Raw genomic sequence first — 208,151 nt, 5'->3', positions numbered from 1 at the left:
CACCGCCCGACGACGCAGATCCTCCTGCGCCGCAGAGGAAAGAGACCGCGTATCAGACACCACAACACCCATACATACCCAACGATAACGACATATTTGGGTTACGGCTCAATATTAGGTCAGGACCTCGGCGAGAGGGTGCGCATCGAGCATCCTCTCGACCTCGTCGGCGACCTGGTCGCGTTGTCGCAGAACGTCACGGAGGCTGTCAGCCAGCCGGGGCAGGACCGTCTCCGCTGCCTGGGTGCCGGGGACGGTGACGGTCTGCTCGTCGAGGGCGGTCATGATCTGGGCGACCAGCCGGTCGCCCAGGCGCGGGGCGTGTGGGCCGGCGATGGAGGTCAGTTTGCGTCGGCCGGCCTTGCGTAGCCCGGCGGGTCCACCGCAGCGCGACAGCAGTTCCAGTACGGCCTTGTGCTGCACTTTCGGCCCCAGGACCCGTTCGAGTGCGGGGTGGATCTGGGTGAGCAGCCCGCGGATGCGGTTCGAGATGCGGGTGGCCTCGCCGGCGAGGTCGTCGTCGAAGCCGACCAGGACTTCCAGCTCGGCCAGGGTTTCGTCGCCGACGTCGACGCGCCGCAGGGTGTGCGGCAGGGTGCGGGCCGCGTCCGCGATGACGTAGGCGTCGCGGGCGTCGGTCTTCGCGTTGCCGGGGTGCAGGTCGGCGATCCGACGCATCGCCAGACCGGGCAGGTAGGCCACCTGATGCCCACACGCCCGAGCCACCGCGATCGGCAGGGCGCCGATCGAGGCCGGCTGGTCGACCACCACCAGAATCCGGCCGTGCCGGGCGAGTCTGTCGAACAACTGCCGCAACCGGGCCTCAGTGTTCGGCAACGCCGCGTCGTGCAACCGTCTGCCGTCCGGGGCCAGCCCGACCGCGTGGTGACCGTCCTTACCGACGTCCAACCCGAGGAACACGCCGTAGTCGCCGTGCACCCCACGCCTCCCTCACCTCGTCACCTACCTCGGCCGCCGGGTCTGAGCGTCGGACTGCCGGCACCCACGTTACGAAGAGACCAACCCCGAACACCGGGGCGGCCGTGTCCCTATCAGCGGTCCGCCGACGCCACCCGACCCGGCGACAACACCCCCCGGATCATCCACACGACAGGGGCAGGAAGTCATACCGGGCCGGGCGACCGAGGAGTCCCCGGCTGGGGACGATCAAAAGGTAACGGGGGCGCATCGCCCAGGCGCGGGCGGAGGGCTGGGCGCGGGTGTGGTCGTTGCTCCACCGGCCGCCAGCAGCCCGCGCCGGAGGTCGGGAGATCGGAGCAGGTGTGGTGGTCCTAGACGTCGACGCGCCCTCGGTCATGATCCCGCGCCGACCACACCACCGTGCGTCCGACGTCGGCCACCGCCGCGTCGGCTGCCGCCCGCAACATCGATTGCGCGCCAGCACGGCAGACACCGCCTCAGTGAACGCCCCGCCGACAGCCGGGCTCATCGCAACACCGGCGGCGCTTGCAGCACCGCAGCGCCGGCTGCCGCCCACCCAGACCGGCAGCGTCAGCCCGACCCCATCAACTTGTTGCCCTCAATACGTCGGAGGACTCCTTCGCGGCTGCATCGAGGAGCTACACCGCTTCCATGGCCTTCACCCTGAATTCGCGGGGCGGGGCAGGGCCACTCCCTCTGCCCCACCTCAACGGGCGAGACCTCTAACGATGCCGCAGGCTTCGCGTCATACTACGGACCGCTCAGTCACTCCCCCTGACAGGGCTTAGGGCTTTCGACGCCGGGCTTCGACCCGACCCGTTTCCAGAGCGAGCCTCCAGCCTGCTACTGGACTTCCTGTCAGCTACCCGGACCGGACTTCCACCAGCAGGCGACGACGAGCTTACGAAGCCAGATGAGCCGCACTCTCACCTCTAGGTCCGCTGAGCGCACGAATCATCGAACCTAACCCTTCGCGGATGACACGGCATTGCGTCTGAGCTCATGAATAGGAAGTTCTCGGCCCTCTGTATCGACCTGAGGCCAGCGAACATTCCAGGCCCATCCGGCCTTCTCAAGGACCCAGATCACGCGAGCCGCCATATCGATCTGATGGGGTAGAACCCCGTGACGAGCACAGGCGGGATCTACGTGGTGGGAATTGTGCCAGCTTTCACCAAACGAAATAATCGCCAACGGCCAGAAGTTGGCAGCGCGATCGCGGCTTGGGAATGGACGGCTCCCCACAACGTGACAGATTGAGTTGACGGACCATGTAACATGATGAAGAACAGCCATGCGTATCACCCCTGCCCAGAAGAACCCTGTCAAGGCACCATTCCAAGTACCAGAAACCATGCCACCAATCACACCGGGAACTAGGAGTGACGCCGCCGCGAATAGCGCGAACAGGCGGCCGATGAGCCGGAGATCCGGATCCGCATCAATGTCCGGGGCAAACCTCCTGCGAGAACTCAGCTCGCCCTTAAGCATCCATCCGAGATGCGCGAAGATGAGTCCCTTGAGCACAGAATTCGCGTCGCTGCCGTAACGCCATGGCGAATGGGGATCGCCTTCGCGGTCGGAAAATGCATGATGCCTTCGATGATTAGCCACCCACTGGACAGGCGATCCCTCGACCGCGAGCGATCCAGCAACCCCCAAGGCTATCTTCAGACCGCGACGAGCCCGAAAGGAGCGATGCGTGAAGCACCGATGATACCCAACCGATATTCCGAGCCCGGTAATTAGGTAGCCGGTGAGCATCATTGCAAGATCGAGAGGCGATATTCCCCAGCCCCACACGAGTGGAATCGCGAGAATAAGAGCAATCAGAGGGCCTACTACGAAGATCCACATCGTAATGTGGGCGGCCCTGGTTTGCGGTGTGTCTAGCATCGGCGCGCTTGCCCTGACCGTCCCGCCTGAGGTGGATCCAGAAACGCTCATAGTGTCTCCCTAACGCAAGCATTAACAACCACTCCTGCAAAACTGCCGCCCAAAACTACTGCATTGGGCGCTCACTCCTTTCGACGCCTTGCCTTGTTGCGCGAGAGGCACTTTAGAAGGTTTGGGTTGTTCTTGACCGGCATCACAACTGAGTAGAAACCCGAACGAACTGGAAAAGTGCATACAGGCCCGGTAAAATTTTGAGGATTCCACCGCCGATATTCGCGATCGGTATACTTCGCCAAGTGATCAGGTCTGTGGCGGCAACTATAAACTGTCCAGTACTCAGACGTCGCTCGTTCCCAGTTCCTGGGCGAGTCAGCAGCCATGACGGGGCGGTATCAGCTACGAAAATAATCACCTGCCTAGCCTCGGAGGGACTTTCACGAGCCTCCTCATCGATAAGGCGCCGCCGTAGACTCTCCTGCACTGATTTGTGAGCTTCCAGCATTCGACTAAAGGACGCCGCAATAATGACAAGGTTGGACAGAACTCCAATAGTAGCCATTGCCATTGAGACCAAAAAAGTCCATTGCGCGCCACGCAAGATGTCGACAATTGCCAGCATTGACAACGCGAAGTTCACGGTGGAAACATAAATTAGCATCAGCATCCCAGTGACAGGACTCCACCCGTAACTGTCGTCGCGCCATCTTGGAACGTATTCGAATGGGATGGCCTCTGGAGGTAGTTTGCGGGTCGCCAACAGGACCACGCCTAGCCTTAGGTACAACCATCCGGCGCGCGTTGCGTAGTAAACCCCTAGCGAGCCAACCAGAATAGCAATTACTGCCATAGCGGGGCGGTGATGGTAGTTGGCCCACCAGCCGTCTCGTAACACTTCGACGTTGGAAATGCCGTACTGGTCCGTGGATGCTAGGATTTCGAACAGATATCCATGACTAATGTATCGTGAATACAGCCAGACCGTTAATGCGATCGACAGAAAAATGTGGAGAGCCCTGAGCGGCGCCTTAAAGTCTATGCTCGCTTCAAACTTTCGGACCAACTTGGCGAGATTCTCCGTAGCCCTCGTCTGCGTGAGAAGACCCGTCACCCTGACTGCATCGACAATCCTTGAAAGGCGCCGACGCAGGAGATGATATGCGACCAACGCGAATGGCGACGTGAAGGTGAACACCATTAGCGGTATATCGGCCAGGAAGGGAACACTGGTGCATGCCGAAGGCCCAGGCGATGGGAGAAAGAAGAGGCTAGCGGCGAATCTTCCGGCGCTATCGCAGGCAGGGCTGTAGGCAACACCGGCTAGGGCCGAGGCTCCAAGCACGGCACCAAAGGTTGCGAGTGGCAGCCCGCCCAGCCATAGGACCTCGTGCCTGACACTCGTTACGATGGCGGGCCAGAATCCGCTTCTCCCACGGATGATCCCTGCCCCAACAAGGCGTATGCGGACTGACTGAACTACGCCATTTCCCCCCTTCAGCAGTTGGGACATTAGACCCATCTTGCTAAAGTCAACCAGTAGGGCAAGACCTCCAATAGTGCGACGTGCAATTGACGTCCAGCGTCTGAGGTGGAGAAGAGTCGGCTTGTCACTCGGTGCCGGTTTCTTGCCGTCCTCCACCGTAGGCTTCACTATGCCCGCGTCCAGAGCTGCAGCGCCTTTGCTACCTCGATAGGACGCTCGATGTGGTGCAAGTGGCTCGAGTCAGATATTAACGTGGACTTCGCATTCGGTTGGTCTTGCAGAAAGCGCATCATATCCCTCGCTCCCACAAGTACGTCACTTTCGCCGAACGTCGCTAAGATTGGGCAGCGCACCTTCGACCACTGACTTTTCGGATCGTATCCGGCTGCGTTGGCGGCCATTAGGAGGAAGCCCTGAGGATTGTGCTGGCTTAGCAAAGCCTTCACTACCGACTCCTTAAGCTGCTTTGGATGTGTTGCGGCCGGCGACAGCAGCCATCGAAAGAGTCCGAGTCGATTTATGAATCTGAGAAATGTAGTACCAAACCTACCCGTCATTGCTAGCAGGTATTGAACTTCGAACGTTATAGCAGTCTGCGGCCACTGGAGTATGCTCGCTATTGGATGCTGCAGCGTGGCTAGTATTGAGTAGAACGGCCCAGCCGCCAAATGCAGTGATATGATTCTGTCGGGGTTCCTGCTGGCCATGTCTAGTGCCATGAAGCCGCCCAAGGAATGGCCCACGATCCGGATCTTCCGATAGCCCAACGAAGAAGCGGTAGCCAAGATCGCTTCGCCGACGCCCGCTAGGTCGAGCCGATCCAGCCTATTCTCCGAATCGCCAAATCCGGGAAGATCGACAATTATTTTGTCGTGTGGGTCAGACGCCATCGACGCTTCTGCAGCAAGCATCGGCGTCCATGTACTCCAATCGGCCGCTATGCCGTGAATGTAAACCGTTCCAACTTTTGATACATGTTTTCGACTAACCCTACTTACAAGTGATCCGTAAGCTGTCTCTGTGGAAACAGTTACAAGATCGAACTTGTCCTGGTCTGCATCTATCTCGAACGGGCAATACTCCAACATCGGCTCCATTCGTACGCTGCGTGTCGCGCGAGCACTTGCCTCAATACCAGCACGCGCTCCAACCTAAAGGTTCCTCAGCGGCAGGGCCCGTCGTTTCTCCTCTAGCGTCTCGGTGATGGCTTGTGTATGTCGTCGGCCGTGAAGTGTTAGCGCGATGGTGGAAATCGCGGCGGGTGTTAGCGGGGTTGGCTTTGCAGCGCAACGGTGGCCGTTTAGGGTCAGAGCAGAGTCCTTGTTGGCGGCCTACCGCTAACGATGTCGATCTCGCGGGTGCCGCGATCGCTGGCAAGGACTTCATGACCACCTCGGCAACGAAACTCCATGGTCCACGAATCGGCCGGACACCGGTAGCAACGCAGGCTCCGCGAGGGAACCACATGAACAGCCCAAGAGCGGTTCATGAAGTGGTGCCATGCTTCGTCCCTCATGCTGTGCACGTCGATCGGTCTCCTCCACACCCATTCCTGCCTCATTCGCCAAGCCGCTCAGCACTTATATAAGCCCCTGATCGTGATCGCGGGTTGAACAAGTACGCGGCGGCCTGTCGTTGGTCCGGATAGAGGAACCTCCCGGTAGGACAGCAGTCGACCGAAGCACGGCCCGCCATCGCTGATTATCCTCTACAAAGCGGGACAGAGCTAGAGATCATTTTGTCAGGAACTCGTGCACACCATCGATCGTGCGCCTCTAGCAGGGGTCCTGATCTCGTCCACTTGGGATGCCTGGTTTGCGTCGGCGGTTGGCGACGGACGCTGTCGATCTGGTGGCGCCCCGTGTGGGGGTGCTGGATGACACCGGGGTTTCCCAAGGACGGCAAGGCTTCTGCGTGTGTTGCTTACTCCCGGCACGCTCGGCAAGATCCCCCACTGCCAGATCGCCATCAGCGTCCATGCGGCGTCCGACACGGCGTCGGCGGTGGTGAACTGGCGACTGATCGTGCCCGAGTCCTGGGACGACACGTGCGTGCCCGGCCCGGACGGCAAGCCCGTGAACTCGCACGCCCGTCGGCTGCACCAACAGCCGGTCACCCTCGACCAGACCGGAGCGGAGAACCACATGTTCGCCAGCAGGTGTTGCCCGCCGAGCGGATCGACCAGATCCGCCGGCGGCGCACAGCGTCGAAGGTCCCGACACTGAGCGGCACCGGCCGAAGTGGCTGATGGTTCTGGAAATGCTCGATGAGTTGGCCGAATGAGGGCTGCGTCCGCCGCTGCGCCGACGCCGGCTACGGCTAGGCCGCCGAGTTCCGCCAGGGCCTGACCGAACGCGGCATCAGCTACATCGTGGCGACCACGTCGAGCACCAGCGCTCAACCCGGCGACGCCTATCCCGTCGAGGTTCCCTACACCGGAGTCGGCAAGCACCCCACACCGAACTACCCCACCCTGCTCGCCACCTGAAGGACCTCGCCCTCGCCCACGCAAAAAGCTTGGTGCGCTGGCGTGCCCGGCTACCCGCACCCGGCCGCGGCCCGAACCGGCCTGTCGCAGAGCTGTCCGGGCACTTCTTCGCCCTGCGGGTGCGCCCCGCCGGCCGGGCCAGCCGACGCGGCCGCACTGCGGCGACGACGGTGTCCTGCGCGAATGCTGGCTGCTCACGTTTGAGTTCCTTGTCAGCTTCCTTGGAGCGTCGGTAGATCCGTTCGAGATCCCCGATCAACTCCGCGGCGACCCGCCGTCGGGCTTTGCCGACCGCGTCACGCGGCCGGACCGCGGCCAGCAACGCTTTGGCCTGAGCGGCGGACAGATTCTTCTTTGCCCCACCCGCAGTCAGGTCCAGCAGCAGTTGGTGCAGCTGGGACACCATCCGGGTGTGGTCCTCACCCAGAGACCGACGCCGGTCGGCCGGAATCGGGTCCGGTGTAGGCCTGGCCTTGGTATGGGCGGACTTCACTCGGCCTCGACGCGGTGCTGGATCCAGTGCTTCTCCATCCAGGCGATGTGACCGGGTTCGGGCGTGATCGCGAGCCGCTGGCCGTCCAGAGTCGCGTAGCCCTGGTACGCGAGCAGGTCCTCACGCAGGCTGATTGTCAGGGTGTTCGGGTCGACGGCGATGTCTCCCTGGTCGAAGAGGCGGTGGAGGTCACGCCTCATGAGCAGTCCACCGTCGTCGTGGTGCAGACCGACTGCGGCGTAGCTGTAGAGGTGCGCGGCCTCCAGCGCAGCGGCGGGACCGGGTCCTGTGAACGCGCAGACGGGTCCCATGGTCGCGAGCAGGCGTCGCCTGAACTCGCGTTGGCCTACCCGTACGCGGACCCGCACCTGCCGGTGGCCGTCCCTGCCCGGCCGCTGCTGGGCGGTCGACGTGTGGAAGGCTGCGACGGCCCGTGATCTACCGACGTTCTCCAGTGCCTCGAGGAATGCGTCCCATCGCAGTGCCCGCATGCTGAGTTGGGAGCGTGGGGAGACGCAGAGGGCGCGCAGGGTCTGGCCGTCGAGGCAGCCGCCGAGGTCGATCCAGTTGGCGTCGTGGCGGGTGCGGAAGGTTTCTACGCGTGCGACCCGGGTGGAGGCGGTCTCGAACGTGTCCGAGCACGGGAAGCAGCGGAACTGCGGTGACTGTCGCTTGCGTCGCTTGATGTTCGCGCCGTTGCACCGTGGGCAGCGGTAGAGAATCTTCTCGGCAGAGCCTGTTTCGATGGCCTCGATCAGGGAGGCACCGATGACGGCTTTCTTGTCCCACAGGACGATCCTGTCGCCGACTGCGACGGTACGGGCGTTCGGGACGGTGTCGTCCCAGCTGTAGTGCACGTCCGGGTCGTCGTCGTACCCATCGTTGCCGCCGTGTTGCCGGTCTGCTCCGGTGGCCAGCATCAGCCATGCGTTCGGCGGGTCGTCGACGGGGCCCATGGACGTACCTTTCTTCCGGTGTTCGCGGATCTTGTGCATCCCGGTCAGGCCCGGTGTCCTCCGGGGGCCGTGGGCGACTCGTCCTCCTGACCTCCGGTCGTCTGCGGAGGGGTGTCTCCCCACCGCACCCCCTGACAGCAGACCGTCGGGGCCTGCTGTCAGGGGGTGTAGTCCGAGAGGTCGAGCAGTTCCTTCGGTAGCGCCTCGACGATTGCCGGTTCACCTGTTCCCCGGTACACGAAGGTCAGGTCGCGCCGCGCGCGGGTGATGAGTACATACATGCCCATCCGTACATGGTCGTTGGTGATGTCACCGGGGACGTGCTGGAGTTCGGGTGCGAAGACCGCGTCGAACTCCAGGCCTTTCACACTCTGCCAGGTGATGAGCTTGATGCCCGGGCCGCTGAAGGCGGGGTCCGAGAGGCCCTCGGCGCGGGCGCCGCTGACGTAGCCCTGTACGGGGTTTACGGTGCGGCCGCGCAGCTGGTGGTGGTAGCTGAAGACGTCCCTGGCGCGGTGCAGGATGACGCCGATGGTGCTACTAGGGTGCTGCTTCTCGTGCCGCAGCAGGTGGTCGGCCACCTCGGATGTCTGGTCGACCCTGAGCAGGCGGGGTGTGGGGCCGTCCGGCAGTGTGTCCGCGGTGCCGTCGCCGGTCTGGAAGTGGTCGGCGAGGGCGCGGATCTGACGGCTGTTGCGCACACTGCGGGGAAGCACGACCGGATCGCCTGTTGTTGCCGCGGCGGCGATCTCGCGGATGGTGCTCTGCCGTTGCCCGATGCGTTGGTTCTCGTCGGCGAAGACGCTCACGGACGAGGCGAGGGCGCCGAGTGCGACGTAGAACGCGGGCGGCATGTCCTGACCCTCGTCGACGACGAAGTACGGTCGTTGTTCAAAGGCAGGTGGCTCGTTCATGATCCGGGTGAGGCAGGCCATCCAGTCGATCTCGTATCGTTCGAGCATCGGAGGGCTGCGCCGGTAGTGTCCCTGCCAGAATGCGAACATCCATTTGTGGTAGGTCGTAGCGATGTCCGCCGTGCCGATCTGCGCCACTGCGGTCCGCGTGTAGGCCGAGAGCACCTTGCTGTACATGAGCATCACCGTCGGTCTGCCCGACCTGTGCAGGGCAGCGGCCCGGTAGATCGCGGTGACGGTCTTGCCTGTTCCCGGGCCTCCGGTGACGAGATGCGACTGTTCGAAGGGGAGGGCGAGCACGTCGCGCTGGGCGGGACCGAGCCGGGTGATCGGGGGTAGCTGGAGTGTCATGCCGTACCTGCCTGGGCGGCAATGAGCTCGGCCAGGGGTTCCCGCATGAAGCCGTACCCGTCGTCGATGACGAGAGTGCGGTCCAGCAGCACGTTGCCCATCGTGCAGCTGGTTTCGGGGACCAGGGCGCAGGCGTGGCAGGCTGCCATTGACAGTCCGGCGGGGCCCTGCGCGGTCGATTCGCGGCACACGGGATCCAGGGAGCACCAGCGGGCGGTGGCGAGAGTGGCGGCGACCGTCGTGACCAGCCGCTCCGCTTCACCGGCGCGGGCAAGTCCGCCGAGAGTGCCTTCGACGTCGCCCGCGGCGGTGTAGATGAGTATCCCAGCCATCGATGTATCGGCGCCCGGCGTGTTGGCGTAGATCCTCTCGCGCAGCGAGGAGGAGGGGTAGCCGGCGTCGAAGGCCAGTTGGCGCATCAGGAGGTGGGCCAAGGTGTGCAGCAGGACGAGCCGTGGAGTGGGAGTGGCCTCGATCCACCTGGCGTGCATGCTGCCGGTGAAACGCCTGTGCAGCGTGTTCGCCTGCCTCACGACCGGCGTCTGGAGCTCCCAGCGGCGGAGGTTGTCCTCGTCGAGGACGAGGAAGATGCCCTCGCCGTAGACCTCGACGGCAGGCAGGGAGCTGCTGCGGGCCCCGAGGTCGGCCGGGATGCGGGTGTCCATGGTGTGGCGACGGAAGCCCCGCAGGACCCGGACCTCCCGTAGCCGGTCGACCAGGATGATGTCGGATATCAGCCGCCTGAGGCGGTCGACGACGGGGTCGAGTGCCCCGTGCCCCGCGGGAGCTGGGAAGGGCGTGGGCCGGGTGATGAAGCGGTCGTCGGGATGGTGTTCGTCGCGCGGGTGGGTCAGCGCCTTCCATTCGCGCTCCGCGAGGTCCTCGGAGGTCTCCGAGTCGGCGTCGGTGACGGTGGCGCCGAGACGGTCGTTCAGGATGGCGACCACCTGCTTCTCGGTGACGTTCTCCTGTTCCGCGACGAAGCTGATCAGGTTGTCGCGCATCGGGCCTTCGGGGTCCTTGTGCAGCAGCACGAAGTAGGGATTCTGTTCGACTCGCGCCGCGGTGCCGCCCCAGACGACCCAGTCGGAGTCGGGGGGCAGGTCGATCGCGGATCCGGTGTCGGGGAAGTAGACGCTGGAGGCGCCCCGCTGCAGGACGACGGGCGTCTGGTCGCAGGTGACCGCCTCGGAGTCCCGTTGCCACGGCTGCCGGCCGCGGCAACGGATGCCGATGCGGGTCAGGGCGTGTGGCGAGGTGAGGTCGGACAGGTTCCTAGCGGCCCGGCAGGTCCGGCACCGGACCTGGAGGGACTCCAGTCCGCCACCCACCGTGGTGAGGTGCTCGAACTGCAGCTCGGGGCGGCCGCACTGGCGCTGCTCACGTCCCTGCCCACCGCCGGAGTGGGCCCACTGGACCCAGGGCACGTCGTCGAGGTGGCCGTTGCCGCACACTTCGACGAATCGCATGGGAACCAGCTGGGGTCCTCTTCTGCAGTGGGTGCACTGGGGGGCCTTGCCGGCGCGTTCCCGGCGGACGCTCCAGTGGGTCATGGTGCGGCAGGTGCCGCAGAACAGCCACTGGGGGAACCGGTAGTAGGGCAGTCTGCCCTCGTTGTGGGCCGGGGGCAGGCGCAGCTCGTCCACCCCGAAGTGAGCAGCGACGCGTGGGGCGTTCAGTGTCGTGCGCCGGCCCTTCCAGCGGGTCACGTCCTCGGCGACGAAGGATTCGCCGAGCATGTCGACGATCGCTCCCACGCCGAACGGTGACAGTGCCTGCATGCGTCGCAGCCGACGGTCGGTCACTTGTCCTCTCCCCTCACGGACATCCGGGCCTCCGTGTCGACGTTGCGCATGGAATCGAGGGTCGGCCAGCCCGGTCCCGGGACATCGAACTTCCTCAGCAGCTGGATGCGTTCACGTCCGCCGCCGGTGTAGGTCAGACCGCCGAGAGGGTGGGCACGGTCGACGAGTCCGGCCCAGTGTTCCTCGAGCCGTTCTACGTGTCGGGCGACGTCGTCGGCCTCGTGTGGGTCGGCGGCCCGGGCACGTGCGATGAACTCCTGGACGAGGGTCCGCCAGGCGGGGTCGTCCGGGTCGAACGCGGCGGCGTCCCGGTCGTCGCGCCAGGTGTGCGCGTGGCGGGCGAGGATCACCAGGCCGGCATGCAGGGCCCGGGTGCGGGCCGGCACCGAGAACGGGGTGACGGAGGTCGGTTCGACGGCCCGGTAGAGGGAGGTGTGGTAGGGGATGAACGATTCGTAGTGCGAGCGGTCACGGGGCTTGGATGGGGAGTACAGGGTGACCACCAGGCCGGGTTGGCGCCGCCCGACCCGGCTCGAGGCCTGGATGTACTCGGCGGTGGTCTTGGGCTGGCCGACGACCAGCATGAGGCCGAGTCGAGGCACGTCGACGCCGACGGAGATCATGTTCGTGCTGGGTACGAATGACACCGCTCCGGTCTGGCCCCGTTGCAGGAACAGCCGTTGCAGGTGGCGGGGGATGTCGGCCGGGGGAATGTTGCTGGTGAGCTCCATGATCTCACCGTCGTCGAGGTGACGCCGGTCGTCCTCGGCGGGTGCGATGACTCCGAGGCGGGCGGGGATGTCGTCGTGCGCCAGGGTGACCGTTTTGCCGAGTTCCCGCAGACTGTTGTGGTAGGCAACGAGGGTCCAGTAGGCATCGGCGGCCTGCGGACCGAGGGGTAGCTCGACAGGGGCGTTGAGCATGGCCGCGGACAGGTGCACCATCGCCGTCAGGGGGGTGTGGCCCTGCGGCATGACGCCGGCGTAGAGCCGGCCGGGCCGGCTGTGGTCCGACCGGACGAAGTAGGAGTCGTCGGCGTCGAGGCCGGAGGGCGGGAAGAGGGCTATGGGACGTCCGAAGACGCCGCGGGACTGGGCGTCGGCGCGACGGATCGTGGCCGTCGAGGCGACGATCTTCGGGCGGGTGCCGTGGCGGGTCATCGCCACGTCGAAGGCCGCCTCGTAGAGGCCGACGACGGTGCCCAGCGGCCCGGAGATGAGGTGGAACTCGTCCTGGATGATCAGCGCGGGGCCGGGGTCCGGCCCGGCACCGATGAACGCCCCCGCCCGCGGTTCGCGGGTGAACCGGGCGAACTTGTCCACGGTGGCGACCAGCAGGGTCGGCGGGTCGGTGTAGAGCGCGTCGTCGACCGACGAGACCGGCAGGGAGGTGTGGAAGTCGCAGGAGGCGTTGGGGCAGTTCATGCGGAAGCTGTTGTTGTCCGCCTTCACCCCCCATGCCTGTTCTGGGGCATCGCCTGACGGGAGTATCCGGGTACCGCACCAGGGGCACCCGTCGACCTGGAAACTCTTGGTCGTGGGCTCCCGGTTCCTGATGGTCTCCAGCAGTTCGACGGCGTCGGCGAACCTGTTGGGGCTGTTGTTGCCACCCACCCAGATTCCGATCGTGACCGGTCGGGTACCGAGTTCGTCCTGGTGCTCGCGGCGGATCAGTTCACTGGCGCAGATCAGGGTGGCCGCCCGCTGGAACTGCTGCGCAGTCAGCAGCCGCAGGGTGTAGCGGGTGATGACGGTGGTGCCCGCCCCTGCGTCGCCGAGCGTCAGGCGGCGGTGGAAGACGGTGAAGGCCACCAGACCGAGGTACGCCTCGGTCTTTCCGCCACCGGTGGGGAACCAGATCAGGTCCACGAGATCCCGGTCCTCGTGGCCGGTGTCCACGACCGAGGGCAGGGACAGGAGGATGAACGCCAGCTGGAAGGGCCGCCAGCGTCGTCCCGGGTCGTCATAACCCGGTGCCGCCGGGACCGGCTCGTCCCAGTCCCGGCCGGTGGCGGCGAACGGGGGGCCGCTGCGGACCATCTGCATCAGCATCGCCCTGTTCGCCAGGACGAAGGCCCGTCGCGCGGTGGGGTCCCGCTGCAGGAGCAGCACACCTTCACGCATCCGTGCCCGGGCCCGGTCTATGCGCTCCAGGAGCCGGTCCGCGGCAGCGGCGAGAGGTCGTGCGACCTCATGGCGGCGGGCGTGGATCCCGCGCGCCCAGTCGTCGTAGTTGTCGACGAAGGTGAGTAACCTCCCGGTGACCTCCGCCGTGTTCCGTTCCAGCCCGGCGAGGTAACGGAGGCCCAGTGCCTCCTTGTCGCCGGTGAGGTCGAACGCGACGTCGGGGACGACGTGGCTGGGCACGAACGTGGTCTGCACCGACGTGGCGTGGTCGCCCTGCGCCTCCCAGGTCGCGGCGGCGCCGTGCCCGAGGGCGAAGACGGGGATCTTCCGGTAGAGCAGCGCCAGCTCTTCCTCCTCCTGGTCGACGTGCAGGCGCAGCGTGGACGGGTAGGGGGTGATGACGGCGTCGACCGGGCTGCACCGGAGGCTAACCTGGAGCAGGCAGTCGGAGGGCTCCAGTCTCCCGTGTTCCGACAGGGTGCGCCTGTTGACGAGGGACACGGTGACGAGCGCCCCTCCACCGAAATCGCGCCAGACTACGTTGACGCAGGCGTCCCCGTCGAACAGGGACTTCCTGTTCTGCCGTCCGGTCGAGGGGGGTTCGACGTACACGGCTTCGTCGCCGGTGGCCGCCAACGACTGACGTCGCCACTTCTGCCGGTCCTCCCGCAGGTACCGTCCGGCCGTCACCTCGATGCGCAGGGTGGACCGGGTGCTGGTGACAAAGCTGAGACCCACCGAACTCGGCAGCATCTGTCCCGCCAGCGCCACCGGGTCCTCGTCGGCGTCCGTCCCGTCGGCGGATCCGGGCACCGGGGCGTCGTCGGCGATGTCGTCGCCGTCGCCAGCGTCGACGGACGCCTCGCGGGGAAAGAGGATGCCGGCGAGGTACCGGCGGTCGGGTCGCTCCGTGAGGACCTCCTCTTCGCCGTTCCAGGGGCCCGTCAGCTGGCGACGGAGGTATTCCAGGACGAATGTCCGTTCCTCGGCGCCGGTCGGGTCGGTCGTGATGCTCACCGGTCGTCCTTCCGTTGTTGCGTCCGTTCCGCGGTGGCCAGCCAGAGTCCGACTCTCGCGCGTGTCATCCCGACGTAGAGACCGCGGTTCTGTCGGGAATCCACTGTGCCGACGTCGGCCAACAGGACGAATCTGCTCTCGAGCCCTTTGAAGTCCTCGACCCTGGCGAACGCGACGCGTCCCCGGGTGGGTCGCCGGAGCGTCTGCAGGTCGAGCACGTCGACACGGTGCCGCCACCGGGCCGGGAGTTCCGCGAACAGGGACTCCTGCAGCGGCAGCGGTGACAGCAGGATGATCTCCGAGGTCGGTATCCCGTTCTCGTGCAGCCGGTCCAGCTCGGCCCCGGCCGCGGCGGCCCGCCTGGCCCGGTCGGGCTCGCTGACCAACACCACCTCGGGTCCCTCGCCGGCGGACGAGACACCGGTGTCCGCTCCGGTCATCCGCTGTGTCGAGGTGACGATCTGCCGCGTGTTACGGCAGTTGTCGCGTAGCAGCAGCTCGGCGGGCCGTAGCGACCTCAGGTAGGCCAACGCCTCGTCGTCGCAGGAGCCGACCAGTCCCCGCTGGTTGTTGCTGTCGAGCAGCAGGTACCAGCTGCCGTCGGTCAGACCACCCACGAGCCGGCTGTCCAGGTACGACAGGTCGGTGAAGTTGACGACGTCCTGGGCCTCGTCGACCACGACGACATCGAAGGCACCGTCGGTGCCGGCCGGCAGGTTGGCGAACGGAACGACATGGACGTCCTGCATACCGGGCTGGTGCCGAACGAATCCGGCGACAACCTGGCTGCGGCAGGTGAACAACGTCCGTTTGCCGTCCGCCGCGGAGCGGCGGCACAGTTCTGCGGCGAGCATGGTCTTACCCGTCCCCGCGCCGCCCTCGACGAGCAGCCGCGGGTTGCGCTCGACACTGTCGAGGGTGCGGTACTGGCCGGCGGTGAGGGCGACGAGGTCGGCCTCCGCGTCCGTGACGATCTGGCGCAGGGTGGGCACCGCGTCGAAGTCGGGACGCAGGGCCTGCAGGATCTCCCGCAGGAAAGGTTCCTCGAGCGTGGCCTGACGCCCCCCGGGCTTCGCCCGCCAGTAGTCCGCCATCCGGTTGAGGCCACGGTGCAGACCGTCCGTCCGGTCGAGCTGCCGACGGTCGATCAGGTTTTCGTCGTCCCATTCCACCGGGGTCTGTTCGGGTAACTGACAATCGGGGAACACGACGGCGTACCCGACGGTGACCCGGCGCATCGCCTCACGGCCGAGGCGGTCCTCGAGGCGCCGCTGCAGGGTGAACATGGCGCTGGACGCCTGGGCGAAGGGGCTCTCCCGGCGTCGCCGCTCCGTACCGGCGCGGTCGACGTGGGTCCAGATGCCGTTCGTGCAGCTGACCCGTCCGCCCTTGACCTCGAGTACATACACACCGCGCCGTCCCGCAACGACGAAGTCGATCTCGCTGACGCGCTTCCAGCCGTGTTCAGGCAGATTGAGGCTGTGCAGCGCGAAGCTCCATCCCTCATCCACGAGTTTGAGATGTCTGTGTATCCGAGCCTCGGCGGCGCTTCTCACTGACGGGGAAATCACCTCAGGAACCATCCGCACCCGGCAGATTGTGCACGATGGAGCCCCGGTACGCCTTACCGATCTTCGGTCGTCGGGAGCGAGACTGTCCGGTATGGATGCTCCGACCGACGATGAAGTTGTCGAGACGTGTGTGAAGCTGCTAATGGCGCACGTCCGTGACGGTACTGTGCGGGCACGCGAGGTGGACAGCGTTCTCGGTCTCGTCGGGGAGGCACGTCCCGCCCTCCGGCAGCAGGTCGTCGCCAGGGTGACCGGCCTGGATGTGGACATCCTCGAACCGGAGGACGCCGGGACATCCGCGGACGATGGGCCGGCGGGGGCGACCGACCCGGCACTCATCGAACGGAGTACCTCTGAGGCGCGTCTGCTGCTGCACAGGGACCGGAGGGCCTCCCGCCCCTGGGACCGGCTGCTGACGGCGTCCGAGGAGGTCGGCCTGGCACTCCTGCTGCGCGGGGACCGGTACCTGCCGCACGAGGAGGTTCCGAACGGCTACCGGGCGGGTCTGGACGCGGCTGACGAACGGGCTCGGGCGTTTGACGCAATGGTGCTGCACAACCGTCGGCTCGTCGAGGCCGTCACCAGCAGATACGCGGGGCATGGACTGGATACGGAGGACCTCGGCCAGCACGGCGTCATCGGTCTGATGCGGGCGGTGGAGCGGTTCGACCTTACCCGCGGCCTGAAGTTCTCCACCTACGCGGTCTGGTGGATCCGTCAGGCCGTGACGAGAGCGGTCGCCAACGAGGGCCGCGTCATCCGCCTGCCGGTACACAAGGTGGACCAGGTGCGTCGGGTGGTGGCCGGCAGGGACCGGCTGCTGGCCCTTTCCGGGCGGGCGACGGTGTCGGAAATCTGTCACGAGGTCGGTCTCGAACCGGAGACGGTTCTCGAGTGTTTGACGCTGCACGCCGGTATGACGTCGTTGGATCTGCTCGTCGGTGACGGCGCCACGCGGCTGGCCGAGTTTGTCACCCCGGACCGGGACGCCGTGCGGCCGGACGTCGTGGCGCAGCGACGGGAGACGATGACCATCCTCCGTGCCTCGTTGGCGGATCTCCCTCCACGGTCGGCGGCGATCCTGGGTTGGCGGGCCGGTGTCGGCACGGGCGAACCGCTCACCCTCGACGAGATCGGACGCCGGCTCGGGATCAGCCGGGAGCGTGTGCGTCAACTGGAGAGGAGTGCGCTGCCCCGGTTGAGGGAGCGGATGAGGGCCCGTCTGGGTGACGCCGTGCCCGAAGCCACGGAAGCCGTGTGTTGACCCGGGTCGGACAGCGGCGGCGGATCCGGCGGTCGGCCCCCGAGATCGCCGGGAAGGCGGCAGCCGGGCGGTCATGGGGAGTCGGCGACACCCATCTCCCGGGCCGGTCGGAGCCGGTATCCCCGACAGCAACAGGCAACACCCTGGGTGTGCAGCCGAATTCACAGTGTCACTGCCGCAGGGGTGTGGGGCGCCCAGCGGTGTCCCTACCCTCCCGCCGGACCCGGGACCGATGATCGGACCGGCCGGGACGGAGGGTTCCGGCCCTCATCGACGGCCCCGACAGGCGGGACACCCCCGCTCGGGTGCCGCGCCGCCACGACAACCATCCGCGCGGGACCGGAACCCGGAGACGATGCCGTGAACGTCGGAGCGGTAGCGTTTCCGGCGATGACGCGCCGCCCCACTGCTCTCAACGCCGCCGTGTCGGCGCAGATGAGCCGGATGCCACGGTCACGGACCAAGCCCGAGATGGCCCTGCGGCGGGAACTGCACCGACGTGGCCTCCGGTTCCGGGTGAACCATTCCGGTCTGCCGGGCAGGCCGGACATCGCCTTCACGCGGGCACGACTGGCGGTGTTCGTCGACGGCTGCTTCTGGCACCTGTGCCCCGACCACGCGGTGCTGCCGAAGAACAACGCCGCTTGGTGGCAGCAGAAACTGCACCGCAATGTGCAGCGCGACCGCGAGAAGGACAGGGCGTTGGAAGCGCTCGGCTGGACCGTGCTGCACGTGTGGGAACATGAGGATCCGGTCGCGGCGGCGGATGTCGTCGAGCAGCACTGGCGGGCACGGCGCCGGTCAGGTACCGCCGCGCCGACGGTTCGGTGAGGCGAAGGACACCTGTGGCATCCTGGTCCTCCTTCAGGACGTGAGCGGAGGTCTCGATGCCGGACCGGGTGTGGTACGACGTGTCGCCCTCGGCCGCGCGGCTTACCGGGTCACTGCGCGACATCGGGTACGACTTCCCGACAGCGGTGGCGGACATCGTCGACAACAGCGTCGCCGCCGGCGCCACACGCATCGATGTCACGGTCGAGTTTGCCGGACAGAACTCCCGTGTCGTGATCGCTGATGACGGCCACGGCATGTCCGCCGGACAGCTGACCGAGGCTCTCCGGTTCGGGAGCCGACGTTCATACCGACCCGGTGAACTCGGCCGGTACGGCCTCGGTCTCAAGACCGCCTCACTGTCACAGTGTCGGAAGCTCACCGTCGTCAGCCGCAGCAGCCGGCCATCGGCGCGGACGCACGCCCGACAGCTGGACCTTGACCTCGTGGAGGAATGGGACCAGTGGATCGTGGTGGCTCCGCCTTCGCAGGATCACGTGGCCCGTCACGCACGGCAGTGGCTGGCCGAGGGCCCCGGCACAGTGGTCGTCTGGCAGGCGCTCGACCGTGTACTGCCCGAGAAACGCCCCTCGGGCGGCTGGGCCCGTCGACGCCTGGAGTCCATGGCGGCACGGACCTCGCAACACCTCAGCATGGTGTTCCACCGGTTCCTGGAAGGCACCGGTGGAGCCGCACCGCTGGTGATCTCCGTCAACGGCCAGAAGCTGCAACCGTGGAACCCGTTCGCCCCGCAGGAGTCGCACACCTACGAGCTGCCCCGCAAGCAGTTCGAGATCGAGACGGAGGGCGGGTCGGGACTCGTGCATCTCCGACGGTTCGTCCTGCCGCCGCGTGACCGTTTCTCCTCCGTGGCGGAATTCGAACGTCAGTCCGGGCCCCTGAACTGGAACCGGCAACAGGGCCTCTACGTCTACCGCTCCCAGCGGCTGGTGCAGTGGGGCGGATGGGGTGGGATCCGGGGAATCGACGAGCATACGAAACTCGCCAGGGCCGCACTGGATTTCGACAACGATCTCGACACCGCCTTCAACATCAATGTCGCCAAGATGCGCGTCAGTCTGCCGGCCCAGTTGCGGCAGATCCTGGAGGCACCGGTCAATGAGCTGTGCATCCTGGCCAACGACGCCTACCGCAAGAGCCCGCGGCGCCCGACGCGACCGGTGCCCGCGGATGTGGACGTGTCACCCGAAGTGCGGGCGGCCACGCACGCAGCCGCCACCGCCGGCCTCGCCCTGCGCATGGCCGCGATGCAGGCCGACCAGTGGGCGGCCTGGGAACGCATCGAGGCGGTGCTGCGCGAGCAGTTCCCGGACGTCGGGCAACTGCTCGGCTTCGATGACCGACCGGATCTGCCGGTTCAGAACAGCTGAGGCTGGTCGGTGCGCGCTCCCGCACACTTCTTGACCAGCGGACACTGCTGACACAAGGGCTCCACCGGGCGGCACAGCGTGTTGGCGAGCTCGATCAGACCCAGGTGGGCGGCGCGGGCATCGCTGTCGATGCCGATCATGCGTGCGATCTCCAACCGGCCGTCGGTGAGGCGGTTCCGCCGGTCGACCGGGTGACCGCTGAACCGGGCGGCGACCCTCAGCACACCCTTGATCACGAGGACGGGTTCCTCGGACTCGTCCTCGGTACCGGCGGGCACGACCAGGACGGCGAGGTCCGCGACCGAGTCGTTGAGGCCCGGGACCCGCCGCAGGGAGTCGTCATCGCGCAGCACCTTCGGATCGTCTGCCAGTCGCTGGGCGAGTTCGATGACGGTCCCGGCCCGGTTCGCCCGGGAGATGAACCCACCGGTGCGGCGCAGGTTCTCCTCGGCGGACACGGTGTCCTGGGGCTGCCGCCAGTTACGCAGCAGGGTCCACACCTTGCGCATCACCTCGGGGTGGGCGCGGTCGAGCAGAATCTCGGCCTGAATCACCTGCCACCGCGTCTCCGCGCGCAGCCAGGGAATGCCGCTGACCTGACCCGACTCGAACCACGTCGACAGCGCCGAGGCGACCTCCCGCGTCGACACGGCCGCCGGCCGGGGGTGGTCCACCGCCCGGCGGACCGCCCGGGACAGGTGCTCCCCGAGCAACGGCGGTACCGCGTTGCCGATCTGCTTGAACGCCGCCGACGGTGGGCCGGCGAACCGGAACCAGTCGGGGAACGTCTGCAGCCGGGCTGCCTCACGCACAGTAATCGTGCGGTTCTGCTGCGGGTGGATGTACCAGTAGCCGTCCTTGGCGATGTGCGCCGTGATGGTGCGCGACAGGTCGTCGCCGTCCAGACGTTTGTACTTGTCGTCGAAAATGTCGTCCCGGTACCGCTTGACCTCGTCGGGCAGGTCCGAATAGCGGGTCGTCGGTCCCATCATCTCGAAGGCCCGCAGGTCGTCGTCCCGTACCGGACGGGTGATGTGGTCAAAGACCTTGTGCGCGTCCCGGTCCGGCACCCCGGCCCGCATCCGCTGCTGGAAGCCGGTCACCGGCGTGCCGTACGGCGCCCAGCCCTCGGCGCCCCCTTCCGGACGCCAGCCGCCCTCCACCTCCGGCAGGTCGCCGATCGCGTTCCACACGGTGACCCGCTCAGGCCGCTCCTCGGGCCAGTCGAAGGCGACGCCGTCCCGCAGACCGACCAGGATGAGCCGCTGTCGGAACTGGGGAACCCCGTAGCGGAAGGTGTCGACCGCCTTCTCCTCCACCGCGTAACCGAGGGACTCCAACTCGTGGACCATGGTCCGGAGAATGAACATCTCCTTGTCCAGGGCCATGTCCGTCACGTTCTCCATCAGCACGGCCTGCGGCCGGGCCAGCCGGATGACCTCCAGGAACGAACGCCACAGGTCCCGCCGCTCGTCGTAGGGGTCACGCAGACCGTGGCGCACCTTGTGTCGGATCATCGACCGGCCGGCCTTGGAGAACGGCTGGCACGGCGGTCCGCCGGCCAGAAGCTCCACACCGGCCTCCCGTACGAGGTCGGCGACCTGGCGGATCCGCGCCGGTTCACCGAGATCCCAGTTGACGCTGAGACCACCGTGGTGGTGCCGGTGGGTCTCGACCGCCTCCGGGTAGTGGTCCACGGCCAGCACGACCCGGTAGCCGGCGTTCTGCATACCGAGACTCAGACCGCCGGCCCCACTGAACAGGTCCGCCGCCAACCGCTGTCCCTCCCGGCGGGCCGCATGGGCGTACCGCAGCAGCTCGTCGGCGTCAGCGACAGCATCGGGGTGGGGCGCCAACTGCACAAAGGGCCCGCGCACCAGTCTGACCTGGTACTTCCCCCGTCTGGCGACGGGTTCAACTGCGGTGGGTTCTGCGTCGGCGCGGTCGGTCACGTGCACGAACGTTACCGGCGCCGGCGCCGGCAGCGCAGCCTGGCCCGGATGGACGGGTGACGGTGGCTTCCCGCCGGGAGAACCCTCCGGGGAGTCGGATCGGTGGGCGGCACCGACGTCTCGGCGCGTCCGGCCCGACCGACCGGACGATCGAGTCGTCTCCACGGGCGGTGACATCACGCAGTCATGCTGTATACGTGTTTACCGAACATCGCTCTGTTTCAGCGGGGCACATCGAAGCAACACCATGACGGAAGGGCGGCGATGCAACGGATCAGCGACGAGGACCTCAACGACCTCGTCGAACAGATCGCCAGTTCCGTGTACGGCAACAGGACACTGCCGGCGATCCGGCGCAGTCTCGGGAAGTTCGTGCCCGCCCACATCCTCGACGCCGCCATTCTGGAATACCAGACACGTGCCGGCCGCCCCCGTCACCTGCACGAACCCCGAGTCCTGACCGGTGACACGGCCCAGCCGCAGCCGTGGTACATCCGCCGCTCCGACGATGCCTTCTGGCCTGCCCTCGAACGCCGTCTGAAAGAGTCCGGTCTGGACGAAACCCCGCTGACCAGCATCGACAACGCCTCCAGCAAGGTCGTCTCACTGGTTCCCCCACCCGGCAGGAAACAGTTCAACAGCCGCGGGCTGGTCCTCGGACATGTCCAGAGCGGCAAGACGACCAACTTCATGTCCGTAGCCGCGAAACTGTGCGACACCCGCTACCGGTTCGTGGTGGTCCTGTCAGGGATCACCGACAACCTGCGGGCGCAGACGCAGGAGCGGCTCGAGGAGATGCTCGTAGGCGACGACCGGGGTCGCTGGCACCTCCTGACCGACAGGGAGACCGACTTCGACGACAGACAGTCCCGTAACGCCGCGAACCTGCTGAGCAACCCCGACCAGCGTCTGCTCGCGGTGGTGAAGAAGAACCCCTACCGGCTGCGTAAGCTCGCCCGCTTCCTGGAGGCCGCGGGAACCATCCTTCAGGACTGTCCCATCGTGGTCATCGATGACGAGGCCGATCAGGCCAGTATCGACGTGGGAGCCCGGGGACGACGCTCGACCATCAACCATCTGATCCGCCGCATCCTGAGCAAGCCCAAGGTCGCCTACGTCGCCTACACGGCGACGCCGTTCGCGAACCTGCTCATCGATCCGACCGTGCCCGACGATCTCTACCCCGCCGACTTCATCGTCGATCTGTCCCCTCCCGATGACTACTTCGGCGCCGAGCGGCTCTTCGGCCGTGACCTGCTCGCCTACGACACCGGGTCCGTCAACCGCGGGATGGACGTCGTCCGTACGGTGCCGGACGACGAGGTCCCCCTCGTCCGGCCACCGGGCGCCCGCGCCGGCTTCGGGGACTGGACACCTACCGTCACCGACAGTCTCGCCGACGCCGTCCGCTGGTTCGTCCTGGCCACCGCCGCCCGCCGCTGCCGCGACGGAGGCCCCGCCGACTCCACCATGTTGATCCACACATCGATGCGCGCCACCGCCCACCAGCGGACCGCCGAGGTCGTCAGGGCGTTCCTGAAGGACCTCGACAACTCCTGGTCGGACACGGACACCACGGTGCGGGACCGGCTCCGCCGGCAGTGGGAGCAGGAGACGACCCGGGTACCCGCCGCCGGCCTCGCACGCCGGACCGTACCGTGGTCGCAGCTGTGCGAGCGGGTTCCGGGCGTCCTGGCCGACATCGACGTGATGGTCGACAACTATCAGTCCGATGTCCGACTCACCTACGGCGAACGGCCGGTCACCGCCATCGCCATCGGCGGCAACACACTGTCCCGGGGGCTGACCCTCAAAGGTCTGATCTGCAGCTACTTTGTTCGGGCCGCCTCCGCATACGACACCCTGCTGCAGATGGGCCGCTGGTTCGGCTACCGCCGGGGGTACGAGGACCTGCCCCGGATCTGGATGACCGAGGAACTCGCCACGTGGTTCGTCGACCTTGCCACCGTCGAAGCCGAGATCCGCCAGCAGATCCACCGGTACGAGACCGAACACAAGACACCCCGGGAGTTGGCGGTGATGATCCGCAAACACCCGGCCATGGCGGTGACATCGGCCGCGAAGATGCGCGGGGGCATCACCGTCCGCTACAGCTTCGGGTCCCAGGTCATGCAGACCATCAAGTTCCAACACCTCGACCGGGACTGGCTACAGCACAACATCGACGCGGCCGGGCGTCTGCTGACATCGGCCGGTGCCCTACCGGGGGTCCGCGAGGTACCGGTGCGCGCCGGCCGCACCGCGCTGACCGGCGTACCCGCATCGCGGGTGATGGCGTTCCTGCGCGACTACCGCTTCCACGAGCGCAGCCCGAGCCTCCACCCGGAGGCCCTGTGCGAGTACATTGCCAAACAGAACGACTACGATGCGTTGCGTACCTGGAACATCGTCGTCATCGGACAGACCAGCGACCACCTCGGCACGATGGAACTCGGCGGCAGCACGCACAACATGATCAACCGGAGTCGGCTCACCGTGCCCTCGGACTACGCCGACATCAAGGCCCTAGTGTCCACCATGGACCGGGTTGCCGATCTGCCCGCTACGTACAGGATCTCGAAGATGATCGACGGCGCGGCCACCGACCGGCGACTGCGCGAACTGCGCGACGGGCAACTCGGCGGCACCGGACTACTCTGCCTCTACCCCATCAGCAGGAACTCCACCGTCGAGCGGGACAACAGCACCCGTGGTTACCCGAGAGCCGATCTCGGCGCCGTGCATGACGTCCTGGGTGTCGGGCTGTTCTTCCCTGAGGCCCGCGGCCCCGAGGACCATGACTACGTCGCGGTCGACCTCTCCACCCTCACCCCGGGTGCCGAGGAGATCGAGACTGTCGACATCGGCGAGCTCGACGCCGCCGACGAGCGTGCCGGGGAAGCTGCCGCAGGCGGCACGCGGTCATGACCGGCGGGAGTGAGCAGATGTTCCGTCGGTTGGAAACGACCGATCCACCCCGGCAGATGAGTGTCCTGGACGGCCAGGTGCAGGTCGCCGCCGGGCCGGTCGCGGTCGGCATCGACGCCGTCGGACGACGGCACCTGCTCATCCCGCTGACCCACCGCCAACCCACCGTGCGGGACACCACCAGCCGCGGCGTGACGGTCACCACCCGGACCCTGGAGGACGACGCCCACCGGGCGTTGCGCTACGCCGACATCACCTGCGAACTCCCCGAACTCAACGACATCTTCGCCACCTTCAGCGACGAACTGTGCCGACAACTGCAGCAACGCCCCGGCGACCCGGGCAGCGTCTGCCTCGACGTCCTGCACCGGTGGCGTGAGCTGTTCTACCCGGCAGCCGGTCCGCTGCTCGGACCGGAGGCGCTGCTCGGTCTTCTCACCGAACTGCACTTCCTCGAACTCGTCATCACATGCGGTGCCCCACAACCCCTCGACCTGTGGACGGGACCCCACAACGGACGTACCGACTTCACCTCCGCGCAGGCAGCTGTCGAGGTCAAGGCGACCACCCACCGCGACCGCCTCATCGTCGACATCCACGGAGCCGGTCAACTCGACGAACGACCCGGCACGGACCTGTACCTGTACGTCGAACAGCTCGAACGCGACAGTGCCGGTGACTGTGTACCCGATGCCGTCGACAGGATCCTCGGCACCGGCGCGGACGTCGCTCTCCTACTCAACGCCCTCGACTCCGTCGGCTACCACACCGAGGACGCCGACAGGTACCGCCGGGACAGGTACCGGGTGCACCGCGCCGCGGCCTACCACGCCAGCAGATCCGGATTCCCCCGACTCACCCCGGCTGACCTGGACGCTCCACTGCAGCGGCACCTGGTCCACCTGAGCTACCGCATCGATCTGACCGCTGCCGAACACCACCTCACCTCCCCCTCCGCGGCGGCGGCCGCGCTGCTGGAGCAACCATGACCCCCACCACGATGTACGCCGAGCCTCTTCCACCCCAGGGCGGGATCGATGCACGGTCCGTGCGACGGACCCTGGGCACCTATTCGATGGACTTCTGGGAACTGTTCCTGCGCGAGACGCTGCAGAACAGCTGGGACGCCGCCACCGGCGACAGCCCGGTCCACTTCCGCGTCGACGGATGGCACCTCACGCAGACACAGTTGCAGAACCTGCGTCTCCTCCTGCCCGGTGCGCGCCTGGACGAACCCGACCTCGCGGTCCTGACCGTCACCGACACCGGGACCAGCGGGCTCGGCGGACCCACGCGGGCCGACCGGGTCGGTAGGGACGACCCCCGTGACTTCGTCGACCTCGTCCGTAACGTCGGACGGCATCCCGACAAGGGCTACGCGGGAGGCACCTACGGCTACGGCAAGGCCGTCCTGTTCGAGGCGAGCGACATCGGCACAGTTGCGATCTTCACCCGGGTCAGGAGCTCCGCTGGGACCGAGACCCGCCTGATCGGCATGTCCCTCACCGACCCCTACCGCAACGACCGGATCCAGTACACCGGACGCCACTGGTGGGGCGTATCCCACCCCGACGTCGGGGTAGAGCCGATCACCGGCACGGCCGCGGACCATCTGGCCCGGGCGGTCGGAATGACACACCTGCCCGACGGTGGCACCGGCACCTCCATCATGGTCCTCGCGCCCCGGACCGCGAAGGAGAGTCTCGCCGACGTCGTCGCCGCGATGGCGGACACGGCCACGCGGTACGCGTGGGCCAACATCGCCGGACCAGCGGGAGACCGGCCTGTCCTCAGCCTCGGGTTCAGCGTCGACGGACACGTGATCGACCTCCCCCACCCGGCCACCGACGCCCGGCTCCGCCACTTCGTCGAGGCATACCGGCACTGCCACGACATGTTGCACGGCAACCCGCAGGAGCACGACTGGCCCTGGTCGGTGCAGGAGATCCGTGGAGAGCGACCCGCACAACGCCTGGGCGTCCTGGCCTGGCGGACCCTCAGGGCCGACCTCACAGGCAGCCACGCGCGCCCGCCCGCCGAGATCGCCCTCATGCGTGGACCGGGCCTGGTCGTGGAGTACCGCGGCGTCACACCGGATCCCTTCGGCCGGGCCATCAGCGGTGTCTTCCTCGCCGACCCCGCACTCGACGACGAGTTCGCCCGCGCCGAACCACCCACGCACGACCGGTGGCAGCCGCGTCTGGCACAACGAGAGCGCTACGCCCGCAACCCGGTCAGCCAGACACTCCAACGCATCGACCGGATCTTCAAGGACCGCCGCGCCCTCGAGTCATCGGCTCCGATCACCGGAGCCACGGCGGGGATCTCACGACTGGCCAACGAGCTCGGCTCGCTGCTCGACACCCAACCCGGGGGAACCGACTCGAGGATTCCCGCTGCGGGACCGGCGCCCCGTCCACCGAACCGTCACGCCGCGACGACAGCCGGTCCGCACGCCGGCACCGGCTCCTCCGCACCCGCCGGCACCACCGGCCACGGCACCCCGCAGGACCGGCCCGGCCGCCCCACCCGGGGAGCCCTCCTGCGGTTCCACCCACGGGCACGCCCCACGATGCTGCCCGACGGCCGCCGTGGCGTGGAGTTCGACATCGACCTCACCCGACCTCCGACCGACGGCACCGTCCTGTCGCTGACCGCCCAACCGATGGTCGCGGTGGCGGACAGCGCACCGGAGGACGCCGACGAGACCACCCCGGTCGAGGTGGTGCACTGGCGCGACCGGGACACCGGCACCCTGACCGTCGGGCCACGCCTGGTGCTCACCGACGCCCCACCCCGGCACTGGACCGTCACCCTGACACAACCCGCCGACGCCGCCGTGACCCTCCGCGTACGACACGAGGAGACGCACCGGTGAATGCACCCATCAGCACCGGCTATCTGACACCGGCCGACGGACGGATCCGGTCCACGACCGTGACCGTCACCCCCGCCGGAGCCCATGCCACACCCGTCCCGGAGGAACACCCCGTCCCCGACTGGGACTACTTCACCGACCTGACCGCGGACTGGGCGCTGCACGTCGACCTACCCGGGCTCCTGCAGGACTGCGGCCTGTCCCCCGCCGCCGACCTGCGCTGGTTCCTCACCTGGCACAGCAGTGCCACCAACCGTCGCGGCAACTCGGCACCCGTCAGACTCACCGACGGTGCCAACCAGACGGGCGTGGAGGTCCCGGGTACCGAGATCGGCGGTCTCCTGCACATCGAGGCACGGCTGGTGCTGGCCGTACCCGACACCGACGCGGTCTCACCTCTGGCACCCGACCGGCCAGGCGTCATCCTCTGGCAGGACCGACGACGCTTCAGGTTGGAGGGCAGCGCCAGCCGGTTCCCCGTCGTGGGTACCGGCTTCGCCGACAGCGGCCTGGCCGAAGGCCGCCGCGCGCTGTGGTACCTGTCCTGTGCCACCGACCTCGATGCCTCCGACACCGGGAGCATCCGGCTGTACCTGAACACGGACCACCCCGCGATCACCGCAATGCTCCATCACCCGGATGCGAAGGAATCCAGGGTGCTCGCCGAGTTCCTCCGACACGACCTCGTCCGCCAGCTCATCCAGACAGCGCTACGGTGCGAGGACCTCCAGGACAGCCACGAATACGGCCAGGGAACCCTCGGGGAGTTGTTCCTCAACCTCATCAACCGCTATTTCCCCGACCGGCCCCTGTCCGACCTGCGCAGCCAGAACGGTTACGACCCCGCTGATCTCGAGGCAGTCCTTCAGGGAATCGACGAGGTCCTCGTATGAGCCGTCTGCAGGTCTACCCGCGCCTGCCCGCGCCTGTCGCCGAGGAACTGCTGACCGCCCGCACCGGCCGGTCCCCCGAGGAACTACGACAGCTGTCCAGCACCAACGACCCGCGCACCACCTGGTACCCGACAGCCCCACACCGGGCAACGGAGGACGACCTCCGGACCCTGCAGCACTCCGTCCGCGCCACCGCCACACAGGCGGGTTGGCCTGCACCGGTGACCAAGACGAGGGGCACCGCGTTCGACCGGAAACTCGCCCCGATCCTGTACCGCCACATGGCCATCGTTCCCGCCGACGCCGGCAGCGAGGATGTGTGGTCGTTCCTCAGCCTGGTCCTTCTGCCGGACGTCGCATTCTGGCGATGGCCCAACGATCAACGACGCCCGGGGTACGAACGCCTCATCGGACGTCCCCGAAATGTCTTCCGACGCCTGTGGATCCGCATCCACAACCTGGGAGACGACCTGGGGCCCCAGCTCCTGGAGGATGAAGCCGTCGCCATCCTCGAACGTCCCACGCTCGGCGCGCACCCCCGTGTCGCCCGCGCCATCGCCCGGGGTCACCTGGCCGCCGCCGGGGAGGCGGGCACAGCCCGCACGGAGATCCTGCGAATCACCGCACGCAGGCTCCGACGACTGGCCGTCGTGATCAGCCTCGAAACGCTGGACGATGCACAACTCGCCGATCTTGTCGGGCGCTACACAAAGGAAGCCGTCGAGCAGCTGCGTTCCACACCCAACTGACGTCACGCGGCACGAGAGTCGACCGGCGGGCAGCCGACGCATGTCGGCGGAGGCGCACCCTGGCGCAGCGAGCCACCACCCACCGCTGTTCGGGGCCGGCCGACTGCCGGTGGTCACGTCCGTCCAGACTCCTCCTGTCGCCATCCACTGTCCCCAGAGGCGTCGTCCTTCTGTCCGTTGCCATTCGGGATACGGCACCGGCCGGATCCACCGGTGCGGCCCCGGCCCGGTCGGCCAGCCCTCGGGCGGCCACGTAGTGGCGGTCGGGGCCCGGTCGCCGGCCACCACGTTGGACAGATCAGGCCCGGTCCTCAGCACCACGGCATGATCACTGCACTGCCGGTCGCTGTCGTGGAGTCGTCCCTGGCGCGTTCGGCTGGATCACGACAGACATGCCGGCGGCTGGGCTCTGATTCGGGCTAGCCAACCCTCAGAAGATTTCCGATCATCTCGCGCAGCGTGGCATAGGTGTCGGGGGAAAGGTCTTCCGGGACTTCCACCTCGCGGGTGCGTACGAGGTCGTCGAGGAGGGCGCGGAGTTCGGCTGACCGGTTGTCCGCGTGGGCGACCCGCATAGCGTCGAGCCAGGGGTGGTCGTCGAGGCGGGCGGGGTCCGCGATCCAGGCTCGTTCCACCGCCCATCGGGCTCCGCTGGTGTCGCCAGCCTCAAGGTACAGATTCACCAGTTGGTGTGCGGTGTCGACGATCGCGGAGGCGAGGTTGTGCGGTTGGACGTCGCTGCCCGGCAGCCAGGTGTAGGGGTTGCGGTAGCCCGATGAGTACGGCAGCTCGGCTCCCGCCAAAGGCTCCCCGCGGACCAACTCCAACGCCCGGCGTAGATCGTCTGATCCTGCCGCTCCTCTGGCTTCGCCACGGGCCCGGAGGCGACGGAACAGCTGCCAGTCGAACAGCACTCCGGGGGTCAGCCGATAGAGCCGGTCCGGTCCGGCGTTGGGCGGCAGCCACTGGGTGCCATCGGCGTTCTCTCCGAGCCAGCGGCGTACCTTGCTGATGGCGACGCGGCGACTCCGGGCGTTGACGCCGCGGTCGGGCCACAGCGCGTCGTCGATCTGGTCGCCGGTCGCTCCGGCTCGGCCCCGTTGCGCCAGGTAGACGACCAGTTCGGAGTAGAAGCGGATGCGCTCGTCGGGCGGCTCCCCAGCGGCGTTGACCTCGACTGGCCCGAGGACGGCGATCCTTGGGCGGTGGGGGTCTGGTCGGTACCAGGCGTCAAGGTCCTCGTCGAGGGTGGGGTCGTGGGGTTCGCGGCGGCTTACTGGCGTGCTCGTCCGGGTTTTCACCGTATCGCTGATCGGGGTGAGGGCCTGGACGTCGACTGGTTGCGTCGCGGTGGTGCCGGTTTGGGTGGGCACCGGGGTGCGATCGGATTCGGGCACGGCCGGCAGCCCTTCCTGTACGCGTTCGTTCGTCGTCGGGTGTCCGGCGACGGGGTCGTCGCGTACACCGTTCTCTCCCAGTTGCTCGTCATGGTGGTGCGGCGTGGTGTCGTCGAGCAGGTGTCCGTGCGCGTCGACGCCCTCTGCCCAGGGTTCCGGCTCGGGCGCGGCGGGCACCTGCTCGTCGGCGGTGGGGGCGGCGGCGCGGGCGGCCCGCATGACGGGGGCCAGGCGGGCGAGTTGGTCGCGGGGTAGCCGGGTGGCGGTGGTGTCGGTGATGCTGAGCCAGTCGATGGCCAGGCTGCCTTCGCCGTTGACCTCCACCTGCCAGGTCGTCGCCGTGTCGGTGACGACGGCGACCGCGACTCCGCATCGGCCGGCCAGCCGGAGTTCAGTTTCGAGGGTCGTCAGGTCTTTCTCGATGTCGGCGCCGTCGGCGATCAGGAGGACGTGTGGCATCCAGGCGTCTGCGGCGATGTCGCCGATCCGTCCGGCGAGTGTGGATGTGATGCCGCTGTCGGTCATGGCGTCGGCGTTGGCTGCGGCGCGTCGTCGGGCGCGTTCGATCGCGTCGGCGGTGGAGGTTGCCGTGGTGATGCGGTTGCCGCCGATGGTGATCAGGTTTTCCGCGTCGGCGGGGTCGAAGCCGACGAGCACGACTTCGGCGTCGTCGCTCCATTGGTTGGTTGCCAGTTCGGCGGCGATGTATCGGATGAGGTCGGCGGCGCGTTCCGGGTCGCCGTTGATGGCGAGCAGTCCGGTGCGTTCGAGGTCGATGAGGAGGTGGTCGCCGCCGGGCCGGGACGCCACAGTGACGAGGACCGGCAGGGGTGCCAGGGTGTCGTCCACGTCGGGAAGGCCCGCTGTGGCGGGCAGCATCCAGCTCATCGCGGTGCTGTCGGCCTGGAAGGGTGGGGGCGCTGAGGTGTTGGCCTGGGCCAGCATGAGATGGACTTCGCCGCTGGAGAGCCAGGCGGCGGCCAGGTCGGGTACGTCGGCCGGGGCGCGGTCGCGCAGGCCGTTCGCCAGGGCGCGAAGCGCGTGGTCGAGCCGGTTGACGTCGACGGGTTGGGCAGCCGCGCGGACTCGCCGTTCGGTGACGGGGTGGGGTGTGGGGAGGCGACGGCCGGGGCGCCGGTGCTGACGCTGTCGGCGGCGGCGTTGGGTGAGGCGGATCAGTAGGAGCGCGGCGAGCAGTCCGGCGGTGGCGAGGGCTGCGCTGATGGGGAGTACAGCATCGAAGTCACTGTCGGCGATCTCGGCGTCCGGTGGTTCTTCCTCGGCCGCAGCGGTGGGCGAGGCCGATGCCGTATCGGGGGTCGGCGCGGATGCTTCGGGTGTTGAACTGGGGCTTGGCGCCGCCGACGGTGTCGGAGTCGCTGGGGGCGGCGTGGGTGTGCTTTCTGGAGAGGGCGCGCTCGGGGCTTCCTCGTGCGCGGGAGGGTTCGCGGGCGTTCGGATGTGGCCGGTGGCGTGGCGGCGTGGGCCTCGGTCGTCGGCGTCGGCCGGGAGGCGGAGTCGTTGGCCGGGAACGATGTGGTCGGGGAAGCGCGGGTCCGCCTTTTTCATCTCCGGATTGAGTTCGGCGATGTCGATGTAGCGGTCGCCGTTGCCGAGGGTCCGTTCGGCGATGTAGTAGAGCCAGTCACCCCGGGCTACCACGTAGGTCGCTCTGCTGTCCGTCGCCGGCCGCTGGTTGGCGCCCGTACCCGACATCATCGTGTGCGTGGCGGTGAGAGCGATACCGTCCTGCCCGTACGCGGGGGCGGCTATGCCCGGCGGCGCTACCGGCATCGTGACCGCGTTGGCGCTGGCCACGGTTGGTGCCGCGCCGATGGACAGGGCAGCGGCGACGAGCGCCGCGGCGCGGCGTTGTTGCCAGGCGAGGCCGAGGATTCTGGGTGGGCGCCAGCGGAAGACGTGGCAGACGATCTCCACCAGCAGCGGGAGGGCGAAGGAGGTCCAGCCGATCCAGCCGGCCCAGGCGATCGCGGTCAGGAACAGGCCGCCGTCGTCGCGGGTGGTGAGCAGTTCCCCGAGTTGCGACCAGTTGGGGACCTCGTCGGGCAGTGGGTTGCCGCTCAGGGCATACAAGGCGTACGGGATGCCGACGAGCGTGGCCAGGATGCCCAGTTGGGCGGCGAGCCGGTGAAGGATGCCGGCTCGGCTGGCAGAGGACGTGTCTCTGGTCATCGGTCATCCCACCAGCAGTGTTGCGGTGACGGTTGCGTGAGCGGGAATCGTCGTGACGCCCGGCAGGACGTCGACCAGGAGCGGGTCGTACTGCACGGTGACGGTGACGGTGAGCTGTTGGCCGTCGTCGTCGACGGTCGCCTGCCAGTCGGTGATGCCCGCGGTGGCGAGATAGTCGGACACAGCGTTGATCGCCTTGGTCGTGTCGACCGTCTTTGTTTCGCCGTTGATGGCCTCGGGGAGCCGGATCGCCTGCCCGCCCGCTCTCGCCGCTTCGGCGGCGATGTTGTTTGCGCGTTGGGTGGTACGGACGTAGCCGGCGCCGTCTCCGGCAAGGCCGATCATGGCGATCAGGCCGGGCATCATGATGGCGTAGAACAGCCCGATCCGGCCGGCGTCCCGGGCGGCGTGGTCTGTGAGAAGGCGATGTGTCATCCGGCTCTGCTCCGAAAAAGGTCGAGCGGAGAGCTGTAGGTGGCGGTGATCCATCGGGACGTGGGCATGCCGGGCATGGCGCCGGCGGAGAGGTCGACGCGGCATTCGACGGTCACGATGACGCTGGCTGGTTCGCCGACGTCCCGGCCGAACTGGGTGGTGTCCACGTCGACGAGCAGGTTGAGGCAGTAAATGTCCTGCGCTTCGAGGGTGGCGTGGATGAAGGATTCGGCCCGGCTCTGCGCAGTGGATGTGTCCCGGGCCAGTGAGGCGGCTCGGGCGCCGGAGTAGGTCGCGGCGTCGAGTGCGGCGTTTGCCAGGGAGACTCGACCGACGAGCATGGCGAAGCTGGCGACCAGCAGCAGGCTGGGTGCGAGGATGGCCAGCTCGATGGTGACCGAGCCGCGATCTCGGGTCCGCATCACGAGTCGTTCTCCGTGGTGAACCGTTGCACCGGGCTGTAGGCGGTTTGGCTCACCTCGAACTGCAGGCCCAGCCAGCCGAGACTGCGGCCCGTGACGGTGACCCGTACCCCCGTCGGCTCCGGAGCTCCCTCGACGACCGGGGTGACGGTTACCTCCCAGTCGGTGAGTACGTCGCCCATCCGGGTGAGGTACGCGCTGGCCTGAGCGTCGCCTGCTCCGTCCGGCGCGCCGTAGGCCGCCTCGGCGGCGGCGCCCTGCTGCGCGGCGGCCAGGGCGACCGTGCGGCCGTAGAAGACCAGTGCGATCTGCACACCGAGGAGGAGCATCACCACGAAGATCGGGAAGAGGATCGCCATCTCGATGTTTGTCGAGCCCCGGTCCCCCACCAATCTCCTGAATCTCCGGCCCATGGACGCTGTTCGAGGGTTCGTCATGGCGTGGCCGGGGCTGCGGCGTCCGGCCAGAGTCCGATCCAGCCGAACACGTAGTCGGAGGCGGCGGTCAGCAGCGCGACCGCGACGACTGCGGCGATCGCGTAGATGATCGCGGTGGGTACGACCTCGCCTCGGTCGTCGCGGCGAAGCGTGGCGAGCAGCCGCAGCGCGTGCCCGACCCAAACGGCTTGCCTCGGGGCGTCCATGGCGACCTCCTGGTCTGTTGGTCAGTCGACGGTGGGTGCGTCGAGCAGTCGTGCTGCGAAGGGGTAGAGAGCAAGCAGCATGAGCACGACGAGGAGCAGCGCACCGGGGATCTCCAGCTGGGAGGTGCGCAGCTCGGCCCGGGCCAGTTCGTCGGTGCGGATCTGGGCGCGAAGTGAGGTGGCTCGGGCCCGCAGTGTCCGGTAGACCTGGGCACCGGTGACGCCGGCGGCTTGCATGATGTCGCCGAGGTCGCCGAGTTCCGGCACGCCGAGGTCGTTCCCGAGCCGTTTCAACCCGTCCCACGGGGCGGAAACCGAAAGCTCAGCGTGCAGGAGGGTCTGCCGGATGCGGGCGAACACCCAGCCGCTGCCCTTGCCTGCCGCGCGGGTGAGCGATTCCTCGGTGCCGCGCCCGGCGGCCCGCTGCAACGCGACCAGGTCGAGGTACGTGCACACGGCACGGCGGCATTCGCGCCGGGCAATCACAGCTTTCTGCCCGACGTCCCGGTAGACGAGGACGATGAGCAGGACGGCGAAGCCGATCACCGCGAAGACCGGTAACCCGGTGCCGAAGCTTCGCCCGATCAGGGCCAGCAGGCCGAGCATGATCGACGGCACGGCGAGCCCGAGGAATCCGGCGACGATCAGACTGGTGACGAACTCCTCCGGCGTACGGCCGAGCAGCCGCAGATCGGTTGCGGGGATGATGCGGTGCAGGCGTACGGCGAGGCGGCCGATGCTCCTGGGTCTTCCGGTTGGCGCCGCGGAATCACCGGTCGGAGGTTGCAGTCGGGCGAGCGCCGGGCCGAGTGCGGGACTGGCTGGGCGAAGCTCGTGGAATGCCAGGAACACGGCCAGGCCGAATCCTGCGCCGAGCAGGGCGGCGATGCCGATCCAGGTCGTCATGAGGCGCTCCGGGCGCTGGCATCCGCCGCGATGAACCGTTCCTCGGCGGGCGGCAGGCTCAGCGTCCGCGCCCACCAGAGGCAGCCGACGAAGGCGCAGGCCAGGATCGCGAGCACCACCTGACCGCGAGGCTCGGTGTACGGGGCGGTGTACTGGCCACTGGCCAGGCCGTACGCGACCAACAGGATCGACCCGATGGTGAGGAAGCGGATCTGGAACCGTGCTCTTGATCGCTTGGACGAGATCTCTCGACGCATCGCGACCTCGTCGGTCGCTGCCTCCGCGATGCCGGTCAACACGTCGGTCAAACGGGCGCCCCGATCGCTGAGGTGTAGCGCGAGCGCCACCACAACCTGGTCGCTGACGGGATCACGGAGGGCATCGGCGAACTCGTAGAGCGCCGCCTCGGTATCCCCTCCGGCCTGGATGCGCGCCGCGAGCAGTTGCACCTCGGCGGCGATCGCGGTCGGCGCGGTCTGGGCGGTGTCGACGATGGCTTCCTGGAGCCCGACACCGGAGTCCTCCACGTCACGCAGCCGCCGGGTCCACGCTTCTACCGCCTCGACGCGGGTGATGGCGCGTTGCTCTTCCCGCCCTGCCGACATCAGCCACGGCACGCCCGGGACGGCGAGGGCGACAAGTGGGGCCGCCACCGGCACCCCGCTGACGATCCACGCGAGGATCCCTGCGCCGAGTGCCCCGAACACCCAGGCCTGGTGGCGACGTTGGGCTTCCCGGGTGGTGCCTGATCCGTACCAGAGCCAGCGCGCCCGCGCCGCAAGCCGGGATGGAGGGCGGTCCGGCTCGGCGGTGCCGGTGAGTGCGGTGATGCCAAGCACCAGGCCGGCGACGAGACCGGCGCCGAGCAGGCCCGCGACAAGGAGCGGATTCATGCTCGTACGCCCAGACGCGGTAGCGGTCGGGGCCAGGCCCCTCGGCCGCGGTACGTGGTCAGGACGGTCGGGTCGTAGCCGGCGAGGAGTAACTGCTGTTTGAGCCGGTCCGGCTGGTGCATCGGTACGGCGCGGCCGTCAGGCCCTGGTCCGAAGAGTTGCGTCGTACGCGGTCGGCCGTCCTCCACCAGGCCGCCCACCTCGATCACGTGGGAGACGAAGCGGTGCTTGCGGCCACCGATTCCGCTCTCGTCCACCAGGGAGACGTAGACGACCAGATCCAACGCGTTGGCGACCTGTAGGTAAGCCCGCCGGTCTGATCGCTCGTCGCGGTGGCTGAGGGCAAGCTCCACCACGCGATCGAAGACCAGGCCGGGCTCGCGAGCGTGGATCGTGCACAGGGATCCGTTGGTGGTGCCCATCGCCTGGAGCATGGCGACGATCTCTCGGGACCGAACCTCACCGACGATGATGCGGCGGGCGTTGAGCTGCAACCCGATCGGGATCAGGTCGTGGAGCGTGATCTCCCCTACCGGCCGGCCGTCAGGGCCGCGCTCACCGTGGCCCTCGCGCGTCTCCATCGAGACCGCCCAGGGATGACGTCCGGTCTTGTGCAGGCCGAGCTCGCGTGCCTCCTCCATGATGATCATCCACTCGTCGGCCGGGATCTCGCTGGCCAGCGCCCGCAGGAGAGAGGTCTTACCGCTGCCGGGCACACCCGCGACCATGATGTTGAGGCCCGCCCGCATCGCGGCGCGGAAGAAGTCGCGCAGCAGCGGGTCGATCATGGCGCTCTTGTTCGGGTCGGCCTGGTCGAGGGTGACGAGTTCCTCGAGGGTGACCTTGAGAATCTGGTGGCTGCGGATGACCGCGACGGGCCGCTGCGTCACCAGGTACGTCGCGGCGAGACGCTGGCCGCCGGGCAGCTCCATGCTCAGGGTGGGTTTGTCTTTGGTCAGTGCCCGTTCGGTGCCGCCGGCTCGACGGGCCAGAGCTTGGAGCAGCAGGACGAGTTCCTCATCGCTGTCGGCGATCGGTGCTTCGAAGTCGATGCGCCCGTTCGGGCGTTCGACCCGGACACCGTCGCAGCCGAGGATCGTGATGGTGTCGAAGGGTTCGCGCAGCAGCCGGTCGAGTCGGCCGAGGCCCAGCAACGCGGCGAGTACGCCGTCGAGCAGCCGTTGCTCGTAGTGGCGGCTCAACGGGGTGCCGTTGACCCGCTGCTGGTCGACGTACTCACTGACGCGTCGCGACGCGACCCGCTGGCCCTCCGCTTCCCGGTCGGCTGGGCTGACGGACTCGCGCCCCGCCAACAGCCGTGACAACTCGTCGCTCACCGCGTTCTGGAGTGACCGGATGACGGAGTAGTCGGGCTCGTGCGCCGCTGGCGCAGGCCCCGGCGAGACCGGTACGGCCAGCGCGGCGCCGCTGCCACTGGCGTGACCGTTGTTCGGCGTCGGCCTGGCCACGCGCGACGTCGAAGGCCGGCCGTTCTCGGGAACGCGCCACCGGGGTTGCTCAAACGTCGACATGCAGCGCCTCCTGGGTGCCAGGGCGGCGGAACCGGTCCCGGCGGTGGGCGATGGCTCCCCTGAGGCGGTGCTCGGCCGTGGCCGCCGCGCGCAGCAACGGCCATTTGGTCCGGACCGTGCCGCCCCGCCCCAGCACCCGGGCGGAGCGAGCCTCCTCGGGCAGATGAGCGATCACCGGCACCGCGAGGTGCCGAGCCACGACGTGGTCGTCGTAATCCCCGTCGCCGACGACCAGCAACCCGATCCGGCCGTCGCTCGCCGGGCCGGCTCCCGCGAGCAGGGTCTGCACCGCAGCCTGGGCCGGACGGAGCGAGGACAGCGTCGGCCTGACCACCAGTAGCGCGAGGTCGGCGCGGCTCAGCAGCGGCCAGGGGGTGTGTGGGGCGACGAGCCGTCCGCAGTCGGCGATGACGTCGAAACCCACGCCGTGTTCGAGCGAGGCAAAGAAGCCGGCGAGCCCGTGCCAGTTGGGGGCGAGGCTGGCCGCCTGTGCGGGCGTGGCGATGCCGGGAAGCAGCAGACGTCGCGCCGCGGGTGGGTCGAGGTCGACCAGCTGTGACCAGAACTGGTCGCCAGCCTGGCCGCGTAACTCGGCCACGACGAGTTGCATCAGCCCATGGCCGCCGTCCAGGTCCAGGTGCCGCAGGTACCCGGAGGCGATGTCACCTCCAGCGGGGTCGCACTCCGCCAGCACCACCGGACGCGACCAGCTCAGTGCGAAGGCAAGAGCCGCTGTCGTTACCCCAGGCGATCCCTTGGCGCTGGCCAGGGAGATCAGCGCCATGGCTACTCCCCCGCGGTGAGAGTCAGGACCAGGCGTCCCTGCGCGGCGAGCCGGGCGGCAAGTGGCCCGTCGCTCTGCCCGACAGCGACCGACACCGTGGCGGTGCCGTCCCGTGCTCCCGCGATGACGTGCACCACCATCGCGCGGATCGTGGGCGCCGCAGCAGCCGGCTCGCCCTGGGCCGTCTCCTCGGTCGATACGAGCAACACGGTGGCGCCCGGCCGCAGGGGGGTCGACGGCATCTGCCCCGCCTTGAGTGACAGCCCGACCACCTGCTCGCCGGGGGCGGGAAACGGCTTGTCGACCAGGGCACCCGGGTTGAGCAGGGTTCCGGACAGCAACGCCACCGCGGTGTACTTGCCGATCATGTTCTGCGTCTGGTCCTGCGGCACACCGACGATTCCCGGGCTCGGATTGAGATGCACGGTGACCAGGTCAGCGGCGGTGAGCTGCGCACCGACCGGCACGTCCCGCGCAAGTGCCAGGTAGGGCTGGGTACGGCTGACGTACCCGAACAACGCCACCGCGCCGAGGGCACACACCGCCATCAGGGCCACCGCCACCCCGAGACGACCCCGGCGTACGCTGCGTTCGCGCACCACCCGTCGCTGCGGGATCACGGCCGTTGGACGACCCGACACATCACCAGCCGCTGTGGACGTCACCCGGTCACCACCTGAAGCTCGTCGATGCGAATGGACGTGGTCGACTCGCGGGTCACCGTTTCGCTCCCGGTCACGCCGCCGCCGACGACCCACCACTCGATGTCCCACGTCGTCGTGGCAGTGATCGTGTACCGGCCGCCGGGCTGAGTCCGGCTGGGCAACGAGTACCCGTCGAAGCCACACGTCGTCGACGCCGACGAGCCGTTCTTTGCCTTGCTGTACGGGGTGCCCGGGTTGTCGCAGACGACGGACTGCCCGTTCCCCATGTCCCACCTGATCCGGGTGGCCTGCCCCTGGGCGGTGACCGACATCCCAGGAACTGAGGCGGTCGCCGTGACCGGCCCCCAGGTCTGCGGCGTCACGGCCGTCCACATCCACACCGGCAGGCCCACCAGCCCAGCACCGTCCGGATTCGGGCTGATGCCGATCTGGGCGCCACGCATCGGCAGCTCACTGATGGCGCGGGTCGCGAGCTGCGCCGGGCTCAAACTGCCCGGTGTGCCCGGCGGCGGATCCGCGCGCCATACCAGAGCACCGATGGGATCCCCGTAGCACCGCTGCCGGTAGATCGAGCCCTCGCCGGGCTCGCGGCCCTCCCAGGCCGGGTCACCCGCAGGCGGCTGCGGTGACTCGGCGATGTAGTAGCAGCCGTCGGCCGGGTTGAGGTGTCCCCAACCCGCCTGCCAGCATGGGACCGTCTCTCCCTTGGAGGTGCACTCCTGCCGTCCACCGCCTTCACCTGCATCGGGTGGGGTGTCGTCACCGCCACCGCCGGGGTCTTCGACCATGACGAAGCAGTCCCCGACCTTCGGGCAGACCCAGTAGTCCGCGCGGGCAGGTGCACCGGCCAGGCCGACAACCAGGAAGACAGCCGCTCCGGACGCTGCGGCGGCCCGCAGGATTCGCGTCAGCATGGGGAACTTCGCCTGGCTGTTGACTCGTACACGTACCACTGCTCACTGACCCGCTTGACCTTCACGACCACCGGGTAGCGCTTCGCCTGGGTGGTGGGTGGGGCCTGTCCGCCTACGATGTTCCAGTTCGTCGAGTCGAAGCAGTCCTGGATCACCGCCTCACCTGCATCGAGCCGAAGCTCCGTGACCGTGGGGTTCCAGGCCGGGCGTCCTTCGTTGTGCACTCCGCTGCGCGACATGTTCTGCAGGTTGTTGAGCAACTGCCCCAGCAGCGGCTCCCCCACGAACTTGGCCAACTCCTTCGTGCGGTAGTCCGCGGTGGCCGACGCTTTGACGTACGCCTCCAGATAGCCGTCGTAAGCGGCGATGACATCCTGTCGAGCCTGCTCTTCAGCGGAGTCCACGGGAGACGGCATTGCCGTGGACGGAACAGCCGACGGTGTGGAGTCCGGACCGGAACTCGACGATCCGGAACAGGCCGTTAGCGCGTACGCCAAGCCCAGCGCGAGGACCATTGAGCTGCTCATCTTGGCGATTCGTGTCATCTGGACGCCTTCCTGCATGCGCGGCCCGGCAGAGCCGGACCAACCGGTGGGAGTGATGCCCCCTCACCAGCTTCACCGGCGGGTCCGACGGACAGCAGTCCGAGAGCCCTCGTTCCACGACTGAGCCATGAGCCAGCGGGCATCCCTGTCACCTCCCCCACGCGGTAGGACGCACCCATTGGTCTTAGCGCAAATGATCGGTAGCCGCTACGCACCGCAATGAGCGCCACCGCCGAACGAGCACCGCTGTACGCACTCGGCTGTGCGTGCTCTCGGGTACGTGCGCGACAGGCCGCAGCGATCTACGGCACCGCAACTCCCACGCGAGAGATCTTCACTCTCGGTAGATGTCGCAGCAGCTCACGCGGGCGGGCACTAGAGAAATCTTGCCCCTTGTACCGCCCCCGCCTCGCAGTCACACTGTGCTCATCGCGCCTCGGCCTCCGATGACGCCGAATGTCGCTGGTACCCGCGGGGAGACAGATAGGGATGTCCGAGCAACGCAGCGAACTACAGACCGTGGTCGATTTCTTCGCGGTCCCGTTGATAGCCGACGTGCTCTTTGCCGTCCAAGAGGGGCGATCTCCCCGACGTTGTCCCGCACTGCGCGGTCAAGGCAATGCTGTCGAGACAGCCATCGTGGCCTTGACGGAGGCAGGCGTTGTCACCGAACTGGCCGAGCCCGACCACAATGGAGAGCTTTTGCTCACGCTCACCGGCAAAGGCATCAAGGTCTGCGACTTGGTGCGGCAGGTGGTCGACTTCACCGCACCTGCCCGCGCAACCGAGCACCTAGCCCTCAGCTGACCCTACTTCGATCCGCTTTGTCCGGAGATGGGCCCAGCAAGATTCGACTCTCCGCTCAGTACCCTTGACACCGGGTACACCACCAGCGGCACACTGTTGCCTTGCTGTCGGGTAACCGACATCGAACGACTCCAGCAGCGGGGCATCGGGGGGTGGGGTGAAGTTCGGAGAGCTTCTGGAGATTCGGGACATTATCCAACATCGGTACGTCATTGGTGCCTTGGTGTGTCTCGGTGAACAGCGGCCCCTGCGATACAGCGAGCTGGGCAACGCCATCACCAGGTGGACCGGCAGTCGCATCGGCGACGGCGAGATCACCCGCACCGTAGACCGCCTACTGGAGAACGGTCTCGCCCAGAAGGCATTCGTCGACGGCCACCGATCGTTGACCCTCACCGATGCGGGGCAGCACCGCCTGGAGGTGATCCGGGCCCTGGGACGTACCTTGCGCGACTTTGACCGGGACGACAGAGACGGGCCCAACGAAGTACCTTCGTAACCAACAGTCGGAGGTTGCCCGGGCCGCGACTGGGGCTAACCCGATCTGACGGACAAGGTCGACGGCTCGTTGTCACGCTACTTGTCGGACCGATGGTGCGGAAACTGCCGGTGGCTTCGTAGGCGGCGAGGCCGAGGTAGCCGCGGGGAAAGCACCTGCGGTGGGTTTTGCAACAGCCCGAGATCAAGTCGAGAGCGCCATGTGGGCCTCGGTGTCCAGGTACCGGCACAAGTACCAAGCCAGGTACGGCTTGAAGGGCAGACCCTGAGCACGTCAGCCAACCCCGGTGATCGACTACCTTGCCAACCATCGGAACTCGCGCGGCCTCCCCGACGATAACCGTGCGTAACGGATCTCTGCGAGTGTCGAGAGCCGGTCACTTCCGGATCTGGCCGATGAGCGCACGCAAGGCGAGCTGTCGAGGCAGGCAACGGAAGTGTCGGCACCAAGCCCTACGGTGGATACATGTCGCTTCCCCGCCCCAACGTGAGATCCGGTCCACTCGCTGGCCACGTCAGGAAGGGCCGAACCTTTCGGTCACCGCTCGCTGCCACCGGCGTCCTCCAGATCGGAGATTGGGTGCGGGACGATTTGCCAGACCTGCTGTGGCCGGTGCTCGTGCTATCGGAGGTCGGGACTGCAGAAGCGGTCCGATTCGTCCGCTGGCAGAAGGCGGTCCAGGAAGACCTCGCAGGGAAAGCCGAGCCACGATTAGTCGCAGAGTGTCTCGATGGCCGATTCACCAGCCTCGACCGACTCGCTTCCCACGTTCCGGATGCGAAGGCTGTTGTCAAGGCCCGGGCCGAGGAACATAGATTGCTCCCGGAATCCGTCGTGAGCGCCTTGGCTTCCTACCCGCTTCGCCCAGCGGAGTGGCTTGTAGATCGTGAAGTGGCACCTCCGGGCCGAGAAGAGATCGATCTGCTCTCGCGGGCCGTACTCGGCGTTCTCAAGGATGGGCATCGCGAGGCCGTCATCAAGTGCCTGTATATATGGAGCGCCGTCCAGGCTGGCACTTTCAGTACGAGCGCCGCGACAATTGATTTGCTGCGGACCTATCCGAACGACCCCAAGACTCGCGGGAAGGCCGACTCCGCCGTGCGGTCGATGTGGGGGGCGCATAAGGGGATGCTGGCCTACGAAGATAAGAGTTGCTTCGCGAACGCTATTGAGTGGGCCAAGGTTTTCTGGGACGCGAACTCCATGACTTCACGGTGTATACGGGGTCGCGAACTCGATGGGAACGAGTCCGACATTGAGGGTGCCGTGGACCTGCCAACGGACGCATCATCCAATGGTGAGGACCCTATCCCTGCCTCAGTACCGGAAGAGGGCGCTCATCTTCGCCAGCTGGCGATGGACCTGCTCTGCAGTTATGTGGAGGCACTTGAGAGGTCGCCTGCGCGCCTCTACGACCGAGAGCGGCAGGAGGTTCACTCGGGGCTCGTCGCCCGTGCCGGACGCGATGTGATCACGGCGCTAGGCGCTCCGGATTTGTGGTGTATGGAGCACGGTGCCCACATCATTCGGGTGCTAGTTGAGATCCGCATCTACATCCAGTGGATGGCCCGGCAGGACCCGTCGATCTACCGCGCCTACCAGGAGTATGGAGCTGGCAAGGCGAAGCTGTACGCGCAAATCATGGACGAACTCCCTGCGGAGGCGAGGCGACCTGACTTCGAGGAGGCTATCAAGGACCTGGCGATGCTGAGCCACAATGACGAGATTATCGATCATCGAGTCGTGGATACCCGCGACTCCTTCGCCGAGGAAAAATCAATACGTGCCATGGCTGAAGAGTGCGGCCTTCTCGATCTTTATCGCCAGGCCTACTTTATGGCGAGTGGGGTCGCGCACTCCGAATGGTGGTCGATTGAGACTCATGCCATGGAGCGCTGCCTGAACGTGCTTCACCGACAGCACCTCATCCCAAGTCTTTCTCTTAACTCAGGCGGCAACGTCGGCATCGCGAAATCCTGGGTGGATCAGCTCTACACGCTCATTCGGACCAGTCTGCAGCTTCTCGGGACCGACGAGAAAGCGGCAGAGGACGCATTCGCTTGGCTCGGCCTAGAAGCAGAAGAGGGACCGTCCGAGGGCGGGCCCACGGACGAGGGAGGCGTGCGGACTACTGGCTCTGCGTGACCGCTCGGCGCCGTGGTCCGGGAGTCGACAGGTCTAGCGGCTGCCTGACATCCGCCCGATCTCTGGCGAGCGGTATTCGTCCTGTCACTATCACAAAATCATGCGCACGAAATCGCGCGATCGGGCGTCACGCTGCGGCACGAGGTGCGGTGGGGTTTGACCCGTCGTGCCTATGTGCGTGCATGTGATCTTGCGACTGGCCGCCGGTCCGTGCAGACCACCGGCCAATTCGTCGCCGTCCGTGACGGCGCTCGGGCGCGGCTCGTGCTGCCCTCATCCATAGGGTTTTTTATACATCCGGATGGGCGAACGCCGGAAATGCCGGACCGGGAGATTTCCTCGACCGCGGCGAGCTTCCCGATAGTCGGCACGACGGCGTCGCGCTACCCAGCTGACGCCAGCGGCCGTCGGAACAAGATCATTACTGATTGCGGCAGGGAGGCGGGTTCAGCTGGCCGTTCGCCAAGACATCCGTGCCCACACCGCCACCATGAAGCTCTCGGCCCGCGTGAGCGCGTTCACCCAATCTCCGCGTCGACCTCCGGCAGCGAATCTTGGCAGGCACAGCCCAGCCAAAATCACTGTCCGCCCCGCCAGAGGTGGGACCTATCATCAGTTCGTGAATTGGACGTCAAGGCACGTCGCAATGGACGAGCTTCATGTATTCGAGCCAGACTGGATCGCATTGCGAAACGCGGACGACGAGAACCCGTTCATGACTGCTGCTGTCGAGCTCCTCAAGAGTTCGCTCGGCCTGGCCAGCGCGTTGGCCGGAATCGTGCCTGGGCAACCGCTCGGTCTGTACGCCGCGATCCGGTGCGGCCTACTGGTGCGCGCCTGCAAGTTGTGCACCGACCTACTTGGGGACGTGTGCGTGTCGAAGGGGCGCCAGCAGCTGTCCCTTAGCCGGGAACTCATCGAAACGCTGGCGAACCTGTCCTACCTGTGCGGGGACGACGAGCACGGAACACGGCACCTCGCCTTCCTGCAAGACAGTCTCATCGCCGAACGCGAGTTCCTGAAGGTCGTCGAGCGCCAACAAATGCTCAACGGCGGTGTCGAGCTGCCGATCGAGGCCCGCATACGCGCCTCCATCGACGAGACCGCTCGGGCAGCGGGAGTCGACCTTGAGCAGCTTCCAAGCCGCCGCCGTATCAACTGGCCGTCCGCGTTGGATCGGATCGAGATGGCCTTCGGCGCGACGGCGTATCCGGCGTTTCGTACCGGGTCCGGCGCCGTACACGGCACCTGGCACGACCTTCTGCGCAATCACCTCGTGCAGGTCGACGGCGGCTTCGAGCCCAACTTCCAGGCGGCGTCCCCGCGGCCCCAGCCGCTGCTGTCGGCCGCCATCCAGCTCACAACGACGGCGATTACCTATCTCCGCCGGCAGCCCGACGTGCATCAGCAGATCTTCGACCAGCCGCTGGCCGCCGCGCTGGGGTTCGCCTTCCGGGCTGACGACTTGCACGAGCGGTGGCTCTCAGATTACGGCGGGCAGCGCCACCGCGACCCAAGCGTCGCGGGTTAGTGCCGTGCGAACTCGCGGGTGCTAGCGGGTCGTACCCGCCCGTCGTGCGGTGCCGCATTGGCTCAGCGGCAGCGCGCCGAGCGTCCTCGTGCATACCTCGGCTTGGATTTCCTTGCACAGCCGAGCCGGGCCATCGGCATCGGCATCGGCATCGGCATCGGCATCGGGCGGAACATCGCTCACGACCAGCTCAGGATGAGCAGCCCTGCGAACCGATGAGCCGGCGCTGACGTGAGAAGCGCTGCTCGGGCCAAAACGGGACGGCATAGCGGCAGGCCTGACACCGCGCGCTGAAGCTCTGTAAGCAGGCTGAGCTGAAGTCGGACCGGAACAAGGTCAGGTACACGGATCTGCCGCCGACCGCGCATCGTCCGTCGGCGGCTTCGTCGCACTCCGTGTGCTGTAGCTCGACGGCTGGAGCCCCGGCAACCCGGAGCGCTTTAGGTAGTTCCGAGAGGTGATCGGCGACGGACCGGCGCGAGGTAGGTCCGGCATCAACGTCAGTTTCATCCCCGATGTCAGGCCCTGCGGCGACCAGCTTGGGCTCTTGCGGTTCGGGCGATCAGCCTTCGGTGGTCGGCCTGGAGCAGGTGCCGGACCTCGTCGTGCTCGGGGCTGTCCTTCAGGGAACTGGCCAGCGCATATCTGACGGCTGGCTCTGGGTCCTTCGCCAGCTTGACGCCTAGGTCGGGCCACTGGCTGGGTGCGCGCACCCACACGCGTGCGGCGAAGGCTCGGGGTGCCTTGTTGGGATGCGCGGCGAAGACCGGGAGGTCGATCTGGAGGGCCTCCACTGGGAGAGCGATCAGTGCGTGCGCGATGTGGAGCCAGTCGGTGTCCCGTGCGCCATACATCAGAGAGATCGCCAGTTCCTGCACCTGCGTGAACTGCTCCTGAGTGGTCGCGAGGGCGGCCGCGACGCGCAAGGCGAGAGCAGCCAGCGGCGGCGTGCCACCGGTAAACTTGAAGCGGGCGAATGGGCCGTTGTCGATCCCAAACGCGACCAAGCTCTCCGTCGGCTCCCGGACGAAGCTCATCAGCGCGTCGAACGTCGCGGACCGCGTCGCCGCTGGCAACGTGGGAGCGAGATACAGAATCGCTTGGAGGGCATCGGAACGATTTTCGGCGGCGTCGCGCACCTCGGCCACTCTGTCCAGCATTGCATCGGTGAAGGTAGTCCGGTCTGTGTCGTCAAGAGTCCGCACTAGCAGGGCGGTTTCCTTCAGCGTCGTGCCGAAGGTGGTAACGCTAGGGTTGAACGCAAAGGGCTGCGAGTCGCGCTCAAAGCTAGAGCGAGCAACCGCCAATACCGGCTCGATGTCGCTACCGGCGAGCACGAGCGTGAGTGCGGCGTACCTATTTCCCTCTGAGGCCGCTGACGCCAGGCGCTCCGAAACGCGTGATGGGTTCGAATGGAAGAGAAGTTCTCCTTTGTCGGACGCGTAGTCGGCAATATGATTGTTCAGCAGCACGGCATCGCACAGAGCGTCGATCACCCGGGCGCTCAGTGAAGGGTGACTTTCGGCAATGGCAACCGCTGCCGTGATGTATTCCTCGTAGAACGCGAAGAACGAGTCAGGCGTCGACTCGGATAGGTGGTCCTGCGTCAGGTTTAGGAATCCTTCTGCCTCTTCCAGCGATGCGGCACCGCAGGTTCCGGCGAACGCTCCGAAGGCGGGCCCCCACGTGTCAATGGGTGAGCGCGAGAACTTCTTCGTGGTGAGCTCGCGATATGACGCACTTGCCCACTCCCGGGCCGTCTCCTCGGGGATGAGTTCGGCGGCCATCGACGCAAAGCGGAAGGCCGCCGCGCGTTCCCAGGCCGGCTGATCGTCCGACGGTGGATGGAAGTCGAGCGGCTCGTCGGGCAACCGGCCGACCAGGGCCTTCAACTTCTGCGAATAGCTGCCGTAAACGTAGTGCCTGATCGCGCCGGTCCACTGTCCGGTTTCCGTGTACAGGTCCCCGAACCGCTGGTGTGCCAGGAACTCTTCCTGCCAGTCGGCGCCCAGTACCGCATAGGAGAGGTGCTGGTGCAGGTTGTGTCGCGCGTCGGGCCACCGCTTGTCGAGGATGTTGGACTTCGCCCGTGAGGCGTACGGCTGTGGCTCCGGCAGCACTGAGCCGCTGCCGCCGACCTTGAGCGCCTGTGCGACCAGGTGAGTGTCCGCCGCCTTCATCTGCGGGCCGAAATTCTGCCTCGCGACCCAGACCGTGGCGTAGAGCCAGGACGCGGCGGAGTCGTTGAGTCCGGCCTGGACCGCCACGTCGATGGCGTCTTGCCATCGTCGGAGCGCTTCGCCCGTCCGCCCTTTGAGCGCCAGATGGCGCGCATGCCGAGCGGCGATCCATGCGACGGCGTTCGGCGGATAATGCCCTTTAGCGCCGTCAAGCCGACTCCAGTCGTCGGCCACTTCAGCGAGGCACATCAGAATGCGCGCCCGGATCGTCAGGTGATCATCGTCGAGAGGGGTCGTCAGAGCGGCATCGCGCAGGCGGTCCATCCGCATGGTCAAGAGATCGGCACGGCGCCACACGATGCACTGTTCCGCGAGCATCAATGCACATTCGAGATATTTCATGTCAGTGCTCTGGAGCGCATCAAAAGCAGCAGCTACGTCATCGATACTTACGGAGTGGCTATAACCGAATGCAGCAACGCAGGAAAGCGCGCTGATTGATCGGAGGATCGACTCGGACAGGTGTTGGCGATTGCTGTCTAGCTTGCGTATGTGCTCGGCTACGGCGAACGAGTTTCCGTAGGTGTGGAGAGCCCATCCCAAGTTGAGGCGCAGGGCGGCAGCAGATTCGAAGTCGCCGCCGGATTCGAGGGCCTCGCACTGGCGGGTCCGGAGCAGGATCGCATGCCGGGCGAAGGGCGAGGCCTCGAGTCTCGACGCCACCTCGGCGAACAGCGACGCCGCTTCCAGAGGAGACTCGGCCACTCGCTCTTCTGCCTGCTGAAGCCGCTCCGCCTCGCCCAGATGGGCGATCGGACCGCGAAGCACCGCGTCCGACGTGACTGGCGGAACGCCGTTAATGCGCCGTGCGATCGCCGCGAGGTCCGCGTCGCGCACAAAGCGGTCACCCTGGCGTTTCTGTTGCTCTTTCCACCCCAGGAGTTCCTCGATCGTGTAGACCGAATCATGCTGGTCAACCGGAGGATGATGCACGCCGCAGACGAGAAGCAAGTTCTCGAAGTCATTGATATCGCCCGTATACGCCGGGTCGTGGCGCGGCCCTTTGGGCGACTCGGACCGGATGTGCGCGATCTGCGCCGTCGGGGTCAGCAGGCCTCGGTCCTCGAAGATGATCGGGCTCGCGCACCCGGGGTACGCGCAGTGGGCCGCCGTGCCAAAGAGGAGCTTCAGCGTTCGATCCTTGTAGCTGCGTGGCACTGGATGATCTTAGCGTGCACCCGCAACCAATCACGCGGGTGGAGCGGAGCGATCCTCGGCGGGAGCCGCGGTCCGTACTCCGGCAAATGTGCGACATGACCGTGCTCTTGGGTTGAGCAGAGCGCGGCGATCTGCACGGTGGCCCGGTAACGGCAGGCGAGCTTGTCGTACCTGGTGGCCACAGCGCGGAACTGCTTACAGCCGTTCGGTGGTGTTGCGTTGGCGGTAGCGGTGCGGGCGAACGGTAGTCGGACGGCCACCGCGTGGTCCTTTCCGGGCCCGGTTGGCTTTCTGGTCGTCCTTCTCGGGAATGTCGTGCGGGATGCGCCGGGCCCGCAGCACAAGGCGGTTGCCTCGGGAGCTGTACTCCTTGTCCGCCGAGAGGGAATCGAGGCGTTTGCTCGGACGGCCGATCCCGCCGTGACGGGTCACGGCCACGTCGTCGAGCAGCCGTACCAGTTGGCGTGCGTCGTGGTCCTGGCCCGGGGTCAGGTGGCTGATCAGGTTCCGGCCCCGTCGCGCTCAGGCTTCGATTGGTAGTTTGTATCGCGTGCAGTACATCAAGCCCTCAGGATCACAGCATTGGCCGCTCTTCTTCCGGCCCAAGCGTCTTGATCTTCAGGAGTGGCTTACGCAGCAGATGGCACGTCCGCCTCGGCCGCCTGTCCGGCGCCAGCATCTGGTATCCCAAGCGCTTCTGCGGCAGTTCTCGGGCCCCGAAAAACCGATCAAGATCGGCACCTACCGCCTCGAATGGAAGGCCTATTCAGAAAAGGCTCCAAAGTCGTGCGGTTACCTCAATGACTGGACAACATCATTCACCGGCGAGATGGAACAGGCGTGGCAGCCCATAGAGAACCTTATTCCGAGCGCTATTGCCGCTGTCGCAGCTGGCCGAGTGCTAGGCGATCCGGCGCTGCTTACTGTGCTAAAGCGCACAATAGCGATCCACCGGCTCAGGAGTCACACACTCCGGCGGTTTGGTCAGTCGGCTGCAGACGAAGCCATTGCTAAGTCCCTGAGGCGCCTGACCGCGACTCAGGACGTCAGGAAGTATCTTGCCCAAGAGTTTCGCGCCCTGCACGGACGAGAGTCGGCAAGTGAGGAGGACCTGCGCTCGGTTCTGGTAGATAAGGCCAAGGGCTTAGCCAACTGGGACCCGGCCATCAACTTTCGCAAGAAAATAGACGAGTCGTTCGAGGATTTGAAACGGATCGTTGATCAATGCAACGTGGAGATCCTGCGAGCGCCGACTGGTCGTCATTTCATACTCGGAGACACCCCGGTCTTTCTGGTGCCCCCAACTGGACGCACACGTCGCTCGGGCGACTTGCCTCTGTTCGACTCGCAATTCATGATCCTTCCAGTGCATCCCGATTACTGCTTGAGGCTCCCAACTAAGACGAATTCCATAGTCGCCATCGGTCATCGCGATCTAGAGCGCATAAATGACGAGCAGATCGCAAACGCTTACCGGTACGTTTACTTCATGCCTGATGCGCGGACACTTAACTATATTAATGCCAGGGCGAAGCGATGGAGGCCACCTCCGGTGATAACTGAGCTGGTAGCTCGATAGGTTCAGCCGGTGTCTCCGCAACTGCTTCCGTGCTTACTCTCATGCCGCGAGTCGCGTTCGTCTCTTCGCCGTTCGGTGGCCCGACGTAGTTAGATCAGGCAGCCGTCCCGGCGTATGACAGTGCCCCTCGTGGCGCCGGACGTCGATCCATCTACTTGTGGATCTTTGTTGCTCATCGTGTACCTGGCTCTGCACTCATGCTGTACGCGACAGGCGGCTCGGGTGGACCAGGTTCGCTCATCGAGCAGCACGGCTTTGATCGCGGCGAAGAACGACTCGGCGACGGCCTTGTCCCAGCACTCCCCCGGCCGCCGTCGGACAGCCGCACCCGGTGCTGGCCGGGCGAGCGTCCTGGGATGTACCGACAGCTCTCGCCGCACTGCGGTCGCCGAACTCGCTCGATTCGGGGAAACACACGAGGCGAGCCCGTAGGGTCTGCCGCGTGGCCGAGACACAGACCGAACCTGATCTCTCTTACATCGCCAACGTGACGCGCGTGCGCGCAGCCGCCGGCATCATTCTTCGCGACGAGGCCAGGCGGGTGTTGGTAGTTCACCCGACGTACAAGGACGTGTGGGAGATCCCCGGCGGGATGGTGGAACCGGACGAATCCCCCGCGGAGGCGTGTGTGCGCGAGGTCAGGGAAGAGCTGGGCCTGTCGGTGTCCGCAGGGGCGCTGCTGTGCGTTGACTGGGTGCCGGCGAGCCCGCCGTGGGACGGCGGGCTCATGTTCGTGTTCGACGGCGGGGTGCTGACGGCGGCTCAGATCTCGACGATCCGCCTGTGCCTTGACGAGCTGGACCGATTCGAGTTCGTCAAGCCGGAATGCTTCGGCGAGGTGTTGATTCCTCGGTTGGCTCGGCGGGTTGCCGCAGCGGTTGCCGCGATCGGGCGTGGCGGTATCTACCTTGAGGATGGAGTCGCGACCTCAAGCAGGTAGTCGGCCGCGCTGAATCGTGGACGCGGGTGCGCGCGGCATGTCAGGAGTGGTGGAGCTACCGGTTGCTGCCGAAGTGAGAACTGCCTCGGTGGCGGCGATGGTGGCGACTGCCTGCTGCAGGGTCACAATCGGTGCTTCTTGGCCGAGGATGGCGTCGCCGAAGGCTTCGTGTTCCCTGAGCAAGGGTTCTCGTTTCGGGATCGCGTATCGGGTGATGGCTCCTTCGGTGACACCGCGGAACACTTCGGCGGCGGCCCATTCGGTTGGCGCTGAGCCGTTGGCGTAGAAGGTGAGACCGCCGTGGACGGTGTCGGCGGCGAGGCAGCCGTGAGCGCCGGTGACGATGGTGATTCGTTCCTTGAGTGGGGATAGCCAGCTGACGATGTGGCTGGTGAGGGTGCCGTCACTGAGTTCGCCGAGGATGACGGCCAGGTCTTCGGCGATCCGGCCGCTGCGTGCCATGGTTCGGGCGGCGACCGAGACCAGCGGCATGCCGGTGACCCAGGTGGTGATGTCCAAGTCGTGGGTGGCGAGGTCGAGCACGACGCCGATGTCGCGGATCCGGGGCGGGTAGGGCCCTTTGCGCCGGGTGGTGATCTGGTAGAGGTCGCCGAGGGCCCCCCGTCGGCGAGTCGGACCCGCATGGCTTCCAGTGCGGGGTTGTACCGCTCGGGGTGGCCTACAGCCCCGATCAGTCCGGCGGTGTTGAAGGCTTGGGCGAGGGCTCGTGCGGTGCCCAGGTCCGGGGCGAGGGGTTTCTCGATCAACGCTGGCACGCCCGCCTCGGCGAGTCTGTGGCCGATCGGCCCTGAGGGACGATCCGGCTAGGCCCTGTGTCGAAGTCGGTGCCAGGGCTTGGGCTGCCGGTTTGAGGAGTTGGCGTGTCGGTGTTCGAGATGTAGCGAGGTCTCCGGTATCTGGTTCAGCGACCAAGCAGAACCCGAACACCGGAGACCTCGTGAACACCCTAGCGGTGACGAGGCGGCATGACCTGACCGACGCACAGTGGGCGGCGTTGGAGCCGTTGCTACCTGCGGGGCGCAGGCCAGGTCGGCCGTCGACATGGACGAAGCGGCAGCTCATCGATGGAATTCGGTCGCGGGTACGGGTTGGCGTACAGTGGCGGGACGTCCCGGACTGCTACGGGTCCTGGGCTGCGGCGTACGCGCTGTTCCGGCGCTGGCAGCGTGACGAGACCTGGGCGAGGATCCTGACCGCCTTGCAGGCCCTGGCTGACGGGGCCGGACGTGTCGTGTGGGACGTGTCGGTGGACTCGACTGTCGCCCGGGCGCATCAGCACGCCGCTGAAGCGGCGTAAAAGGGAGATCTGCAGGCCGAGCCGCCGGGCGGGGTCACGGTCGAACCGGACGATCACGCGCTCGGGCGCTCGCGGGTCGGCCTGACCGCGGCTATCCAATCTGAATGCATTGCATCGAGGGCGATAAAGAAAAGTGCACCTCACCTGCAAGGATGTACGTATCTAGACCATTCCATAGCAGAAAAAGGTGAACCTTTCTGGTGAGTAAGAGCAGCGGCTGGTCATCGACCCGGCGGGAAGGGTCTGGTCGGTCTCGGGTGCGGTGTTACTGCCGAGCCGAGCCAGTTCGGCATTCCGCCCGCGAGTGGACGTTGATCCCGATGGGTGCACCGGGCACAATCGCCGGGTGATTGCGAGCGTGTTCTTCGATGTGGGCGAGACTATCGTCGATGAGTCTCGGGAGTACGGCACGTGGGCGGACTGGCTCGGGGTGCCGCGCCATACCTTCTCGGCCGTCTTCGGGGCGATCATCGCTCGCGGCCTTGACTATCGGGAGACGTTCCAGGTCTTCCGGCCGGGTTTCGACCTGGCCGAGGAGCGGGAGCGCCGGACGGCGGCGGGGCAGCCGGAGTCCTTCACCGAGGAGGATCTCTATCCGGATGCTCGGCCGTGCCTGGCCGCGCTGCGCGAGTCGGGGCTGCAGGTTGGCCTCGCTGGTAACCAGACGGCGCGGGCGGAGACGATCCTGCGTGCCCTGGACCTACCGGTGGACGTGATCGGCACCTCGGACGGCTGGGGTGTGGAGAAGCCTTCCGCCGCGTTCTTCGACCGCGTGATCGCCGAGGCGGGATGCCCGGCTGACCAGGTGCTCTACGTCGGGGACCGGTTGGACAATGACATCCGGCCGGCGCAGGAGGCGGGTATCGCGACCGCCCTGGTCCGTCGCGGCCCGTGGGGTTACATCCTCGGCGACAAGGCGGTCAGCGACCGGTGCCTTTTCCAGCTCGACTCACTGGCCGAGCTGCCTGACCTCGTTCGCAAGCACAACGAGTCGGCCCGCTAACTACCCGGCAGCGCGGTGCGGCCGGCGGTGAGGGCGGCGACGCGTTCGTCCAGCATGGTGCCGTGTCGGCTGTCGCCGAGCATGGGACGGACGGCTCGGACCCGGTCGAGGCCGACGCCGTACCAGTCGTTCTGTAGGGCGTCGACGGCCTGGTTGAGGTAGTCGGCCGCCTTGTCGCCGTCACTGCCGTGGGCGGTGGCCAGGTCGGCGAGTACGACGCTGCGCTGCTTGGCACCGGTGGCGGTGAGCGCGGCGAGTGCCTGGTTGAGCTGGCCGGCGGCTTCGCTGTGGTCGCCGCTGGCGAGGGCTGCGTATCCAGCGAACGAGTTCAGGCGGCCGTCGTCGTAGAAGTCCAACCATTCGGGCGGGTTGCCGTCACCGTCGACCGCGCCCGCGGCGAGGTCGATGTGACGACGGCTGGCGGCTGCGACTCCGGCACGCGCCTCGACCTCGGAGGCGACGCAGTGCAGCCATGACCGGACCAGCGGGCTCACGCCGTGCCAGGTGTGCTGTAGAGCCGCGTCGACCAACGGCCGAGCGTTGTTCGGCTGGTGACCGAAGGCAGGAACGAACGCCATGTGGCCGAGGACAGCGGCGGCCAGGGCGTGGTCGCCGGCCTCGCGGGTGGCGGCGAGGGCGACGTCGTAGCAGCGTTCCGCGATGGCCGGTTGGTTGAGGTCGAAGAAGGCGAGCCGGGCGGTGAGCAGCGCGGACTCGGCGAGAGCGGAGGCAAGGCTGGTTCGGCTGGCACCGGTGGCAGCGCGCAGAAGCCCGATGCCGAGCTGGGTGTGGGCGTACGCGGCCTCGTGCAGCGGCCGGGCCGGGCTGGTCCAGTACAGCTCGCGTTGACAGCGCACGATCTCCCGGTACGAATCGGGGTCGACGGCCTTGCCCTCGGCGTGTGCGGCGTCCGGGTCAAGGGACAGCAACGGCGCGACCAGCGGCAGCATGCTCGCACCGACCAGCGCGCGCAGCACTGATGCGCGGTCCCAACCGTTGCCTTTGCCCTCTTCAGTGAGCATGTCCCACAACCTCCTGAACTCGTGCAGTGTTTCCGCGTCCGGGCGTACGGCCAGTTCGTCGGGGGTGAGCAGGCCGAGGTCGCTGGCCGGCTTACCGAATATCGCGACCAGGTGTTTGCGGTACCGCGGATCTGGCCACCGCTCGCCGATCTCCCACCGCCGGACGGTGTTGGCGTTGAGCCCGGTGTCGGTCTCTCCGGCGCGGCTCATCTCGGTGCGAATGCGTTCGGTGACCTCCTCGTAGGACCAACCGCGTTGGAGTCTCTCCCACGCTAGCCGCCGGTTCGAGGGGTAGCGCCGTTCCGCCATCGCGCACCTCCGGTCATCGCCTGTCGACGTCAATCACGCTAGCCAGTCCGGCTACGCGTCGTCACCACCTGGTTGCGATTGGACGGGTAGTGGACGGTACCGGTCCGCCGCCGTGGGCGGTTCGCTAGTGCCGAACATCGAAGCCGCCTGTTCTTGGCTGGCCTCGGTGGTCGCCGACCAGTCCCGTCAACGGCATGAGGTTCGTGGTGGACACGTCGCACAGACCCGAGATTGCGTCGCCCCGGCCGAATCCGATTGCCTCGACGGCGGTCGGCTTCGGTGCCGTGAGGATGACTCCGCGCCCGCGTACTGCCAACGGGGCTGCGCAGGCGAGTGACCGGCGAGATTTCCCGACTCGCCGCCTCTCGGTCGCGGACCCGCCAGGCTCCCGGCGGGTCCGCCACACCGACCGTCGATGCCACACCTCCGGCGGTCGGTCACAACAGCCCAGGCACGGTACGGCCCAGGTGAGGGGTCGGTGATGGCTCTCTACATCTCCCGCCATGCCACCGCAGCGGCGGCCAACAACTCCACCAGAACGGCCCGCCCTGAACCCGTGCTCATGGCCGAGCGGGTGGACCTTCCTCGCATCGACCCGCCCCTGTTCAACCACGTCTGGCAGCGGCTTTTCGAGCAGACCCTGCGAAAGGAAGAGCATCGATGATGTCTCGTGTCCTGGTTACCGGTGCCGCCGGCTTCATCGGCTCGCACCTGGTCGACGCGTTGCTGGCCAGAGGCGTCACGGTCGTCGGCCTGGACCGTCGACGACTCGGCGAGCATCCACTGGCAGACGAGAACCTGGCTGGCGCCACCGCCAGTCCCCTCTTCTCCTCCTACTGCCTGGACCTGGCCGCCGATCCGCTCGACGATGCGGTGGCCGGCTGCGACACCGTGTTCCACCTCGCCGCGCGACCGGGAGTTCGGCCCTCGTGGGGCCACGAGTTCCTCGACTACAGCCAGGCCAACATCCTCGGCACTCAGCGGTTGCTGGACACATGTGCCCGCCAGGGCGTACGTCGGTTGGTCGTCGCGTCGTCGTCGAGCGTCTACGGGCCGGCCGATCGGCCCAGCCGCGAAGACGATCCGACCTGCCCGCTGTCCCCGTACGGGGTGAGCAAACTCGCCGCCGAGCAACTCAGTCTCGCCTACGCCCGACGAACTGACAGTGCGTTGAGTGTTGTGGCGTTGCGCTACTTCACCGTTTACGGGCCCCGGCAGCGTCCCGATATGGCGATCGGCCGGGTTCTGTTCGCCGCGTACACCGGATTTCCCGTCATGCTCTTCGGCGACGGTAGCCAGCGACGGGAGTTCACCTACGTCGGCGATGTCATCTCCGCGACCCTCGCCGCCGGTCACCTTGATGGTCGAGCCGAGGTCGTCAACATCGGCGGCGGCGCCAGCGTCTCGATGCTGACGTTGATCGACGAAGCGGCGCGGGTCACCGGTCGCGAGGTGCCGGTGAAGGTCGTGTCCGCTCAACCCGGCGACGTGGCTGCGACAGCAGCAGATCTCACCCGCGCCGGCCGGCTACTCGGCTACTGGCCCACCGTCGGGCTCCGCGAGGGCCTTACCCGCCAGGCCACCTGGCTGGTCAACCTCTCCGGCGATCGACTCGCCGCTTTTGCCTCCTGACCTCCACCAAGGGAGTTGCACATGATCGTGCTGACCGCTGGTTCGGCAAGTGAGCTGTTCACCGCCGCCTGCCAGGCCGTACTGCTCAATGGTCGCGTCGTCTGTCCGCGTGACCTCACCACGACCGAGGTGGTCGGAGCACACCTGTGCCTGACGAATCCCCGGCGGCGACTCGTCGACGTACCCCCTGCCAGGGTGATCAACCCCGCGTTCGCGGTCGCGGAGGCGCTCTGGATCCTCTCCGGTTCCGACGCCTCCTGGATCTTCGATTACAACGACCGGCTGCGCATATACGCCGACGACGGCGTGCTGCGCGGCGCGTACGGGCCGCGGCTGCGCCGATGGGACGGCCAGATCGACCAGCTCGACGCGGTACGGCAGCAGCTGCTCAAGGATCGGGATTCACGGCGAGGGGTGATCCAGCTGTACGACCCGTCCCGCGATCTTCAGGGCTACCGCGACGTGCCGTGCACCCTCGGGTACCGGTTCTTCATCCGGAAGAGCCGGCTGATCATGCACACCAGCATGCGCAGCCAGGACCTGTGGCTCGGTTTCCCGTACGACATCTTCACCACCACGCTGATCCACGAGTTGATGGCAGGCTGGCTCGACGTCGAGCTGGGCGAATACCACCACCACGTCGATTCCCTGCACCTGTACGCCGAGAACGCAGAGGCAGCTGCCGCTTCCCTGCACGGCGCCGCCGGCACTGCGGAACTGGACCCGATCGCCGTGCCCTGGACCGACCTCGATCCCCTGCTCCAGCGCGTGATCTCCGGCGACGCCGGACCTGGCGGCGGTTCGACCTTGGATGCCTTTGGCCGGACTCTCGCCAGCTACCGTGCCTGGAAGTCCGGTGAACGCGACCAGGCACGCAAGATCGCCGCCGACACTCCTGATCCGCTCGGCCGTGCCCTGGCGACCTGGTACGACCACCTCAGCTCACGCGCGTCCGGCGGCCGATGATGATTGCGCAAGGGTCCACGCATGATGCCGAGGTGGTACTTGGGCTCTGCGCCTTCACCCACGACTCGGCTGCGGCGCTCCTGGTCAACGGCCACCTGATCGGCTTCGCCGAAGAGGAACGCCTCGACGGGGTCAAGCACAGCAAGGCGTACCCGGCCGGAGCCGTCGCCTGGCTCCTCGACCAGGCCGGTCTCACCGCAAACGACGTGACGACGGTGGCATACAACTTCGACGGTCGCCGCTACCTTTCGGCGCTCGGCCAGCTACCCGGCCAGCTGGCCCGGCCCGTGACCCGTAACCGGGCCATCCCACGCTCACGCAGCTTCCTCACCGTCCAACGCCGCTACCGGGCACGCATGCGGGATCTGTCGCGGCGGTTCCCGCTCGCTCGACTCGTTCCCGTGCTGCACCATCGGGCACACGCCCTCTACGCCTTCCTCCCCGCCGAGGTGGACGATGCAGCGGTCCTGGTCGTGGACAGTCTCGGCGAGCTGCAGACCACCACGATCTGGCACGCCACACACCACGATGATCAGCCCTTCCGCCTCCGCCTGGTCGAATCCGTCGAGGATCCGGCATCGCTCGGCTACGCGTACGGCGCCGTGACCGAGCACCTCGGGTGGCGGCGCGGCGACGAAGAAGGCACCGTCATGGCGCTGGCCGCCCTCGGCGACCCGGCACGCTTCCGTGACCTGATGTCCCGGGCGATCCGGTTGACCACGGACGGGCTCACTCTCGATCCGAGCCTGTTTCCGCTGCGGGTGTTGTCCAGCCGGTACCGCCGAACGAGCCCGGCGTTCACCGCTGCGGCCTGCCCGCCGCGGCCGCCGGACGCCCCGGTCGAGCCGGTGCATGCGGACCTTGCTGCCGCCCTACAGGAACGTACTGAGCAGGTCATGCTGCACCTGGCCCGGCAAGCCGCGCGGCTGACCGGCTCCGGTCTGCTCTGTCTCGGTGGCGGCGTCGCGATGAACTGCGTCGCCGCAGGGCAGATAGCCGAGGCCGGCATTGTCGACGAGATCCACGTCCCGCCCGCGCCGGGAGATTCGGGCACCGCGATCGGCGCTGCCGCAGCCGCCTGGATCGACGCCACCGGCCGCCCACCCACCGGCATCGGCGGACGCTGCTACCTCGGCCCGGCGTACCCCGACCTGTCCCTGCCTGCCGAGCCACGGCCCGGCCTGGCCGCCGCACGCCCGGCCGACCCGGTCCAGCACCTCGCCCGGCAACTCGCCGACGGTGCGATCGTCGGACTCTTCACCGGCCCGCTGGAAGCCGGGCCCCGGGCGCTGGGTAACCGTTCCATCCTCGCCTCGCCTTTCGCTGATGAGGTCGTGGACCGGCTGAACGGCACGGTGAAGTTCCGCGAACCGTTCCGCCCGTTCGCTCCGATGGTCCTCGCCGACAAGGCAGCCGACTACGTGCGGCTTCGCCAGCCCTCACCGTTCATGTCCATCGCCGCACCGGTCACCGAGCTGACCCGAAACGACCTACCTGCGATCGTGCACGGCAACGGCACCGCCCGGGTGCAGACCGTGACCCGCATGCAGCATCCGTTCCTCGCCAACGTGCTGGCCGCCTTCGGCGAGATCACCGGACACCCGGTGCTGATCAACACCTCGTTGAACATCAAGGGCAAACCGATCTGCGGCACCCCGGACATGGCCCTGGACTGCCTCGCCGGGACCGGCCTGGACGCCCTGCTCATCGAAGGCTGGTGGGTGACGAAATGCTGATCGGGTACAGCTTCTGGGGATTCCTCGGTCCCGGCGTCGTCGACACCCCCGACGGCGGGCGCAGTCACCGCCGGCCCCTGGTCGACGGGCTTCGCCAGGCCGGCCACGACATCGTGTTCCTCCAGCTCAACCGTGACCTCTGCGACGCCGGCCTCGACCTCACCGGCAGCTACCGGTGGGATGTCGGCCTACCTGAGTTCGACGCGTTGTTCCTCGAATGGCGCTGGCCAATCGCCGGCCGCAACACCACCCCGTGCGGCCGGCCCGGACACACCTGCGACCTGCACCGGCAGGCCGAACTCGTCACCCACTACACCCACCGGCTCGGCACCCCGACGATCCTCTGGGACAAGGACAGACAGCTCGACCCCGGGGATCCGCTCCGCCAGGCCGGCAACGTCACCGTCTGCGAAGCGGCCATGCGCCCGAGCCCTGGAGCGACGCCGCTGCTCTTTCCCGTCGCCGACGTGATCCTCGACAGCGCCGATCCCACCGTGCTCGCTGCCCGGAATCGCTCGACGCCGCTGGTCTACGTCGGCAACCAGTACGACCGTGACGAGGCCTTCGACACCTTCTTCGCTCCCGCCGCCGCACACCTGCCGCACCTGATCGCCGGCAAGTGGACCGACACTCAACGGTGGCCCGGTCTCAACTTCGTCGGCCGGGTCCCGTTCCCACAGGTCGCCGAGATCCACGCCGACGCCCTAGCCACGGTGCTGCTGCTTCCCGAGCGTTACGCCGAAGCCGGCCAGATCACCCAACGGATCTTCGAAGCGGTCCTCGCCGGCTGCGTACCTCTGCTGCCCACCGGTGTCCGCGGTGCCGCCGAACTCGTACCGGCGAGCCTGCACGTCAGGCACGCCACCGACGTGCGGCGTCGGGTCGGCTGGCTCGCCGAGATCGCCAGGACCAACGACCACGCCGACCTGATCGACGACTGCCTGCGCCGTCTTGCCCCGTTCCGGCTCTCCACCCAACTCGGCGTGCTGGATCGCCTCCTACGCCATCCGGAACCGGTGCCGTCGTGACCTGCCGTGTCCTCCCGACCTCACCGCGCAGTGCCCCTACCCTGGAGGGCCATGGACAGGATCGCCATCATCGGCTGCGGCGGCAGCGGCAAGTCGACAGTTGCCCGGCAGCTCGCCCAGATCCTCGACGCGCCGCTGACCCACCTCGACGCGATCTTCTACGACGAGCAGTGGAATCCGCTGCCTCAGGAGGAGTTCGCCGCCAAGCAGGAGAAACTGGTCACCGGCGAGCGCTGGATCATCGAAGGCAACTACGCCGGCACCCTGCCGATCCGGCTGGCCGCCGCCGACACCGTGATCTTCCTCGACCTTCCCGCCGCCACCTGCCTCTGGGGCATCGCCCAGCGACGCCGACGCTACCGGGGCGGCCAGCACCAGGCCGACGGCGTCTACGACCGGATCACCTGGAACTTTGTCCGGTACATCCTCAGCTACCGACGCACCATGCGACCCCGCGTCCGGACCCTCATCCAAGAACATGGGCCACACGTCCGGCTGATCTCGCTCACCAGCCGCCGCCAAGCCAACCAACTGATCGAACGAGTACGACAACAAGCCCAGCCGATGACCTGACCGACCCGGCATGGGAGACGTCCCATGCCGGTTAACCCGTTCCTTGATCCAAAACTGGTTCACGGTGACCTCTACCGTTCCAGCGGCCGAATCGCAGAACGCACCCGCGCACTACGCGAAGCCAAGATCGCCGGACGGGACGCCGCCGACGTCATCGTCGACCTGGTCGCTCAGCGCACCCCACCCGGCGCGGCCGTACTCGACATCGGCTGCGGACGCGGCACCACCACCCTCCGCATCTCCGACCGTCTCCGTCCCCGACGCCTCATCGCTGTCGACGCCTCATCCGCACTGCTGGCCACCGCCCGTACCCGGCTGGCTGAGGCCAGCCGAACCGGCTCGGCGGTCTGCGCCGACTTCCACCACCTACCGCTGCCCGACGCGCTGGCCGACGCGGCGGTAGCCGCGTTCTGCCTCTACCACTCGCCCACACCCGCCGCCGTGGTCGCGGAGATCGCCCGCTGCCTCCGCCCCGGAGGTATCGCCGTCCTGGCGACCAAGTCGCTGGACAGCTACGCCGAGCTCGACCAGCTCGTCCAAGCCGCCGACCTCGACCCCGACGCCGTCCGCCGGCCGAGCCTCTACGAGAGCTTCCACAGCCGCAACCTCGTCGACATCGCCGCCGCCCACCTCACGGTGCTCGACGTCCTGCATGAGGAACACGTCTTCGAATTCGCCGACGCCACGCACCTCGCCCGATACCTCGCCACGACCCCGAAGTACCGGATCCGCGCCGCCGGTGGTCCGGCCGGCCTCGCCGCGATCCTCCGGGAACGACTACCGGCACCGCCATACCTGACCCGATCCACCGTCAGCTACGCCCTGGCAGCACGACCGTGACCAGCAACCTCTTCATCAAGCGGTACGACGACCCACGGCGCTGCTCGGCAGCGGCGGCCCACCACGACTGGCTCGCCGGGCTGAAGTCCGGCGTCCGCCTCCCGCGTCTGGTCACGCGGACCAGGCGCCACCTGGTCTTCGAACGGCTACCGGGCCGCACACCCGAGGTGGCGGATTTGCCCCGTGTGGCGGCCGCACTCGGCCGGCTGCACGACACCGCCTACCGGAGAGAACTGCATACCGCGCGCCTCGAACAAGCTCACACCACGGCGACAGGGCTGGTGCTCCCCCACTTCGCCGGGCCGCGTCGGCAGGTGCTGCACCGTGCCGCCCACATCACGGGCGTCAGCCTGGCCGCGATCGACGCCGTCCTCGATCGGGCTGACCAGGCGGTGGCCTTTTACAAGGACCCGAACGTCCGCAACTACCTCGTTGAAGAAGAGGACGTGGCTGTCGTCGACTTCGACGACCTCACCCTCGCCCCCTTCGGCTACGACCTGGCCGGACTACTCGTCACCGCCTCCATGACGTACGGCCGCCTCACCCAATCCACCGTGACGAGCTGCGTCGACGCCTACCGGGCCGCCACCGCACCAAACCGATGCCATCTTGACGAGCTGCGGCAGTACGCCGAACTTCACCACCTCTTGACGCTCCGGTACCTCGGCACCAACGGATACCAACACCCATGGCCCACCGTCCGGCCCTGGCCCGACCCGTTCGCTCCAGACTGACCACCCCGGAAGGAGCCCTGCCGATGTCCCCCACCACCGAACTCGTCATCGCCCGTCACGGCGAGGCCGCCTGCAACGTCGCCGGAATCGTGGGCGGCGAACACGGCTGCACCGGCCTGACCGACCGGGGACGCCACCAGGTCACCCGGCTCGCTGCCCGGCTGGCCGCCGAGCACGCAACCCGACCGTACTCGGCCTTCTACTCCACCCCCCGACTTCGAGTAGTCCAGACCGCTGAGATCATCACCCAGTTCCTTGAGCTGGCGTCCGCCGTCGAGCCGGAACTCCGCGGACCTGACCACGGCGACGCCGACGGCCGCCCGTGGACGGACGTCAAGACCGCCTTTCAGGGACCACCCCAACACGCCCCCGACATCCCGTACGCCAACGGATCCGAAACGTGGAACCAATACCTCGACCGGGCAACCAAAGCCCTACAACGGATCCTCGCCCGGCACGAGGGCCAGCGGATCCTCATCGCCGCCCACGGCGAGACCATCGAGGCCGCCAACAACCTGCTCCTCGCACTCCCCCGAAACGCATGCCTGCGGCTCGGCTTCGTCAACGACCACGCCTCGGTCACCCGATGGCAGCGACCGACCAACCGCTTCGGCCGCACCATCTGGCAACTCGCCGCCCACAATGACACCCGCCACCTCGAAACAGGGCAATGAACAGCGCCGACCTCCTCCAACTCTGCCAGCGCCTCCTCGACACCGACGCAGTACCCGTCGGCTGTCACCCGGGCCATGCGGGCACCCACGTACTCCGCGCCACAACCGTCGAGTACGGCGAGGTGATCGTCAAACCACACCGCAGCCGCGAACGGCACACCCAGGAGGTACACGCCTACCGGACCTGGGTTCCGGCCCTCGGCGACCGGGCACCCCGTTTAGTCGCAGCCGCTGACGATCCGCCCGCGATCGTCATCACCGCAGTGCAAGGTGTCCCACTCGACCAGCGCGCCCTCGATCCGGAGGCCGAGCAGGACGCCCACCGCCAGGCAGGGCTACTCCTCAAGATTCTCCAGGCCGCCGGACCACCAAGGCTGGAGCCGGACTGGACGGCCTGGCTCGCCCAACGCGCCGAGTACTGGATCCACCAAGCCGGAGACCGCATCACGCCTGACGCCCGCGCCGAGGTACGGGCCCACATGCGCGCCCTCCAAGACCTCGCCCCGCTACCTGCCGTGCCATGCCACCTCGACTTCATGCCCCGCAACATGATCTACGGCGACGACGGCGTCGTTCGCCTGATCGACTTCGAGCACAGCCGATACGACCTACCCGCCCGCGACCTCGTACGCCTCGCCACCCGAATCTGGCCCAACCGACCCGACCTGCGCGACAACTTCCTCGACGAGTACGGCCAGCTCAGCGCAACCGACCGCGAGGTGCTGGAACACTGTGCCTACCTCGACGTGCTGACCCGACGCAGGCAACAGCAACGACGATGAGCCAGCCCCATGTGCGCGGCTTCGGCGAGGCAAACTCGCGACTCCGACTCGCGGCCACATCCAGATGCCCCGTAGTGCGGGTTTCGCCAGGCCATGCATTGGCACCCGGGGGTCGGCGTGAGCAAGGAACGGGCAGCGCGCTGCATTGGGTTGACCTCCGGTTCGACGTGTGCTCAGCGGCGGCGCGTTTCGTTCCCCGCTTGCCGCGCAACTGCCCGGTGCTGCGTCGTGCACGGCTCTACATCCCCACCGGCTACGACTACATCCCGTCGTACGTTCCGGGCCGGAACCCGGTCATCAACCAAGCCCTGCACAAGCGCCTCCCGCCGTAGGGCAGGCCACGATTCCTTGCGTGAATCACCACCATCGCGCCGCGTGACGGGCTGTAGGTGACGCCTGGGGAGGGCGTGTCACGTGGCCGGTCGCAGCAGTAGACGTCAGCGGCGCGAGCCCGTGCGGCATCCGATTCCACCTGCGCGGCTGACCGCCCCGCTACGCCGAGAAACGCTGGACCCGGACACCCGCGTCTGCCTCGCTTCGCGAGCAGCGTAATGGCGACAGCGCTGATCAAGTGCCCGGTCAAGGTGGTGCCGATGTTCGCCGCGTTCGCGGTCGTACACCGATCATGCGTCCCCTCCTGGTCAGCCCAGGACTCGGCCTCGTTTACATGGAACGGGTTGTCGGCTGCAACAGGAACACTTGATCCAAAGCTCCGGTACATGTTGCTTGAGCGACTTCGGCCCCCTTGTCCACGTCCGCCAGTCCGCCGAGAATGCCGAGGCAAAGCCCACTGTGGGTGGGCCGAATCCGATATCCGGTCGATGTCGGTGTCTGGGCCGGCTCCAGCTGGTAACGCTGGTGCGCTGCCCCCATGCACTCGGTGGGCGCTAACAGCGCTTCGTCCGCTATGAGCGCTTGGTCGACCGTGAGGCACCCGACGCCTTCCACTGGATGATGCCACCGGATCTCGTAAACGCCGCCGATGCTCGTTGCGGCGAGGTACGTGTCCGGGACGATCGCGGCGCAGGAGCGTTGCACGGCGAGGGGCCGATCGGTACGACGGTTGCGCTCACGGCCCTCGCCGATGCAAAGGCCGCGGTCAGGAATATGGGCGGGCTGGATGAGGAACCAGCCCTCAGCCGGCAACTCAGGCCCGGCGACGCCTTCATGTTGGCTGCCAGTCGGTTTGAGCAGCAAAAACGCCGCGATGCTGATCACCAGCCCGAGAACGCCTAAACCGATCACCGTTGGTCGCGACCGGCGGCCTCTCGCCACCTGGGGATCCGCTGGTGTCTGCTCGGTCCCGCCGTCGGACGGTGGTTCCCGTTGCTCGGCAGAGCTCGATACCGGGTGTTCGGATCCCACGGCGATGCTGTTGCGTACTGTGGTCCACCGGTCAGCGGTGTCCGGATCGAGGCCGCAAGCCAGGACGAACGTCGCGATCAGCGGGGCGCGTGGCAGGGTGTTGCGGCCAAGCATCGAGGCGATCGTGCTTGGCGGGAGCGATCCTCCTGATGCCTGCGCCTTCGCGGCCAACTCCCGGTACGACAGCCCCGACCACAGGCGTAGCGTCCTCAGGGCCGCGACGAACTCTCCGGCGTTCATGGATTGATCGGGTTCCGGCGGACGCAACACAGGACTCCCCCACTCCCAGGCGTTTCGATTCAGTTGGAACCACCAGCATTCAGACAACTGCACATCCATGCCTTCAGATTGCTAACTTTCCAGGCCGTTGTGACCGCCATCACGTCACCTCAGCGCCCGCAGGCAGCCGCTGAGGTGACGTGAGCGAAACTGTTCCGCACAGCTCAGTCCCTGTTCCACCTTGCCAACTGCAGTTCAGGCTTACCGCCAGATCGATGTAGTCGAGCAGGAAGATCTTCAACCTGCGGGCCACTCAACACGGCAGGAAGGCAAAGGGAATGAACGTTTCCATCAAGCAGAGAACCTCGGCGGTTCTGGCGGGACTGGTCCTCATGGTGGGCCTGGCGATCACGCCGGCCGCACCAGTGCTTGCCACTCCCGCCCCGGCAACAACCGTCTCGCAACTCGCGGTGGCCGACTCGACCGTTACCTCGATCAACCCGTATGAGTGGAACACCGCCACCGCCTCAGGTCCGCCACCGGCGACAGCGCTATGTGTATGGACGCCCGGCGCCGAGGCCTGCTTCGAGCGGTCCGGCGACCGGTGGTGGGTGCTCGACAACAGTGCTGATGGCCGATCGGTGACCGCGTCGTGGAAGAACCGGCTCGACACTTACCCCGGCTGGTACACCGTGGATTACCGCGAAGGTTCCTGCGTGAACAAGCTGGGCGCCGGCAACTGGGGTGTGTGCAATAAGGACTACTACGAGGACAGCACCCGGCACGCTTACGGCATCGGAAGCTTGCTCGAATGGCAGGCTTGTTTCTACGACTCGCCAGCCGGCACCTGGCACGGATGCTCTTCGCTAAGGTGGAGCTACAACGACCAGTAACCGCTGACAGCAGGCTCCTCCCGCCGGGCGGCACTGGTCCTCGGCATCCGTCGACGATTTCTCGGCAACCGCACGCGGCCTACCGGCCCTGGGCGGCTGACCGCCCCGCCTGGCCTGCGGTCAGGCGGGGCGACTTGCCGTCGGGCCGGGTCACATGCCCGTGCTTGACCCGTAGAGGCCAATTCGGCAACCGCCAGCGAGACGGAGCTGTCCTCCGTCGGTTGATGTGCGACACGCCAGTCAGGGAACGGGCTGAGGCGGAGGGGCGAAGCGCCTCGATCTCGCTGCGCGGAGCGGGGACCGGCAGCGCCTATCGGTTGTGTGAGTGGCCGTCAGTCCCCTGCGTCATAGCAAGCGTCGGTAGAACCGACGGCACTGCGCCGAGGCTGGCCGCAGTCGTCGCCGGTAAGGCGAAGTTCGACTGCGTAACATCGCGTCGGGCCGACGCTTCCACTGCGTCGTTGTCGACTCCCACAGCATCGGGTGCTGGTCGTGCGGGGCGAGCCTGGGCAGCGGCAAGTTGGGCGACGACAGCATCTGTACGGAGGTAGGTTCGGACGGCATCGGTTCGCAGCGCCCCGCCGGCAGCGTCAGTCAGCACGGTGACGGTCGCTTGATTCGTCCTCACGGCCACCCAGGGTCGGCTCACCAGGCCGAGCTCGTCCGTCAATCCACGGACAAGCTGTGACCAGTCGTTGTCCGAGAGCTGGCGTTCATCGGGTTGAGAACGCAGCGCGAACGCGTTGACTCGACCCCGGTCGGCTAGTCGGCGTAGCTCCTCGCGCCATGTGCTGGAGTGCCAGCCGCCGCCTGCGTCCAGAACACGTGCACCCTCCACTCGCCCCGAAGCACCATCGCGTGCAGCGACTCCTGCCGTGATCGAGGCAGCGAGCTGGCGTGAGGACTGCGGATCGTAGGCGTTGACTAGCATCGTCGATCCTCCAGGTCTGACCGGCCGAAGGCGGTCGAACTGAGCTGACAAGTCGGGCTATCGCTCGATGGGTACGCCGACGGCGTCCAGGAAGGTGAGCGGGTCGACCGCGTTGGCGGCGATCAGGGGTGGCGCGTTCCGGTGCACCTCGAAGTGCAGGTGGGGCCCAGACGACCTTCCGGTGCTGCCGACCCATCCGATGACCTCGCCGGCCTCGACCTGCGTTCCTGCGGTGACGGCGAGGCGTACGGCGTGGCAGTAGCGGGTGGCGATGCCCTTGCCGTGGTTGATGTTGACGATGAGCCCGCAGCCGGACAGGTTCGGGTGTCCGGGGCGGTCGCAGTAGGGGCTGTCGCATCCGGCGGTGAGGACTACGCCGGCCGCGGCGGCGTAGATCGGGGTATCGGTGGCTGCGGCGAGGTCAATGCCGTTGTGCTCGGGTCGTGTCGGCGATCGGAACTTGCTGACCAGCAGGTAGCTGTCGGCGGGCAGGGGCAACCGCCAGAGGCCGGTGCCGCCGGGCGCGAGGGTGTACCTGTCAATGCGGGATCGCACCTGCTGCGGGTAATCGTGCGTCTTGCCCGCAGGCGGCACGCCGCCAGCGTTCAGGACGCAGGTTCGGCCGCAGAAGTAGGCGGCCCAGGCAAGGTCTGCCGGCTCGCCGGCGAGGCGTTTGCCGTCGATGTTGCGGGTCGCCCAGACCACGAGGTCGCACATCAGGCGCCCCATCGCATAGAGGGCGTCTTCGGGGTCGCTGGGCGAGTTGCTGCCGTCCTGGTCGTAGTCGTCACCCCAGACCGCCCAAGTGCCGAGTTGGAACTGTGCGATGCCGATCGCGTCTCCGCCCCGCTCGACCGGGTTGTGGGCGATCGCGTCGGCGTTCCAACTACTCTCCAGGTCGACCTGCGCGGCGATCATCGGCGGGGATATCTGCGGGCAGATCGAGCCGGCGAGGGCCACCCAGGGAGTGAGGTGGCGGGCGTGTGCGGGGATGGCGTCGACGTTGAGCTGCCCGGTGTTGGGCACCGCCACCACCGCCGAGGTTGTGGCGAGCAGGGTCGCGGCGCCGGAGGTGACGAAGGCGAGCAGGCCCGCTCCGGTGAGAAGCACACCTGCGAGCAGGAACGCGACCGTACGTGTCGTGGTGTGGACCTGACCAGTCGTGTCGGTCATCGCGGTCAGCCGATCTCGTACGCGCTGATGCGCCAGCCGCTTCCGACCGGCCGAAGGGCGCACATGACGGTGTGTCGTTCGATTGGGCTCCGCCATCCGTCGCGTCCCACCGGCTGAACCGTGATCAGCGTGGCAGCGTGCCGCTGGTCAGCGGTGTCTGGCGGCAGTGCGTCGCCGGCGTACGGGCCGACCTGGACGTCGGTGTAGGCGCGGTGGCTGGTCCATTCCTGCCATTGCGCCGTGCGGCGGCTTGGCTCGGCGGACGCCAACGCGGCTGCCGACGTGGCGTCCAGGTAAGCCGTGGCCCGTTGGTAGGCGTCGGTCGGATCGTGGTCGACGGTGGTGTCGAGGCGATGCACGGCGACGGCGAACGCGGCGCACACCGCTGACGCGTCGCCGTAGTCAACCGAGGGGTCGATGACAGGGGACGACGGGGCTGCGGACTGCTGGGGTCGTGGCCCTGGTGCCGAACAGGCCACAAGCATCGCGGTGAGCAGGACGGCGAGCAGATAGTGCGAGCGGCGAGAGCGGGTCATGCGGGCCAGGCTCGGATGCGCCGCTTTCCGGCGGCGCTGCGGTAGCGCCGTAGCGCCGCCGACGACCTCGGCGGCTCCCGTAGCGCCTACCCGGATCCACAAACGTCTCCGGCGGCGGCCCGGCGATCGGGCCGCGTTCGCATGTCGGAGGAGATCAGGATGGTTCTCAAGCTCGTTGTCGCCAGCCATGTGGTGCTTGCCGCGGAGGCACCCGACCCGAATCCGTCGGCACCGCCGGGCATGGACGCGATCGCCGCCGACTTCCTCGCCTGGGGGAAGTGGATTCTGTTGGTCGCCGGGGTCCTCGGGTTCATGATCTGCGCAGGAATGATGATCATCGGCCGGCGTAACCGGTCGCAGACGGCGGTGGACGGTGCCGCCGGCGTGCCGTGGGTCCTCGCTGGACTGGCGTTGACCAGCATGGCCGCCGGAATCGCCGGGGTGGTGCTGTGATGAGGGGTCAGCCCTTCCGGCACACAGCGCGGCGACGTTTCGTCGGTCCGGTGGTCGCCACCGCGGCCGGGCTCGCGATGCTCCTGCTGGCGGTGTTCATGGCCATGCACGGTGGCGAGCGGCTTCAGCCCACGCCGATCACGCCCGACCAGGACAAGGTCACGGCTACGCCGAGTGCGGATCGCACGTTCGATGCACCGCAGCAGACTGAGGTCGACCTCTTGTGGCCGGCGGATCTGAGCTGGGTCACGGTGGCCGGGCTTGAACTGCCCGTCTCTGCCACGGCCGGTCCACGCAGGCTGCAGGGCGGACGGGCCCAAGGGTTCGCCCAGACGCCGGTCGGCGCGGTTCTCGCAGGGCTGCACCTGCTGGTCCGCACCAGCCCGCAGGTAGGTCCGAACGTCTGGAAGCCGACACTGCACGAGCAGGTCGTCGGGCCCGACGCCGGCGCGTACGCCGATGCCGTTGCTCGGGGTTACGCCGTTGGTCGCGAGCAGCTACAGGTTGCCTACGGCGACCCGCTTGCCCCCATCTACGCCTCGATCGCCGGCATCAGGATCGACACCTATCACCCGGACGCGGCCAGCTTGCGCCTGCTCATCGAGGCACCGGACGGCACCGGCGGCGTCGCCCGAGCCGCCACCGTCGTGCAGGTCTCCTGGTCCGGTGTGGACTGGCAGCTGGTGGCCCCACCGCAGGGTGACTGGTCAACGGTACGGACACTAGTCGGGCCCGCCCTCGCTCGCGGTTACGCGCCGCTGCCGAGCAGGTAGCGCCATGTGTGATGCGTGGGATCTCGAATGTGGAATCGAGAAAGGCGTGGCCGGGGTCGTCGGCATGGTGGCCGACTCCTGGATCGGTCAGCTCGCCGACCAGGTCAGCAGGGCACAGTCAAACTTGATCACATCGACGGCGACCTGGTGGCTGTCTCTGCCGCCGGTCGATGTCGAGCGGGCCTCGGCTACGCAGGTGCTCCAGCAGTGGATGCTGCCGATCGCCTTGCTGGTTTCGGTCGGCGGCATCATGTGGCAGTCACTCTTGATGATCATCAACCGGAAGGGAGAGCCACTCGTCACGGTCGTGAAGGGGCTGTTCACGACCGCCCTGTTCGGCGCGGTCAGCCTCACCGGCACGCAGATGCTGCTCCAGGCGTGCGAGGCCTACACCGAATGGGTCCTGACCTGGGGTATGGATTGTGCCCCCGGGCTCGGACAGGATCAGGCCTGCAAGACCGATGCGCTGGCCGCACGGCTGCAGCTCATCCTGCTTCCGGTGCTTCCTGGTGTCGGCAGCGTCCTGATCGTCGTCATGGGCCTCGTCGTGCTCGTCGGAAGCATCGTGCAGGCGATGTTGCTGCTGTTCCGCAGCGGTGCCATCACCATCCTGGCCGGGATGCTGCAACTCGCGGCCAGTGGCAGCTTCACGGCGGCTACGTCCAACTGGCTGCGACGGGTACTCGGCTGGCTGCTCGCGTTGACCTTCTACGAGCCGTTCGCCGCCACCTCGTATGCGGTCGCGTTCATGCTCATCGGCGACCCGGAAACCCGTGACGTCTCGACCTGGTTCACCGGCGCCGGGATGCTCGGCCTGAGCCTCGTCGCACTCCCGGCGATGATGAGGTTCTTCAACTGGACCGTGGGCGCTGTTCAACAGTCCGGCAACTCGGCCGGGATGTTGGCCGCCGCCGGTGCCGCCGGCCTGCACGCGATCGCGTCACGCCGTGGCGCCGGTGGCATGACGGCCACCGACTACGCCCGGGAGATGGATCGCCGCAACCCGCCACCGTCGAGCGGCAACAGTTCAGGTCCTCCCCCACCGACACCACCGACGCCACCGACGTTCACCGGACCGGCCCCCGCTGCCGGCACCACCCCGTCAGCCGGCACCACGACGGCAACCACGGCGAGCAGCACTACCGGAACCGCGACGACCGCGACTGCCACCAGTGGTAACGCGGCAGCGGCAGCCGCCACCGGCCCCGCCGCGCCTAGCGTCGCGGGAGTGGTGGTCGGGGCCCAGGTCGCACAGGCAGCGGCCAGGACAGTGTCGAGCACGGCCGCCCGCTCGATGGAAGGCGGGTGATCGGGATGTCTGCTGACGCACCCGCCGCCGAAACCCGCACCTACGGCGGATGGCGCCGGGCCAGGGCCCTGGGCATGTTCGGGCTCGGCTTCGGTCAGACGATGGCGGTGCTCGCGGCGCTGACCGTCTCGCTCATCACGGTGTCGGTGAGCCCTGCTGGCCTCCTGGTGGTGGGGCCGATCTGCCTGGTCATCGTCGTCGGCAACGTCGCCCAGTGGGGCGGGGTGTCGCTGGCGCAGGCACTCGTGCAGCGGTTGCGCTGGGCCACCGGCGCCGCACGTGGTCATACCAGCTACCGCGGCGGCGTGATGTCGGCCGAGGAGCATGCCTGGCAGTTGCCGGGTGTGCTCGCCCCGACCGTGTTGTTGTCCGCCGAGGATGGCCAGGGTGGGACGTACGGCGTGGTGTGGCATCGCCGGCTCGGCACCATGACTGTCACCTTGCGCTGCGCCGCCCAGTCCACCTGGCTCGCCGACTCGGAAGCAGCAACGGCGTGGGTGTCGAACTGGGGTGGTTGGCTCGCGGGCCTCGGCCACGTGCCGATCGTTCGTTGGGTCGCGGTCACCGTCGACACCGCGGCGGACTCGGGAACGCGGCTGGCCGACTACATCACCGGTCGGCTGGCCCCGGACGGTCCAGCGGCGGCGGTACGGGTGCTCGAGCAGCTCGTCGCCGCCGCGCCGCAGGCCGCGGCCGATGTGCAGACGAACGTGTCGATCACGTTCGACCCGGGCGCGTCACCAGCCCGTCCCAAGTCACTGCAGGAGTGTCTCACGGAGGTCGACCGGGCCCTCCCGGGCTTGCAGGACGGGCTCGCCGCATGCGGGCTGACGGTGCTGGGCCGGGCGACCGCCACGCAGATCGCGGGAATCGTCCGGCACAGCTTCGACCCGACCAGCCGCGGCGACGTGAAGCGCCTGCTCAACGCCGATCCGGAGGCAGCAGCGCAGTTGCTGGACTGGAGCAATGCCGGCCCGGTCGCCGCCCAGGAACACACCGACCGGTACGAGCACGACGGGGCGACAAGCGTTACCTGGGCGTGGCATGAGGCACCGCGTCAGCCGGTCACCCACCACGTGCTCGCCCGGCTACTCGCACCCGGCGACCACCCCAAACGGGTCACGCTGCTGTACCGGCCACTAACCGCCGCACAAGCCGCAGGTGAGGTCGAGCGGCAGGTCAACGCGGCCCAGTTCCGGTCCGCGTACCGGCGGGCACGCAAGCTCGACCCGACCGCGCGGGACATCGCCGACCACGAGCAGGCCGCGCAAGCCGCGCGGGAGGAAGCACTCGGCGCCGGCGTCGGCCTGATCAGCCTGTGGGTGACGGCCACGGTGCTGGACCCGGCTGACCTGGGCCGAGCCGTCGCCGAGGTGGAGAGCCGCGCGGAGACCTGCAAGGTCCGGCTGCGCCGCCTGTGGCGCTCCCAGGCCGCCGGATTCGCGGTCACCCTGCCGACCGGGATCTGCCCACCGGTGCTGGCCCAGCACTGGCCGCACTGACCTTTCGACTTCTCAGGAGCATCATCGATGACACGAGTTGATATCGACGTGTCCGCGTACGGTCCGCTGGCCCCGGCATGGGGATGGCGTCGGCCGCACGCAGGGCGGGCCGTGCACGTCGCGGCCGGAATCGAATACCAGGCCACCACCGTGCAGGCCGCCGGGCTGTATCCGTTCACCGCCGGCTCCGGAGCTCCCCTGCTCGGGGTGCCGATCGGCCGGCATCAGCTGTGGGGCGAGTCCGTGCTGCTCGATCCGTTCGAGTGGCTCAACGCCGGCCTGACCACCAACACCGGCATCTTCGTACTCGGGCAGCCCGGCGCCGGGAAGTCCGCGCTCGCCAAGCGTCTGGTCACGGGGATGGCCGCCACCGGCACCCAGGTCCTGATCCTCGGCGACACGAAGCCGGACTACACCCGGCTCGTCCGGCATCTCGGCGGGCAGGTCATCCGCGTCGGTCGAGGGCTGGACCGGATCAACCCGCTCGACGCCGGTCCACTCGGCACGGTGCTGTCCCGAATGACCGGCCCGGACGCCGACCAGCTGCGGCTGGAGGTACGCGGACGGCGGCTCACCCTGCTCATCGCGCTGTGCACGCTGGTGCGCGACGGCGGGCGGGTCAGCAACACCGAGGAGGTCGTCCTCGGTCGCGTGATCGACCTGCTCGCCGAGCGGCGCAGCGGCGACCCGGTGATCCCCGACGTGCTCGCAGTGCTCGACCAGGGACCGGACACGATCCGCGCCGCGACCCGGGCCACCTCGCTGGCCGACTACCGCCGGCGGGTCGACGACCTGGTCGCCACCCTCCGGTTGTTGTGCGAAGGCACCCTCGCCGGCGTCTTCGACGCCGCCACCTCCACCCCCATCGACCTGTCCGCCCCCGCCGTCAGCATCGACATCTCCCGCGTCGCCGCAGCCGGCGACAAGCTGGTCGCCGCCGCGATGCTGTCGGCCTGGAGTTACGGGTACGCCGTCATCGATGCCGCAGCCGTCCTCGCCGACCAGGGCCTCGCGCCCCGGCGACGGCACCTCGCCGTGATGGACGAGTTGTGGCGGGCGCTGCGGGGTGCCCCAGGTCTGGTCGAACCCGCCGACGCGCTCACCCGGCTGTCCCGCAACCTCGGCGTCGCGCAGATCATGCTCACGCACTCCCTGGACGATCTTGATGCGCTCGCCACGGACGAAGACCGGGCCAAGGGTCGAGGGATGGCCGAGCGGTGCGCGATCAAGGTTCTGGCCGCGTTGCCGGGTCGGGAACTGGACCGCATCGGTCTGATGGTCCGTCTCTCCGGCCCGGAACGCGACATGGTCGCCTCCTGGGCCGCCCCGGAGGCCCTGGTGCCCGGCGCCACCCATCCTGGTCGCGGGAAGTACCTGGTGAAGACCGGCGAGCGGGCCGGCATGCCGGTCGCGCTCCACCTGGTCGGCGACGAACGCTGGCTGTACGACACCGACATGGCGGTCCGGGCAGGCGCCCGATGAGCGGCATCCGCAGCCAGCAGCCGATCTACCCACGCGGTAGCGCCGGCGGATACCCCCTGGCACCCTGGCTGATCCTCGGCTCCTGCGCCGCTGTCGCCGGACTGACCTGGATGGCGTGGCTGGCAGGCCGGCTCACCGCAGTCGCCACCGGACACCCGTGGACGACCGGTCTCGACTTCGGCTGGGACTTCACGAGGCACCTGATCGATCAGGACTGGCAGCGTCTCTGGCCCGGGGTGCCACCGCACCTGGTAGCGGCCACGTACGCGCTGCTGCTCGCCGTGACCGTCGTACCTGCTTGTTGGGGGTGGGCGTGGTGGCAGGCCCGCCGGCCGCGGGCCGGTGATCCGCTGCCGTCGCTGGCCCGCGCCCACGACGTCGACGAACTCATCGGCACCACGGCCGTACGGCGAGCACAGCGGCTGCGGCCGAGCCTTGCCGGCAAGCCGAAGCAGGTGCCGGCCGCCGCAGTCGGCATCGCCCTCGGACGGCTGGTCACCCCCGGCCGCCGGCGCGGTCCGGTCCTCCGCTCCAGTTGGGAGGACGTCCTGCTCGCCGTGATGGCACCACGGGCCGGCAAGACGACAAGCCTCGCCGTACCCCCGATCCTGGACGCACCGGGACTGGTGCTGGCCACCAGCAACCGCTCCGACCTGTGGGCCGCCACCGCGCGGGCCCGGCAGCGGGTCGGCCGGGTCTGGTCGTTCGACCCGCAGCGGGTGACCCGTCAGCCGCAGACATTCTGGTGGGATCCGTTCGCCACGATCGACGGCATCGAGGACGCCGCGCGGCTGGCCGACCATTTCATCCAGGAGATCCGCGGCACCGGCAGCAGCGACCCGTTCTGGCCACTCGCAGCCGGGGACCTGCTCACCTGCCTTTTCCTGGCCGCTGCCACCTCCGGGGGCACCCTCGCCGACGTACAGGCCTGGCTGTCCGACGCCACCAACCGCGAACCGGTCACGCTGCTGCGTACCGCCGGGTTCCCGCAGGCCGCGCGGTCCCTCGCCGGCCGACAGAGCGGTGCCCCGGAAACCAGGGACGGCGTCTACGAGACCGCCCGCACCGCCGCCCGCTGCCTCTCCGACCCGGAGATCATGGCCTGGGTCACCCCACCAGCCGGTGGCCTCGACCGGCTCGACGTCACCACGTTCCCCACCTCCTCCGACACGCTCTACCTCCTGTCGAAGGAAGGGGCCGGCGCAGCGGCTCCGCTGGTCGCCGCGCTCACCGACGCGGTGTTACGCACCGCGGTCGTCCACGCTGAGGCTGCCGGCGGCCGCATCGACCCGCCGGTGCTTGCGGTGCTCGACGAGGCCGCGAACATCTGCAAAATCAGCGACCTGCCGCAGCTCTACAGCCACCTCGGCGGCCGAGGCATCATCCCGATCACCATCATCCAAAACATCGCCCAGGGCCAAGGCGTGTGGGGCGAACGCGGCATGACCGCCCTGTGGAGCGCCGCCACGATCAAGCTCATCGGCGCCGGACTCGACGACTCCCGACACGCCGAGGACGTCTCACGACTCATCGGCGACCACGACGTCGCCACCACCTCGATCAACCGGGACGGCAACGGGCACACCAGCTACTCCACCAGCGTCCAACGACGGCGAATCCTCGATCCGGGCGACCTACGCGCCCTCAAGCGCGGTCGGGCGATCCTGCTGGCCACCGGCGTCCGAGCCGCCATGGTCGAGCTGATGCCGTGGTACAGCGGCGAGTACGCCGACACCATCAGCGCCGACACCACCGCCAGCGTCGAAGCCATCACCCGGACCGCCCAGACCGATCTGGACACCAGCCTGATCCACGATGACGGCAGGGAGGCGCCGTGAGCAACCAACCGTCCCACCCACCGACAGATCAGCAGTGGATCGAGGCGATGTTCGCCGACCTGCAACGTCAGATCGACCAACTGGCCGGTGACCTCCTGGCGCTATCCCACCTGCTACACGCCCATACCCTCGCTGCGCTGGACGGCGTACCGGACACCGTCGCACATCCCGACCAGCAGCCGGCGGCCGACGATGGCCAGTGAACAACGACCCCCTGCGCCCGAACGCCTGTACGCGGTCAACGCCGCCGCAGCCCAGTTCTACGCCGACCGCCTACCCACCTCGGCAAAGGCCGCGAGCTACCTGACCAGTCACGGCATCAGCGCGGCGGCGGACCCGACCGGACCATGGCAGGTGGGGTACGCGCCGGGACGCTGGACCGACCTGGCCACCCACCTCCAGGCGGCGGGATTCACCGCCAACGAGGTCACCGCGGCCGGCCTAGGCTTCATCCACCGTCGCAGCAAGCACCTGCTCGACCGGTTCCGTGACCGGATCATGTTCCCGATCACCGACGTACACAACCGTGTTGTGGGGTTCACCGCCCGCGACCTGAGCGGCCGGGCCGAGGCCAGATGGATCAACACCCCAGAGACCGCCGTCTACCGCAAACGCTCGCTGCTGTACGGCCTCGGGCAGCAGCTCGCGCACCGGCCTACCGGCACAGGGACACCGCTGGTGTTCGTCGTCGAGGGCGCCGCCGACGTGCTCGCGATACACCACATGGCCACCGCGTACGCCGCCATCCCCGAAGCGCAACCGGTGTACGCGGTCTCCCCGTGCGGCATCAATCTCACCGACGAGCAGCTCGGTCTGCTCCAGCAGACCCTGGCCGGCGCCCAACTGATCCTGGCTTTCGACGGTGACGACGGCGGACGCCGCGCCGTCCGGCGTGCGTACCCGATCGCCGCCCGGTGGCCCGGCCAGGTCTCCGGCGTCCGCCTACCCCCAGGGCAGGACCCCGCCGACATGCTCGTCTCCATGGACCCGGTCTCAGCAATCAACGAGATCATCGGCGCCATCCAACCCCTCGCCCAGCTCCAGATGACCGACACCATCAGCCACCTGTACGCCACCAAGAAGATCACCGACCCGGGACGCTTCGTAGCAGACCGCATCACCGCCTACCGGGCCATCGCTGAATTATTCGTGGACGCGCCGCAAGCTACGAGGGCAATGGCCGAAGCCGCCGCCGAACAACTCGGCCTGGACTCCACTGACGTCGCCCGCGGCGTCATCGAGGCATGGGAGGCCCGGACCCGCTCCCCCAGCGGCCTCGACCCTCCCCCTGGGCCCGAGCCGCAGGTGGGATCACGTGCACCCGTTGACCCGCCAGAAGCGGAGCAATCCGCGGATGCTGGCGAACCCTCCCTGACGGTGTCCGCCATCGCAAGCAGTACCGACGGACGATCCACCGTCACCACCGCTACATCCACCCGCCACGACCGGCACAGCGGGATCACCGTCTGGACACTTGCCGACGGGATCGGGCAACACCAGCAGGCAGCAGCCGCTGCGGAAATCGCCGCCGACATCGCTGCCACCGTCACCGCCCACTCGACGCCGGCCGCCGGGCTGCACGCCGCACGGGCCGCAGTCAACGCCCTCTACGAGGGAGTCCACCCCAGCCAGGCCGGTGACGCTTCCCTCCTGGTCGTCTCGGCACATCCCGCACCGGGCAACCGACTCGGCGTACGGTTCGAGATCGCATGGGCCGGCGACTGCCGCGCCTACACCTTCAAAGCCGGCCGGCTCGTCCAAGTCACTGCCGATCACACCACCGCCCGGCAGCGACGCGACCACGGCGAACACGTCCAGCCCGGCAGCCTTGCCGACACTATCCTCACGTCCAGCGTCCGCTCGGGCGACATCAGCGTCTGCCCGCTCGATGACGGCCCTCTGCTGATCTGCACCAGCGCACTACACCGTGCCGTCCCACCCGCAGTTCTGGAAGCAGAGCTGGCCGGGATGTGCGACGTCCGCGCCAGCGCCAACCGGCTGACCAGCAACCTTGGACCGCGCAGCGGAGCTCCTGCCCTCCTTCTCATCCATGCCCGATCGGCTCCGCCATCACACGTCACCACAACCGACGCCGCGCAACGCCCAACGGTGACCACCACTGGGTCCGCCGCAGCCCTAGCCAGAACCTCGTTCACCAACGGCGCAACGGATTTAGGATCATCGGCGGACCGGTTGTCACTGGGGCAGGTCCGGTCGGACCCGCGACATCGCTAGGTGCAGCCAGGTCCTGAGGGCCCTGGCTCCGCTGGCCGGTCAACGCCGCCACGCGCCGGCTCAAGCACCTCGCAGGGGTCCGGATGCCAAGGATGTACCCACATGCCGCGCCACACGATCATGACGACCATGCTCAACGCCGGCGTCAGCCTCCCGACGTGCAGATCGCCGCCCGTCACACCGACCCCCGAACTACGGTGCGGTACGACCGAGCCCGCAAGAACCTGGATCGGCACCCCAACTACATCCTCGCCGCGTACATGGCCTCCGGGACGTAGCCAGCGCTCACGGCTCTGGCTCCGATGAGTGGGCGTCCGATCATAACGCCGCACTAGCCCAGACGGTTCTTGCGATCTGACCGTGCATGACTGACTTGGATGGGCGCGGCTGAGCTGGCGAAGCCGAAAGCTGGCGGACGTCACCAGCGAGTAACAACGCCTGGACAGGCGTCCTGAGGTGCCAGTCAGCAAGCCATTGACGGAGAAAGTTCGTGCTCATGTCTTCCCAGACGATCAGCAAAGCGGCCGACGGCAGACTTCGTTGGCAAAAGACAAGCTGGAATGATCGATAGCTTCGGCACGTCAAGGGGCGGGGGAAGTTCGTGAGCAGCGAGGCCAAGGATCTAAGCGCGCTGATCTGGTCGATCGGCGACCTGCTGCGCGGTGCCTACCGGCCATCCGAGTACGCCAGCGTGGTCGAGCCGTTTACCCTGCTGCGCCGTCTCGACCTGCTGCTGCAGCCGACGAAGGAGGAGGTGGTTCACCGTTTCGGTCAGCTTCGTGCGGAGGGCTTCACCGACCTCGATGCCGTGCTGTGCGAGACCACAGGCTTGCCTTTCTACAACACGAGTCAGCTGAGTTTCCAGTCGGTGGCGTCGGATCCGATGGAGGTTGCCAGAAACCTCCGGTACCACATCGGCGGGTACTCGGACCTCATCGCCGAAGTGCTGCGGGCTTACGACTTCGACCGGCAGATCAGCCGCCTGGACAGGGCTCGGTTGCTGTATCCGGTGGTATCCCGGTTCACCGACATCGATTTGGGGCCGCAGGCGGTGAGCGACCGCCGGATGGGTGCCGTCTTCGAGGAACTCGTGCAGGTTTTCACCGCGGCGAACTACGACGCTTCCGGCGAGAACTTCACACCCCAGGACGTCGTGCGGGTCATGGTGGAGTTGCTGGTGCCGCAGGACAAGGGCACCGGCCGACGGACCGTTCACGACCCCGCGTGCGGTATCGGGGGAGCCCTGCTGGAGACGCGGCGGCAGATTGAGGTGCGCAATCCGTCCGCCGCCGTCGAGATCTTCGGTCAGGAGATCAACGCACGGACGTACGCAATCTGCCGGTCGAACATGCTGATGCGGGGTGACGGCGGCGGACGGTTCGTGCACGGCAACTCGTTGAGCCAGGACGCTTTTCCCGACGAGGTGTTCGACTACCTGATCTCGGCTCCGCCGTTCGGCCTGGACTGGCGGAACGTCCAAGACGTCGTGAAACACGAGGCCGAGATGCTCAGATCCAGCGGCCGCTTCGGAGCGGGACTGCCTCGCATCAGCGACGGATCGTTGTTATTCCTGCAGCACATGGTCGCGAAGATGAAGCGGCCGGAGGACGGCGGAAGCCGCCTCGGCATCCTGTTCAGCGGATCGCCGCTGGACGTGGGTGGCCCCGGGTCGGGTGAGTCGGAGATCCGCCGATGGATCCTCGAGAACGACCTGCTCGAGGGCATCGTTGCGCTACCGGAGCAGCTGCTCTACCACACGGCAATCGAGCCGTACTACTGGATCCTGACTAATCGCAAAGACGAAGAGCGCCGCGGAAGGGTCGTGCTGGTGAACGCCCGCGACGAGTGGCAGCAGATGCGCCAGTCGCGTGGCAGGAAACGCCGATACCTAGCGCCGGACCACATCGTCGCCGTCACCGACGCGTACCAGCACGCGCCCGCCGTAACCCGCAACCCTCAGCATCCTTGGAACGCCCGCGTGCGGCTGCTCCGAACCGAGGAGTTCGCCGTCCGCCGGGTCGTCATCGACCGCCCACTCCGAGCCCGGTTCGACCTGACCGAGCCGAGCGCCCGCCGTTTGGTCACCGAGGCTCCGTTCCGGAACGTGTTCGGCCGGGAGACCCTCGCCGAGCCGCTGCGTCAGCTGACGGGGTCCTCATGGGCCACGAGGAAGAAGGCCCTTGGCGCACTGTGCGCGGCGGTGCGGAACGCCGGCGAGACGTGGCCGACGACGGCGAGTTTTCAGAACGCGGTGAGCCAACTCCTGCGGGTACCGGACCCGGCCGGGGAAATCCAGAAGAACGGTCGGGACATCGAGGCGGACCCGGCATTGAGCACAACGGTCGACCTCCCGGCCCACCGCGATCCACACGACCATCTGCGCGACGAGGCCTGGCCGACGGACCCCGACGCGTGGATCAACCCCGCCAAGACCCGGTTCGGCTACGAGATCTCGCCGACCCTCTTCTTTGTCGCCCGCATCAACGCGAACTTCGACTCGCTCAAGCGGTTTGCACGACGGGAGACAGCCAGGGTGCGGGTAGTCGGCGAGGGCAACAGCTGGCGGCAGCTGAGCGCCAGAGACCTGCACGACGTCGAGTCTGCTGCGGCCCTACCGGAGGCGCCGGAGTCCCGCCTGCAGATGACCGTGTGTCGCGATGGTGACCTGGTCGGCTGGCCCGGCAACTGGCGGCTGCTCCCACCGAACTTCGGCGAGGCCGTCACCTCGATGTTCGTGCTCCATCCCGCCGAAGGACGCGGCCGCTTGCTGTGCGAATGGCTGAACTCGCGCCCGGAGGACTCGCCCGCCGCCTTACGGATGACCAGCCGCAAGCTGATGGACATCCAGGTACCCGTCGACCTGTTCGACGGAGAGATCGAGCACCACCTCGAGGCGGTGCAGGAAAGCCGGCGCAGGATCCAGGCGGCAGCCTCGAACACCCTGCCGAACGTATTCAGCGCAGGCCAGACGGACATCCATCGGCTCCGCGACGAGATCCGGTCGGCTGCCTCCGAGGCCGCGCTCGTCGCCGACCTGATGCGGCCGGTCGAGGATCCGGTCGGGCGAGCCGAATGGACCTATCCGTTTCACATTGCGTCCCTCGCCCGGCGATACCGGATCAGCACCCATCCAGCGGAACAGCAGGACGGCCTCCTCAAACTCGGCGAAGGCATCGCCCGCGTGCTCGGCATCCTCGCGCTGGGCGAGTTGATCGCCGACCAGGGCGGGTTCACCGCCGCGCTGCGCAGCCAGCTGCGAACCGGCGCCACCTTTGGTACCTGGACGACGCTAATCGGCCGGTTCGCCGACAGTGCCGTCACGCCGCTGCTCACCGACCTCGGCCGGCTCCGTGACGTGGGTGGCGTCCGCAACGTGCTGGCCGCGATCAAGCAGGTCCGCAACCGCACCCACCACTCGCACGGCGTCCGCGCTCACCATGAGATCGAGAAGGACGTGGAGACGCTCGAACCTCACATCATCTCGGCGCTCACGACGGCCAACTGGCTCGCCGCCAACCCCTGGGACTGGGTGGAACGCTGTGAATACCTCGACGACTCCTCGTACCGAATCGTCGGGCTGACGCTGAGGGGCAGCCACCCCAGCTGGGAACCCTTCGACCGGCCCAGCCTCTCGCCACTGCGACCGAACCGGATCTATGTCAACGGCGCCGGTGGTGACCCCGTCGATCTGTGGCCGCTGGCGGCGGTCAGCCTGTGCCCGCGATGCCAGACCCGCGAGCTTTTTCTGCTCAACCAGTGCCAGGACGAGACCCTCATCCTGCGAAGCCTCGAAGAGCACGAACTGGAGATCGGGCACCCGCTGCCAGCACCCGCGTAGTCCCGCGTTCCGGCACCGATACATATCGCAATATTACATTGCATCAGATAATTTTCCTGATGGCGCGAAAAGGACCCACATTCTGATGAGAGCTATCTGTCTCACGAGACGACTGGGCCTAACTATGATGCCGGTGGCGAGCTTCCTGAGGACCGGAGTACCGCCATGGCTGCTGATCCGATCGATCGCGCACAATCTCAGATGATTGCGCCGGTGCCGGGAAGGCGAGCTTTGCCAGGCGCGGCGCTGCACGTGGTAGATACGACGAGCGGAGTGCGGGAGCGCTGGCCGCGAAGAGTCTCGCCTTCAGTCCCTGGATTTGCTCGTCGTCTGGGCGGGCAACGCACCAGCGGGCGACGGCGTAGAACACCCCGTTGCGAGGAAAGGGTTCGAGTTCTCTGGGTCCGAGGACGAACAGGTTCCCCTGGCCCGCCGCTTTCAGGGTCGCGGTGGCCAACACGTCGGCGAGCGACGGCAGCGTGGCTGCTATCTTGTCGATCGTTGCGCTACGGGGTCCGTTGCTGATCTGCGTTGGACGTGGTGGTCCGGGACGGATCCACTGCGCGAGCAGGTCAAGATCATCGACGATCTCGGCCCCTGGTCCCTGCGGTGGAACGCCGTGCAGCTTGCCGGCGGCCTGTGCGGCGGCATTCCAGGCGCGCCAGTCCGCTCCGGCGGCCTCAGGTGTCGCCAGGGTGCTGATGATGAGTCCAAGACGAGTCGCCCTGGTCAAGTGCGCGGCGCGAACCTCCGCAGGGTTGCGGTGCATCCAGTCGCGCAGCGCAAGCAAGGAACGGTACGCCTCGACGCCGGTTCTGATCGGTCGCTGCCGCCCGACCAGGGGCGGAACATCGAGCGTACGGAGCAAGGGTGGTGCGCCCGATGCCGCTCGATGTACCTCACCCGCGATGTCCTCGAGCCGACTGCGGCTGGCCCAGCCAATTTCGTCCATGGCCGTGGCGTGCGTGTCGGCGGTGAGGCGGTGGCTGCGACGCATCCACTCGGGCAGGTTGGCGTCCACCGACAGCAGTTCGCGGGTCAGGGCGGCAATGTCGGCGAGGGCGGCCTTCCGGCCGGCCCCGGCACGGATCGCGACTCCCTCGGGAGTCAGGGCGGTGCGTCGCGGTGGTGCGTGGCTGGCGAGGATGTCCCCTGCCGCGGACACCGCCTTCGCGGCTGCGTCGAGGTGACGTCCCACCCGGCCGATCGGCTCCGTACCGGCCTCGCCCGGTACGGGGGCGCGAGCGGCAGCAGTGATTCCGAGGTACAGGCGGGTCGCGTGGTCTCCGCCGTCGATCTCGAGCGCGTGGTCCACCGTGTTGCGGTCGATGTCAGAGCGGGCTGGCCGATCGCCGAGCACAAGCTCGATCAGCCTGGCCACACCCGCGTACACGCGTTGGCGCGCCGCGAGGGTCGCGCTGACGTCGTCGAGCGTCGGGGCCGGATCGGAGCCCAGCCGTACCTGCGCCTGGGCCAGATTGTCGTACGCGCGCTGCAGCCAGTCCCCGTAGCTCATTCCAGGGCCTTGACCGCGGCGCGGAGTCGGTTCGCTGTCGCGGCGTACGCGAAGCGGCGCCGGGCTGGGATTCCGAGCTGCCCACCTGCGCGTTCGTAGCCGGCCGCAAGGGCCAGGACCAGGCGAAACAATGCCTCGTGCACCTGGCGCGAGGCGAGTGAGGGTTGCACGTCGACGATTGCGATTGGCACCGGGTCCGGATACAGCTCGTCAAGCGCTGTAAGGAGCTCCGATGCCAGCAACGCCCATTCCCGTCCCTCCGGAATCGGCGCTTCGAATGCCAGGCAGGCCAGCCTGAGACTGGCCTGCGCCTCGGTCTCGTCCTCGACCCCCTGATGCTCGATGCGGGTAGTTGCCTGATACAGAGCGCTGAGGTAGTTCATCGGGAAATTCTTTCGACCAGGTCGGCGCGCGGCCATGACGCGGGCGAGCACCTGTGGATAACCAACCTGTGGGGACGCATCAGTCCCACCAGCCTTCAGGAGCAGGTTCGGCGGTCGCAGGCGCGAGTTCGGTGTGGCGGGCGGAGCGGTCGTCGGCGGCGGGCCGGCACTGTTGGAACGGGCCGCCGCTGCCCAGCAGTTCGTGGATGTGCCGGTCGGCCTCGATCGACCAGCCCGACATGCCGGTCGCCACGAGGCGGTTGGCCTCCCAGGAACGCCAGAGCAGTTCCAGTCGCCAGATCGCCTCGGCGTGGCGCCACCACTGTGGGCACCAGTGCCAGCGTTGCCCGTCGACGCGCCACCCGAACATCGGCAGGAACAGGCCGGTCACCCAGGCTTCGACGGTCGGGAACCTCAACGCCGGCGGGGGCCCGATGACGGCCGGTGTCTGGTCGTCCACGCGTCGCATGAGTTCAGCGACCTGCTCCTGCAACCCGGCGACCACTCCCGCCAGGTCCTCATCGCGGCTGGTCACCGGGTCCTCCTCTGGGTGGGGTGGGCGGTTGCGGCGCGGGCCGACATCGCGGTGGGGTGGGCGGTGAGTGCCTGCTGTGCAGGCGTGGCGAAGGACTCGGCGGCCAGCCGTGGCGGATCGGCTGACCGCTCAGCGGTGGCCATCGCGGCAGCGTCCGCTGCGGCATCGCTTGCGCGCCCGGATGCGGCAGCGGCGTGGCTGCGGGCGCGCTGGTGCTCGTCGACGGCGGTGGCCGGGTCATCGGGCGCACCGGCCATGGTGGCGGCGTTGCGCTGCTCGGCTTCGGCCCGGTCGAGGAGGCTCTCGATGTAGGCGAGGGACGGTGCGGACCAGCCACCGTCTTCGAGGTTACGCAGCAGTCGAGCTCGGCCGACCGGGTCCAGCGTGCCGGCGACCCTGGCGATTTCTCGATCGAGTTCCTCGCCGACCTGGGTAAGCACTCCAGCGCTGGCAGGCCGCCCGGGATGTTGCCGGGCAGGACCCTGCCCTGTCCAGACGTAACGGGCGGCGTTGGCCATCGCCTCCTCGCGGCTCAGGCCGTCGTCACGCCCCTGTAGGTAGAAGTCGATCAGACTCGGTGCCCGGCGACGCAGCTCGTCTTCGGCTGCGGCCAGCACCGTGGCGGCGGTGCGGTCCGTATCGGCGTGGCGCACCGCCTGACCCCAGTGCCGCGCCACCTCCTGGAAGGGCAGGCTCGCGAAATGATCACGGAGCCGCCCGTCGTGGGAGACGAAGCGAGCCCACGCTCGCCTTCGTCGGGACGCCGCAGCCCGGGCCAGCCGTTCGGCTTTCCGCTGTTCACGCTGCTCGGCCTGATCGTGGCGGGCTTGCTCACGCAGCTGCTGCTCTGCATCGTTGGCCTTGCGACGGGCGTTCTCGGCAGCCAGCCGCGATCCAGCCTCGACGAGTACACCGAGGGCCATCAGTCGTTCCATCACACGCTGGTTGCCTTCGCCCCAGGGATCCTGATGCTCAGGTTGCATGCCGGGTACGGTGGCGGCCGAGGGTTGTCCGGAGCGCTACGGGTATGGATGGAGAGTCCACCCGCGCTTCACCACCTGGCATTGCAGCTCGGGTCGATCATGGGCCAGCAGTTCCGGCCATGACATGCTTCGGTCGTGTACTGGACCGAGGATCGCCGTCGCTTCAAGCGCCTGGTCGAAGCACTGTCGGGACGGGCGAATGCACAGGCCGAGGCCGAGATGGGTGCACCCCTGGATCCACGGCTCGCGGACTCACTGGTGGATGTGATGGCGGGCGAGGAGCAGCTCGGGCTCGACACGCTCTGCGTCAACGTCCTCGACTACCGAGTGCGGCTGACAGGCGAGGAGTACGCGACGATCACTGATCTCGCCGGACGTTGGGATCTCGACGTTCGAGTGATCGATGGACTGGATGAGCTGGTGATGCCAGATGACGCATCCGAGTGATCATGACAGCCAGCCGATGACGGCGATGACGACCAAGTAGATGCGGAAGAGCGATAACCCCGTTTGGCGGTCACCGTCACATCGCACCCGTACGCAGCTTCCGCAAGATCGCCAGGACACACCTCAGTCGACGCCGAGCAGCTTGAGCAGGGCCGGCACGCTCACCAGATAGCGGCGGCCGATCCGCAGGATCTTTACCGGGAACTCGTCCTTTTTCGCCAGCTCGTACGCCTTGGTTCGGCCGATACCGAGGATCTCCCCGGCGGTTTCGACGTCGGTGGTCATGCCGAGGGCACGTACCGCCTGTTCCATCCAAACCTGGTGCCCGGTGGGGCTTGCGGCAGTGGTCGTCATGGTCAGGTCCTCCCGCTGCTGTCGGGTGCCGTCCTGGTCGGTCGGCGGCGACAGCCACGGTGCCGGTGGCCGGTTGTCGTCGGAGCTACCCGGCGCTCTCGGCGCCCCTGCTACGGGGTGCATCGCGCCGGGGCCGACCGGGGCTCGACGCCGAGCCGCTGCGGTTGTTGATCCACGTCTCGACCCGGTGTCGTTTCCAGTAGCGGAGCGTTCCGCGGCGGCCGGGCTCCTCGCGATCGGGCTTGGGCAGGTACCCGTCCCGATTCTCGGCCCAGGCGGGAGTGCTCTTCTCCACGTACTTGGACCATGAGCCGTGCGTGACGCGGATGAGGGTACGGAAGTCCTTCGCGACGATCAGCTCGTCTGGATCGCCATCGAGCGTGATCTGGTGGACGCGAGCCCGGCGGGCGTTCTGCTTGGCCAGGAAGTACGAGACGTTGAAGGCGTCCAGGTCGTCGAGCGCGTACCACTCCCGACCATCCATTGTCTCGACAGCTGGCGGCCAACCGGTGATGGGGCGCTGCTTCGGCGAGGCGACCAGGTTGATGGTCTGCAGGCTGCGGTCCAGATACTCGGCGGCGCCGGGACGGTTCGTGCAGGGGCGGCCGTCGACCACCCGTATCTCCACGATCCCTCCAGCCATCCCGTACCGGTGCAGTTCCTCAGCGCTCGCCGGCTTTTCCGGTTCCGCTCAACGCCCCGATGCTGCCGCTTCCGCTTCCTACTTCGCAGTCGACCGGCATCGAGCGAAGATCACTGTACCGACAGCGCGGTCGCATGGCGTGATTTGCGGTCGTCGCGTCGCCGGTGGCGGCAGGTTGGATATGCCAACGCCTCCCGGTGCTCTTGGCAACCGGGAGGCGTGGCCGTTCAGATGCTGTTGGGTCAGGAGCTGACCGGGGCGGGTTGTCTCCGCGCCGCGGTGGACAGGACTGCCCGGACAGTGCGGTCGGTGACACCCGCCAGTGCGGCAAGGTCCTTCTGCTTCGCGTCCGGGTGGTCACGCTGGGCTTCAAGCACCGCCAGAACCGTGGTCGGGCTGACCCGATCCACCTCTGGCAGCGGTTCCCCGCCGAACGTCAACCGCTCCCCCATCTCACTGGCTGTCGTCCTCCGCCGACGACGTGGCACCGCCACCTGCTCCAACAGTTGCCGGAGTTGCTCCTCCACACTCTCGCGGCGCTGCTGTTCGTCGGCGAGCGCGCGCTGGACGGTCGCCATTTGGACTTCGAGCTTCTGGCGATGCCGCGCCAGCTCGGCGGCCTGACGACGCAAGGCCGATGCGTCGGACTCGGCCAGGGCAACGCGTCGTCGCCATTCCTGGGCTTCCGCTTCCGCCTGCCCCTGAGCCCGGATCGCACGATCCGCTTCCGCTCGCGCCAGCTGAACGGCCTGCTCGGCTTCCGCCCGCCGGGCCGTCTCATGCTCAGCCCGGCGAACGGCCCGATCCGCCTCCGCAACCGCTTCCGCCCGTCGGGCCGCGTCCGCGCAAGCTTCCGCACGGGCGGCACGTGTCTCCGCTTCCGCCTCCACGCGACTGGCCGCTTCGGCTGCTGCCCGTGCTTCCGCCTCCACCACTGCGGCGCGGGCGACGCGGGCCTCTTCCCGGGCCGCTTCCTCTTCCTTGTGCGCTGGCGACGGCAGCGCCGGTGTCGGCCTCGCCGTACCGGTCTGCGCGAGATGCAGCAGCGCCACAAGCGCCGGCCCGCTCTCACCGGCCCGGGCGGCCCTGCGCGCCGCCTTCCTCGCCTGCTTGCTGACCTTCGCCGTGGTGGCCTGTCGACGCCGCTGTTCCTGATCCGCAGCGGCCCGACGACGGCGTTCGGCCCGGGCGGTTCCGGCACGGGCCACCAGAGCTGCCGCGCCGGGGCTGAGCCGGTCGAGAACATCCAGCTTCCACGCTTCGCCTGTGGAGTACGGAGCAACCAGCCAGCGTCGCCAGCCGAACCGCTCCGGTGGCTGCGGGATCACGCCTCGGTCTCGGAGCGCCGGTCGGTGCTTGGCACCGCTACGGACCTCGTACACGATGATCCCGAGCGCCGACAGGAACGACAGCCCGACAGCCTTGACGGGGTCGGCGTGGTGACCGATGGCGTTGATCGCCACGGCGGCAGCCGTGCAGATCCAGATCAGCGCCCGCGCCGCGAGCGCGCGTTCACCAGCAAGCCGTTGCTGCTGGGCAGTCAGGGCCATGGCCAGGCCCGTCCCCTCAATCGCGATCGCCGCCACCACACCGATCGACGTGGGCAGACCGTTGGCCCGCGCCGCGTCGACCTGGCCATACACGGCACCCGAAACAGCCATGCCGTAAATCAGCCCGGAGTACACCGCCGCAGCGTTGGATCGCACGTACGCGACGCGCCGCGCGTACCACTGCGCCGTCTCCTGCCGGCGGGCCCGACGCCGTTGCTGCCTTTCCTCACGTCGCGCCGCCCGCTCCTGACGGCGGCGCTCGGCGCGGGCGGCCCGGTTCCGGTCGCTCTGATCATTCAGGCGCAGGCGCCCTTCCTCCAGGCGCAGCCGCCGCTCCACCGCCGCGTCCTCGTCGGCGATACGTTGCTGGCTGGCCAGGCGCGCCCGCTCGGCGGACGCCAACTCACGCGCCACCCGGCGATCGGCATGAGCCAACCCGGTCAGGTCAGTGTTCATACCGCCACCTGGCCTTCGCGCAGACGATGCCCGGCTGTCAGCCTCGACGTACGGGCTTTAAGGTCGGTCATGGATCGGACCTCCGTTGTCCGGTCTAGGTCCTGGCCGGCGGGTCGCTTCCACCGGCCGGGACCGCTACCTCTGTCGGGGGCCGGTCGAACCCCGCCGTCGGTTCGTGACCCGGCCCAGCGTGAGCGCTACGGGTTGTCGGCAGCGCTACGGGTAACGCGTCTGATGTACGTTGGTCGGTTCCCCTCCGCCCTACCGGCCACCCACCAATGCCCGACGTACGCCCTGCCGGGCCCGCCATCCAGCAGATCGACGCGGATCCGAGCAGCAACGAATTGGAGCAACGCGTTGGGCGATGACATGCCCCATCGCAAGCTTTAATCATACCGCATATGAATCGAGTGGAAGTCTGCGATCGAAAAGCGGAGCTGGTTCGCTTCGAGGGCGGATCACAACCTGGTGGCGATCGCAGCGACGATCCGGTGACGGCTCGGGCCTTAATCGCCCTCTACGAGGGATCGCATCGTGACGACGCGAGCAGCGACCGGTACAGCGACACGCTGCTCCCCGTTGGCAACTGGACTTGAGTGTGGTCAGCCAGGCAGTGCGATGAACGACGGAATCGGGCTACGTTGCGGAGGCGACGGCATGAGCAGTGTCGCCGCTACGCTGTTCATGTCGACCGCCTGGTGGTCGCAGGGCTCTGGTTGTAGCGGCCTGGAGTCCAGGTGCTGGCCCGCGCGGCGATGCTCGCGCGAGCCAGCACTCCTACTGTCGATCCAGGTGGACGGCCAATTCACACTGCCCGAGCAGTTGCTCGTGAAGCCACGTACGGATCAGGTAGCGCCTGACGTCTCCGGCGCTCGGCAGCTCGGTGACTTCCACCTCGACGAGCATCAGCGCATCAGCTATCCGGACATACACCGCGACGAGGGCGTCACGGCTGCCGGCGCCATACAGGCGGCGGGCGGACTCGGCGCGGGTGACTGCTCGTACGCTGCCGATCATCAGCCCAGAGTCCGGACGCAGGCTGGTCAGGATGATGTAGGTCGCGGACTGGAAGGTGGGCAGCACGTTGCGCGCTGGATTCCAGCCGCCACCTTCACCTGGCACGGGTCCGGTCAACCTTGATCACCTTCGCGCTCGGACTCCGCCCCGGATCGCGGTACCGCTGGCGGCGCGGGGATGAAGGGCTGCCCCCGACTCAGATGCCAGGCCCCCTGACTACGGGTCGACGCCTTCGCGGGTTCGTTGGTGATGAGAATCCGATGTTCAGACTCCAGCCTGGAGGTAGTCTTCTTGCCCTGAGCAGTCACGGACATCTCCCTCGTCTGGCAATTGGCGGCGATGACGTGCGGTGGGTGGTAGCGACACCCGTTCGCGGCGCACGCCAATGGATGCGGCACGAGCAGCGCGATTTCACGGCGTTCAGCCGACACTGGCCAAGGAAGCAGTCACGACTGATGTCCGCTGCCCGTCACTCGCGCTTTTAATGATCCTGCATTTCCCCTGCGTGGCCAGCCCACATCCGCTCTCTACTGCGAACGGGCACTCAAGCGGCAACCGGCAGGGTTGCGAATTCGTTTGAGGGCGCTGGCCGACCCAGGATTGAAGGACGACTACGGTTCGTAACCACCTTGGTCCATACGCCCGGCGGCAATGATGCGTTCGTTGAGCTGAAGGCCGACCCGCCGGAACTTGCGTTGTACTCGTACGCCGAACTTTGGGGGTTGGCCGCACATCTGGGCTGCATCGATCCAGCCATCGGCAAAGCCCGCGTAGGCGAGCACAACCTGACGTTCGGCCGGCTGCAACCAGTCCAAGACGCGCCGAACCAACGGGCCGAAGTCGGCAAGAACTCCGTTGTCGAGCGGGGGTACACCGGGTACCGAGTCACGGAGCGTCCCCTCTTGCCCACCCCCGCCAACATTGACTGGCTGGTCCAGAGAAGCGACGGGTGCGCCCCGCAGCTGCGTCTCCGTCAGCGGACGATGGCAGCGATGCTGCTGGACGGTGACATTACGCAGTTGCTGAACCGCGTCGGCATCGCTGTTTGGCAGGTCGTCCAGCTGAGCGTGCAGCAGTGCAGCCTCGACGGCCTCGATGAGATCAGGGGTGACCCAGCGGAAACCGAGCACGTCACGGGCAAACCGGTCGGTCATGGCATGGCTGATATGCGGCTCGTCGTTGACCAGTGATCGCCGCACCTCGTAGGCGGCGTGCGTGACACGCTGTGCGGCTGCTGCAGCGCTGTTGCGGGTCGCATCGCTGAAGCCTTGCCGCGACGCAACGCTGGCCAGCAAGCGGCTCGGATCAGCGAGTTCGGACCAGTAGCCCAGTGATGCGCTGAGCACGCCGGTGAAGACGCCCGCGAGGCCATGCTGCTGGTCGTTCCGCCAACTCGCCCGTGCCACGTCGCCGGTGTCCTCGCGGACGAGCAGGTCGAGGACGTCGCCCTTGTCGGTCACGACCGATCGGGCACCAGCGACGAGCAACGCCGTCGGCAGGCTGAGCTCCTCTGAATCGTCTGCAATCGCCGAAGTGCAGGCCGAGAGAAGGACCAGGGAGGCGCCTTTAATAGCGCTGTTGAGGTAGTCGAGCGACATTGGCTCGCCCGCCGCTAACAGCAGCTCCGACGCGTTCGTAAGGTGGCTGCTGCCGTGGCAGGCTAAATGGAGCATCGGCCGATCGGCGCACAAGGCGTCAATTAATCCATCGACCGAAGCTGCGCAGCCGTCTGCTTCGTCTGCAGCATCCTGAGTCATTCGCCGACCACCTTGTCGAACAACAGTACCGCGGCACCAGCCGCGCTGGCACCCATCATGACGGCCGCGGCGGCGTCCTGACCCGCCAACTGTGCCAAGACGCCTGCTGCCACGCCGGTGGTCATGGCCAGGATGAGTACCAAGGTATCGCGTACGGAGAGCATCAACTGGGGCCGCAAGTTGCAAGGACAACCTTCAGACGGCGACGCTGGCGCGTTACGGCGGTCGTACTCTCTCATGATCCGGCTCCTGACGGCGGTTGGAAAATAGTCCTCTACTTCTAAGCCGCGTAGACAAGGGCAGACTGCAAAAAATCTTGATGGGCAGGACCCTCCTCGCTAGGCACGGCTGGACTGGAACGCAGGTATGAACGTCAGCGGTCTACTTAGGTGATCCCAGCAACGCATAAGGGTTGATTGGTGCGACACGGGCGAAGGTGTCGAGTCGGGCGGCAGTGGACACAGGCGTGGAGCCATCGATAGACAGGGTTCCTGCGACAGATCCATGTCTTCGAGAGGGCTCCACGTGATTGCCTATCGTGCCTGCTCGACGTCCCAGGGGAACTCGTGCAGTACCTCGGCCGGCTTCTCGCCGCTGAGCGTCGGGCTCGGGGCACTCGTCGTGACACCCGGGCGTTGACCTGCTTCTACCAGGCGTTGTTGGTGCTGGTGTGGTTCCGCAAGGCCGAGGACATGACCGCGTTGGCAGCCGGGTTCGGTATCTCCAGGGCGACCGCGTACCGCTACCGCGACGAAGGCATCGCGGTGCTCGCAGCCCAGGCGGTCGACCTGCACACCGCGCTGCGTCGGGCCGCCGACGAGGGCTGGTCGCATGTGATGCTCGACGGGAAACTGTTCGACTGCGACCGGCTGGCCGAGACGACCCTGTCGGTCAAGGGCGAGGTGATCGACGCCTGGTTCTCCGGTAAGCACCGCGACTTCGGCGCGAACATCCAAGCAGTCATGCGCCCGGACGGGCTGCCGATCTGGATATCGGCGGCGCTGCCCGAACATCTGCACGACACCAGTTGCGCCCGCGGGCTTGGGATAACCGCTGCCCTGAACTGGGCCGCCGCCGAACCCAACCTGCCCACACTCGCCGACTCCGGCTACGAAAGCGCAGGCCACGGCATCAAGACCCCGATCAAGCAACCCGTCGACGGCCCCCGGCTCGCACCCGACAACCGCGCCTACAACCGACTCCTGCGCGACCTGCGCTGGCAAGGAAAACGCGGCTTCGCGATCCTGATCGGACGATGGAGACGCTACGCCACACGACCGTCAGCCCACGCCGCATCGGCGACATCGTCGCCGCAGCCCTACACCTGACCCACTTCGAGTACAAATACCTACCGCAAAGTTGCTGAGATTACTTCGCTGGCCGCCTCGCGGTTCGTTTGGTGCGAGTGTTCCAGCCGACAGCCAGGGGCGTTGCCAGAGCTGTGGTCGCCAGGTAGCGGGGGCGGGTGTTGTCTGCGGGGCGTTCATCGGTTGGTCCGGTTGCGCCGCTGACGGCCGCGGCTCGACGACGTGCGCGTACTCGGCGATGACGGGAGTGCGCGGAAGAGGTCACCCGTCTGCAGCGTGGCGTCACCGGCCCGTATTGAGCACCGCGAGTAAAGTCGTCACACGTGAGAGAATCCGCCAGAATCCTGGGGCAGCGCTTCGGAGTGAGCGACCAGGTAATGAATGTGATCCTAAAAGAACTGGGCTACCTGGAAGGCGGTCCGGGCGCCTGGCAGGTCACCGAAAAAGGAACGAAGTACGCGTTCGAGAAGGATCATCACCGCGGTCCTGGCGGCTCCCCCTGGTACAACCGGGACTGGACGACCACGAGCTGGGATGACGCGCTCGTTGACGAACTGAACGTCACTGACGACCTCAAGCGCAAGGCTCAGGAGGCGGTCTCCGCAGGGAGGGCGGCGAAGCGAGCAGCCGCGACGCTCGCCGACGATATCTCCGCCAACGCGGATACCGTCACCGATAATGCCGCGGCTCAAGCAGGTAACGCAAAAAGGATTGCTGTCGCAGCTGCTGGCCTTCTCGTTCTGGCGGGTTCGGCCTATGGAATTTACAAGGCGGCTCCCCGCGCCAAGAAGCTGCTGGACGAAAAGGTCGTGCCCGGCCTGAAAGACATCAGGGACAAGGTGCTGCGAAAATCAGACGGCAGCGAGCCGGACGCCGCGGACGCCTTGCCAGGCGGCAGGTGAGCCAAGGCAAGCGCGCTGCCCGGGAGACGCCGTTGACTTTCTGCGGTAACGCCAGGAGTGGCAGCTCAAGAGCTTGATCAATCAAGGAGGAGGTGCACTCTTCCTTCGATGCTGGTTGTGGGATGGCCACGATGGCGAATGCTTCGTCCGATGAAATCCGCACTGGCTCGAGCAAGTTGTAGTACCGGTTACCGGATGTGTCGACCGAGCGCGATCGACACATCCGGCAACAGAGATCCATTACCCAGCGTGGGCACTAAGGGACGTCTCGTAACCCTGGCATCTGTCCCTTAAGGATGATCGGGCAGGATGCCCAGGTGCAGGTGATCACGGCAGCCCGCCCGGAGTGGATCTTTCCGTTCACCGGGTTGCAGCCCGCCCAGTTCCGCACGCTGGTCCGACTGGTCGCCGAGCGTGGCGGTGACGGCATCGCCGACGGCCGGCCGGGCCGGCAGTGGGCCCTGGGCCTCGCCGACCGGGTGCTGCTGGTCGCGGCGTACTGGCGGACGAATCTGACGATGCGGCAGATCGGCCCGCTGTTCGGGGTGTCGCACTCCGCCGCGCACCGGGTCATCGACACCCTCGCGCCGCTGCTGGCCCTGGCGCCGGTGCGCAAACGGCCGGTCGAGCAGATTGCGATCGTCGACGGGACGCTCATCCCCACCCGCGATCACCGCCTGGCCGCCCGGAGCAAGAACTACCGCTACTCCACGAACCTGCAGGTCGCCATCGACGCCAGCACCCGACTGGTCATCGCCGTCGGCGACCCACAACCCGGCAACCGCAACGACACCATCGTCTACCGCACCTCGGGCATCGACCAGAAACTCGCAGGCAGGCCGGTCATGGCCGACGGCGGCTACCGCGGCAACCCGGAGGTGATCATGCCGTACCGCAAGCCCACCGACGGCGGCTTGCTGCCGGAGTGGAAGGAGGCCTTGAACGTCGAGCACCGCACCGTTCGAGCCGGGGTCGAACATGCCCTGGCCAGGATGAAGTGCTTCAAGATCCTGCGCGACTACCGCCGCGCCGCCCACACATTGACCGATGCCGCTTCTGGCATCGCCAACCTCCACAACATCATCCTCGCCGGCTGACCACCGGTCCGGTGCCGGGCAACGCCTTCACCCAGTTACGAGACGTCCCTTAGACGGGGGTGAACCCAGAAGAGCTGACCCCCTACTGCTGCCATAATCCGCTACCCGTAGCGCTTCCGGCAACCCCGTCGCCGCAGGTTCGGCCCAACACCGGGACCGGCGAGTGGAGACGGCGAGCGATGAACTTCCAGACGCGATCGACTGCCTCAGGCGCACCGAGCCGCCGGGGCGCCGATCGACGTCATCAGTTCCCCGGCCGGCAGCGCCGGATCAACCTTCGGCTCGATGAAGCCGAGCACCGCGACATCGTCACCGCAGCTGCCCGCGCTGGCCTGACCCCGACCGGCTTCTGCGCCGACGCCGCGCTTGCCGCAGCCAGGGGCACCACTGCCCCCGGCAGCCTGATCGTCGGCACCGGTGTCACCCGAGCTGAGCTGGCCGCCGTACAGCGCGAACTGTTCGCCGCCCGCACCGCGATCGTGCGCACTGGCACCAACCTCAACCAGGCGACCGCAGCACTCAACGCCACCAGCGAGGCGCCGGTGTGGCTCGCCCACGCCGTCACACGGTGCGAACGGGCGATCGACAGCCTCGACGCCGTCGTAGCCGACATTCACCGGCGGCTGCGCTGATCCCCGCCATCCATCCCCGCGGCACGAATGTCAGCGGCCTGCTCCGCTACCTGTTCGGTCCCGGCAAGAACGAGGAACACGTCAACCCCCGCCTCGTCGCCGCCTGGTCCGGACCGGACCAACTGTCCACCCTCGCACCCCCACTGCGTTCATCCGGCCGCCACGATGTTCGTAACTTGACTCACCTGCTCGAACAGCCCGTCCACGCCGGCAGGAACCCTCCGCAGAAGTTCGTCTGGCACGCCTCGGTCCGCAACCACAGCACCGACCGGATCCTCAGCGACAGTCAGTGGGCGCACATCGCCGCCGAGATGGTCGCCGCCGTCGGCATCGCTCCGCACGGCGACCCGGACGCAGTGCGCTGGGTAGCGGTCCGCCACGCCCCCGATCACATCCATATCGTGGCCACTCTCGTCCGGCAGGACGGCGAAACCGTCTGGGCCTGGAACGAACGCCTCAAAGCCCAAGCCGCTGCCCGCGACCTCGAACAACGCTACGGTCTTCACCAGGTCGGCCCGGTCGATCGCACCAGCCACCGCCGGCCCACCGCTGCGGAGCAGAACAAGACCCGCCGTCAAGGCCGCCCAGAGATTCCCCGGGACCGGCTTCGCCGCGAGGTACGCGCGGCCGCGGCCGCAGCCACCGACGAAAGCGACTTCATCGACCGGCTCCAGGCCGCCGGTGTCCTCGTACGACTCCGCCACAGCACCATTCACCCGGAGCAGGTCACCGGCTACGCCGTCGGCCTCCCCGATCACACCACCAGCAAGGGCAACACCATCTGGTACGGCGGTGGCCGACTCGCCCCGGACCTCACCCTTCCCAAGCTCCGACGACGCTGGGGATCAGCCCCGAACGCGACCCCGCCCAGCAGCAGGCAGCAGGCCCAGCACCGGGCGAACGCCTTTCGCCAGGCGACAGCAGCCGTCGACGCCGGTGCCCGTCACCTCGGCGGTGCCCGGCCCACCGACGAGGACGACATCGCCTCCCTCGCCGAAGCCGCAGCCGACGTCCTAGCCGCCACCGCGCGGGTCTCGGAGGGCCGCAACGGCGGACCCCTCACCGAGGCCTCGGAGACCTTCGACCGTGCCGCCCGGGAGCCACGCCAACACCGCCCCCGGCGCCTGCACCTGGCGACCGGCCAGCTCAGGTCCACGGCCCGGCTCATCTCAGCGGTCGGCCGGCTCAGCCGCGCCGACGACACCACCGCCGCCCTACAGCTGGTACTACGGATGTCGATGATCGCGGACAATCTCGCCACCCTCCGCGAGGCCCAGGGCCGGCTCCACCAGGCTCAGGCCGCGCACCATGCCGCGGAGCGTCTACGCAGCATCGCGGCGTACGCCTCGGCCGACCGGGCTGGAGTTCGACCTGCCGCCGTGCCCCCACAGTCGAAGCCCGGGACGTCGCGAGCGACACGGTCGCAGTAAAGAACTCCGCTACCAGTAGCGCTTCGGCAGCGCTGCCGACGACGTCGCACCGAAATGCTGCGTCGAACAGCCGGAGGAATTGCGCGACGTGGATTGTGGCTCACCGCCGGACCGGAGCAGTAGTTCGCGAAGCGCACCCCTCCCCGAGCCACGGATGGGGAGCCATGTCCATTCCTGAGCGTTCTCCTGCTCTCTCAGCAGGTGCGGCCAGCGCAGATGACCAGGATTCGTACCTCGACCGACTCTGGTCGGCGTTACACACCGACAATCCGGCGCCGGCGGCGCTCGGCCGTGGGCTGCCCATGCCGGCCCTGCGTAGGCAGTCGGCAAGCGGCACGGTGCACTTCTCGATGGCTGCGATCGATGCCGATGGTCGGCTCACGACCCGGTCCGCGGTGCTGGCGTTGCGGTGGCGTCCCAAGCTGGGCATCACCGTCTCCACGATGCATGACGCCCTTGTGGTCATGCCGCAGCCGGGCAGCTCGCACACCCTCGACCGGCAGGGGTACCTCCGGCTGCCCGCCTCGGTACGCCATGTTGCCCGCCTGACGGCAGGTGACCGTCTGCTCCTTGCCGCGTGCCGGAGCCGTTCCTTCCTGCTCGCGTATCCGCCAGCCGCACTCGAGGCGATGGTCCTTGCCTACCATCTCGGAGCGCGACTGTGACCGCCACTGATCGCGTACCGAGAACGGAACTGGAGGCTGCCCGTCTTCTCCTGGCCAGCCTGGGCGTCACGCCGGAGCAACTGCTTGCCGCCGGCGATGTCGTTGCCAACCAGGAGCGACCGATGCCGACGTTCGCCCAGTACATCGACCGCGTCGCGGATGCCGTGACTCCGGGAACACGTCGGGTCTACGACTCCTACTGGCGACGCGTACGCGAGGTGTGGGGGGACCGTCGGCTGAACGAGCCGACCCCGTTGGAGATCAAGCATCTGGCCGAGCGGATGAAGACCGGGGCGATCGTCAGAAGCAACTCCCGTGGCGGCCGTACGGCCTCCGAGCACCTGATCTCGGCACTACGCTGCCTCTACAAGTACGCCGTGGCCGATCGTCTGATGGACGAAGCCGATAATCCGGCGATCCGGGTCGCCAAGCCGCGGCGGCTGGCGAGCACCAGGCGTGCCCTGCCTGACAAGCAGTTGGCGCAGCTTTTCACGGTCGCCGGGACGACCGGCAACGATCCGGATCTGGACGCGTTGATTCTCAGGCTGCACGCCGAGACGGCGTGTCGTCGAGGTGGCGCACTCGTGCTGCGCCCGTGCGACCTGGATGCGGTGCAGTGCCTCGTCAGGCTCCGCGAGAAGGGGGAGACCGTCCGCTGGCAACCGATATCGCCGAGCCTGGTGCGGCACCTTCTGCTACACGTCGAAGAGCGGGGCGATGGTGACCGAAAGGGACAGTTGCTGCGCTACCGCAACGGCAACCCGATCACCAGCCGCCGCTACGATCATCTGTTCCAGCGGCTGGGCCGTCACCTGCCCTGGGTGGCGACCCAGCAGATCACCGCGCACTGGCTACGTCACACCACCTTGACCTGGGTCGAACGGAACTTCGGGTACGCCGTCGCCCGGGCGTTCGCCGGCCATGACGGGAAAGGCGATGCGGGTACGACGTCGACCTACGTGCGGGCGGACGTGTACGAAGTCGCTCGCGCCCTGGCAGCGCTCACCGGCGAACCGCACCCCCTGGCTCAGCCAGCATCGGATCTTGACAGCCCGGCGGGACGGTCCGGAGGGACCTTCAGCCCACTCACCGCTCAGCGGCCCGGCTGAACAGGGGGTGTCGGGTGCGTTCTCCGGTAGCGCACCCGACACCCCGAACCAGGTTCGCTCTCGCGTGTTCGTCACGCGAGCGGATGTGCCTCACCAGTCAGAACCGACAGGGCGGCGGCGATCTCCTGCAGAGTCGCTCGAACGTACGTGGTGGTGGTACCGGCCTCTCCCCCACTGTCGTTGTGGCCGGCGAACGCGCGAGCGACGGCGTAGCTGAAGTTCCGCTCCACCCAGGTCAAGGTGGTGTGGCGTAGCCAGTGGGTGCTGATCTGCTGGGCCGCCACCCAGGGCAAGTGCCTGCCGATGCGCTCCCACAGATGATCGTAGCGGCGATACGTGATCGGCTTACCGTTGCGGTAACGCAACGACAGCGTTGTCGGCGTGGCCGGCCGCTCCTCCACGTGCTGTTGCAGATGCCGCATCAAGGTAGGCGACACCGGCTGCCAGCGCACCGTCTCACCCTTCTCGTGCAGCATGATCAGGCACTGGTCCGGGTCAAGATCCGCTGGCCGCAGCGCCAGCGCTCCGCCCCGACGACAGGCTGTCTCCGTGTGCAGCCGCAACAGCAGGCAGTCCAGAGCAGGGTCATCGCCGGTCGTGGCGGCGACCTGATTGATCTCAGCGAGCCGAGTGTCCGGCACCGCACGGCGGGTGCTGGGCAGACGCCGTGGCTTGGCAACCTTACGGGCCGGGTTGTCCGCCTCGGCGAGATGACCGTCAGCGACGGCATGGTTGTAGAGACACCGCAGAGCCGCGATCAGGTGCTCCGCCGCGCTGCGACCACCACGGGCGTTGCGACGCGTGACGACATGCGCCTTCACATGCTCGGCAAGACGCTTGATCTCGGTCGGATCAGGCTCGTCCAACCGGCGATGGCCCCACTCCTTCAAAACCCGGTTCCAGTAGGAGGCGTAAACCCGGCGGGTACCGGCGCTGACGGCCTCCGACACCACGGGGATGTACTCGGCGAACGTCGGTGCCGGCGGACCGGCAGAGGCGCTCTGTTGCAGGTCGCCCGGTGAGATACCGAGCCGCGAGAGCAGCAGCATCGCCGCGTCCAGGTCAGCCTGGCTCGGCCGACTCGAAGATGGCTGCGTGGTCATACAACCTCACCGTCCAACGCAGCTGCCTGCGATTCGCTGATCATCGCGTGGACAGCGGCCGGCGGATGGACCACAAGCCGCCCGATGGCCGGGTCAGCGACCAGCAGAACCCGACTGCCGGCGGTGAGCCCACACCAGTGTCGGACCGTCGCCGGCAACCGAACCTGACCAGGCCGAGTCACCCGGAACGCAGCGTGCGGATCGGCGGTCACCAGCACCAGACCACCGCGCACCCGAATATCCACCCGGGTACCCGATAGCCACCCCAGCGCCGGGATGACCACCGCTTCGGCCAGCCGACCATCACGATCGATCGCCGCCATCCCATACAGCGCCATCGACCGAGCCTCGGGAGCGAGCTGCGCAACCGGCAAGGCACGCCGACCCTTGGTCGGTTCACCCCTCGGCCCAGCGGGAATCGAGGGCGGTACCACCGCTGACACGACCCGGGCAGTCACCACGACCACCCCCGAGACGAGGCGGGGAAGACGGCGTTAGGAGCTGGAGTCCGGTGGTCAAACTCGCTTGACCACCGGTACGTCACATCACGCAGATATGCGGGGAAACTGTGTCCGAGGGGGGACTTGAACCCCCACGGCTCGGGTCGCTGACCTGCGGTAATCCTATCGACCCTGGTCAGCTTGTGTCTACTCGTACTCCCTTGTGGCCGCTTGTAGCCCGCTGTTCCCGCCCGTTATCCCGCCGGGATCACCGCTGATCTTGCCCAAGCGGAAGGGGCCGGCCCAACGGACCGGCCCCCACCTATACGGCTACAGTGCCACGGACCCGTGCACGGTGTCGGCGGCGTCAACCGGGACTTCCTCCCACGTCCAGTTGCCACCCATCACGACGTACATGCCGCGCTCGTCGGGCGCGATCCGTAGCTCCGGCTCGTCCTCGCCGTACGGACGCCGGTCGACCACGATCACGTCGCCGTCCCACCGCATCTCGGGAACGTCGGCGTCGACCATCCTGGTCAGCTTCGGCTCGGCGACGCCCTGCGCCCGGAGGGTTGCGCGCAGGTGCCGGCGCTCCGCCTCCTGGTCGGTGACGATCGCCTCAGCAACCTCTCGGGTGCACTTCCACACCGCCCAGCCGTTCCAGCGGCGGATCAGCGTGCCGGCGTACGCCGACTCGAAGCGGCTGCCGGCGTCGGAGTCGTACTCCAGCCACTCGCCGGAGAAGTACCCGGACTCGCCGGGCTGCAACTCGGGGTCGAGGTCGAGGGGTGCGCCCGCGTCGTCGGCGGGCGACCGGTCGAGAGTCATTTCCACGTGAACTCCTTCGGTCAGTCGAACAGGGTGGGGGCCGGCGGTTCGCGCCGCTCGGCCAGTTCGCGTACTTCGCGGCCCGTCTGCTCTTCCCACCAGGCGGCGAACATGCGCCGGTGGCACCAGTTGTCCGGCGGTGGCACAGACAGGTCGCAGAAGCAGAGCAGGACGAGCTGATCGCTGCCGGCGTAGTCGGCGATCTCGGCAAGCTGCTCGGAGATCAGGTCGACACCGGCGGCTTCCAGGCGCTCCAGATAGATGTGCCGGTACGGACCCTCAGCCATCTTGAGCATTCCGTAGCTCGGCGCGAGGAGCCGGGCGTACCCGGCCAGCTCGTACGGCAACGGGAATCGGGGAGCGCCGACGGTCGTCCGGACCGGCGCCCCCTGGTCGGGGCGGAACCGCTGGTAGCGGCTCGTGAACAGCTGCAACTCATCCCCCATTGGGCTCTGCATGATCGTCGTAGAACTTCCCGATCACCGGGATCAGGTCGTCCAGGTGCGAGGCCAGGGCGTCCAGCGCGGACGCCACCACCGACGGGGGGCCCTGGATGGTCAGCAACTCCAGCTCGATGACCTCGCCGTCACCGGTGGGCGCGGCGTCCAGCGGCAGCGGCAGCGGCAGGACCGCCTTCGCTTCCACCACCGGCGTGATCAGCCGGTCCCCGAGCCTGACGAGCGCCGCCATGCTGCTCCTCCCATCAACTCCAGCCGCTTGCGGCGGCACTTCGGTCCCACCCGTTCCATGCGTGCACGCTGCGTCCGCAGCGGGCGTCCGCAGTCCTCGCACTCGACGGGCTCTTCGTCGGGGCTGGCCGGCACCTGGTCAGGCATCGGCTACCTCCTCCCTCGCAGCCGGGCGGCGATCGCCCGGCACCAGCTGCGGTCGACTCCGAACCGCTCGGCCACGTCGTCCGGCGTGTAGCCGTCGACGAGGTACCGGGTGGCCAGGGTCGCCACGCTGTCGGTGACCGGCTCGGCGGCCAGCGGCCGCAGTGCGGGCGGCCGGCTGCGTCGCGGGGGTAGCTCGGCTCCCGTCTCGCGCCGGGCGGCGCGGGCCCGGGCCAACGCCCGGTCCCGCGCCGTCTCCACCTCCGTGCCGGCCACTACCGACCCCGCCGCCGCCGGTACGCCAGGTGCATCACCCTCAGCCGCACCCGCCGCTGGTCCGCCAGGCGGACCAGCGGGGCGAAGGCGCGGCGGATGGCGACACCGATCTGGCGGAACAGCTCCCGCAGCGCCTCGAAGGCTTCCGCGAGGTGGCGGCACAACCGCTCCCACGCCGCCCGCATCCGGGCGACCTGCTCCGGGGCGAGCTGCGGCACGGCGACGACGGGCTCGGTCATGCCGCAGCCCTCGACTCGGCTCGGGCCTCGGCCGGAGACATTGCCACGACTGCCGCCTGCCTCCGGTCCGCCTTCCACTCGCGGCCGACCCTGGCCAGCCGCTCGACCAGCTCGTTGCGGACCTTCTGCGCGCCCTCGGCGTACTGCTCCAGGTAGGGCAGCGCCTTGCGGGTATCGGGGTCGGACTTGGCCTTCTCCCTCGCCGGCGCGAGCAACCACCGGTCGTTGGCGGCCACCTCCAGGTCGGCGACGGTGCACGCGAAGGCGATGCCTTGCAGCTCGGCCGGCTTATGGATTGCGTCGACCACGGCAGTGGCCAGGTCGCGGACGTTCCGCTCCTCCAGGTCCAGGCCGAGGTCGTCCGCCATCCCGGTCAGCGCTGCGGCGGCCAGTTCGCGGATCGCGATATAGCCGGGCAGTGCCGCCTTGACCTGGCGGGCCTCCTCCTCGATCCCGGCGATCGTCTTCACGCGAGCACCCCTCGCGCGGTCACATCGGCGCAATGCCGCATTGCGGCCGTACATCTCGCGGACACTGTGTTCCCTCTCTGTTCGGTTCCTCCGGCAGGCGAGCTGCCTTTATTTCTGCGACGAGCGCCGGGCCGACGTGGGTGTCGAACACCGCCCGGAGTGCGACCCGGTAGGTCGCCGGCCCGAGCGGGACCGCGTTCATCATCCGCGCTTGCTGGTAGAGCTCGGCCTGTGCTTGCCGCATCGCCTGCTGGAGGTCGGCCGGCTCGTGCGGCAGGGGCCAGGCCCACAGGACCGTGACCAGACTGCACGCGCCGATCGCCTCCAACAGCCGAGCGTTGTACATAAACATTGTATCCTAGTCGGACACTGCGGTCAAACTGCGGCCGTACAGCTCACTGCCACGCTGGGCCTCCACGCCGGGAGCATACGCACTCGCCCGACACCGGGACAGGGCTCGCCGGATGGCGCGAACGCCCCGCGCATATCGCGCGGGGCGCCGCACCCTGCTTTGCTCAGTGCTGGCACACCGAGCAGAACCCGGCCTCCTCCACCGCGTTGTCGTGGCCCTCCCACTCGCAGTTCGGGTCCACCTTGATCGGACCGACCGACGTCACGTCGAAGACCTCCGCCGGGACCACCGCGACGGCCTCCGGGTCCAGCTCGACGGTGACGGCCGCAGCCAGGGCCTGCGCCTTGCGCAGCTTCGATGACACCTTGCTCGCCAGCGCCCGAAGGTCGTCGACGCGCTGCCGGTGCCCCGCCACGCCGCCCTCGGCCCCGGCGAGCAGCCGCGCCAACTCCCCCGCGTCCATCTGCGACAGCTCGTGCAGGATCTTCCCGGCCGCCTCCAGCCCCTCGATCTTGCTCACGACCTTCTTGCGCTTGGCGACCACCTCGGCCTGCGCCTCCTCGTCGTGCTCTCCCTTGTCGATCTGGAAGAACTCCGCCTGCTCCTCGGCGGCCTTGCATGCCTTGGCGAACGCCTCGGCGTCCCGCGCCGACGAGAACTCGCCACGCGCCCACTTCACCAGGAACCGCCGCTGCTGGTCGGGTGACAGCCGGCACACGTACCAGGCGACGCCCACCTGCAGCTGCCCCTTGGCGACGAGATCCTTCGCGTCTTCGATGAGGCCGAGCAGGTCGATCCGCCATCCGATGTACGGCTCGCTCTTGCCGAACAGCTCGGCGATCGCCCGCGTCTCCCAGCCTGCGTCGGCGAGGCGCGCGTAGGCGGCGGCCTCCTCCATCGGCGTCATGTCCTGCCGGTTGACGTTCTCGGCGACCTGCGCGATGAACGCCGCCTCGTCGTCCATCTCCCAGACCATCGCGGCCAGGTGCTCCATGCCGCCCTGCTGGGCTGCCCGCCAGCGCCGCTCGCCGACGACCAGGCGGTAGTGACCCGGCTTGCTCGTCTTCCGGACGGCGATCGGCTGGAGCTGGCCGAGCTTAGTCATTGACGTCGCCAGCTCGGCCAGCTCCTCCTCGGTGAACAGCTTGCGAGGCTGGTCCGGGTCCGCCTCGATCTTGCTGACGGCAATGGTCCGCAGGGTCGGCTTCTTGGCCGTCGCGGTCGCAACCATCGTCTTCCTCCACGTTGAACGATGTACGCTTGTCGTACATATTCATTGTATGCGGAAACGATCTTGCCGTCAATGTTCTATGTACACTGAGGGGCTACATGAAGGGCGCCGCCGCCGACGCAATCGACCCTTGGGCCACCGCCGTAGCACCCCATGTCGGCAGCCGGTCCGCCCCCCTGGCGCTTCGGTATGGACGCCCACCCAGCACCGGAGGCTTCGGAGCCGGCGGCAGCAGCAGGCCGGCCACCCTCCGCACCTGCTCGTCGCTCATCTCGACGTCATCGACACGCCCGGATGCAACCTCAGCCTCGATCCGCTGCGCCAGTGACAGGATCTCGATCTTCCGCCTGCGCGGCAAAGTAGTGCCCCCGTTCTTACCTCGATGTGCCAGCGATGGCACTGCGACCCCACACCCACTTAGAGGGCTTAAGCCGCTGTTAAGAAAGCGGTGACAGAGATCGTAAACCGAGGCAACACTGTGCAACAGGTTTCGCAACCCGAAAGTCGGACCACGTCCGACCGAACGAGCGAAAGTGGACGCCGTCTCGACGCAATGATCGTAGCGGTCTGGTCAGCTACTTCCAGACGAATTCCAGCCGGTCAGCGTCGAGCTGCGTCGCTCCTGGGCGCGTCGCTGGCCGCACCACGATCCGGTCCAGCACCAACGCCAGCAGCTCCCGCCGACGCTCCAGCGGCGCGTCCACCCACCACTCGGCCAAACCCTCCGCAGTGGTCGACGGCAGCGACCGCAGCCGCAGCGCCTGGGCCTGCGCCTCCTGCAAGCTCTTGCGTTCCTGCTTCGCCTCGTCCTCGATCGCCTTGAGGGTTACCAGGCTGATATGACGACGCGCGTACTCCTGGCCGGCCTCCACGAGCCGCTCGTCGATCGCCGCCAGCGCCTTGTCGACGTCCTCGCCGGCCAACGGTGCCTTCGCAAGCGCCGCCGTCAACCGGCCGCGCACCTTCGGTGAAGCCAGCCGCGCCAGCGCACGGGCGGCGACCTCTTCCTCCAGACTGGCGGCCGCGATGCGGATACGGCCACACCCATAGCTGGGGCTGCCCGACCGGCACACATATCCGCGCTTGCCACTATTGCTCGGCTGCGTGTACAACCACTTCCCGCAGCGCTGCGTGTCGTCGCCCTCGCCTTCCAACGGGTAGCCGCACATCAGGAAGCCGCCACTCAGGAGGTACTTCCGCACGTTCGTGGCGAACGGCTGTTTCCGCTCCGGGGCATCCAGGAGAGTCAGCAGCTTCCGATGCGTCTCCCTGGGAATGATGGCGTCCCACTGGCCCTTGCCGACGACCTCACCCTTGTACGTGCGCAGGCCCGCGAGCCGCGGGTTGCGCAGCAGTCGCGACAGCGACTGCTGCGTCCACGGGCGGCCAGCCGACGTCAGGATCTCGCGCCGGCGAAGGTCGGCGACGATCGACCGAAGGCTCTCTTCGGCCAGCGCTCGCCGCACCACATCACGGATCACTGCGGCCTCGGCCTCAATGACCGCGCGCCCTGTCTCGTCGTACCCGTAACACCGCACCTGTTGACCCCCGCGCCTCAGCCGCTTCGGCTGTCCCGGTTGACGCTCCGCGACACTCTCGTACCGGCGGACCGGTGTGGCCCGGCCTGCCGCGCGCCGCATCAGTAGGTGGGCCGGTCCAGGCCCGCCTATAAGTTAGCAGTGCCCCATAGCACCGTGCTACCTACAGGTGCGTATGAGTTACCGCTTCGTCGCTGTCATTTCCGCGACACATTACACCCGCGCCTGACAGCCCGTGACTGAGACGCAAGCAGCCCGGGGCCCTCTGTGAGGACCCCGGGCTGTTTGTCGCGGTATGGAACCGATCAGGCTTACCGTCCCCCGACTGTGCTCCTGACCGGATCCGCGACCGGCCCGGCCGCGGAACGGCAAGGCCGGTCACATTTAACCACTGCGGCCGTATAGATTGCCACTACGGCGAAGCCCACCTGTCGCCGTGGATGTGCCCTCTTACGTGATCCCGGTGCCGGCCGGCACAAGGGGTTCCTGCCGGCCACGTTCGCCGGCCCCGGCGAGTTCGGCTCGCGCTTCCTTGATGCGGTTCCGGCCCCACCTCTCGCTCCTGCCGAACCGCTGGCCGAGTGCCACGCCCGTCAGAGGCTTCCCGGCGGCCGCCGAGTCCTTCCACACCTTGCGAGCGGCGGCCCACAGCTCCTCCGTCGCGGCATCCGGCGGAGCCGGCGTCCGGTCAGTCGAGGGCACCCGGTCGGGCGGCGGCGGCAGCGCCTGCTGCCGTGGCCACGGGGCTGGGGGCACGATCGGCTCCAGGTGCGGCAGCGGCACGCGGGCCGGTCCATGCGCAGGCACCGGCTCCGGCAACGGCACCGGGTCGACTGGCGACTCCGGCACCGGCACCGGCAACGGCACCGGGTCGACTGGCGACTCCGGCACCGGCAACGGCACCGGGTCCGGGTCCGGCACCGGGTCGACAGGCGGCACCGGGTCCACAGGCGGCACCGGCATGGCAGGCACCGTTAGCTGGGCCAGCGGCAGGGCGGCAGCGCGCTCGGCGGCAATCGCCGCGCTCCGCTGGCGCGCGAGCACCATCAGCCCGATCGACGCGACCAGCGCCAAGCCGTCGACGGACAGCGGCAGGGTGCTCGCCGTTAGGCTGTCCTCGCCGTACTCCAGGGCCAGGGCCTTCATGTGCCGATAGCTGGCCACGGCAGCGACCCCGGCAACGATCACCGTGCCGACGATCTGCGTGGCCCTCATCAGCGGGTGCCGCGGTGCCGGCACCCGCATCATCACCTCGGAGCACAGCAGCAGCGCCAGCGGCGGCCAGCCGGCAACGAACTTCGCCCCGATGCCGTCTGCGGCGTGCGCGATGTTCGCGGCGAGGCTGGCTCCGATGCCGGCAGCGAATGCCGACCAGGCGACCACCCACGCGCCCTTGCTCGGACGTTCCGGCAGTGCGTTCTCCACGTAAACCATCTCCGGCCCTATCCGGCAGTTCCGGCGGCAGTGCCGCCGGCCCCGTCGGTGCCGGCGCCGCGCAGCATCGCCGCCAGCGTCCACAGTGCTGCGCGGACCGATGCCGCGCGGTGCCGGCTCGGCGCTGCCGCGATGTGTTCGGCAACGGCAATCCAGGCGGCGCGCGGGACCGTCGGGTCGAGGCGCTGTCGCGCGCAGCCCTCGTGCATCCGCAGCCCACCCAGCTTCACCGCCACCTGACCGTCGGCGATGTCTCGGCCGCAGCCGAGGCACCACGGCGTCCACTCGTCGCCGGCCACGCCGCCGACCACGAACGCCGGCAGGCACACCGTGATCTCCACGCTGGTGCGGGGCGGCGGCGACTCCGGGTCGGTGCGGCCCAGGAACTCCAATGCGTCCACTCGTTTTCCTCCAACAGGTCGAGGCCGCCCGGCAGGCGCCGGGCGGCCGTCGTCGGTCTCTACAGCTCGGTCAGCGTCTCGCCGACCAGTTCGCCGCGCTCCGCCACCGCCGCCTGGTGCTCGTGAAGGTGACTGGCGCACAGCAGCTCCGTCTGCGTCCACGGGTCCAGTTCCAGGCCGTCGGCCGGGTCGAACAGGCACAGTCCACCGTCGCCGCACTTCTCGCCGTCGTGCTCGGTCACCAGGCGGGCAACCGCCGGCTCGGTGCACGGGCCGCCGTCCTGCTCAGGTGCGAACTCGGCGGCGAAGGTCGGGACGGTCACTGGGCGCGTACAGGTCAGGGCCGTCATCCCTCTTGACTCCTTCGCTCAGGTCAGGTCAGGTCGGGTCGCGAACGGAAGCGGCGGGCGCGCTCGGTGCGCGCCCGCCGGCTCGGTCAGCGGTACTGGTTGAGGGTCAGGGTGTACTCGCGGCCGTCGGTCAGCCGGATCACGATGCCGTTGTCCCGCGTCATGAAGCCCGCGTCGGCCAGCGTCTGAACTTCGCGGACCTCGACCGGCTCGTTGTCGTCGTCGGTCAGCGGCTTGTCGCCGGCCGTCTCGGCGGCCTCCTCCAGGGCCAGGTCCTCGGCGGCGATAAGCAGGGCGCGCTCCAGGATCTCCTCGTAGGTCAGCATCCTCTTCTCCTTGTCAGTGAGGGTCTTGTGTACATATTCATTGTAGGCGGACACACGTCCCGGCGTACAGGTTTTATGTACAGCGCTGGCCGTGGAACAGGTCACACGAGCGGGGCGCCACCCCTCCACGGAGATCGCCGAACGCCGCCTATCGGGTAGTGGGGTGGGGAGATGACCGGTGCCCGCTGAGGTCGGCTGTGGGCGGGCGGAACGGGCTAGTCCCGCGCGGGCCGCTCACCCAGCCGCCGCGCCTCCAAATCGGCCGCCGCCTCCAGCACCCACGCCCGGGGCGCCGGCCGCCACCCCGCCGGCCGAGGCCGGCACCGGCCGCCAGGCGACGTCCGCTCCGCACCGCACGACCGGCAGCGGATCGTCAGCCACACCAGCCCGCCGCCGTCCTGCGCCGACCCGTCGAGCAGCCCGCCGCAGCCGTCGCACACCCCCACCGGCCCGCCCTCGGCGGCCGCGGTGAACGCATCGACGTCGACCAGGCCGTCACGCACCAGGCTCGCGTCGATCGCCACCGCCCACCTCCCGGCCTCCGACGTGGAGCAGGGCCGGGTGGAGCTCACACACCGCCCGGCCCCGCACCGCTTACTCCTGCGGTGCCGGCGGCAACGCCAGCAGCTCGGGCAGCGACAGCCGACCATCCCGGTAGGCCGCCGCCACCTCCTCACGGCCGCCCTTCTTGAAGGTCAGCGTCGTCGACGGCGGCGGCGGATCCGCGACTTCCACGAAGTCGAGAACCCGGCCCGTCTCACCGTCGACAACGGTGCCGTCCCGCTCGACCTGCAACCGGCCGAGCAGCGCCTTCCGGAACGCCGGCCGCACCGACTCCACCGGCTCCGGGACGGTCGCCTGAACCTCGGTCGGGTGCTCCGTCTTGCAGTAGGCCAGGAGACCGGCCTCCTCGACCACGAAGCCCGTCTTCGGCTCGTTGAGCGTCACCTGAGCCACGGCACCGTCGTAGCCCGGCAGCCGAACCTCGATCGTCGTCACACCGAACGAGTGGTTCAGGCCGACCATGCCGGTGTCGGCCTCGGTCCGCGCCGCGTCGTACGCCTTCTTGACCTCGTCGAGCAAGGCCTTGAGTACCGCCGCCCGCATGGCCCGCTGCTGTGGACCCATCACCTGCCCACTCCCGTCGTCTCCGGCTGCCGGCCGCCGACCGTCGCCATCTGCCGGGCGTCGCGGGCCTGCTGCGCTGCCGCTTCCTCGGATGCGTCCGGGTCGGCCGCACGCGCCCCGGCCGCCTCGGTCACCGCGCTGGCGAGCTGCGTGCCCGGAGCCTCGGCGGCACGCCGCGCGGCGGCGATCTCCACGCCCCGCGCGTTGAAGGCGTCCCTCAGCTTCTGCGTCTTGCCGAGCCGCTGCGCCCGCTGCCACAGCACCGCCAGGTCCTCCCGCGAAGCGCACGCGGCGAGGGCCTTGGGCCAGTCGGGATCCCTCGGCGGCTCGCCGTTGTCGAGCCAGTCGAGCAGCTGGTGACCCAGCTCCTCACCCGGCTTGTGGATTACCTGGTCGGCCAGGGCATCGCAGCGGCTTTTCGTCACCCGCAGGTAGTGCGCCTGGTCGAGGTCGCCCACCAGGTCGAACTCGTACTCCAGCCCGTCGCGCTGGTCGGGCTGCATGCCCAGCTTGGACACCTGCTTCCGGCCGTCCGCGCCCTCGGTGATCTCGTAGCGCTGCTTCGACCGCAGGCACACCACGACGTGTCCGGGAAAGCTCATCAGGGCCTCGATGTACGCCCGCTCGATCGGGCGCACATCCTTCCACCCGTCCATCGACCGGCCGCCGTGGTTGCGGGCGAACAGGTCGACCAGCTCCAGGATGCCGCCGGGCCCGAACCAGTAGTGCGACGCCGAATCGAGCATGAAACCCGTGAAGCCCGCCAGGGCCGCCTCATCGATCAGCTCGACGAGCTGCCGAGGGTCGTACCGCACCGGAGAGAACTTCTGGAAGCCGTACCCGCCGGCCTCCTCAGGCGTCATGTCGCCGACGCCGGGCAGCTCCGGGTTGACCGCGTACTTGTCGGCCGAGTCCCGCTCGGTGTCGACGAACGCGATCCGCTCCAGGCCGTCAGCGATGGTGGCCGCCCCGGTCAGCGTGTAGAGCAGCTTGAGGCCGGTCAGGGTCTTCCCCGCCCCGCTCGGCCCGGCGAGCGCGATCCGCGCCTTCGCCTTCTTCCGGGTCGCTGGCATGAACCGTGAACTCATCTCGTCCCTTTCCACGTGAACGAACCTACATAAACTCTATACGGCCGCATTTGGGGACCGTAGCCGTACACCTTCGGGCGACGAAAAGACGCCGGAGCAGTCCAGGCAGACCTCGCTGCCCACGGCGGCCGGCAGGCCGCAGTCGCCGGTCCGGCAGATCACCGGAGTGCCCAGCTCGGTGCAGCCGCCCTGCACCGGATGCCGCCAGTCGTCCCCGGCGGGGACCAGCTCGCCGCCGCACGTCGCGCACTGCGCGACGTCGACCGGCACGAGGTGAACCCTCACTCTCCGATCACACTCCCGTCCTGTTCGGACACGGCCCGCAGGTTCGGGCCGTGCAGCGGGGCCGAGCGGTTGCACCCGGGGTGGGCGCATCTGCCGTTGGGCCCCTCGACGTACCGGTGGTCACCGTTCGCGCCGCGACCAACCGTTTCTTGTTCCCTGTATGTCTTGCGTCCGCGTGGCGGACCAACTCGGTACGACTGGCGGACTAGCTCTAGTCCGCGTGCCGAACCAACCTGGCCCCTCACTGGTCCGCCCACCGGACTACCTAAGCCGGACGATCCGGACGCGGCTGGTCCGGCACGCGGACCAACTATCCCCAGCTCGGTCAGCCGCCGCAGTAGGTCGGGCGGCACTCCCATTCGGTAGACCGTCCGGGCCTTCTTGCGCCGGGCGTCCGCGACCGTCGGCCGCTCGCGCCACACCCACTTGTTCTCCGGGCGCTCCTCCCCGCCCTCGCCGTCCTTGCCTTCCAGCAGGTTGAGCCACTTCGCGACCGACGACCGGGCGAGCCCGGTCGCCTTCTGCAGATCGGTCAGGCTCGGCGTGAACTGCTCGGGGATCACCGCCGTGGCCGCGTCGGACCACGTGAGCAGCGTCAGGACGAGCTGCCGGCCGGGAGGATCGAGCGTGCATAGCTCGTGCCTCACCGCTCGCTCGACCGTCCACCGGTCCACCATGCAGGCGGCCTCTCTGTGCAGCGCCGCCAGCGCACCGCCGCCCGAACTGGCGTACGATGCGCGTGCGACCCGTTCTCTGTTCCGGGTTTCTCCTCGGCCCCGCCAGATGACCGCCTGGCGGGGTCGATGCGTTTTCCGGCACCCTACACCCGGTCTGTACGGCCGCAATGCCTCCGGAAGTGCTCACAGCTACGCGGCCTCGTCGTCGACCAGCACGTCCCACGGGTCCCACACGATCGTCCGGTTCGTGTCCTCGGCGAACTGGTAGATCGTGGTCACCTTCCACACCGGGTTGTTGCTGACCTCACCGTCCTCCGCCGGCAGGACCCCCTTGGACCGCCACTGGTACGGCGTGTTGTCCTTCACGCCGAACATCCGGACGATCTCCTTGAGCCCCACAACCGGCGGCAGCGTCAGCGGGCCTGGCTGCGTCAGCTGCGCTGTCACCTGCTTGGCAACCGCCTTGAGCTTGGCCTGACTCACCTTCACGTTCCTCTCCTCCCACAGCCGAACGCCATACAGGGTCAATGTACGGCACGGCCGGGGACGGTCAGGCTGCCGTCCGGGCAGCGATGGACGGCGCGCGGTGCACCAGTTCACGCGCAAGGGCCAGCAGGTCGCAGTGCCCGATCAGATACACCCGGCCGTCCGAGAACACCGACGCCGGATCCAGCGGCACCTCGCCCAACAGCCGCAACGCGCACTCCTCGGCCAACACGTGCGCCGCCGTGTCGTTCGCCCACGTCGGAACCACGGCGAACCGGACGCCGGCACCCGCCAGCCGCTGCGCCACCCGCCGGGTGGCGGCGGCGTTGCGCTGCACGTTCGCGACGAGCAGCACCAGGTCGCAAAGCCGCGCCGCGTCGACCTGGCCGCCGTTCAGCGCCCGGTCCAGGTCGACCACCTTCACCTCGGCTGCGATCCGCTCGATCTCCCGCGCCGGCACGTCCGGCGCGTCGACCACCCGCAGCGACATCGCTGGACTGCCGAGCCGGTCGTCGACTCCACCGCGTCCGGCGCCGTCGACGAGCAGCGCGCGTCGGCCCTCCTCGGCGGCCGCCAGTGCGATCGCCACCGCGAGGGTCGTCGCTCCGGCACCGCCGTGCCCGCCGACCACGCCGATGCGTACCTCGGCTGCCTGCCTACTGGCGGCGGCAGTAGCGACGATCTCGCGCAGGCCCTGCGCGGCACGCGGCAGCGCGTACGCAGCCACGTCCGGGTAGTCGGCCTGCCAGGCGCGGATCACCTCGGCCAGCCGCTCGCCGTACAGCGTGGTCGGCGCGACGACCTCCAGCCGCGGATGCGCCGGCATCCCGTTCGCCAGCGTCCGGCAACGCGCGTCGATCACGACCAGGGGCGCGGTACGCCACTGGTCAACGGCCGGCTTGCCAACCACGACCTCCATCTCCAGATCCGGGCCGAGGGCGTCCAGCACCTCGTCCACAAACTCGTGACCCAAGGCCACGAGCAGCGGCCTACTCATCCGTACCTCCTCCACAAGCAGGGCGATGCGTACAGAGACATTGTATAACGAGGGACAGGCAACCGTCAATAATGTATGTACGGCCAGCAGGTTGCTTTGCCCCATCTACGGGCGGCCCGTTATGCTGGTGTCTCCACGTGAACGCAGCGCAGCCCCGGATTTCGCGATCCGGGGCTGCGCTGTTTCTGGCGGCTGTCAGACCAGCGGCAACGGGTAGTCGATGGACACCCGCACGACGTCGTTCGTCGCGATCACCGACGTCGAATGCATGTCCAGCAGCGTCAGCTGACCGTTCGTCTCCAGCACCGCCGACCCCGAGGTCACCGACGACCGGAACAGGTGGTGCTTCGGCATCGTCGGCCGAAACATCGGATCGGTCAGCGTCGCCATCAGTATGTCGCCGATGTTGCCCAGGGCGCTCGCCGTGATCGGTCCACCGGTGCGCCGCACGTTCACATTCAGCTCGATGCGCGACCCGACGATCCGGTACTCGTTGTCCTGCTGAGCCCAGCCCGCCGCGTACGCCACCGCCAGCTCGTTGGTCACTACCCCCGTGTCAGCCAGGTACGCCCCCTGGGGCGGCACCCCCAGGTAGCCGACCACATGGTGGCCGGCTGGCGGCGTCATCAGCACCATCACCCGCGCGTCCTTCGGCAGCATGCCCACCAGCGACACGACCCGCATCGCCGTGGTGTCACCGTCCATCACCACCAGGAACCCGCCGCCGGGTGCCGGGCCCGCCACCGTCGCCGGCCGCAGCCGGCCCGTGATCCCCAACGCCAACACCCGGTCGAGGACCGCCTCGGCAATCGCCCGCACCGGGACCTGCACCATCCGCTGGTCGATCACAGTTCATCCCCGCCCGTGTCCGGGTACGCGCGACGCAACGTGTGCCGCATCTCCCCACCAGCGGCCAACTGCATCGTCCACCCCGTCTCCAACCACAGCAGCCCGTCCCACCGCACCACGTCGTACCCGTCGTGCCGCGGGTCCGGCGGCGTCGACAGCTCCACCGTCTCGTACGCCGTCTGCTGAATGCCCAACGTCCGCGCGTACGCTTCGACCGCCACCTGCGACGGCAGCTGCGCCTCCACCACCCTCGGCAGCACGAACCCCCGCTGCGCGATCGAGTGCGGCGCCGACGACGGCACGTCGTACACACCCACGATCGGGGCGACGTCCGTCCCCGGATCGTTGCTGACCACGACGAACCGGTTCGGGGCGGTCAACAGCTCCGAGCCGCGCGCCACCGACCCGCGGAACACCCGCTGCGAGGCGTCCAGGTCGATCGTCGGCCGCCGGCTCGCCGGCTCGAACGCCCGCATCAGCCGCAGCCGGCCACCGTGGTTGAACCACGGCAGGAAGAACCCGCCCTGCCGGGCCAGGTCCCGCAGCGCCATCCCTCGCGTGTTGCCAGGCGACCACGACGACACCGACGTCAGGTCCGTCCAGTCCACCTGCACTTCGCCGATCGGCAGCCCGGCCAGCAGCCTCAACACCGCCTGGTCGACCCGCTGCCCGCTGCCCTCGAAGCCCGTCTCCAGCTCCTGGTCGACGACGAACATCTCGTCGAACAGGACCAGCGGTGCCGTCGACCCCGCCGAGGTCTGCAACTGGATGGCGTCACCGATCATGTACCGGCCCAACGGGTACTCGCGCCCGCCGACGACCATCGAGATCGCCACCCGGTCGGTCAACGGCCGCAGCCGCCTCGCGTCGACCACGTCCAGCGTCAGCGACTCCACCCGCCGCACGATGATGCCGGTCACGTCGTGGACCAGGCTCGGTGTGGTGTCCCGCAACGGCGTCACCGGCCCGCGCCGCACCCCGGTCCGCCCGTCCACCAGCTCGAACCGGTACGACGCCGACCGCTGCCCGACACCGGGCGGCAAGTCCAGCGAGTCACGCACCACAGATCCCGACACCGCCCACCTCCCACGTCGCGCCGGCCGCGTCAACGAACACCTTCGTTCCCTTCGGCTGCTCCTCGAAGTCCGGGACGACGATCAGCGGCCCGTCGACGCCGTTGCGCACCTCCGCCCGCGACACCGTGACGTCTCCGCGAACGCTGACCTCGAAGAACCCCGCGTCCAGGTCCAGCGGCTCCGGGAAGCCCTCCACGGCGAACCCCGACCCCCACGTCACCCCGTCCATCGACGTGTAGAACGTCGCCCGCCCCTGGCCACCACCAGCGTCCTGCTCGTACACCGCCCGCAGCCACCGCCGCTGGTTACGTACCACCCCCAACTGTTCCGAAAGCACACACTCGTAGAAGACGTCGTAGTCGAACACCTCCACACAGGCTTCTACGTCCGACCACCGCACGTTCCAACCGGACCCGAGGAACTCCGGGTTCGTGTCGGCGAAGTGCTCGACTCGCACCTCCCACCGGTCGCCGGCCGGGCGAATCTCCACCCGCATGTCGATGTCGGGCATCGGCTCCCGCACCTGGAAGCTGTCGACCTCCACCCGCCCGTCGATGTTGCCGTTGCCCGGCGACAGCCCCGCCCCGACGCCGGCCAGTCCCGTCGCCGGCAGCGTCCCGTCGACCTCCTGCACCGTCCAGCCCGGCCAGTAGCTGCCGGGCTCGTCTTTCCACACCGCCGCCCGCACCACCTGGCCCCGGACCTGCATCCGGAACCAGTACCAGTCGCCGACGACGACCGGCACCTCCTCCCACTGCCAGTCGCGTGCCGTCTCCAGCTCCGCCAGGACGAGCGGCTCGCCGTCGTGCAGCACCTCCAGGCCGACGCCGACCGTGCCGTTCGGAGCGAACGCCAGCCGAGCCGTGTACCCGTTCTGCTCGTCGACGTGCCGGCCGTGCAGGTGCGCGTTGATCGGCTCCCCACCCGGCGGGCGGGTGATCCGCATCCGCGCCAGCACCTCGACGTCCCGCACGGCCGGGCCGGTCACGACCTTCCTATCCACCGGCTCCGGCGTAATCCCCGCCTCATCAATGAACAGGCGATGCGACGGCGAAGCGTCGCCCGGCATGTACACGTCCCCGGCCACCTGCGCCGTGTCCTCAGGGGCCGTCCAGGAGAACGACAGCTGCACCCACGTGTTCGCCGGCACGGTCACCGGGTCGCTCTCGTCCAGATCCAGCAGGTCGCCCTCGTCGTCGAACCAGTAGAGCGACAGCACCACGTCGCGGGACACGTCGCAGCGCACCCACGCCGCGAACCGCCACGTCGTCCCCGGCACCGTCTCGGGGCCCGGCTCGCACTCGACGAACACGAAGCCGTCGTCGCCGCTGGGCGTCAACAGACCTGACGCGACACCCTCATGCGCGTGCTCGGTCGACCGGACGAACGTGCCGCCGGTCGGTTCCCAACCGGCCACGTCCGTCTCGAAGTACGGATTCGCGTTCAGCGGCTCGGCCAGCTGGATCACCCCAAGGCCGCCAGTCACCGACAGGTCTTCCGGCGGCCCGGACACCACCACCCACGGGCCACCAGGCATGTCGGTCGACCCGAACCCTCCGGCCGGCACCTCCCGTCCGAACTGGTCATCCGCGACCAACGGGCTCCAGCCGACGTCAACCGGAGTGTCCGCCCACGCGTACACCTGTGTGGTGTGGCCCTCCGGCCGCAGCCCCTCACACGGCGGCGGCCCGCCGTCGACCGGCGCCGGCGTGTCCGCCACCTCCACGACCGCCACCTGCGCCAGCTGCATCTGCCCACGCTGCCGCTTGCGCCGCACCGACCCGGACGGCACCAGCAGCGTCGCCAGCCACCGGTTGTCCAGCTCGTCCCGCACACACACATACGGCACCTGGTCCCACGCCAGATCCCGCAGGCTGCGGAACCCCCGGTCCAGGGTCTGCGCCGGCACCGCGACCGCGTTGACCAGCACGGTCCGGGTGAACTCCACACCGCCGCGTTCCAGCGGCCGGAACGCCGCCCGGTAGTCGCGGCCGTACATCGCTCGCAGCTCAACCTCTCGGGCCTCCGGGAACGTAAAGTCCTCGCCCGCACTGCGGTCCTGGTTCGTGACGTACGCCAGGTTGCCGGCCGGGTTGTGGTTGCTCGTCAGGATCAACGCACCGACATCCACGCGGGTGCCGGTCACCCCCGGCGTGGCGATCGTCGCCGCGACCGGCGCCGACCAGGGCCCGGGAACCCCGATGCGGTGCACCATCCGAACCCGGTACCGCGACTCGACACCGACCCGCGCCTCGTAGTCGTCGACGGCGCTGACGTTCGGCGCGGCGACCAGCGCGATCGTCTCCCACGTCTCGTCGTCCATCGTGTCGTCCTGGCGCTGTACCTCGTACGCGCCCCACCCGGCCACGACCTCGCTGTTGACGGCATCCCACGCCAGCCGGTGGTAGCGGATGCCGGTCGGGATTCCGCCCGACGGCCGGTCGCACTGGTCGTCGACGACCGCCAGCGGCTGCACAGCCGGCTGCACGACCAGGCCGGTCACCTCGTCCATCTCCCGGACCAGCATTAGCGTCAAGTCGGCCGACTGGTCGTCGGCGTCGTCGATGGTGGCGAACGCCTCCGCCCCGCCGTACGTCGCGTCGCTGATCGTGCTCGACCCCCCGCTGCCCGGCTCAGCGTCCGCGCCGAGGACCTGCCATGGCGCTTCATCGTCGGCGGAGCTGGCGAACGCCCACCACAGCACCCCACCGCCGCCAGCTGTCTCCAGCGGCGGATCCAGCCGCAGGGTGACCTCCCGCCACCCGTCGGCGACCTCCGGCAACGTCTCGAACTCGTCGACGGTGATCGTCGCCCTGGGACCAAGGCTCACCCACGGGTCCGCCGGGTCGGCCTGGTACAGGTGCAGCGGCTCCCGGGTGCCGGGCAGGTGCCGCGCATAGAACCGCACCCACACGTACGTGCCAGCCTTGTCGTCAACGATCCGCTGCATCAGGTCGCCACCGAAGAACCGCTCGGACACTGTGCCGATGGCCTGCGCCAGGTAGACGTGAGAACGGCTATCGGCGTCGCCCGGCAGCGGTGACCCCTCGTACAAGACGATCGCCGGCAGGTCGTTGACCGTCTCCACGCTCGGCACAGCGCCCTCGCGGATTGTCTTGCGCAGCTGCACCCCGCGCAGGCTCGGCAACGCGTCGACCGTGCCCAACCGGTCGACCGGAACCGGCACCGTCGACGCCACGGACATCTGCCCAGAGTGAGCCCGGCCAACGGTCACCGCGTACCGCTCGCCCGACCACATGGACACCGGAAACCCGTAGTTGTACATCCCGAACAGCGGGATCTCGTAGTACGCCCCGCCCTGGTGGCCGGCACCGTCGGAGATGTCAAGCCCGCCGCCGCCGAGCCGGTTCTCCTCCCCGTACGTCACCTCCAACGCGAGGTAGTGCACGTGGAACACCGCGTCCTCGAGTGCCGACCCGGCGACCTGGAGGCGCACGTTGATGTTCGTGCCGCCAGATGCCGCCCACGCCGTCAGCCCCGACGTCGGCGACGCCTGACCCGCCCAGTTGTACGGCATCCGCCACTTCGTGGTCAGCGGCGTCGCCGCGGTGCTCCACCAGGGGTTTAGCTCGCCGAGCCGCGATCGCCGCACCTCCGTCGCCGCCTCGTGCAGCGCTGGCCCCGTCAGCGTCTCGTCCATTGGCCACACCACACCGGCCGACGGCCGTTCCAGGCCGAGCGTCACTCCCTCGGCGAGGTCGGCGAACGGGCCGGACATCACGTACAGCACCGACACGTCCAGGATCCGGCGCCGGAACAGGGCGGCCTGCGCCGCCGCGCCGGTCGTCGCGAACCAGAACCGGGCGGCGGCACCCGGCCCCGTCAGCGCGATGTGCCGAGGGTCGGACGAGTTCGCCACCGCGTTCTCCACGGACGTGGCGGACCCAGCCAGGGCCGCGCCGGAGAGCAGCGCCCCCGACGCGCAGGGAATCACCAGCTTCCGCACCGGTCCGGTGCCGGCGACCAAGTCCGCCTGGCACAGGCTCACCACCAGCTCGGTGCGCGTCGGCCGACCCGGCGGTGTCGACGTCGACCGCAGCCACACCCGATCCACCCGCTCGGTGGCGGCTCGGAACGTGTACCCGACCTCGCTGGCGGTGTCCAACACGAGCGGCGCCTTCACCATCGGCGCCCACTGCATGCCCAGCACGTACGGCCGGTCCGGGTTGTACTCGCCCATCAGATCGTCCTCACCGTCGTGGCCACGGACCGCCGGGCCAACGTCTCCAACACTCCGTCGCCGACAGCCCGGCCGGTGTCCAGGGCTTCCTGCCGGGTCGGCACGACACCCTCGAACACGACAGAGATCGCGCCCCTGTCGAACGTGATCGGCGTACCGCCTCCACCCATCTCTCCGGCGAGCAGAGACAGCAGCCCGGACTCCTCGGCGAGCTGCCGGGCCCGCCGGGGCCGGGTCAGCGGGATCACCACCTCGTCGCCGGCCTCACCGCCGACGAACAGCGTCGGTCGGCGCAGGATCGCCCCGTTCGCCAGCATCGGGATTCGCGGCAGCGAGCCGGGGAGCACGGCGTCGACCCGTGCGATGCCCGAGTTGATCGCCCCAATGATCTTGTTCAGTTGATGCCTGATCGTGTCCGCGATCGCCGACGCGATGCTGCCCAGCGACGGCACCTTCCGCAGCCCGTCGACGAGCTTCCGCACCAGCCCCGACCCGGCGGACAGGAACCGGCTGGCGTAGCCGGAGATCCTGCCCGGGATGCCGGCGATGAACGTCACGATCGAGTTGAAGCCGTTCACCGCTGCGGTGCGGCCCGCCGAGACCGCGCTGCTGAACGTCGACTGGAGCCGCGTCCCCAGGCTCGACAACGCCGACAGCACCCGACCAGGCAGCGCCATCGCGTACGACACCAGCGAGTCCACACCCCTCAGGAACGCCGCCGCCGCCAGAGTCGCCGTCTGGTGGATCAGGTCACGCAGCCGGCCCGGCAGCGACGACAGGAAGCCGATGATCTGCCCCGGCAGCACCGTCACCGCGTACAGGATCAGCCCGATTCCGATGCCCAGGGCCTCCAGCGCCCGCCCGGCCGCGTCCGTGAACAGATCCCACAGGATCTCCGGCAGCCTCGACAGGAACGAGCCGATCTTGCCGGGCAGCTCCGCGAACCACGTCCCGATCGACTCGAAGAAACCCTTCACGGCCTGCCACGCCGAGGAGAACGCGCCACCGATCGCTGACCCGACACCCGCCCAATCGATCGCGCTCAACCATGCGGCCACCTTGCCCAGCCACTCGGCTACCCCGGACAGCGGGGACAGCAGCCACACCAGCGCCGACGCGAGCGCCGACACCAGCGGCGCGACGGCCTTCGCCGCGAGGAACCCCACCAGCACCGCCGCGACCCGGATCAGCGGGGCGACCAGGGCGACCGCGACGACCGCGAGCTGCGCCACCAGCTCGATCAGCGGCGTGATCGCCACCAAGATGTCGACCAGCGGCGGCAGCAGCCCCACGATCGTCGGGATCAGCGGCATCAGCGCCGACACCAGCTGCACGATCAGCGGACCCAGCGTGGTCAAGATCGGTGCGAGGGCGGACCCGAGGGCGGCGACCACCTTGCCGAGCGGCGGACCCAGCTGCGTGAACAGGTCGGCCAGCAGCCCGGCGACCGGCGCGAGGACCGCCGTGAGGGTCTGCCCGATCTGGAGAAGCACCGGAGCCAGCGCGCTGACGAGCGGGGCGAGCATCGGCCCGAGCGCGTTGAGGACCGTCGCCAGCGGCCCGACCAGCATCGTGATCAGCTCGCCGATCACCGGCAGCAGCGGTGCCAGCGCGACAGCGATCGACGCGATGACCTCACCGACCGGGCCGAGCGCCGGCGCGAGCGCCTGAATGCCGACGGACAGGCCCTCCATCACCGGGCCGACCGCACTGTTGATCGCCGCGAGCGCCGGCCCGAGGGCCGTCACGACGGCTTGCATCGCCGGCACGATGGCCTGCGCCATCGACCCGAGCGCCGGCACCACCGACTCACCGATGATCGACAGCAAGGTCGTGAACACCGGCGCCAGCCCGGCCGCCAGGGTGCCCAGCGTGTTGAACACGCCGAGCAGTGCGCTGCTGCCCTCCGCCGTGCCGAAGAACTCCCGCACCCGGCCCGTCACCTCGACCAGACCGGCGAGCAACCCTCCGGTGCTCGCCTCCGCGGCGGCTTTCAGGACGCTGGTCAGGATCGAGCCGACGTTCGCGGTCAGCTTGCCCAGCTGCCCCATCACCACACCGGCGCGGTCGATCGCCGTCACGGCGGCGCCGCTCTCCGCCATAGCCGACAGCCACGTACCGAACCGGACCGCCGCATCACCGGCGAGTTCGGACACCCGGCCGATCGACGGCAACGCCACCGCGGTGATGTCCCGGAACCCGGCCAGCAGCGGCTTGATCGACGTGGCCAGGTTCCCCACCGACAGGCGGGCCGTGTCGAGAATCCCCGACAACGTCTGCACGGTGCTCGTCTCGCGGGAGAACTCCAGCACCGCCCGCGCCGCCCGCCCCCACTCGGCGGCCACGCCGGTCAGGCCGGCGCGCAGCGGTCCGGCAAGCACCGAAGCGGTCGCGGACAGCTGCCCCACCAGCTGCGAGGTGAACGCGTCCTGCGCGGCGACCCGCACATCCGACAGCGCCGGGAGGATCGCCCGGAACTCCCGTACGAGTCGCTGTGCCTGCGGCGACAGGTCCTCAAGCGCCTTCTCGAACTTCGCGAGGTCGTCCTCACCTGCGGCGGCGAACGCCTCGCCGAGGCCGCGGGTAGCGACCATCAGCGCTCCGAGCGCGGCCCCACCGACACCGGCCGCTGCCGGCAGGGCGTACAAAGCGCCACCGACCGACGCCAGCGAACCCGCCAGGCCGATGATCTGACCGGACGCGGCAGCGGCGCTCGCGCCGATCGCCGCGATGCCGCTGACCTTCAGGGCCTTCGTCAGCCCCGCTCGTAGTTGCGGCGCGAACCGCGACACGTCGCCGATGATCTCGATGTACGCCCGTCCGAGAGCCACACCCTCAGCGTAGGCCGTGCCACACGGTCGCCATCAGTCATTGCGGCCGTATTACTCGCGGACACAACGAAGGGCTTCGGCTGACGCAACCGAAGCCCTCCGCTTTCGCTCATCCAGAGCCCGACCCGTCCCGCGCCGAGTCAACAATCAGCGTAACGACGACGCCCCGTTCCCCGGTAGGCGAACTCCGATAGCCCGGCGTCGCCCCGTCCGCGTACGCTCACGGGTGCGGCGTGCCAGGCTGGCACGGTGCCAACCAACGGAGGTGCAGGTCACGTGATCTCTCCCCTCGCGCGACGCCTACGGCTCGGGCACGCGATCCGCGAGCTGCGCGAGACGGCCAGCCTGACCAGTGCCCAGCTTGCCCGCGCCGCCGCCCTCGACCGCACCGCCGTGTCCAAGGTGGAGAACGGCGAACGCCGCCCGCTCGACACGATCCTCAGGCTGCTCGACGTGCTCCTGCCCGAGGGCAGCGAGCAGTACCGGGCACTCCAGCGTGTCGCCAGGGACGGCCTGGCGAAGGGCTGGTGGACCGAATCGCGATACACCGGCATGGGCGCGCGGCAGGCCCGGACCGCCGAGATCGAGTGCGGTGCCGACACCATCCTCGAATACCAGAACTCGCTGCTACCTGGCCTACTGCAAACCGAGGCGTACGCGCACCACCGTGGCCAGGTCGCGCTCGACCAGGGCGCGGACTTCGACCTCCACGGCACGGTCGCCGGCCGGATGCGGCGACAGCGACAGGTTTCCGACCCCGACGGGTCGGAGTACGACGTCGTGCTGGAACCGCAGGCCATCGAGCGGCTGCCCGTACCGCCCGACGTCATGCGGGAGCAACTGCTCCATCTGCTCACTGTGGCCACGACGAGGGAGAACGTGCGGATCCGCGTCCTGCCGGTTGACGCCCGGCTCGGCCGAGGCTACGTGCCTCGCTCGCCGTTCTCCCTCTACGCCTACCCGGACCCCGAGGACCTGACGCTCGTCGCCGTCGACACCGTGACGACAGACCTGCTGGTCACCGAGGCCCAGGAGGCGAAGCGGTACGCGCAGCTGTTCGACCAGCTGCGCGACGCCGCGCTGTCCCCTGAGGAGAGCGCGGAACTCATCCAGAAGGCGGCCGACGCACTGGCCGCCGGAGCCTGACCCGAGGAGTTCCCATGAGCGACGACCAGTTCCGCCCGTGGCGGAAGTCGACCCGATCTGACGGCGGCCAGAACTGCGTCGAGGTGTCCGACGCAGTTGACGGCAGCACCATGCTCGTCCGCGACAGCAAGGACAAGACCGGCCCCGTCCTCACGTTCGGTGACACCGGCTGGACGGCGTTCATCGCCGACGCCAAGAAAGGCCGGTTCAACCTGGCCTGACGACCCAGCTCACCCCGAGGGGCCGGCACCGTTCTGGTGCCGGCCCCTCGGCCGTCTCCACCCCCGACAGACACGCGGAGTTAAACCGCGCCTGCCCCTTGTGACATAGAGCAGCGCCGTGCCATGCTGGCACGGTGCAACCCGGCACAGTGCCGGACAGGCACCGTGCAACTCACGGCCAGCATCGAGAACAGCACCCCTGGGGGGCATCTCATGGTCCAGGCAGGACACGGGCTACACGCAGCACCCGCGCACTTCGACACCACCCCGCCGAACGGCGAGATGGTGCCCCACGTCGGCTACCGCGCCTTCCAGCAACCCGGCGAACGGTCCGCCCAGGCCGATCACCTCCTCGCCCTGCACCAGCCCGGCCGGGCACGCCTGACGATCTCCGCCAAGCCGCCACGCCTCCGACTCCGCCGCACCTGCACCTGGTGCAGCACCGCCTGGCCGTGCAGCGCCGCACGGTGGGCACGCGCCGCTCAAGCCCCGGGCGGGTCGACGGCGGGGGTGCCCTCGACCCACCCGGCCCTGCCTAGCTGGGCAGGGCCCACCGTCATCGACTGGGGTTCCGCAGCCGGGTTCACCACCCTCGCCCAAGGACTACGCGGGACGGGAGATCACCGGTGACCCGCCCCTTTCCCGCCCACGTCGACGCCGTGACCGTCCTCCCGACCAGCGTCCTGTTCCGGACCTGCGTCGAGGTGTACCTCCGCCACGAGCCCGGCCCAACGGGCACCTGCGCGTGTGGCCGGCCCGGATGCCGGTCCCGACAGCACGCTTCCCTGGTGATCGAGGCTGCGGGCGTCAGCCCTCCCTCGGTCACGGCCGAACTTGCCAGGCCCCGGCCCTGGCATGAGCGGCCTGTCCGGTTCACCGACCCCGAAGGGGAGTTAGGGGCGGTGCGGCAGCCGGCACATCCGATGGGCGTCGATCGAGCGTCCGACGCCCAGCCGGCACCGGCCGGGGGGTGGCCAGGCCAACCCCACCCCCCGGCGACCGGATACCTCGGGGGCCAGCGATGACTCCGCGCCCACTCCGCTCAGCGCTGGTGCCGAGCAACGACCCGTACCTGCTGCGGCTGCTGCTGTGGTGCGGCCCCTGCGACCTGCGCATGGTCTGCACCTCCACAGTCGTCCACGGCAACCCCCGCCGCACCTACAAGTGCAGCATGGCGTGCCGCCGCATCCACCTGTTCGCCGACGAGCTGGAGTCGCTGACCTGGACCGCCGCCGAACGGCGAGCCACCATCAGCGACATCGCCGAACCGTTCCGCAAATCAGCCCTCGAACTGCTCCTCGTGAAAGCCGTCATCGGCCCAAACCCCGATGACCTCGCCTTCACCTGGAAGACCTGAGCCCCCGCCGGTCGCCGCATCCCGCGATGCGACGGCCGGCGGGCCAGCCCGCACCGTCGGACGCTTCCCCCGTTGACCCGGCGGCGCGGCCGAGCGGGCTCGCCGTAGACGAGGCACCTACGGCGAGCCCGCTCACCCAAACATGCAGCCCCCCGCCCGTGGCCGCTACCGTAAGAGCCGTCCCCCGACAGCCGTTTGACGCTGCCGGGAGGACAACCAGTGGACATCATCAGCCGCGCCGAATGGGGCGCCCGACCACCCGAGGGCCGCGACCTCACCACCTGGTCGAAGCGGACCGTCTTCATGGGCCACTACTCGGCCGCCAGCGCCACCCAAACCCCCCGCCAAATCCAGGACTTCCACATGCGGGAGCGAGGCTGGGCGGACATCGGCTACAACTTCCTCATCTCGTCAACCAGCGGCGTGATCTTCGAGGGCCGAGGCTGGTTGACCATCGGCGCGCACTGCGCCGGCCACAACACCCCGGCGATCGGCGTCTGCATCATCGGCGCCGACAAGCCGGACGTGCAGGACGTCTCCGACGCCGCCCGCCGCTCCTTCAAGTTGCTCTACGAGGAGGCCAACCGGCGCAAGGGCAGCAAGCTGACGCTCCTCGGCCACAAGGACCGCGGTGCGACCGCCTGCCCCGGCGACGAGATCTACTCGTGGCTCAAGGCTGGTCTGCCCATTGTCGGGCAGCCGACACCCGCTCCGAAGCCGCCCGCCGGCAGCAAGCCCGCACCCGGCACCCCGCTCGCGTTCCCCCTGCCCGCCGGCTGGTACTTCGGCCCCGTCTCCGGCCCCGACTACTCGGTGTCCGGACTGTACGAACGCTACTTCCGGGGCCGCACCGACCGTGCCTGGCTCAAGGAATGGGCCACCCAGCTCAGCCGGCGCGGCTGGAACGTCGGCAAGGGCCGCCGCTGGCTCAGCGAGCACGGCAACGACGGCATCTACGGTGCCGAGTATCGCGCGCTTGCCCTGGCGTTCCAGCGCGATCAGCGTCTCCGCCAGGACGCGCTGATCGGCATCAACACCTGGACCGCCGCCTTCAACAACCCGGTCACCTGACGGGCCGCCGATGACTCCCGAGGTGATCGTCTTGCTGCTCGGCGGCGGGTCGGTCGTGGGCGTCGTCGCTGACCGTCTCGTGACGTGGCTGGTCGGCCGGCGCAAGGAGCGCATCTCGCTGGCCGACCAGTCGACCCAGATGGCGGAGCGTCTGCTGGTCCGCATGGACGCCCAGCTGGCCGGAGCCGAAACGAAGCTCCAGCTCGCCGAGACGCAGATGGCGGCCGCGAACCTGACCATCGCCCAACTCCGTGAGGAGCTTGCCCGCACCAAGGGCGAGGTCGCCCAGCTGCGCGCCGAGCTGCGTAGCCGCAAGGACGTCTCCGCTGATCGTGACCGGCTCCTGGTCGAGAACGCCCAGCTCAAAGCCCAGGTTATCTCTCTTGGAGGGCAGCCATGACCCCTACCACCCAGACCCGCCACCCGTGGCGGGCCACCGCCCGCACTGCCTTCGCAGTCACCGTCGCGCTGCTGTCGCTGCTGCCGACCATCGCCATCGCCGGCGGCATCGCCGACGTGCCAGCCATCGCCCAGGTCCTCGGCGTCGCCGCCGCCATCACCCGCGTCCTCGCGCTGCCCGGCGTCGACGACTTCCTCAAGCAGTACCTGCCGTGGCTGGCCAGCGCGCCCGCTGACGAGGTGCCACCGCCGACCGCCACGCAGCGGACCCCGCTGCCGCCGCGCACCACCTTCCGGGACAGCGACTTCCGCTGACCGTAACCAGGAAGGGCGACCCCAGCTCGGGGTCGCCCTTCCGGCTATCCGCCTACCGCCCGCCGCATCCCGCCCAATGCCCGGGCGAACGACTCGTCCGTCTCGTCGTCGGACCACTCCGGCCGGTCGTCCAACACTTCCCCGGCCGGCGGTGTCTCCAACGCCTGCCGGAACTTCGCGACATCCTTCTCCGTGCCGCCGTCCACCCACCAGGCGTAGATGACGTCCAGCAGCGACGGCAGCGGCAGGTCCAACGGCTCCCGGCCGGTACGCAGCAGCATCGTGCCGTGGAACTCGGGCCAGCGTTTGACCGCCAGGGTCAGGAGTCGCTGCCCGACCCAGTAGGGCGGCCGGACCACTCCTCACACACGTACTCGAAGATCGCCATCGCATCGGCGAAGTCGAAGCTGTCCGTCGTGTTCAACAGCCGCCGCCGGAACACCACCAGGCTGGCCGGGTCGAGGGTCTGCTCGAAAAAGTCGAGCACCGCCGCCACCTGGTCCGCCTCGGTGCGACTCGACGACGCCGCCGCCATCAGGTACGCCAACTGAGCGTCCTTCGGCGCCCGGCAGACCATCTCCACCGTGTCCAGCTTGAACGGCACATCCGGCAGCTTCTTACCGTCGTCACTCGCCTGCGCCGTCCTGGCGCTGGTCGTGAACTCCCTCATCTGTCCTCCCCTATCTGCGGACGAGCCGGAACCCCTCCTGGCGCGCCACGTCTTCCATTGCCTCCCGCAGCCACGGCTGTGCCCTGGTACCCGGGTGGTTCACCAGGCTCGTGAACACCACCTGACCGCCCGTCACGAACCGCAGCACCCCACCCGGCCGCCGAGGCCGGATCACGTGCGCTGCACTGCCGTCGTGCACGGCCGCCGCGTACTCGGCCGTGTTCTCGACGAACCCGTACACCCGGCCGACGCGGACCCCAACCTCTTCGCGGTGCGCCGTCCGCAACCGCCCGGTGTCCACCGGAGAGGTCAGCACCGCCCTGGTCCGCACCCGCCTCGCCACGCTCCGGATGAACCGCACCACCGGGCCGACCGGCCCGTACAGCAACCGCCGGATCTCCCCCGCGTTCAGGTCGATCCGCACATCAGTCCGCACCGCCATCAGCGCCGCCGCGACCGTCTCGCCGGCAGCGGCTCACCATCGCCGGCCGGCGGCTCGTCACCGTTGCCGGCCGCCGGGCCCGACGGAGCGTCCTCGACGGCAGCCAACGGGCCCGCCGGAGGCTCGCCGCTGTCCAGGACCTCGTACCGGCCGGCGTCGACCAACTTCGCCAGCTGCGGCGTCCACTCCACCCCGTGGCGCACCTGCCTGTCGGCGACGCCGGACATCGCCGTCAACGCCCGCACCGTCACCGTCTGCCCGTCCCGCATCGGCTACGTCTCCTCACACACGCAGATGTTCGTCATCACCGCAACCAGCACCTCCTGGCCGACGCAGCCGCCGGACGGGCCGACGCTGGACTGCTCACCGATCCACACCGACTCGACCTGCTCGACGTTCTGCAGCTCGCACAGCACCGCCCGGCGGATCCGGCCGGCGTCGTCCGCGAGCTCACCCGCCGACCGTTCCAGGTCCGCTCCGGTCGGCGGGTTCCCGCCGTCGTCGATGGTGGGCGCGCACCGGGCGGTGCCTACGCCCAGCTCCACCGCCCAGAACGCGCCCGGGTCCGCGCCGTCGTCGAGCGGCGTACCCCGCCCGCCAGGGAACTCGCCGGGCAGCACCGGATAGGTGCGCACGATCCGCACCCACGCCTGCCCGTCGCAGCACGAGTCGATGGCCACATCACGGCCCGGCACCACCGCACACACCGCCGGTGTCCCGCCGAGCGCATCGGTCAGCGCCTCGTCGACGAGCGCCCGCAGCCGCACCGCGACCGGCCACGCCACCTCATCAGCGACGGTCAGCTCCGGGAGCGTCACGACGTTCGCCTCCTGCCCCTGTCCAAGTCCGGCGACCACACCACCGAGTCACGAGGCAGCCGGTGCGGGTTCACGATCCGCAGCCACTGGTCAACCTCCGGTAGACCGGTCATGCCGTCCCTCAACAGCTGCGACGGGTCCGCGAACGTGGCCTGCACGCCTTGCCGCACCACCGACTGCACCCGCCTCGGCAGCCGGCAGGTGCTGTCGTTCGTCAACGCCTTCGCCACCTCGCAGGCGTACTGTCCGGCGGCGATCCGGCCACCCGGCGGCACCGCAACACCACGGCGGTACGTGACCGCCCACGCGCCCGGCTCGTCGTCGCCGAGCCTCAAGTCCTGCGTCCACGGCCAACCCTCACCGTCGACGCGCACCAGCCACCGCCGATCCTGCACCACGTACGCCTCGGCCGGCACCACCTCGCCGTCCACGACCACCCGGGTGACGTCGTTGACCGGGCCGGGCAGCGACAGCTCAGCCGCCGATGACACACACTCGCAGCTGCCGGCCCCAACGCAGCCGCACCAGGTCACCGCCAGGCTGCCGTACGGCAGCGTCAGCCACGGCTCCCGCCGCAGCCACGCGTCGTAGGTGCCGCGCCGGCACGGCCGCACCGTCGACGAGCACAGCCCGTACCGACGGCCGGACAGCGACCACAGCACCTCCGTGGCGAGGTCCGCAGCTGCCGTCCGGGCCGCCTCGTCGATCGCGTCCCAGCCCTTGCAGTACGTCGTGTTCAGCGTCCACTCGCACGGGCCGGTCCGCGCCGGCTGCGTCACCGCAGCCTCAGATGGCCGGAGCGACGAACGACAGGAACCGCTGCGCTCCCGACGCCGTGTGCGTCACCGTCACCAGGTACGTTCCCGGGCTCGCGTACTGGTGGCTCACCGACGCCGCCTCAGCCGGCCCCGCCGCCGAGGTACCGTCACCCCAATCCACCGTGTACTCGGCACCGGGCAGGCCCGGCACCCACGTCGCGGTGAACTCGGCGGTCATGTTCGTCTCGTCGCTGTCGTCGGCGGCCAGGGTGCCGTCCGGCGGCCGCGGGGCCAGCCCGCACGTCGGTGCCGGCGGCGGCAGCAGCGTCCAGTCGAGGTGCAGCAGGTCGTCGTCGCCCATCGGGTCGGTCAGCGGCGCGACACCCGTCGTCCGCAGGTACACGTCGTACGGGCCGACACCCCACTCTGGGTTCTCGATCGCCTTGCCGGTCAGCGTGAAGTTCGCCGCCCCGTTCTCGATCGTGAAGTCCCCGATCATCCCGTCGATGATCTGCGGCAGCAGGAAGTACCCGAACCGTGGCCGGGCCATCGTGCCGCACCGCTTGAGCTGGGTGCCCGACCACACTTCCAACGCCACCGCCGAGTCGAGGTTCAACCGGCTGGTGATCCGCAGGCCAGTGGCGGTGCCGTCCTCGTCGAGCAGCACCGGCTGCCCCGTGAACAGCGTGTACAGCTCCGGGTCGACCCGACCGCACGTGACGGTCACGTTGTACAGCTTGATCCGCCGCCGCGCCGGCTCGTACACCAGCCGGTCACCGTTGGCGTCTTTCTGGTCGATCTCCTCGCCGTCGTCGACCTCGGCGGCGTACTCGACCGAGATGAAGCCCTTCGACGTGACGTGGACCGGCCAGCCTCCGGCGCCCAGGATCGGGTCGCCGCACACCCCGAGCTTGGTGGCCCGGAGCATCTTCCCCTTCACGGGGGTGTCACACACCGCGGACATCGGCACATCCTCAGCAGGAGAGTCCCATGCCCGGCCCGCAGCCAGCGGCGTATACCCCGCCAGCGTAGCCGAGAGGGCGCTGGCCCCGGGTGGGACACAGCGCCCTCTCGGCTACGCCTGCGGGGCGCTATTTCCGCACGGACGGATGGGTGCCGAGCACCAGGTCGCGGATCAGCGCCTCGATCTGCGGGGCGGAGTCGTGCGGCACCCGGAACGCGATCGTCGACGCGCCGGCCACCACCGCCACCGCCGTGTGCAGGCCGTCGCGCTGCGCCGCGACCGACTGCACCGCCCGCATGGCGAGCATCTGCCGGCCCTGCTCCTTGAACCGGGGCCGGCACGCTCGGAACAGCAGCGTGATCCCGACCGTGTAGACCGCGAGGATCACCAGCAGCACGTTCGCCACCTTCGTGCGGCCAGGCTGGCTCCACTCGATCCGGTCGGGCCATACCGCGACCCGCGCGTTCCGTCCGGCTACGTGGCTCTCGAACCGCGCCAACGGCTCCATCATGGTCCCTCCACAGTGAACGGGGCCGCACCCTGGCTGGATGCGGCCCCGATCCTAGACCGGCCGGATAGCGCCAGCCGTCCCGTCAGGTCAGCTGACGGCCGTCGATCACCTCCACCGTCGCGCCGATCTGCGCGAGTTTCGCCCGCACCTGCTCGGCCACCTCGTCCCAGGCTTCGCCCGTCAACACCGTGCCGGTGCGCCGCCCGTCCTTGATCGCGGTCACCATCACCGCCGAGTCGACGTCGAGGACCTGGCCCGTCCGCTCGCACGTGATCCGCCGCTGCACCGCGTACAGCAGCGTCTCCCGGTCGAGGTGCCGGTTCCGCTCTTCCTCGTTGTCCGCCATTAAGGCCCTGAGCACGTTGTTCATCAGTGCCTCACCGGGGTCAACCACGGGCCGAGCGGCTTGTCCGCCCTCGCCCGGCAGCCCACGCACAGCGGCTGCTCGTCCACACCCGCCGCCACGTCGACGCGCACCGGCGTCGTCGAGGGGCACCCGGCGCAGCGCAGTCGGAGCGTCCGCTCCAGGCGCAGGCCCATCAGCAGCATGCCGCGCGGCACGAGGGTTTCCCTCGGCTGCCCGCCGCTGCGGAGCGGCAGGATCACCAGGTTGACGGTCGTCGGGAAGTCCCCCACGGACTGCACGTCGGCGATCTCGACCAGCTGCCCGAACAGCAGCACCTGGTCTCGGCGGACCAACTCCTCGGTCCGGATCGGCTGGCCCTGCCTCGGCATCGGCTTCTCGTTCGACTCGCTCATGCTGGCTTGTCCTCTCCTTGGGCCAGCCAGCACCAGCGGGCCTCCACGTCGACCACCAACTGCTCCGTCATCCCGGCCCACACGTCGGCCGGCAGCGTCGCCAGGTGGTGCCACCGGCCGCCCCGGGCCGCGTAGACGTGCAGCGCCCCCATCTCGTGCTCCCACAGGTAGGCCCACCCGTCGTCGGTGGGCGTGCCGCCGCCCAGGTCCCCCGCCACGGCCGGGCCGGGCTCGCTCGTGTTCGCCGCGAGCCCCAGGCCGCGCACGTACGCCCACTCGGGGCGACGCTCGGCGACGGCCTGCTCCGGCCACGGCTTGTACGCCAGCACCGACCAGTCGCGGCGCAGCAACGCCTCGACCATTGCGGCCGTGTCCCGCCGGAACTTCGCCGCCCAGATAACCCGCATCTGGGCGAGGGTTCCGCTGGGCTGACCCTCCAGGGCGACCCGCCGGGCCTGGAACCGTCGAGCTCCGGGCTCGAACTTCCCGACCAGCGCGTTCACCACGCCGTCACCTCCTTCATGCGTCTCCGCACGGCGTCCATGTACATCCGGAAGTCGTCCGCTCTCCACTGCGCCGAGTAGCCGGCCTTCTGAACCGACAGCACCTCGTCGAGGGGCAGCGTCGGAAGCTCGTGCACCGACCAGCACGCCCACGGCCGCCACCGCGCCGGCCCGCGCTCGGGGAGCACCCCGAGGTAGACGTGCAGCCGGTGACCGCCGAACAGGTACGCCCACTCCCGGTCGTACGCGTTCTCGGTCGCGATGTGGCCGCGCAGCGGCTCTTCGTCGTTGGGGCTCGGCACACCGACCAGAGGCCCGGCGTCGCCGGTTCCCGGGAGGGTGTAGAGCCGCGACCAGTCGGTGCGCATCAGCTCGTCGACGGCCGCCTGCACGTCGTGCGCCATCAGTTCGTGCACCAGCACGGATAGGGCGGGCACGATCATCGTCGGGCACGCGTCGTGCTGGACATGCCGCGCCTGGTAGAAGCCGTCGGCACCTTCGGTGCCGACCAGCGCGCGTAGACCCACGTCAACCTCCACGTGAACTGGGTCTTGCTCGGACAGATACCTTGCCGCTGTCCGGCCGCAATCGTCAATAGCGGCCGGACAGCGAGAGCCCGGCTAGGGACTCCACACCGGGGCCGGGCGACCAGCCCGGCCCCGTCTACGCAGCCACTAGGCGCGCTGCGGGACCGTCACCACACCGATCCACTCACCCCACCCCTGCGCCGGGTCCGCGTCCGACTTCCGGTGCACCGCCACGGCTGGGCCACGCATGTCGAAGCCCTCGCGCAGCAGCACCTCGACCGCCCGGCGCATCTCCTCCACGCCGTTGTCCTCACTGCGCAGCTCGATCACCGCCTGCGACACCACCATCGGTCGCGCGTCACACTCGTCGACCGGCTCGCCAGCGTGCACGCAGCGCGGGGCGTGCGGGTCCGCAATGTGCTCGCGGCAGTGCACGCACCGGTCCTCGCCGTCGTAGCAGGCACCGTTCGGCCCGCACTCCACGACCCGCAGGCCGCGCTTGATGCTGTGCTTGCCCATGTTGACCTCCACGTGAACTGGGCAGTTCTCCTGACTCGCACGGCCGCTTTCGCGGTTTGCGGCCGTACCTGTTGAAGCCCGGCTAGGGACTCCGCAGCGGGGCCGGACACTCGCCCGGCCCCGCCTAGGCAGCCACCAGACGGCTGCTACGCCGCCCTGGCCACACCCTCGAACTCGGCCGGGCCGTGCTCCTTCTTCCGCCACACGCCGGCCCTGTCGCGGTGCAGCTCGAAGCCGGCCTCCTCCAGGACCGCGAGGATCTGGCTGGCGGTGGCCATGCCGTCGACCGCGCGCACCTCGACGTGCACCTCAAACGCCTCGGCGGGCCTTGCGTCGCTCATCTCGACCTCCACGTTGGGGACTGCTTGGCGTACATATACATTGTATGCGACCGGGCCCCGCGCGTACACAGAATATGTACACGCGGGGCTGTGTAGCAGGTCACACAAGCGCAGGTCAGAACAGCCGTCCCTGCCGGTACGCCGCCTCAGCGTCGAACGTGGACGAGGCCGGCGGCGGCGGGGGCGGCTGAGGTGCCGACTTCGGCGCCGCCTTCCGCATGTGCCGATCCAGCGCGCTTTCCGGCGTCGGCAGCTCCAGCAAGTCCCGCACCGCGCTGATCTGCTGGGCCAGCTGCCAGGCCCGCCGCATCTCATCGATGGCGATCTGACGGGTCCGCAGGGCCTCGTGCATCCACGCTTCCAGCAGACCGTCACCGCAGCCGACGACCACCCGCCAGCCCAGCCCCCACAGGTGCATGTTCACCGCGCACAGCGCCGCCGCGAGGGGATCCAGGTCGTTCGCCCACCACTCGCACGTCGTCGGGTCGAGGCCCTTCTCCCGCATGGCCCGGGCCGCGCCGAGGAACATCGTGCCAGTGCCGGCGCACGGCTCCAGGACGCGCTGGCCCTCCTCCGGCCCCGCCATCTGACCGATCAGCTCTGTCACGTCGACCGGCGTCAGGAACTGGCCGATGCCCTTCCGCCCGCCGTGGCTCTTCATCTGCTGGAGCAGGGTCCCCAGCAGGTCGTAGTCACCCCACCCGTCCGGCCCGAACCGGCCGAGCACACCGCGCCGCAGCGCCGCCTGGCCGACCGCGTGCACGGCGCGCTTCGTCGTCTCATCCGGCTCGTCCTCGGTCCACTTCCACAGGTGCATGGTCCGCGGGTTCAGGTCGGGCCTCAGCGCCGCGAACTCGCACCACAGCCGCTGCGTCAGCAGCCAGAAGCCCTCATGGTCCAGGCGCTCCGCCATCCCTCCCACTCGGGCGAGCTGGTCGGGGTCCGGCGCCTCTCGCGCCAGGATCGCCAGAACAGCCACCACCGACATCGGCACCTCTACCCGGGAGCCGCCATACCGGCTGTGCCATGCCTGGTCGACCGCCTCCGCGACACCCCGCGCGTGCTCTCGCGGGTCTGACGGCACGGCGTTCGCGCGCCACGCCACCGTTGTTGACGTCATCTCTCCTCCACGTGAACAGCCCGCCGGCTCTCCCGCCGGCGGGAACGTCAGCGCCCCCGCAGCCAGGGCGGCTACGGGGGCGCTCGGTGCGGCTCAGCGCAGCCGCAACACCTGCATGTCGGGCACGCCCACCACCGTGGGGTGCGTCAGGCCGTAGAAGTTCAGCCGCACGCCGCCACCCAGGTCCTCCTTCACCGCCACGGCGTGCGCCTCGGCGTACACCTCGGTCCAGTCGACGCGCGGCACGCTCTCGTGCCGGCGCTCACTCAGGGCCGCCAGGTCGAACGACACGACGTCGCCGTCCTCCACCTCGGACAGCGCGACCGGCTGCCACTGCTCGGCGGTCGGCATCTGCTCGAACAGCTCGGCTCGCATGGTCACGGTCATGGCCACTCCCTCTCTCTCGTCTCTCTCGCTCAGCACGTCCCGCACATGCCCGAGGCGGGCAGCGCGCAGAAGCACGATTCGCACAGCCGCTTACGCACGGCTGCCACCTCCCGCGCGTTCTCCGCCGCCTGCCGCTCGCGGGCGACCCGCTCGCGCTCGGCGTACACGCGCTCGTTGTGCTCCCGCACCGCCCGGTTGTGGGCGAGGAGCGCGCGGTCCTCCTCCTCCGTGGGGCGTCGGACGGGGGTGGTCAGCGCCGCCTGCAAGGCGTCCGTCAGCGCGTTCAGCCGGTGGACGGTCACCGTGTCCGCCCAGCTCGCGACCTTCCGGCCACGGTCGGTCGTCACGCTCAGGTGCGCCAGGCTCATCGGACTCTCCTCGCAGGTGGGGTGACTTACTGTACATATTCATTGTATCCAGACACTAAGCCTGGCGTACATATTTTTTGTACTCTTGGACGGTGGAGCGGGTCACATGAGCGCCGATGCCCCCGCGCCGCCTGGCGCGAGGGACATCGAGCCCGCAACCACCGCGCGCCAGCCAGGGGCTCACCCCCGACCGGCGCGCGTCGGAATACTCAGCCCGCCCGGTTGGCCTTCACACCGTGCGCGACGTACGCGAGAGCCGCCCGCCGCTCGGCCACCTTCATTAGCGCCGCGTCGACCGTCGCCGCCTTGTCGGTCACAGCGGCCAGCAGGTCGCCGCGCACCGTCGTCCGCAGGTCGCCCGCCGTCGCGGCCACCACGGCGTTCGCGGTCGCCTCAGTGAGCTCGGCAGCCCGCCCCTCCAGCTCCCGCTCAGCCTCGACCAACCGCACGGTCAGCTGGAAGATCACTCCGCCCCGCTCGGCACCCTCAACCTCGACGCCGTACTCCTTGAGCAGCTCGTTGATCCGGCTCTCCATCTCAGTCCCTCCTAGTGGGGTGGCGCGTTGTGTACATACTCATTGTATGCGCCAAGCACTCCATCCGTGCATAATTTATGTACGCTGAGGCTGTGGAGCGAGTCACACAGAGAGCGCCGCCCCGCCCGGTCCACGGGGAAGGGACCAGACGGGGCGGCGCAGCCCGAGGCGTTGGGGTCAGCCGGTCAGCGACTCCGCGAGGACCGCGACCGGGCCGCCTTGCTCGGCGGCTGGGAGGAATCGTCCGCCAGCTCGGCGTCTACCTCGGACACGCCAGCCCCGGCGACGACCGACGCGCTCTCCTCGCCGACCTCAGCCGGCGTCTTCTCCTCGCCGCTCTCGGCCGGCGGGTCGAGGCTCGGCTGCACCACCCGACCATCGCCCGTCCCGAGAACCACGTCCGCGATGTCGTCCGGCACCTCGAACGCCAAGCCCAGCGCCCCATCCGTGTTCGTCCGCACCTCGTCGTGCCGCTCCGGACCGGCCGCGTCGAGCAGCTGCCGCGCCAGCCGCCCAGCGTCCTCCCGGTCCGTCGGGTAGATCAGCGTCATCTCTCCTCCTACGCCGGCGCACCCGGCAGCTTGACCTTCACCGCCGCCACCGCGCAGCTCCACCCCACCGTGTAGAACCGCTCAGCGACCGCGAACACCTCGTTGCTCTTGCGGTCCAGGGCCTCCGGCAATCTCGGCAGGAACACCGCCGACCGGCGCACCATCACCGGCCCCGTCGCATACAGCCACGCCTCACCCGCCTCCGGCACCTCGCCGCCGGGACCAACGCCGGTCGTCTGCGCGAACACCACCGGGTTGCCTAACGGCCCGACAAGCCGCGGCCCTTCCACGCGGGTCAGCTGCTTCGACACGAACCAGCCGGCCGTCCACCGCGGAGCCCACAACACGCCGAGCACACCCGCCGCCTGCGCCAGGTGCGACTCCAGCAGTCCGATTCCCGTCTCCAGAGCGACCGGCGTCTCGCCGGTGTCCGCGAGCACCGGCGTGCCGGCCGCAGCCAGGTGCGGCGTCGTGTCGGCCTCGCCGGTCCACACGTAGTGCTCCAGCGACTGCTGCTCGACCAGGCCGATCGCCCGCCGCGCTCGCTCCAGCAGGTCCGGTCGGGCCGCCGATCGGCCCGTCAGACCCGTGTACAGCCGGATCGCCTGGGACTGCACCAGCGGCACCCCGTCGGGCAGTTCCATCGCCTCCCGGTCGAGGTCGGACGCCGCCGCCGTGTTCGTCGGCGCAGGAGCGTCGACGCACTGTGGCTCCCACTCCACACCGGCCTGGAACTCGCGCTGGTCCGCCGGGTCGACCACGGCCGCCGCCGAGAACAGGCCGTACCGGTACGGCGTCGCCGCAGGGGCGTCGACGTATACGAAGGGCTGAGTCACCGCCACCTCCCTGTGAAGCTGCGGGCCGCACCGGATGGGCGCGGCCCCGTCAGCGGGTTGCTCAGTCCTCGGACGCCGCGCACGAGAACGCGACGGTCTGCCCGGTGACACCGGCCGGGCACAGCGGCACGGTCAGCTTGTACGACACGTAGCACCGCTTCACCAGCAGCGTCGCCTGCTCGGTGAACAGCGCGATGTACTCGTTGTCCCGCAGCTTCATGCTGTCGTAGACCGCCGACAGATCGATGATCGGCTTCGTGCCCTTCACCCAGGTACCGGGCGCGTAGATCAGGAAATCGACCGCACCCGGCCACTGGCCCGGCGCGGTGGTGCCGCCGAATCCGGCGCCGCCCGCGTTGACGTACCCGTCCTGCCAGTCGTAGATGAACTGCGGACGCAGGTGCCTCCGCGTGAACCAAGCGGTGATCTGCTCGTCGGTCACGTCGAAAAAGTTCACCCCCGCTCGGCGCGCCATGTCGGCCCGGATCCAGTCGAGCAGCCACAGCGGCGCGACGCACTCCAGCAGGGCACGCCGGCTCATCCGATACCGGTACCGGTAGTCGGTCGCCGCAAGCGACAGCGCACCGAGCACCGCGGTCGTCGTCTCGTCGCCGCCGAGGTCGCCGCCGAGGGTGAGCGTGAACTGCGTCGACTGCGACGGAGCGGTGGCCATCCGCTGCACCATCCGCGCGTTGATCTTGTGCTCGTGGGCGGTCATGGCCCGCCGCACCACGTCACGGGTCAACTCCGGCCACACCGCGTTCTGCACGATGTCCTGCTCGATCTGCACCCCATCGATCTCCAAGCGGGTCTCCACGAAGTCGACCGTGGGCACTCGGTAGCTCGGCTTGTCGGTGCCGGCGATCGAGTCGGCCTCCGTCTGCACGAACCCGGTGGCCGAGTACAGCGTGGCAAAGTCCAAGTTGGCCGGCACCTTGATGCCGCCGCCGCGTGGAATCGAGATGCCCGGCAGGTCGAGGATGCCCTCGGTCGTCTCCAGCCCCTCGCACAGCTCCCACAACGTCTCCGACGGGGCACCCCAGCCGCCGGCGGCAACGAGGTTCCCGCCTGTCAGGCGCGACTCGCTGCCGGCCAGGTCGATCAGTCCCAGGTCGACCAGGCCGCTGCCCCCGGCAACGAGGGCCTGGTCGACCGGCAGCTCCACCCGAGCCACGTTCTGCTTGATGCGCGTCTGCACCTGTGAGCCCACACCACGTGGGAACCCCGCGAACTTGTCGTCGAACGCCGCCGCGACCTCGGTCACCGACGAGAACACGTGCCCGTGCGGAACGTTCGGCACATCCGCCGCCGCCTTGATGATCGCTGACCGGCCGCCCTGCGTCACCTTTGGCTTCGGCTGCCGGCGGGCCGCCCGCCGCGCCAGCGACGCCACGACCGGCGTCGGCTGCTGTGCCGTCGCCTGTTCGTTAACCGGCGGATCCTCGCCCGGACTTTCCTCACCCGCGCCTCCGCCCGGCTCGGTGTCGCCGCCCTCCCCCTCAGGCTCCTCCGGGTTACCGTGAACAGCGGCGTCCAGGTCGTCCAACTCCGACGCGACGGCCGCCGCGTCCTGCTCGATCTGCTCCTGCTCGGCACGAACAGATGCAACGAACGTCGCCAGCTCCCGCAGCCGAACCAAGCCGGCGGCGTTCAGCTCCGGATCGTCGCGGAGCGCGTCGAACGCCTCGACGGCCTCAGCCTCCAGGCGACCCAGCGCATCGAGGTCGAGCCCGTCCAGGCTCTCGGGGATCTCAAACACCGTCGGCTCCTCAGCACGGTAGGGACCTAGTCCCGACCGGCCCGCAGCCAGCATCGGTGGTATCGCGCACAGACTAACGCAGCATGCGACACCTGTGATCAGGAAGCATGCCCCTGCCCTACACCCAGCCTCACAGATGTACGGCCGATGCCGCAGCGTCGACGACGTCGTGCCGGAGGATGTGCCGGTCTACACCTGGAACATCGGCGGGTACCAGGTCGCGAACGCATCCCGTGTTGCTCCCCGCACATCCGTCCTACGTGACGCGGTGCGCCGTGACGAACTCGGACACTGCCCCCGCCTTGCGAACGTGGGGCTGCATGCGGCGAGTCAGCCCGGCGAAGCGGAGCGAGAGCCTGCCGGAGCGAATGTCCCCGGCCGCGTCCGCAGCTGCAAGCGCGATGCGGCCTGCTTCGTCGAACTCGCCGGCATACAGCAGCGCTTCGGCCAGGCTGAGCTGGTCGAGAACGCGGTTGCGGGCCAGAGATACACCGCGTAAGTCCAATGCCTGGTTGAGGCGTTCGATGGCCTTTTCGGCGTACCTGTCGTTGACGCGGGCCAGGTCGGTGTAGGCGGCCCCGGTAAGACTGTAGAGTTCCGCCTCCGTAACGTGCTGAGCCGCCCAATTGGGCGCGCCGGCGGTGTCGACCCGGGTGAAGGCGTCCTCGGCGTCACCAACGGCACGGCGGACCAGGTCTGCGTCACCGACCTGCGCGTACGCCCAAGCACGAATGCACGACTGGTTGGCGCGGTCGCCCGGAGTGAACAACTCACCGGCACGCTTCGCGGCTGCGTCCAGCAGCGACAACGTCATCTCGGGGCGGCGCAGCTCAATGTTATGGCCAGCCATCCGGACCACGGTGTGGCCGCCAAGCGCCGTGTTGCCGGCGGCGGTGGCAGCGGACAGAGCGAGCGAAGCGTGCTCGTCGGCACCGCGGTGGTCACCGATGTCGCGAGCGATGTACGCGCCGAGGCCGGCGAGGTCGGCGATCGCGACAAGCAGCGCAGCGCGAACCTTCGGCTCGGAGACGGCGCCGTGCATCGCGGCGGCCCGCTCGAGTAACTGCGCGGTCGGCTGCTGCACCGCCGTGCCGCCGTGCCGGGAGACCCAACCGCGGTACACCGCGGTTGTCTCGACGATGTCGGTGACATGATCGATGCCGACCCTGCGGGGCGTGGCCGCCGATGCTAGAGGCCAACCAGCCACCGTCATGCCAGCCGCGCTGAGGGCCTGAAGTACCGTTCGCCGCCGCATGTCCTCACCGCCTTCCTGGTCCTCGCCCGCCAAGGCAAACAGTGCTCCGTTGGCACCGAGGGCCTGGTCCAAGCTGGCCGTCATCTCCGGGCCGGGCCGTCGGCGGCCGTTCTCTACCTTGCTCAGGTACCCCTGGTCGCAAGGGACCAGCTCGGCGAGCTGTTGCAGGGAGAGGTTGGCTTCCAACCTCCGGCGGCGCAGCTCTGCCCGAAAATTGTCGCTCACGATGCTTCGCTCCTTGGCGATATGCCTCGCTGCTGGCATGGGGCAACCCCATGGGGATCTGATTGTGCACTCGTACGGTCAATCTACGCAGCCCGCTACACCCCGATCGCTCAATGTGACTGTGAATGGGTGGGTGGATGAGCGGTTCAACCCCCTGGGAGGGCAGAGTGGATCTCATTGAAGTGCAGTCCCTGCACCGTCGCAGCATGATTGGTGTACGTACCGACACACGCCGCGACTACAGCGACGTAGTCATCGGGCGGAGTGCCCGGTGAATGCCCCGGCCGTCGCCAGGACCGTCCAGGACCTAGCCGCCGCCGAGGTGGCCGCCCGCGATTTCCTATCGGCCCTGGGATGGGACTTGACCACCGCGTCGACCCGGGACACGCCGCGACGAATGGCACAGGCATACGCCGACCTCGCCAGCCCTCGCCCCTTCACCCCAACCGCCTTCGACAACGAAGCTAGCTGCGACCAACTGATCGTGCAGCAGGAGATTCCCTTCGCCAGCGTCTGCGAACACCACTGCCTGCCGTTCTTCGGCACGATGGACTTCGGCTACCTACCCGGTGCCCAGATCATCGGCCTGTCGAAGCTGGCTCGCGGCGTCGAGTTCTTCGCGCGGGGTCCGCAGGTGCAGGAGCGGCTAACCATCCAGATCGCGGACTGGTTGGTGGACACGCTTCGGCCGAAGGGTGTGGGCGTGGTGGTCCGTGCCGCACACCTCTGCATGATGCTGCGCGGTGCACGGGTGAGCGGCACGTCGACGGTCACGTCGGCGCTGCGTGGTGTCGTGCTCAATGATCCCCGCACCCGCTCGGAGTTCTACTCCTTCGTCAACGCGGGAGCACGCCGGTGACCGCCGCTGCGCCGGTGAGCCCTCAGGGTCGGCCAGTCATTTGACGTCGACGTGACCGCCCCGGCGTACCCCACCGATCGCAGCCCCGCTCGCCTACGCCACCAAGTCCAACATGCCCGGCACATCCATCGCCGGCCCGCGCCGAATTCCTTCAAGTGGCCCTGAGCACGAGGAGCGCATCGTGACAATGCCCGCAATTACCACTCCCGCCGATCTACGTCCCCCAGTACGACCGATCGGTCATGCCGTGGCCATCGTCTCCGGTGGCCTCGACAGCACCACGCTGGCGTACTGGCTACATCGGCATGCCGGCACCCTGACGATTCTGTCGGCCGACTATGGGCAGCGGCACCGCAAGGAGTTGCACTTCGCACAGGCAACCGCCCGCAACCTCAACGTCCCGCACCACAAGGTCGACCTCACCTCGGTCGGGGCACTGCTGGGCGGCTCGGCGCTCACCGACTCCACCATCGCGGTACCCGACGGGCACTACACCGACGCGTCGATGGCAATCACCGTGGTGCCCCACCGCAACGCCCTGATGCTCGATGTCGCGGTCGGCCTGGCAACTGCGCTGGGAGCGGACACGGTGGCGTTCGGTGCACACGGCGGCGACCACGCCATCTACCCGGACTGTCGGCCCGAGTTCCTTGACGCCTACCAGCAGATGGCCCGCCTCGCGGGCACGGGATTCCTCCGGGACGACTTCCAGGTCATCGCGCCGTTCATGACCCTCACCAAGGCAGACATCGTGGCGCTCGCTGATCGACTTGCTGTGCCCATCGACCGAACGTGGTCGTGCTACCGCGGAGGTGAGCGGCACTGCGGGACGTGCGGGACGTGCGTCGAGCGCCGCGAGGCATTCATGTTGGCCGGTGTTGCCGACCCGACGCAGTACGAGGCGACTCCTCTCATCGGGGAGGCGTAGATGTACCGCATCGGCAAGCGGTTCACGTTCGAGGCGGGGCACTGGCTCCCTGATCTGCCGGACGGACACAAGTGCGCCCGGCCGCATGGTCACTCCTACACCGTCGAAGTTGTCCTAGCCTCGCCGACACTCACCGGCCCCGGGTTCGTGGTCGACTTCGGTGACCTAGCACCGCTCAGGTCGCATCTGGATGCCCGGTTCGACCACTCCGTACTCAACGACGCCGTGCCGGTCGCGCCCACCAGCGAGAACCTCGCCCGGCTGATGTTCGAGTGGTGCACCGCGGAGCTCATTCTGCCCAGTGCCGTCGTCGTCGAGGCGGTCCGGATCCACGAAACAGCGACCACCTGGGCGGAGTACCGCGTCGCACTGTCCACCCGTCCTGAGGGGGCCTGATGCCCGCCTGCGACGCGCCGGAGCGCTCCCAGCTACGGTCACCAGTGGCTGACCTCTTCTACTCCTTCCAGGGAGAAGGCCCAAACGTCGGCCGCCGCGCCTTGTTCGTCCGGTTCATGGGCTGCAACCTCACCTGCGGCTACCGGCAGCTGCCCCGCACCGCCGACACACCTGCCACGGGCCTGATGCTCTGCGACACCGAGTACACGTGGAACTCGGCCAAGCACGACCTCACCACCGGCCGGCAGATGACCGGGGCCGAAATCTGGACGGCGCTGCTGGCCCTCGACCCCGCCACAAACAATCCGCAGCTCGGGCCGGTGGACCTGATCGTGGTGTCCGGCGGTGAACCGCTGCTGCGCACAGACACCGCTATGTACCTGGCATCCGAGGCGCAGAAGGCGGGGCGCCAACTGGAGATCGAGACCAACGCGACCATCGCCCCCGCCGCAGCTCTGAGCGCCACCGGGGTGTCGTTCAACGCCGGGATCAAGCTGGCCAGCAGCGCAGTCCCGCAGCGCAAGCGGATCAAACCGGCGGCGATCACCGCGCTCCAGGCAACCGGTCGGGCCCGGTGGAAGTTCGTCGTCGCCAGCACCGACGACCTCGATGAGGTCGCCGCGTTGCAGGACGAGTTCGCGCTGACCGACATCTGGCTGTCACCGGAAGGCGTCACCGCGCACGTCGTCATCGAACGGATGCGATGGGCCGCCGGTGCGGCGTTGGCCCGCGGATGGAACCTGACCACGCGCCAGCACGTGCTCATCTGGGGAGACGAACGTGCACGGTAGAAGGCGTGCCAGCCGGGATTCCGGGCCTGGGCAGGGGCGTCTTTTCCGGAAGATCAGTTCGCGCGTGTCAGGAAGCGAACCCTGCCCCAGTGGGGCTGACCTGCCCAGAAGCGTCCCTGCCGCCCAGGTTGCCTCCACCGTACCGGCAGGCATACCACGATGGATAGACGTCGCTGGCGGTGTTTCTCCCGCCACCCGGTGGCGTCCGGCCACCACCGTCGCTGACCTGCACTGGATGGCAACACCCGTCACCGCCGCCCTGCTCGCCTCGGTCAGCGACACCCGAACCGTCGCCAGTGGCTCACTGCTACCGGCAACCGGACTCACCTGGCAGCAAGCAGTCCTGACCGCTGGCCAGCTCGGTAGCCGGCTGCCCACCTCCGCCGAGTGGGAGTGGATGGCCGGAGCAGGTGTACGCCGCTACCCGTGGGGCGACGACGAGCCCAGCACCCAGGGCCTGCACCGGGCCAACGTACGCGGAGCAGGCCCGGACACGCCGACACCGGTCGGCGCCTACCCGCAAGGTGCGACGCCAGCAGGGATCCTCGATGTCGCCGGGAACGTCTGGGAGTGGACCAGTACCCCGGTTCCCGGCGGCTACGTCGTACGCGGTGGCTCCTACCGGGCGCTCGCGCTGTACGCGCGCTGCGCCTTCGTCAACGAGGTACCGGCCGCCCTCGCCTCCCCGGGGATCGGCCTTCGGGTGGTGCGTCAGCCATGACCGCTTTCCTCGGCAACCCGCTCCCAGCCCTACCGCGCGCCGCAGACCCGATCACGTCCCGGATGGTCATCGTCGCCTGCTGTCCCCGCAAGCTGACCACCCGCGAGCCGGTCCCGGCGCTGGACCTATACGACGAGGGCTGCATACCGCCGCTGCGAGCCCGGCTCGGCGGCCGGCGCCCCCTGCGTGACCGAATCCGCATCCTGTCCGCCCGGCACGGCCTTCTGCGCGCGGACACTCCGCTCGTCGCCTACGACCAGGCCCTCGATCCCGTCACCGCCACGACGCTACGGCCAGCGGTAACGGCGGCGCTCGCCGCGGACCTCGCCGTGACCGGGACGCCCTGCGAAGTGCTGGTGATCGCGGAGCCGCTGTACCTGGTCCTGATCGCCGACCTGCTCACCACCGGCGCCCGCGTGCACTGGGTGCCCGACTACTTCACCGGCTGGCCCGACGCCGCCGCCGTCCTCGATTCCTGGAGCTGGCGATGACCACCCAACCCGACACACCGTCCCGCACGTCGCATGCCCACCGCATCTTCCGAGGGCACCGGCTCTGGCGCCTGTCCGCCGACGAGTTCAGGGCCGCCGCCGCGCTGATCGCGGACGCCGAGCAGCCCTTCGCCCCCGACCTGGTGCTCGGCGTCGCACGCGGCGGGGTGCCCGCCGCACGCCTGATCGCCGAGCTGACGAGCCTCCCATACGAGGTGATAGCCGCTCGGCACAACGCCGACGACCGGATCCAGGTGCAGGCCACCGGGCGCGTCACCGTCGACACGGCGAACCTGCCATCCGACTGGACCGGAAAGCGGATCTTGCTGGTCGACGACATCTGCGGCACCGGCGCCACCATCGCAGCGATTCGCACCGTACTGGACACGCGGGTGCTCCCCGCCTCGCTGCGCACGGCCGTCCTGTGCCGCAACGTCGGATCTCCCGTCTGCCCTGATACCTGGGTGTGGGAGGTGGCGGACTGGACCGTGTTCCCGTGGGAAGCCGACCCGGACCTTCCCACCGAGCCACTGCCCACACCAGACCGAGTGCGGCACTCATGACCAGCACCGTGCCGTTGACGGTCGTCATCGTCCTGCTGTCGTACGCCCCGAACGCTCCCGCCGGACTTGAACGCAGCGTGGCGTCCCTGCGCCAAGGGCTACGCGAGTTCGGCCACCGCGCGCTGATCGTCACCGCCCACGGCAACGCCGACGGCAGCGATCCGGACCTGATGCCGCTGACCTCCGTCACTGTGGCGGCACCGGCCACCGAAGAGCAACTCCTCGATGTGCTCGCCGACCCGGGGCCGGCGTGCGCCGAGCTGGCCGACATCTTCGCCGGGGTGCAGCCCGACATCGTCTGCTGGGCAGACGCGTCCTGGGGCCTGGGCTACCTGGCCCCAGTCCCGCCAGGGGCCCGCCACGGCCTGCGGGTCGCGGTGATGCGCACCGACCCACTGTTCCGGCAGGCACTCGACCGACGCCCCGACGCCGTCATCACCCCCAGCACCTACATGATCAGCGAGGCAGCTACCGCCGGCTACGACACCAGCATCTGGCACCAGGTCCCCAACGCACTACTCACCCCCGGCAAGCCACCCACGCACGACCGCCGTGAAAACCTGCGCCGCACCGGTCCGATCCGCATCGTCGCTCGTGCGGAACCCGACAAGGGCATTCTCGAACTGATCCAGGCCGTCCCCGCGCGGCTCGGCCGGCCGGTCGAGATCGTGCTCGCCGCCGCCGGCTTCGAGTACTGGCCCGGCATGCAGAACGCCGTGATCAACCAATGCCGCGCCGCCGCATCTCACGCGCCCGCCGACGTACGGATCCTGCCCCCGCTGCCCTGGCAGCAGGTGCCCGACTTCTTCGCCGATGCCGCCCTCACGATCATCTCCACCACCAGCCCCGAGTCCTGGTGCAACACCGCCGCCGAGGCGCTGTCCGCCGGCACGCCCGTGATCGGCTACGACTTCGGCAACGTGCCCGCACTCACCGGCCCGGCCGGCGTCATGCTCACCCCGGTGCCGGCCGGACAACCGGCAACCACCCTCTGGAGCGCCGCCACCCAACTCGTCGGCAACCAGCGCACCTACCACGCCGCCAGCCGACACGCGCCCGGCCGGGTCGCCGGGCACACTCCCCGCGCGTCCGCCCGCGCCTTCCTCGCCGCCTTCGGACATTGACCAGCCGCCCCGACCCGACGGATGGAGGACCCGTGCACCCCACACCACCCGCGCCGCTAACCAACAATTCCCTGTTCGGCCTTCGCGAGGGACACCGCATCCTTGCGGTCGTCAGCCACCCCGACGACGAGACCGTAGGCCCCGGCGGACTGCTGCACCGCGCCGCAACCGCCGGCATCACCGTCGACGTTCTCGCCGTCGCCTGCCGCACCCGGCCGATGTGGGGCGGCCACAGCGACCCCACCGTACGCGCGAAGGAATTCGACGCCGCCTGCGACGCGCTCGGCGTCAGCGGCCGAGTCATCGCCTGGGTCGATGACGAGCACGCCCACGCCCCCGGCAATCACGCCTCCAAACTCGTCAGCCTGATCGAATCCGGCACCGACGCCTCCCTGGCCGCAACCCGCCCTGATCTGATGCTCGTACCCTCCGCGACCGGCTTCCACCAGGACCACCTGGCCGTGCACCACGCTGGTATCGCCGCCGCTCGGCTCGGCGGCAACACCAAACCCACCCCGCGGATCGTGCTGGGTTACTGCGGACCCGAAGACATCTGGACTCGCACCATCGAACCCTGGACGGTGCTGGTCGACACCACCGAAAGCTGGCCCGCCAAGGAACAGGCGTTGCGTGCCCACGCCTCCCAGCTGCGCGATTGGCCACATCCCCGCAGCATCGAGGGCATCCGGACCCTCAACGCCGCCGCTGGTTTGCGCCTCGGCGCGGCGCTCGCCGAAGAGTTCGTCGCCTACCGGATCGCCTGCTGATGGCCACCGACGCCGGCCGTGCCGTGCTGGTGGCCCACCAGCCCGCATATCTGCCCTGGTGCGGCTACTTCTCCCGGCTGCTCGACGTTCGGCGCATGGTCATCCTCGACCACGTGCAGTTCTCGACGAGTGGCTACCAACACCGCAACCGCATCCTCGACCGCAGCGGTACACCACGCTGGCTCACGGTCCCAATCCGCCGCCGGTTCGGGCAACCGCTGCACAATGTACGGATCGCCGACCCTGCCTGGGCCCCCCGGCACTGGCGGATCCTCACCGACACCTACGCCAAGGCTCCATATTGGTCCAACTACGCCGACCAACTCGGCGCCCTAATCGCTACACCCTGGACGATGCTGGTCGATCTCGACCTAGCCCTGACCCGATTCCTCCTCGCCGCCCTCGACATCCACACCACCCTGGCGCGCTCCACCACCATCCGCCCTGCCGGTAGCCGCACGGCCATGCTGATCGACCTGTGTCAGCGCACGGGCAACCAGGTGCTGCGCGTCGGCACCAGCGGGCCGAAGTACCTCGACCAGGCGGCCCTGCAACAAGCCGGCATCGCCGTGGAGGTCGCCACCTACACCCATCCGCCGACCGCGCACCGCTATCCGGGACCGGCCACCTCCCCCCTGTCCATAGTCGACCTGCTGGCCCACCACGGACCGACCGCCCGCGACATCCTCGCCGCCGGCTCCACCATCACCACCTGGCCCAGCGCATGACCACCACGACCAGACGCACGACCCGACGGCACCCCGCCGCCCACACCCTGATGCCGCTGGTCACCAACCCGCAGCGGCTCAAACGCTGCGCTCGCGCCCTGATGTGCCGCAGCGGCAGCCCCGGCAGCGACGGAGTCAGCTGGACGCACTACCGACGTGACCTCGACCACCACATCAGCGGCCTTGCCGCCCGCCTGGCCGCCGGAACCTGGACCCCCGCACCGGTCCGCCACCTCACGCTGCCGTCCTGGGGCAAAAACATCGCCCTGGCGATCCCCACCGTCGAAGACCGCATCGTCCACCGGGCGCTACGCGAAGCCGCTGAACTCATCCTCTGCGCCGACGCATACCCGAACTGGATGTACGGATGGCGCCCCCGCGCCAGCCGACTCGACGCCATACACGCCGCCGCCGCGCACCTGTCGGCCGGCCGGACCTGGGTCGCAGACCTCGACGTCGCCGCCGCGACCCGCGACGCCAACCTCAACACCCTCATCGACGGGCTGGCCCGCTGGATCAGCGACACCACCTTCCTGAACCTGATCCGCACCGTCCTGCACCACCTGCCCACGCCACTGGCCCCCGGCAGCGGCCTGACCCCAATGCTCACCAACATCAGGCTCCTGCCCGTCGACGACCACCTGCGGCACCTACCGGTCATCCGCGTCACCGACAACTACACCGTCTTCTGCACCACCCGAAGCCAAGCCACCGCCGCCACCAACCAGATCACCACCGCACTGGCCACCCAGGGCCTACGACCCAACCCCACAAAATCGCAGGTGTGGCAGCCCAACCCCGAAGACCTCTACCTCGCAGGATGACCGATGACCACCACCCGGGCCGACCAGGCACCCACCCGCGCGCTGCTCTACTGCACATTCAACGGTGCCGCGAACTGCACCAACGGCATCGGCCGACAAACCCAGACCCTGCTCGGCACACTCAGCCGCCGATGGAACGAGCTGACGGCGCTCACCGGCCCGTTCACCCCGTACCTGGCAATCCCCGAACCCGGACCCGCCACCTGGGCCTACGACCCCGAGCTGCTGGCCACCGCCTGCCGCATCATCGAAACCCGCGGCGGACGCGTCCTGCCCCTGGCCTACGACACCACAGCACCGTTCTGGACCCCACCAACGTGGCAGCAGCTCTCACGGCACGCCGCCACCGCCGCGCGGACCCTCGCCACCCGCCACCAGCAGGTCGCGGTCATCGCCGTGGACACCCCCTTCGCCGGGACCGGCCGCGCCTACCTTGACGCCGGGCCGCTGCCACCAGGCGCGGGAACGATCGACATCCTGCTGACCCTGTACGGCACCGCCTACCTGCACAACCCCTCGAACCCTCATCCCGACCGGCTCCCCTGGGAGCACAACTCCCTCACCGCCACCACCCATCCCGCCGTCCGGGTCGCGGACATCGGCAGGGAATTCACCCGCCACCTGACCACCACGTACGCCCTCGACCCCGCCGATCTGGTCCCATACCCGTGCAGCCTCGACCTGACCGCACCCGACCTACAACCGATGCCCGTCGCCGACGCGCTGCGCGTCACGGCCACCTACGGCGTTCCCCTGGACCGGCCCATCATCCTCGCCGTCGGACGCACCGACCCGGCCAAAGGATTCGACCAACTCGTCGCCGCGCTGGCACCGCTACGCGACAGCATCCACCTCGTCGCCGTCATCGTCGCCTTCAACGACGCAGACCCCTTGACCACGGCCTATCGGCAGCTGATCGCCGCCGCCGGCCTGCGTGCCACCTACCTCGACCGATTCAGCCGCGACCTGCCCCGCGCCCTCGCCAGCCTCCCGCACACCGTCGCCGTGGCCTGCCCCTCCCGCAGCGAACCCCTGGCCAACCTGCCGCTCGAAGTCAGCCTATGGGCCCGCCACACCGGCCCCATCATCATCGCCCCCGCCCTCGGCGGCTTCCCCGAAACCATCACCCACCTCGACAACGGACTGCTCTACGACCCAACAGCACCCGGCGCCCTCACCGCAGCACTACGACACGCCCTCACGATGGACACCGCCACTCACACCGCAATGCGCCGACGGGCCCACCAACGCGTCGCCGTCGAGCGGGACGTCGTCGCCGCCTACGCGGACACGCTGACCCAGACCTTCACCCGAGCACGGCCACCGAGTAGGTAAACTCTGCCCCTGTCCACGTCCTCTGTAGGTGCGATGGGCACCCGTCCCGCCCCGGTTACCGGCGACCGTCTGCCGTGCCCACCGGAGGGAACCTGTGACACCATTACTTGCCGTTGACGGCCACCACCTGCTCTACCGCTCCTGGTGGGGATTTTCCGACCGGCGCATCACCTCCCGCGACCGACGCCGCGACCTCACCGGCGTGTTCGGGTTCCTCGCCATCCTGCGCAAAACCCACCTGGAAATGGCAGCAGACCACGAGATCGTCGTGGTCTTCGACGGCGAAAACGCCGCAGCCTCCCGCCGCGACCACGACTCCAGCTACAAAGCCACCCGCGCCGACGCCGATCACACGCCGATCAAATCCCTACGCATGGTCAAGGACGGCCTGGACGCCGCCGGAATCGCCTGGCTCGAACTCGACGACCACGAAGGCGACGACGTCCTCGCCACCCTGACCCGCACCGCACGGGCCGGCAACCGCGCCGTCACCTGCTACTCCGGTGACCGTGATCTACTTCAACTCGCCGCTGCGACCGTCACCATCCTCACACCCGCCCGACGCCGCATCACCGCCGAGGACGTCCACGCCCGCCACCACGTCACCCCCGCTCAGTGGCCCGACTATCGCGCACTCACGGGCGACCCCTCAGACAACATTCCCGGCGTCCGCGGCATCGGACCCAAGATCGCAGCGGATCTCCTCGCCGGAGGCATCCACCTCGACGAGCTACGAGACAGCGGCCGACTACACGGCACCCGCGGCCAAGCCGTCACCAACTCCTGGCCCCAAGTCCTCACCTGGCGTGACCTGATCCGCCTCGACCGGCACGTCTCCCTCAACGACCCGTCGACCGGGAAACCAACACCCGCCATGCCCCGAGCCGCCACGATTCTGGAAGACCTCAAGCTGTGGTGACCGCACCCACACCAACAACCAAGGTCTTCCTCGACACCGAGTTCATCGACACGGGCCGGGTCATCGTCCCCATCAGCATCGCCTTGGTTGCCGCGACCGGCCCCGAATACTACGCGGTATTCGCCGACATCGACCTCCAGCGAATCGCCGCCCACCCCTGGCTCAACCGGCACGTCGCACCGCACCTTCCAGTCAAGCAGACCCAAAGCGGCTGGGCATGGAACCGAAACCATCCCGAGTTCACCTCAGTGAAACCCCGCACGACCATCGCCAGCGAAGTCACGGCCTTCTTCGCCGAACTCCACCACCCCGAGACCTGGGCCTACTTCTCGCCATTCGACACCATCGTCCTCACCCAGCTCTACGGCCCACTCAACGACCTACCAGCCGCCGTACCCGCATTCACCCACGACCTCATGCAAGAAGCCCGACGCACCCAGGCAGCAGCACCATCACAGCAACCACCGATACATCACGCCCTCCACGACGCCCGACACGACCTAGTCATCGCCGCCGCAATCGGACTCATTCCCACAAAGTAACGCCTCGGCCCATTACGAACCTGGGGTGTAAGCGCGCGACATGGGGGACGCGGGCGCTGATCCTTCGCGCCACCAACCCGCACATATATGCCGCGATCGGCCTCGGCGCCCGCAGCGACACCGGTCCCCTGCGCGCCTCCGATTCCATTCGCCAACCCGCCTGAACAGGGAGTTCATGTGACTGTCACCAACGACGACGTCGCCGTCCGTCGCGCAACCGAGGAAGGTGCCGGACGACTGATCGCTGTCCTTGCCGAGGCCTTCCACCACGGTCCCGTCGCGGACTGGCTCATTCCCGACCCGGAGCAGCGACGCGCGGTCTACTACCGCTACTTCCGCGACGCATTCCACCACGGCCTAGCCCACGGCAAGGTCTACACCACCAACGACCAATCCGCGGTCGCAATCTGGCACCCACACCTCGACCCCATGCCCACCGACCCGCACCAACGCCGGGAAACGCTCGAGAAAATCGTCGGTGTCCACGCGCCGAAATTTGCGCTGCTCGAAGGGATGTTCGAAACCTTTCACCCCGACGAACCACACCATCACCTCGCCTACGTTGCGGTCGATCCACAGCGGCAAAGTCAGGGCATCGGCACCGCCCTGCTCAACCACCACCACCGGCACCTCGACCAACTCGGCCTACCGGCCTACCTGGAAGCCCGCAACATTCGCAACCGGCAGCTCTACCTTCGCCTCGGCTACAACGCCGGCCCCCCAATGGCGCTACCGACAAACGGTCCGACGATCTGGCGCATGTGGCGCGGCACCCCGAACGCCACCCGCCGCTCCCCGTTCCCGCCCACCAGACCACGCCGACCGTCGGTGTAACCGCTCCAGCCGCCATCGAGCACAGGTCGGGATCCCTGCCCCTTCAGCGCCGCCGGCGGAGACCCTCCGCCCGGCGGGCTTCCCCTCAAAGAGGGAAGTCAGATTAGGACGCTTCAGAGAATCTGGATGGTCAAAAGTGGCGGATCGGCTTAACCGCCACGCAGCCCCGTGCAGGCAGCAACAGATTAGCCGATTAAAGAACTGGAAAATCGGCGCGCGCGGTGGCTGGCTCTTCACCTCCACTGATGAGTCAGTCGCTACTTTTGCACCGCGACGCGCGCAATTGGCCAGCCCTGCGGCCTGCCGATTGCAATAGTCGCCTCCCAGTGTGGCACTTCCCCCGATTCGAGCGGCCGCCCGCACCTGCACGTCCATTGCTCGACCAGGTCAACCTCAGCGGGCGGCCAAAACTTAAAGCGCAGCATCGAAAAGTCCGAACGCTGCTTCTCCACGACAAGGTTCTCGAACACGATCCTCACCGGCACCCCGGCGCGACAGAAAAGCGGCATCGACAGCGTCATCGGATTCGGGCTGCCAGACCGATATACGGCCTCGCCAACAACGCGGTAGGTGCGAACCGGAGTGAACTCGTAGACAAGCCGGTGAGTTTTCTCCAGTTCAGGTACATTATTTAACGACTCGCGAACCACCTGAAAACCGTCCGACCCAGGCATGATGGGCCGATATGCCTCGTGATCCCGATCAAGCTCAAGACGCGCCACCTTTCCGTCCGCATCAGCCGACTTCTCTGCCGCGCGAGCGGCAACGGTAGAGCTATCGGCTGCGGCTTCGGCCGCCTTGGCTGCGGTACCTGCGTGCACGGCGGACTCGCGACCGGATTTGGCGGATTGGTGACCTGAATAGGCTGACCAGATGGAAACACCGAGTGCAGCCAAGCTGGCCACAAGGGCAGCGAGCGCGATCCAGAAGCCGCCGGTATCGGTCCACAATGGTGCGGAAAGGGTCGTCACGGCGGTGGATTTTAGCCAGCGCCTCTGTGCCACTCCATCGTCCGGACGGTCGGGGTGGCGCAGGCTGAGGGTCCGCCCGAGGCATTCTTCCGGGCCTTTGTCGCCGGATCAGCTACCGGCAAGTGACCAGTCCGCGTCTCCGTCGGTGACGGTCGCGTCGTTGAACGTCGAGGTGTTGGACGAGGGCCACTTGCCGGCGGGAAAGGCGGTAGCGTCGACCGCTTCACCGTGCAGGACGATCATCGTTCCGGCCTGCGCGGCGAGGAACGTGCCGAGGGTCGTGAGGGCGGCCCCGATGATGGCGGTGTTGACACCTGCCTCCTCCAACATGAGAGCTGCGCCTGCCGGCGAGAAGATGCCGGAGCCGAAGGCAGCTATCACAGCGATGGTCGCGGCGATCAGCTTGGCCAGAACGATGCCAAGGGTGATGTAGAAGGCCGAGCCTGCCACCGCACAACCGATCATACAGTTGGACGTGCTGGAGGCGACGGCGCCGATACGGGCCGCAGCGTTGGAGTGGTGGGAGACGCTCCCGACGTAGGCGTCACGTGCCTTGCCGGACCAGTCGGAGTTGTCGACCACCAGATGCTGTTCGGTCAGTGCGCTCGCGATGCCGGTCGCCGATCCGCGGATGTCCATCCACTGCCACGCGTCGTGGAACATGAAGATCGGGGCGGTCGCGCCCTTGAGGACGTCGATGAAGAGCTGGAGCAGTTCCTTACCCACCTCGATGACCTTGTTGGCCATCGCGATGATGCCTGCGCCCACGTCGGAGGGGACGTACCAGCGGTTGGCCGCGGCCGTAGCGACCGGACCGACCCTATCGAGATGGTGGGAGAGATCGCCCAGCCCCGACGTGATGTCCTCTATCAGTGCCTGAAACTGGGCCTTGCTGAAGTCCACGACTGGTCCCCGATCAGTAGAGGTTCCGCAGCTTGTGCGCGTTGTTGAGGTCTTCTGCCTCGTAGGTGTCAGCGACTTCGCGCAGGGTCTGGGCAACCTCAACCATCGCCGCTTGCCCCTCACGGCAACGATCCGCGACCGCCTGCACTACAGCGTTGTACGGCGACACGATGATCTGGAACAACCCGGCCTCGACCCGGCCAAGTTCCAAGCCGCTACTCTTCGCCATGACTCCACCGACGGCGACGGCTTGCCGATCCCACTCGCCGGCTTCGCGACGCAGCACGTCGGTCGCTACGGTGACCTGATCGCGGCTCGGGGGTGGCATCTCAGGCTTCCTTCCGTCGGTCAGTTGTCTCGGTGATGGATGCGAGGGTCGCCAATGCCTCACCGGCGAGGGTGTCCAGCATCTGCGTCTCGGTGCGGCGCCGAGAGGTGGCATCGCTCAGCGTCCTTCGGGCGGACCTGAGCGCCTGGCCCAGAGCATCGTTGATGGACGCTGCGCTGTGCCGGGCCGCCCACGCCGGGGTGATGGAGCAACTCTGCAAACCGGAAGTCGACAGCGTGACGGACACGTTCTGTCCACCTGCCTGCCCCACGTGATCTGTCGCAACAGCAGCCGGTCCGGCTCGCACCTTCCCAAGGGCCTTCATGACTTCCTCGGCAAGCGCTAACGGATCACGGGGCTGTCCGTACACCGACGGCGGCGGCAGAACGGCGGCAGAATGCTGCCTCCTGGCCTCCGCCTGCTCCGTTGCAGCACGCCAGCCGTCGGCGGTCAAGCCAGCGGCCAGCGCCTGCATGACCTGGCGGGCTGCCTCCTGGTAGGCCAGGAGAACACATTCGCTCAACTGCTGAGGTTGGACACGCCGCTGCCAGCCCGGCTCGACCTGGATCGACTCCGGCAGGCCGTTTGCGTCCACGCTGATGCGCACCACACCGGATGGATCGGTGGCAGTCGTCGACGTACGCGTGGACCGTGCCTGCACCTGGTCGACCAGCGACCGCAGGTCTGCCGTGTACTGACTCAACTGCCGCAGCTTCTGGACGATTTCATCGCTCATCGGCTCGCCACCGCCGGCGGGTGCTGGTCGACCCGGGCTCGTGTCACCTGCTGGGCGATCATGAACATCGACACGGCGGAGTGCGCCAGCAGGATGCCGTACACGAGCCACCGGCCACTTATGAAGAACCAGATCGCCACGACGGCGACGACACCAGCCAGGATCCACAGTGCGACGGCAACACCCCACCGCGTGGTGGACGATGGGCCAGTCGGCCGCCAGCCCATCACGACTCCGGCCAGGGTCGTGCACAGCGCGACGACGAGGATGACTTCGGTCCACGGAGACCCGAAGACAGCGGCTTCAGCTACCTCGGGGAACGCCGAGGTAGCCGCGGCGGCCGCCGGTAGTTCGAGGATCGGACCGATGGCCCAAAGCAGGAGGTGCGTTCGGTTCGGCCGAGGAGCGTCAGTCATTGCCGCCGAGGTCTTCCTTGGCGAAGCGTCGCTGACCTGGAAACCATGTCCGTCTCCCCCGCTCTTCATCCCCGGGAGCCATTAGCTTTCGGCAACCGAGGCGTCTCTCCACGTGATGGACCAGCTTGTCTCATCCCGCCGAAGCGACGCAACCCGCCCTCCCCACGATGCCCACCTGCCAGCCCCGGGACCCGACCGCGCAGTGGACACTTTCAAGCAAATACGGGCGTAGCTAGTGAAAGGCATCTTGTCAGGGACACCCCAGCACGATCTTGGACGATGAGGTCTTGGAAACCCTCCATTCCGGGACCGGTCTACTCAAGCGTCCGTCCTCTGGTCGATCGCTGCCTCGTAGAAGGCGTCCGCGAGTGCCACGATGACCGCATTGACGCCGGGGCCGTCGCTGAAGAAGTAGTCGGCCATGGTGTTGTGGGCGTCCTGGTTGTCGACGACCGCCTCGGTGACGGCCGCCTGGAAGTCCTGCGACTCCATGAACTGCCGCTTCGAGTTCACCTTGGCCTGGTTGACCAGGCCCGGGTAGGCGAGCAGCCGCTGCACCAGCCCCTGTACGAACTCGCGGACCTGAGACGCGGAGAACGACTCAGCCCCGAAGAGGTCGTTCATCTTGTCGATGACGACCTGCAGAGCGACGTACTTCGGCTCCTGCCGGGTGCCGGTGCCCGCGGCACCGATGCCCTTGAGCTTGCCGTCACCGGTCAGCGAGATGTCGACCGCAGTCGCCTTTGTGTGCTTCACGCCGACCAGGACCACATCGGAGAGGTCGACCTCCGCGGCCCAGGAGGAGTCTGTGATGACCTTCTCCAGGAGCCGCAGGAAGATCGACAGCATCTCCATGTACGGGTCGCCGTAGTCGACGATCTGGCTCATGAAGTCGTAGAGCCGGACGTAGGTGGAGACGTCCTTGCGGAACAGGTCGAGGGTGTTGAGGGTGACCTTGTCTTCGGCCTCGATCGCCGCCGCGTAGCGGCGGGCGAAGTCGTTCTTGGCCGGGCTGATAGCGGCCGAGAGCGCGTTGTTGCCTTTGCGGGTGACCCATAGTTCGGCGACCTCGCGCACTTGCTGTGGCGTGTAGATACCGGCCTGGGCAAGCTTGTTGGCGAGGTGGACGACGATGTACGGGTCGGTTTCGGTCTCCAGGGTGGCGTTGGTGAAGTACGGCTCGAACGCAGTCCGGATGTCCTCGGGCTTGTTTACGAAGTCGATGACGAACGTCTTGCGTTTCTGCTCCCCGCCCGCAGTGCGGTGGGTGCGGTTGAGCCGGGACAGCGTCTGCACGGCGGTGACCCCGGAGAGCTTCTTGTCGACGTACATCGCCGAGAGCAACGGCTGATCGAACCCTGTCTGAAACTTGTTGGCGACCAGCATGATCTTGTACGTCGTGCCCTTGAAGGCGGCGGCCAGGTCCGCGCCGGCGCCGGGGTTCAGCTTGGCCTCGGTGAACTCGTCGTCCTTGCTCGGCTGCGGCCCCCAGTCCGATGCCCACTCCTCGTCCTCGGCCATCGTCACGGAGCTGGAGAAGGCGACCAGGGTGCGGTAGTTGTAGGAGGCGTCCTTGGCGGCTCGCTTGGCGATGTAGGCGTCGATTGCCTTCTTGTACTTCACCGCGGCCTTGCGGGAGTCGGTCACGACCATCGCCTTCGCCTTGCCCTCCAGCAGATGGGCGACGTTGGCGTGGAAGTGTTCGACGATGATCTGCACTTTCTGGCTGATGTTGGTCGGGTGCAGCTTCACCCACCGCATCAGCCCTTTACGCGCCGCGGCCTCCTCCACCACCTCGTCGCCGTCGCCGCTCTCGGCCCGACCGGCGATCTTCAGGGCGGTGTCGTAGGACTGGTAGCCCCTGAGCACGTCGAGGATGTAGCCCTCCTCGATCGCCTGCCGCATCGAGTAGAGGTGGAACTCAACCGACGTGCCGTCAGCACCCTTGCGGCCGAACAGCTCCAGAGTCTTGGGTTTCGGCGTCGCCGTGAACGCGAAGTAGGAGATGCGCTCCGACTCGGCTCGCTCGGTCATCTCCGCGGCAAGGATCGCCTCGACGTCGACCTCACCGCCCTCCTCGATCTCCTTGACCTCCTCCGCGGTCAACACAGCCCTGAGCTTGCGGGAGATCTGCCCGGACTGCGAGGAGTGCGCCTCGTCGGCGATCACCGCGAACCGTCGGCCCTTTAACGACGAGTCGGCCCGGATCTCGTCGAGAGCGAACGGGAAGGTCTGCACCGTCACCGCGATGATCAGCTCCCCGTTCTTCAACGCGGTCGCCAGCAGCCCGGATTTCGACTTCGCCCCCGCCTTGCGCACGTCCTCCGGGCTGATCGTCGCCACGATCTTCCCCGACCCGTCGATCTGCCGGATCGCCTCCTGCAGCTGCCCGTCGAGCACGTTGCGGTCCACGACCACGATCACCGAGTCGAAGACCTTCTCGTCGTTGACGTGCAGCCGCGCTAGCCGGTGCGCGGTCCAGGCGATGGTGTTCGTCTTCCCCGACCCTGCCGAGTGCTCGATCAGGTAGCGATGCCCCACTCCCTCCTCGCGCACTGCGGCCACGATGTTCGTCACGGCCTCCCACTGGTGGAACCGTGGGAACAGCATGCTCGTCCGTCGCACCGACGTCCCGGTGGCGACATCCCACTCTTCTTTGGTCTCCACGATCATCAGCCGGCCGATGATGGTGAGCCAGGCGTCCTTCTCCCAGACCCGCTCCCACAGGTACGCCGTCGCCGACCGTCCGCCCTCAGCCGGCGGGTTCCCCGCGCCACTGTCGTGCCCCATGTTGAACGGCAGGAAGTGCGTCTTCTCGCCCTCCAACTTGGTGGTCATCGCGGCAAGGTCGTTGGAGACCGCGAAGTACACCAGTGCCCGATGCCCGAACGACAGCAGCGGCTCTGGCCGCCCGTTGGTCAGCGGGTTCCGGTTCTTGCGGTACTGGTTGATCGCCTCATCGAGGGACTGGGTGAAGTCGGTCTTCAGCTCGGCGGTGGCGACCGGGATCCCGTTGACGAAGAAGACTAGGTCGATGCTGCGCTGGTCAGCGGTGGAGAAGTGCACCTGCCGCATCACCCGCACCCGCATCGCCGCGTACTGCTCGTTGGTGGTCGCGTTCAAGCTGGTCTCGGGGCGGAACTGCGCCATCTTCAACCGACCACCGCCGATGTACTGCACCCCGTTGCGGAGGATGTTCAGCGTCCCGCCACCATGTTCAAGAGGCTTGTCGAGGGCCGTGGTCAGCACGTCGAGGAACTTCGCCGCCGATCCGGCGGCCTTCAACGCCTTTTCGTACGCCGCCTGCTGAGTCTCCTCCAGCCAGGCGAACAGATCCTCAGGTAAGAGCGCCCGCTCCCGGTCGTAGCCAGTGTCGTCCGCCGAGTACAGCCACCCGTGGGACTCCAAGTACGTGCAGATCTCGGACTCGAAGACGACCTCGTTGTAATCAGCCATCAGCAAGCCTCGCGTACGTCGATCTTGCCGGTTACGGCCGCAGTGATCAATGCGGATCGCCGCTCCCGCACAAGGTCGATGAAGTGCTCAGCTTCGGCTATGAGCGTGTCGATCTTCGCGGTCTGATCATCGAGGTATGCCGTAATCCGCTGCTGTTCATCGATCGGCGGCACCGCGACCTTGAAGTCAGCGAGCAGCGGACGCCGTAGAGACTCCATGGTGACAGTGTTGCTACCTGCGAGTGCAACGGGACGAAGGAACGCCGACAGGAAGTAATAGAAGTATCGGCCCATGACCTCCGTGAACCCTGTGAACACGTAGACCCGCTGGTGCGCTTCGAATTTCCCATCGAAGTAGTGAAAGACCTTGCCGGTGCCGCCTTGGCCATCGCCAGGCGTCATGACCGCTTCTCCCTCAAACGAGTAGTGGTCTATCCGCAGGATCTCACGCCCGCGTACGTAGAACGGGTACTCACCGTCATCAGTGGCGTTCCCGGAGTCTTCAGACCCTGTCGTGATGGTGCACAGATATCGAGTAGGAACCATCCGCCAGTGTCTCGGCACGGCACCCAGCAACTCCACCCCAGACGGCGCGGTCTCTACATGGTCGAGGCCGCACAGCAGCGCCGAACGGATCGTTGCCTCACGCCGCTCGCGGAGCATCTCGATCAGGCGCTGCTGCTCCTCGATGAGCGTGTCAATGCGGGCGGTCTCGCGGTCAAGGTAGTCGGCGATTGTGCGCTGCTCCTCCGGCGGCGGCACCGGAATCGCCATGCGGAGGAAGACATCCGGGTAGAGCCGCAATCGCGAGGACCAGATGCCGCGCGAGAGGCGAGTCATCTCCATCACGTACGGGTTCGATCGGTAGAGGTAGTCATAGAACGCGGGATTGAAGGGCGCATCTGGGCGAGGGCTGTAGACGCCGTAGGCCGGGCTCACAATCCCGGGCTGCCGCGCAACGCCAAGTGCTCCCATCCACGCCCACATCGTGTTGATGACAAGATCGCCAGCGTTGACCAGGCGGTAGCCGTCGAGATTTTCAGCCGCAGTCATCGTCACGTTCTTCTCCGACTTCGGCGTGATGCCTGTCAGATGCGAAACGCTGAGGAGCTCCTCCGAGCCATCGACAGTGACGGCCTGCGACTCGACCAGAAGCTCCTTGTTCCGAGTCCAACGCCAGCGGGCCGGAATCCTGCTAGCCCAAGCCTGCTCGAAATCAAACTGTGCTTGCGTCACCCCTCGACCTCCCGCAGGAGGTCGAGGATCTTGGCGACCTGCTTTTCCAGGTCGGCGTCGATCTCGGCGAGCGGGCGGGGTGGGACGTACTTGTAGAAGTGGCGGGTGAAGGGGATCTCGTAGCCGGTTTTGACCTTTGTCCAGTCGATCCAGGCGTCGGGAACGTGCGGCTTCACCTCGGCATCGAAGTACGTCCGGATAACCTCGACCTTGCCGGCCGGGCCGGCGGTCGAGCCACCGTAGGTGAATGGGACGTTCTCGGTGTCGCGCTTCTTCGGGTCCGGCTTGGGCTTGCCCTTGCGGTCGACGACGGGGTTGCCGGACTCGTCGTGGAGGGGGCGTTCGACGACGATGGTCCAGTAGCCGAACTCGTCGGTGCGTAGCACCTTGGAGTGGTCGGGGTCGGCGTCGGTGAAGTCGGCGTACAACTGCACCACCCTGGCACGGTCGGCCTCGCTGATCTCGCGGCCCTTGGAGCCGAGGTTCTTGCGCATCTTGGTCCAGAACGAGGTGCCGTCGATGAGCTGGACCAGGCCCTTGCGGTCGGGGTGCTTGGTGTTGTCGAGGATCCAGATGTAGGTCGCGATGCCGGTGTTGAAGAACATGTTGGTTGGCAGCGCGACGATGGCATCGACCAAGTCGTTCTTCAGCAGCCACTTGCGGATGTTGGAGGGGCCGGACTCGGCGGCGCCGTTGAACAGCGGCGAGCCGTTCATCACGATGCCAGCCCGGCCGCCGCCGTCTTCGGGAGCGCGCATCTTGTGGGCCAGGTGGAGCAGGAAGAGCATCTGCCCGTCCGAGGTCGCCGGGAGGCCGGGGGCGAACCGACCGTAGGGACCTGCTTCGTCACGCTCTTTCGTGACCGCCTTGGCGTACTGCTTCCAGTCGACGCCGTACGGGGGGTTGGACATGCAGAAGTCGAACTGGCGGCCCTTGAACGCATCGTCGGTCAGCGTGTTGCCGAAGGCGATGTTGGTCGCGTCGTGGCCCTTGGCCAGCAGGTCGGACTTGCAGATCGCGTACGACTGGGGGTTGTACTCCTGGCCGTACAGGCGCAGCTTCGCGCTGGGGTTATGCGCAAGCAGGTGCTCCTCGGCCAGGGCGAGCATGCCGCCGGTGCCTGCGGTGGGGTCGTACAGCGAGCGGACGATGTCTGCCTCGGTCAGGTCGGCGTCCTTCTCGGCGAAGAGCAGGTCGACCAGCAGCCGGATCGCGTCCCGTGGGGTGTAGTGGTCGCCGGAGGTCTCGTTCGCTGCCTCGTTGAACTTGCGGATGATGTACTCGAACGCATCGCCCATGTCGGCGTTGGAGACGACGTCCGGATGTAGGTCGACGGCCTTGAAGGCCGTGATGACCTCGCGTAGGAGCCCCGCCTTCTCCAGGGTGAGGATCTCCTTCTTGAAGTCGAAGTACTGGAACACGTCGACATCGGGCGAGAACCGGTCGATGTAGTCGGCCAGGTTGTCCGCCAGCCCATCGGCGTCAGCCAGCAGGTTGGCGAAGGAGTAGTTCGAGGTGTTGTAGAACGGCCGGCCGGTCGCCTTCTTGACCTCGATCTTGAGCCGGTTCGGGTTGTCGTACTTCGCCGCCAGCGTGCGCACCGTTTCCCGGTCGGGCTCAAGGATGCAGTCGAGGCGTCGCAGGATTGTGAGCGGGAGGATCACGTTGCCGTACTGGTTTGGGCGGTAGGGGCCCCGAAGCTGGTCGGCGATCGACCAGATGAAACTACCGAGCGCGCTCACAAGGCTCCTTACGAGGATCATTCGACGGCAGATGCTGGACGGCAGCGGAAGCCCGTGCGTGCCGTCCGAGCAGGTGGCGGCGCACCGTCTGCAACAGCCGGTGCGTCATAGAACATCATCGCGCATCACGACACCGGCGTGCCAAGCGCCGGTGGCGGCGCGGCGACCGGCTTAGCGAATCCGTCGCGCTCGGTGCCCTCACCGTGATCGCCTCCCCCTCGGCGGGTGGGTACCACACGAGTTGCAGGTGACGGGTTAGCTCGTCCATCTGAGGCTGTTTGCCTGCTGGAGTGTTCGCGTCTGGCACAGCGTGGCGATCGCGGGATCGTCCTGCCGGAGTCGGTTTCCTCTCCGCCCTGAGCCGTCGGCCGGACAGGCATCATCACCCCTCCAGGTCACAGAGAGTGATGACTGCTCCTGATCGACAGCACCTCGGGGTAGGCGCATGGCGATGGTTGCTACTTCCGCATTTGACGGATCGTGCCGCCGCCGCCCTTCTGGATGTCGGCAACCTCCGCCGCCGTCTTCGAGTCGTACTCGCCACCAGCACGGCCGTCCTCGTAGGACAACCTCCACACGGTGCGTCGGGCCTTGCTGCCGCAGTTGCAGCCCACCAGATTCTCCCTACTTGCCGTGAACCGCGGCGGCCAGCGCCGTCACGACCGTCCGGCGGTCCCGGCCGATCGTCGCGGCGATCCGGTCGGCGACCGCCGCGTTCGCGAGCCGCTGACGCTCGGCCGCGAATCCGGCCGCGACCGCACGCCGAACTGCCGCGTCCAGGACGGCCGGGGACAACCCAGCCCCGCCGCGCTGGTCCGCGACCGCACCGGTCGGCTTCCAGCCGGCCCAGCCGGAGGCGACCATTGCGTGCGCCCGCCCGCCTGACGACCGTCCCCGTACCACCGGGAACCCGCCGACGTTGACACACAGGGCGGCCACGAGCTGCCGGGCTCCGCCGATCCACCGCCAGTCGCCCGACAGCGGGGAACGGCGCAGCATCTGTACCTGCTCCTCCGTGGCCTCCGGCACCAGCGTCCCGGCGACCCATGTACCGTGCGCATCCCTGCCGGCGCGGACCACCGCCACCTGCGTGCCGGTGTCGTCGTAGTGCGCCACCGCGCTGGCCCCGCTGGCGGCCAGGTCGGCATGCCCGGTCGACGCCGTAATGTGCCCGACCGCGACCAGCTCCCCTTCGGCGGTCTGGATCTCCGGCCGGTGGAACCAGTCGAACCCGCCCTCGGCCGGCGGCAGCACGCACTGCCCGCCGGTCAGGTACGACAAGTGGCAGTCGTTGTCCGCGAGGTGCCCGAACACCCGCCCGTCCGCGGTCACCTGAATTGGCGTCAGTTCGGACAGGCCTGGGTCGTCGAACCAGGCCCGGGGCGGGTACAGCGGCGCGACCTGCTGCGGTGTGCCGCCTGCGCCGGCTGCGGTGACGGCGGCTTCCTCGTCCGCTTCGTCCGAGGGCTTCTCCTCGTCGACGTCGTCGGCAGGCTCGTCGTCGACCAGTTCCAGGCGTGCCTCCATGAACGCCTGCGTGGCGAGCATGGTCACCGCCATGATCCGGCCCTTCGTAACCGTGATGTACGGCTCCTCGGCGGACTCGATGAACGCTTCCCACTCCTCGTCGCTCATGTCCGCGATCGGTTTGCCGTCGCCGTCGGTGTACACGAACTCGAAGTCGTCCAGGTCCACGCTCGGGAACAGCACCCCGGCCTGCCACAGCTCCAGGGCCTCGGCCAGTTCCGGCACGGCGTCGATGAAGTCGCCCTCGCCGGTCAGCTGCGTTGCCTGTATCTCGCCGGCCGTGATCCGGCCGATCGTCACGGCGCCCTCGTGCCCGGGTGCGTCTTCCCGCGCCCACCGCAGCGGCAGCGGCAGGTCGCGGAACGACCAGTCGCCGTCCTTCGCGAAGATCCGCCGGTCGCCGGACACTGCGCCCAGCGGTGCCAACGTTCCCTTCCACCTCGCCATTGGTTTGCCACCCTTCGCGGCTGCCGCCGCCGTCACTGTGATGTCCAACCCGGTAGCCCGCCTGGGCCACGGGTGCTTCGGGATCGCAGGCAGCGGCTCGTCGGCCGGCACCTCGATCATCGTGCAGCGGCAGTTCACGACCTGGCCGGGCGGCGCCGCCGGGTCGCCCGGGAACCGCAGCGGCACCCCGCCGACCATGAACACGCCGTCCAGGGCGACGCGCTGCCCGTCCGAGTCCCGGTGGTCGTGTCTCGTGCGGTGGTCGTGGGTGGCCACCCACACCTTGTCCACCTTCTCGTCCCACGCCTGGGCGGCCGTCAGCCAAGCGGTCAGGGTGCCCGCGTTGTAGGCGCCGATCGTTTCCGTCCGGGCGATCGTCACCGCCCGGTCCTCCCACGCCAGGTCCCCAAGGATCTGCTCGATGGCGTCCCGGATCTGCGGGATGCTCGCACCCTCCGCGGTCAGCTCGGCGACCGCGGCGGTGACTTGCGTCCACGCGCTGTCCGGCACCCCTCGCAGCCGATTCGGCACCTGCGCCAGATACTCGTCCTTCAACTGCTCGACCCGCAGGACGTCCACGTCGCCGCCCGCGTCCGCGACGCCCTCGAGGAACGTCTCGTCGACGGCGGGCACCAGGTGCACCGTCATTGCCTCGAACCACGCCTGTCCGGCCCCGGCGAGCGCGTTCGGGTCGGGCGGCAGCGCCGCCGCGGTGACCGCTGGCAGGGTCGCCGTCCGGGCCGACCGCAGCCAGGCTCGCAAGGCGGCGCGGGCCGCCTGTGTCACGCGCTTCTCGGCGGCGATCACCCGCGCCTCGTGCGTGAGCCGCAGCGGCAGCCACCGGTCCCGGTCGGCCACGCTCACTCCTCCGGGGCCGGCGGCGTCTCGGCGACCACCGTGATCGTCTGCCCGACGCACTGCACACCACCGTTGGGCAGGCACGCCGGCATCCCCGACTCGGTACGTACCAGCCGCTGCACCGTCAGCGCGTTCTCCCGCACCTCCAGGCTCACGAAGTCCTCATCGAGGACGACGCCGACCTGCGCGAGCGCAGCACGCAGCGCGGTCAGGGTCACGCTCTGCGCCTCAGCCACCGGTCCTCCTGGTCTGCTGCTGGTAGCGGGCCGCCTCCTTCGGGTCGCAGGCGTGCTCCGCGTCGCTCAGGGGTGGCTGTTCGCCGTCCCACAGCTCTCCCCACCAGCCGCAGGTGCGGCACTGCGACCAACGGATGACCTGGCAGCCCTTGCCGCGCCCGGACCGCTGGCAGGCGTGCCCGTGCGCCAACACCAGATCAGAAACAAGGGCGGTCGGTGCGGTCACGCCGGGACCAGTTCCCCGGCGACGGTGCGCGCCAGGTGCTCGCGCAGCTCGTCGACGTCGTGCCGCCGCCCGGCCACGAGCAGCCCACCGACGTAGCCGCTGAGGGCCGCCGTCAGCTTCTCCGCGTCGATGCCAAGCCGGCCAGCCACGGCCGGGACCGCGGTGAACGCGCCCTGGAGCAAGCGGGGCACCGACGTCGGGGTGGACTGCCGCACCGTGTGGTACTCCCACACGGACAGGTCGGTGTGCCGGTACCGCTCACGGCCGATGACCCGTTTCCCGGCGACTTCCAGCGCCCTCAGTGCCAGGGCCTCGCACGCAGCTACGAACGGTCCGGTCAGCGGTTCCGCCGCAGCGGTGAGCGCCGCTTTCTCGGGCGGGCCACGGCGTTCGGTGTCGCCGTCGGGTGGCGGTGCCGTGGCCGGCGCGGGGTCGTCGGCGGTCGGCGGTTGGCCGGCGGGAAGTTCGGCCGGCGCGGGCGGTTTCAACTCTGCCGGGTCGACCTGCACGCCCACCTGGGCGACCTCCAGCAGCCGTTGCACGAGCAGCGGCCCTGCCGCCGGCACCGTCCGGATGATCTCCAGGAGTCGGCGCAGCTCCCGCTCATCGTCTGTGGGCTTGTCCTCGTCACCGAATCCCGTCTCCCGGCGCAGCGCGTCGCCGGACAGCTCACCGAGTCCGTAGAGGTCTTTCGCGTCGGCGCCCTTGTCTGGGGTCTGCGTCAGCTCGCTGGTGTCGTACCAGACGATCCACCGCTTCGGGTCTGCAACGCCGGATGCGCCTTCGAGCGCCGGCCACAGCATTTGCTGGGTCAGTGCCGCGCACACCAGCTCCAGCTTGCTCTCGACGTGGTACTTGATCGTCGCTTCGTCGGTCATCCAGGCGCCCCAGTGGTTCGCCTGAGTCATGCCCAGCAGCATCTCGGGTGGGGCGTCCAGGCCGAGGGCGAGGCGGCGGATCGCGCCGTCGAGCATCGACGGGACCGACGACGACAGCTCGGTGGCGAAGCTGAGCAGGCGGGCCTTCTCCAGGTGCTCCGCCGGCCCCTGCACGACGATCGGCACCAACGCCGCGACTGAGTCGCGGTCCTTTACGGCGGTGGTCATCGCCTCGGTCAGCGTCGCCAGGAACGACGACACCCCGTCCTCCGGGTTCTCCTCCTGCTCGGGGGCGACGAAGCTCAGCTCGTTCGGCAGCAACAGCACACCCGCGCCCGCCAACCGGGAGTCGATCTGCGACTGCACGTACTGCGTCAGCCGCTCGATCAGCCGCAGCACCCGCCGGTTGGACTGCACCTGGGACGACGGCAGGGCGTGTTTGCGGGGGCTCGGCGACCAGATCCGTACGATGACGGTCTCGTCGGGCTCCAGTTCCCTGGCGCCCGCGCCCTGGTCGAGGATGTACTTCCCGGCGCGCTCGGACAGTTCCTCCGTTGACGCGATGATCCACGTCTCCCGGTCGGTGGCGTTGCCGTCCTCGTCGCGTTCTGGCTCACCGATCAGGTAGCACTCGCCAGGCACACCGAGCTGGATTCCGGCATCGGATAGCAGTTCGGATTGCTTGCTGGGGCCGCCGAGGAATGTCTCGTTGACGCCGGCCGGCGCCTGGTCCGGTGTCTCGACGGGCCGCCCTTCGTCGTTGACCTGCGTGATGTACAGCCGGGCCCGGCCCATCGCCTTGGCGATCGTGTTCACCAGGTAGGCCAGTTCGCCGCACTCCTCGTAGTGCCGCCACGCCTCCTCCTGCCACTGCTGCTTCGTAACCTTCCGCAGCACGCCGCTGGACTCGTAGCGCATCTTGGCAGCGGACGCGACAACTGCGGTCGCCTTGCCGAGCGGGCTGTCGGCGCTCGGCTTCGTGCCCCACCAGGCCACCTATGCCTCCGACTCTGCGCGCACGAGCAGGCCGGTCGCGTGCGACAAGGCCAGGGCCACGGTCGGCACGTCCACCCACCAGTAGCCGGACCAGCGGGGCAGGTACGACAGATACCACCAGCCGGCGGCGGCCGGCGCGGCAACCCACACGGATAGGCACCATCGGCACATCAGCAGGTACGCCAGCGGGCTGCCCTCGGGCAGTCGCCTCACGATCGCTTCCCGTGGCGGGCGGGTGATCTCGTCGGCGACGATCAGCCGGGTCACCCGCGCGACGAAGAACAGCACCACTGCGATCTCGATCAGCCCCGCCATGCCTATGAGCATAAGCAACGGCACTGCGACCTGACAGGCTTCGCCGTGGCGGTACGTCGGGACAGAGGCGGTACCGGACCACCAGGTGCCCGCCGCACGAGCATGGCTAGTCCGGCGGCGGTAGGCGGCAGTCAGAGCTGGCGTTCGGGTCCACGAGACCGACCGCGTGCATATCGAACGCGTGTACGAGTCCTGGCGGACAGGGTGCCCACCGACAGGCGGAAGGCCGGCATCCCGTCGTACTGATGTGCGAACCAGAGGGTGAGCGCACAGCCGCCTCAGGCACCACATACAGTCCCAGGAGTACGGCGCAGAGATCGGTTCACCGATTGATCGCGTGGACCCACTTCGAACCGCCGGACGCCGTCACGTCGTCGACCGACGCGGCATAAAGGAAAGGCGGGTACCCGGCTCCTACCCCGGGCACCCGCCGAAGCGCAACACCTGACCGCCGATCCCAGGCAGAAAAGAGTCAACGCAATGAGCAACGTACCTCCTGGTGCAGCAGAAGTGCCGCACGGGGTGCCGCTGGGCGTCCCGCGCGGGCCTCAAATCCCCCTGCTCACGCTGCTGTTCCTGATGGCCGCGGCACTGGTCGGCATCGCCGCACACCATGTGCCCGACGTCGCAACGCCGGTCAGTCTGGCCTTGGCCACGTTCCTCACCCTGGAACGGGTGACCCGGCAGATCAACTGAACCGGCACAGCCCCCGCACCGTCGTCGGTGCGGGGGCTGGCTGGTCCGTTCAGCGGACCAGCTCGCACCGCTGGTCCGCTGAACGGACTAGCTCACCACGCGGGGTCTACCGTCGTTGCCGCCGAGGTTCCCGACCAGCGCAACCGTTCCGCGCCTGTTCGTCTCCTGGATCGCGCACACCATGCACAGCAGCAGCGTCGCCTCCGGTGACCGCATCGCCGCCGCCTGCTGCTTCGGCCCGATCCACATGTCCGTACCGCAGTCGGCGCACCGCGTCAGCGAGTGGTCGACCGTCGGCACGTACCGAGGCACCCCCGGCACGCCCTCCAGCAGCTCGTTCATGTTCGTCGGCGGGCACGCCAGGATCAGCCGCTTATCCCGCGCCAGCCCGCCCTCGTCGCGCCGGTCGATATTCAGCGCCGCGCCGACCTCGACGTCATCCGCGCCGAGTGCCCGCATCCGCGTCGGGTCGAGCGTGCCGTAGCGTCCCAGCAGGGCTTCCCGCGCCACCTCGAACGCGCTGCGCCTACCGTCCTCCATCGTGAACGTCCCTTCCGGGCAGCGTCGTCTCGACGACCCGCCCGTCCTCGTCGATCACCAAGCCCGGGCCGGTGACGGTCCCGCCCGCGCCGCGCACCGCCGCGATCCGGTCGAACAGCTGCCGGCCGTGGCCCAGCGCCGCCGCCGACGGCACGACCACCACCTCGGTGCGGCCGTCGGCCACATCCGCGACCACGGACCGAAAGGCACGGGAGCCGACGTGCTCGCACACCACGTCCAGGCCCTCCCGCACGGACCAGCGCTGCGCCACCTTCGCCAGTACCTCGGCGGCGGCCCGGCCGCCGCGCAGCGGCCCGGTGAACACCACCGCCCGCCGCCGTTCCCACTGCCGCTGGTCGGCGTTCCAGCGGGCCCGCGCGTACAACCGGGTCAGGTCCGGCCCCGACCCGGGCACATCCGGGGAGCACCGCGACCAGGTGCGGGCCTCCCGGTCCCACTCGACGTGCCAGCCGAACTCGCGGCACTCCCGGTGGCCGGGCCACCGGCCGGTCCAGTCGGCCTGCCCGCAGTCGTGGCCCGCGCTGTCGGCGTGGGCCCGACACCACATGCGCTTGCGGCCGGTGGCCAGGCACTCGGCCACGTCGCAGTCGTCGGCGTGGATCTCGCTGATCCCCACCTGGCAGGCCGGGCAGCTGCCGCGCAGCAGCTCCACGTTCATGTCCAGCGCCTCCAGCACTTCCTCCACCACCGTGGTGGTCATCGCTCGTAGGTGCTCCGGCATCCGCCGCCACAGGGCAGCCGCGGATCCGGGCGGCACATGCTGGTCGGCTTCGCCGGCGGCGCGCACCTGGGCGAACCAGGTGCGCGCCGCTTCAGCGGACCGACGCCTCGGCGTCGGGGTCACTCGTCTCCTTCTGCTCCACGGTCGGCGTCGGCGCAGTCGGCGTCCCGGTCGGCCTCAGCGGCCAGGCGACTCTGCTCGGCGTCGTCGGCCAGCGCGGTGACCTCCTCCGGGGTCGGGTCGTCGGTGTCGGGCTCGACGTCGTGCTCCGGCAGGTGCACGTCGACGACATCCGCCGCGCCGTCCTCGTCCTCTTCCTCGGCCTCGTACCGCAGGCGCTCGGCTTCCTCCTCGGCTTCCTCGCGCCGCCGTTCCTCCTCTTCGGCGATGAGCTCGGTCCGCCACGCGGCTTCGGCGTCGGACAGCTCGTAGCCGTCCGTCTCCAGGCGGGTCAGCCAGGGCACGATCAGGTCCGCCCGCTGGATCCATCGGCCGAGGGCAGCCTCACCGGCGTTGTACTCCTGCGCGCCGATCATGCGGGCCACGAGCAGCCTGTTCAGCCGGTCCTGCCCCGCGTTCTGGCCGTCGTTCAGCTCGCCGCCGGCCAGCTCCCGGATCAGCTCTTCGTCGACGTTGTGCACGAGGAAGCGGGGATCCACGACGGCGAGCCGCATCGCGTCGAGGAGCAGCGTCTTGGTGCCCTTCGCGCTGCCGTACTTCTCGACCAGGAACTTGCGGCGCACCGTGGCGGCTTCCTTCAACCGCTCGCGGCGCTCCTCCTTCGCCTTCGCTTCGGCCTCTTTCGCGGCGACCTCGGCGGGGCTCTTCCAGTAGCTGTGCCCGGTTCGCTTGAAGCCGTGGGCCTCCGGGTCGAGGCAGACGATGACGGCCTCGGCGCTTTCCCAGCGCTCCTCGATCAGTGCGCCGTAGCCGTCGAGTGCCTTTACCGTCTCCGAGTCGATGCTCTCGCCGTCTGCGGTGGCGAGCTGGTCGAGCCGCGCCATCTGGCAGTTGTACGGCCACCCGTCCTTGGGCTTCTTGACGATGGTCACGCCGGCTGCTTCGAGTTCGGCTCTGAGCGCCGCGACGGCTTCTTTGACCGTCCGCTTTCGGCGTTCCTCGCCGACCTTGTGCTTGATGCCCCAGCTGCTGTCGACGTCCTTGAGGATCTTCTCCAGCGTCTGCGGGTCGTCCTCGAACTCCTGCAGCTCGGCCACGTCGTCGAGGGTCAGCCGGCCGGCGTCGGCGGCCGCGGTGGCCTTCTCGCCGAGGGTGACGAGCCGCAGCGAGTCGTGGACGTGCTTGTAGCTGCGTCCGGTGCGCTTGGCGATCTGGCTCGGGTCGAGGCCGAACAGCTCCAGCTGCGCGTACGCGACGGCCCGTTCGGTGGGCGTGAGGTCGGCGCGCTGGTCGTTCTCGATCAGCATGGACACGACCTGGTCGGCGGGGACGCCGGCCAGGTCGGGGCGCACGAGGCATGGCACGGTCGGTGGCATGCCGTCGGGCCATTCCCCGGCGGCGAGCGCCTCGGCGGCGGCCTTGGCGCGTCGGTGACCGGCGACGATCAGGTGTCCGTCGTCGTCGGGGACGACGAGGAGGGCCTGGAGGACGCCGCTGGCGGCGATGGAGGCGCGCAGTTCGGTCAGGTCGCTGTCCTGGGTGCGGACGTTGCGCGGGTTGGCCAGCAGGTCGCGCGGGTCGAGGTCCGCGAGGTACGGCGCTTTCGTCTTGGTGCGCCGCTTGGTGGCTGCTGTCACTGGTAGTCCTTCCTACTCCACGTGAGCTACGTACGGCCCGTGCCGTACATAATCATTGTATCATTTATGATCTTGCACCGTCCAATCAGGAACCTCCCCGACCAGGCACTTTGCGCCGCAACGGCGACGCCACCACCGCCCTGCGGGACTCCTTCGACCGCAGATACGTCACCCCATGCACCAGAGCGTCCAGCCGGTCCGGAGAGTCCCCCGACTCCGGCGTCCACGTCGTCAGCTGGTCCTCCAGCGCCGGGAACGTGCCGGCGTGATGCACCCGAGGCGGGTCCACCTCGTACCGGGCCGCGACCGGCTCGGCGCGCACCCGCTTGCTGGCGCGGGCCTGCACCACGTCCAGCGGCGGGTCACCCCCACCGATCAGGCCCTCGTTCTGCATCGCCACCCAGGCGTCAACGAGGATGTCCCGCAGCCACGCCGACGAGCCCTCGTACACCACCACGTCCGCGTCGACGTCCAGGTAGCACTGCCAGATCCGGCGCGCCGCCGCCATCCCGGCGATCTTCATGCTCCGGTCGGCCAGCACGTAGTGCTCGCCATCCTCACCCCGGCCGACCGCGACGATGCCCGTCTCGTCGCTCGTGTCCGACACCGTGTCCGCCGGGTCCACCGACACGACGGTCCGCACCAGCGGCGGCACGTCGTCCATGTCGACCCGCCCGGCTTCGATCCACGCCGACTTCCACAGCGCGCCGTCGACATCGGTCAGCAGCTCGGCATCCAACTCCTGCCGACCCAGCCGGGTGCCGCCGTACTGCTCCAGCAGCTCCTCCAACGCCTCCGGGCTGAGGTTGTCCGCGTTGTCCAGCGTCTTGCCTCGCGTGATGACCACCCGGGGCCGGCGGCTGCGCGCCAACTGCTTCTTCGCCCGCGTCAGCAGCTTCTTCACGTGCGGCAGCGGCTTCGGCGTCGTCGAGATCACCATGCGCGGGTCGGGGGCCTCACGCATGCAGAACCACAGCATGTCGAACACACCCTGCGCCGTCTGCAACGGCCAGGCCGCGTACTCGTCGAGCCAGCAGCCGTCGAAGTCGTAGCCGCGCAGCGTGTCCGGGTCCTGCGCGCCGAACCCGCGGATGATCGCACCATTCCGCAGCTCCAAGTACGGCTCGCTCTTGTTGAACGTCCGCACTTCCTTCGGCGGGATCACCGCCAGCAGCCCGGCCCGCCTCGCGGTGAAGCACACGTTGAACACCTCGCGGTGCGTCTTCGCGATCACCGCGTAGTGCCCGCCCGGCCGGGTACCGGCCCAGCCGCGTACCGTCTCCGCGCCCGTCCTGGTCTTGCCGAAGCCACGCCCAGCCAGCAGCATCCAGATCCGGTAGTACGCCGGCTCCATCTGCTCCGGGCGGGCGTGCCGCCGCCAGTCGTAGCGGACCATGCCCTGCACCTCGGACACCTCGCGCAGGTACGCGGCCAGCTCGGCGTCCGTCATCAGCGCCGGGTCCGGGTACGACAGCAGCATCTCTCAGCGCCCCTGCCACAATTCGGTTTCCTGCTCCCGCAGGTCCGACGAGGCGCACGAGGCGAGCAGCACCAGCACCGCCAGCATCGGCGCCAGGCAGCCGAGCGCCAACGGGCCCGCCCACCACAACGTCGCCCAGGCGGTGAGCCCGGTCAGCGCGGTCCAGCCGACGAGCAGCAGCCGCCACGCCCACACCCGCCGCCGGAAAGCGGCCCGCTGGGCGGGCGGCACCGTCACCACCCGGGCGCGGCCGACCGCCCGGTAGGGCGGCGGCACGGCGGCTGGCGGGCGGTGGCTGGTCAGCCGCCGCACCGAGCGGGGGCCCTTCCTCACCGCGCCACCAGCAGCAGCACCACGGCGGTCGCGTTCGCCGCGCCGAGCATCAGCATCCCGACTGCCAGCGACCAGGCCGCCCAGCGGGGCACCTGCAGCTCGACCACGAACCGCACGTAGCCGTCACTCCTCCGATGCCGCTGCACCCGCGCTCTCCTCCTGCTCGTCGTCGTCCCCGGCCGGGTCGTCGGGGCCGGCGGTCGGGTTGGCCTGGCCGGCGCGGGCCGCCGCCTCGGCCATCAGCGCCCGGAAGAAGTCGCCGCGCTGTGCTTCGCTCATCTGCTCGACCTCGGCGCGGATCGGGCCGCCGTCCGGGCCGGTGTGCGAGGTTGTCGAGTCAGGCAGGCCCAGCGCCAGGCGCTCGACCCGGGTCGCCACCTCCAGCCACCGGCCGATGTCGCCGGGGCTGAGCTTCGACGCGTCGAGGGACTGCAACCGGGCCACGATCTTGGCCTGCAACGCGCCGGCGATCCGGGCGTGCCGCTTCGCCATGTCGCGGCGCTGCTCGGCCAGGCCCTCGATGTACAGCCGGTCCTCTTCGCGGTCCCACGCCTGCGCCCGCTTCACCCACTTCCATGCGGTGGCGACCTTGTGGAGGTAATCCCGGCTCTTGTTGACCTCGGTGGCGACCTTGGCGACGGTGCGGGTGCGGCCGAGGTCCCGGTACAGCACGAAGTAGCCGTACGCCTTCTCGGGCTCGCGGGCCTGCCGGTCCCAGGCCAGGATCTCCGGCTCGCTCATGGTCACCTCCTCGTTGTGCTGGTGGTGCTGACGCCCGGCCGACGGAGAAGTGCCACCCGGACCGCCCCGTCTCAGTGGCCTGCGGGTCGCGCTCCGGACATCGGAGGTCGGGCGATCGCGGCATTGCCGTACATGAGGGCGTCGTCTAGGGCGGTGAGCACCAGTGACGACTCGCGGCCGGGCGGCAGGGAGCGCATCGCCTCGGCCATGACGACCTTGACGGCGGCTCTCCACCGGGCGTGCCGCTCGGCTTGCTCCAGGTTGACCGGTGGGTGGTAGTCGCAGCGGCGGTCCAGCTCGTAGCGCTGCCGCTCGTCCAGGTCGCGGCGTACAGGTCGGAGCGGGTGTCCATGCCTCCTCCTAGAGGGTCGCAACTCGGCATAGCGGCCGCATATACGCTGGCCACAATCGGGACGGGTGTTGCGTCACGTAGACGGTTTTGCTTGCTGGTGGCTAGAGTGGTGATAGCGGTGGCCCTGCGTCACCGGTTTCTCCTGCCGACCGCCGGTGGCCCCACGCCCGGCATGGGTTGGCGCAGAGGGACAAGGGCCTAAAGCTCGCGCGGGAACGGTCACGCGATGGCGTGATTGACGTGGCACGTCTTCTCAATGGCGGCTGCGTGGGGGGCTGCTGAGGAGGGCGTTCCACCATGACCAAGAACAAGGCTGCCAAGCAGCTTGCCGAGGCCGAGGGCATCTCGTACGCGGCAGCGCTGCGCCGAGTGCGCGAGCAGTACGAGGATGATCGGAAGCGCGAGCTTCAGGCCGACCTGGAGTCGCTGTTCCCGTCGCTGGAGAGTCTGCTGCCCGCCGCGGTTGCTGGCCGGTGCAAGGGGATGACCGGCGACAGCGTCGCGCGGCACCTCGGGCAGAACTGGATCGCTGGCCTGACGTTCGATGACGTCGAGCTGCCGGCGGACATCCTCCATGAGATCGTGGTCGACAGGGCCGAGCCGGACCTTGGCACCATCTCTTGGGACCAGCACGACGTGTTCCCCGATGGCGACGAGGTCGGCATGGTCGAGGTGGAGGCTGATGTCACCTTCACCGGCTGGGGCAGGCCCGATGCGATCGCGGGCCGTCAGGGTCTGCGGCTCGTCGACCCCGACGTGGACGGTGACGCTGAGGTCACCTTCAGCCATCGGGTACGGCTGCACTGGCACGTCGTGTACCGGCCGGGGGTGGACTACCTCGACCTGACGTACGCGTACGCGTCCGAGCTGGTGCCGCTCCACCCGCACGCCTAGGAGGCGGCGGAACAGCGGGCGTCCGCCGCGCGTTGACGCGGCGGACGCTTCGCACCTTCCCATCACAGGCCCGCCAGATAGTCGGCCGCCAGGTACTCCAGGGCTCGCCATCGCTGTTCGGCAGGCACTTCGCCCTTGCGTACGAGCTGGTCGACGGCGCGGGCCAGCACGGACGCCGCATCGGCAGGCATCGAGCGCGCCTCGATCACCGTCTCGATCGGGACCAGGCGGTTGACGTTGCCGATCGTCTCGCCGGCCTCGGGGTCGAACCACACGCCGTCGCGTAGCTCGCCGAGGTGCCGCTCGAACACCGTCAGGATCAGGCCGAGGGCGGTGGCCACGTTGCCGACGTTGTGGGCGCCGTGGGCGGTCGAGAGGGCGTCCAGCGTGGTTTCGTAGTCGCCGTACCCGGCGAGCCAGCGGGCGTCCGCTTGGACGAGCTTGCGGGCCTCGTCGAGGGAGGTGCGGGCGGCTTCCAGCTCGTGCGGCAGGAACACCAGCTGGACGGTGGCGAAGTCCAGGTTCGCCTCGGACAGGCCCTCCAGGTCGACTTGGGAAAGCAGGTCGAGCTGCTTGTCGTCCAGGCCCGAGTAGGCCCGCCAGTCCACGTCGTCCAGCTCCTCGTACAGCTGTTTCAGCGTGGCCGGGTCGTCTTCGCCCTCGATGGCGTTGTGAGACAGCTGCAACGCGACCTGTCGGGCGCGGGTGAGCGGCTGGTCGACCACGATGACGTCGACCAGATCCAGGCCGGCGTCGCGGGCCGCCATGATGCGGTGGTTGCCGGACAGCACCACCATCCGGCCGCCCGGCTCGTCGTTCCACACCAGCGGCGTGCTGGTCAGGGCTCCGTCGCGGCGAACGTTGGCGACCAGGCGGTCGTACGTCTCCTTCCGCATGTACCGGGCGTTGACCTCCAGCAGGGTGAGGGCAGCCGGGTCGACGCGGGCGGGCCGCAGGTTCAGCGGGCCGTCGTCGGTGGCCGCCTGCCGCTCGTCGACGCCGCTCACCGGGCCGCTCCGATCACGAACCGGCCGTTGTCGGCGCCGCACTCGAAGACACCCAGCGTGGCGGGCGGGGCGGTCAGGGCGTGCGTGGCCGCCTGGTTCACCTCGCAGGTGAACAGCGTCGGCCGGCACGACAGCGGGTGCTGGATCGTCCAGCCGTCCTCCCGCAGCTGGATCAGGTGCGCCGTCTCCTCGTCGACGGGCATCAGCCGGCCGGCGTCGGCGAGGGCCGCCAGGGCGGCGGTCATCTCGGCCCGGTAGGGCACGTCGGCGATCATCCGCTCGGCGTACGCGTCGGCGCGGATGGTGTCGGCCGGGTACGACCGCAGGTAGGCCGTTCGGGCGGCTGCCCGGGTCGCCAGGTCGACGTCGGCGGCCGCCACCTGGCCGCCGCGGTGGTCGTCGGTCATCGCATGTCCTTCCCGTGGCGGCGCTTCCACTCCGCCAGCGCCTCTCGCAACGTCCAGTCGCCCAGCGGGCCGCCGTACTGGAGCTGGTACCGGTGGATGCCGTCGGCGGCCGGCTCGCTGCGCTTCTGCAACTTCACACCGGGGATGCCCCGGCCGTACTTCGCCGAGTTCGGCCGGTCCGTGAACGCCGTGGTCGACCAGGAGGTGAGCCGCTTCGACAGGGACCGCTGCAACAGCAGCTGCGTCTCGCGGCTGGCGGCTGCCATCACGATCAGCTTCGCCAGCCGCCGGTACCGGGTCCACGACACCGGGAAGTCGCTCATCAGGTACGCGGTGCTCGGGTCGAACTTGGGCGGCAGGTACGCGAACGCGCCGATCAGCTTCCCGTCGACGCTGACGCCGCAGGCGAGCAGCGGCGAGCCGGGCAGGATCGTCTTCGACATGAACTGCGAGCGGATGGCGGCGAACTGGCCGCCAGTCAGCACGTGGATGGCCATACGGTCGCCGAGGTCTTCGGCGGGGCCGATCTTCGGCGCGAGGATCGGCGTGACGTCCTGTGCGGGGGCGACGACCCGGCGGGCCCCCGACGAGGCGTAGACGTAGATCGGCATGCCGCGGTTGGAGGTCTGCACGACGCCGCGCAGCCAGGGCCGCAGCTCGTCGCGCGGGATGTGCAGACCGAGGATCCAGTGGGGGCGGTCGAGGACCGCGCCGATGATCTGCTCCTTGCCGTCCTCGTCGAGCATGTCGTAGCTCGGCGCCGGCCAGTCGAAGAACTCATCGATGCCGGCGAACTGTGCCTCATAGTCGCCGGTGTTGTGCATCGCGAAGCCTTCGCCGATGTAGGTGCCAGTCGTCGTCGTTATCGATTGGATCGGGCGCTCGCCGAGCGGCTCCACTGCGACGACACGGACCCGGCAGTTGCCGCGCGACCGGATGCTCATCCGCTCCATGTCGAGCGCCGCCAAGCGCGAGATCAGCCGCTCTGGGCGCAGCGTGCCGAGCGCTCGCAGGATCGCCGGGATGCCTCCAGCGACCTCGATCCCGAGCACGCCGCTGGGCCGCCGCAGGGTGGCGCCCGCCTCGAAGCCGTGTCGCTTCAACAGCTCGACCACCTTGTCGGCAGTCGGGCCCGGTCGCTGCGAAAGCCCCAACTTGGACGCCTGCCCGACGTGGATGGAGCCCTCGCCGTCGAACATGCCGGCTAGCCACCCGGCCTCGTAGGTGCGGGCCTCCTCCCAGGTGTCGACCAGCCGCAGCACGTACGGTGCCTGCTCCAGCAGCTGGTCCGCTCTCACCCACCGGCGCTTCCCGCCGCTCTGGCCGTCGTACTGGTCGGCCAGCCACGGATGGTCGGTGGTGCAGACCACCGACGTGCCGTCGGCCAGGTGCACCCGCACGCACTCCTTGACCGCCGGCTCGGACCGGGTGACGACCGACCGCCGCCAGCGCCGGATCCGCGTGCCGTCGGGCGGGTACTCGTCGAATGCGAGCAGCCGGTCGCCCGGCCGCAGCTCGCCACACCGCACCCAGCGCAGGTCATCGGTCAGCAGCCGCTCGTCAGGCGCGAGGCAATAGAACGGCGGGAACATCGCTACCGGCGCGTCGGCCGGCACCACCGTCTCCAGGTACTCGCGGACGTCGCCGCAGTAGTACGACCCAAGGCGCAGTGTCAAGGCGTTGAGCTTGGCGACAGTCTTGGCGTGCATCGTCGGGAACTGGCCGACCGTGGCGCGGACCATCCGCTCGTAGTAGACGCCGGGTCGGCCGACGTACTGGAGGAACCGGGTGCCGAGCATCAGCGACGCGAGCGTGTCGGTCGGCGTGGCCAGGTACGGCTCTAGCCAGGCGAGCAGTTCGCAGTGTTCGTCCTTGAGCCGGTAGTCGAGGGGTCGGCCGGCGAGCCACCAGCCGAGGGCGCTCGAGTACGCCTGGACGTCGTTGCCGTGGATGACGCGGCGCTCGAGCGGCCGGCTGTGCAGCGTCCGCTCGATCGTGAAGTTGCCCGAGCAGCCGACGTACAGGTCGGTGTCGGGCCAGGACTCGGCGTGCTCGTAGATGATCGAGCGCAGGTCGGCCGGGATGCTGCCGTGGAACACGCGCCTCTACCACCCTCCCCTGTGGCCGGGCGTCGAGCGCCGGCCAGGATTTGAACCTGGGCCTCCACCGTGGAACGGCGGCGTGCCACCAAGCAGCACTTCCAGCGCGGAGCGTACGAGTACGCAGTACAGCATTGTAGCCGTACATGCTAACTCGCCTAGAACGACGTTGGAATGATCTAGGAATGACTCAGGAATATTTCGCGCACCGTCGTGCTACTGTGGCCGGACACAATGGAGGGGGGGCAACATGCGAGGCAATGGGGCGGCCGTGACCGTAGTTCGGCAGTCGCGGGCGTGGACGCAAGCCGAACTCGCCCTCAAGGCCCGCGTCTCCCAGGGCTATGTGTCCAAGATCGAGAGCGGACAGCTTGAGCTTGAGGGCCAGCAGCTTGCCCAGCTCGCCGAAGTCCTGGAGGTGCCTGCCGAGCTCCTTACCGTCCGCGAACCGAGCCTCGGTGCCAACGTCTCCTGCGTCCACCACCGTCGACGTCGGAGTAAGCTCACCGCCCTCGCCACCAAGCGCATCGAGGGGCTAACACATCTGATCAGCCTGACCGCGACCCGGCTGATCGAGGAGCTACCACACAGGCCAGAGGTCGGTCTACCCGAGCTGCCTGTGGGTGCGGTCCCCCCGCACGAGGCCGCTCGACGCGTGCGAGCGCTGCTCGGCGTCGGCGACGCGCCCATCGACGACGTGATTTGCATGGTCGAACAACTCGGGGTTGCCGTGATCCGGCGAGACCTCGGCACGGATGCGCAGGACGGAGTAAGCCTCAACCTGCCCGAGCGCCGGCCCATCATCGTGGTCAACACCGCCCTCCCCGGTGACCGTCAGCGGCTCAGCGTCGCCCACGAATTAGGCCATCTGGTGCTACACGGCTGGCAGGTCGCCACTGGAGAAGAAGCGGTCGAGCAGGAGGCGTTCGAGTTCGCCGGCGAGCTCATCGCGCCCTCCACCGCGATCGGTCAGGATCTCTCCGGCCTGAACACACGGGACTTCGGACGCCTGCTCGACCTCAAGGTCACCTGGGGCATGTCGATTGCCGCCCTAATCCAGCAAGCCTCCCGCCTCGGGCACATCGACGACCAGTCACATCGCATGCTGCGAATCCGGCTGAATCAGCTTGGCTGGGCGAAGGTCGAACCCGGCGCCGTCGCCGAGGAGAGGCCGCAGCTGATGACGCGCATCGTCCGTGCCCATTTGGACGGTCTGGGCAGGACGCTGGACAAAGCCGCCTCGACGGCCCTGATGCTGCCAGGCCCCTTCGCACGCCACTACTTGCCAGACCGGACGGACACAGCGCCGATTCACCAGGAAGGTACGGGCAGTGAGCTTGGATAACGCCCGCCAGCACAGCGACAGCCGGATGCCCTCACGGCTACAGCCCTTCCAGGAGGCCCTCCTCATTCAGTGCTATTCGGACGAGGCGATGAATGTTGCCAGGCTGGCGCGTCGGGATAACGCGGGTCTCGTAATCACCGCCAGGAAGGGCAACTTCAGGGCAACGGACGCGGCGTCCCGTGTCTACCAGGCCGCACGGCACCTGCGGGAGCACAACAACTTCCGCCAGCCGCTGCTGCTCGACGCCGCCCGATATGCCGGTGCCAACCGCGTGGCCGCGCAGACCCCGTTCAACGGCACCTGGATCCGCGATCAGAGGAACCTCGGGCTTCCGGTTCTCACGGACTCCGGCTACGTGGGCGAGGGTGACGAAGCGGGGCTTCGAGACATTCTTCGCCGCGCGGCAGATATCAAGGATGCGATCGCCCTGCTACCGCTTCACATCTCCTGGCTACGTTCTGCGCCGGCACTCGACACACTTCTCTCCTCCATCGAGCAGGCGGGCATGCCCGTCGCGGTCATTCTCGAGCACGACAAGGACCCACTCGGCCTGAAGAACATGGTCCGCTCGCTGCTGCGGTTGTTGAACTGCCCCGTCCCGGTAATGCTGCTCCGCTGCGACGTGTCCGCCCTTGGGGCGCTCTGCATGGGCGCCCTCGCAGCGGCGGTGGGTACGTCCACCAGCCTTCGCCACCTCTACCCGGTGAAGGACGGGGGCGGCGGAGGCGGCCACGATCCGCAGATTGCCGCAATGGTGAAGGAGTGCCTCGCCTACATCAGCGTCGACAAGATCGCGCTTGCCGCACAGGCGGACCCTGACGATGGACTGTGGCAGTGCGTCTGCGAGGCTTGCCACTCCCGACCCTTGGGGCAACTGGCTATCCACCCCTGGCCCGAGCAGGAGCGGCTGGCGTTCGAGCACTCCCTCGAGGTGCTGCTTGATCTTCGCGACGAACTCCTGCCTCACGGATCGACGAGGGCCGCGCGGACGGAGAGCTGGCGCGCGAAGTGTTGGAACGCGCAGGTCCGCCATTACGAGGTGGAGAGCAACACCGACAAGTGGGAACCGCCCCCGTTCCTAGGGGGCTGGCTCAAGGCATTGGAGCCGGCGACGCTACAGGAGCGCGTCCGCTAGCTCCGCGTCCGCCAAGAGGCGTCCATAGAGCTTCTCCTCGATCCAGCGGTCCACGGTTGTCCGGCGGGCGGTCGCTAGTCGGCCGGCATGCCCAGGTTGGATGATCCTCGCCTCGTCCTGGTCCTCGCAGACAACGGCAATCCCCGAGTACGCACACTCCAGAAGGAGATCTCGACTTGCCTCAGCGACAGATGGCAAGGCCACGGCGGTAGCGGCGAACCCGCGCCACTTCCGCGCGGTCGAAAGCGCGTTGCGGGGCGACCTCTCTACGCCAGCGAGGACTCCTTGGATGGAAACCGCAGAGGGGGGGAACAGCCCGCGGCCCTGCGGCCACTCCCACATCGCTAGAGAGTCAGGATCAAGCAGAGGTTCGGCGCACCGGTTCTCCAAGCGCCACTCGTGCGCGGCGGCATCACGGACCACGACTACCGAAACGTGGGTGCCAAGTAGTGACACATCAGGCACGACCACGCCTGACCACCCAAGGGCTTCTGCAGCTCTCTCCATGCACGGGGCGGTCGACCGGGAGGGGAGGCAACGGCCTCGTTGCCGAGATGTCATCGTTCCCTCTCTAGGCTGGCGATCCAACTTGGCCGACGATCCGTACGATGCGTAACGTAACCTCCACCCGCAGTGCGCAACGAGCGAAACGTTCGGACGCAACAGGGAGTGTGATCGAACATGCGTACGATCACACCCCCAATGCCGTCACTCTAGTCAGCGTGACTCGTTCGCGGAACCGCCGGGCAGCAGTCAACTCCTAGATCACAGCGTGGTAGCAGGCGTGAGCCACGCGAGAGCAGTCCCCGAAAGCGCCGAGGGCTACTCCACGACCTTCTCGTAGCTCTATGCGGCCGCAATGCTCTACTGTGACCCCATCAAGCTCGCTCGTCCGAGATCATGGAAGGCAGGAGACGTGCAGGAGTACACCTACGCCGAAGCCGCAATAAAGCTGCGCGTCGCGGAGACCACCCTGCGGCGCTGGGTGTCCAAGGGCCGCATCTCCTGCCACCGGCTGGGCCGGCTGGTCCGCTTCACCGACGAGGACCTGGCATCGGCGTACAAGCCGTCGCCGGCGATCCCGGCCGGCGCGGGCCGGCGGCGCTGATGACCTGGGGGCCGCCGGTACAGCACGTCGTTCACTGCCGGCCCATGCCGGCGTCCGGCGGCCCTTAGCACCACACACCACAGACCCGGGGGCCGCCGGTGCGGTCGCTACAACCCGCACTCATCGTTCTCGGCCGGCCAGACGCTGGCAGCCGGCGGCCCCCGTCGTACGTCACCACCCCTAAACCGTCCTAGGAGGACGGCAGATAGAAAGCGGGCGGCGAGCCATCACAGCTCGCCGCCCGCTTCGTCGGCCGGGTGACCCCCTCGACCCGGCCGGCTCCCCCCGAGCGGTCTACGGGCGCGAGGCGGCCGGGCGCACCTGCCGCGTCCCCCGGTGGATCCGGCCGCGAAGGTCGGCGGCTCGGCCGGCGCCGGCGGCGCGCTGCTCCTCGCCGGCACGGATGCCGGCCTCCAGGAACCCGCCGACGATCCGCCGGACGGGCTCGTGGTGCGTCCTGGTGCCATGCACGTAGACGTCCATCGTCGTGGACACCTGGGCGTGCCCGGCGACGCCCTTGAGCGCCGCCAGCTCCAGGCCCTCGTTGGCCAGCAGGGTCAGCAGGGAGTGCCGCAGGCCGTGCATCGTCATGTGCCCGGCCAGGCCGCGCGACTCGGCCAGCTTGCGGATCTTCACCCACCGCCAGTCGTAGAAGTCCTCGTACCGCCAGTGGTTGCCACGCGGCGCGACGAACAGGAACGCGTTGCCGGCCGCCGCGCGCCGCGTCACGATCTCCATGACCAGTGGGTGCAGCGGGACCTGGCGGTAGCCCTGCTTCGTCTTCGGCTTGGGCTCGACGACCCACCGCCGGTTGACCTTCCGCAGGACCTGCTGGACCTCGACGGTGCCAAGGTGCGCCCGGACGGCCCGGGGCGACAGGGCGGCGACCTCACCCCATCGCAGGCCGGTGGCGAGCTTCGTCAGGAGCAGGTCGCCGGCCTCCGGATCAACCTCGTACGCCGCGGTGAGCAGGATCGAGGCGTCCTCGGGCGTCTCCAGGATGTCCGGCACGTACTTCTCCCCCTCGGGGAGGGCCAGGCCGTCCAGCGGGTTGTACGACCGCAGGGGCGGCTCTTCGTCCTCACCGGGCAGGCAGGAGGCGCGGAAGATCGGGTAGACGCTCTCGCCCCGGATGTTGGCGATCGTCTTCCGGGACAGGCCGGAGTTCAGCAGCGCCGTCTGCCACTCGCGCATCACTCGGCGTGTGATCTCGTCGATCGGCAGGTCCCCGAGCGTCGGGAAGACGTGCTTCTCCAGCCGCTCCCGGTACTTCCGCTTCGTCTCGACGCTCGGCTTCGTCAGCGTCTCCATCCAGGCCAGCGCGTACTCGCGGAACGTCGTCTTCGCGGTCGGCTCCGGCACCGGAGCGGGGCCTGGCACCAGGAAGCCGAAGCCGTGGTCGACCAGCTGCTCTGGCGACGGCCGGCGGTTACCGCAGGCGTCGACGAGCGCCTTGAAGCGCTTCGCGTCGGCCTGATAGTCGAACGTCTCGCCGTCCCAGTCGCCGTCACGGCGGCCGCCGTCGCGCCACTTCACCCTCCACCGGGTGGTCTTGCCGTCCTTCGTCTGTCTCTTCTCGACCTGCGCCACTGTTCCTCCACGTGAACAGGCGGCCCCCAGCTACGCGGGCTCTGCCGCCAGCCGCACCTATATGCGCAGCAGTGGGACCGTAGCCGTCTCGCCCGACAGAGGCAAGATCACACCCTTGACAGTCCTCATCGAGAGCCGTGATCCCGCGGCGATCCCATGGCGGCAACAGCCCGAGAAACAACTAAGGCCGCCGACCTGGATAAAGCCAGGTCAACGGCCTTTTGCCTTCGTTCTCAAGATCGTGTCCGAGGGGGGACTTGAACCCCCACGCCCTATACGGGCACTAGCACCTCAAGCTAGCGCGTCTGCCATTCCGCCACCCGGACTTGCTCTGCACAGCCTACCCCGCCGGCCTCGGTGTTCCACCACCCGTAGGCCGCCCGGCGGGCCGCACGGGGAGTTACTGTACACGGCGCTGGTGGATCATGCACATCGGCGTCCGGGAGCCGGTCGGGCGGCGTGACGGGGACCGGGAAACGCTGCGGCTGTGCGGCGGGTAGCGGCGAGCGTCCGTACCCGGCAGCATGGCCACGTGCCCCAAGCTTCTCCCCTGGCCGTCATCCAGCAGCGAGCCCTCGCGCTGCGCGGGGCGGGTAACCTCGCCGCCGCCCGTGATCTGCTGACCGAGGCGGTCGAGTCTGCTCGCCCGCCGTTCGGCAAGGATCATCCCGACGTGCTCAGCACCGCCCATCTGCTGGCTCGACTGCACCGGGAAGCGGACGATCCGAGTGCGGCCCGCCGGGTGTTGGAGGGGGCGTTCGCTGACGGGGAACGGCGGTGGCCGCACTCGGATCCGTTGATGTTGGCGTTGTCCTACGAGTTGGCGTCGGTCGCCGACGAACTGGGCAACCGGCACGAGGCCCGCCGCAACTACACCCGGGTGGCTGCCGCCGGCCCCGCCGTGCTCGGTGCCGATCATCCGGCGGTACGCGCGGCGCGGGAGTATCTCGGCGACGCCGCTCCCGCGCCCCAGCCGCCGCCCGCTCCCCCGGCTGTCCCGCCGGTACCGGCCAGTCAGTCGCCGCACGGTGCGCTGGCCGAGCCGACGGTGTCGCTGGCCGTGCTGTCGACCGCCTGGAAGCCGCACGACGCGTCAGCGGCAGCGCCCACCCGGCAGGCGGTCTCCCCCGCGTCCGGGCCTCCGGCAGCTCACACTGTGCCTGGACTGCCGCCCGCTCCGGCCGTACCGCCCCCACCGACCCTGCCGACCCCACCGACAACGCCAGTTTTCCCGACAACGCCGACAACGCCGGCCGCGCAGACTCCGCCGATCACGCCACCGATACCGATCACCCCGGCGGCCACCCCGGTCGTACCAGCCGTTCCGGCGGTGCCGCCTGCGCTGGCCGTACCGCCGCCCGCCGTCGCGCCGCCCGTTCCTTCCGTGCCTCATGTGGTTCCGGCACCACCGAGTGTTTCTCCGCAGACGCCGGTAGTTCCGCCGCCTCCGGTGGTGCCGCAGGCCCGGGTGGCGTTCCACGACCAGGCCGCCCCGGCCGTGCCAGCGGGCGAGCGGGGCACGATGGTTCCGCCTGCTCCGGCGGCGCCAGCAGCGCCGGTGGCCCGGCCAGCCCAGGAGATTCCGGGTACGCCGTACGGGCCGCCAGCCGTTCCGTCGGCGCCTTCCGTACCGGCCGCGGCGGTGCCTGCTCAGCGCGGCACCGACGAGGTGACCGGGGTGGTGGCGGTACCGCCCGCTACCGAGGTTGGGACGCCGGCGGGCGGCGGTGGCAGTGGGTCGCCGCCGCATCCGGGGTGGGCTCGGCCGACGATCCGGGTCCAGCAGATCGGCCCGCTGTTGGCCGAGGAGGCGGCCAGGTCCGGGCGCCAGTCCCCCGGTACCTCAGCAGATGGCGCCCCGGCATTCCCGGTCAGCGGACCGCCGGTGAGTGGGCCGCCAGTCAGCGACCTACCAGTCAGCGGGTCACCAGTCAGCGGACCGGTGGGCGGACCACCGGTCAGTAGACCGCCGGTGAGCGGACCACCGGTAAGCGGACCACCGGTAAGCGGACCGCCAGTCAGTGGACCACCGGTAAGCGGACCGCCAGTCAGTGGACCACCGGTAAGCGGACCGCCAGTCAGCGGCCTACCGCTGAGCGGAGCGTCGGTCAGTGGGCCGCCAGCGCCCTGGCAACCGGTCAGCTCGCCGCCCATCAGTTCGCCGCCGGTCAGCGGAGTGCCGGTCAGTGGGCCGTCGGTCAGTTCGCCGTCGGGGGCTGGGCTGTCGTACCAGTCACCGGTGTCGGGCGTACCGGGTATTCCGGCCCCGCCCGTGATCCCGCCGGCCGGGGCCGATGCGATGACCGCCCGACTGCCGCAGTCGGGCCCGGTAAGCGGGCCGCCCTCGCACCACGGGCCGGTAAGCGGGCCGCCCTCGCACCACGGGCCGGTAAGCGGGCCGCCCTCGCACCACGGGCCGGTAAGCGGGCCGCCCTCGCATCAGGACGGGATCGGCGTCGGCCAGTACCACGTTCCGCATCAGCATGGAGCAGAGCAGCAGTTTCTCGGCGGGCACCCGCATGGGTCGACCCAGCAGGCTCCGCCCGCACCGCCGGCCTACCCGCCACCGCCGCCCAGCGACGTAGCGCCGTCGGCGTACCCCGCTTCGCCGGGTTGGGGACAGCCGGCGGGGCATCCGCCGGTCGCCGCGCCGTATCAGGGGCCGCTGGTGCTGCCGCCGCCGGAGCCGGAGCCGGCCCGCAACCGTACGGCGATCGTGGTGGCGGTGATCTCGGTGGTGGTCGCCGTCGCCGCGGTGATCGGGGTGGGGCTGCTGCTCCTGGACCGCCGGTCCGCCTCGTCCGGGGATGCGACGCCCGGCACGGTGGCGGAGTCGCTGGCGCCTCCCACCGACCTGGCGCTGCGCGACGACGCGACCACGATCACGTTGACCTGGGCCGATCCCTCCGGCGGGTTGGTACCGTTCGTGGTGGCCGGTGGGCGGGCCGGGTCGCCGCTGCGGATGATGGCCACGGTCGACGCGGGACAGACCACGTACACGGTGAACGGGTTGAGTTCCCGAGTGGACTACTGCTTCACCGTGCTGGCCGTCTACGACACCGACCAGTTGGCCACCTCCGGCCAGGCGTGCACGTCCCGGGAGGACGGCGGAACGCCAGGCTGATCCGAGCGGCCGGCAACACTGCCGGCTGACCCAAGCGCACGGCAGTGCTCCGGGCCGACGGAGGGCCATCCGCCGGACGGCCGACCGGCCCTGACCAGCCGACCGTCCCGGCCGGACACGCCGACGACACGCCACGCTGGGTGTCCACAGGCGGACAGTGCGGGTTCCGGGCGTCCGTAGCGTGACCATATGATGGCTCCCGGCTCAGGGGAGGGGTTGCCGTCACGGGGGCGCCACCTGCCAGGACGACACGGGAAGGCAGCCAGCTGTGGCGAGCATCGACGAGGCCGGTCCGATCCGCACCACCCGCCCCCGGTCGCGGCTGCGCGGTGGCCTCGTCACCGTGGGCACGGTGTTGGCGCTGCTGGCGGCGATGGGTCTGACCGTGCTCGGTCTCGGGGCGGCGGACAACGCGGTGGCCAGCTACGACGCGAGTTCGTGGCTGTGGAGCGCGGCGCGCAGCGAGTTGGCCCGGGTCAACGGGGTGACCGCCCGGGTGGACACCCGGGCGGAGGTGACCGGGGCGCGGCGGCATCCGATGCAGGTGGTGCAGACCGACCGGATGCTGGTGCTGCGGGACCTGCACACCGGCCAGATCAGCGCCCTGGACCTGGCCACGTTGCAGATCACCGCGACCACGCCGACGACCCCCGGGTTGGGGGTGAGCGTGGCGTTGCACGAGGACGCGGCGTTCGTGGTGGACGCGGTACAGGGTGTGGTCCGGCAGTTGGATCCCCGGTCGCTGGCACCGGTGGGTGACCCGGTGCAGTATCCGCCGGGGATCACCGGCGGCACGTTCGACGGCAAGGGTCGGTTGTGGATCGCGGTGCCGGCCGAGGGCACCGTTTCGGCGATCACCCCGGCGGTGTTGCCGTCGGAGTCGACCGAGCGTACGCAGGTGAGCCCGAAGCAGGTGGAGACGCACGACGTGGCCGAGCCCAGCCACGAGCTGGTGGTCTCCGCGCTTGACGACGGGGTGGCGGTGCTGGACCGCACGGCCGGCACGCTGGTGACGGTGGTGGCCGGCGCGGTGCGTCGTACCGCGTTGGCGCAGACCCTGACCGGGCCGGGCACGTTGCCGGCGCGGACCAGCGGTCCGGTGGTGCCGGTGACGGTGGTCGGGCAGCGGCAGGTGCACGCCATCACCGACGGCGGTGAGGTGCGCTCGTTCGTGGTGCCGGGTTCCGGTGACCGGCTCAGCCCGGCGGTGGCCTGGTCGGGCCGGTTCTACTGCGCGGACGAGGCGGCGGGCGTGGTGTACGCGTTCGACTCGTCCGGGCAGATGGTGGAAACCATCCGGGGCCGCTGGCGTGGTCCGCTGGAGTTGGAGGTGCGGGAGAACTACCTGTTCATCAACGCGCCGGAAGCGTCGACCGCCCGGGTGGTCAACGACCGGCACGAGGTGCGGGAGGTCGACAAGTACGCAAACGACGTGCTCGGTGGCGACCCGCCGGCCGAGCCTCCGCCGCCGCCTCCGCCGCCGAAGAAGCCGCAGGTCAGCAAGCCGGGTGCGCCGCGCAATGTGACCGCCGCGGCCGGTGACGCGCAGGCGCGGGTGAGTTGGCGGCCGGCCGCCGCCAACGGCGCCGAGATCATCCGGTACGTGGTGGAGGGTGCCGGGCAGCGGCTGGAAGTCGGCGCGAACCAACGGTCGGTGCAGGTCAAGGAGCTGACCAACGGCGAGACGTACCGGTTCTCGGTGCACGCGGTAAACGCCAAGGGGACCGGGCCGGCACGGAACAGCAACCCGGTGACGCCAACGGCGGACGTGCCGGACGCGCCGGCCAGTGTCACGGCCGAGGCGCGGCCGGACGGCACGGTGGTGGTGAGCTGGCCGGAGGCGAACGGGCAGGGCAACGCGATCGCCCGGTACGCGGTGACCGCCACCTCGGCCGGCACGAACGCGCCGGCCGGCGAGGCGACCGGCACCGAGTTGAGCATCAAGGCCGGTGAGCTGGAGTACGGCACGCAGTACGCCTTCACGGTGGTGGCGGTCAACGACAAGGGCGCTGCCTCGGAGGCGTCGCCGGTGAGCAACACGGTGGTGCCGTTCACGGTGCCCGGTGCGCCGGTGGAGCTGCGCGCGAGCACGGTGGCCGACCAGCCGGGGACGGTGGCGGTGCAGTGGTCACCGGCGCAGGCCAACGGTCGGCCGGTGAGTGGGTACGTGGTGCTCGTGGGTGACCGGCGCAGCGAGGTCACCGACACCGGCACGACGGTGACCGGCCTGGGTGACGGGCAGAACGTGACGGTGCGGGTCCGGGCGGTCAACGAGGCCGGTGAGGGTGCGGAGGCGACGGCGACGGCGCGGACCGTGGCGCCGCCGCGGGTGGCGGTCACCGGCTCGTCGGCGACCGCGACGGAGGCGACGGTGTCGTTCACCGTGGACGCCGGGGGCGGCAAGTCCACCTGCACGTTGAGCCGGTCGGGTCAGCCGGCCAAGAGCGGTCCGTGTTCGAGCATCACGATGACCGGGTTGACGCCCGGCACCAGCTACACGTTCACGGTGACGGCGACCAACGCCGCCGGCAGCGGCGAGGCCACCAAGGCGCAGCCGACGCAGGCCCTGTACGGCATCGCCACCTGCGTCAACGGCAGCGAGCCGGAGCAGCGTACCTACTGCAACAAGGACGTCGACGGCCGTAACGGCAACGAGGTCTTCTCGGTGCCCCGGCAGGACAACGACCGGCAGGTCGGCTGGGCCAAGCCGGGTACCCGGTTGCAGACGCACTGCAAGATCCGGGGCGAGGAGGTGTACGCGTACGTCTACAACGACCACAAGAAGAGCACCTGGTGGGTACGGGTCGAGTACAGCGGGCGCAACTACATCCCGTGGGCCTGGCTGAACCTGGAGGGCGGCGACAACATCAACGTCCTGCCCACCTGCTGATCCACCTCAGGCAAGGAGCACCACCGTGACAAGCCACGAGCCGCTGACCCAGCAGGAGGTGCAGGGCTTCGCCGCCCTCGCCGCCCGGCTGGCCGAGAACGTCAACGCGGTGGTGCTCGGCAAGCCACAGGTGGTCCGGTTGGCGTTGACCGCGTTGTTCGCCCAGGGGCACGTGCTGTTGGAGGATGTGCCGGGGGTGGGTAAGACGACCCTGGCGCGGGCGATCGCGGCGACGGTCAAGGGCCAGTGGCGGCGCATCCAGTTCACCCCGGACCTGCTGCCCTCGGATGTCTCCGGGGTGACCATCTTCAACCAGGCAACCCGGGGTTTCGAGTTCCATCCCGGTCCGGTGTTCGCCAACATCGTCATCGCCGACGAGATCAACCGGGCGTCGCCGAAGACGCAGTCGGCGCTGCTGGAGGTGATGGAGGAGCGCACGGTCACCGTGGACGGGGTACGGCATCCGGTGCCGCAGCCGTTCCTGGTGGTGGCGACGCAGAACCCGGTGGAGATGGACGGCACGTACCGGCTGCCGGAGGCGCAGCTGGACCGGTTCCTGGTGAAGCTCTCCGTCGGCTATCCGGACGAGTCGGTGGAGGTGGAGGTGTTGCGCGGGGCGACTGTGCGCTCCCCCGAGGCGCTCGCCGCGGTCACCGACACGGCCACCGTCGGCGAGATGGTCCGGATGGCGTTGCGGGTGCACATCGCCGAGCCGCTGTACGCGTACGCGGTGCGGCTGGCCGCGGCGACCCGGACCCATCCGCAGGTGCGGGTCGGGGTCAGCCCGCGTGGGGTGATCGCGTTGACCCGGGCGGCGTGCGCGTACGCGCTTATCGACGGCCGGGGCTGGATCATGCCCGAGGACCTGAAGGCTCTCACCGAACCGGTGTTCGCGCATCGGCTGCTGCTCACTTCCGACGCCCAGGTGCGCGGGGTGACTGCCGCCGATGTGCTCCGTCAGGCCGTCGCCTCGGTGCCGGTGCCGCTGCCGTCGGGTCAGCCGGCCCCGGCGCATCCGTAGCTGCGGCGGGCTGGCGTGGGTATCACCGCTCGGGGCATCGGTCTGCTCGTCGTGGCCGTCCTGCTGCTCGGTGCCGGTTTCCGGTTCGGGTATCCGGAGTTGACGCTGCTGGGTGCGGCGGCTGGCATCGCCGTCGCGGTGGCCGTGGTCATCGCGGCCCGCCGACCCCGGCTGGCGGTGCAGCGGCAGGCGGATCCGGACCGGGTGGCCCGGGGTGAGCCGGCGGCGATGACGTTGACGCTGCGCAACGCGGGGCGGCTGCGGGCGGCGAGCCTGCTGGCCACCGACCGGTGCGGTGACCGGGTGGTGCCGGTGCCGGTGCTGCGGTTGCGTCCGAGTGCGGACACCACGGTCCGCTACGACGTGCCGACGACCCGCCGGGGTGTGGTGCCGGTCGGCCCGCTGCGGGTGACCCGCCGTGATCCGCTGGGCCTGGTGGTGCTGGCCCGCTCCTACGGGGACAGCGTGCCGGTCTGGGTGCATCCGCGGATCCATCCACTGAGCGCGGTGCCCACCGGCGCCGGCCGCAGCCTCGACGGCCGGGTCGACGCGGTACCGCACGGCTCGATCACCTTCGACTCGTTGCGGGAGTACGTGGTCGGCGACGAGTTGCGGCGGGTGCACTGGCGCACCAGCGCGCGGGTCGGTGAGCTGATGGTGCGGGAGAACGTGGACACCAGCCTGCCGCGGATCGTGGTGCTGCTGGACAATCGGGCCGCCGCGCATCCGGACCGGGTGGACGGGGTGGCCGAGTCGTTCGAGTCGGCCTGCGAGGCGGCGGCGTCGGTGGTCGCCGCGGCGGTGCGGGAGGACCTGCCGGTGGCGCTGCTCTTCGTGGCCGCCGCCGAGCCGCCCACCGAGCCGGCGGCAGCCGCCCCGCCCGGCAACGGCAACGGCAGCGGCGGTGTGGAGTTCGACGAGCCGGGGGTCGGGCCGCTGGACCGGTTGGCCGCGGTGACGCTTACCGACGAGGGCACCCTGGAGGCCGCGACGGGACGGCTGCGTCGCGACCGGCTCGGCGACACCCTGGTCGTCCTCACCGGCCCGGGTGGCCGTGGCGACCTGGGCTACGTCGGCGCGTTGCGGGGGGCGTACCCGTCTGTGGTCGTCGGGGTGTTCGGCTCGGCGGAACCGGCGCCGCCGGACGCCGCCGGCCTGGTCGTCGTCGACGCCCTCGACGGGGCGGCCTTCGCCGCCGAGTGGGACGGGGTACGCCGGTGGTGAGAATCCTGCGGGCGGTGCCGGCGGCGCTGGCCGGTCTGGTCGTGCCGGCGGTGCTGGTCACCATGGTCACGCTGGCCGGGCTGACGCTCGACCGGGTGTACGCGGGTTCGCTGCTGACCGGGCTGGTGGCCGGCGCGGCCCTCGGCTCGGTGCTGGTCAGCGTGGTGGCGCGGCGGCTGCCGTCCTGGCTGGTCGCGCCGGTGTCGGTGTTGGCGATGGCCGGCTGGACGGCGTGGGGGCTGCGGCTGGCCGCGGACCGGGCCGAGCTGCCGGGCGGGTTCGCCGAGGTGGCCGCCGATGCCGCCCGCAACGGCATCCCCCGGCTGCTGACCGCGATGATTCCGGTGGAGCCGACGCCGGACACCGTGCTGGTGCCGCTGGTGGGTGCCTGGCTGGCCGGGTTGGCCGGCGCGGAGGTGGCGCTGCGGGCCGGGCGGGTGCTGCTGGGCTACCTGCCGCCGGCCCTGCTCTTCGCCGGGGCGGTGTACGTGGTGGGCCCGAACGCGGAGCCGGCGATCGGTGCGACGGTGGCGCTGGTGGCGGTGGCGGCGCTCGGTCTGGCGGCGTCGGGGCGGGCGGGCGGCGGTGACCCGGTCGACGGGTTGGCCCCGGCGGCGCGGGCGGGGATGCGGGCCCGGTTGGCGGTGGCGTCGGCCGCCGGTACGGCGGTGGTGGTGGGGTTGGCCGCGCTGCTCGGCCCGGCCCTGGCCGCGCTTGTGGAAACCCGCCCGGTGGATCCGCGCCGCTATGTGGAGCCGCCGCAGGTGGAGACGCTTGACGAGAATCCGCTGATCCGGATCTCGGGCTGGGCGCTGAACCCGGACCAGCAACTGTTCCAGGTGTCCACGCAGGGCAGCACCCCGGCCGACGCCGGCACCACCGACCCCGGCTCCGACGCCGACTCGGACCCGGATGACAGCGACGCCGCTGCGGACGAGCGGCCGACGGCTGCCGGCGGCGGGGTGCGGATCCGGCTGGCCGTGCTCAGCGACTACGACGGGGTCACCTGGCGGGTCGGCGCCACCTACCGCAACGCCGGCCGGATCCTGCCCGTGGTGGACCCGCCGCCGTACGCCACCGTGCGCACGGTCCGGCAGGAGATCACGATGGGCGACCTCAGTGGCCGGCTGCTGCCGGCGGTGGCCACCCCGCGCGAGGTCAGCGGGGCGCGGGTGGCCTACGACCCGGACACCGGCACGCTGATCCGACCCGACGGGCTCGCCCCGGGACTGCGGTACACGGTGACCTCCGCGCAGGAACGACCCGACGTGAACCTGCTCGCCACCGCGAACACGCCGGCCGGCGACGAGGTGGCCCGGGTGCTGCACGTCGCCGACGGGGCACCTGAACAGTTGCGCCGGCTCGCCGCCCAACTGGCCGAGGAGAACGGCGCCCCGTACGCCCGCGCGGCAGCGATCGAGCAGTGGCTCTCCGAGCACTACCGGCTGGTCGCCGACGCGCCCAGCGGTCACGCGTACCCGAATCTGGCGTTCTTCCTGTTCGGACCGGTCAACGGCGGCGGGCAGCGCGGCACCTCCGAGCAGTTCGCCGCCGCCTTCGCGGTGCTGGGCCGGATGGCCGGGTTGCCGACCCGGGTGGTGGTCGGGTTCGCCGCCGGATCGTCCGGGCCGGTGCGGGCCGCCGACGCGTACGCCTGGCCGGAGGTGCTCTTCGACGGGCTGGGCTGGGTGCCGTTCGATCCGCTGCCCCGCCCCGACGAGGAGCCGCGCCCGGTCGAGGAGGACTTCCGCCCGAAGCCGGACGATCCGCCGCCGTCGGAGCAGCCGGAGCCGACCCTGGAGCCGACCGCCTCGCCGCCGCCGCAGGCGGCCCCCGGTGGCCCCGCCGACTCGGGTGGGGCGTCGACGCCGGTGCTGGTCGCCGGGACCAGCGGCGGTCTCCTGCTGCTGGTCGTGGTGGCGCTGGCCACTCTGCTGGGGATGCGCCGCGCGCTGACCCGCAACCGGCTGCATCGGGGCGACCCCGGCCAGCGGATCGCCGGCGCCTGGCGGGAGGTGACCGACGCGCTGCGGCTGGCTGGGCAGCCGGTGCCCGTCGACCTTTCCGCCACCGAGGTCGCCGAGCGGGCCCGGCGCACCCTCGCCGACGCGACCCGACCCGACACCGCAGATCCCCGGATGCCCGCGTACAGCGCCGTCGACGACCTGGCCCGCCTGCTCAACCAGGTCGCCTTCGCGCCGGGTACGGCCACCGCCGAGCAGGCCGGTACGGCCGCCGAGGCCGCCACCGTCTACACCGGGGCACTACGGCAGGCCCGGCCCCGCTGGCGGCGGCTGCTCTGGGCGGTGCATCCGGGCCCGCTGCGCTGGCGTTCCCGGCGTTCACCCGAGCGCTGACGCGGGCCGGGCCGGTGGCTCTGCGCCCACCGTCGGCACCGGGTTCGGCGGGCCCACCGTCGATGCCGCATTCGGCGGGCCCACCCTGGACGCCGCATTCGGCGGGCCCACTGTCGACGCGGCGCTCAGCGGGCCCACCGTCGACGCGGCGTTCGGTAGGCCCGCCATCGATGCGGCGTTCGGCGGCGGCTCGGCACCGAGTCCGAGCCGGGCGGCCAGCGTGACCAGGGCCGCCGGGTCGCCGGTGGCCACCTCCGGGGTGGGCAGCAGGGCCAGCACCGGCACGTCCACCCCGGCCGTGACGTACTGGCACACCTGGGCCCGGCACCGCTCCGGCGAGCCGTGCAGGATCAGCGCGTCGACCACCTCGTCCGGCACCGCCGCCAGCGCCGCGCGCCGGTCGCCGGCCGCCCACGCCTGCCACATGTCGGCAAGCGCCGGCTCCCGGCCGAGCCAGCGGTGGAACTGCGCGTACGCGGGCACGGTCAGGTAGCTGGCGATCAGCCGCCGGCCCAGAGTGCGGGCGTAGCCGGCGTCCTCGGTGGGGCAGACGAAGATCCGGGCCACCACCTCGAACTGCGGGCGCCGCTCCCCCAGCTCGGCCAGCGCGCGTGGCACGTCGGTGGCGGCGAGCCAGTTGAGGATGACCCCGTCGGCCTCGGCGGCGGCCAGCCGCAGCATGCCGGGGCGCAGCGCGGCCAGCAGCAACGGCGGCGGTACCACCGGCGGCCGTTCGAGGGTGAACCGGCGCACGGCGAAGGTGTCGAAGGCGCCGTCGACGGTCTCCCCGCGCAGCGCCGCCCGCAGGAAGCGCAGCACGTCCCGGGTGCGCCGGTACGGCGCGGTGAACTGCCCCGCGTTCCAGTCGGCGACCACCGTCGGCGACGAGGCGCCGATGCCGAGGGCGAACCGGCCGGGAGCGACGTCGGCGAGGGCGGCGGCGCTCATCGCCAGCAGGCCGGGGCCCCGGGTGAACACGGGGGTGATCGCGGTACCCAGCCGCAGCCGCGGCTGCCAGGCCGCGGCCAGCGCCAGCGGGGTGAACGCGTCGGCGCCGTTGACCTCGGCGGACCACACGTCGGTGTAGCCGGCGTCGGCGAGGGCGGCGTACACCGCGGCGTGGTCGGCGAGCGGGACACCCGCCAACGGGACCGTCATCGCCCATCTCGTCGTCATCGGTCGATGGTGCCCGCCGCCCGGTCCGCCGAGCAAGATCTTGTCGGTTTCCCGGTTCACCCCTTCCGCCGGCGTCGGCGGTGCTACGACAACGTGGTGACCTGGACCGATGCTGAGCAGAGCAGCTGACCGTGGCGCGGCCCGCCGGTCGGCTGATGCCGGGCACCGGGGATCCGGGGCGGGCGACCTTCCTGGAGCTCTTCTTCGACCTGGTGTTCGTCTTCGCGCTGACCCGGATCTCCGCCCGGGCGTTCGAGGACCTCGCCCTGGAGCCCGGGGGCGCCACCGGCTGGAGCCCGGTGACCGGGGGCGCGAAGACGCTGCTGCTGTTGCTGGCGCTCTGGGTGCTCTGGCAGCACACCGCCTGGACGACCAGCCGCTACGACCCGCACCACGGGTGGCTGCAACTGATCGTGATCATCGCGCTGGTCTGCGCCATGGTGATGGGGGTGGCGATCCCCAGCGCGTTCACCACCACGGGGTTGGCGTTCGCCACGGCGTACGTGGTCGCCCAGCTCGTCCGACCGCTGATCCTGCTCGTCGGCGGCACACCGGAACGCCGCCTCAAGATCAGAACGATCATCACCTTCTGCGCCACCGGCGTACTCTGGATCGTCGGCGCGCTGTCAGCGACCAGCCCTCGGGTGATCCTCTGGAGTTGCGCGCTGGGCGTGGAGTACCTCGCCGGGCGGTTCGGCTACCCGGTCCCCGGGCTGGGTCGCTCGGTCGTCTCCCAGTGGGAGATCGGCGGCTGGCATCTGGCCGAGCGCTACCAGCAGTTCTTCCTCATCGCTCTCGGCGAGACGATCCTGGTGGCCGGCTTCTCCTACAGCGACAGCGGCTACGGTCCCGCGCGTACCGTGACCTTCGCGCTGGCGATGGCGTGCACCATCCTGCTGTGGCGCGTCTACGTCCAACGGGCCGGGCAGATCCTCGCCGAGGCGGTCGCCGCAGCCCGCCGACCGGCCAGGATCGGTCGCTCGGCCGCGGACACCCACCTGGTGATGGTGATCGGGTTGACCGCCACCGCGATCGGCTACGAACTGGCCATCCAACATCCGCTGACGCACCCCGAGGTGGCCTGGATCGTGCTGATCACGGGTGGGCCGGTGCTGTTCCTGCTCGGCCGGGCCCGCTTCGAGTACGAGGTCTTCAACCGGGTCTCCCCGTCCCGGTGGATCGGCGCGCTGGTCCTGGCCCTCCCGCTGCCGCTGCTGCTGGATCACCCGCCGGTGTACGCCGAGGCGCTTGTGGTCGTGGTGCTCGGCGCGGTCGCCATCGACGACGCCCGCCGCGCCCGCAAGGGTCCACCGGAACCGGCGGCGACCCCCTTCTGAACGCCACGGTCGCGGGCTCGCCAGCGGCGAGGCACCCGTGGGTGGCCGGTCAGCCGCCGAAGGCGAGCAGCCGGATCCCGGCGGCGTCGAGGACGGCCTGCTCGGCGGCGCTGCGCGGGCTGCGACCGGTGGCCTTGCGGATCAGGGTCAGCGGTTCCCAACCCAGTTGCGGTGGCACCGGGCGGCCACCGGTGAGCAGGTCGGCGATCACCTGGCCGGCCGCCGGGGTCAGCCACGGCTCGCGGTCCAGCGCCGCGGCCAGGTCCAGGCCGTGCACCCCGACCTCCACCACCCGGGTACGCAGGAACTCCGGCACCGTCATCGCGTCGCCGTGCCGGGTGCGGACGACCCGCTGCGCCGGGTGGGCGTCGACCCCGTCGAGGGTGGCGCGCCAGGCCCGGTCGAACTGGGCGGCCAGCGTCGGCACATCGGCAACGTCGCCGGCCTGCGCCCGGGCGGCGTCGATGCGGTCGGCGTCGACCTGCGGGGTGAACTTGGCCGCGCCGAAGTAGCCGGCGGCGTCGACCTGGGCCCGCTCAGGCGCCGGGGCGGCCAGCATGTCGGCCAACCGGGCGACGCCGGTGCGGACGTGGGCCAACAGCTCTGCCACATTCCATGGTGGACAGTCGGTGGGTCGTTCCAGGTCCCGCCGGTCGAGGGTGGGCAGCACCTGGCCCAACCGCGCACACTCGTCGCGGAAGGCGTCCCGGGTCGCAGTCATCAGCTCTCGCGGTTCGGTCACCACGGTTCCGCCTTTCCCAGGCCTAGCCCTGCTCGCGGGGGACGATGCGGTGCACGGCGGCGAGCATCAGCGCCATCACCACGCCCATCGAGCCGGCGATGCCGGCGGCGCTGCCGGCGTAGCCGAGGAACAACGGCCGGCGGCCCAGCTCGGCCGCCGGGATGCCGCGCTGGCCCAGCAGCCACCACAGCGCCAACGTGCAGCCCGCGATCGCCAGCAGACCGCCGAGGCCGAGCAGCAGCGGGGTGAGACGGTGCGCGTCGGCCAGGGCCACCTGCGCCCCCTCCCGCTGGGTGCTCAGCAGCAGCAGCCCGGCCACCGCCGCCCAGACCCCCACCACGAGATACGCGGCCACCGCGTCGCTGGGCCGGTGCCAGCTCGCGGAGAGGGTGGCCACCCCGGCGATCGCGGCGTAGCCGGCGCCGATCACGGCGGCGAAGCCGCGCACCTTGGGCGGCAGCACGAGCACCAGCGCCACCGCCACCGAGGCGGCGACCGTGGTGTGGCCGCTGGGCAGACTGTTACCCACGAACGCCCGCTCCGGGTCGACGCCGTAGTCCGGCCGGTTCAGCCCGTACTTCAGCAGCTGCGTGCTGACGTTGGACCCGGCGATCAGCAGGGTGGCCGCGACGGCCAGCGCGACCCGGCCCCGGATCAGCGCGATGAACCCGATCATCACGGTGGCCGCGAGCAACGACACCACGGACATCGCGTTGAGGATGCGGTTGACCGGATCCTCGATGTGGTCGCGACCGATCCGATTGCCGGTGAGCGCGACCGTGTCGATCCACTGCCCGGTCGCGCTGTGCAGGGCGTATCGCCAGACGACGATGAAGGCCGCCGCCTGGACGAGAGCCAGCAGGACCAGCCAGACCGCAGTTCCACCCCTCGGCGTCACGCGCACCCGGACAACTTAGCCGCCCGCCCGTACCGGACATCCGGGGGCCCGCCGGTGGCGTCGGGATAGGTTGGGCGCAGGTGAGGGAGGCGATGGTGACCGGTACCTCGGAGCGGGACGCCCCGGCCGTCGGGCGCCCGGAATCGCTGGCCGACCTGCTCGGCGGGCGTCGTGGTGCGGTGGACGCGACCCTGCCGCCGGTCGCCTTCACGGCGGGCTGGTTGCTGGCCGGGCGGTCGGTCACCGCCGGAGTGATCGCGGCCCTGGCCGTCGGTGTCGCGGTGGCCGGCTGGCGGCTGCGCCGCGGGCACCGTCCCCGGTCGGTGCTGATCGGTCTGCTCGCCGTCTGTGTGGCCGCGATCGTCGTGGTACGCACCGGCCGCGCCGAGGACTTCTTCCTCGTGCAACTGCTGGCCAACGCGGCCAGCGCCCTGGTGTGGGCGGTCAGCATCGTGGTGCGCTGGCCGCTGCTCGGGGTGGTGGTCGGTGCCGCCCTCGGCCAGCGCGGGCGGTGGCGGCGGGACCCGGCGCTGCTGCGCGCGTACGGCCGGGGCAGTTGGGTCTGGACCGCGACCTACGTGCTGCGGGTGGCGGTGTTCCTGCCGCTGTACCTCGGTGGGCAGGTGCTCGCGTTGACCGCGGCCCGGGTGGGGCTGACCTGGCCGCTGGTGGCCACGGCGTTGGCGCTCAGCTGGGCGGTGGTACGCCGGTCGCTGCCGTCCGGTCATCCGGGACTGCGGCATCCGGTGCCGGCGGGAAGCCCGCCGACCGGGTCGCCACCGCTGCACGGCGACGGCCGGTCGATCCGCCCCGGCGACGTGGTGCACCCCGACGCGGTGAGCGACGGGCACGAAACGCGGTGAGCGACGGGCACAAAAAGGGAGAGGCCGCCACGGGGGGAGCGGCCTCTCCGGTGATGTACGTTACTCCGTCCCGGGCCGGGTTGTGATCCCGGGGCGGCTACTTTTTTTCGCGATCTGCGTGGTGAGCCCGACGGATCGGGCGCGGTGGGGTGGGCCGACCGCTCCGCTGCGTCGGCCAGAGGGGCCGACCCACCCCGGCCTGACCGTGGGCGTCAGGCCGCCGGCCGGACCTGCCTGTTACCCCCGAGGCCCGACCGAAGCCTCCGGGTGGGTCAGCACCCCACCCGGAGGAGTTCGCTCAGCCGTTGGGGAACAGCTTTCCGTAGTCGGCGTACGCCATGGCGATGTCCGCCTGGGCCCAGAACCGGTGGTAGCGGAACTCCGGCTCCGGCCCGCCGTCGAGGTACGCCTGGACCTTCGGCCACGCCGGGTCGTTCTTGTAGAACGACCGGATGTCGACGAAGCTCTTGCCCGGGGCGATCTGGTCGCCGTTGGGCATCCGGCCAGTCCAGCCCGGCGGGACGTAGAGGCCCTGACCGGTGGAGGCGTTGTAGACGTCGTCGAAGCGCCGGTAGTCGCCGCGCTTCTCCACCGTCGACACGCCCTGCGCGTCGCTGGCCGCGTGCAGCGCGTCCAGCAGCCCCTTGCCGGTGGTCTTCGCCGCCGTGTTACCCGACTTCGCCGCGTACGCGATGAGCGTGCGGGCCAGGGCGGAGGTGACGCCGACGTCCCGACCCTTCACCGTCACCTCGACGTGCAGGTTGTTGTTGGGCTGCGGGCTGCTCGGGTTCCAGTTGGCGGGCTGGCCGGTCCACTCCATGTCCGACGGGATGGACCAGTCGGCGCCAAGCGTGGTGTTGGCGATCGCCCACGGCACCCACTTGTCCAGCAGCGCCTTGGCCCGGGCGTTGCCGGTGACCAGGTACAGCTCCGCGATGCGCTGCATCGACCAGACCTGCATGCCGAACCACTGGTTCGACGGCGGGTCGTTGTAGACCGGGTCCTCGTCGTAGAACATGCCGTAGAAGGTGGCGGTGCCGGCCGGCGGCGTGCCGTAGTGGCCACCCCAGCTGTTGGTCGCGCCACCGGCGATGCCGCCCTCGGCGGACTGGAGCCAGGTGTAGAACTCCAGCTGCCGCTCGAAGCTCTTCTCCCAGTCGGCGGCCGCGGTCGGCGACTGGGGCTTGAGCTCGGGCACGTTGGTCAGCGCCCACGCCGCGAACGGGTTCTGGTAGCCGAAGTGGCTGTGGCTGGAGCCGATCCGCCACGACCAGTTCTGGCTGGTCTCGTACGCGCCGCCCCAGGCGTAGTACCAGGACATCAGGTAGTGGGCGGAGTCGCGGCCGTTGCCCGCCGGGCAGGTGCTGGCGCCGACGCAGTTGCCGACCCGCTTGAAGTACTTGTCGAACATGGCGTACCGCAGGTAGTCGCCCATCTTGGCCGCCTTGGCCACGGTGGCTGCCACGTCGGCCGCCTTGTTCTGCTCCTTGGCCCAGGTCAGGGCCCAGTACGCGGCCTGCACGGCCCGGGCGTCGGCGTCCGGGGCGTTCGTGTACTTCCACTGCTTGGCCGGGGCGTTCTGCTCCTTGATGAACAGGTCCAGGTAGCCGTACTGGCCGCCGTGCGCGAAGGTGTCGCAGGAGGGCTGCGGGATGGTCTCCCACACCGACTCCTGGGTGCCCCGCTGGAACGTGTTGATGTACGCCGGGCGGGTGGTGCCGTCGCCGCAGCGGCCGTAGCCGTAGACGTTGTCCACGTCCAGCAGCCAGTGCATGCCGTAGATCGAGCCGGTGCCGTAGGTCTGCTGAAGCTCCGCGCGCAGCGGGTCCTTGCCCACCGGCACGTTCGGCTGCAGCTGCGACGGGTACTGGCTGGGCAGGTCGTTCTCGGCGGCGTAGGTGGCGTCACCGGGCGAGCCGGCGGTCGGCTGGTCGGCCGCGGAGGGGATGATGTACTTCTCCATCACCGTCCAGGCGTTGTTGAACGGCGCCCAGTTCTGGGTCACCCGTCCGTAGTACGCCTCCAGCCAGAGCCAGAAGCTGAACGCCTCCGAGGTGGTCTCGTGCCCGTGGTCGGGTGCCTCGACGATAAGCGTCTCGATCGAGTGGTAGGGCACGCCCTCGGGGCTGAAGTAGCCGGAGTTCTTGATCTTGTTGTACTGGGCGAGGAAGCGCTGGACGTACTCGCCGTCGCCGCCGGGCACGTCGTTGTCGATCTCGGTGACGGTGACCGTGGCCGGCGTGTGGCCGGTGGCCGAGGCGGTGACGGTGGCGGTGCCACCGACGGTGTCGGCGTCTTCGGCCGCCCGGACGGTCACCTCGACCCCGGTGTTCCAGTTGCTCGGGGTCAGCGTCGCCGAGGTCGGCGAGACGGTGATGTCCGTGTCGCCGGTACGCGCCAGGCTCACCGCGACGTTCGAGGTGGGTGCCCGGCTCGCGGTGAGCCGGAACGTCGAGCTGCCGCCCTCGGGGACGGTCAACGCCGACGGGGTGGCCACCAGCGCCGGCGAGGTGGTACCGGCCACGGTGAACGACCGCTCGGCGATCGCGGAGAGACCGCTGTTGTCGAACGCCCTGGCCTGCACCGTGTAGTCACCGGCCGGCAGGTTCTCCAGCGTGTACGCGTACGGCGCGGTGGTGTCGGTGTTGACCAGCAGGCCGTTGCGGTAGAACTCGACCCGGGCGATCGTGCCGTCCGGGTCGCTGGCGGTGGCGGTCAGCGGCACGGTCGCCGGGGCGGTGAACGGGCCGGCGGGCACCGACAGGCTCACCGATGGCGGCTGCGCCGCGACCCCGCCGCAGGTGACCCCGTTTACCGAGAACGACGTCGGCTTCGGGTTGCTGCCGGTGTAGGAGCCGTTGAAGCCGAGGCTTACCGACGAGCCGGTGGCCAGGTTGCCGTTGTAGGACTCGTTGGTGGCGGTGACCTGGTTGCCGGACTGGCTCCACCGGGCCGACCAGCCCTGGGTGACCCGCTGGTTGCCGGGGAAGGCGAACCGCAACGTCCAGCCGTTGATCGGGTCGCCGAGGTTCTTGAGGGTCACGTTGGCGGTGAAGCCGTTGCTCCAGTCGTTTGTCGTATAGACCACGTCGCAGGCCGGCGCGGCCTGCGCGGCGGCGGCGGGTACGGTCACCCCGCCGAGCGCCAGTGCCGCGGCGGCGAGCCACGCCAGCCGGCGACGTCTTGCCAGATTTCTCATCTGCGCGGTGTCTCCTCGGACCAGGCCGGGGGCGGTGCCGCCCCGGCGTGACGCCCACGCCGGCCGGGATGGGTCGCGTGGCGCCAGTGGATGGTGGTCTCTCCGGCCGCAAGGCCGGTGGCGGTGGGGGCGCCGGGCAGGAACGGCGGCTACGCCCACTGCTGCAGGACGCCGTACCGGACGGACCGGATGCCCTCGGCGACCCACGCTCGCGCGACAAACGTGGCTCCACGTGGTCGATCGACAGTCTGCCATGGAAGCGCTCCCAACGCCAGAGACAGCGCTTCCGGAAACACTGAGTTGTTTCGATCTCGTTTTGGGGCTTTCACAAAGCCGTGACGGGCGTTACAGTCGCAGCAACGTCGATGGGAGCGCTTCCATCGACAGAGTTCCAACCAGAAGATCACCCGATGTCGTGCCCACGGCACCGGGGACAGAACCCACAGGCCGACGGCGGGCCAGCCCGGACACCGCCGTCAGCCGCCGCCCCACATAGTGGAGGGAGGTGGATCCTCAGCCACTCGCGTGGCCCGGCTCCCGCGCGACACGCACGACTGGGACGCCAATCCGCACGTGCGTGTACCGCAACATGGTGGGGACGGGGGTTGCCCTCCCCCGTCCCCACACTAAACCCCCGTTCACGATGGGAAAAGAGGCCGACGGGTCAGACGCGCATCACCCGCGCGCACCGCACGGCAGTCGACCCGCCCGCCGACCGCCATCCGCGCCGCCCCGCCGACCGCCCGGGCGCGCGCCACGGTCCGCCCGCGGCCCTCGGCGTACCCGGTCCCGCCGCACCCGACGCCCGACCGGCACACGCCCACCCCCTCTCACCTGCCATCCCCCGCCACTGCGGCCTGCCCGTCCCGCTGCGACGATCATGCCCCGGCGGCTACCGCCCACCCCTTACCCTTTATTGGGAGCGCTCCCGGGCTCCGGCGGTCAACCCCATCCACAAGGAGAACCCATGTCGATGCTCACCAGGCGTCACCTGCTGCGCCGCGCGGCGCTCTCGGCCGCCGCATCCCAGGCCGGCCCGGCAGTCGGCGCCAGCACGGCAGGCACCACCGCTGTCGGCGCCACCGCCGTCGGCACCACGGCCACCGCCGTCAGCGCCGCCGCCCTCACCGGCTGCCAGTCCGACCGCACCGACCCGGCCGCAGCGCCCACCGCCCGGCTGCCCTTCCCGCCGGACTTCGGCTGGGGCGCGGCCACCTCCGCTTACCAGATCGAGGGCGCCGCCAAGGAGGACGGCCGCGGCGAATCGGTCTGGGACACCTTCAGCCACACGCCGGGCCGCATCCGCAACGGCGACACCGGTGACGTCGCCGCCGACCACTACCACCGCTACGCCGAAGACCTCGATCTGATGCGCGACCTGGGGCTGCGCAGCTACCGGTTCTCCATCTCCTGGCCGCGCATCCAGCCCGACGGCACCGGCGCCGCCAACCAACGGGGCCTCGACTTCTACCGTCGCCTGGTCGACGGGCTGCACGAGCGGGGCATCGCCCCGATGGCCACCCTGTTCCACTGGGACCTGCCGCAGTCCCTGCAGGACGTCGGCGGCTGGGAATCCCGCGACACCGCGCACCGCTTCGCCGACTACGCGGCCACCCTGTTCACCGCACTCGGTGACCGGGTGCCGGTCTGGCTCACCATCAACGAGCCCAAGACCGTCGTGCAGAACGGCTACCTCCAGGGCCACCACGCCCCCGGCCGGCAGGACCCGGACGCCGCGTACCTCGTCGCGCACCACCTGCAACTCGCCCACGGCCTCGCGGTGCGGGCACTGCGCGCAAACGGCGAGGGCCGCATCGGCCCGGCCTTCAACCTGCACCCGTGCTACCCCGCCGACGACTCCCCCGCCGCGGCCGAGGCGGCCCGCCTCTACGACGGCTACGAGAACCGGCTCTACCTCGACTCTGCCTTCAAGGGCAGCTACCCCGAGGACGTGCTGGCCGACCTCGGCCCGAGCAGCCGGATGGTCCGCGGCATCCAGGACGGCGACCTGAAGATCATTTCCTCTCCCGTCGACCTGCTCGCGGTGCAGTACTACACGCCGATCTACGTCACCGCCGACGGCGGTACCGTCCGCCGCTGGCCCACCTCCGAGGCCAGCTGGCAGCAGATCTACCCGCAGGGGATGTACGACATCCTGACCCGGGTCACCCGCGACTACGGCCCCGTGCCGCTCACCGTCACCGAGAACGGGCTGCCCACCCCCGACGTACTCGCCGCCGACGGCACCGTCGAGGACACCGGGCGGGTCGCCTTCCTGCGCGACCACCTCACCGCCGCCCACCGGGCCGTCACCGACGGGGTACCGCTGGAGAGCTTCCACGTCTGGTCCCTGCTCGACAACTTCGAGTGGGCCGAGGGCTACGACCAGCGCTGGGGCCTCATCTACGTCGACTACCCCACCCAACGCCGGGTGCTCAAGCGCAGCGCCCACTGGTACCGCCAGGTCATCGCCGACAACGCAGTCTGAGGGGTAACCAACTCTGCTGGCGCGGTGCCCGCTTGCCGGCGAGCGGGCACCGCGCCAGCCACACCTGATCCACTAGAGTCGCCCCGTGGACAACCAGGCTCACTCGCTCGGACGGCCGTTCTGGACGTTCTGGAGCGCCGCCGCGCTGGCCAATCTCGGTGACGGCATCCGGGTCGCCGCCTTCCCGCTACTGGCCGCCGCGCTCACCGACGATCCGCTGGCCGTGGCCGCCGTCGCCGCCGCCCAGTTCCTGCCCTGGCTCGTCGCCGGCCTGTTCGCCGGCGCCCTCGCCGACCGCCGTGGCGCCCGCACCCTGCTCGCCGCCGCCGACACCGGCCGGGTGCTCGTGCTGGCCACCCTGGCCACTGCGGTCGCCCTCGGCTGGGCCACCATCGCCCTGGTCGTGACCGCCGCATTCCTGCTCGGCGTCGGGGAGACCGTCCGCGACACCGCCGCCCAGACCGCCGTACCCCGGCTCGTCACCGACGCCCAGTTGGAGAAGGCGAACGGACGGCTGGTCGCCGGCGAGATCGTCGGTAACGAGTTCGTCGGGCCACCGGTCGGCGCCCTGCTCTTCGTCGTAGGCGCCGCCATCCCGTTCGCCGTCAACGGCGCCACCTTGGCCCTGGCCGTGATGCTCGTCCTCTCGCTGCCGTTGACCCTGGCCCACCGCGCCGCCGCCCCCGGCGGCGACACCCCGGCCCCGCAGCGCGACGGCATCCTCGCCGGCCTGCGCTGGCTCGTCCGCCAGCCCACGCTGCGCACCCTGGTCCTGGTCAGCGCCGCCGTCGCCGCCGCCGACACCGCCTGGTTCGCGATCTTCGTGCTCTACGCCCGGGACGCCCTCGGCCTCGGCGCGGTCGGCTTCGGCCTGCTCCTGGCCACCGGCGCGGCCGGTGGCCTGCTCGGCTCGTTCGCCGCCGACCGGCTGATCGCCCGATTCCGGCACCGCGCCGTGCTGACCTGGTCGATGGCGGTCACCGCCGGCGTACCGGTGCTGCTGGCGGTCGTGGCGAACCGGGCCGCCGCGGTGCTCGTGGTGGTCACCACCAGCGCGGCGTTCGCCGTGCTCAACGTCGCTGCGCTCTCCGTACGCCAGCGGCTCGTGCCGACCGGGCTGCTCGGCCGGGTCACCGCCGCCTCCCGCATGGTCACCTACAGCTGCACCGCCCTGGGAGCGCTGGCCGGCGGCGCGCTGGCGACCAGCGCCGGCATCGAGGCACCCTTCGTGTTCAGCGGCGTCGTCGCCGTCGCCGCCTGCGTCTCCTGGTGGCTCGCCTCCCGACCGGTCGCGTACGGGCTGCGGTAGGCCGTCGCACGGCACCGGTCCGGTGCTGCTGCGACTGCAACGCACCGGCCTGGTCACCGGTCCGGTAGCCCGGTCCGCCGGCGGTGGTCAGGGGCGGCTCGACGCGTCGGTGTACTGCTCGACGTACTCGCCGCTGGGCTCGATGGGCGTGATGACGTCGATCAGTACGCCGTTGGGGTCGGCGACGATGAAGTGCCGCTGCCCGAAGTCCTCGCTGCGCAGCTCCAGCTCGGCCGGCAACCCGCCCTCGACGACGAGGCGCTGCCACTGCGCGTCCACGTCGGACACCTCGAAGTTGAGCAGCAGTCCGCCGGCCGGTCGCCGGAAGCCGTCCGGGATCGTCGGGTGGGTGGCGTCAAGCAGGGCGAGTTCGTACGGCTCGCGGCCGGGACGGCGCAGGCTCACGTACCAGTCCGCCTCGAAGGTGGTCTCGAAGCCGAACCACTCGACGTAGAACGCGTGCGACTCCTTCAGCCGGTTGGTGCAGATCACCGGGTAGAAGCTGGTCAGGTGCATGGCCCACTCCATTCACATACCGCTGGTATGCGAATGGACGCTATTGGCATACCATCGGTATGTCAATAGCGGCACCGGGTGAGGACGGCAGGATGCGGCGGGCGGAGCAGCGGGAACAGACCCGACAGACCCTGGTACGGGAGAGCCGGCGGTTGTTCGCGGCGCTGGGCTACCCGGCGGTCGGCCTGTCGCACATCGTCACCGCAGCCGGGGTGACCAAGGGCGCCCTGTACCACCACTTCGACAGCAAGGCCGACGTCTTCCGGGCGGTATTGGAGCAGGTGCAACAGGAGGTGGCCGAGCAGATCGTCACGGCCGCTCAGGCACAACCCGACTCGTGGGCCCGGCTCACGGCAGGTTGCCGTGCGTTCCTCACCGCCAGCACCGCCCCCGGAGTCCAGCAGATCATGCTGATCGACGGGCCGGCCGTGCTGGGCTGGGCCGAGTGGCGGGCGCTGGACGAGGCGGCGTCCGCCCAGCACCTCGCCGAGGCGCTCACCGACCTCGTCGCGGACGGGACGATCCCGGCGCAACCGGTCGCGCCCCTGGCCCACCTGCTCTCCGGCGCGATGAACGAGGCGGCCCTGTGGCTCGCCACGACGACCAGCCCCGACGCGCTGGAGCACACCTGGGCCGCGCTCGGCCGGCTGTTGAACGGCCTCCGCCTCCGCTGACCGTCGTCGCCTTTCCGGGAGGCGATGTCGGTGGGTCCGCGGCCGTCGCACGTTGCCGATGCCCGTCGCGGGCCTCGGGATCGCCGGCGGCGGCGAGTGTTAACCGGTGGCGGCGAGT

Annotated in this window: 196 protein-coding genes, 2 tRNA genes and 4 pseudogenes; 84 read left to right on the top strand and 118 right to left on the bottom strand. The window is 68.9% G+C overall.

The features are described from left to right. Positions 1 to 117: 117 nt before the first annotated feature. The 4 genes and pseudogenes from AC507J_RS12725 to AC507J_RS12710 all read right to left on the bottom strand — a co-directional run. Positions 118 to 939: pseudogene (locus AC507J_RS12725) on the bottom strand (IS110 family transposase); the annotation flags it as partial. A gap of 966 nt (positions 940 to 1,905) precedes the next feature. Continuing rightward, positions 1,906 to 2,889, bottom strand: coding sequence for an acyl-CoA desaturase (locus AC507J_RS12720; RefSeq protein ID WP_496289333.1), 984 nt, complete (start codon positions 2,887 to 2,889; stop codon positions 1,906 to 1,908). A gap of 142 nt (positions 2,890 to 3,031) precedes the next feature. Further along, a complete protein-coding gene (locus AC507J_RS12715) occupies positions 3,032 to 4,030 on the bottom strand; it encodes a hypothetical protein (protein WP_496289332.1) in 999 nt (332 codons plus the stop codon). Positions 4,031 to 4,485: 455 nt separating this feature from the next. Further along, positions 4,486 to 5,415, bottom strand: a complete 930-nt coding sequence (locus AC507J_RS12710) for an alpha/beta fold hydrolase (protein ID WP_496289331.1) — start codon at positions 5,413 to 5,415, stop codon at positions 4,486 to 4,488. Positions 5,416 to 6,102: 687 nt separating this feature from the next. On the opposite strand from AC507J_RS12710, the pseudogene AC507J_RS12705 reads away from it, so the two are divergent. Next, positions 6,103 to 7,002: pseudogene (locus AC507J_RS12705) on the top strand (transposase); the annotation flags it as partial. A gap of 293 nt (positions 7,003 to 7,295) precedes the next feature. On the opposite strand, the gene AC507J_RS12700 reads toward AC507J_RS12705, so the two are convergent. The 5 genes from AC507J_RS12700 to AC507J_RS12680 form a co-directional block, all read right to left on the bottom strand. Beyond that, complete coding sequence (locus AC507J_RS12700) at positions 7,296 to 8,255, bottom strand: HNH endonuclease (RefSeq protein WP_496289330.1); 960 nt, start codon at positions 8,253 to 8,255, stop codon at positions 7,296 to 7,298. A 158-nt stretch (positions 8,256 to 8,413) separates the two neighbouring features. Next, the gene (locus AC507J_RS12695) at positions 8,414 to 9,520 is read right to left on the bottom strand and encodes an AAA family ATPase (protein ID WP_496289329.1); all 1,107 of its coding nucleotides are present in this window, start codon (positions 9,518 to 9,520) and stop codon (positions 8,414 to 8,416) included. Beyond that, positions 9,517 to 11,325, bottom strand: a complete 1,809-nt coding sequence (gene drmB, locus AC507J_RS12690; protein WP_496289328.1) for a DrmB family protein — start codon at positions 11,323 to 11,325, stop codon at positions 9,517 to 9,519. Before drmB ends, AC507J_RS12695 begins: the two co-directional genes overlap by 4 nt. Then, positions 11,322 to 14,468 carry a helicase-related protein gene (locus AC507J_RS12685; protein ID WP_496289327.1) on the bottom strand — a complete coding sequence of 1,049 codons (3,147 nt, stop codon included), beginning with the start codon at positions 14,466 to 14,468 and terminating at the stop codon, positions 11,322 to 11,324. Before AC507J_RS12685 ends, drmB begins: the two co-directional genes overlap by 4 nt. Continuing rightward, positions 14,465 to 16,051, bottom strand: coding sequence for a nuclease-related domain-containing DEAD/DEAH box helicase (locus AC507J_RS12680; RefSeq protein WP_496289339.1), 1,587 nt, complete (start codon positions 16,049 to 16,051; stop codon positions 14,465 to 14,467). Before AC507J_RS12680 ends, AC507J_RS12685 begins: the two co-directional genes overlap by 4 nt. A 79-nt stretch (positions 16,052 to 16,130) precedes the next feature. Between AC507J_RS12680 and AC507J_RS12675 the strand changes: the two genes are divergently transcribed. From AC507J_RS12675 to AC507J_RS12665, 3 genes are all read left to right on the top strand, one after another. Beyond that, complete coding sequence (locus tag AC507J_RS12675) at positions 16,131 to 17,303, top strand: sigma-70 family RNA polymerase sigma factor (RefSeq protein WP_496289326.1); 1,173 nt, start codon at positions 16,131 to 16,133, stop codon at positions 17,301 to 17,303. Between the two features lie 390 nt (positions 17,304 to 17,693). Continuing rightward, positions 17,694 to 18,134 (top strand): very short patch repair endonuclease, encoded by a 441-nt coding sequence (locus AC507J_RS12670; RefSeq protein WP_496289325.1) that lies wholly within the window; start codon positions 17,694 to 17,696, stop codon positions 18,132 to 18,134. A 56-nt stretch (positions 18,135 to 18,190) separates the two neighbouring features. Next, a complete protein-coding gene (locus AC507J_RS12665) occupies positions 18,191 to 19,525 on the top strand; it encodes an ATP-binding protein (RefSeq protein ID WP_496289324.1) in 1,335 nt (444 codons plus the stop codon). Here the strand turns inward: AC507J_RS12665 and AC507J_RS12660 are convergent. Then, a complete protein-coding gene (locus AC507J_RS12660; RefSeq protein ID WP_496289323.1) occupies positions 19,513 to 21,402 on the bottom strand; it encodes a DNA cytosine methyltransferase in 1,890 nt (629 codons plus the stop codon). The two genes, AC507J_RS12665 and AC507J_RS12660, sit on opposite strands and share 13 nt — an antisense overlap. Positions 21,403 to 21,741: 339 nt before the next feature. Here AC507J_RS12660 and AC507J_RS12655 point away from each other — a divergent pair, with 339 nt between their 5' ends. Genes AC507J_RS12655 through AC507J_RS12635 form a run of 5 tightly spaced genes read left to right on the top strand, consistent with a single transcriptional unit; the run spans position 21,742 to position 28,925 of the window. After that, the gene (locus AC507J_RS12655) at positions 21,742 to 24,405 is read left to right on the top strand and encodes a Z1 domain-containing protein (protein WP_496289322.1); all 2,664 of its coding nucleotides are present in this window, start codon (positions 21,742 to 21,744) and stop codon (positions 24,403 to 24,405) included. After that, positions 24,402 to 25,394 carry a PD-(D/E)XK motif protein gene (locus AC507J_RS12650; protein WP_496289321.1) on the top strand — a complete coding sequence of 331 codons (993 nt, stop codon included), beginning with the start codon at positions 24,402 to 24,404 and terminating at the stop codon, positions 25,392 to 25,394. The genes AC507J_RS12655 and AC507J_RS12650 overlap by 4 nt, the downstream gene beginning before the upstream one ends. Before the next feature lie 59 nt (positions 25,395 to 25,453). Further along, a complete protein-coding gene (locus AC507J_RS12645) occupies positions 25,454 to 27,283 on the top strand; it encodes a hypothetical protein (RefSeq protein WP_496289320.1) in 1,830 nt (609 codons plus the stop codon). Continuing rightward, positions 27,280 to 28,176 carry a hypothetical protein gene (locus AC507J_RS12640; RefSeq protein ID WP_496289319.1) on the top strand — a complete coding sequence of 299 codons (897 nt, stop codon included), beginning with the start codon at positions 27,280 to 27,282 and terminating at the stop codon, positions 28,174 to 28,176. The genes AC507J_RS12645 and AC507J_RS12640 overlap by 4 nt, the downstream gene beginning before the upstream one ends. Then, positions 28,173 to 28,925 carry a DUF6339 family protein gene (locus tag AC507J_RS12635; protein WP_496289318.1) on the top strand — a complete coding sequence of 251 codons (753 nt, stop codon included), beginning with the start codon at positions 28,173 to 28,175 and terminating at the stop codon, positions 28,923 to 28,925. The genes AC507J_RS12640 and AC507J_RS12635 overlap by 4 nt, the downstream gene beginning before the upstream one ends. Positions 28,926 to 29,344: 419 nt before the next feature. On the opposite strand, the gene AC507J_RS12630 is transcribed toward AC507J_RS12635, so the two are convergent. The 12 genes from AC507J_RS12630 to AC507J_RS12575 form a co-directional block, all read right to left on the bottom strand. Next, the gene (locus AC507J_RS12630) at positions 29,345 to 32,515 is read right to left on the bottom strand and encodes a peptidoglycan-binding protein (RefSeq protein ID WP_496289317.1); all 3,171 of its coding nucleotides are present in this window, start codon (positions 32,513 to 32,515) and stop codon (positions 29,345 to 29,347) included. 3 nt (positions 32,516 to 32,518) lie between these two features. After that, entirely contained in the window at positions 32,519 to 32,950 is a 432-nt protein-coding gene (locus AC507J_RS12625) for a pilus assembly protein TadG-related protein (RefSeq protein ID WP_496289338.1), read from the bottom strand. Beyond that, the gene (locus AC507J_RS12620; protein ID WP_496289316.1) at positions 32,947 to 33,372 is read right to left on the bottom strand and encodes a TadE/TadG family type IV pilus assembly protein; all 426 of its coding nucleotides are present in this window, start codon (positions 33,370 to 33,372) and stop codon (positions 32,947 to 32,949) included. Before AC507J_RS12620 ends, AC507J_RS12625 begins: the two co-directional genes overlap by 4 nt. Beyond that, positions 33,372 to 33,761 (bottom strand): TadE family protein, encoded by a 390-nt coding sequence (locus AC507J_RS12615; RefSeq protein WP_496289315.1) that lies wholly within the window; start codon positions 33,759 to 33,761, stop codon positions 33,372 to 33,374. The genes AC507J_RS12620 and AC507J_RS12615 overlap by 1 nt, the downstream gene beginning before the upstream one ends. Positions 33,762 to 33,805: 44 nt before the next feature. Further along, positions 33,806 to 34,015: a hypothetical protein gene (locus AC507J_RS12610; protein WP_496289314.1), complete on the bottom strand. Its 210-nt coding sequence runs from the start codon at positions 34,013 to 34,015 to the stop codon at positions 33,806 to 33,808. Positions 34,016 to 34,036: 21 nt separating this feature from the next. Then, on the bottom strand, positions 34,037 to 34,921 hold the full coding sequence (locus tag AC507J_RS12605; protein WP_496289313.1) for a type II secretion system F family protein: 885 nt from the start codon (positions 34,919 to 34,921) through the stop codon (positions 34,037 to 34,039). Next, on the bottom strand, positions 34,918 to 35,814 hold the full coding sequence (locus AC507J_RS12600) for a type II secretion system F family protein (RefSeq protein WP_496289312.1): 897 nt from the start codon (positions 35,812 to 35,814) through the stop codon (positions 34,918 to 34,920). The genes AC507J_RS12605 and AC507J_RS12600 overlap by 4 nt, the downstream gene beginning before the upstream one ends. Continuing rightward, on the bottom strand, positions 35,811 to 37,346 hold the full coding sequence (locus AC507J_RS12595; RefSeq protein WP_496289311.1) for a TadA family conjugal transfer-associated ATPase: 1,536 nt from the start codon (positions 37,344 to 37,346) through the stop codon (positions 35,811 to 35,813). Before AC507J_RS12595 ends, AC507J_RS12600 begins: the two co-directional genes overlap by 4 nt. Beyond that, on the bottom strand, positions 37,333 to 38,130 hold the full coding sequence (locus AC507J_RS12590; RefSeq protein WP_496289310.1) for a CpaE/TadZ family protein: 798 nt from the start codon (positions 38,128 to 38,130) through the stop codon (positions 37,333 to 37,335). Before AC507J_RS12590 ends, AC507J_RS12595 begins: the two co-directional genes overlap by 14 nt. Before the next feature lie 2 nt (positions 38,131 to 38,132). After that, entirely contained in the window at positions 38,133 to 38,729 is a 597-nt protein-coding gene (locus AC507J_RS12585) for an SAF domain-containing protein (protein WP_496289309.1), read from the bottom strand. A 62-nt stretch (positions 38,730 to 38,791) separates the two neighbouring features. After that, positions 38,792 to 39,709, bottom strand: coding sequence for a hypothetical protein (locus AC507J_RS12580; RefSeq protein WP_496289308.1), 918 nt, complete (start codon positions 39,707 to 39,709; stop codon positions 38,792 to 38,794). Further along, entirely contained in the window at positions 39,703 to 40,113 is a 411-nt protein-coding gene (locus tag AC507J_RS12575; protein ID WP_496289307.1) for a hypothetical protein, read from the bottom strand. The genes AC507J_RS12580 and AC507J_RS12575 overlap by 7 nt, the downstream gene beginning before the upstream one ends. A 630-nt stretch (positions 40,114 to 40,743) precedes the next feature. Between AC507J_RS12575 and AC507J_RS12570 the strand changes: the two genes are divergently transcribed. The 4 genes from AC507J_RS12570 (at position 40,744) to AC507J_RS12555 (ending at position 45,236) form a co-directional block, all read left to right on the top strand. Then, entirely contained in the window at positions 40,744 to 41,061 is a 318-nt protein-coding gene (locus AC507J_RS12570) for a hypothetical protein (protein WP_496289306.1), read from the top strand. A gap of 157 nt (positions 41,062 to 41,218) precedes the next feature. Further along, entirely contained in the window at positions 41,219 to 41,560 is a 342-nt protein-coding gene (locus AC507J_RS12565) for a hypothetical protein (protein WP_496289305.1), read from the top strand. Between the two features lie 465 nt (positions 41,561 to 42,025). Then, complete coding sequence (locus tag AC507J_RS12560; RefSeq protein ID WP_496289304.1) at positions 42,026 to 43,705, top strand: DUF5677 domain-containing protein; 1,680 nt, start codon at positions 42,026 to 42,028, stop codon at positions 43,703 to 43,705. 646 nt (positions 43,706 to 44,351) lie between these two features. Then, positions 44,352 to 45,236 (top strand): DUF5677 domain-containing protein, encoded by an 885-nt coding sequence (locus AC507J_RS12555; RefSeq protein ID WP_496289303.1) that lies wholly within the window; start codon positions 44,352 to 44,354, stop codon positions 45,234 to 45,236. 518 nt (positions 45,237 to 45,754) lie between these two features. Here AC507J_RS12555 and AC507J_RS12550 read toward each other — a convergent pair. Together AC507J_RS12550 and AC507J_RS12545 are read right to left on the bottom strand one after the other, a co-directional pair. Beyond that, entirely contained in the window at positions 45,755 to 48,634 is a 2,880-nt protein-coding gene (locus AC507J_RS12550; protein WP_496289302.1) for a hypothetical protein, read from the bottom strand. A gap of 195 nt (positions 48,635 to 48,829) precedes the next feature. Further along, a complete protein-coding gene (locus tag AC507J_RS12545; protein WP_496289337.1) occupies positions 48,830 to 49,126 on the bottom strand; it encodes a hypothetical protein in 297 nt (98 codons plus the stop codon). A 58-nt stretch (positions 49,127 to 49,184) separates the two neighbouring features. Here AC507J_RS12545 and AC507J_RS12540 point away from each other — a divergent pair, with 58 nt between their 5' ends. Together AC507J_RS12540 and AC507J_RS12535 are read left to right on the top strand one after the other, a co-directional pair. After that, a complete protein-coding gene (locus AC507J_RS12540) occupies positions 49,185 to 50,213 on the top strand; it encodes a DUF4238 domain-containing protein (protein ID WP_496289301.1) in 1,029 nt (342 codons plus the stop codon). Between the two features lie 442 nt (positions 50,214 to 50,655). Further along, on the top strand, positions 50,656 to 51,153 hold the full coding sequence (locus AC507J_RS12535; protein WP_496289300.1) for an NUDIX domain-containing protein: 498 nt from the start codon (positions 50,656 to 50,658) through the stop codon (positions 51,151 to 51,153). Here AC507J_RS12535 and AC507J_RS12530 read toward each other — a convergent pair. Further along, complete coding sequence (locus AC507J_RS12530) at positions 51,142 to 52,101, bottom strand: Gfo/Idh/MocA family protein (RefSeq protein ID WP_496289299.1); 960 nt, start codon at positions 52,099 to 52,101, stop codon at positions 51,142 to 51,144. The genes AC507J_RS12535 and AC507J_RS12530 overlap by 12 nt on opposite strands. A gap of 10 nt (positions 52,102 to 52,111) precedes the next feature. On the opposite strand from AC507J_RS12530, the pseudogene AC507J_RS12525 reads away from it, so the two are divergent. Continuing rightward, positions 52,112 to 52,579 (top strand): annotated as a pseudogene (locus AC507J_RS12525) (IS5 family transposase); the annotation flags it as partial. Positions 52,580 to 52,817: 238 nt separating this feature from the next. Beyond that, a complete protein-coding gene (locus AC507J_RS12520; RefSeq protein ID WP_496289298.1) occupies positions 52,818 to 53,474 on the top strand; it encodes an HAD family hydrolase in 657 nt (218 codons plus the stop codon). Here AC507J_RS12520 and AC507J_RS12515 read toward each other — a convergent pair. Further along, the gene (locus AC507J_RS12515; protein WP_496289297.1) at positions 53,471 to 54,805 is read right to left on the bottom strand and encodes a helix-turn-helix domain-containing protein; all 1,335 of its coding nucleotides are present in this window, start codon (positions 54,803 to 54,805) and stop codon (positions 53,471 to 53,473) included. The two genes, AC507J_RS12520 and AC507J_RS12515, sit on opposite strands and share 4 nt — an antisense overlap. A 481-nt stretch (positions 54,806 to 55,286) precedes the next feature. Between AC507J_RS12515 and amcA the strand changes: the two genes are divergently transcribed. From amcA to AC507J_RS12460, 11 genes are all read left to right on the top strand, one after another. Beyond that, positions 55,287 to 55,469, top strand: coding sequence for a multiple cyclophane-containing RiPP AmcA (amcA, locus tag AC507J_RS12510; protein WP_496289296.1), 183 nt, complete (start codon positions 55,287 to 55,289; stop codon positions 55,467 to 55,469). Further along, on the top strand, positions 55,466 to 56,437 hold the full coding sequence (locus AC507J_RS12505) for an NAD-dependent epimerase/dehydratase family protein (protein WP_496289295.1): 972 nt from the start codon (positions 55,466 to 55,468) through the stop codon (positions 56,435 to 56,437). Before amcA ends, AC507J_RS12505 begins: the two co-directional genes overlap by 4 nt. Before the next feature lie 21 nt (positions 56,438 to 56,458). After that, complete coding sequence (locus AC507J_RS12500; RefSeq protein ID WP_496289294.1) at positions 56,459 to 57,403, top strand: thymidylate synthase; 945 nt, start codon at positions 56,459 to 56,461, stop codon at positions 57,401 to 57,403. A 32-nt stretch (positions 57,404 to 57,435) separates the two neighbouring features. Then, on the top strand, positions 57,436 to 59,139 hold the full coding sequence (locus AC507J_RS12495) for a carbamoyltransferase family protein (RefSeq protein ID WP_496289293.1): 1,704 nt from the start codon (positions 57,436 to 57,438) through the stop codon (positions 59,137 to 59,139). After that, on the top strand, positions 59,133 to 60,167 hold the full coding sequence (locus AC507J_RS12490) for a CgeB family protein (RefSeq protein WP_496289336.1): 1,035 nt from the start codon (positions 59,133 to 59,135) through the stop codon (positions 60,165 to 60,167). The genes AC507J_RS12495 and AC507J_RS12490 overlap by 7 nt, the downstream gene beginning before the upstream one ends. Positions 60,168 to 60,218: 51 nt before the next feature. Then, the gene (locus AC507J_RS12485) at positions 60,219 to 60,740 is read left to right on the top strand and encodes a P-loop NTPase family protein (RefSeq protein WP_496289292.1); all 522 of its coding nucleotides are present in this window, start codon (positions 60,219 to 60,221) and stop codon (positions 60,738 to 60,740) included. 24 nt (positions 60,741 to 60,764) lie between these two features. Further along, the gene (locus AC507J_RS12480) at positions 60,765 to 61,580 is read left to right on the top strand and encodes a class I SAM-dependent methyltransferase (RefSeq protein ID WP_496289291.1); all 816 of its coding nucleotides are present in this window, start codon (positions 60,765 to 60,767) and stop codon (positions 61,578 to 61,580) included. Continuing rightward, a complete protein-coding gene (locus tag AC507J_RS12475; RefSeq protein WP_496289290.1) occupies positions 61,577 to 62,314 on the top strand; it encodes a phosphotransferase in 738 nt (245 codons plus the stop codon). The genes AC507J_RS12480 and AC507J_RS12475 overlap by 4 nt, the downstream gene beginning before the upstream one ends. Before the next feature lie 23 nt (positions 62,315 to 62,337). Next, positions 62,338 to 62,988, top strand: a complete 651-nt coding sequence (locus AC507J_RS12470) for a histidine phosphatase family protein (protein WP_496289289.1) — start codon at positions 62,338 to 62,340, stop codon at positions 62,986 to 62,988. After that, positions 62,985 to 63,770 (top strand): phosphotransferase family protein, encoded by a 786-nt coding sequence (locus AC507J_RS12465; protein ID WP_496289288.1) that lies wholly within the window; start codon positions 62,985 to 62,987, stop codon positions 63,768 to 63,770. The genes AC507J_RS12470 and AC507J_RS12465 overlap by 4 nt, the downstream gene beginning before the upstream one ends. Positions 63,771 to 63,970: 200 nt before the next feature. Beyond that, positions 63,971 to 64,102 (top strand): hypothetical protein, encoded by a 132-nt coding sequence (locus AC507J_RS12460; RefSeq protein ID WP_496289287.1) that lies wholly within the window; start codon positions 63,971 to 63,973, stop codon positions 64,100 to 64,102. A 331-nt stretch (positions 64,103 to 64,433) separates the two neighbouring features. Here AC507J_RS12460 and AC507J_RS12455 read toward each other — a convergent pair whose 3' ends face one another. Beyond that, a complete protein-coding gene (locus tag AC507J_RS12455; protein WP_496289286.1) occupies positions 64,434 to 65,474 on the bottom strand; it encodes a helix-turn-helix domain-containing protein in 1,041 nt (346 codons plus the stop codon). A 218-nt stretch (positions 65,475 to 65,692) separates the two neighbouring features. Here AC507J_RS12455 and AC507J_RS12450 point away from each other — a divergent pair, with 218 nt between their 5' ends. Next, positions 65,693 to 66,247 (top strand): hypothetical protein, encoded by a 555-nt coding sequence (locus AC507J_RS12450; RefSeq protein ID WP_496289285.1) that lies wholly within the window; start codon positions 65,693 to 65,695, stop codon positions 66,245 to 66,247. Positions 66,248 to 67,235: 988 nt separating this feature from the next. On the opposite strand, the gene AC507J_RS12445 is transcribed toward AC507J_RS12450, so the two are convergent. After that, positions 67,236 to 68,351, bottom strand: a complete 1,116-nt coding sequence (locus tag AC507J_RS12445) for a M23 family metallopeptidase (protein ID WP_496289284.1) — start codon at positions 68,349 to 68,351, stop codon at positions 67,236 to 67,238. Positions 68,352 to 68,356: 5 nt separating this feature from the next. Beyond that, positions 68,357 to 68,887, bottom strand: a complete 531-nt coding sequence (locus tag AC507J_RS12440) for a hypothetical protein (RefSeq protein ID WP_496289283.1) — start codon at positions 68,885 to 68,887, stop codon at positions 68,357 to 68,359. Positions 68,888 to 69,046: 159 nt separating this feature from the next. Between AC507J_RS12440 and AC507J_RS12435 the strand changes: the two genes are divergently transcribed. The 9 genes from AC507J_RS12435 (at position 69,047) to AC507J_RS12395 (ending at position 82,317) form a co-directional block, all read left to right on the top strand. Next, positions 69,047 to 69,340 (top strand): hypothetical protein, encoded by a 294-nt coding sequence (locus AC507J_RS12435; protein ID WP_496289282.1) that lies wholly within the window; start codon positions 69,047 to 69,049, stop codon positions 69,338 to 69,340. Positions 69,341 to 69,390: 50 nt separating this feature from the next. After that, the gene (locus tag AC507J_RS12430; RefSeq protein ID WP_496289281.1) at positions 69,391 to 70,113 is read left to right on the top strand and encodes a DUF8175 domain-containg protein; all 723 of its coding nucleotides are present in this window, start codon (positions 69,391 to 69,393) and stop codon (positions 70,111 to 70,113) included. A 64-nt stretch (positions 70,114 to 70,177) separates the two neighbouring features. Beyond that, on the top strand, positions 70,178 to 71,422 hold the full coding sequence (locus tag AC507J_RS12425) for a hypothetical protein (protein ID WP_496289280.1): 1,245 nt from the start codon (positions 70,178 to 70,180) through the stop codon (positions 71,420 to 71,422). A gap of 5 nt (positions 71,423 to 71,427) precedes the next feature. After that, positions 71,428 to 72,924 carry an SCO6880 family protein gene (locus AC507J_RS12420; protein WP_496289279.1) on the top strand — a complete coding sequence of 499 codons (1,497 nt, stop codon included), beginning with the start codon at positions 71,428 to 71,430 and terminating at the stop codon, positions 72,922 to 72,924. 27 nt (positions 72,925 to 72,951) lie between these two features. Further along, the gene (locus AC507J_RS12415; protein ID WP_496289278.1) at positions 72,952 to 74,406 is read left to right on the top strand and encodes a putative type IV secretion/conjugal transfer ATPase; all 1,455 of its coding nucleotides are present in this window, start codon (positions 72,952 to 72,954) and stop codon (positions 74,404 to 74,406) included. Further along, positions 74,403 to 76,244, top strand: coding sequence for a type IV secretory system conjugative DNA transfer family protein (locus AC507J_RS12410; RefSeq protein WP_496289277.1), 1,842 nt, complete (start codon positions 74,403 to 74,405; stop codon positions 76,242 to 76,244). The genes AC507J_RS12415 and AC507J_RS12410 overlap by 4 nt, the downstream gene beginning before the upstream one ends. Further along, complete coding sequence (locus AC507J_RS12405) at positions 76,241 to 76,447, top strand: hypothetical protein (protein WP_496289276.1); 207 nt, start codon at positions 76,241 to 76,243, stop codon at positions 76,445 to 76,447. Before AC507J_RS12410 ends, AC507J_RS12405 begins: the two co-directional genes overlap by 4 nt. Continuing rightward, positions 76,437 to 78,479 carry a toprim domain-containing protein gene (locus AC507J_RS12400; protein WP_496289275.1) on the top strand — a complete coding sequence of 681 codons (2,043 nt, stop codon included), beginning with the start codon at positions 76,437 to 76,439 and terminating at the stop codon, positions 78,477 to 78,479. The genes AC507J_RS12405 and AC507J_RS12400 overlap by 11 nt, the downstream gene beginning before the upstream one ends. 601 nt (positions 78,480 to 79,080) lie before the next feature. After that, on the top strand, positions 79,081 to 82,317 hold the full coding sequence (locus tag AC507J_RS12395) for a class I SAM-dependent DNA methyltransferase (RefSeq protein WP_496289274.1): 3,237 nt from the start codon (positions 79,081 to 79,083) through the stop codon (positions 82,315 to 82,317). A gap of 118 nt (positions 82,318 to 82,435) precedes the next feature. On the opposite strand, the gene AC507J_RS12390 is transcribed toward AC507J_RS12395, so the two are convergent. The 4 genes from AC507J_RS12390 to AC507J_RS12375 form a co-directional block, all read right to left on the bottom strand. After that, entirely contained in the window at positions 82,436 to 83,833 is a 1,398-nt protein-coding gene (locus AC507J_RS12390) for a hypothetical protein (RefSeq protein ID WP_496289273.1), read from the bottom strand. Next, on the bottom strand, positions 83,830 to 84,216 hold the full coding sequence (locus AC507J_RS12385; protein WP_496289272.1) for a hypothetical protein: 387 nt from the start codon (positions 84,214 to 84,216) through the stop codon (positions 83,830 to 83,832). The genes AC507J_RS12390 and AC507J_RS12385 overlap by 4 nt, the downstream gene beginning before the upstream one ends. A 79-nt stretch (positions 84,217 to 84,295) precedes the next feature. Further along, complete coding sequence (locus AC507J_RS12380) at positions 84,296 to 84,751, bottom strand: DUF4913 domain-containing protein (RefSeq protein ID WP_496289271.1); 456 nt, start codon at positions 84,749 to 84,751, stop codon at positions 84,296 to 84,298. Continuing rightward, on the bottom strand, positions 84,748 to 85,404 hold the full coding sequence (locus AC507J_RS12375; protein ID WP_496289270.1) for a hypothetical protein: 657 nt from the start codon (positions 85,402 to 85,404) through the stop codon (positions 84,748 to 84,750). The genes AC507J_RS12380 and AC507J_RS12375 overlap by 4 nt, the downstream gene beginning before the upstream one ends. Positions 85,405 to 85,452: 48 nt before the next feature. Between AC507J_RS12375 and AC507J_RS12370 the strand changes: the two genes are divergently transcribed. After that, the gene (locus tag AC507J_RS12370; protein WP_496289269.1) at positions 85,453 to 85,857 is read left to right on the top strand and encodes a hypothetical protein; all 405 of its coding nucleotides are present in this window, start codon (positions 85,453 to 85,455) and stop codon (positions 85,855 to 85,857) included. 12 nt (positions 85,858 to 85,869) lie between these two features. Further along, complete coding sequence (locus AC507J_RS12365) at positions 85,870 to 86,181, top strand: hypothetical protein (protein WP_496289268.1); 312 nt, start codon at positions 85,870 to 85,872, stop codon at positions 86,179 to 86,181. 123 nt (positions 86,182 to 86,304) lie between these two features. Here AC507J_RS12365 and AC507J_RS12360 read toward each other — a convergent pair whose 3' ends face one another. The 6 genes from AC507J_RS12360 to AC507J_RS12335 form a co-directional block, all read right to left on the bottom strand. After that, the gene (locus tag AC507J_RS12360; RefSeq protein ID WP_496289267.1) at positions 86,305 to 86,535 is read right to left on the bottom strand and encodes a helix-turn-helix domain-containing protein; all 231 of its coding nucleotides are present in this window, start codon (positions 86,533 to 86,535) and stop codon (positions 86,305 to 86,307) included. An 85-nt stretch (positions 86,536 to 86,620) separates the two neighbouring features. Further along, complete coding sequence (locus tag AC507J_RS12355; RefSeq protein WP_496289266.1) at positions 86,621 to 87,163, bottom strand: hypothetical protein; 543 nt, start codon at positions 87,161 to 87,163, stop codon at positions 86,621 to 86,623. A gap of 257 nt (positions 87,164 to 87,420) precedes the next feature. Continuing rightward, on the bottom strand, positions 87,421 to 89,184 hold the full coding sequence (locus AC507J_RS12350) for a DUF2637 domain-containing protein (protein WP_496289265.1): 1,764 nt from the start codon (positions 89,182 to 89,184) through the stop codon (positions 87,421 to 87,423). Positions 89,185 to 89,961: 777 nt separating this feature from the next. Then, entirely contained in the window at positions 89,962 to 90,318 is a 357-nt protein-coding gene (locus AC507J_RS12345; protein WP_496289264.1) for a hypothetical protein, read from the bottom strand. Positions 90,319 to 90,812: 494 nt separating this feature from the next. Continuing rightward, positions 90,813 to 91,958 carry a CHAT domain-containing protein gene (locus AC507J_RS12340; RefSeq protein ID WP_496289263.1) on the bottom strand — a complete coding sequence of 382 codons (1,146 nt, stop codon included), beginning with the start codon at positions 91,956 to 91,958 and terminating at the stop codon, positions 90,813 to 90,815. Beyond that, positions 91,955 to 92,197, bottom strand: coding sequence for a hypothetical protein (locus AC507J_RS12335; protein ID WP_496289262.1), 243 nt, complete (start codon positions 92,195 to 92,197; stop codon positions 91,955 to 91,957). The genes AC507J_RS12340 and AC507J_RS12335 overlap by 4 nt, the downstream gene beginning before the upstream one ends. Positions 92,198 to 92,593: 396 nt before the next feature. On the opposite strand from AC507J_RS12335, the gene AC507J_RS12330 reads away from it, so the two are divergent. The 7 genes from AC507J_RS12330 to AC507J_RS12300 all read left to right on the top strand — a co-directional run bounded on the left by AC507J_RS12330 (position 92,594) and on the right by AC507J_RS12300 (position 99,100). Then, positions 92,594 to 93,286, top strand: a complete 693-nt coding sequence (locus AC507J_RS12330) for a transposase family protein (RefSeq protein ID WP_496289261.1) — start codon at positions 92,594 to 92,596, stop codon at positions 93,284 to 93,286. A gap of 302 nt (positions 93,287 to 93,588) precedes the next feature. After that, on the top strand, positions 93,589 to 94,167 hold the full coding sequence (locus AC507J_RS12325) for a hypothetical protein (RefSeq protein WP_496289260.1): 579 nt from the start codon (positions 93,589 to 93,591) through the stop codon (positions 94,165 to 94,167). A gap of 317 nt (positions 94,168 to 94,484) precedes the next feature. After that, positions 94,485 to 95,264, top strand: a complete 780-nt coding sequence (locus AC507J_RS12320; protein WP_341720025.1) for a transposase family protein — start codon at positions 94,485 to 94,487, stop codon at positions 95,262 to 95,264. Between the two features lie 179 nt (positions 95,265 to 95,443). Continuing rightward, positions 95,444 to 95,896, top strand: a complete 453-nt coding sequence (locus tag AC507J_RS12315) for a hypothetical protein (RefSeq protein WP_496289259.1) — start codon at positions 95,444 to 95,446, stop codon at positions 95,894 to 95,896. Between the two features lie 176 nt (positions 95,897 to 96,072). Then, positions 96,073 to 97,326: a relaxase/mobilization nuclease domain-containing protein gene (locus tag AC507J_RS12310; protein WP_496289258.1), complete on the top strand. Its 1,254-nt coding sequence runs from the start codon at positions 96,073 to 96,075 to the stop codon at positions 97,324 to 97,326. 350 nt (positions 97,327 to 97,676) lie between these two features. After that, positions 97,677 to 97,991 carry a hypothetical protein gene (locus tag AC507J_RS12305; protein WP_496289257.1) on the top strand — a complete coding sequence of 105 codons (315 nt, stop codon included), beginning with the start codon at positions 97,677 to 97,679 and terminating at the stop codon, positions 97,989 to 97,991. Continuing rightward, positions 97,988 to 99,100: a tyrosine-type recombinase/integrase gene (locus AC507J_RS12300; protein WP_496289256.1), complete on the top strand. Its 1,113-nt coding sequence runs from the start codon at positions 97,988 to 97,990 to the stop codon at positions 99,098 to 99,100. The genes AC507J_RS12305 and AC507J_RS12300 overlap by 4 nt, the downstream gene beginning before the upstream one ends. Before the next feature lie 71 nt (positions 99,101 to 99,171). Here AC507J_RS12300 and AC507J_RS12295 read toward each other — a convergent pair whose 3' ends face one another. From AC507J_RS12295 to AC507J_RS12170, 26 genes are all read right to left on the bottom strand, one after another. Next, a complete protein-coding gene (locus tag AC507J_RS12295) occupies positions 99,172 to 100,203 on the bottom strand; it encodes a tyrosine-type recombinase/integrase (RefSeq protein WP_496289255.1) in 1,032 nt (343 codons plus the stop codon). Next, complete coding sequence (locus AC507J_RS12290) at positions 100,200 to 100,577, bottom strand: AbrB/MazE/SpoVT family DNA-binding domain-containing protein (protein ID WP_496289254.1); 378 nt, start codon at positions 100,575 to 100,577, stop codon at positions 100,200 to 100,202. The genes AC507J_RS12295 and AC507J_RS12290 overlap by 4 nt, the downstream gene beginning before the upstream one ends. A 396-nt stretch (positions 100,578 to 100,973) precedes the next feature. Beyond that, on the bottom strand, positions 100,974 to 101,477 hold the full coding sequence (locus tag AC507J_RS12285; RefSeq protein ID WP_496289253.1) for a hypothetical protein: 504 nt from the start codon (positions 101,475 to 101,477) through the stop codon (positions 100,974 to 100,976). A gap of 14 nt (positions 101,478 to 101,491) precedes the next feature. After that, entirely contained in the window at positions 101,492 to 101,917 is a 426-nt protein-coding gene (locus AC507J_RS12280) for a hypothetical protein (protein ID WP_496289252.1), read from the bottom strand. Then, entirely contained in the window at positions 101,907 to 102,161 is a 255-nt protein-coding gene (locus AC507J_RS12275; RefSeq protein WP_496289251.1) for a hypothetical protein, read from the bottom strand. The genes AC507J_RS12280 and AC507J_RS12275 overlap by 11 nt, the downstream gene beginning before the upstream one ends. Next, positions 102,128 to 102,307 (bottom strand): DUF6011 domain-containing protein, encoded by a 180-nt coding sequence (locus tag AC507J_RS12270; protein ID WP_496289250.1) that lies wholly within the window; start codon positions 102,305 to 102,307, stop codon positions 102,128 to 102,130. Before AC507J_RS12270 ends, AC507J_RS12275 begins: the two co-directional genes overlap by 34 nt. A 3-nt stretch (positions 102,308 to 102,310) precedes the next feature. Next, on the bottom strand, positions 102,311 to 102,580 hold the full coding sequence (locus AC507J_RS12265) for a hypothetical protein (RefSeq protein WP_496289249.1): 270 nt from the start codon (positions 102,578 to 102,580) through the stop codon (positions 102,311 to 102,313). Continuing rightward, entirely contained in the window at positions 102,580 to 102,819 is a 240-nt protein-coding gene (locus AC507J_RS12260; RefSeq protein WP_496289248.1) for a hypothetical protein, read from the bottom strand. The genes AC507J_RS12265 and AC507J_RS12260 overlap by 1 nt, the downstream gene beginning before the upstream one ends. After that, positions 102,816 to 103,289, bottom strand: coding sequence for a hypothetical protein (locus tag AC507J_RS12255; protein WP_496289247.1), 474 nt, complete (start codon positions 103,287 to 103,289; stop codon positions 102,816 to 102,818). The genes AC507J_RS12260 and AC507J_RS12255 overlap by 4 nt, the downstream gene beginning before the upstream one ends. 19 nt (positions 103,290 to 103,308) lie before the next feature. Then, positions 103,309 to 103,635, bottom strand: coding sequence for a hypothetical protein (locus AC507J_RS12250; protein ID WP_496289246.1), 327 nt, complete (start codon positions 103,633 to 103,635; stop codon positions 103,309 to 103,311). 169 nt (positions 103,636 to 103,804) lie between these two features. Next, entirely contained in the window at positions 103,805 to 104,872 is a 1,068-nt protein-coding gene (locus tag AC507J_RS12245; protein WP_496289245.1) for a ParB/RepB/Spo0J family partition protein, read from the bottom strand. Between the two features lie 575 nt (positions 104,873 to 105,447). Beyond that, positions 105,448 to 106,512 (bottom strand): recombinase family protein, encoded by a 1,065-nt coding sequence (locus AC507J_RS12240; RefSeq protein ID WP_496289244.1) that lies wholly within the window; start codon positions 106,510 to 106,512, stop codon positions 105,448 to 105,450. Positions 106,513 to 106,860: 348 nt separating this feature from the next. Further along, positions 106,861 to 107,835 carry a DUF2637 domain-containing protein gene (locus AC507J_RS12235; protein WP_496289243.1) on the bottom strand — a complete coding sequence of 325 codons (975 nt, stop codon included), beginning with the start codon at positions 107,833 to 107,835 and terminating at the stop codon, positions 106,861 to 106,863. Positions 107,836 to 107,852: 17 nt separating this feature from the next. Further along, positions 107,853 to 108,245 carry a hypothetical protein gene (locus tag AC507J_RS12230; RefSeq protein WP_496289242.1) on the bottom strand — a complete coding sequence of 131 codons (393 nt, stop codon included), beginning with the start codon at positions 108,243 to 108,245 and terminating at the stop codon, positions 107,853 to 107,855. A 59-nt stretch (positions 108,246 to 108,304) separates the two neighbouring features. Continuing rightward, the gene (locus AC507J_RS12225) at positions 108,305 to 108,595 is read right to left on the bottom strand and encodes a hypothetical protein (RefSeq protein WP_496289241.1); all 291 of its coding nucleotides are present in this window, start codon (positions 108,593 to 108,595) and stop codon (positions 108,305 to 108,307) included. 86 nt (positions 108,596 to 108,681) lie between these two features. Then, on the bottom strand, positions 108,682 to 108,921 hold the full coding sequence (locus tag AC507J_RS12220) for a hypothetical protein (protein WP_496289240.1): 240 nt from the start codon (positions 108,919 to 108,921) through the stop codon (positions 108,682 to 108,684). A 215-nt stretch (positions 108,922 to 109,136) separates the two neighbouring features. Further along, positions 109,137 to 109,445: a hypothetical protein gene (locus AC507J_RS12215; protein WP_496289239.1), complete on the bottom strand. Its 309-nt coding sequence runs from the start codon at positions 109,443 to 109,445 to the stop codon at positions 109,137 to 109,139. A gap of 70 nt (positions 109,446 to 109,515) precedes the next feature. Then, positions 109,516 to 110,052: a hypothetical protein gene (locus AC507J_RS12210; RefSeq protein ID WP_496289238.1), complete on the bottom strand. Its 537-nt coding sequence runs from the start codon at positions 110,050 to 110,052 to the stop codon at positions 109,516 to 109,518. Further along, positions 110,049 to 111,122, bottom strand: coding sequence for an AAA family ATPase (locus tag AC507J_RS12205; protein ID WP_496289237.1), 1,074 nt, complete (start codon positions 111,120 to 111,122; stop codon positions 110,049 to 110,051). Before AC507J_RS12205 ends, AC507J_RS12210 begins: the two co-directional genes overlap by 4 nt. A gap of 51 nt (positions 111,123 to 111,173) precedes the next feature. After that, positions 111,174 to 111,422 (bottom strand): hypothetical protein, encoded by a 249-nt coding sequence (locus AC507J_RS12200; protein ID WP_496289236.1) that lies wholly within the window; start codon positions 111,420 to 111,422, stop codon positions 111,174 to 111,176. 866 nt (positions 111,423 to 112,288) lie between these two features. After that, positions 112,289 to 112,588, bottom strand: coding sequence for a hypothetical protein (locus AC507J_RS12195; protein WP_496289235.1), 300 nt, complete (start codon positions 112,586 to 112,588; stop codon positions 112,289 to 112,291). Positions 112,589 to 112,649: 61 nt separating this feature from the next. Beyond that, positions 112,650 to 113,582: a hypothetical protein gene (locus tag AC507J_RS12190; protein WP_496289234.1), complete on the bottom strand. Its 933-nt coding sequence runs from the start codon at positions 113,580 to 113,582 to the stop codon at positions 112,650 to 112,652. A 195-nt stretch (positions 113,583 to 113,777) separates the two neighbouring features. Then, on the bottom strand, positions 113,778 to 114,431 hold the full coding sequence (locus AC507J_RS12185) for a hypothetical protein (protein WP_496289233.1): 654 nt from the start codon (positions 114,429 to 114,431) through the stop codon (positions 113,778 to 113,780). After that, positions 114,428 to 115,492 carry a hypothetical protein gene (locus tag AC507J_RS12180; protein WP_496289232.1) on the bottom strand — a complete coding sequence of 355 codons (1,065 nt, stop codon included), beginning with the start codon at positions 115,490 to 115,492 and terminating at the stop codon, positions 114,428 to 114,430. Before AC507J_RS12180 ends, AC507J_RS12185 begins: the two co-directional genes overlap by 4 nt. Beyond that, positions 115,485 to 119,708, bottom strand: a complete 4,224-nt coding sequence (locus tag AC507J_RS12175) for a carbohydrate binding domain-containing protein (RefSeq protein ID WP_496289231.1) — start codon at positions 119,706 to 119,708, stop codon at positions 115,485 to 115,487. The genes AC507J_RS12180 and AC507J_RS12175 overlap by 8 nt, the downstream gene beginning before the upstream one ends. Further along, the gene (locus AC507J_RS12170; RefSeq protein ID WP_496289230.1) at positions 119,708 to 122,539 is read right to left on the bottom strand and encodes a phage tail protein; all 2,832 of its coding nucleotides are present in this window, start codon (positions 122,537 to 122,539) and stop codon (positions 119,708 to 119,710) included. Before AC507J_RS12170 ends, AC507J_RS12175 begins: the two co-directional genes overlap by 1 nt. 276 nt (positions 122,540 to 122,815) lie before the next feature. Here AC507J_RS12170 and AC507J_RS12165 point away from each other — a divergent pair, with 276 nt between their 5' ends. From AC507J_RS12165 to AC507J_RS12135, 7 genes are all read left to right on the top strand, one after another. Then, complete coding sequence (locus tag AC507J_RS12165; RefSeq protein ID WP_496289229.1) at positions 122,816 to 123,685, top strand: helix-turn-helix domain-containing protein; 870 nt, start codon at positions 122,816 to 122,818, stop codon at positions 123,683 to 123,685. A gap of 14 nt (positions 123,686 to 123,699) precedes the next feature. Further along, the gene (locus AC507J_RS12160; RefSeq protein WP_496289228.1) at positions 123,700 to 123,906 is read left to right on the top strand and encodes a DUF397 domain-containing protein; all 207 of its coding nucleotides are present in this window, start codon (positions 123,700 to 123,702) and stop codon (positions 123,904 to 123,906) included. Between the two features lie 213 nt (positions 123,907 to 124,119). Continuing rightward, entirely contained in the window at positions 124,120 to 124,536 is a 417-nt protein-coding gene (locus AC507J_RS12155) for a hypothetical protein (RefSeq protein WP_496289227.1), read from the top strand. Between the two features lie 421 nt (positions 124,537 to 124,957). Next, positions 124,958 to 125,263, top strand: coding sequence for a recombinase zinc ribbon domain-containing protein (locus tag AC507J_RS12150; RefSeq protein ID WP_496289226.1), 306 nt, complete (start codon positions 124,958 to 124,960; stop codon positions 125,261 to 125,263). A 219-nt stretch (positions 125,264 to 125,482) separates the two neighbouring features. Then, positions 125,483 to 126,334, top strand: a complete 852-nt coding sequence (locus AC507J_RS12145) for a peptidoglycan recognition protein family protein (protein ID WP_496289225.1) — start codon at positions 125,483 to 125,485, stop codon at positions 126,332 to 126,334. 10 nt (positions 126,335 to 126,344) lie between these two features. After that, on the top strand, positions 126,345 to 126,734 hold the full coding sequence (locus AC507J_RS12140; RefSeq protein ID WP_496289224.1) for a hypothetical protein: 390 nt from the start codon (positions 126,345 to 126,347) through the stop codon (positions 126,732 to 126,734). Then, positions 126,731 to 127,048: a hypothetical protein gene (locus AC507J_RS12135; RefSeq protein WP_496289223.1), complete on the top strand. Its 318-nt coding sequence runs from the start codon at positions 126,731 to 126,733 to the stop codon at positions 127,046 to 127,048. Before AC507J_RS12140 ends, AC507J_RS12135 begins: the two co-directional genes overlap by 4 nt. Positions 127,049 to 127,092: 44 nt before the next feature. On the opposite strand, the gene AC507J_RS12130 is transcribed toward AC507J_RS12135, so the two are convergent. From AC507J_RS12130 to AC507J_RS12025, 22 genes are all read right to left on the bottom strand, one after another. Beyond that, a complete protein-coding gene (locus tag AC507J_RS12130; protein WP_496289222.1) occupies positions 127,093 to 127,407 on the bottom strand; it encodes a hypothetical protein in 315 nt (104 codons plus the stop codon). Next, positions 127,368 to 127,718 carry a hypothetical protein gene (locus tag AC507J_RS12125; RefSeq protein ID WP_496289221.1) on the bottom strand — a complete coding sequence of 117 codons (351 nt, stop codon included), beginning with the start codon at positions 127,716 to 127,718 and terminating at the stop codon, positions 127,368 to 127,370. Before AC507J_RS12125 ends, AC507J_RS12130 begins: the two co-directional genes overlap by 40 nt. 10 nt (positions 127,719 to 127,728) lie before the next feature. Continuing rightward, a complete protein-coding gene (locus AC507J_RS12120) occupies positions 127,729 to 128,160 on the bottom strand; it encodes a hypothetical protein (RefSeq protein WP_496289220.1) in 432 nt (143 codons plus the stop codon). Beyond that, on the bottom strand, positions 128,160 to 128,429 hold the full coding sequence (locus AC507J_RS12115) for a hypothetical protein (RefSeq protein WP_496289219.1): 270 nt from the start codon (positions 128,427 to 128,429) through the stop codon (positions 128,160 to 128,162). The genes AC507J_RS12120 and AC507J_RS12115 overlap by 1 nt, the downstream gene beginning before the upstream one ends. Before the next feature lie 3 nt (positions 128,430 to 128,432). Then, the gene (locus AC507J_RS12110; RefSeq protein WP_496289218.1) at positions 128,433 to 128,978 is read right to left on the bottom strand and encodes a hypothetical protein; all 546 of its coding nucleotides are present in this window, start codon (positions 128,976 to 128,978) and stop codon (positions 128,433 to 128,435) included. Further along, positions 128,975 to 129,757 carry a hypothetical protein gene (locus AC507J_RS12105; RefSeq protein WP_496289217.1) on the bottom strand — a complete coding sequence of 261 codons (783 nt, stop codon included), beginning with the start codon at positions 129,755 to 129,757 and terminating at the stop codon, positions 128,975 to 128,977. Before AC507J_RS12105 ends, AC507J_RS12110 begins: the two co-directional genes overlap by 4 nt. 7 nt (positions 129,758 to 129,764) lie before the next feature. Beyond that, a complete protein-coding gene (locus tag AC507J_RS12100; protein ID WP_496289216.1) occupies positions 129,765 to 130,700 on the bottom strand; it encodes a PKD domain-containing protein in 936 nt (311 codons plus the stop codon). A gap of 127 nt (positions 130,701 to 130,827) precedes the next feature. Continuing rightward, complete coding sequence (locus tag AC507J_RS12095; RefSeq protein WP_496289215.1) at positions 130,828 to 131,211, bottom strand: hypothetical protein; 384 nt, start codon at positions 131,209 to 131,211, stop codon at positions 130,828 to 130,830. An 82-nt stretch (positions 131,212 to 131,293) separates the two neighbouring features. After that, positions 131,294 to 131,581, bottom strand: coding sequence for a hypothetical protein (locus AC507J_RS12090; protein ID WP_496289214.1), 288 nt, complete (start codon positions 131,579 to 131,581; stop codon positions 131,294 to 131,296). Further along, positions 131,581 to 131,970 carry a hypothetical protein gene (locus tag AC507J_RS12085; RefSeq protein ID WP_496289213.1) on the bottom strand — a complete coding sequence of 130 codons (390 nt, stop codon included), beginning with the start codon at positions 131,968 to 131,970 and terminating at the stop codon, positions 131,581 to 131,583. The genes AC507J_RS12090 and AC507J_RS12085 overlap by 1 nt, the downstream gene beginning before the upstream one ends. Continuing rightward, positions 131,967 to 132,476 (bottom strand): hypothetical protein, encoded by a 510-nt coding sequence (locus AC507J_RS12080; RefSeq protein ID WP_496289212.1) that lies wholly within the window; start codon positions 132,474 to 132,476, stop codon positions 131,967 to 131,969. Before AC507J_RS12080 ends, AC507J_RS12085 begins: the two co-directional genes overlap by 4 nt. Next, positions 132,470 to 133,012: a hypothetical protein gene (locus AC507J_RS12075; protein WP_496289211.1), complete on the bottom strand. Its 543-nt coding sequence runs from the start codon at positions 133,010 to 133,012 to the stop codon at positions 132,470 to 132,472. The genes AC507J_RS12080 and AC507J_RS12075 overlap by 7 nt, the downstream gene beginning before the upstream one ends. 135 nt (positions 133,013 to 133,147) lie before the next feature. Next, positions 133,148 to 133,519, bottom strand: coding sequence for a hypothetical protein (locus AC507J_RS12070; RefSeq protein WP_496289210.1), 372 nt, complete (start codon positions 133,517 to 133,519; stop codon positions 133,148 to 133,150). Positions 133,520 to 133,665: 146 nt separating this feature from the next. Beyond that, entirely contained in the window at positions 133,666 to 133,860 is a 195-nt protein-coding gene (locus AC507J_RS12065) for a hypothetical protein (protein WP_496289209.1), read from the bottom strand. Between the two features lie 115 nt (positions 133,861 to 133,975). Next, positions 133,976 to 134,980 (bottom strand): N-6 DNA methylase, encoded by a 1,005-nt coding sequence (locus tag AC507J_RS12060; RefSeq protein WP_496289208.1) that lies wholly within the window; start codon positions 134,978 to 134,980, stop codon positions 133,976 to 133,978. Between the two features lie 93 nt (positions 134,981 to 135,073). Next, a complete protein-coding gene (locus tag AC507J_RS12055; RefSeq protein ID WP_496289207.1) occupies positions 135,074 to 135,367 on the bottom strand; it encodes a hypothetical protein in 294 nt (97 codons plus the stop codon). A 29-nt stretch (positions 135,368 to 135,396) separates the two neighbouring features. After that, on the bottom strand, positions 135,397 to 135,735 hold the full coding sequence (locus tag AC507J_RS12050; RefSeq protein WP_496289206.1) for a hypothetical protein: 339 nt from the start codon (positions 135,733 to 135,735) through the stop codon (positions 135,397 to 135,399). Between the two features lie 209 nt (positions 135,736 to 135,944). Next, positions 135,945 to 136,271, bottom strand: a complete 327-nt coding sequence (locus tag AC507J_RS12045) for a hypothetical protein (protein ID WP_496289205.1) — start codon at positions 136,269 to 136,271, stop codon at positions 135,945 to 135,947. A 185-nt stretch (positions 136,272 to 136,456) separates the two neighbouring features. Beyond that, positions 136,457 to 136,822, bottom strand: a complete 366-nt coding sequence (locus AC507J_RS12040) for a hypothetical protein (RefSeq protein WP_496289204.1) — start codon at positions 136,820 to 136,822, stop codon at positions 136,457 to 136,459. An 8-nt stretch (positions 136,823 to 136,830) separates the two neighbouring features. Further along, a complete protein-coding gene (locus AC507J_RS12035; protein WP_496289203.1) occupies positions 136,831 to 137,658 on the bottom strand; it encodes a hypothetical protein in 828 nt (275 codons plus the stop codon). Positions 137,659 to 137,719: 61 nt separating this feature from the next. Further along, complete coding sequence (locus tag AC507J_RS12030) at positions 137,720 to 139,417, bottom strand: major capsid protein (RefSeq protein WP_496289202.1); 1,698 nt, start codon at positions 139,415 to 139,417, stop codon at positions 137,720 to 137,722. Positions 139,418 to 139,673: 256 nt separating this feature from the next. Next, complete coding sequence (locus AC507J_RS12025; RefSeq protein WP_496289201.1) at positions 139,674 to 140,897, bottom strand: helix-turn-helix domain-containing protein; 1,224 nt, start codon at positions 140,895 to 140,897, stop codon at positions 139,674 to 139,676. 271 nt (positions 140,898 to 141,168) lie between these two features. Here AC507J_RS12025 and folE point away from each other — a divergent pair, with 271 nt between their 5' ends. The 15 genes from folE to AC507J_RS11950 all read left to right on the top strand — a co-directional run bounded on the left by folE (position 141,169) and on the right by AC507J_RS11950 (position 152,719). After that, on the top strand, positions 141,169 to 141,756 hold the full coding sequence (folE, locus tag AC507J_RS12020; RefSeq protein WP_496289200.1) for a GTP cyclohydrolase I: 588 nt from the start codon (positions 141,169 to 141,171) through the stop codon (positions 141,754 to 141,756). Positions 141,757 to 142,003: 247 nt separating this feature from the next. Continuing rightward, on the top strand, positions 142,004 to 142,684 hold the full coding sequence (gene queC, locus AC507J_RS12015) for a 7-cyano-7-deazaguanine synthase QueC (RefSeq protein ID WP_496289199.1): 681 nt from the start codon (positions 142,004 to 142,006) through the stop codon (positions 142,682 to 142,684). Next, on the top strand, positions 142,685 to 143,080 hold the full coding sequence (locus AC507J_RS12010; RefSeq protein WP_496289198.1) for a 6-pyruvoyl trahydropterin synthase family protein: 396 nt from the start codon (positions 142,685 to 142,687) through the stop codon (positions 143,078 to 143,080). Then, on the top strand, positions 143,080 to 143,871 hold the full coding sequence (locus AC507J_RS12005) for a 7-carboxy-7-deazaguanine synthase QueE (protein WP_496289197.1): 792 nt from the start codon (positions 143,080 to 143,082) through the stop codon (positions 143,869 to 143,871). The genes AC507J_RS12010 and AC507J_RS12005 overlap by 1 nt, the downstream gene beginning before the upstream one ends. 235 nt (positions 143,872 to 144,106) lie before the next feature. Then, the gene (locus AC507J_RS12000; protein WP_496289196.1) at positions 144,107 to 144,592 is read left to right on the top strand and encodes a formylglycine-generating enzyme family protein; all 486 of its coding nucleotides are present in this window, start codon (positions 144,107 to 144,109) and stop codon (positions 144,590 to 144,592) included. Further along, a complete protein-coding gene (locus AC507J_RS11995; protein ID WP_496289195.1) occupies positions 144,589 to 145,083 on the top strand; it encodes a DUF6884 domain-containing protein in 495 nt (164 codons plus the stop codon). The genes AC507J_RS12000 and AC507J_RS11995 overlap by 4 nt, the downstream gene beginning before the upstream one ends. Beyond that, positions 145,080 to 145,646 carry a phosphoribosyltransferase gene (locus AC507J_RS11990; RefSeq protein WP_496289194.1) on the top strand — a complete coding sequence of 189 codons (567 nt, stop codon included), beginning with the start codon at positions 145,080 to 145,082 and terminating at the stop codon, positions 145,644 to 145,646. The genes AC507J_RS11995 and AC507J_RS11990 overlap by 4 nt, the downstream gene beginning before the upstream one ends. Beyond that, on the top strand, positions 145,643 to 146,770 hold the full coding sequence (locus tag AC507J_RS11985; RefSeq protein ID WP_496289193.1) for a glycosyltransferase family 4 protein: 1,128 nt from the start codon (positions 145,643 to 145,645) through the stop codon (positions 146,768 to 146,770). Before AC507J_RS11990 ends, AC507J_RS11985 begins: the two co-directional genes overlap by 4 nt. A 32-nt stretch (positions 146,771 to 146,802) precedes the next feature. Further along, positions 146,803 to 147,537, top strand: coding sequence for a PIG-L deacetylase family protein (locus AC507J_RS11980; protein ID WP_496289192.1), 735 nt, complete (start codon positions 146,803 to 146,805; stop codon positions 147,535 to 147,537). Then, positions 147,537 to 148,265, top strand: coding sequence for a WbqC family protein (locus AC507J_RS11975; RefSeq protein WP_496289191.1), 729 nt, complete (start codon positions 147,537 to 147,539; stop codon positions 148,263 to 148,265). The genes AC507J_RS11980 and AC507J_RS11975 overlap by 1 nt, the downstream gene beginning before the upstream one ends. Beyond that, positions 148,262 to 149,089 (top strand): reverse transcriptase domain-containing protein, encoded by an 828-nt coding sequence (locus AC507J_RS11970; RefSeq protein WP_496289190.1) that lies wholly within the window; start codon positions 148,262 to 148,264, stop codon positions 149,087 to 149,089. Before AC507J_RS11975 ends, AC507J_RS11970 begins: the two co-directional genes overlap by 4 nt. A gap of 3 nt (positions 149,090 to 149,092) precedes the next feature. After that, complete coding sequence (locus tag AC507J_RS11965) at positions 149,093 to 150,424, top strand: glycosyltransferase family 4 protein (RefSeq protein WP_496289189.1); 1,332 nt, start codon at positions 149,093 to 149,095, stop codon at positions 150,422 to 150,424. Between the two features lie 94 nt (positions 150,425 to 150,518). Further along, entirely contained in the window at positions 150,519 to 151,343 is an 825-nt protein-coding gene (locus tag AC507J_RS11960; RefSeq protein WP_496289188.1) for a 5'-3' exonuclease, read from the top strand. Then, on the top strand, positions 151,340 to 151,885 hold the full coding sequence (locus AC507J_RS11955) for a 3'-5' exoribonuclease domain-containing protein (protein WP_496289187.1): 546 nt from the start codon (positions 151,340 to 151,342) through the stop codon (positions 151,883 to 151,885). Before AC507J_RS11960 ends, AC507J_RS11955 begins: the two co-directional genes overlap by 4 nt. 177 nt (positions 151,886 to 152,062) lie before the next feature. After that, positions 152,063 to 152,719: a GNAT family N-acetyltransferase gene (locus AC507J_RS11950; RefSeq protein ID WP_496289186.1), complete on the top strand. Its 657-nt coding sequence runs from the start codon at positions 152,063 to 152,065 to the stop codon at positions 152,717 to 152,719. Between the two features lie 257 nt (positions 152,720 to 152,976). Here the strand turns inward: AC507J_RS11950 and AC507J_RS11945 are convergent, their stop codons facing one another. The 13 genes from AC507J_RS11945 to AC507J_RS11885 all read right to left on the bottom strand — a co-directional run bounded on the left by AC507J_RS11945 (position 152,977) and on the right by AC507J_RS11885 (position 167,989). Continuing rightward, positions 152,977 to 153,690: a hypothetical protein gene (locus AC507J_RS11945; protein WP_496289185.1), complete on the bottom strand. Its 714-nt coding sequence runs from the start codon at positions 153,688 to 153,690 to the stop codon at positions 152,977 to 152,979. 108 nt (positions 153,691 to 153,798) lie between these two features. Next, on the bottom strand, positions 153,799 to 154,593 hold the full coding sequence (locus tag AC507J_RS11940; protein WP_496289184.1) for a hypothetical protein: 795 nt from the start codon (positions 154,591 to 154,593) through the stop codon (positions 153,799 to 153,801). 13 nt (positions 154,594 to 154,606) lie between these two features. Then, the gene (locus tag AC507J_RS11935; RefSeq protein WP_496289183.1) at positions 154,607 to 154,921 is read right to left on the bottom strand and encodes a type VII secretion target; all 315 of its coding nucleotides are present in this window, start codon (positions 154,919 to 154,921) and stop codon (positions 154,607 to 154,609) included. 1 nt (position 154,922) lies between these two features. After that, positions 154,923 to 155,657, bottom strand: a complete 735-nt coding sequence (locus AC507J_RS11930; RefSeq protein ID WP_496289182.1) for a YbaB/EbfC family nucleoid-associated protein — start codon at positions 155,655 to 155,657, stop codon at positions 154,923 to 154,925. Next, a complete protein-coding gene (locus AC507J_RS11925) occupies positions 155,654 to 155,797 on the bottom strand; it encodes a hypothetical protein (RefSeq protein WP_496289181.1) in 144 nt (47 codons plus the stop codon). Before AC507J_RS11925 ends, AC507J_RS11930 begins: the two co-directional genes overlap by 4 nt. A gap of 594 nt (positions 155,798 to 156,391) precedes the next feature. After that, positions 156,392 to 159,529: a type I restriction endonuclease subunit R gene (locus AC507J_RS11920; RefSeq protein ID WP_496289180.1), complete on the bottom strand. Its 3,138-nt coding sequence runs from the start codon at positions 159,527 to 159,529 to the stop codon at positions 156,392 to 156,394. After that, the gene (locus tag AC507J_RS11915) at positions 159,529 to 160,764 is read right to left on the bottom strand and encodes a restriction endonuclease subunit S (protein WP_496289179.1); all 1,236 of its coding nucleotides are present in this window, start codon (positions 160,762 to 160,764) and stop codon (positions 159,529 to 159,531) included. The genes AC507J_RS11920 and AC507J_RS11915 overlap by 1 nt, the downstream gene beginning before the upstream one ends. Further along, positions 160,761 to 162,506: a type I restriction-modification system subunit M gene (locus AC507J_RS11910; RefSeq protein WP_496289178.1), complete on the bottom strand. Its 1,746-nt coding sequence runs from the start codon at positions 162,504 to 162,506 to the stop codon at positions 160,761 to 160,763. The genes AC507J_RS11915 and AC507J_RS11910 overlap by 4 nt, the downstream gene beginning before the upstream one ends. Before the next feature lie 624 nt (positions 162,507 to 163,130). Beyond that, positions 163,131 to 165,338, bottom strand: a complete 2,208-nt coding sequence (locus AC507J_RS11905) for a phage minor head protein (protein ID WP_496289177.1) — start codon at positions 165,336 to 165,338, stop codon at positions 163,131 to 163,133. 2 nt (positions 165,339 to 165,340) lie between these two features. Further along, positions 165,341 to 165,574, bottom strand: a complete 234-nt coding sequence (locus AC507J_RS11900; RefSeq protein WP_496289176.1) for a hypothetical protein — start codon at positions 165,572 to 165,574, stop codon at positions 165,341 to 165,343. Beyond that, the gene (locus AC507J_RS11895) at positions 165,567 to 165,800 is read right to left on the bottom strand and encodes a hypothetical protein (RefSeq protein ID WP_496289175.1); all 234 of its coding nucleotides are present in this window, start codon (positions 165,798 to 165,800) and stop codon (positions 165,567 to 165,569) included. The genes AC507J_RS11900 and AC507J_RS11895 overlap by 8 nt, the downstream gene beginning before the upstream one ends. Beyond that, a complete protein-coding gene (locus tag AC507J_RS11890) occupies positions 165,797 to 167,674 on the bottom strand; it encodes a hypothetical protein (protein ID WP_496289174.1) in 1,878 nt (625 codons plus the stop codon). The genes AC507J_RS11895 and AC507J_RS11890 overlap by 4 nt, the downstream gene beginning before the upstream one ends. Further along, on the bottom strand, positions 167,675 to 167,989 hold the full coding sequence (locus AC507J_RS11885; RefSeq protein WP_496289173.1) for a hypothetical protein: 315 nt from the start codon (positions 167,987 to 167,989) through the stop codon (positions 167,675 to 167,677). It abuts the gene before it with no gap. Between the two features lie 480 nt (positions 167,990 to 168,469). On the opposite strand from AC507J_RS11885, the gene AC507J_RS11880 reads away from it, so the two are divergent. After that, positions 168,470 to 168,685, top strand: a complete 216-nt coding sequence (locus AC507J_RS11880) for a hypothetical protein (RefSeq protein WP_496289172.1) — start codon at positions 168,470 to 168,472, stop codon at positions 168,683 to 168,685. An 87-nt stretch (positions 168,686 to 168,772) separates the two neighbouring features. Here the strand turns inward: AC507J_RS11880 and AC507J_RS11875 are convergent, their stop codons facing one another. The 7 genes from AC507J_RS11875 to AC507J_RS11845 all read right to left on the bottom strand — a co-directional run bounded on the left by AC507J_RS11875 (position 168,773) and on the right by AC507J_RS11845 (position 174,652). Then, positions 168,773 to 169,225, bottom strand: coding sequence for a hypothetical protein (locus AC507J_RS11875; protein WP_496289171.1), 453 nt, complete (start codon positions 169,223 to 169,225; stop codon positions 168,773 to 168,775). Next, positions 169,212 to 170,090: a hypothetical protein gene (locus AC507J_RS11870; protein ID WP_496289170.1), complete on the bottom strand. Its 879-nt coding sequence runs from the start codon at positions 170,088 to 170,090 to the stop codon at positions 169,212 to 169,214. Before AC507J_RS11870 ends, AC507J_RS11875 begins: the two co-directional genes overlap by 14 nt. Continuing rightward, a complete protein-coding gene (locus AC507J_RS11865; RefSeq protein WP_496289169.1) occupies positions 170,087 to 171,724 on the bottom strand; it encodes a ParB/RepB/Spo0J family partition protein in 1,638 nt (545 codons plus the stop codon). The genes AC507J_RS11870 and AC507J_RS11865 overlap by 4 nt, the downstream gene beginning before the upstream one ends. 85 nt (positions 171,725 to 171,809) lie before the next feature. Continuing rightward, positions 171,810 to 173,204, bottom strand: a complete 1,395-nt coding sequence (locus AC507J_RS11860; protein ID WP_496289168.1) for a terminase large subunit domain-containing protein — start codon at positions 173,202 to 173,204, stop codon at positions 171,810 to 171,812. Between the two features lie 3 nt (positions 173,205 to 173,207). Beyond that, the gene (locus AC507J_RS11855) at positions 173,208 to 173,537 is read right to left on the bottom strand and encodes a hypothetical protein (protein WP_496289167.1); all 330 of its coding nucleotides are present in this window, start codon (positions 173,535 to 173,537) and stop codon (positions 173,208 to 173,210) included. Between the two features lie 123 nt (positions 173,538 to 173,660). Beyond that, the gene (locus tag AC507J_RS11850; RefSeq protein ID WP_496289166.1) at positions 173,661 to 174,278 is read right to left on the bottom strand and encodes a hypothetical protein; all 618 of its coding nucleotides are present in this window, start codon (positions 174,276 to 174,278) and stop codon (positions 173,661 to 173,663) included. Positions 174,279 to 174,349: 71 nt separating this feature from the next. Further along, positions 174,350 to 174,652 carry an Acb2/Tad1 domain-containing protein gene (locus tag AC507J_RS11845; RefSeq protein ID WP_496289165.1) on the bottom strand — a complete coding sequence of 101 codons (303 nt, stop codon included), beginning with the start codon at positions 174,650 to 174,652 and terminating at the stop codon, positions 174,350 to 174,352. Positions 174,653 to 174,927: 275 nt separating this feature from the next. On the opposite strand from AC507J_RS11845, the gene AC507J_RS11840 reads away from it, so the two are divergent. Next, entirely contained in the window at positions 174,928 to 175,524 is a 597-nt protein-coding gene (locus tag AC507J_RS11840; RefSeq protein ID WP_496289164.1) for a hypothetical protein, read from the top strand. Between the two features lie 62 nt (positions 175,525 to 175,586). Here the strand turns inward: AC507J_RS11840 and AC507J_RS11835 are convergent, their stop codons facing one another. The 4 genes from AC507J_RS11835 to AC507J_RS11820 all read right to left on the bottom strand — a co-directional run bounded on the left by AC507J_RS11835 (position 175,587) and on the right by AC507J_RS11820 (position 179,145). After that, positions 175,587 to 176,531, bottom strand: a complete 945-nt coding sequence (locus AC507J_RS11835) for a ParB N-terminal domain-containing protein (protein ID WP_496289163.1) — start codon at positions 176,529 to 176,531, stop codon at positions 175,587 to 175,589. Continuing rightward, positions 176,528 to 176,938 (bottom strand): DUF6085 family protein, encoded by a 411-nt coding sequence (locus AC507J_RS11830; RefSeq protein WP_496289162.1) that lies wholly within the window; start codon positions 176,936 to 176,938, stop codon positions 176,528 to 176,530. The genes AC507J_RS11835 and AC507J_RS11830 overlap by 4 nt, the downstream gene beginning before the upstream one ends. After that, positions 176,935 to 179,037 carry a putative antirestriction adenine methyltransferase gene (locus AC507J_RS11825; protein ID WP_496289161.1) on the bottom strand — a complete coding sequence of 701 codons (2,103 nt, stop codon included), beginning with the start codon at positions 179,035 to 179,037 and terminating at the stop codon, positions 176,935 to 176,937. Before AC507J_RS11825 ends, AC507J_RS11830 begins: the two co-directional genes overlap by 4 nt. A 35-nt stretch (positions 179,038 to 179,072) precedes the next feature. Then, positions 179,073 to 179,145, bottom strand: a tRNA-Gly gene (locus AC507J_RS11820). A gap of 163 nt (positions 179,146 to 179,308) precedes the next feature. Here AC507J_RS11820 and AC507J_RS11815 point away from each other — a divergent pair. The 3 genes from AC507J_RS11815 (at position 179,309) to AC507J_RS11805 (ending at position 182,625) form a co-directional block, all read left to right on the top strand. Then, positions 179,309 to 180,382 (top strand): ImmA/IrrE family metallo-endopeptidase, encoded by a 1,074-nt coding sequence (locus AC507J_RS11815; protein WP_496289160.1) that lies wholly within the window; start codon positions 179,309 to 179,311, stop codon positions 180,380 to 180,382. Next, the gene (locus AC507J_RS11810) at positions 180,369 to 181,517 is read left to right on the top strand and encodes a hypothetical protein (protein WP_496289159.1); all 1,149 of its coding nucleotides are present in this window, start codon (positions 180,369 to 180,371) and stop codon (positions 181,515 to 181,517) included. Before AC507J_RS11815 ends, AC507J_RS11810 begins: the two co-directional genes overlap by 14 nt. Before the next feature lie 916 nt (positions 181,518 to 182,433). Beyond that, positions 182,434 to 182,625: a helix-turn-helix domain-containing protein gene (locus AC507J_RS11805; RefSeq protein ID WP_496289158.1), complete on the top strand. Its 192-nt coding sequence runs from the start codon at positions 182,434 to 182,436 to the stop codon at positions 182,623 to 182,625. A gap of 294 nt (positions 182,626 to 182,919) precedes the next feature. On the opposite strand, the gene AC507J_RS11800 is transcribed toward AC507J_RS11805, so the two are convergent. Next, positions 182,920 to 184,215 (bottom strand): tyrosine-type recombinase/integrase, encoded by a 1,296-nt coding sequence (locus tag AC507J_RS11800; protein WP_496289157.1) that lies wholly within the window; start codon positions 184,213 to 184,215, stop codon positions 182,920 to 182,922. 242 nt (positions 184,216 to 184,457) lie between these two features. Continuing rightward, positions 184,458 to 184,541 (bottom strand) — tRNA-Leu (locus AC507J_RS11795). A gap of 206 nt (positions 184,542 to 184,747) precedes the next feature. On the opposite strand from AC507J_RS11795, the gene AC507J_RS11790 reads away from it, so the two are divergent. The 5 genes from AC507J_RS11790 (at position 184,748) to AC507J_RS11770 (ending at position 194,831) form a co-directional block, all read left to right on the top strand. Further along, positions 184,748 to 187,339, top strand: a complete 2,592-nt coding sequence (locus AC507J_RS11790) for a fibronectin type III domain-containing protein (protein ID WP_496289156.1) — start codon at positions 184,748 to 184,750, stop codon at positions 187,337 to 187,339. Between the two features lie 277 nt (positions 187,340 to 187,616). Next, positions 187,617 to 190,229 carry a fibronectin type III domain-containing protein gene (locus AC507J_RS11785; RefSeq protein ID WP_496289335.1) on the top strand — a complete coding sequence of 871 codons (2,613 nt, stop codon included), beginning with the start codon at positions 187,617 to 187,619 and terminating at the stop codon, positions 190,227 to 190,229. A gap of 25 nt (positions 190,230 to 190,254) precedes the next feature. Beyond that, a complete protein-coding gene (locus AC507J_RS11780) occupies positions 190,255 to 191,250 on the top strand; it encodes an AAA family ATPase (protein WP_496289155.1) in 996 nt (331 codons plus the stop codon). A 15-nt stretch (positions 191,251 to 191,265) separates the two neighbouring features. Continuing rightward, positions 191,266 to 192,474 (top strand): DUF58 domain-containing protein, encoded by a 1,209-nt coding sequence (locus tag AC507J_RS11775; RefSeq protein WP_496289154.1) that lies wholly within the window; start codon positions 191,266 to 191,268, stop codon positions 192,472 to 192,474. After that, positions 192,468 to 194,831 (top strand): transglutaminase TgpA family protein, encoded by a 2,364-nt coding sequence (locus AC507J_RS11770; protein WP_496289153.1) that lies wholly within the window; start codon positions 192,468 to 192,470, stop codon positions 194,829 to 194,831. Before AC507J_RS11775 ends, AC507J_RS11770 begins: the two co-directional genes overlap by 7 nt. Before the next feature lie 195 nt (positions 194,832 to 195,026). Here AC507J_RS11770 and AC507J_RS11765 read toward each other — a convergent pair. Further along, positions 195,027 to 195,989 (bottom strand): annotated as a pseudogene (locus AC507J_RS11765) (LLM class F420-dependent oxidoreductase); the annotation flags it as partial. Positions 195,990 to 196,138: 149 nt separating this feature from the next. Here AC507J_RS11765 and AC507J_RS11760 point away from each other — a divergent pair. Beyond that, positions 196,139 to 197,344, top strand: a complete 1,206-nt coding sequence (locus AC507J_RS11760) for a low temperature requirement protein A (protein WP_496289152.1) — start codon at positions 196,139 to 196,141, stop codon at positions 197,342 to 197,344. Positions 197,345 to 197,393: 49 nt separating this feature from the next. Here AC507J_RS11760 and AC507J_RS11755 read toward each other — a convergent pair whose 3' ends face one another. Continuing rightward, positions 197,394 to 198,065: a maleylpyruvate isomerase N-terminal domain-containing protein gene (locus AC507J_RS11755; protein WP_496289334.1), complete on the bottom strand. Its 672-nt coding sequence runs from the start codon at positions 198,063 to 198,065 to the stop codon at positions 197,394 to 197,396. Positions 198,066 to 198,108: 43 nt separating this feature from the next. Next, complete coding sequence (locus AC507J_RS11750; RefSeq protein ID WP_496289151.1) at positions 198,109 to 198,990, bottom strand: phosphatase PAP2 family protein; 882 nt, start codon at positions 198,988 to 198,990, stop codon at positions 198,109 to 198,111. A gap of 89 nt (positions 198,991 to 199,079) precedes the next feature. On the opposite strand from AC507J_RS11750, the gene AC507J_RS11745 reads away from it, so the two are divergent. Further along, positions 199,080 to 199,847: a DUF3159 domain-containing protein gene (locus AC507J_RS11745; RefSeq protein WP_496289150.1), complete on the top strand. Its 768-nt coding sequence runs from the start codon at positions 199,080 to 199,082 to the stop codon at positions 199,845 to 199,847. Between the two features lie 298 nt (positions 199,848 to 200,145). Here AC507J_RS11745 and AC507J_RS11740 read toward each other — a convergent pair whose 3' ends face one another. Beyond that, positions 200,146 to 203,046 carry a glycoside hydrolase family 48 protein gene (locus AC507J_RS11740; protein ID WP_496289149.1) on the bottom strand — a complete coding sequence of 967 codons (2,901 nt, stop codon included), beginning with the start codon at positions 203,044 to 203,046 and terminating at the stop codon, positions 200,146 to 200,148. A 967-nt stretch (positions 203,047 to 204,013) separates the two neighbouring features. Here AC507J_RS11740 and AC507J_RS11735 point away from each other — a divergent pair. Then, entirely contained in the window at positions 204,014 to 205,534 is a 1,521-nt protein-coding gene (locus AC507J_RS11735; protein WP_496289148.1) for a GH1 family beta-glucosidase, read from the top strand. 85 nt (positions 205,535 to 205,619) lie between these two features. Further along, positions 205,620 to 206,843, top strand: coding sequence for an MFS transporter (locus tag AC507J_RS11730; RefSeq protein ID WP_496289147.1), 1,224 nt, complete (start codon positions 205,620 to 205,622; stop codon positions 206,841 to 206,843). An 87-nt stretch (positions 206,844 to 206,930) separates the two neighbouring features. On the opposite strand, the gene AC507J_RS11725 is transcribed toward AC507J_RS11730, so the two are convergent. Then, positions 206,931 to 207,359 carry a VOC family protein gene (locus tag AC507J_RS11725; protein ID WP_496289146.1) on the bottom strand — a complete coding sequence of 143 codons (429 nt, stop codon included), beginning with the start codon at positions 207,357 to 207,359 and terminating at the stop codon, positions 206,931 to 206,933. Between the two features lie 92 nt (positions 207,360 to 207,451). Between AC507J_RS11725 and AC507J_RS11720 the strand changes: the two genes are divergently transcribed. After that, a complete protein-coding gene (locus AC507J_RS11720) occupies positions 207,452 to 208,033 on the top strand; it encodes a TetR/AcrR family transcriptional regulator (RefSeq protein ID WP_496289145.1) in 582 nt (193 codons plus the stop codon). The last annotated feature ends 118 nt before the right edge of the window (positions 208,034 to 208,151 follow it).

The organism is Micromonospora sp. PRAS1 (assembly GCF_059553435.1).
This window is presented reverse-complemented; position numbering and strand designations above follow the sequence as displayed.

Coding starts and splice junctions, on each gene's coding strand:
- AC507J_RS12700 (WP_496289330.1), bottom strand. CDS start 8,255: ATGGGCCCCGTCGACGACCCGCCGAACGCATGGCTGATGCTGGCCACC.
- AC507J_RS12220 (WP_496289240.1), bottom strand. CDS start 108,921: ATGCTGACCTACGAGGAGATCCTGGAGCGCGCCCTGCTTATCGCCGCC.
- AC507J_RS12465 (WP_496289288.1), top strand. CDS start 62,985: ATGAACAGCGCCGACCTCCTCCAACTCTGCCAGCGCCTCCTCGACACC.
- AC507J_RS12720 (WP_496289333.1), bottom strand. CDS start 2,889: ATGAGCGTTTCTGGATCCACCTCAGGCGGGACGGTCAGGGCAAGCGCG.
- AC507J_RS12490 (WP_496289336.1), top strand. CDS start 59,133: ATGCTGATCGGGTACAGCTTCTGGGGATTCCTCGGTCCCGGCGTCGTC.
- AC507J_RS12135 (WP_496289223.1), top strand. CDS start 126,731: ATGACCCCTACCACCCAGACCCGCCACCCGTGGCGGGCCACCGCCCGC.
- AC507J_RS12505 (WP_496289295.1), top strand. CDS start 55,466: ATGATGTCTCGTGTCCTGGTTACCGGTGCCGCCGGCTTCATCGGCTCG.
- AC507J_RS12070 (WP_496289210.1), bottom strand. CDS start 133,519: ATGGGCAAGCACAGCATCAAGCGCGGCCTGCGGGTCGTGGAGTGCGGG.
- AC507J_RS12400 (WP_496289275.1), top strand. CDS start 76,437: ATGGCCAGTGAACAACGACCCCCTGCGCCCGAACGCCTGTACGCGGTC.
- AC507J_RS12620 (WP_496289316.1), bottom strand. CDS start 33,372: ATGCGGACCCGAGATCGCGGCTCGGTCACCATCGAGCTGGCCATCCTC.
- AC507J_RS12610 (WP_496289314.1), bottom strand. CDS start 34,015: ATGGACGCCCCGAGGCAAGCCGTTTGGGTCGGGCACGCGCTGCGGCTG.
- AC507J_RS12695 (WP_496289329.1), bottom strand. CDS start 9,520: ATGACACTCCAGCTACCCCCGATCACCCGGCTCGGTCCCGCCCAGCGC.
- amcA (WP_496289296.1), top strand. CDS start 55,287: ATGGCTCTCTACATCTCCCGCCATGCCACCGCAGCGGCGGCCAACAAC.
- AC507J_RS11970 (WP_496289190.1), top strand. CDS start 148,262: ATGACCACCACGACCAGACGCACGACCCGACGGCACCCCGCCGCCCAC.
- AC507J_RS12155 (WP_496289227.1), top strand. CDS start 124,120: ATGGTCCAGGCAGGACACGGGCTACACGCAGCACCCGCGCACTTCGAC.
- AC507J_RS12275 (WP_496289251.1), bottom strand. CDS start 102,161: ATGGCGGCGCTCGTCAGGCTCGGGGACCGGCTGATCACGCCGGTGGTG.
- AC507J_RS11990 (WP_496289194.1), top strand. CDS start 145,080: ATGACCACCCAACCCGACACACCGTCCCGCACGTCGCATGCCCACCGC.
- AC507J_RS12670 (WP_496289325.1), top strand. CDS start 17,694: ATGACGCGCCGCCCCACTGCTCTCAACGCCGCCGTGTCGGCGCAGATG.
- AC507J_RS12650 (WP_496289321.1), top strand. CDS start 24,402: ATGACCGGCGGGAGTGAGCAGATGTTCCGTCGGTTGGAAACGACCGAT.
- AC507J_RS12630 (WP_496289317.1), bottom strand. CDS start 32,515: ATGACCAGAGACACGTCCTCTGCCAGCCGAGCCGGCATCCTTCACCGG.
- AC507J_RS12225 (WP_496289241.1), bottom strand. CDS start 108,595: ATGACGGCCCTGACCTGTACGCGCCCAGTGACCGTCCCGACCTTCGCC.
- AC507J_RS12260 (WP_496289248.1), bottom strand. CDS start 102,819: ATGACCGAGCCCGTCGTCGCCGTGCCGCAGCTCGCCCCGGAGCAGGTC.
- AC507J_RS11755 (WP_496289334.1), bottom strand. CDS start 198,065: ATGACTGCGACCCGGGACGCCTTCCGCGACGAGTGTGCGCGGTTGGGC.
- AC507J_RS12175 (WP_496289231.1), bottom strand. CDS start 119,708: ATGGGCGAGTACAACCCGGACCGGCCGTACGTGCTGGGCATGCAGTGG.
- AC507J_RS11885 (WP_496289173.1), bottom strand. CDS start 167,989: ATGGCGGGGCTGATCGAGATCGCAGTGGTGCTGTTCTTCGTCGCGCGG.
- AC507J_RS12065 (WP_496289209.1), bottom strand. CDS start 133,860: ATGAGCGACGCAAGGCCCGCCGAGGCGTTTGAGGTGCACGTCGAGGTG.
- AC507J_RS12625 (WP_496289338.1), bottom strand. CDS start 32,950: ATGACACATCGCCTTCTCACAGACCACGCCGCCCGGGACGCCGGCCGG.
- AC507J_RS12435 (WP_496289282.1), top strand. CDS start 69,047: ATGGTTCTCAAGCTCGTTGTCGCCAGCCATGTGGTGCTTGCCGCGGAG.
- AC507J_RS12515 (WP_496289297.1), bottom strand. CDS start 54,805: ATGGCGGAACGGCGCTACCCCTCGAACCGGCGGCTAGCGTGGGAGAGA.
- AC507J_RS12385 (WP_496289272.1), bottom strand. CDS start 84,216: ATGAACTACCTCAGCGCTCTGTATCAGGCAACTACCCGCATCGAGCAT.
- AC507J_RS12270 (WP_496289250.1), bottom strand. CDS start 102,307: ATGCCTGACCAGGTGCCGGCCAGCCCCGACGAAGAGCCCGTCGAGTGC.
- AC507J_RS12095 (WP_496289215.1), bottom strand. CDS start 131,211: ATGATGGAGCCGTTGGCGCGGTTCGAGAGCCACGTAGCCGGACGGAAC.
- AC507J_RS11985 (WP_496289193.1), top strand. CDS start 145,643: ATGACCAGCACCGTGCCGTTGACGGTCGTCATCGTCCTGCTGTCGTAC.
- AC507J_RS12450 (WP_496289285.1), top strand. CDS start 65,693: ATGAACGTTTCCATCAAGCAGAGAACCTCGGCGGTTCTGGCGGGACTG.
- AC507J_RS12125 (WP_496289221.1), bottom strand. CDS start 127,718: ATGAGGGAGTTCACGACCAGCGCCAGGACGGCGCAGGCGAGTGACGAC.
- AC507J_RS12205 (WP_496289237.1), bottom strand. CDS start 111,122: ATGCCAGCGACCCGGAAGAAGGCGAAGGCGCGGATCGCGCTCGCCGGG.
- AC507J_RS12315 (WP_496289259.1), top strand. CDS start 95,444: ATGAACTTCCAGACGCGATCGACTGCCTCAGGCGCACCGAGCCGCCGG.
- AC507J_RS12280 (WP_496289252.1), bottom strand. CDS start 101,917: ATGGGGGATGAGTTGCAGCTGTTCACGAGCCGCTACCAGCGGTTCCGC.
- AC507J_RS12665 (WP_496289324.1), top strand. CDS start 18,191: ATGCCGGACCGGGTGTGGTACGACGTGTCGCCCTCGGCCGCGCGGCTT.
- AC507J_RS11720 (WP_496289145.1), top strand. CDS start 207,452: ATGCGGCGGGCGGAGCAGCGGGAACAGACCCGACAGACCCTGGTACGG.
- AC507J_RS11850 (WP_496289166.1), bottom strand. CDS start 174,278: ATGAGCGAGCCGGAGATCCTGGCCTGGGACCGGCAGGCCCGCGAGCCC.
- AC507J_RS12500 (WP_496289294.1), top strand. CDS start 56,459: ATGATCGTGCTGACCGCTGGTTCGGCAAGTGAGCTGTTCACCGCCGCC.
- AC507J_RS11995 (WP_496289195.1), top strand. CDS start 144,589: ATGACCGCTTTCCTCGGCAACCCGCTCCCAGCCCTACCGCGCGCCGCA.
- AC507J_RS12120 (WP_496289220.1), bottom strand. CDS start 128,160: ATGGCGGTGCGGACTGATGTGCGGATCGACCTGAACGCGGGGGAGATC.
- AC507J_RS11935 (WP_496289183.1), bottom strand. CDS start 154,921: ATGCCACCCCCGAGCCGCGATCAGGTCACCGTAGCGACCGACGTGCTG.
- AC507J_RS12000 (WP_496289196.1), top strand. CDS start 144,107: ATGGCAACACCCGTCACCGCCGCCCTGCTCGCCTCGGTCAGCGACACC.
- AC507J_RS12440 (WP_496289283.1), bottom strand. CDS start 68,887: ATGACCCGCTCTCGCCGCTCGCACTATCTGCTCGCCGTCCTGCTCACC.
- AC507J_RS12425 (WP_496289280.1), top strand. CDS start 70,178: ATGGTGGCCGACTCCTGGATCGGTCAGCTCGCCGACCAGGTCAGCAGG.
- AC507J_RS12410 (WP_496289277.1), top strand. CDS start 74,403: ATGAGCGGCATCCGCAGCCAGCAGCCGATCTACCCACGCGGTAGCGCC.
- AC507J_RS11975 (WP_496289191.1), top strand. CDS start 147,537: ATGGCCACCGACGCCGGCCGTGCCGTGCTGGTGGCCCACCAGCCCGCA.
- AC507J_RS11965 (WP_496289189.1), top strand. CDS start 149,093: ATGACCACCACCCGGGCCGACCAGGCACCCACCCGCGCGCTGCTCTAC.
- AC507J_RS12415 (WP_496289278.1), top strand. CDS start 72,952: ATGACACGAGTTGATATCGACGTGTCCGCGTACGGTCCGCTGGCCCCG.
- AC507J_RS12600 (WP_496289312.1), bottom strand. CDS start 35,814: ATGAATCCGCTCCTTGTCGCGGGCCTGCTCGGCGCCGGTCTCGTCGCC.
- AC507J_RS12480 (WP_496289291.1), top strand. CDS start 60,765: ATGCCGGTTAACCCGTTCCTTGATCCAAAACTGGTTCACGGTGACCTC.
- AC507J_RS12045 (WP_496289205.1), bottom strand. CDS start 136,271: ATGGAGAGCCGGATCAACGAGCTGCTCAAGGAGTACGGCGTCGAGGTT.
- AC507J_RS12675 (WP_496289326.1), top strand. CDS start 16,131: ATGGATGCTCCGACCGACGATGAAGTTGTCGAGACGTGTGTGAAGCTG.
- AC507J_RS12390 (WP_496289273.1), bottom strand. CDS start 83,833: ATGAGCTACGGGGACTGGCTGCAGCGCGCGTACGACAATCTGGCCCAG.
- AC507J_RS12710 (WP_496289331.1), bottom strand. CDS start 5,415: ATGGAGCCGATGTTGGAGTATTGCCCGTTCGAGATAGATGCAGACCAG.
- AC507J_RS11875 (WP_496289171.1), bottom strand. CDS start 169,225: ATGGAGGACGGTAGGCGCAGCGCGTTCGAGGTGGCGCGGGAAGCCCTG.
- AC507J_RS12160 (WP_496289228.1), top strand. CDS start 123,700: ATGAGCGACGACCAGTTCCGCCCGTGGCGGAAGTCGACCCGATCTGAC.
- AC507J_RS12190 (WP_496289234.1), bottom strand. CDS start 113,582: ATGAGTAGGCCGCTGCTCGTGGCCTTGGGTCACGAGTTTGTGGACGAG.
- AC507J_RS12420 (WP_496289279.1), top strand. CDS start 71,428: ATGTCTGCTGACGCACCCGCCGCCGAAACCCGCACCTACGGCGGATGG.
- AC507J_RS12115 (WP_496289219.1), bottom strand. CDS start 128,429: ATGCGGGACGGGCAGACGGTGACGGTGCGGGCGTTGACGGCGATGTCC.
- AC507J_RS12370 (WP_496289269.1), top strand. CDS start 85,453: ATGATCACGGAGCCGCCCGTCGTGGGAGACGAAGCGAGCCCACGCTCG.
- AC507J_RS12305 (WP_496289257.1), top strand. CDS start 97,677: ATGGCTGCGATCGATGCCGATGGTCGGCTCACGACCCGGTCCGCGGTG.
- AC507J_RS12245 (WP_496289245.1), bottom strand. CDS start 104,872: ATGGTTGCGACCGCGACGGCCAAGAAGCCGACCCTGCGGACCATTGCC.
- AC507J_RS12590 (WP_496289310.1), bottom strand. CDS start 38,130: ATGGCGCTGATCTCCCTGGCCAGCGCCAAGGGATCGCCTGGGGTAACG.
- AC507J_RS12040 (WP_496289204.1), bottom strand. CDS start 136,822: ATGACGCTGATCTACCCGACGGACCGGGAGGACGCTGGGCGGCTGGCG.
- AC507J_RS11860 (WP_496289168.1), bottom strand. CDS start 173,204: ATGCTGCTGTCGTACCCGGACCCGGCGCTGATGACGGACGCCGAGCTG.
- AC507J_RS12010 (WP_496289198.1), top strand. CDS start 142,685: ATGTACCGCATCGGCAAGCGGTTCACGTTCGAGGCGGGGCACTGGCTC.
- AC507J_RS12050 (WP_496289206.1), bottom strand. CDS start 135,735: ATGAGCCTGGCGCACCTGAGCGTGACGACCGACCGTGGCCGGAAGGTC.
- AC507J_RS12090 (WP_496289214.1), bottom strand. CDS start 131,581: ATGAACAACGTGCTCAGGGCCTTAATGGCGGACAACGAGGAAGAGCGG.
- AC507J_RS12335 (WP_496289262.1), bottom strand. CDS start 92,197: ATGAGAGAGTACGACCGCCGTAACGCGCCAGCGTCGCCGTCTGAAGGT.
- AC507J_RS12360 (WP_496289267.1), bottom strand. CDS start 86,535: ATGACGACCACTGCCGCAAGCCCCACCGGGCACCAGGTTTGGATGGAA.
- AC507J_RS12085 (WP_496289213.1), bottom strand. CDS start 131,970: ATGAGCGAGTCGAACGAGAAGCCGATGCCGAGGCAGGGCCAGCCGATC.
- AC507J_RS12445 (WP_496289284.1), bottom strand. CDS start 68,351: ATGACCGACACGACTGGTCAGGTCCACACCACGACACGTACGGTCGCG.
- AC507J_RS12635 (WP_496289318.1), top strand. CDS start 28,173: ATGAGCCGTCTGCAGGTCTACCCGCGCCTGCCCGCGCCTGTCGCCGAG.
- AC507J_RS12485 (WP_496289292.1), top strand. CDS start 60,219: ATGGACAGGATCGCCATCATCGGCTGCGGCGGCAGCGGCAAGTCGACA.
- AC507J_RS11740 (WP_496289149.1), bottom strand. CDS start 203,046: ATGAGAAATCTGGCAAGACGTCGCCGGCTGGCGTGGCTCGCCGCCGCG.
- AC507J_RS12060 (WP_496289208.1), bottom strand. CDS start 134,980: ATGACGTCAACAACGGTGGCGTGGCGCGCGAACGCCGTGCCGTCAGAC.
- AC507J_RS12140 (WP_496289224.1), top strand. CDS start 126,345: ATGACTCCCGAGGTGATCGTCTTGCTGCTCGGCGGCGGGTCGGTCGTG.
- AC507J_RS12655 (WP_496289322.1), top strand. CDS start 21,742: ATGCAACGGATCAGCGACGAGGACCTCAACGACCTCGTCGAACAGATC.
- AC507J_RS11920 (WP_496289180.1), bottom strand. CDS start 159,529: ATGGCTGATTACAACGAGGTCGTCTTCGAGTCCGAGATCTGCACGTAC.
- AC507J_RS11735 (WP_496289148.1), top strand. CDS start 204,014: ATGTCGATGCTCACCAGGCGTCACCTGCTGCGCCGCGCGGCGCTCTCG.
- AC507J_RS11725 (WP_496289146.1), bottom strand. CDS start 207,359: ATGCACCTGACCAGCTTCTACCCGGTGATCTGCACCAACCGGCTGAAG.
- AC507J_RS11830 (WP_496289162.1), bottom strand. CDS start 176,938: ATGACCGACGACCACCGCGGCGGCCAGGTGGCGGCCGCCGACGTCGAC.
- AC507J_RS12560 (WP_496289304.1), top strand. CDS start 42,026: ATGTCGCTTCCCCGCCCCAACGTGAGATCCGGTCCACTCGCTGGCCAC.
- AC507J_RS12100 (WP_496289216.1), bottom strand. CDS start 130,700: ATGTCCGCGGTGTGTGACACCCCCGTGAAGGGGAAGATGCTCCGGGCC.
- AC507J_RS12470 (WP_496289289.1), top strand. CDS start 62,338: ATGTCCCCCACCACCGAACTCGTCATCGCCCGTCACGGCGAGGCCGCC.
- AC507J_RS11840 (WP_496289164.1), top strand. CDS start 174,928: ATGACCAAGAACAAGGCTGCCAAGCAGCTTGCCGAGGCCGAGGGCATC.
- AC507J_RS12240 (WP_496289244.1), bottom strand. CDS start 106,512: ATGCGGCGCGCGGCAGGCCGGGCCACACCGGTCCGCCGGTACGAGAGT.
- AC507J_RS12455 (WP_496289286.1), bottom strand. CDS start 65,474: ATGGATGTGCAGTTGTCTGAATGCTGGTGGTTCCAACTGAATCGAAAC.
- AC507J_RS11880 (WP_496289172.1), top strand. CDS start 168,470: ATGAGCAACGTACCTCCTGGTGCAGCAGAAGTGCCGCACGGGGTGCCG.
- AC507J_RS12595 (WP_496289311.1), bottom strand. CDS start 37,346: ATGTCGACGTTTGAGCAACCCCGGTGGCGCGTTCCCGAGAACGGCCGG.
- AC507J_RS12555 (WP_496289303.1), top strand. CDS start 44,352: ATGGACGAGCTTCATGTATTCGAGCCAGACTGGATCGCATTGCGAAAC.
- AC507J_RS12055 (WP_496289207.1), bottom strand. CDS start 135,367: ATGACCGTGACCATGCGAGCCGAGCTGTTCGAGCAGATGCCGACCGCC.
- AC507J_RS12350 (WP_496289265.1), bottom strand. CDS start 89,184: ATGAACACTGACCTGACCGGGTTGGCTCATGCCGATCGCCGGGTGGCG.
- AC507J_RS12580 (WP_496289308.1), bottom strand. CDS start 39,709: ATGCTGACGCGAATCCTGCGGGCCGCCGCAGCGTCCGGAGCGGCTGTC.
- AC507J_RS12250 (WP_496289246.1), bottom strand. CDS start 103,635: ATGTACAACGCTCGGCTGTTGGAGGCGATCGGCGCGTGCAGTCTGGTC.
- AC507J_RS12680 (WP_496289339.1), bottom strand. CDS start 16,051: ATGGTTCCTGAGGTGATTTCCCCGTCAGTGAGAAGCGCCGCCGAGGCT.
- AC507J_RS11930 (WP_496289182.1), bottom strand. CDS start 155,657: ATGAGCGATGAAATCGTCCAGAAGCTGCGGCAGTTGAGTCAGTACACG.
- AC507J_RS12005 (WP_496289197.1), top strand. CDS start 143,080: ATGCCCGCCTGCGACGCGCCGGAGCGCTCCCAGCTACGGTCACCAGTG.
- AC507J_RS12605 (WP_496289313.1), bottom strand. CDS start 34,921: ATGACGACCTGGATCGGCATCGCCGCCCTGCTCGGCGCAGGATTCGGC.
- AC507J_RS12340 (WP_496289263.1), bottom strand. CDS start 91,958: ATGACTCAGGATGCTGCAGACGAAGCAGACGGCTGCGCAGCTTCGGTC.
- AC507J_RS12295 (WP_496289255.1), bottom strand. CDS start 100,203: ATGACCACGCAGCCATCTTCGAGTCGGCCGAGCCAGGCTGACCTGGAC.
- AC507J_RS12570 (WP_496289306.1), top strand. CDS start 40,744: ATGTCCGAGCAACGCAGCGAACTACAGACCGTGGTCGATTTCTTCGCG.